Source organism: Halomonas hibernica, assembly GCF_013183775.1.
In the GTDB taxonomy this organism is placed as follows: Bacteria; Pseudomonadota; Gammaproteobacteria; order Pseudomonadales; family Halomonadaceae; genus Vreelandella; species Vreelandella citrativorans.
Genome location: NZ_VIFN01000001.1, coordinates 226,485 through 457,170 on the forward strand (window position 1 = coordinate 226,485; position 230,686 = coordinate 457,170).

215 protein-coding genes, 1 tRNA gene and 1 other RNA gene (2 of these 217 only partly in view) are annotated in these 230,686 nt (G+C 54.2%); 146 read left to right on the forward strand and 71 right to left on the reverse strand.

Annotated features, from left to right (window positions below; all coding sequences use genetic code 11):
• The 3 genes from FKN99_RS01065 to FKN99_RS01075 all read left to right on the forward strand — a co-directional run.
• On the forward strand, positions 1-692 hold the 3' portion of the coding sequence (locus FKN99_RS01065) for a methyl-accepting chemotaxis protein (RefSeq protein WP_406565412.1). Its footprint begins 244 nt before the window's first position; 692 of the gene's 936 nt are visible here — the last part of the coding sequence; the start codon falls outside the window, past its left edge; its stop codon occupies positions 690-692.
• A gap of 199 nt (positions 693-891) precedes the next feature.
• Positions 892-2,736, forward strand: coding sequence for a dihydroxy-acid dehydratase (ilvD, locus tag FKN99_RS01070; RefSeq protein WP_172116164.1), 1,845 nt, complete (start codon positions 892-894; stop codon positions 2,734-2,736).
• Positions 2,737-2,754: 18 nt separating this feature from the next.
• Positions 2,755-3,810, forward strand: coding sequence for an oxidoreductase (locus FKN99_RS01075; protein WP_172116165.1), 1,056 nt, complete (start codon positions 2,755-2,757; stop codon positions 3,808-3,810).
• Between the two features lie 924 nt (positions 3,811-4,734).
• Here FKN99_RS01075 and nudE read toward each other — a convergent pair.
• Entirely contained in the window at positions 4,735-5,334 is a 600-nt protein-coding gene (gene nudE, locus FKN99_RS01080) for an ADP compounds hydrolase NudE (protein ID WP_172116166.1), read from the reverse strand.
• Between the two features lie 71 nt (positions 5,335-5,405).
• On the opposite strand from nudE, the gene yrfG reads away from it, so the two are divergent.
• The 10 genes from yrfG to FKN99_RS01130 all read left to right on the forward strand — a co-directional run bounded on the left by yrfG (position 5,406) and on the right by FKN99_RS01130 (position 17,745).
• Positions 5,406-6,068 (forward strand): GMP/IMP nucleotidase, encoded by a 663-nt coding sequence (yrfG, locus tag FKN99_RS01085; protein WP_172116167.1) that lies wholly within the window; start codon positions 5,406-5,408, stop codon positions 6,066-6,068.
• A gap of 14 nt (positions 6,069-6,082) precedes the next feature.
• Positions 6,083-6,472, forward strand: coding sequence for a ribosome-associated heat shock protein Hsp15 (hslR, locus tag FKN99_RS01090; protein WP_172116168.1), 390 nt, complete (start codon positions 6,083-6,085; stop codon positions 6,470-6,472).
• A 93-nt stretch (positions 6,473-6,565) separates the two neighbouring features.
• Positions 6,566-7,441 carry an Hsp33 family molecular chaperone HslO gene (hslO, locus tag FKN99_RS01095; RefSeq protein WP_172116169.1) on the forward strand — a complete coding sequence of 292 codons (876 nt, stop codon included), beginning with the start codon at positions 6,566-6,568 and terminating at the stop codon, positions 7,439-7,441.
• 314 nt (positions 7,442-7,755) lie between these two features.
• Positions 7,756-9,312 carry a phosphoenolpyruvate carboxykinase gene (locus FKN99_RS01100; protein WP_172116170.1) on the forward strand — a complete coding sequence of 519 codons (1,557 nt, stop codon included), beginning with the start codon at positions 7,756-7,758 and terminating at the stop codon, positions 9,310-9,312.
• 622 nt (positions 9,313-9,934) lie between these two features.
• Positions 9,935-10,888: a glutaminase A gene (gene glsA, locus FKN99_RS01105; protein WP_216657921.1), complete on the forward strand. Its 954-nt coding sequence runs from the start codon at positions 9,935-9,937 to the stop codon at positions 10,886-10,888.
• A 171-nt stretch (positions 10,889-11,059) separates the two neighbouring features.
• Entirely contained in the window at positions 11,060-13,402 is a 2,343-nt protein-coding gene (locus FKN99_RS01110; RefSeq protein WP_172116171.1) for a Tex family protein, read from the forward strand.
• Between the two features lie 193 nt (positions 13,403-13,595).
• Positions 13,596-15,236: a glutamate--cysteine ligase gene (gene gshA / locus FKN99_RS01115; RefSeq protein WP_172116172.1), complete on the forward strand. Its 1,641-nt coding sequence runs from the start codon at positions 13,596-13,598 to the stop codon at positions 15,234-15,236.
• Positions 15,233-15,733, forward strand: a complete 501-nt coding sequence (locus FKN99_RS01120; RefSeq protein ID WP_172116173.1) for a disulfide bond formation protein B — start codon at positions 15,233-15,235, stop codon at positions 15,731-15,733. The genes gshA and FKN99_RS01120 overlap by 4 nt, the downstream gene beginning before the upstream one ends.
• A 131-nt stretch (positions 15,734-15,864) precedes the next feature.
• Entirely contained in the window at positions 15,865-16,335 is a 471-nt protein-coding gene (rsd, locus tag FKN99_RS01125) for a sigma D regulator (RefSeq protein ID WP_172116174.1), read from the forward strand.
• Positions 16,336-16,590: 255 nt separating this feature from the next.
• The gene (locus tag FKN99_RS01130) at positions 16,591-17,745 is read left to right on the forward strand and encodes a linear amide C-N hydrolase (RefSeq protein ID WP_172116175.1); all 1,155 of its coding nucleotides are present in this window, start codon (positions 16,591-16,593) and stop codon (positions 17,743-17,745) included.
• Between the two features lie 44 nt (positions 17,746-17,789).
• Here the strand turns inward: FKN99_RS01130 and FKN99_RS01135 are convergent, their stop codons facing one another.
• Together FKN99_RS01135 and FKN99_RS01140 are read right to left on the reverse strand one after the other, a co-directional pair.
• On the reverse strand, positions 17,790-20,867 hold the full coding sequence (locus tag FKN99_RS01135; RefSeq protein ID WP_172116176.1) for an efflux RND transporter permease subunit: 3,078 nt from the start codon (positions 20,865-20,867) through the stop codon (positions 17,790-17,792).
• Positions 20,867-21,949 carry an efflux RND transporter periplasmic adaptor subunit gene (locus FKN99_RS01140; protein ID WP_172116177.1) on the reverse strand — a complete coding sequence of 361 codons (1,083 nt, stop codon included), beginning with the start codon at positions 21,947-21,949 and terminating at the stop codon, positions 20,867-20,869. The genes FKN99_RS01135 and FKN99_RS01140 overlap by 1 nt, the downstream gene beginning before the upstream one ends.
• Positions 21,950-22,170: 221 nt before the next feature.
• On the opposite strand from FKN99_RS01140, the gene FKN99_RS01145 reads away from it, so the two are divergent.
• Positions 22,171-23,145: a malate dehydrogenase gene (locus FKN99_RS01145; RefSeq protein ID WP_216657922.1), complete on the forward strand. Its 975-nt coding sequence runs from the start codon at positions 22,171-22,173 to the stop codon at positions 23,143-23,145.
• 137 nt (positions 23,146-23,282) lie between these two features.
• On the forward strand, positions 23,283-24,377 hold the full coding sequence (locus FKN99_RS01150) for a hypothetical protein (protein WP_172116179.1): 1,095 nt from the start codon (positions 23,283-23,285) through the stop codon (positions 24,375-24,377).
• 1,040 nt (positions 24,378-25,417) lie between these two features.
• On the opposite strand, the gene FKN99_RS01155 is transcribed toward FKN99_RS01150, so the two are convergent.
• Positions 25,418-26,074: a histidinol-phosphatase gene (locus FKN99_RS01155; protein WP_172116180.1), complete on the reverse strand. Its 657-nt coding sequence runs from the start codon at positions 26,072-26,074 to the stop codon at positions 25,418-25,420.
• Between the two features lie 199 nt (positions 26,075-26,273).
• Here FKN99_RS01155 and FKN99_RS01160 point away from each other — a divergent pair, with 199 nt between their 5' ends.
• Positions 26,274-26,768, forward strand: coding sequence for an RNA pyrophosphohydrolase (locus FKN99_RS01160; protein ID WP_172116181.1), 495 nt, complete (start codon positions 26,274-26,276; stop codon positions 26,766-26,768).
• A gap of 83 nt (positions 26,769-26,851) precedes the next feature.
• Positions 26,852-29,113, forward strand: a complete 2,262-nt coding sequence (gene ptsP, locus FKN99_RS01165) for a phosphoenolpyruvate--protein phosphotransferase (RefSeq protein WP_172116747.1) — start codon at positions 26,852-26,854, stop codon at positions 29,111-29,113.
• A 10-nt stretch (positions 29,114-29,123) separates the two neighbouring features.
• Here the strand turns inward: ptsP and FKN99_RS01170 are convergent, their stop codons facing one another.
• Positions 29,124-29,885: an NRDE family protein gene (locus FKN99_RS01170; RefSeq protein ID WP_172116182.1), complete on the reverse strand. Its 762-nt coding sequence runs from the start codon at positions 29,883-29,885 to the stop codon at positions 29,124-29,126.
• A gap of 140 nt (positions 29,886-30,025) precedes the next feature.
• On the opposite strand from FKN99_RS01170, the gene FKN99_RS01175 reads away from it, so the two are divergent.
• From FKN99_RS01175 to cysQ, 10 genes are all read left to right on the forward strand, one after another.
• Entirely contained in the window at positions 30,026-31,201 is a 1,176-nt protein-coding gene (locus FKN99_RS01175; protein ID WP_172116183.1) for a response regulator, read from the forward strand.
• Positions 31,198-31,995 carry a sulfite exporter TauE/SafE family protein gene (locus tag FKN99_RS01180; RefSeq protein WP_172116184.1) on the forward strand — a complete coding sequence of 266 codons (798 nt, stop codon included), beginning with the start codon at positions 31,198-31,200 and terminating at the stop codon, positions 31,993-31,995. Before FKN99_RS01175 ends, FKN99_RS01180 begins: the two co-directional genes overlap by 4 nt.
• Positions 31,996-32,051: 56 nt before the next feature.
• On the forward strand, positions 32,052-32,840 hold the full coding sequence (gene lgt / locus FKN99_RS01185; protein ID WP_172116185.1) for a prolipoprotein diacylglyceryl transferase: 789 nt from the start codon (positions 32,052-32,054) through the stop codon (positions 32,838-32,840).
• A gap of 984 nt (positions 32,841-33,824) precedes the next feature.
• A complete protein-coding gene (locus FKN99_RS01190) occupies positions 33,825-34,652 on the forward strand; it encodes a thymidylate synthase (protein ID WP_172116748.1) in 828 nt (275 codons plus the stop codon).
• On the forward strand, positions 34,649-35,188 hold the full coding sequence (locus tag FKN99_RS01195; RefSeq protein ID WP_172116186.1) for a dihydrofolate reductase: 540 nt from the start codon (positions 34,649-34,651) through the stop codon (positions 35,186-35,188). The genes FKN99_RS01190 and FKN99_RS01195 overlap by 4 nt, the downstream gene beginning before the upstream one ends.
• 21 nt (positions 35,189-35,209) lie before the next feature.
• Positions 35,210-35,986, forward strand: a complete 777-nt coding sequence (locus FKN99_RS01200; protein ID WP_172116187.1) for a ProQ/FINO family protein — start codon at positions 35,210-35,212, stop codon at positions 35,984-35,986.
• 264 nt (positions 35,987-36,250) lie between these two features.
• Positions 36,251-37,396: a porin gene (locus tag FKN99_RS01205; RefSeq protein ID WP_172116188.1), complete on the forward strand. Its 1,146-nt coding sequence runs from the start codon at positions 36,251-36,253 to the stop codon at positions 37,394-37,396.
• Positions 37,397-38,128: 732 nt separating this feature from the next.
• Positions 38,129-39,700 (forward strand): phosphoglucomutase (alpha-D-glucose-1,6-bisphosphate-dependent), encoded by a 1,572-nt coding sequence (gene pgm / locus FKN99_RS01210; protein ID WP_172116189.1) that lies wholly within the window; start codon positions 38,129-38,131, stop codon positions 39,698-39,700.
• 55 nt (positions 39,701-39,755) lie between these two features.
• Complete coding sequence (locus tag FKN99_RS01215; protein ID WP_172116190.1) at positions 39,756-40,610, forward strand: UTP--glucose-1-phosphate uridylyltransferase; 855 nt, start codon at positions 39,756-39,758, stop codon at positions 40,608-40,610.
• A 99-nt stretch (positions 40,611-40,709) separates the two neighbouring features.
• Positions 40,710-41,471, forward strand: a complete 762-nt coding sequence (gene cysQ, locus FKN99_RS01220) for a 3'(2'),5'-bisphosphate nucleotidase CysQ (RefSeq protein WP_172116191.1) — start codon at positions 40,710-40,712, stop codon at positions 41,469-41,471.
• Positions 41,472-41,895: 424 nt separating this feature from the next.
• On the opposite strand, the gene FKN99_RS01225 is transcribed toward cysQ, so the two are convergent.
• From FKN99_RS01225 to rfaH, 7 genes are all read right to left on the reverse strand, one after another.
• Positions 41,896-42,405, reverse strand: coding sequence for an REP-associated tyrosine transposase (locus FKN99_RS01225; RefSeq protein WP_172116192.1), 510 nt, complete (start codon positions 42,403-42,405; stop codon positions 41,896-41,898).
• A gap of 188 nt (positions 42,406-42,593) precedes the next feature.
• Positions 42,594-43,007: a nucleoside diphosphate kinase regulator gene (gene rnk, locus FKN99_RS01230; RefSeq protein ID WP_172116193.1), complete on the reverse strand. Its 414-nt coding sequence runs from the start codon at positions 43,005-43,007 to the stop codon at positions 42,594-42,596.
• Between the two features lie 151 nt (positions 43,008-43,158).
• Complete coding sequence (gdhA, locus tag FKN99_RS01235) at positions 43,159-44,511, reverse strand: NADP-specific glutamate dehydrogenase (protein ID WP_172116194.1); 1,353 nt, start codon at positions 44,509-44,511, stop codon at positions 43,159-43,161.
• Between the two features lie 320 nt (positions 44,512-44,831).
• Complete coding sequence (locus FKN99_RS01240) at positions 44,832-45,227, reverse strand: hypothetical protein (RefSeq protein WP_172116195.1); 396 nt, start codon at positions 45,225-45,227, stop codon at positions 44,832-44,834.
• Between the two features lie 24 nt (positions 45,228-45,251).
• Complete coding sequence (locus FKN99_RS01245) at positions 45,252-45,569, reverse strand: hypothetical protein (RefSeq protein WP_172116196.1); 318 nt, start codon at positions 45,567-45,569, stop codon at positions 45,252-45,254.
• A 52-nt stretch (positions 45,570-45,621) separates the two neighbouring features.
• A complete protein-coding gene (locus FKN99_RS01250) occupies positions 45,622-47,229 on the reverse strand; it encodes a gamma-glutamyltransferase family protein (RefSeq protein ID WP_172116198.1) in 1,608 nt (535 codons plus the stop codon).
• 139 nt (positions 47,230-47,368) lie between these two features.
• A complete protein-coding gene (gene rfaH / locus FKN99_RS01255) occupies positions 47,369-47,914 on the reverse strand; it encodes a transcription/translation regulatory transformer protein RfaH (RefSeq protein ID WP_172116199.1) in 546 nt (181 codons plus the stop codon).
• Between the two features lie 794 nt (positions 47,915-48,708).
• Here rfaH and FKN99_RS01260 point away from each other — a divergent pair.
• The 4 genes from FKN99_RS01260 (at position 48,709) to FKN99_RS18075 (ending at position 51,590) form a co-directional block, all read left to right on the forward strand.
• On the forward strand, positions 48,709-49,656 hold the full coding sequence (locus tag FKN99_RS01260; protein ID WP_172116200.1) for an AEC family transporter: 948 nt from the start codon (positions 48,709-48,711) through the stop codon (positions 49,654-49,656).
• Between the two features lie 67 nt (positions 49,657-49,723).
• Positions 49,724-49,800 (forward strand) — tRNA-Arg (locus tag FKN99_RS01265).
• A 165-nt stretch (positions 49,801-49,965) separates the two neighbouring features.
• A complete protein-coding gene (locus FKN99_RS01270) occupies positions 49,966-51,174 on the forward strand; it encodes a tyrosine-type recombinase/integrase (RefSeq protein ID WP_172116201.1) in 1,209 nt (402 codons plus the stop codon).
• 179 nt (positions 51,175-51,353) lie between these two features.
• Positions 51,354-51,590, forward strand: coding sequence for an ogr/Delta-like zinc finger family protein (locus FKN99_RS18075; protein ID WP_406565414.1), 237 nt, complete (start codon positions 51,354-51,356; stop codon positions 51,588-51,590).
• A 1-nt stretch (position 51,591) separates the two neighbouring features.
• Here FKN99_RS18075 and drt4 read toward each other — a convergent pair whose 3' ends face one another.
• Positions 51,592-53,196: an antiviral reverse transcriptase Drt4 gene (gene drt4 / locus FKN99_RS01280; protein ID WP_172116203.1), complete on the reverse strand. Its 1,605-nt coding sequence runs from the start codon at positions 53,194-53,196 to the stop codon at positions 51,592-51,594.
• A 313-nt stretch (positions 53,197-53,509) separates the two neighbouring features.
• Here drt4 and FKN99_RS01285 point away from each other — a divergent pair, with 313 nt between their 5' ends.
• From FKN99_RS01285 to FKN99_RS01325, 9 genes are all read left to right on the forward strand, one after another.
• Entirely contained in the window at positions 53,510-53,812 is a 303-nt protein-coding gene (locus tag FKN99_RS01285; RefSeq protein WP_172116205.1) for a helix-turn-helix transcriptional regulator, read from the forward strand.
• Positions 53,809-54,033 carry a hypothetical protein gene (locus tag FKN99_RS01290; protein ID WP_172116206.1) on the forward strand — a complete coding sequence of 75 codons (225 nt, stop codon included), beginning with the start codon at positions 53,809-53,811 and terminating at the stop codon, positions 54,031-54,033. Before FKN99_RS01285 ends, FKN99_RS01290 begins: the two co-directional genes overlap by 4 nt.
• 449 nt (positions 54,034-54,482) lie before the next feature.
• Entirely contained in the window at positions 54,483-54,722 is a 240-nt protein-coding gene (locus tag FKN99_RS01295) for a hypothetical protein (RefSeq protein WP_172116207.1), read from the forward strand.
• Positions 54,715-55,032, forward strand: a complete 318-nt coding sequence (locus FKN99_RS01300) for a hypothetical protein (RefSeq protein WP_172116208.1) — start codon at positions 54,715-54,717, stop codon at positions 55,030-55,032. The genes FKN99_RS01295 and FKN99_RS01300 overlap by 8 nt, the downstream gene beginning before the upstream one ends.
• A complete protein-coding gene (locus tag FKN99_RS01305) occupies positions 55,025-56,017 on the forward strand; it encodes a toprim domain-containing protein (protein WP_172116209.1) in 993 nt (330 codons plus the stop codon). The genes FKN99_RS01300 and FKN99_RS01305 overlap by 8 nt, the downstream gene beginning before the upstream one ends.
• A complete protein-coding gene (locus FKN99_RS01310; protein WP_172116210.1) occupies positions 56,014-57,810 on the forward strand; it encodes a DUF927 domain-containing protein in 1,797 nt (598 codons plus the stop codon). Before FKN99_RS01305 ends, FKN99_RS01310 begins: the two co-directional genes overlap by 4 nt.
• A 427-nt stretch (positions 57,811-58,237) precedes the next feature.
• The gene (locus tag FKN99_RS01315) at positions 58,238-59,098 is read left to right on the forward strand and encodes a hypothetical protein (protein ID WP_172116211.1); all 861 of its coding nucleotides are present in this window, start codon (positions 58,238-58,240) and stop codon (positions 59,096-59,098) included.
• Between the two features lie 688 nt (positions 59,099-59,786).
• Positions 59,787-60,917: an AAA family ATPase gene (locus FKN99_RS01320; RefSeq protein ID WP_216657924.1), complete on the forward strand. Its 1,131-nt coding sequence runs from the start codon at positions 59,787-59,789 to the stop codon at positions 60,915-60,917.
• A 2-nt stretch (positions 60,918-60,919) separates the two neighbouring features.
• Positions 60,920-63,130 carry a S8 family peptidase gene (locus FKN99_RS01325; protein ID WP_172116212.1) on the forward strand — a complete coding sequence of 737 codons (2,211 nt, stop codon included), beginning with the start codon at positions 60,920-60,922 and terminating at the stop codon, positions 63,128-63,130.
• 335 nt (positions 63,131-63,465) lie between these two features.
• Here the strand turns inward: FKN99_RS01325 and FKN99_RS01330 are convergent, their stop codons facing one another.
• Positions 63,466-64,830 carry an aminotransferase-like domain-containing protein gene (locus FKN99_RS01330; RefSeq protein WP_172116213.1) on the reverse strand — a complete coding sequence of 455 codons (1,365 nt, stop codon included), beginning with the start codon at positions 64,828-64,830 and terminating at the stop codon, positions 63,466-63,468.
• Between the two features lie 178 nt (positions 64,831-65,008).
• Here FKN99_RS01330 and FKN99_RS01335 point away from each other — a divergent pair, with 178 nt between their 5' ends.
• The 6 genes from FKN99_RS01335 (at position 65,009) to FKN99_RS01360 (ending at position 69,866) form a co-directional block, all read left to right on the forward strand.
• Positions 65,009-65,242, forward strand: coding sequence for a hypothetical protein (locus tag FKN99_RS01335; RefSeq protein WP_172116214.1), 234 nt, complete (start codon positions 65,009-65,011; stop codon positions 65,240-65,242).
• Positions 65,243-65,244: 2 nt separating this feature from the next.
• Positions 65,245-66,597, forward strand: a complete 1,353-nt coding sequence (locus FKN99_RS01340; protein ID WP_172116215.1) for a tripartite tricarboxylate transporter permease — start codon at positions 65,245-65,247, stop codon at positions 66,595-66,597.
• A gap of 99 nt (positions 66,598-66,696) precedes the next feature.
• Positions 66,697-67,956 carry a hydroxymethylglutaryl-CoA reductase, degradative gene (locus FKN99_RS01345; protein WP_018915595.1) on the forward strand — a complete coding sequence of 420 codons (1,260 nt, stop codon included), beginning with the start codon at positions 66,697-66,699 and terminating at the stop codon, positions 67,954-67,956.
• A 9-nt stretch (positions 67,957-67,965) separates the two neighbouring features.
• Entirely contained in the window at positions 67,966-68,871 is a 906-nt protein-coding gene (locus FKN99_RS01350) for a hydroxymethylglutaryl-CoA lyase (protein WP_172116216.1), read from the forward strand.
• Between the two features lie 118 nt (positions 68,872-68,989).
• Entirely contained in the window at positions 68,990-69,229 is a 240-nt protein-coding gene (locus FKN99_RS01355) for a DUF333 domain-containing protein (protein ID WP_172116217.1), read from the forward strand.
• A 136-nt stretch (positions 69,230-69,365) separates the two neighbouring features.
• The gene (locus FKN99_RS01360) at positions 69,366-69,866 is read left to right on the forward strand and encodes a CreA family protein (RefSeq protein WP_253926938.1); all 501 of its coding nucleotides are present in this window, start codon (positions 69,366-69,368) and stop codon (positions 69,864-69,866) included.
• Between the two features lie 37 nt (positions 69,867-69,903).
• Here FKN99_RS01360 and FKN99_RS01365 read toward each other — a convergent pair whose 3' ends face one another.
• Positions 69,904-70,470 carry a CAP domain-containing protein gene (locus tag FKN99_RS01365; protein WP_172116218.1) on the reverse strand — a complete coding sequence of 189 codons (567 nt, stop codon included), beginning with the start codon at positions 70,468-70,470 and terminating at the stop codon, positions 69,904-69,906.
• Positions 70,451-70,939: a pyridoxamine 5'-phosphate oxidase family protein gene (locus FKN99_RS01370; protein ID WP_172116219.1), complete on the reverse strand. Its 489-nt coding sequence runs from the start codon at positions 70,937-70,939 to the stop codon at positions 70,451-70,453. The genes FKN99_RS01365 and FKN99_RS01370 overlap by 20 nt, the downstream gene beginning before the upstream one ends.
• A 180-nt stretch (positions 70,940-71,119) precedes the next feature.
• Between FKN99_RS01370 and FKN99_RS01375 the strand changes: the two genes are divergently transcribed.
• From FKN99_RS01375 to FKN99_RS01385, 3 genes are all read left to right on the forward strand, one after another.
• Positions 71,120-71,413 carry a DUF333 domain-containing protein gene (locus tag FKN99_RS01375; protein ID WP_172116220.1) on the forward strand — a complete coding sequence of 98 codons (294 nt, stop codon included), beginning with the start codon at positions 71,120-71,122 and terminating at the stop codon, positions 71,411-71,413.
• Positions 71,414-71,432: 19 nt separating this feature from the next.
• A complete protein-coding gene (locus FKN99_RS01380) occupies positions 71,433-72,404 on the forward strand; it encodes a GlxA family transcriptional regulator (protein ID WP_172116221.1) in 972 nt (323 codons plus the stop codon).
• Positions 72,405-72,516: 112 nt separating this feature from the next.
• Complete coding sequence (locus FKN99_RS01385; protein WP_172116222.1) at positions 72,517-73,464, forward strand: ABC transporter substrate-binding protein; 948 nt, start codon at positions 72,517-72,519, stop codon at positions 73,462-73,464.
• Positions 73,465-73,473: 9 nt separating this feature from the next.
• Here FKN99_RS01385 and FKN99_RS01390 read toward each other — a convergent pair whose 3' ends face one another.
• The 4 genes from FKN99_RS01390 to FKN99_RS01405 are packed head-to-tail and all read right to left on the reverse strand — an operon-like array spanning position 73,474 to position 76,628.
• On the reverse strand, positions 73,474-74,307 hold the full coding sequence (locus FKN99_RS01390; protein WP_172116223.1) for an alpha/beta hydrolase fold domain-containing protein: 834 nt from the start codon (positions 74,305-74,307) through the stop codon (positions 73,474-73,476).
• Complete coding sequence (locus FKN99_RS01395) at positions 74,297-74,764, reverse strand: thioesterase family protein (RefSeq protein WP_172116224.1); 468 nt, start codon at positions 74,762-74,764, stop codon at positions 74,297-74,299. The genes FKN99_RS01390 and FKN99_RS01395 overlap by 11 nt, the downstream gene beginning before the upstream one ends.
• The gene (locus FKN99_RS01400) at positions 74,764-75,720 is read right to left on the reverse strand and encodes an L-carnitine dehydrogenase (protein ID WP_172116225.1); all 957 of its coding nucleotides are present in this window, start codon (positions 75,718-75,720) and stop codon (positions 74,764-74,766) included. The genes FKN99_RS01395 and FKN99_RS01400 overlap by 1 nt, the downstream gene beginning before the upstream one ends.
• Positions 75,717-76,628: a BKACE family enzyme gene (locus tag FKN99_RS01405; RefSeq protein ID WP_172116226.1), complete on the reverse strand. Its 912-nt coding sequence runs from the start codon at positions 76,626-76,628 to the stop codon at positions 75,717-75,719. The genes FKN99_RS01400 and FKN99_RS01405 overlap by 4 nt, the downstream gene beginning before the upstream one ends.
• Positions 76,629-76,932: 304 nt before the next feature.
• Here FKN99_RS01405 and hmpA point away from each other — a divergent pair, with 304 nt between their 5' ends.
• The gene (gene hmpA, locus FKN99_RS01410; RefSeq protein ID WP_172116227.1) at positions 76,933-78,102 is read left to right on the forward strand and encodes an NO-inducible flavohemoprotein; all 1,170 of its coding nucleotides are present in this window, start codon (positions 76,933-76,935) and stop codon (positions 78,100-78,102) included.
• A gap of 51 nt (positions 78,103-78,153) precedes the next feature.
• Here the strand turns inward: hmpA and FKN99_RS01415 are convergent, their stop codons facing one another.
• The 5 genes from FKN99_RS01415 to FKN99_RS01435 all read right to left on the reverse strand — a co-directional run bounded on the left by FKN99_RS01415 (position 78,154) and on the right by FKN99_RS01435 (position 82,918).
• Positions 78,154-79,179, reverse strand: a complete 1,026-nt coding sequence (locus tag FKN99_RS01415) for a potassium channel family protein (protein ID WP_172116228.1) — start codon at positions 79,177-79,179, stop codon at positions 78,154-78,156.
• A gap of 50 nt (positions 79,180-79,229) precedes the next feature.
• Positions 79,230-80,207 (reverse strand): cation diffusion facilitator family transporter, encoded by a 978-nt coding sequence (locus FKN99_RS01420; RefSeq protein ID WP_018915604.1) that lies wholly within the window; start codon positions 80,205-80,207, stop codon positions 79,230-79,232.
• Entirely contained in the window at positions 80,204-80,866 is a 663-nt protein-coding gene (locus FKN99_RS01425) for a transporter substrate-binding domain-containing protein (RefSeq protein WP_318782737.1), read from the reverse strand. Before FKN99_RS01425 ends, FKN99_RS01420 begins: the two co-directional genes overlap by 4 nt.
• 240 nt (positions 80,867-81,106) lie before the next feature.
• On the reverse strand, positions 81,107-81,436 hold the full coding sequence (locus tag FKN99_RS01430; protein WP_018915606.1) for a four-helix bundle copper-binding protein: 330 nt from the start codon (positions 81,434-81,436) through the stop codon (positions 81,107-81,109).
• Positions 81,437-81,739: 303 nt separating this feature from the next.
• The gene (locus tag FKN99_RS01435) at positions 81,740-82,918 is read right to left on the reverse strand and encodes an alpha-hydroxy acid oxidase (RefSeq protein WP_172116230.1); all 1,179 of its coding nucleotides are present in this window, start codon (positions 82,916-82,918) and stop codon (positions 81,740-81,742) included.
• Positions 82,919-83,032: 114 nt separating this feature from the next.
• Here FKN99_RS01435 and FKN99_RS01440 point away from each other — a divergent pair, with 114 nt between their 5' ends.
• The 8 genes from FKN99_RS01440 to uxuA all read left to right on the forward strand — a co-directional run bounded on the left by FKN99_RS01440 (position 83,033) and on the right by uxuA (position 91,712).
• Positions 83,033-83,779, forward strand: coding sequence for a GntR family transcriptional regulator (locus FKN99_RS01440; protein WP_172116231.1), 747 nt, complete (start codon positions 83,033-83,035; stop codon positions 83,777-83,779).
• Positions 83,776-84,987, forward strand: coding sequence for a D-mannonate dehydratase ManD (gene manD / locus FKN99_RS01445; RefSeq protein WP_172116232.1), 1,212 nt, complete (start codon positions 83,776-83,778; stop codon positions 84,985-84,987). Before FKN99_RS01440 ends, manD begins: the two co-directional genes overlap by 4 nt.
• 30 nt (positions 84,988-85,017) lie before the next feature.
• Entirely contained in the window at positions 85,018-86,040 is a 1,023-nt protein-coding gene (locus FKN99_RS01450; RefSeq protein ID WP_172116233.1) for a Zn-dependent oxidoreductase, read from the forward strand.
• A 78-nt stretch (positions 86,041-86,118) separates the two neighbouring features.
• Positions 86,119-87,087, forward strand: a complete 969-nt coding sequence (locus FKN99_RS01455; protein ID WP_172116234.1) for a TRAP transporter substrate-binding protein — start codon at positions 86,119-86,121, stop codon at positions 87,085-87,087.
• Between the two features lie 96 nt (positions 87,088-87,183).
• Positions 87,184-87,765 (forward strand): TRAP transporter small permease, encoded by a 582-nt coding sequence (locus tag FKN99_RS01460; RefSeq protein ID WP_172116235.1) that lies wholly within the window; start codon positions 87,184-87,186, stop codon positions 87,763-87,765.
• Between the two features lie 2 nt (positions 87,766-87,767).
• Entirely contained in the window at positions 87,768-89,051 is a 1,284-nt protein-coding gene (locus tag FKN99_RS01465; RefSeq protein ID WP_172116236.1) for a TRAP transporter large permease, read from the forward strand.
• A 2-nt stretch (positions 89,052-89,053) separates the two neighbouring features.
• On the forward strand, positions 89,054-90,526 hold the full coding sequence (locus FKN99_RS01470; protein ID WP_172116237.1) for a mannitol dehydrogenase family protein: 1,473 nt from the start codon (positions 89,054-89,056) through the stop codon (positions 90,524-90,526).
• A gap of 10 nt (positions 90,527-90,536) precedes the next feature.
• Positions 90,537-91,712, forward strand: coding sequence for a mannonate dehydratase (gene uxuA, locus FKN99_RS01475; protein ID WP_172116238.1), 1,176 nt, complete (start codon positions 90,537-90,539; stop codon positions 91,710-91,712).
• 117 nt (positions 91,713-91,829) lie between these two features.
• On the opposite strand, the gene FKN99_RS01480 is transcribed toward uxuA, so the two are convergent.
• From FKN99_RS01480 to FKN99_RS01495, 4 genes are read right to left on the reverse strand one after another with little or no spacing between them, the layout of a single operon-like run.
• Entirely contained in the window at positions 91,830-92,513 is a 684-nt protein-coding gene (locus tag FKN99_RS01480) for an HAD family hydrolase (protein ID WP_253926939.1), read from the reverse strand.
• An 8-nt stretch (positions 92,514-92,521) separates the two neighbouring features.
• On the reverse strand, positions 92,522-93,496 hold the full coding sequence (locus FKN99_RS01485) for a 2-hydroxyacid dehydrogenase (protein ID WP_172116240.1): 975 nt from the start codon (positions 93,494-93,496) through the stop codon (positions 92,522-92,524).
• Positions 93,497-93,531: 35 nt separating this feature from the next.
• Entirely contained in the window at positions 93,532-94,500 is a 969-nt protein-coding gene (locus tag FKN99_RS01490) for a sugar kinase (RefSeq protein ID WP_172116241.1), read from the reverse strand.
• A 36-nt stretch (positions 94,501-94,536) separates the two neighbouring features.
• The gene (locus FKN99_RS01495) at positions 94,537-95,547 is read right to left on the reverse strand and encodes a LacI family DNA-binding transcriptional regulator (protein ID WP_172116242.1); all 1,011 of its coding nucleotides are present in this window, start codon (positions 95,545-95,547) and stop codon (positions 94,537-94,539) included.
• A 183-nt stretch (positions 95,548-95,730) separates the two neighbouring features.
• Between FKN99_RS01495 and FKN99_RS01500 the strand changes: the two genes are divergently transcribed.
• From FKN99_RS01500 to FKN99_RS01515, 4 genes are all read left to right on the forward strand, one after another.
• Positions 95,731-97,239 (forward strand): amidase, encoded by a 1,509-nt coding sequence (locus tag FKN99_RS01500; RefSeq protein ID WP_172116243.1) that lies wholly within the window; start codon positions 95,731-95,733, stop codon positions 97,237-97,239.
• Between the two features lie 44 nt (positions 97,240-97,283).
• Positions 97,284-98,093, forward strand: a complete 810-nt coding sequence (locus FKN99_RS01505; protein WP_172116244.1) for a methyltransferase domain-containing protein — start codon at positions 97,284-97,286, stop codon at positions 98,091-98,093.
• A complete protein-coding gene (locus FKN99_RS01510; RefSeq protein ID WP_172116245.1) occupies positions 98,090-99,088 on the forward strand; it encodes a methyltransferase in 999 nt (332 codons plus the stop codon). Before FKN99_RS01505 ends, FKN99_RS01510 begins: the two co-directional genes overlap by 4 nt.
• A 109-nt stretch (positions 99,089-99,197) precedes the next feature.
• Positions 99,198-99,926 (forward strand): SIMPL domain-containing protein, encoded by a 729-nt coding sequence (locus tag FKN99_RS01515; RefSeq protein ID WP_172116246.1) that lies wholly within the window; start codon positions 99,198-99,200, stop codon positions 99,924-99,926.
• Positions 99,927-99,939: 13 nt separating this feature from the next.
• On the opposite strand, the gene greB is transcribed toward FKN99_RS01515, so the two are convergent.
• Positions 99,940-100,473, reverse strand: coding sequence for a transcription elongation factor GreB (greB, locus tag FKN99_RS01520; protein ID WP_172116247.1), 534 nt, complete (start codon positions 100,471-100,473; stop codon positions 99,940-99,942).
• Between the two features lie 196 nt (positions 100,474-100,669).
• Here greB and FKN99_RS01525 point away from each other — a divergent pair, with 196 nt between their 5' ends.
• The 9 genes from FKN99_RS01525 (at position 100,670) to FKN99_RS01565 (ending at position 108,460) form a co-directional block, all read left to right on the forward strand.
• On the forward strand, positions 100,670-101,314 hold the full coding sequence (locus FKN99_RS01525) for a tetratricopeptide repeat protein (protein WP_172116248.1): 645 nt from the start codon (positions 100,670-100,672) through the stop codon (positions 101,312-101,314).
• A gap of 75 nt (positions 101,315-101,389) precedes the next feature.
• Complete coding sequence (locus tag FKN99_RS01530; RefSeq protein WP_172116249.1) at positions 101,390-102,043, forward strand: NUDIX domain-containing protein; 654 nt, start codon at positions 101,390-101,392, stop codon at positions 102,041-102,043.
• Between the two features lie 23 nt (positions 102,044-102,066).
• Positions 102,067-102,513: a DUF1249 domain-containing protein gene (locus tag FKN99_RS01535; protein ID WP_172116250.1), complete on the forward strand. Its 447-nt coding sequence runs from the start codon at positions 102,067-102,069 to the stop codon at positions 102,511-102,513.
• Positions 102,513-103,247, forward strand: a complete 735-nt coding sequence (locus FKN99_RS01540) for a metallophosphoesterase (protein ID WP_172116251.1) — start codon at positions 102,513-102,515, stop codon at positions 103,245-103,247. Before FKN99_RS01535 ends, FKN99_RS01540 begins: the two co-directional genes overlap by 1 nt.
• A 174-nt stretch (positions 103,248-103,421) precedes the next feature.
• A complete protein-coding gene (cysD, locus tag FKN99_RS01545; protein WP_172116252.1) occupies positions 103,422-104,384 on the forward strand; it encodes a sulfate adenylyltransferase subunit CysD in 963 nt (320 codons plus the stop codon).
• Positions 104,384-105,811, forward strand: a complete 1,428-nt coding sequence (gene cysN, locus FKN99_RS01550) for a sulfate adenylyltransferase subunit CysN (protein WP_172116253.1) — start codon at positions 104,384-104,386, stop codon at positions 105,809-105,811. The genes cysD and cysN overlap by 1 nt, the downstream gene beginning before the upstream one ends.
• Positions 105,812-106,003: 192 nt before the next feature.
• A complete protein-coding gene (locus FKN99_RS01555) occupies positions 106,004-106,567 on the forward strand; it encodes a type 1 glutamine amidotransferase domain-containing protein (RefSeq protein ID WP_172116254.1) in 564 nt (187 codons plus the stop codon).
• Entirely contained in the window at positions 106,567-107,706 is a 1,140-nt protein-coding gene (locus FKN99_RS01560) for an App1 family protein (protein ID WP_172116255.1), read from the forward strand. The genes FKN99_RS01555 and FKN99_RS01560 overlap by 1 nt, the downstream gene beginning before the upstream one ends.
• A 79-nt stretch (positions 107,707-107,785) precedes the next feature.
• Entirely contained in the window at positions 107,786-108,460 is a 675-nt protein-coding gene (locus FKN99_RS01565; RefSeq protein ID WP_087109551.1) for a zinc metallopeptidase, read from the forward strand.
• 42 nt (positions 108,461-108,502) lie between these two features.
• Here the strand turns inward: FKN99_RS01565 and cmoB are convergent, their stop codons facing one another.
• Together cmoB and cmoA are read right to left on the reverse strand one after the other, a co-directional pair.
• Positions 108,503-109,495 carry a tRNA 5-methoxyuridine(34)/uridine 5-oxyacetic acid(34) synthase CmoB gene (gene cmoB / locus FKN99_RS01570; protein WP_172116256.1) on the reverse strand — a complete coding sequence of 331 codons (993 nt, stop codon included), beginning with the start codon at positions 109,493-109,495 and terminating at the stop codon, positions 108,503-108,505.
• Positions 109,496-110,239, reverse strand: coding sequence for a carboxy-S-adenosyl-L-methionine synthase CmoA (gene cmoA, locus FKN99_RS01575; protein WP_087109693.1), 744 nt, complete (start codon positions 110,237-110,239; stop codon positions 109,496-109,498).
• A gap of 100 nt (positions 110,240-110,339) precedes the next feature.
• On the opposite strand from cmoA, the gene pgi reads away from it, so the two are divergent.
• The 4 genes from pgi to serB all read left to right on the forward strand — a co-directional run bounded on the left by pgi (position 110,340) and on the right by serB (position 117,573).
• A complete protein-coding gene (pgi, locus tag FKN99_RS01580) occupies positions 110,340-112,037 on the forward strand; it encodes a glucose-6-phosphate isomerase (protein ID WP_172116257.1) in 1,698 nt (565 codons plus the stop codon).
• A 157-nt stretch (positions 112,038-112,194) separates the two neighbouring features.
• Complete coding sequence (gene parE, locus FKN99_RS01585; protein ID WP_172116258.1) at positions 112,195-114,105, forward strand: DNA topoisomerase IV subunit B; 1,911 nt, start codon at positions 112,195-112,197, stop codon at positions 114,103-114,105.
• Between the two features lie 6 nt (positions 114,106-114,111).
• Positions 114,112-116,364: a DNA topoisomerase IV subunit A gene (parC, locus tag FKN99_RS01590; protein ID WP_172116259.1), complete on the forward strand. Its 2,253-nt coding sequence runs from the start codon at positions 114,112-114,114 to the stop codon at positions 116,362-116,364.
• 3 nt (positions 116,365-116,367) lie between these two features.
• On the forward strand, positions 116,368-117,573 hold the full coding sequence (gene serB, locus FKN99_RS01595; RefSeq protein ID WP_172116260.1) for a phosphoserine phosphatase SerB: 1,206 nt from the start codon (positions 116,368-116,370) through the stop codon (positions 117,571-117,573).
• 73 nt (positions 117,574-117,646) lie between these two features.
• Here the strand turns inward: serB and FKN99_RS01600 are convergent, their stop codons facing one another.
• The 7 genes from FKN99_RS01600 to FKN99_RS01630 all read right to left on the reverse strand — a co-directional run bounded on the left by FKN99_RS01600 (position 117,647) and on the right by FKN99_RS01630 (position 124,506).
• Complete coding sequence (locus tag FKN99_RS01600) at positions 117,647-118,480, reverse strand: DUF6694 family lipoprotein (protein WP_319941216.1); 834 nt, start codon at positions 118,478-118,480, stop codon at positions 117,647-117,649.
• 173 nt (positions 118,481-118,653) lie between these two features.
• On the reverse strand, positions 118,654-119,040 hold the full coding sequence (locus FKN99_RS01605; protein WP_172116261.1) for a Na+/H+ antiporter subunit G: 387 nt from the start codon (positions 119,038-119,040) through the stop codon (positions 118,654-118,656).
• Between the two features lie 37 nt (positions 119,041-119,077).
• A complete protein-coding gene (locus tag FKN99_RS01610) occupies positions 119,078-119,347 on the reverse strand; it encodes a K+/H+ antiporter subunit F (RefSeq protein ID WP_087109537.1) in 270 nt (89 codons plus the stop codon).
• Positions 119,341-119,838 (reverse strand): Na+/H+ antiporter subunit E, encoded by a 498-nt coding sequence (locus tag FKN99_RS01615; protein WP_172116262.1) that lies wholly within the window; start codon positions 119,836-119,838, stop codon positions 119,341-119,343. The genes FKN99_RS01610 and FKN99_RS01615 overlap by 7 nt, the downstream gene beginning before the upstream one ends.
• Positions 119,835-121,346, reverse strand: coding sequence for a monovalent cation/H+ antiporter subunit D (locus tag FKN99_RS01620; protein WP_172116263.1), 1,512 nt, complete (start codon positions 121,344-121,346; stop codon positions 119,835-119,837). The genes FKN99_RS01615 and FKN99_RS01620 overlap by 4 nt, the downstream gene beginning before the upstream one ends.
• Positions 121,343-121,675 (reverse strand): Na+/H+ antiporter subunit C, encoded by a 333-nt coding sequence (locus FKN99_RS01625; protein ID WP_087109531.1) that lies wholly within the window; start codon positions 121,673-121,675, stop codon positions 121,343-121,345. The genes FKN99_RS01620 and FKN99_RS01625 overlap by 4 nt, the downstream gene beginning before the upstream one ends.
• Positions 121,675-124,506: a monovalent cation/H+ antiporter subunit A gene (locus tag FKN99_RS01630; RefSeq protein WP_172116264.1), complete on the reverse strand. Its 2,832-nt coding sequence runs from the start codon at positions 124,504-124,506 to the stop codon at positions 121,675-121,677. Before FKN99_RS01630 ends, FKN99_RS01625 begins: the two co-directional genes overlap by 1 nt.
• Positions 124,507-124,812: 306 nt before the next feature.
• Here FKN99_RS01630 and FKN99_RS01635 point away from each other — a divergent pair, with 306 nt between their 5' ends.
• On the forward strand, positions 124,813-125,655 hold the full coding sequence (locus tag FKN99_RS01635) for an ion transporter (RefSeq protein WP_172116265.1): 843 nt from the start codon (positions 124,813-124,815) through the stop codon (positions 125,653-125,655).
• 125 nt (positions 125,656-125,780) lie between these two features.
• Here FKN99_RS01635 and FKN99_RS01640 read toward each other — a convergent pair whose 3' ends face one another.
• The 3 genes from FKN99_RS01640 to epmB form a co-directional block, all read right to left on the reverse strand.
• Positions 125,781-127,802 (reverse strand): pyrroloquinoline quinone-dependent dehydrogenase, encoded by a 2,022-nt coding sequence (locus FKN99_RS01640; protein ID WP_172116266.1) that lies wholly within the window; start codon positions 127,800-127,802, stop codon positions 125,781-125,783.
• 8 nt (positions 127,803-127,810) lie between these two features.
• Entirely contained in the window at positions 127,811-128,170 is a 360-nt protein-coding gene (locus FKN99_RS01645; protein WP_172116267.1) for a hypothetical protein, read from the reverse strand.
• Positions 128,171-128,506: 336 nt separating this feature from the next.
• Entirely contained in the window at positions 128,507-129,526 is a 1,020-nt protein-coding gene (gene epmB, locus FKN99_RS01650) for an EF-P beta-lysylation protein EpmB (RefSeq protein WP_253926940.1), read from the reverse strand.
• A gap of 139 nt (positions 129,527-129,665) precedes the next feature.
• Between epmB and efp the strand changes: the two genes are divergently transcribed.
• Both efp and epmA read left to right on the forward strand, forming a co-directional pair.
• Positions 129,666-130,232 (forward strand): elongation factor P, encoded by a 567-nt coding sequence (gene efp, locus FKN99_RS01655; protein ID WP_172116269.1) that lies wholly within the window; start codon positions 129,666-129,668, stop codon positions 130,230-130,232.
• 147 nt (positions 130,233-130,379) lie between these two features.
• On the forward strand, positions 130,380-131,360 hold the full coding sequence (gene epmA / locus FKN99_RS01660; RefSeq protein ID WP_172116270.1) for an EF-P lysine aminoacylase EpmA: 981 nt from the start codon (positions 130,380-130,382) through the stop codon (positions 131,358-131,360).
• Between the two features lie 2 nt (positions 131,361-131,362).
• On the opposite strand, the gene asd is transcribed toward epmA, so the two are convergent.
• The 3 genes from asd to rsgA are packed head-to-tail and all read right to left on the reverse strand — an operon-like array spanning position 131,363 to position 134,166.
• Positions 131,363-132,235, reverse strand: coding sequence for an archaetidylserine decarboxylase (gene asd / locus FKN99_RS01665; RefSeq protein ID WP_172116271.1), 873 nt, complete (start codon positions 132,233-132,235; stop codon positions 131,363-131,365).
• A 51-nt stretch (positions 132,236-132,286) separates the two neighbouring features.
• Positions 132,287-133,129: a sulfurtransferase gene (locus tag FKN99_RS01670; protein ID WP_172116272.1), complete on the reverse strand. Its 843-nt coding sequence runs from the start codon at positions 133,127-133,129 to the stop codon at positions 132,287-132,289.
• A 17-nt stretch (positions 133,130-133,146) separates the two neighbouring features.
• On the reverse strand, positions 133,147-134,166 hold the full coding sequence (gene rsgA, locus FKN99_RS01675; protein WP_172116273.1) for a small ribosomal subunit biogenesis GTPase RsgA: 1,020 nt from the start codon (positions 134,164-134,166) through the stop codon (positions 133,147-133,149).
• Positions 134,167-134,254: 88 nt separating this feature from the next.
• On the opposite strand from rsgA, the gene orn reads away from it, so the two are divergent.
• Positions 134,255-134,836: an oligoribonuclease gene (gene orn / locus FKN99_RS01680; RefSeq protein ID WP_172116274.1), complete on the forward strand. Its 582-nt coding sequence runs from the start codon at positions 134,255-134,257 to the stop codon at positions 134,834-134,836.
• 14 nt (positions 134,837-134,850) lie between these two features.
• Here orn and queG read toward each other — a convergent pair whose 3' ends face one another.
• Positions 134,851-135,933 carry a tRNA epoxyqueuosine(34) reductase QueG gene (queG, locus tag FKN99_RS01685; RefSeq protein ID WP_172116275.1) on the reverse strand — a complete coding sequence of 361 codons (1,083 nt, stop codon included), beginning with the start codon at positions 135,931-135,933 and terminating at the stop codon, positions 134,851-134,853.
• Positions 135,934-136,049: 116 nt separating this feature from the next.
• On the opposite strand from queG, the gene FKN99_RS01690 reads away from it, so the two are divergent.
• From FKN99_RS01690 to FKN99_RS01740, 11 genes are all read left to right on the forward strand, one after another.
• Complete coding sequence (locus FKN99_RS01690) at positions 136,050-137,543, forward strand: NAD(P)H-hydrate dehydratase (protein WP_172116276.1); 1,494 nt, start codon at positions 136,050-136,052, stop codon at positions 137,541-137,543.
• Between the two features lie 11 nt (positions 137,544-137,554).
• Entirely contained in the window at positions 137,555-138,049 is a 495-nt protein-coding gene (gene tsaE, locus FKN99_RS01695; protein ID WP_172116277.1) for a tRNA (adenosine(37)-N6)-threonylcarbamoyltransferase complex ATPase subunit type 1 TsaE, read from the forward strand.
• Positions 138,043-139,518, forward strand: coding sequence for an N-acetylmuramoyl-L-alanine amidase (locus FKN99_RS01700; protein ID WP_172116278.1), 1,476 nt, complete (start codon positions 138,043-138,045; stop codon positions 139,516-139,518). The genes tsaE and FKN99_RS01700 overlap by 7 nt, the downstream gene beginning before the upstream one ends.
• Positions 139,519-139,526: 8 nt before the next feature.
• Entirely contained in the window at positions 139,527-141,458 is a 1,932-nt protein-coding gene (gene mutL, locus FKN99_RS01705) for a DNA mismatch repair endonuclease MutL (protein ID WP_172116279.1), read from the forward strand.
• A 75-nt stretch (positions 141,459-141,533) separates the two neighbouring features.
• The gene (miaA, locus tag FKN99_RS01710; RefSeq protein ID WP_172116280.1) at positions 141,534-142,472 is read left to right on the forward strand and encodes a tRNA (adenosine(37)-N6)-dimethylallyltransferase MiaA; all 939 of its coding nucleotides are present in this window, start codon (positions 141,534-141,536) and stop codon (positions 142,470-142,472) included.
• A gap of 150 nt (positions 142,473-142,622) precedes the next feature.
• Entirely contained in the window at positions 142,623-142,871 is a 249-nt protein-coding gene (gene hfq / locus FKN99_RS01715) for an RNA chaperone Hfq (protein ID WP_009099947.1), read from the forward strand.
• Between the two features lie 37 nt (positions 142,872-142,908).
• The gene (gene hflX / locus FKN99_RS01720) at positions 142,909-144,219 is read left to right on the forward strand and encodes a ribosome rescue GTPase HflX (RefSeq protein WP_172116281.1); all 1,311 of its coding nucleotides are present in this window, start codon (positions 142,909-142,911) and stop codon (positions 144,217-144,219) included.
• A gap of 126 nt (positions 144,220-144,345) precedes the next feature.
• A complete protein-coding gene (gene hflK / locus FKN99_RS01725; RefSeq protein ID WP_172116282.1) occupies positions 144,346-145,620 on the forward strand; it encodes an FtsH protease activity modulator HflK in 1,275 nt (424 codons plus the stop codon).
• Entirely contained in the window at positions 145,621-146,517 is an 897-nt protein-coding gene (hflC, locus tag FKN99_RS01730) for a protease modulator HflC (RefSeq protein ID WP_172116283.1), read from the forward strand.
• Between the two features lie 184 nt (positions 146,518-146,701).
• On the forward strand, positions 146,702-147,895 hold the full coding sequence (locus tag FKN99_RS01735; protein WP_172116284.1) for an ATP phosphoribosyltransferase regulatory subunit: 1,194 nt from the start codon (positions 146,702-146,704) through the stop codon (positions 147,893-147,895).
• Positions 147,895-149,193 (forward strand): adenylosuccinate synthase, encoded by a 1,299-nt coding sequence (locus tag FKN99_RS01740; RefSeq protein ID WP_172116285.1) that lies wholly within the window; start codon positions 147,895-147,897, stop codon positions 149,191-149,193. The genes FKN99_RS01735 and FKN99_RS01740 overlap by 1 nt, the downstream gene beginning before the upstream one ends.
• 86 nt (positions 149,194-149,279) lie before the next feature.
• On the opposite strand, the gene cobO is transcribed toward FKN99_RS01740, so the two are convergent.
• Complete coding sequence (gene cobO, locus FKN99_RS01745) at positions 149,280-149,879, reverse strand: cob(I)yrinic acid a,c-diamide adenosyltransferase (protein WP_172116286.1); 600 nt, start codon at positions 149,877-149,879, stop codon at positions 149,280-149,282.
• Between the two features lie 216 nt (positions 149,880-150,095).
• Between cobO and FKN99_RS01750 the strand changes: the two genes are divergently transcribed.
• From FKN99_RS01750 to FKN99_RS01765, 4 genes are all read left to right on the forward strand, one after another.
• Complete coding sequence (locus FKN99_RS01750) at positions 150,096-150,581, forward strand: YajQ family cyclic di-GMP-binding protein (protein ID WP_172116287.1); 486 nt, start codon at positions 150,096-150,098, stop codon at positions 150,579-150,581.
• Positions 150,582-150,679: 98 nt separating this feature from the next.
• Positions 150,680-153,310 (forward strand): aminopeptidase N, encoded by a 2,631-nt coding sequence (pepN, locus tag FKN99_RS01755; protein WP_172116288.1) that lies wholly within the window; start codon positions 150,680-150,682, stop codon positions 153,308-153,310.
• A 38-nt stretch (positions 153,311-153,348) separates the two neighbouring features.
• Complete coding sequence (gene yegS, locus FKN99_RS01760; RefSeq protein WP_172116289.1) at positions 153,349-154,308, forward strand: lipid kinase YegS; 960 nt, start codon at positions 153,349-153,351, stop codon at positions 154,306-154,308.
• 43 nt (positions 154,309-154,351) lie between these two features.
• A complete protein-coding gene (locus FKN99_RS01765; protein WP_216657926.1) occupies positions 154,352-155,104 on the forward strand; it encodes a hypothetical protein in 753 nt (250 codons plus the stop codon).
• 61 nt (positions 155,105-155,165) lie between these two features.
• On the opposite strand, the gene FKN99_RS01770 is transcribed toward FKN99_RS01765, so the two are convergent.
• A complete protein-coding gene (locus FKN99_RS01770) occupies positions 155,166-155,369 on the reverse strand; it encodes a cold-shock protein (RefSeq protein WP_018915713.1) in 204 nt (67 codons plus the stop codon).
• Positions 155,370-155,504: 135 nt separating this feature from the next.
• Between FKN99_RS01770 and FKN99_RS01775 the strand changes: the two genes are divergently transcribed.
• Positions 155,505-156,161 (forward strand): LysE family translocator, encoded by a 657-nt coding sequence (locus tag FKN99_RS01775; protein WP_172116290.1) that lies wholly within the window; start codon positions 155,505-155,507, stop codon positions 156,159-156,161.
• A gap of 55 nt (positions 156,162-156,216) precedes the next feature.
• On the opposite strand, the gene FKN99_RS01780 is transcribed toward FKN99_RS01775, so the two are convergent.
• Positions 156,217-158,166, reverse strand: coding sequence for a transglycosylase SLT domain-containing protein (locus FKN99_RS01780; protein WP_172116291.1), 1,950 nt, complete (start codon positions 158,164-158,166; stop codon positions 156,217-156,219).
• Between the two features lie 101 nt (positions 158,167-158,267).
• Between FKN99_RS01780 and FKN99_RS01785 the strand changes: the two genes are divergently transcribed.
• The 4 genes from FKN99_RS01785 (at position 158,268) to sixA (ending at position 162,266) form a co-directional block, all read left to right on the forward strand.
• On the forward strand, positions 158,268-158,615 hold the full coding sequence (locus tag FKN99_RS01785; protein ID WP_172116292.1) for a YkvA family protein: 348 nt from the start codon (positions 158,268-158,270) through the stop codon (positions 158,613-158,615).
• A gap of 102 nt (positions 158,616-158,717) precedes the next feature.
• The gene (gene htpG / locus FKN99_RS01790) at positions 158,718-160,622 is read left to right on the forward strand and encodes a molecular chaperone HtpG (protein WP_172116293.1); all 1,905 of its coding nucleotides are present in this window, start codon (positions 158,718-158,720) and stop codon (positions 160,620-160,622) included.
• Between the two features lie 101 nt (positions 160,623-160,723).
• Positions 160,724-161,791, forward strand: coding sequence for an NAD(P)H-dependent glycerol-3-phosphate dehydrogenase (locus FKN99_RS01795; RefSeq protein ID WP_172116294.1), 1,068 nt, complete (start codon positions 160,724-160,726; stop codon positions 161,789-161,791).
• Positions 161,784-162,266: a phosphohistidine phosphatase SixA gene (sixA, locus tag FKN99_RS01800; RefSeq protein ID WP_172116295.1), complete on the forward strand. Its 483-nt coding sequence runs from the start codon at positions 161,784-161,786 to the stop codon at positions 162,264-162,266. The genes FKN99_RS01795 and sixA overlap by 8 nt, the downstream gene beginning before the upstream one ends.
• Positions 162,267-162,343: 77 nt before the next feature.
• On the opposite strand, the gene gatB is transcribed toward sixA, so the two are convergent.
• The 3 genes from gatB to gatC all read right to left on the reverse strand — a co-directional run bounded on the left by gatB (position 162,344) and on the right by gatC (position 165,671).
• Positions 162,344-163,798, reverse strand: a complete 1,455-nt coding sequence (gatB, locus tag FKN99_RS01805; RefSeq protein ID WP_172116296.1) for an Asp-tRNA(Asn)/Glu-tRNA(Gln) amidotransferase subunit GatB — start codon at positions 163,796-163,798, stop codon at positions 162,344-162,346.
• On the reverse strand, positions 163,798-165,258 hold the full coding sequence (gene gatA, locus FKN99_RS01810; protein ID WP_172116297.1) for an Asp-tRNA(Asn)/Glu-tRNA(Gln) amidotransferase subunit GatA: 1,461 nt from the start codon (positions 165,256-165,258) through the stop codon (positions 163,798-163,800). The genes gatB and gatA overlap by 1 nt, the downstream gene beginning before the upstream one ends.
• 125 nt (positions 165,259-165,383) lie before the next feature.
• The gene (gene gatC, locus FKN99_RS01815; protein WP_087109458.1) at positions 165,384-165,671 is read right to left on the reverse strand and encodes an Asp-tRNA(Asn)/Glu-tRNA(Gln) amidotransferase subunit GatC; all 288 of its coding nucleotides are present in this window, start codon (positions 165,669-165,671) and stop codon (positions 165,384-165,386) included.
• Between the two features lie 234 nt (positions 165,672-165,905).
• Here gatC and FKN99_RS01820 point away from each other — a divergent pair, with 234 nt between their 5' ends.
• The 7 genes from FKN99_RS01820 to tldD all read left to right on the forward strand — a co-directional run bounded on the left by FKN99_RS01820 (position 165,906) and on the right by tldD (position 175,862).
• A complete protein-coding gene (locus FKN99_RS01820; protein WP_172116298.1) occupies positions 165,906-166,943 on the forward strand; it encodes a rod shape-determining protein in 1,038 nt (345 codons plus the stop codon).
• 24 nt (positions 166,944-166,967) lie between these two features.
• The gene (gene mreC, locus FKN99_RS01825; RefSeq protein ID WP_172116299.1) at positions 166,968-167,909 is read left to right on the forward strand and encodes a rod shape-determining protein MreC; all 942 of its coding nucleotides are present in this window, start codon (positions 166,968-166,970) and stop codon (positions 167,907-167,909) included.
• Positions 167,909-168,397 carry a rod shape-determining protein MreD gene (gene mreD / locus FKN99_RS01830; protein WP_172116300.1) on the forward strand — a complete coding sequence of 163 codons (489 nt, stop codon included), beginning with the start codon at positions 167,909-167,911 and terminating at the stop codon, positions 168,395-168,397. Before mreC ends, mreD begins: the two co-directional genes overlap by 1 nt.
• 2 nt (positions 168,398-168,399) lie before the next feature.
• Positions 168,400-169,002 (forward strand): Maf family protein, encoded by a 603-nt coding sequence (locus FKN99_RS01835; protein WP_172116301.1) that lies wholly within the window; start codon positions 168,400-168,402, stop codon positions 169,000-169,002.
• A gap of 74 nt (positions 169,003-169,076) precedes the next feature.
• Entirely contained in the window at positions 169,077-170,540 is a 1,464-nt protein-coding gene (rng, locus tag FKN99_RS01840) for a ribonuclease G (RefSeq protein WP_172116302.1), read from the forward strand.
• 4 nt (positions 170,541-170,544) lie between these two features.
• Positions 170,545-174,411: a YhdP family phospholipid transporter gene (locus tag FKN99_RS01845; protein ID WP_172116303.1), complete on the forward strand. Its 3,867-nt coding sequence runs from the start codon at positions 170,545-170,547 to the stop codon at positions 174,409-174,411.
• A complete protein-coding gene (tldD, locus tag FKN99_RS01850) occupies positions 174,408-175,862 on the forward strand; it encodes a metalloprotease TldD (RefSeq protein ID WP_172116304.1) in 1,455 nt (484 codons plus the stop codon). The genes FKN99_RS01845 and tldD overlap by 4 nt, the downstream gene beginning before the upstream one ends.
• A gap of 3 nt (positions 175,863-175,865) precedes the next feature.
• Here tldD and yjgA read toward each other — a convergent pair whose 3' ends face one another.
• Complete coding sequence (yjgA, locus tag FKN99_RS01855) at positions 175,866-176,387, reverse strand: ribosome biogenesis factor YjgA (RefSeq protein WP_172116305.1); 522 nt, start codon at positions 176,385-176,387, stop codon at positions 175,866-175,868.
• 96 nt (positions 176,388-176,483) lie between these two features.
• On the opposite strand from yjgA, the gene pmbA reads away from it, so the two are divergent.
• The gene (gene pmbA / locus FKN99_RS01860; protein ID WP_172116306.1) at positions 176,484-177,824 is read left to right on the forward strand and encodes a metalloprotease PmbA; all 1,341 of its coding nucleotides are present in this window, start codon (positions 176,484-176,486) and stop codon (positions 177,822-177,824) included.
• A 10-nt stretch (positions 177,825-177,834) separates the two neighbouring features.
• On the opposite strand, the gene FKN99_RS01865 is transcribed toward pmbA, so the two are convergent.
• From FKN99_RS01865 to FKN99_RS01910, 10 genes are all read right to left on the reverse strand, one after another.
• Positions 177,835-178,104, reverse strand: coding sequence for an HPr family phosphocarrier protein (locus tag FKN99_RS01865; RefSeq protein ID WP_172116307.1), 270 nt, complete (start codon positions 178,102-178,104; stop codon positions 177,835-177,837).
• Between the two features lie 42 nt (positions 178,105-178,146).
• Positions 178,147-179,079: an RNase adapter RapZ gene (gene rapZ, locus FKN99_RS01870; RefSeq protein ID WP_172116308.1), complete on the reverse strand. Its 933-nt coding sequence runs from the start codon at positions 179,077-179,079 to the stop codon at positions 178,147-178,149.
• A 67-nt stretch (positions 179,080-179,146) separates the two neighbouring features.
• Positions 179,147-179,617 (reverse strand): PTS sugar transporter subunit IIA, encoded by a 471-nt coding sequence (locus FKN99_RS01875; protein WP_087109434.1) that lies wholly within the window; start codon positions 179,615-179,617, stop codon positions 179,147-179,149.
• 4 nt (positions 179,618-179,621) lie between these two features.
• Entirely contained in the window at positions 179,622-179,930 is a 309-nt protein-coding gene (gene hpf / locus FKN99_RS01880) for a ribosome hibernation-promoting factor, HPF/YfiA family (protein ID WP_172116309.1), read from the reverse strand.
• 98 nt (positions 179,931-180,028) lie between these two features.
• Positions 180,029-181,441 (reverse strand): RNA polymerase factor sigma-54, encoded by a 1,413-nt coding sequence (locus FKN99_RS01885; RefSeq protein WP_172116310.1) that lies wholly within the window; start codon positions 181,439-181,441, stop codon positions 180,029-180,031.
• Positions 181,442-181,564: 123 nt separating this feature from the next.
• Entirely contained in the window at positions 181,565-182,314 is a 750-nt protein-coding gene (gene lptB / locus FKN99_RS01890) for an LPS export ABC transporter ATP-binding protein (RefSeq protein WP_087109427.1), read from the reverse strand.
• A gap of 9 nt (positions 182,315-182,323) precedes the next feature.
• A complete protein-coding gene (gene lptA, locus FKN99_RS01895; RefSeq protein WP_172116311.1) occupies positions 182,324-182,815 on the reverse strand; it encodes a lipopolysaccharide transport periplasmic protein LptA in 492 nt (163 codons plus the stop codon).
• Between the two features lie 8 nt (positions 182,816-182,823).
• On the reverse strand, positions 182,824-183,396 hold the full coding sequence (gene lptC / locus FKN99_RS01900) for an LPS export ABC transporter periplasmic protein LptC (protein WP_172116312.1): 573 nt from the start codon (positions 183,394-183,396) through the stop codon (positions 182,824-182,826).
• Positions 183,396-183,938: a KdsC family phosphatase gene (locus tag FKN99_RS01905; protein ID WP_172116313.1), complete on the reverse strand. Its 543-nt coding sequence runs from the start codon at positions 183,936-183,938 to the stop codon at positions 183,396-183,398. The genes lptC and FKN99_RS01905 overlap by 1 nt, the downstream gene beginning before the upstream one ends.
• A gap of 36 nt (positions 183,939-183,974) precedes the next feature.
• Positions 183,975-184,961: a KpsF/GutQ family sugar-phosphate isomerase gene (locus tag FKN99_RS01910; protein WP_172116314.1), complete on the reverse strand. Its 987-nt coding sequence runs from the start codon at positions 184,959-184,961 to the stop codon at positions 183,975-183,977.
• A gap of 255 nt (positions 184,962-185,216) precedes the next feature.
• Here FKN99_RS01910 and FKN99_RS01915 point away from each other — a divergent pair, with 255 nt between their 5' ends.
• The 9 genes from FKN99_RS01915 to hisD all read left to right on the forward strand — a co-directional run bounded on the left by FKN99_RS01915 (position 185,217) and on the right by hisD (position 191,978).
• Complete coding sequence (locus tag FKN99_RS01915) at positions 185,217-186,038, forward strand: ABC transporter ATP-binding protein (protein WP_172116315.1); 822 nt, start codon at positions 185,217-185,219, stop codon at positions 186,036-186,038.
• Complete coding sequence (gene mlaE / locus FKN99_RS01920; protein WP_172116316.1) at positions 186,038-186,838, forward strand: lipid asymmetry maintenance ABC transporter permease subunit MlaE; 801 nt, start codon at positions 186,038-186,040, stop codon at positions 186,836-186,838. The genes FKN99_RS01915 and mlaE overlap by 1 nt, the downstream gene beginning before the upstream one ends.
• A gap of 16 nt (positions 186,839-186,854) precedes the next feature.
• Positions 186,855-187,319 (forward strand): outer membrane lipid asymmetry maintenance protein MlaD, encoded by a 465-nt coding sequence (gene mlaD, locus FKN99_RS01925; RefSeq protein ID WP_172116317.1) that lies wholly within the window; start codon positions 186,855-186,857, stop codon positions 187,317-187,319.
• 26 nt (positions 187,320-187,345) lie between these two features.
• On the forward strand, positions 187,346-188,002 hold the full coding sequence (locus FKN99_RS01930) for an MlaC/ttg2D family ABC transporter substrate-binding protein (protein ID WP_172116318.1): 657 nt from the start codon (positions 187,346-187,348) through the stop codon (positions 188,000-188,002).
• Positions 187,999-188,331, forward strand: coding sequence for an STAS domain-containing protein (locus FKN99_RS01935; RefSeq protein WP_172116319.1), 333 nt, complete (start codon positions 187,999-188,001; stop codon positions 188,329-188,331). The genes FKN99_RS01930 and FKN99_RS01935 overlap by 4 nt, the downstream gene beginning before the upstream one ends.
• A 96-nt stretch (positions 188,332-188,427) precedes the next feature.
• A complete protein-coding gene (locus tag FKN99_RS01940) occupies positions 188,428-188,679 on the forward strand; it encodes a BolA family protein (RefSeq protein ID WP_172116320.1) in 252 nt (83 codons plus the stop codon).
• 10 nt (positions 188,680-188,689) lie between these two features.
• Entirely contained in the window at positions 188,690-189,952 is a 1,263-nt protein-coding gene (murA, locus tag FKN99_RS01945) for a UDP-N-acetylglucosamine 1-carboxyvinyltransferase (RefSeq protein ID WP_172116321.1), read from the forward strand.
• 28 nt (positions 189,953-189,980) lie between these two features.
• Complete coding sequence (hisG, locus tag FKN99_RS01950) at positions 189,981-190,634, forward strand: ATP phosphoribosyltransferase (protein WP_172116322.1); 654 nt, start codon at positions 189,981-189,983, stop codon at positions 190,632-190,634.
• A gap of 12 nt (positions 190,635-190,646) precedes the next feature.
• The gene (gene hisD / locus FKN99_RS01955; protein WP_253926941.1) at positions 190,647-191,978 is read left to right on the forward strand and encodes a histidinol dehydrogenase; all 1,332 of its coding nucleotides are present in this window, start codon (positions 190,647-190,649) and stop codon (positions 191,976-191,978) included.
• A gap of 18 nt (positions 191,979-191,996) precedes the next feature.
• On the opposite strand, the gene FKN99_RS01960 is transcribed toward hisD, so the two are convergent.
• Positions 191,997-193,241 (reverse strand): Do family serine endopeptidase, encoded by a 1,245-nt coding sequence (locus FKN99_RS01960; protein WP_172116323.1) that lies wholly within the window; start codon positions 193,239-193,241, stop codon positions 191,997-191,999.
• 138 nt (positions 193,242-193,379) lie between these two features.
• Between FKN99_RS01960 and FKN99_RS01965 the strand changes: the two genes are divergently transcribed.
• Entirely contained in the window at positions 193,380-194,141 is a 762-nt protein-coding gene (locus FKN99_RS01965) for a Nif3-like dinuclear metal center hexameric protein (protein WP_172116324.1), read from the forward strand.
• A 57-nt stretch (positions 194,142-194,198) separates the two neighbouring features.
• Here FKN99_RS01965 and FKN99_RS01970 read toward each other — a convergent pair whose 3' ends face one another.
• The gene (locus tag FKN99_RS01970) at positions 194,199-194,663 is read right to left on the reverse strand and encodes a ZapG family protein (RefSeq protein WP_172116325.1); all 465 of its coding nucleotides are present in this window, start codon (positions 194,661-194,663) and stop codon (positions 194,199-194,201) included.
• Positions 194,664-194,864: 201 nt separating this feature from the next.
• Here FKN99_RS01970 and zapE point away from each other — a divergent pair, with 201 nt between their 5' ends.
• From zapE to FKN99_RS02010, 8 genes are all read left to right on the forward strand, one after another.
• Positions 194,865-196,046 carry a cell division protein ZapE gene (gene zapE, locus FKN99_RS01975; protein ID WP_172116326.1) on the forward strand — a complete coding sequence of 394 codons (1,182 nt, stop codon included), beginning with the start codon at positions 194,865-194,867 and terminating at the stop codon, positions 196,044-196,046.
• 185 nt (positions 196,047-196,231) lie between these two features.
• Positions 196,232-196,660 (forward strand): 50S ribosomal protein L13, encoded by a 429-nt coding sequence (gene rplM / locus FKN99_RS01980; protein WP_172116327.1) that lies wholly within the window; start codon positions 196,232-196,234, stop codon positions 196,658-196,660.
• A gap of 13 nt (positions 196,661-196,673) precedes the next feature.
• Positions 196,674-197,063, forward strand: coding sequence for a 30S ribosomal protein S9 (gene rpsI, locus FKN99_RS01985; RefSeq protein WP_172116328.1), 390 nt, complete (start codon positions 196,674-196,676; stop codon positions 197,061-197,063).
• 235 nt (positions 197,064-197,298) lie between these two features.
• Positions 197,299-197,898 carry a ubiquinol-cytochrome c reductase iron-sulfur subunit gene (gene petA / locus FKN99_RS01990; RefSeq protein ID WP_172116329.1) on the forward strand — a complete coding sequence of 200 codons (600 nt, stop codon included), beginning with the start codon at positions 197,299-197,301 and terminating at the stop codon, positions 197,896-197,898.
• Positions 197,898-199,148, forward strand: coding sequence for a cytochrome b (locus FKN99_RS01995; RefSeq protein ID WP_172116330.1), 1,251 nt, complete (start codon positions 197,898-197,900; stop codon positions 199,146-199,148). Before petA ends, FKN99_RS01995 begins: the two co-directional genes overlap by 1 nt.
• Positions 199,148-199,888: a cytochrome c1 gene (locus tag FKN99_RS02000; RefSeq protein WP_172116331.1), complete on the forward strand. Its 741-nt coding sequence runs from the start codon at positions 199,148-199,150 to the stop codon at positions 199,886-199,888. Before FKN99_RS01995 ends, FKN99_RS02000 begins: the two co-directional genes overlap by 1 nt.
• Positions 199,889-200,036: 148 nt before the next feature.
• Positions 200,037-200,663 (forward strand): stringent starvation protein SspA, encoded by a 627-nt coding sequence (gene sspA, locus FKN99_RS02005; RefSeq protein ID WP_172116332.1) that lies wholly within the window; start codon positions 200,037-200,039, stop codon positions 200,661-200,663.
• 62 nt (positions 200,664-200,725) lie between these two features.
• The gene (locus FKN99_RS02010) at positions 200,726-201,211 is read left to right on the forward strand and encodes a ClpXP protease specificity-enhancing factor (protein WP_172116333.1); all 486 of its coding nucleotides are present in this window, start codon (positions 200,726-200,728) and stop codon (positions 201,209-201,211) included.
• A gap of 93 nt (positions 201,212-201,304) precedes the next feature.
• On the opposite strand, the gene FKN99_RS02015 is transcribed toward FKN99_RS02010, so the two are convergent.
• From FKN99_RS02015 to FKN99_RS02030, 4 genes are read right to left on the reverse strand one after another with little or no spacing between them, the layout of a single operon-like run.
• Complete coding sequence (locus tag FKN99_RS02015) at positions 201,305-201,877, reverse strand: BON domain-containing protein (protein ID WP_172116334.1); 573 nt, start codon at positions 201,875-201,877, stop codon at positions 201,305-201,307.
• Between the two features lie 53 nt (positions 201,878-201,930).
• On the reverse strand, positions 201,931-202,524 hold the full coding sequence (locus FKN99_RS02020) for a phosphoheptose isomerase (protein WP_172116335.1): 594 nt from the start codon (positions 202,522-202,524) through the stop codon (positions 201,931-201,933).
• A gap of 24 nt (positions 202,525-202,548) precedes the next feature.
• Positions 202,549-202,920, reverse strand: coding sequence for a YraN family protein (locus FKN99_RS02025; RefSeq protein WP_087109372.1), 372 nt, complete (start codon positions 202,918-202,920; stop codon positions 202,549-202,551).
• On the reverse strand, positions 202,920-204,410 hold the full coding sequence (locus FKN99_RS02030; RefSeq protein WP_172116336.1) for a penicillin-binding protein activator: 1,491 nt from the start codon (positions 204,408-204,410) through the stop codon (positions 202,920-202,922). The genes FKN99_RS02025 and FKN99_RS02030 overlap by 1 nt, the downstream gene beginning before the upstream one ends.
• Before the next feature lie 111 nt (positions 204,411-204,521).
• Here FKN99_RS02030 and rsmI point away from each other — a divergent pair, with 111 nt between their 5' ends.
• The 17 genes from rsmI to lpxC all read left to right on the forward strand — a co-directional run bounded on the left by rsmI (position 204,522) and on the right by lpxC (position 223,504).
• A complete protein-coding gene (rsmI, locus tag FKN99_RS02035; protein WP_172116337.1) occupies positions 204,522-205,379 on the forward strand; it encodes a 16S rRNA (cytidine(1402)-2'-O)-methyltransferase in 858 nt (285 codons plus the stop codon).
• Positions 205,380-205,411: 32 nt separating this feature from the next.
• An RNA gene (rnpB, locus tag FKN99_RS02040) (RNase P RNA component class A) lies at positions 205,412-205,785 on the forward strand.
• Between the two features lie 64 nt (positions 205,786-205,849).
• A complete protein-coding gene (gene rsmH, locus FKN99_RS02045; RefSeq protein WP_172116338.1) occupies positions 205,850-206,806 on the forward strand; it encodes a 16S rRNA (cytosine(1402)-N(4))-methyltransferase RsmH in 957 nt (318 codons plus the stop codon).
• Between the two features lie 2 nt (positions 206,807-206,808).
• Positions 206,809-207,144 carry a cell division protein FtsL gene (gene ftsL / locus FKN99_RS02050; RefSeq protein WP_172116339.1) on the forward strand — a complete coding sequence of 112 codons (336 nt, stop codon included), beginning with the start codon at positions 206,809-206,811 and terminating at the stop codon, positions 207,142-207,144.
• Complete coding sequence (locus tag FKN99_RS02055) at positions 207,141-208,850, forward strand: peptidoglycan D,D-transpeptidase FtsI family protein (protein ID WP_172116340.1); 1,710 nt, start codon at positions 207,141-207,143, stop codon at positions 208,848-208,850. Before ftsL ends, FKN99_RS02055 begins: the two co-directional genes overlap by 4 nt.
• 19 nt (positions 208,851-208,869) lie before the next feature.
• Positions 208,870-210,366 (forward strand): UDP-N-acetylmuramoyl-L-alanyl-D-glutamate--2,6-diaminopimelate ligase, encoded by a 1,497-nt coding sequence (locus FKN99_RS02060; protein WP_172116341.1) that lies wholly within the window; start codon positions 208,870-208,872, stop codon positions 210,364-210,366.
• Complete coding sequence (locus FKN99_RS02065; protein ID WP_172116342.1) at positions 210,363-211,721, forward strand: UDP-N-acetylmuramoyl-tripeptide--D-alanyl-D-alanine ligase; 1,359 nt, start codon at positions 210,363-210,365, stop codon at positions 211,719-211,721. Before FKN99_RS02060 ends, FKN99_RS02065 begins: the two co-directional genes overlap by 4 nt.
• A 9-nt stretch (positions 211,722-211,730) precedes the next feature.
• Entirely contained in the window at positions 211,731-212,813 is a 1,083-nt protein-coding gene (mraY, locus tag FKN99_RS02070; protein WP_172116343.1) for a phospho-N-acetylmuramoyl-pentapeptide-transferase, read from the forward strand.
• Between the two features lie 45 nt (positions 212,814-212,858).
• Entirely contained in the window at positions 212,859-214,238 is a 1,380-nt protein-coding gene (murD, locus tag FKN99_RS02075) for a UDP-N-acetylmuramoyl-L-alanine--D-glutamate ligase (protein ID WP_172116344.1), read from the forward strand.
• Positions 214,235-215,419, forward strand: coding sequence for a putative lipid II flippase FtsW (gene ftsW / locus FKN99_RS02080; RefSeq protein ID WP_172116345.1), 1,185 nt, complete (start codon positions 214,235-214,237; stop codon positions 215,417-215,419). Before murD ends, ftsW begins: the two co-directional genes overlap by 4 nt.
• Before the next feature lie 17 nt (positions 215,420-215,436).
• Entirely contained in the window at positions 215,437-216,534 is a 1,098-nt protein-coding gene (gene murG / locus FKN99_RS02085; RefSeq protein WP_172116346.1) for an undecaprenyldiphospho-muramoylpentapeptide beta-N-acetylglucosaminyltransferase, read from the forward strand.
• A 53-nt stretch (positions 216,535-216,587) separates the two neighbouring features.
• Positions 216,588-218,000 carry a UDP-N-acetylmuramate--L-alanine ligase gene (gene murC, locus FKN99_RS02090; protein ID WP_253926954.1) on the forward strand — a complete coding sequence of 471 codons (1,413 nt, stop codon included), beginning with the start codon at positions 216,588-216,590 and terminating at the stop codon, positions 217,998-218,000.
• Positions 217,997-218,935, forward strand: a complete 939-nt coding sequence (locus tag FKN99_RS02095) for a D-alanine--D-alanine ligase (RefSeq protein ID WP_319941217.1) — start codon at positions 217,997-217,999, stop codon at positions 218,933-218,935. Before murC ends, FKN99_RS02095 begins: the two co-directional genes overlap by 4 nt.
• A gap of 9 nt (positions 218,936-218,944) precedes the next feature.
• Positions 218,945-219,658 (forward strand): cell division protein FtsQ/DivIB, encoded by a 714-nt coding sequence (locus FKN99_RS02100; protein WP_172116348.1) that lies wholly within the window; start codon positions 218,945-218,947, stop codon positions 219,656-219,658.
• A gap of 296 nt (positions 219,659-219,954) precedes the next feature.
• Complete coding sequence (gene ftsA / locus FKN99_RS02105) at positions 219,955-221,244, forward strand: cell division protein FtsA (RefSeq protein ID WP_172116349.1); 1,290 nt, start codon at positions 219,955-219,957, stop codon at positions 221,242-221,244.
• A 34-nt stretch (positions 221,245-221,278) separates the two neighbouring features.
• Positions 221,279-222,457 carry a cell division protein FtsZ gene (gene ftsZ, locus FKN99_RS02110; protein ID WP_172116350.1) on the forward strand — a complete coding sequence of 393 codons (1,179 nt, stop codon included), beginning with the start codon at positions 221,279-221,281 and terminating at the stop codon, positions 222,455-222,457.
• Positions 222,458-222,592: 135 nt separating this feature from the next.
• Complete coding sequence (gene lpxC / locus FKN99_RS02115) at positions 222,593-223,504, forward strand: UDP-3-O-acyl-N-acetylglucosamine deacetylase (protein WP_172116351.1); 912 nt, start codon at positions 222,593-222,595, stop codon at positions 223,502-223,504.
• 159 nt (positions 223,505-223,663) lie between these two features.
• Here lpxC and FKN99_RS02120 read toward each other — a convergent pair whose 3' ends face one another.
• Positions 223,664-224,119 (reverse strand): DUF721 domain-containing protein, encoded by a 456-nt coding sequence (locus FKN99_RS02120; protein WP_172116352.1) that lies wholly within the window; start codon positions 224,117-224,119, stop codon positions 223,664-223,666.
• A 107-nt stretch (positions 224,120-224,226) separates the two neighbouring features.
• Between FKN99_RS02120 and FKN99_RS02125 the strand changes: the two genes are divergently transcribed.
• From FKN99_RS02125 to FKN99_RS02140, 4 genes are all read left to right on the forward strand, one after another.
• A complete protein-coding gene (locus tag FKN99_RS02125) occupies positions 224,227-224,574 on the forward strand; it encodes a hypothetical protein (protein ID WP_172116353.1) in 348 nt (115 codons plus the stop codon).
• Positions 224,575-224,660: 86 nt separating this feature from the next.
• On the forward strand, positions 224,661-227,408 hold the full coding sequence (secA, locus tag FKN99_RS02130) for a preprotein translocase subunit SecA (RefSeq protein ID WP_172116354.1): 2,748 nt from the start codon (positions 224,661-224,663) through the stop codon (positions 227,406-227,408).
• Between the two features lie 36 nt (positions 227,409-227,444).
• The gene (gene argJ, locus FKN99_RS02135; protein WP_172116355.1) at positions 227,445-228,674 is read left to right on the forward strand and encodes a bifunctional glutamate N-acetyltransferase/amino-acid acetyltransferase ArgJ; all 1,230 of its coding nucleotides are present in this window, start codon (positions 227,445-227,447) and stop codon (positions 228,672-228,674) included.
• Between the two features lie 109 nt (positions 228,675-228,783).
• Positions 228,784-229,731, forward strand: a complete 948-nt coding sequence (locus tag FKN99_RS02140) for a Nudix family hydrolase (protein ID WP_172116356.1) — start codon at positions 228,784-228,786, stop codon at positions 229,729-229,731.
• 150 nt (positions 229,732-229,881) lie between these two features.
• Here FKN99_RS02140 and FKN99_RS02145 read toward each other — a convergent pair whose 3' ends face one another.
• On the reverse strand, positions 229,882-230,686 hold the 3' portion of the coding sequence (locus tag FKN99_RS02145; RefSeq protein WP_172116357.1) for a carbon-nitrogen hydrolase. The gene runs 110 nt beyond the window's last position; only the last 805 of its 915 coding nucleotides appear in the window; its start codon lies beyond the right edge, outside the window — the gene reads right to left on this strand; its stop codon occupies positions 229,882-229,884.

Genomic DNA, 230,686 nt, shown 5'->3' on the forward strand with positions numbered 1-230,686 from the left:
CCGGCAAACAGATGGAAGCCCTGGTTGAGCGTATGCAGCGCATTGCTCAAAGCGCAGAAAAAATGACCGAAATGATCAGCGTGATTGATGGCATTGCTTTTCAGACCAACATACTGGCGCTCAATGCCTCCGTCGAGGCTGCCCGCGCGGGCGATCATGGCCGTGGCTTTGCCGTTGTCGCCAGCGAAGTGCGTAATCTAGCGGGGCGGAGCGCGACGGCTTCCCAGGAAATTCGCAAAATGATCGACAGTACTACTCAAGAGGTCAGCGGCGGGCGGAGTGCTGTAGAGCAGGCAGAGCGCGCCATTGAAAATGTGATGCAGCAGGTAAACCGTGTCAGCGTGTTAATGGAATCCATTAGTGCAGCCTCTAATGAGCAGAGCAGCGGTATCGGACAAATTAATTCAGCCGTCGCTGAAATGGACCATGTGACACAGCAAAATGCATCAAAAGTGCAGTCAATCGCGGCGTCAGCTGACAATTTGGCGCTAGAGGCCTTTGAGCTGGCCAACGTGGTCGATGCGTTCCGCTTAAAAGGCTTTCAAGAAGAGAGTGCCAAGGCTGCCCGCGATAAGCTTTCGTTTACGCATAAGGCTCAGCAGAAAACAACCAGGCAACTGCCTGCCGCCAGTAATGCCGCACTTGGTAAACTCGCCGCCCAGCCTCAGCACGACCAGTGGGAAGAGTTTTAAGCGTCTAACGCCTCAACACGCCCGTACCTGATAGATGCCACCCTCCAGGGTGGCATTTTAGAAACGCGTCAGCGGATTAATCTCGTCGGACACTACATCTGGCGCTGTGGGCAGCGCTCATGCCACAATCATGGGCGCTGGATTCACCTGCCCACCGCCGAGTTGGCAGCGGGCCAAAAAAAAAGATGTAGAGGACACTATGCCTGAGTATCGCTCCCGTACGACCACCGCTGGCCGCAATATGGCTGGCGCCCGCGCTTTATGGCGCGCCACGGGTATGAAAGATGACGATTTTCACAAACCTATTATCGCGGTCGCCAACTCCTTTACCCAATTTGTCCCCGGTCACGTCCACCTGAAAGATATGGGCCAACTGGTTGCGCGTGAAATTGAGAAAGCCGGTGGCGTAGCCAAGGAATTCAACACTATTGCCGTCGATGACGGCATTGCGATGGGCCACGACGGCATGCTGTACTCGCTGCCCAGCCGCGACATTATCGCCGACAGCGTTGAGTACATGTGTAACGCGCACTGTGCCGATGCGTTGGTCTGTATCTCCAACTGCGACAAGATCACCCCTGGCATGTTGATGGCTGCCATGCGCCTGAATATTCCGGTCGTCTTTGTCTCAGGCGGGCCGATGGAGGCCGGCAAAACCAAGCTGTTAAATCATGGCCTGGATTTGGTAGACGCCATGGTAATGGCGGCTGACGACAGCGTGGATGATGAAATGCTGGCCGAAGTTGAGCGTAGCGCTTGCCCCACTTGCGGCAGCTGCTCAGGCATGTTTACCGCCAACTCAATGAACTGCCTGACCGAAGCGCTCGGCCTGGCGCTGCCGGGTAACGGCACTGTGCTGGCAACGCACTCGGACCGTCGTCGTCTGTTTGAAAACGCCGGCCACAAGATTGTTGAGCTGGCCAAGCGTTACTACGAAGGTGACGAGGCGCACCTGCTGCCTCGCGCGATTGGCTCGAAAGCCGCTTTTCGTAACGCGATGACCCTCGATATCGCCATGGGCGGTTCCACCAATACCATTTTGCACCTGCTGGCGGCCGCGCAAGAAGCGGAAGTCGACTTCACCATGTCGGATATCGATCAGCTTTCCCGTGAAGTGCCTCAACTGTGTAAAGTGGCGCCCAATACCCAAAAGTACCACATTGAAGATGTGCACCGGGCGGGTGGCATCATGGCGATTTTGGGTGAGCTTGATCGCGCGGGCGTGCTGGATACCTCGGTGCCCACGGTTTACGGTGATAGTCTCAAAATCGCGCTGGACGAGTGGGACATCATGCGCTCACCCAGCCCGGAAGTGGTTGAGTTCTTTAAAGCAGGCCCAGGCGGCGTGCCCACCCAGACGGCCTTCTCGCAAAGCACGCGCTGGCCGAGCCTGGACGGCGACCGAGCGACTGGCTGTATCCGTAACCTGGAGCACGCATTCTCAACCCAGGGCGGCTTGGCCGTGCTTTACGGCAACATCGCGCTGGACGGCTGTGTGGTCAAAACCGCCGGCGTCGATGACTCGATCCTGCTGTTTGAAGGCACGGCTCATGTGGTGGAGTCCCAAGATCAGGCGGTCGCCAACGTACTGGATGGCAAGGTAAAAGAGGGCGATGTCGTGGTAATCCGCTACGAAGGCCCTAAAGGCGGTCCCGGCATGCAGGAAATGCTTTATCCAACCTCATACCTTAAATCCAAAGGGCTGGGCAAGGCCTGCGCGCTACTGACCGATGGTCGCTTCTCGGGGGGTACATCCGGCTTGTCCATCGGTCACGTATCGCCTGAAGCGGCAGCGGGGGGCGCAATCGGCCTGGTGGAACAGGGCGATACCATCATCATTGATATCCCCAACCGCACGATTAACGTCAAGCTTTCCGATGCTGAGCTTACCGCTCGTCGCGAAGCGATGGATGCTAAAGGAAAAGAGGCCTGGAAACCGGTCGAGCAGCGCCCCCGCAAAGTGACGCCTGCGCTAAAGGCCTATGCACTGTTAGCGACGTCCGCTGACAAAGGAGCGGTGCGCGATCTTTCCAAGCTCGATTAAACGTTCGCAAGGAGCATTATGAAAGCAACGATCAATGTGGGCCTGGTAGGTTATGGGTTCGCGAGTAAAACGTTTCATGTACCGCTCATTCAGGCCACGGAAGGCCTGGATTTGGTCGCGGTGTCCTCAAGCGACGCCGCTAAGGTGCAGGCGGATTTGCCTGATGTAGAGGTCGAGAACGAGGCGCGGGCATTATGCCAGCGTTACGATATTGACCTTATTGTGATTCCTACCCCCAACGATACCCACTTTCAGCTTGCCAAAATGGCACTTTCTGCGGGCAAGCACGTGGTGGTGGATAAACCGTTTACCGTGACGCTGTCAGAAGCCAAGCAGTTAAAATCGCTGGCCGTGGTGAAAGAGCGTTTGATCTCGGTGTTTCATAATCGCCGTTGGGATAGCGATTTTTTAACGGTTAAGGCTTTGCTTGAGACAGGCACGCTAGGACGTGTGACCGGTTTCGAATCGCGCTTTGATAGGTTCAAACCAGAAGTACGCGACCGCTGGCGCGAGAAAGCCACGGCGGGTGGCGGTCTCTGGTTTGACCTGGGGCCACATCTGCTGGATCAGGCATGTGAGTTGTTTGGGATGCCCAACGCCATTTTGCTGGAGCTGGGCACACGCCGCGATGGCGCGCAAGCCGATGACGATTTTCTCGCGCTACTGGCCTACGATGACCGGCGTGTTCAGTTAAGCGCCAGTGCGCTAGTGGCCGAAGCGACACCACGTTTTCGGATACATGGCACGCAAGGCAGCTATGTAAAATACGGTCTGGACCCTCAAGAAGATCGCCTGAAGGCAGGGGAAGTGCCTGCTGTTAATTGGGGAGAAGATACCCCAGGCACGTTGACGCTGCGCGAAGGGCAGGGTGAAAAGGCATCACTGACAAGCCATGAGCGTCCTACTCAGCCGGGTAACTACCTGGCCTATTACCAAGGAATCGTCGAGGCTCTTCAAGGCCGTGCTGCGCTACCGGTAGATATCGAAGCCGCGCTACGCTCGATGACGCTTTTGGAAGCAGGGCAGGATAGCTACCGCCAACGCCGCTGGATAGCGCTTAAACCCCACTTTTAACCCAACACGAAGATCGGCACCCTCTTCACGCGGGTGCCTTATTTGCTCGTTCCTCGCAAAACGTTACCACGCGCAACGACGATTCTCGCTAGATCCGAAAATAGCGCAAATTTGTAGCGCGTGGTAAGCGCCAGCGCACCCGCGGGAGCAACGCGAAGCGTTGCCAGGTAGCGCGTTACAAAGCATGGATACAGGCACGGCGACAACGCCAAGGCGGCTTGCGCCGCCACCCGCGGGTGCCTTATTTGCTCGTTCCTCGCAAAACGTTACCACGCGCTACGATTCTCGTTGGATCCGAAAATAGCGCAAATTCGTAGCGCGTGGTAAGCGCAGCGCACCCGCGAGAGCAACGCGAAGCGTTGCCGGGATTGGGTGGCGGGGTGCAATAGCATAGACATAAACACGGTGGCACAAGCCAAGGCGGCTTGCGCCGCCACTCGCGGGTGCCTTATTTGCTCGTTTCTCGCAAAACGTTACCACGCGCTACGATTCTTGCTGGATTCGAACATAGCGCAAATTCGTAGCGCGTGGTAAGCGCCAGCGCACCCGCGGGAGCAGCGCGCAGCGCTGCCGGGGTTGGGTGGCGCAGCGCAATAGCATAGACATAAACACGGAGGCACAGCCAAGGCGGCTTGCGCCGCCACTCGCGGGTGCCTTATTTGCTCGTTCCTCGCAAAACGTTACCACGCGCTACGATTCTTGCTGGATCCGAAAATAGTGCAAATTCGTAGCGCGTGGTAAGCGCCAGCGCACCCGCGAGAGCAACGCGAAGCGTTGCCGGGGTTGGGTGGCACAGCCAAGGCGGCTTGCGCCGCCACTCGCGGGTGCCTTATTTGCTCGTTCCTCGCAAAACGTTACCACGCGCTACGATTCTCGCTGGATTCGAAAAGCGGGGCCGCGTTGAAAGGCGGGGCCGACATTACCTCACAACAAATCAGCAGCGTCTTGGCGCTTCTCGTCACGTAATTTATCGCGGGCGATATACAGGGCTGCTATGGCACGGGCTTCATGAAAATCGTCGCGTAGCAAAAGGGCAGGCAGCTCTTCGATGGGGTGGGTCTCGACAATAAGCGGCTCTGGCTCATCGCCCGGCAGCCGTTTGGCATACAGGTCGGTCGCGATTAATACCTGCATGCGATGGCGCATATAGTTGGGGGCCAGTGAAAGCTCAACTAAAGGCTCGATGCAGTGAGCACCAAAGCCGCACTCTTCCATCAATTCACGGTTAGCCGCGGTAATAACATCCTCGCCCGGGTCCACCAACCCTTTGGGAAGCGTTAATACGTAGTCTTCAAAACCTGCCGCATACTCGCGTATCAGCAACACATGGTCAGGGTCAGGCATGGCCACAATCATTACCGCACCACGGTCGGCGCCGGTTAAACGCTCAAACTGGCGCTCCTCGCCGTTCGAGAAGCGTAAATCCAGCGACTCAATATGAAACAAGCGGCTTTTGGCTACGCTCTCACGGGCCAGTATCTGCGGCTTGCGCAGGTAGCCGGCGGGAGAATCAGATGCTGACATAAGGGCCTCCATGGCTGCTAAATAAGGGTTAGGCTACAATAGCACGCTTACTCTTTTAGACTGGAGCGGCAATGATTGATTGGCGCGAAATTGATACCGTGCTGTTGGATATGGACGGTACGCTGCTGGACCTACACTTTGACAGCCACTTCTGGTTGGAGCATCTCCCGCGCCGTTATAGAGAGCTTCATCAGCTTGATGAAGCATCTCAAAATGCACTCCAGCAGCGCATTATGGGCGAACAGGGCACGCTAAACTGGTACAGCCTGGCGTACTGGAGCCGAGAGCTGAATGTCGACGTCGTTGCGCTCAAGCGGGAAGTGCAACATTTAATTGGTCTACGTAGCGATGCACTCGACTTCTTAGCGTGGCTAAAGCAGGCCCATCCCCGAGTGATATTGGCCACCAACGCTGATAGAGCCAGCCTATCGCTTAAATTGCCGTTAACAGGGTTGGAAAACTACCTGGATGCCATCATCTCCTCTGAAGATGTAGGGGCAGCGAAAGAGGAGCAGGCATTTTGGTTTGCACTGCAAGACATCGAACCCTTTGACCCGGCCCGTACCCTGTTTATAGACGATAACTCCCGCGTGCTGGAAAGCGCCCGCGAATTTGGCATCCGGCATTTGCTGGGTATTAAACAGCCAGACAGCCAGCGCCCAGAAAAAGAGCTGCAGGAGTTTATTGCTCTGGATCGATTTGCCCAACTGCTGCCAGAAAACGTACCTGGGTAGCAAGGAGAGCGTTAATGAGCGACACCGTTCGCTTGGATAAGTGGTTATGGGCTGCGCGGTTTTTTAAAACCCGCGCGCTCGCTAAAAAAGCCATTGAAGGTGGCAAGGTGCATTATGACGGTGCGCGTGTCAAAACCAGTAAAAATGTCGAGCTGGGGGCGCTTATCCGCGTGCCTCAGGGGTGGGATATTTACGAGGTCGAAGTAATAGAGCTTTCTGACCAGCGTCGCGGTGCGCCTGAAGCCCGAAAACTCTATGCAGAGACCACCGAAAGTGTCGAGCGCCGCGCCCGTGAGACCGAAGCCCGCAGGCTTACTAATCAAGCCATGCAGCACCCCCTCAAACGGCCTGATAAAAAGCAGCGCCGCGATATACAGCGCTTTCAGCGTCAGCCCGGCGAGTAGCCGACGTTTCCTGCCTAGGGCTGCCTTCACCGTTAAGGCAGGTTAGCCCGCCAAGCGCCCACTTTAAGTACCCTTTTACTGCAGGACCTTGTTATGTCTGATCAAATTCAGCGGTTTATGTTTGACCAAACCAACGTACGTGGCGAAATCGTAACGCTAGCCACTGCCTACCACGAAGTGCTCACGCGCCACGCGTATCCGCCCGCCGTCAATGAACTGTTGGGTGAACTGCTGGCCGCTGTCGCGCTACTAACCGATACCATTAAGTTGGACGGCACCTTGAGTATTGAAGTGCGTGGCCAGGGCGTGCTGTCGCTGCTAATGGCGGAGTCCAACCCCGGCGGCGAGCTACGTGCGATTGCGCGTGTGGCACAAGACAGCCACTTGCCCAGCGAGCGAGCAGACTTTCGTGAATTGGTCGGAGAAGGTCAAATTGTCATTACGCTCGACCCGCGTGAAGGCAAGCGCTACCAGGGCATTGTCGCGCTGGATCACGAAACGCTCAGTGGCTGTCTGGAAGCCTATTTTGGCAAATCCGAACAGTTGCCTACTCGCTTGTGGTTAGCGGCAGACGGCGAGCGTGCCGGTGGCTTGCTGCTGCAGCGTTTGCCTGATGCCTCGCAAAATCAGGATGTCGATGCGTGGGAGCGCAGCGTCGCGTTGGCCGATACGATCAAGCCTGAGGAACTTTTGGGGTTAGAGCAGCGCGAAGTGCTTTATCGCCTTTATCATGAAGAGACGGTTCGGGTCTTTGATCCTAAAGCCCTGCGCTTTGGCTGTACCTGTTCGCGGGAGCGAATGGCGGGAGGATTGATCACGTTAGGCGCTGCTGAACTGCGCGATATTGTGCGTGAAAAAGGCGCTGTTGATACGCAATGCCACTTCTGTCACACGAAATATCACTACACTGCGGCTGATGTTGAGACATTATTGGAGAACCCGGATGCACCATCGCCGGTTATTCACTGATTATGTAGTCGTTTATCAAGGCGCTGGTTAACGGGGTGTGCTCGCAAAAGGGCAGTAGCGACAACGGTTGTAGCGATTTCACCCTAAAAATAGTTAAAAGCTTACTGCGCTGCAATAAGAAATATTGTGTGTTTGTAGTAGTTTAACTACAAAATGTTTGCTCAAAGCCCCCGTTTCCCGGGGGCTTTCTTTTTGCAATAATGCGCCTGACTTCAGCACACCCAGCGCAATGTAATGTTGTTGGGACGACCTTTTTTTGGTGGCGTTAACAGCGCCCGGTAACGAGAGAATGGCCGCAAGGCCCAGGAATCAAAATGACCACGACTCAAGCCGCTCCCCAAGCCCACGTGAATCTTAGCAGCGCCGAATTAATCGAGCGCGCCGTGGCCCGTGGTGAAGGCCGCCTGTCGGCAGATGGCGCTCTGGCCATCAATACTGGCGTACGCACGGGGCGTTCGCCAGCTGACCGCTTCATTGTCGATGAACCGTCAACGCGTGACAGTATTGATTGGGGCAGCGTCAACCGCCCGTTTGATGCCGCTAAATTCGACGCTCTGTGGGCGCGGGTTGAAGAGTATCTAAGCCGTCGTGAGTATTTTGTATCTGAGCTGCACGTGGGCAGTGATTCCACCCACTATCTGCCGGTTCGCGCGACCACTGAAACCGCTTGGCAGAATCTTTTCGGCCGCACCATGTTTGTACGTCCGAGCGCTTACAACTCGGCGGGTAAAGATGAGTGGGTCATTCTCAACGCGGCAAATTTTGAGTGTGAGCCGAGCCGTGATGGCACCAACTCTGACGGCTGCGTAATTATCAATTTCGCCGAGAAAAAAGTGCTGATCGCCGGTATGCGCTACGCAGGCGAAATGAAAAAAGCCATGTTCTCGGTACAGAACTTCCTGCTGCCAGCGTCTGACGTGCTGCCGATGCACTGCTCGGCCAACGTGGGTGAAGATGGCGAAACCTGCCTGTTCTTCGGTCTTTCTGGTACGGGTAAAACCACGCTTTCCGCTGATCCGGCACGTTACCTGATCGGTGATGACGAGCACGCCTGGGGTGACGGTATCGTCTTCAACATGGAAGGTGGTTGCTACGCCAAATGTATCGACCTTTCCGAGAAAAACGAGCCGGTTATTTGGAATGCCATCAAGTTCGGCACCGTGCTTGAAAACGTGGTGCTCAATGACCGCCACGAGCCTGACTACGCCGACGACAGCCTAACGCAGAACTCGCGTGCCGCGTATCCGCTTGAGCATGTTGAAAAGCGCGTGCCGGAAAACCTGGCGGGCGAGCCCAATGCTATCGTCTTTTTGACCTGCGATATGTCAGGCGTATTGCCGCCGGTGTCGGTGCTTTCAAAAGAAGCCGCGGCGTACCACTTCCTTTCCGGTTACACCGCTAAAGTTGGCTCTACCGAAATGGGCTCCTCAGAAGGCCTGGCCGCTACGTTCTCTACCTGCTTTGGTGCGCCGTTCTTCCCGCGCCCGGCGCGTGAGTACGCGGATCTTCTGATCAAACGTGTTGATAAGAAAGATGCTCAGGTATACCTGGTCAATACCGGTTGGACGGGCGGCGCTTACGGTGAAGGTGGCTCACGCTTCTCTATCCCGACGACGCGTTCCATCATCAGTGCGATTCAGTCAGGCGTGTTGCGCGATGTAGAAACGCGCCATATCGAAGGCTTGAACCTTGACGTGCCGGTCGCCGTGCCAGGCGTTGATTCCAGCCTGCTTGACCCACGCGATACTTGGCAAGACCGCGCTGCCTACGATCAGCACCTGCAAGAGCTGGCGACTAAGTTCGTGGATAACTTCAAGAAGTTTGAAGGGGTGAGCGAAGCGATCCTCAAGGCAGGCCCGCAGTTGGGTTGATATTGAGTAGGGTACAAAGGCACGTCTTCCAGAAAGCCGCCTCATTTTGAGGCGGCTTTCTGCGTTGATGAACGGCGGGTAAAGGGCAAGCCTTTGCTGAACAATGCCTGAATACTGCAATTGTGTTATCGGTATCGCTGTACATTGGGTACTCATTAGTGTGTATTGTTGACATAACCTTAATCATGATTAAGGTTAAGTATGCCGTTGATGGTCTCTAGAGGTAGTAACGTAAAGAGAAATACCGCGCAGGGAGACAGCGTACGGCGATAATTGCCTCTATGGGTTTTTAAACGGCAGTGTTTTATCAGTTCGATATAACGTATTAGCGAGAACTATAAAAATCCTTCAGTGGATTTTTTTAAACGTAGTTTTTCAAAGACTACTGATTAAAAAAATGCTTAGAAGCAAGGAATAAACGGGACTTACAGAGAATAAAAGAGTATTCCGAGCTGATGTTTAACGCAGTAGTATCAGGCGCAGCCACGCTATCAACGGTAGCTAATTGCGCTCAACCGTTCTGGCATGATGATCATGCTTCAGTATGGAAGCAGAGCTGGTAAATGGCTTCCATGATAACTGTCCAGAGCTGAATGAAATATGCCATTGAAGAGGCAGGCGAATGGGGCTATCTACTGGAATGAAAGCGGATATCGAAAGCGCGTTAAAGGCAGGCATGGAGGCGGGGCAAGCAGCGCATGGAGGTAAGAACGCTGATTATATCCCCTATCTAGCCTCTGTTGATCCTGAGCTGTTTTCACTTGCCATCATAACGGCAGATGGCCAAGTCTATACCGAAGGGGATTGCGACTACGCGTTTGCAATTGAGTCGATCTCAAAAGTATTTACGTTGGCGATGGTCATGGAGCATATTGGCCCTGATGCTGTTCGCGATAAAATTGGAGATAGCCCAACGGGACTGCCTTTCAATTCCATCATCGCACTGGAGTTAAATAACGACAAGCCGCTCTCTCCGCTTGTCAATGCTGGCGCTATAGCGACGGTAAGCCTTGTGCCCGGGGAGAGTGCAGACGAATGCTTTGAAGCTATTCTCCAGTGCCAGTGTGAATTTGCGGGACGAGATCTTGCCATGAGTGCCGAGATTAATGCGTCTGAGCAGTCTACCAACGCCCATAACCGGGCTATCGCATGGCTGCTTGAAAGCGCTGGTGCGTGTTATAGCGACCCGGTACGCACTGTCGATGTCTATACACGGCAATGCTCTACCCTGATTAATTGCAAGGATCTTGCCACGATGGGAGCAACGCTTGTTGCAGGTGGTATTAATCCGTTAACCAAGCGACAGGTTATGGATGCGCGTTATGTCCATTATATATTGGCTGAAATGATGATGGAGGGACTTTACACAGCTTCTGGAGACTGGGCTTATGAGGTAGGCTTGCCCGCGAAGAGTGGTGTTGGTGGGGGGATTCTCGCTGTCATGCCGGGGCAGCTCGCGATAGCCGCTTTTTCTCCTCGCTTGGATGAGGCTGGCAATAGCATTCGTGGTCAGGCCGCCGTCAAGGCTGCTGCGGCATCGCTGGGTCTCAATCTCTTCAAGGCTCCTTGCCAGTAAATGCCTTGAAGAAAGAAGGTTACTGTTCATGGCAATTAAAAGGGCGGCCACGCCCTGAACGGTCTTTTATCCCCATTGCTATAAAGGGAGTCTTGTGCAGATACAGCGGTAGTAGGCTGATTGTGATACCTTGTCAGCACTAAAAAATGCTGCATGAGTTAGTTGCAATTTATGGATGTCAATCAGCGAATTATTTCCCGCTTAGCCGACGAGCTAGGCGTGCGTACCCAGCAAGTAGCGGCTACGGTAGAGCTGTTGGATGGCGGTGCCACCGTGCCGTTTATTGCCCGTTACCGTAAAGAAATTACCGGGGCATTAGATGATACCCAACTGCGTCAGTTGGATGAGCGGTTGCGCTACCTGCGTGAGCTTGAAGAGCGCCGTGTCGCCGTTCTGGCAGCCATTGATGAGCAGGGTAAGCTGGATGCATCGCTCAAGGCGAGCATTGACGCGGCAGAAACCAAGCAACGCCTTGAAGATCTCTATTTACCCTTTAAGAAAAAACGCCGTACCAAGGCACAAATCGCCCGTGAAGCGGGGCTTGAACCGTTGGCGGATGCGTTGTTAGCGAACCCCGCGCTTGATCCTGAAACAGAAGCAGCCGGTTACCTGTGCCCGGCAGAGGGTGATGTTCCCGCCATTGAAGATGCCAAAGCGGCGTTGGACGGCGCTAAGCAAATCCTGATGGAGCGTTTTGCCGAAGACCCAGAACTGATTGGGCGGCTGCGCGAGAGACTCTGGCAAGAGGGTGAACTGAGTGCCCGTGTACTGGAGGGCAAGCAGCAAGAAGGCGCTAAGTTTGCGGATTACTTCGAGCACGATGAAAAGCTTGCCAAAGTGCCTTCACACCGTGCGCTTGCCATGTTCCGTGGCCGCAATGAAGGCGTGCTGAGCCTTGCTATTCGCTTGCCTGGTGAAGATGATGCGCCTATTCATCCCGCCCAGGTAGCCATTGCCAAACACGTCGGTATTAGCGATGAGGGCCGCGCTGCTGATAAATGGTTGGGCGAGGTGGTCCGTTGGACATGGCGTGTGAAACTCTACACAGCGCTGGAAACCGAACTGCTGGGGCGTTTGCGCGAGCAGGCTGAGCAAACCGCCATTGAGGTGTTTGCCGCCAATCTGAAAGATCTGCTGTTGGCCGCGCCCGCTGGGCAAAAAATCACCCTGGCGCTTGATCCTGGTTTGCGTACCGGCTGTAAGGTGGCGGTCATTGATGCAACCGGGCAGTTTATTGATCAGGCCACCATTTACCCGCATGCGCCACAAAACCGTTGGGATGAGTCGCTCAACGTGTTGGCTAAGCTCGTTAAGCAGCATGGCGTTCAACTGGTTGCTGTTGGGAATGGTACCGCCAGCCGTGAAACCGACAAGCTGGCAGGGGAGCTACTGAAAGCACTGGCGCCTGAGTATCGGGTCAGTAAAGTGATGGTGTCGGAAGCTGGGGCGTCTGTTTACTCCGCTTCGGAATACGCTTCTCGTGAACTGCCGGATCTTGATGTCACCATACGCGGTGCGGTGTCGATTGCTCGTCGGTTGCAGGACCCGCTGGCTGAGCTGGTTAAAATTGAGCCCAAGTCGATTGGCGTAGGCCAGTATCAGCATGACGTTTCTCAGGTACAGCTATCGCGTAGCCTGGAGGCTGTCATTGAAGATTGTGTTAACGCCGTGGGGGTTGACCTTAATACGGCGTCAAGTGCGTTGCTCTCTCGGGTGGCAGGCCTAAGTGCTGCGATAGCTGAGAATATCGTGGCCCAGCGTAACAGCCTTGGTGCGTTTAAAAGCCGTAAAGCACTGCTGGACGTTAGCCGCCTGGGCCCCAAAACCTTTGAGCAGTGCGCAGGTTTTTTGCGCATCAGCAATGCGGATAACCCGTTGGATGCAAGTGCCGTTCACCCGGAAGCCTATACCCTGGTCGAGCGCATCGCTAAACAAAGTGGCCGTGATGTTAAAGGCTTGATTGGCGATAGCGCAGCGCTGAAAGCGTTAAAGCCCGCTGATTTTGCCGATGAGCGCTTTGGTGTGCCCACGGTCAGCGACATTCTGAGCGAGCTTGATAAGCCGGGTCGTGACCCACGGCCTGAATTTAAAGCTGCAGAATTCCGCGAGGGCGTGGAAACGCTCAAGGATTTGAAGCTGGGTATGGTACTGGAGGGCACCGTGACGAACGTAACGCCCTTTGGTGCGTTTGTAGATATTGGCGTCCATCAGGATGGTCTGGTACATATCTCTGCACTGTCTGATCGCTTTATTGACGACCCACGTAGCGTAGTTAAAGCGGGTGATATTGTGTCGGTAAAAGTGATGAGCGTGGATATTGCCCGTAAGCGGGTGGGGCTTTCCATGCGCCTGAATGATGAGCCGGAGAGTGAGCAAGAGCGCGCGTCATCAGCCGTTAATAAAGGGTCGCAAAAATCACCACGTAGCCAACGACCTGCCAGTAAGAGCGCGGAAACTTCGGCGCCAATGGGGGCGCTGGGGGCGGCATTGCTGAAAGCCAAGCAGGGCAAGTAGACGCATACGTTGAACGCTTATGTAACTTGAAGGCTTGCGTGGCTTGAAAATACGTGTCTTGAAAATACATGTCTTGAAAATATTAGGGCTGCCGCCATATCCTGCCTTTTATGATTGATGGATATGCTGGCGATGCCACCTGATTTCACCAAGGCTCGTCCAAAACGAGCCTTACTGACAAGGAGTGTTCACCTTGCCTGAACCACTCACTGTGCCATCTTCGTTGACCTCCCAGGTTGAGCGACTGTTGCCCAGCGCGCGCTTGGGCCGCATGGGACGCTTACGCCGCGGGTTGGAAAAAGAAGGACTGCGGGTTGATGCAAACGGCCATATTGCGCAAACCCCGCACCCAAGAGCTTTGGGTTCCAAGCTAACGCACCCGCATATCACCACTGATTATTCAGAAGCGTTGATTGAATACATTACCCCGGTGTATTCGCAGCCGCGTGAAGCCTTGGCCTTTTTATCGGATCTGCACACCTTTACCTATCAGCACCTTGACCAGGAGTGGGTCTGGCCGGGGAGTATGCCGTCACGGCTTTCAGGTAATGCCAGCGTGCCCATTGCGGATTACGGCTCTTCCAACGTTGGCACCATGAAGCACGTCTACCGTAAAGGGCTGGACGTACGTTATGGGCGGATCATGCAGGCAATTGCTGGCGTACACTACAACGTCTCGTTACCTGATGATATGTGGCACGCGCTGCGCGAGCTGGAAGGTGCGAATAATATCCCGTTTAACGACTATCGTTCGACGCGCTATTTTGGCCTTATCCGTAATTTTCGACGTCATAGCTGGCTGCTGCTTTATCTGTTTGGCGCTTCGCCTGCGGTAGATAAAAGCTTTTTGCCTAACGGCAACGTGCCTGAAAAGTTGAAGCCACTCAACGACGATACGTTTTATGCCCCGTTTGCTACGACGCTGCGTATGTCGGATCTAGGCTATCAAAACAAGGTCCAGGCTCAGCTTAAAATCTGCTTTAACTCGTTATCCAACTATGTGAATACGTTGCGCCATGCGATATCAACGCCGTGGCCGGATTACGAAAAACTCGGGGTTAATGTAGAGGGCAACTGGCAGCAGTTGAATGCCAATATTCTCCAGATAGAGAACGAGTACTACAGCGATATTCGTCCCAAGCGCGTCGCCAAGCATAACGAAACGCCTAGCCAAGCGCTTGAGGCGCGCGGTGTTGAGTATATTGAAGTGCGCTGTTTGGACCTGAATCCCTTTGACCCGCTGGGCGTCACCGAGACGCAGATGCGCTTTGTAGACACCTTCCTGATGTGGTGTTTACTCAGCGATAGCCCGTGGATTTCTGATGATGAGTGCGACCGCCTGGACGATAACCGTCGTTGGGTGGTGGAGCGCGGCCGTGACCCAGAGTTAACGCTGATTCGTAATGGCCAGACCACCTCGGTTTGTGAGTGGGGCGAGCAGATTTTTGCAGAATTGCACGAAGTCGCCCGCCTGCTGGATGCTGTGGAAGACGATGCGCCTCACGCGGCAGCACTCAAGGAGCTGGCCCCGCGTTTGCAGGATCCTTCGCTGACACCCTCGGCTCAGCTTCTGGCGCTTATGAAAGAGGGCAATGGCTCGTTAAGTGATACGCTGCTTGGGCTGGCCAAGGAGCAGAGCGAAAAGCTTAAAAACACACCCATGCTACGCTCGCGCGAAGCCTTGCTTGACCAGTTGATTGAGACCTCGCATCAGCAGCAGAAAGATATAGAAGCGGCAGACCAGGAGAGCTTTGCTGACTTCCTCGATACGTACTTTACCAAAGCGCGTGAATCGCGCGCGTTGTCTGCGTTACTACTTGAGGAGAGGCAATGAAGCCCACAGCACTTCGCCCCGTGGCCCTTGCAGGCTTGGCATTTTGTGTCTTGATGATGGCCGTCGCGCTTGGCCTTGAGCATATTATGGGTCTTGAACCCTGCCCGCTGTGCATTTTTCAGCGCGTAGCGGTCATTGCCGCCGGCGTGATTTTTGCGATTGCGGCTATCCACAATCCAAGCGGCTGTGTGGGAAAAGGCATTTACGGTGTGTTGGGGTTGATAGCGGTAGCCACCGGCGCGTTTATTGCCGGTCGCCACGTATGGCTGCAAACTCTCCCGGCCGACGAGGTGCCGTCCTGCGGCCCAGGTCTTGGCTACATGATGGATATCCTGCCCATGCAGGATGTCGTTGCCATGGTGTTGACCGGCTCGGGAGAGTGCGCCGAAATTGACTTTACCTTCATGGGGGCTTCTCTGTCTGTCTGGACATTCCTCGGCTTTGTTGTCCTGGCGCTTGTACCTCTGCGGATATTATGGCTAGCTATCAAGCGATAGATGGCTGTTTGTGCGGCCAGCGTTTTGGCTGGCCGCGAGTATCAAGGAAACGGCCCCTAACAGAATTGACAGAGAAAGGTGGAAAAGCGAGTTTTGCTCTGTTGTAGGTGGCTATTAGCAAGGAGAAACCCATGCTCGAAGATTGCAAAAATGCCCAGGAGCGCTGGGGAGGCGTTCATGGCTTGATTGACCGCTGGCTGGAGCAGCGCCGCACGCTTTTGGCGAGCTTTATCGAGCTGAAGGACGCCTGCGACACTGAATTGGAAGCAGTTAGCAAAGAGCGCATTGATATCTTTAGCCAGACGCTAATGGATTATATTAGCGCTGGGCATTTTGAGATTTACCCCCAACTCGCGGAAGAAGCGAAAGCCTTTGATGATGAGAGTGCGCTGCACATCGCATCACGGCTTCTGGAACGCCTTGAGATGTCTACGCAAATGGTGCTTGAGTTCGACCAGGATTACGAGTCACCTGTGCGTTGCCAGCAGCATTTGGTGCGGCTACCCGCCTGGATTGATCGCTTGGCAAAAGGCCTCTCTGAGCGTTTCGCGTTAGAGGACCAGCTCATTGCCCGTTTGCACGCCGCCAATACCCCCAGCTAAGTCTTTCTTCTTCATTGCTTGTTGTTTTGCGCCAGATAAAAGCACCCTTGAAGGTGCTTTTTGTCGAATTTTATTCCGGCTAATCTTCCCAAGCGCCCTGGTTTAGTTGGGCGATACTTGCTGCTCCATTGAGACTAAACGAGCCAATACTGTTTCTTTTATGCAGGAGATGTTTACGTACGTTGATTTGATAGTAAATAAGCTATAGTTTACCTGAAGTATGGTTTAACTATTAATAAGATGAAGAAGAGTAGTATGCGACGTTTTTCCAAGCCTTGTTTAGCAGGTTTTTGCCTATCGGCCATCAGTATTGCTCTCGCGCCCACAGTGGCCGCATGTACCTCCCTTCTTTATAGTGACGCAAATGATAAATTTTATGCGGGCCGCACCATGGAACTGCCGATGGAGCTACCTTATAAAGTGTCCTACTTTCCAGCCGGCACTAGCTTTGGCTCGCAGGCTGATAAACATCACGTGCTGGACTTTACCGGCCAAAACGCCTTTGTTGCCGTTACGGTGCCGGACCCCGTATCAAAAGATTTAAAAGTAGCTGAAGGTGTTAACGACAAGGGTTTGACGTTTGGCTTGCTGGCGTATGCCAGCACCGAAGGCCCCGCCGATATGGTTAACAATACGCAGGCGGTGCTGGCAGCTATCGACCTCGGCGCTTGGGCGCTTTCTCAGTTTTCTACCGTTGACGAAGTAAAGCAGGCGTTAGAAGAACAACCTGTTATGGTGACGTCGCTACTGCCGATGGGCGTGCTGGATACGCCGTTTCACTACACGTTGCACGATGCCACGGGTAAATCCATCGTGATTGAGTTTGCCAATCACGAGCAGAATGTTATCGACAACCCGCTAGGGGTTATGACCAACGGACCAGAATTTTCCTGGCACATGACCAACCTGAATAACTACACGTTTTTAAGTAACATTGACCAATCAAAGCTGGAATTGAGTGGGGTAAAACTTGCTCAGCCTGACTCAGGAATTGCGACGGCCGGGCTGCCTGCGTCGAATACGTCAGTGGGGCGCTTTGTCCGCGCTATTTACTACTCCCAGTTTGCTGAAAAAGCAGAAAATACAGACAGCGCCATCACCACACTTGCCCATGTCATGAATAACTTTGACCGGCCGCGCGGTATTACCATCGACAACCGATTCCGCGACTCGATTGAAAATATTGCGGCCCCCGGTGTTAACAATGATCGTGTCTACACCTCGGAGTACACCTCCTGGACGTCACTGATTGACCTTCAGCAGCGGACGCTTCATCTGCGCTCTTACGATAGCCTTAACTACATCCATTTCGATCTGGATGAGCTAACGGATATTGATGAGATCCGTCATGTTGAACTCAAGGACGTGGTTCATGGCCCGCAAGACGCCACGCTGGCCTTGAGTCAATAAGAGAAAGGGGGCCGCTCAAACGGCCCCCTATGTTCGTCTGGCTGCTACGGCTTGTGGCGGTGTAGTTTGCCACCCAGCACCAGCATACAGGGCGTCAGCAGAAGGGTGAGGGCGGTCGCGAAGGTAAGCCCGCCCGCAATAGCGCTCGACATCTGTGTCCACCACTGCGCTGAAGGGGCGTTGAACCCAAGTGATGGTGCGAACAGGTTGACGTTCATGCCCAGTACCATCGGCATCAAACCCAGCACTGTGGTGATTGCCGTTAACAGCACCGGGCGAAGCCGCAAACAGCCTGCTTCCAATGCGGCCTCGGCCGGTGCCATCCCTTCAAGACGTAACTCATTATAGGTATCGATTAGTACGATATTGTTATTCACCACGATACCAGCCAGCGCAATGACCCCCATACCGACCATCACAATGCCAAAGGCCTGACCCGTGATCAGCAGCCCTATCAATATTCCGGCTGTCGAGAAGACGATGGCCGAAAGCACTAGAATCGCTTGGTAGAAGCTATTGAATTGAGTCACCAGGATCAGCGACATCAGCCCAATAGCGACAAAGAACGCACTGATCAAGAACTGCATCGCTTCCAGTTGGTCCTCCTGTTCACCGGCCACATTCACCATCAAATCATCGGGCAGCTTGTCTTGCGCTTCCTGAAACAGTGCCCTTAAACGTTCATCTGCCAGGTACCCCGGCGCCAAATCAGCTTCGACGGTAATGGCGCGGCGCCCATTAATACGATTAAGCGTGCCTACTTTGGGTGCCGGAGTAATCTCCACGAAGTGAGAAATAGGCACCTGCCCGCGCGGTGTGTTTATCGTCATGCGGCCGAGTTGGTCGAGTGAGCGCCAACCTTCCGGTAACCGAATTCGAATATCGACCTCATCACTAACGTCAGGCGGCCGGTAGCTGGCTACCTGTAAGCCGTTGGTAAGCAGTTGCACCGCACTGCCAATGGTCGTGATATCAGTGCCCATGCGCGCGGCCGCTTCCCGGTCCACATTGATCCGCCACTCCACGCCTGGCAGGCTACGGTTATCCTGAATGGCAACGAACCCCCCTAGCTCATGCATGATGGCTTGTAACTGGTCCACCCCCGCATCGGCAACGGCTGGGTTCATGGCGCTGACTTCCAGAACGATAGGCTTTCCGCCTCCTGGCCCCATCTCCTGCTCCTGGAACTCCAGACGAATACCGGGAATGTCGCTGGCGCGTTCGGCCATATCGGCCAAAATTTCTCGGGAAGGGCGGCGCTCATACCAATCAATAAACTGGAACTGGAGTACGCCGATAACATCGTTCCCCAGTTGCTCGTTTGGAACGGCAAACGAACGCGCATAGAGCGCCTGTACTTCGCTCATCCCTGATAGCCGTGCCTCCACGCGCTGAACAATGGCATCCGCCTCCAGAGCAGAGAAGTCGCCACGGGCGCGTACCAACACCTGGGCGCTGTCCGGCTCAACATTGGGGAAGAAGTCGACCCCGTGATTGAGGCGCCCGTAGGCTGTGTAAATTAACGCCAGCAGTAGCACGGCAATAATAAGTACCCAGCCAGGGCGGGCCAATAGGCGGGAAAGTAGGCGCCGATAGCCGCGCCCCAGCCGAGTACTTTGGTCGGGGCGAACTCCGCCCTGCGCCGGCTCGGAGGCCGTACGGGTAAACAGTCGCCCAAGTGTGGGTAAGAAAATCAGCGCCATGGCCAGCGACGCCAGTAAACAGAGAATAACGGTTGCAGGCAGATACTTCATAAACTGACCGACCATGCCGGGCCAAAACAGCAGGGGGATAAACACCGCAAGTGTCGTGGCGGTAGAGGCGATCACCGGCCAGCTCATACGTGAGGCGGCATTCAGCCATGCCTGGTGAGGCGATTGCCCCTCGCGCAGATGACGATCCGCCAGCTCGCTCACCACAATCGCCCCATCTACCAGCATGCCCGCGACCAGAATCAAGGCGAAGAGCACCACAATGTTGAGCGTGAACCCAAACGCCCAGACCAGCAGAATACCGGTTAAAAAGGCGCCAGGAATAGTCAGGCCCACCAGAAGCGCCATGCGCAAACCCATCACGGCAACCACCACGATGAGCACCAGTACTACGGCGGTCAGTACGTTATTGAGAAGCTCTGAGAGCATATCCTCAACCGTGACCGATTGGTCGAGAATGGTGGTGATATTTAACTGCTCGGGCAGCAAATCACTTGCCTGGTCGAGTGTCTCGCGCACAGCAGCAATGGTGGCAATAATGTTGGCACCAGCGCGTTTGGATATTTCCAATACTACGGCGGGCTGGTCATCAATACGCGCAAAGCCTGCGGGGTCTTTAAAGGTTGGGTGAATCCAAGCGACGTCGCCAAAGGTAACAACGCGGTCCTCATCCACCTTCACCGGCATATTCATAACATCTTCAAGCGACTCGATAACGCCGGGCACCTTCAGCGCCATACGGCCTGCGCCAGTATCCAGGCTGCCCGCCGCTACCAGCCGGTTGTTATTGGAGACGATGTTAAACAGCTCATTGAAATCGATGCCGTAACTCTCCAGCACCAGTGGGTCGACCACGATCTCCAGCAAGTCCTCCTGTTCACCACCAATATCCACTTCCAGCACATCAGCGATGCCTTCAATCTCCTCCTTTAAGCGGCGCGCCACGGTAATCCGTTCCCGGGTATCCAACTGCCCCGAAAGGCCAATGCTGAGTACCGGAAACTCTGACACATTGACTTCCATAACCCGTGGTTCATCCGCTTCGGAAGGTAAGTCGCTGCGGGCGATATCAACGCGGTCACGAACGTCGGAAAGCGCCGTGTCAGGGTCAAAACCTGGGTCAAACTCCAATGAAATAGAGGCGTGGCCTTCGCTGGATTGGGCAGTGAACTTGCGCAGTCCTGCAATGCCGCGCAGTTCCTGCTCCATAGGACGAATCAGCAGACGCTCGCCATCCTCCGGGCTCACGCCCTCCAGCGTTAGCGAAACGTAAATCAGCGGAATCGTAACGTCGGGGTTGGCTTCCTTGGGAATGACCTGCCAGGCAACCACGCCTGCCAGCAGTAGGCTAACCAGCAGAAACAGCGTGGTGCGCGTATGGTGAAGCGCGGCATCAATCAACTGGCGCATTAGCGGGCCTCGGATGCAGCGTCAACAGAAACAGGCTCGACAACCTCGCCTGCATTCACAAGGCCAGCGCCCAGCGTGATCAAGCGCACCTGATCGGGCAGCCCACTTACATAGGCGCTTTCAATCGTCGCGCTAACCAGCTCCACCGGCGTCTCAATCACTTCGTTATCGGCATTGATATGCTTGATAGTCAGCTGATTTTCATGGCCAAGAGACAGCAGAGCAGGCGAGAGACTGTGTACAGAGCGGGGCGGCAGGGTAATCGTAAGCTCCGCGCTACCGCCGGACATGGGCAGCTGCAAAGGGTTATCCAACGTCGCTTCGACATAGAACGTACGCGTTGCTTCATTGGCCCGGCGGCTAATAAAGCTCAGCTCGCCATCAAGGTGAGCGCCATTGAGCAAGCGAGCCGTAACGGGCAGGCCGACGGCCAAGTCACCTACTTGCTGTTGAGACACCCAAGCGGTGCCGGTTAAACGGCTATCATCTACCAGTCGGCCCCACTCTTCGCCGGGTTGAACAAGGTCACCCAATTCAACCTCAATACGGTCTAGCGTGCCGCTAAACGGGGCTTGGGGGCGTGAGTCGGCCAGCTGTTTTTCAAGCTGAGCGACTTGCGCTGCACTCGCGCTTAACGAGGCTTGTAAACGTAGCAGTTCGGGCTGAGAAATAAGCTGACGATCACGCAAATTCTGGGCACCGGAGTATTCGGCTTGGGCGAGTTCAAGCTCATCGCGGGCTTGCTGCAAGCGTTCTGGCAGGGCGTCGTTATCCAACACAAGCAGCGTATCCCCGGCCTCAACAGGGCTCCCTTGGGGAATAGGTTTTTCAACGACAAACCCGCCGACGTTGGCGCGCAGGGTGACCTCACGCTCGGCAGTTAGCTGGCCTTGAACCATTTGCTGAGGGATGTAGGGCATGCTGTCGAGTGTCATTACTTCAACGCGAGGGCCACTTACGGAGCTACTTTGTGCCTCGGGAGGCGCGGATTGAAAGCGCTGAAAATCGCCCAGCACTAACCAAATGACCAGACCCAATACCAGTAAGCTGGCCAGCATATAAGAAGAGGGAAGTTTGCGCATAAAGGGGGATCTATCCCTGGCAACTGTGTGCAACGACACACGAACAAGAAAAAAGGTGCAGCGATACAATAGCGCAACCAACGGCTTGCAGCGAGTGATTGCAGGCCCGATGAAGGCAAAGTCACTGTATGGATGATTGAGTTTTTGCATGACTGCGCATAACATCTTGGCATCTTGAGTTCTGTCGACCCACTTGAAGGCGAACCAACCAAGGAGCAATGATGAAAGATCCAGTACGTATTGCGATTACCGGCGGTGCCGGCCAGATCAGTTACTCTCTTATTTTCCGCATCGCCGCTGGCGATATGCTGGGGCCGGATCAGCCTGTCATTCTTCAGCTGCTCGAAATTCCGCAAGCAATGGACGCGCTGAACGGCGTAGTAATGGAAGTCAACGACTGTGCCTTCCCGCTGGTACAAGACATTGTTGCCACTGACGATGCCAACGTTGCATTTAAAGATGCTGACTTCGCCCTGTTAGTCGGTGCGCGCCCGCGTGGTCCGGGTATGGAGCGCAAAGATCTGCTGGAAGCCAACGCCGCGATCTTCTCTGTACAAGGTAAAGCGCTGAACGATCACGCTAGCCGTGACGTTAAAGTGCTGGTGGTGGGGAACCCGGCCAACACCAACGCGCTGATTGCTTCCTGCAACGCGCCGGATCTGGACAAAGGTCAGTTCACTGCCATGACGCGTCTGGACCATAACCGCGCCCTGACGCAGCTGGCCCAGAAAACCGGCAAGCACGTGACCGACGTTGAAAACATGATCATCTGGGGCAACCACAGCGCGACCCAGTACCCCGATATCGCTCAGTGCAAGGTTGACGGTAAAGCGGCGTTTGATCTGGTTGAGCGTGACTGGTACGAAAACGACTTTATCCCGACGGTACAGCAGCGCGGCGCGGCGATCATCAAAGCACGTGGCGCGTCTTCTGCCGCCTCCGCTGCCTCTTCAGCCATCGACCACATGCACGACTGGGCACTGGGCTCCAAAGGTATCGTCAGCATGGCAATTCCGTCTGACGGCAGCTACGGCATCGCAGAAGGTATCATCTACTCCTACCCGGTGCGTTGCCAGGGCGGCAAGTATGAAATCGTTCAAGGCTTTGAGCTTGACGAATTCAGCCAAGAGAAGATGAAAGCAACCGAGAAAGAATTGCGTGAAGAGCGCGCAGCCGTTGAGCACCTGCTCGGCTAAACGCGCTTCTGATTCTGTTAGTAACAACAACCCCGCAAGCCCAGGCTTGCGGGGTTGTTGTTTTATAAGTAACGCTTATTATTTCTATAATATGGACAAGATACGATGATTTTAAAGTAAAGAGAAAGGTGCTTCGGATGAGCTTAATTACTCAAAAGCAGGCTGCAAGGACAAATAAGAAGGGCCAGTCGCCTGAGCAAGCGCTTCATCGGGAATGGGAGCGTATTATCAAGCTGAAAGCGGGTAACGAACGGCTTGAGGATGATTTGAAAACCTTTGAAAAAGAATGCCTAGAGGTTATCGGGCCAGTAGAAGAGCAGGCGGCAGAGGCAATACTGGACCAAACCCGGCATTTAGGTACCTTTTTGTCGCGTAAATCATTAGCCCAGTGGCAACGCGCCGAGTTGATGGGCTGGATTGAAGAAAATCTAAACGATCTTCTGGCAAATCCTTTCTGTGATAGGCAAGTGCTTGAGGAGGTGCTTCAGCATATCGTTGATATGGATAACAGTAGGCTATCGCCGGAGCAGAGGCACGCGTATCAAAATAATAATGAAGATGGCATGAATGATGGTGCTCAGTATGCGCAAGAGGACTCAGAAGATATTGACAGTGAGAGCTTTGAGGCTTTGGAAGAGGAGCTTTTTGAAGAGTTCTTTCATCAGCAGCAAGAGCAGCAGCAAGAAAGAGAGCGGGAGCAAGAAGGTCAACAATCCTTGCAAGCGATGCTGGGAAAGTCATCTGTCAATATGATCTTTCGACGCTTAGCTCGCCTGCTGCATCCTGACCGAGAGTTGGATGCTGATCTTAAGCAGCTACGTGGCGAGCAGATGGGGCGAGCGACTCATGCAAGAGACAGCAACGATCTATTCACGCTGTTTTCAATGTATGAGGAGCATGTCGGCGAGTCACCCTTGGCTGACTTGGGGGATGATAAAAAGGTGCTAAAATTGCTGAAATCTTACTCGCGGACATTGCGGGAGCAGCGTGACGATATTATTAATGTTACTCCTATACGTGCGGGTTTTTATCAGCATTTTTATGATGCCAAACCAGAGATTAGAAAGCGTAAACTACAGGAGTATTGCAAGAAGGCAAGAGATCAGGCGAAGCGAGAAAAAGAGATTACTCACTCCATTCGCAGTATTGCGACACTCAAGCCTCATCTGGAAGAACGCTATGACATGGGGATGTCTCAGTTTGCTGTCGAAAGCTTGCTAGCATCCTATTAGCGCGTTTTTTGATCTCGCGACGGTGTGCAACCATTTGGGGGATTCTCGTAGCGCGTGGTAAGCGCAGCGCACCCGCGGGAGCAGCGCGCAGCGTTGCCGGGGTTGATTCTTTGCCTCTAGGCGTCGCACCGCCGCCATTCGCGGGTGCCTTGCCGTTCGTTCCTCACGGCGCGTTACCACGCGCTACAATGTGTGCAGCCATCTGAGGGGATTCTTGTAGCGCGTGGTAAGCGCAGCGCACCCGCAGCGGCGGCCCGGCGCGGAAGCAGCGCGCAGCGGTGCCGGGGTTAATTATGTGCCTTTAGGCGTCGTACCGCCGCCATTCGCGGGTGCCTTGCCGTTCGTTCCTCACGGCGCGTTACCACGCGCTACAATGTGTGCAACCATCTGAGGTGATTCTTGTAGCGCGTGGTAAGCGCAGCGCACCCGCGGGAGCAGCGCGCAGCGTTGCCGGGGTTGATTCTGTGCCTCTAGGCGACGTACCGCCGCCATTCGCGGGTGCCTTGCCGTTCGTTCCTCACGGCGCGTTACCACGCGCTACAATGTGTGCAGCCATCTGAGGGGATTCTTGTAGCGCGTGGTAAGCGCAGCGCACCCGCGGGAGCAGCGCGCAGCGTTGCCGGGGTTAATTATGTGCCTTTAGGCGTCGTACCGCCGCCATTTGCGGGTGCCTTGCCGCTCGTTCCTCACGGCGCGTTACCGCGCGCTACGATGTGTGCAGCCATCTGAGGGGATTCTCGTAGCGCGTGGTAAGCGAAGCGCACCCGCGGGAGCAGCGCGCAGCGGTGCCGGGGTTGAATGCGGTGGCGCAGCCGGGGCGTCGTACCGCCGCCATTCGCGGGTGCCTTGCCGTTCGTTCCTCACGGCGCGTTACCGCGCGCTTGAGGGGATTCTCGTAGCGCGTGGTAAGCGCAGCGCACCCGCAGCGGCGGCCCGGCGCGGGAGCAGCGCGCAGCGGTGCCGGGGTTGATTATGTGCCTTTAGGCGTCGTACCGCCGCCATCCGTGCGCAGCCACCTGACGGTGATTCACGTTAAAGCACTAATCACGAAGGCTCATGATGCGCCATTGGCGCTGTTCGGCTACCTGGCGGAGGGTGTTGTCCGGGTCAACGGCTACCGGGTGATCAACCTCTTCAAGCAACGGCAGGTCATTATGTGAGTCGCTGTAAAACCAGGCGCCGTCCAGCGTAAAGTCCTTGTCTTCTAACCATTCATGCAAACGGGTAATTTTGCCTTCCCGATAACTGGGGATGCCGGAGACGCGCCCGGTATAGCGACCATTCTCCATTTCCGGGTTAACCGCGATCAAATAATCAACGCCCAAGCGCTCAGCAATGGGAGCGGTAATAAAATGGTTGGTCGCGGTCACAATAAGCAGCGTGTCACCCCGGGTGCGGTGCCGGGCCAATAACTCTTCGGCCTTGGACAGAATATGCGGTTCTATCTTGCTGGCCATAAATTGCTGGTGCCAAGCCGCTAACTGTTCAGGTGTGTTATCCGCTAACGGCTTAAGTGCCACTTCCAGAAACGCCGCCATATCCAGCGTGCCCGCCTTGTAATCGGCCATAAAACGCTCGTTGGCTTCGCGATAGGCGATGGGGTCTACAGCGCCTTGCTCGAGCAAAAACTCACCCCATGCATGATCGCTGTCGATGGATATCAGCGTATTATCCAGATCGAAAATAGCCAGGCTCACGGCGCTCCCCTTATGGTCGATTGTCGTTTGAAATTTATAGGTGTGAACGGCAAAACAAAGGGGCGGATTATCGCAGAGTCCTTGGTTCTTTCCCACCCGAGCCGCGCACGTGTTCACGACTTGGCGTTATATTGTATTGATACGCTTGTCACCCTTGTGGAAAAATGGGGATAACTGAAAATTTAATAAGGTGATGTCCGTGATCGACGCTGACGGCTTTCGCCCCAATGTTGGCATTATCATTGCCAACAGCCAGGGGCAGCTGCTTTGGGCGCGTCGTGTAGGACAGAATGCGTGGCAGTTTCCCCAGGGAGGCATTAACGCAAGCGAAACACCGCAACAGGCTCTTTTTCGTGAGCTTTTTGAGGAAATCGGCCTAACCGCCGATGATGTTGATATTATCGCCTGTACCCGGGGATGGCTGCGCTACCGTCTACCACGACGCATGATTCGTACCCATTCACGGCCAGTGTGTATTGGCCAAAAACAGAAATGGTATTTGCTTAGAATTCGCTGTCAGGAAAATCGAATTTGTATGACGGCAACGCCCAAACCTGAATTCGATGGTTGGCGGTGGGTGAGCTATTGGTACCCACTCGGGCAAGTGGTACCGTTCAAACGAGAGGTGTATCGGCGCGCGCTAAGAGAGCTTTCTCCCCGCGTTCAGCGCTTGGCACAAGATGATGAAAAATAACGTGCTCCACGGCTCTGGATGAGCGGTGAAAGTCTGTCGAAAAGATCCTCAGCGAGGCAAACAATGTGAAAAGTAAAACGTCCATGCTTGAGGTATTGCGTCGTGTTATTCAGGAAGTAAACGGTGCACGCAACCTGGACGCCGCGCTGTCGACGATGGTGCGTCGTATCCGCAAGGCCATGCAGACCGATGTGTGCTCATTCTACCTTTATGATAAAGAGCTTGAATCGCTCGTTTTAATGGAAACGATTGGTCTGCGTACTCAAGCGGTAGGGCGCGTTGTGCTACCGTTAGGGGAAGGGTTGGTGGGCCAAGTGGCCAAGCGCAGCGAGCCCTTGAACCTGGAAGATGCACGGCTTCACCCTCATTTTCGCTATTTTGAATCGACCGGTGAGGAGCGCTATTCCAGTTTTCTAGGCGTGCCGATTATTCACCAGCGCCATATGCTGGGTGTGCTGGTTGTTCAGCAGGCTGAAAAACGCCGCTATGATGATCAAGATGAAGCCTTCCTGGTCACCATGGCCGCTCAGTTGGCAGGCGTGCTGGCTCATGCGTTGGCAACGGGTAACCTTGCGCGGCCTGCCTTACCGGGCGGGCAGACCATGTTTAAAGGGGTCGCAGCGTCGCCCGGTGTTGCCATGGGCGAGGTGGTCGTTATTACGCCACCGGCTGACCTTAATAGCGTGCCAGACCTAATCCCCAATAATGAAGCGTATGAAATTGCGCGTTTAAAAGAGGCGATCGGTAAAACTCGCGATGAAATTCGTGCAGCGGCCGAGCGTCTGGTCAACCGAATCTCCTCCCAGGAGCTGGCGCTTTTTGATGTTTACCAGCAGATGCTGGGTGAAGCAGCCCTTTCTGAAGAGGTTGAAAAGCGTATTCGTGAAGGGCAGTGGGCGCCGGGTGCGCTTGCCGATGTAGTGCGACGCCACGTTCAATATCTGGAGCGGGTAGATGACGATTATCTCCGCGAGCGCGCTGCGGATATTCGTGATTTAGGCCGCCGGGTGTTGGCCCATTTGCAAGAGGGAGCGCCCTCAACGCCTGAAACCTACCCCGATAACGCCATTTTAGTGGGCGATGAAATTAGTGTCGCCATGTTGGGCGAAGTGCCGCGAGAGAAGCTCAAAGGGTTGGTTTCTGTGCGAGGTTCAGGTACATCGCACGTTGCCATTGTCGCCCGTGCTATGGGGATCCCCACGGTGCTGGGCATGATGGATTTACCCTTGCCACGCTTAAGTGGCGCACCGGTTGTGTTGGACGGTCACCGTGGGCGGCTGTTTGTTCGTCCGTCGGCTGAGCTGACGTCGCGTTATGAAAGCTTAATTGCGGAAGAGCAAGCGTTAAGCGAGCTTCTGGAGCATGAGCAGGACCAGCCCAGTACGACCCCGGATGGCCATGAAATACCGCTGATGGTCAATACAGGGCTGGCGGTAGATGCCACCACACTGCTCAAAAGCCGTATTGCGGGTGTTGGGCTTTATCGTACGGAAGTGCCGTTTATGATTACTGAGCGCTTCCCCGGCGAACAAGAGCAGATGCGCATGTATCGCGAGCAGTTGGAAGGGTTTGCGCCCTTGCCCGTGGTAATGCGTACGCTGGATATTGGGGGCGATAAAGACCTGCCTTATTTCCCCATTGAAGAGGCTAATCCTTTTCTAGGCTGGCGCGGGATGCGGGTAACGCTGGATCATCCTGAAGTGCTCATGGTGCAGCTGCGTGCCATGCTGAAGGCTTCTCATGGTTTAAACAACCTCTCTGTGCTTTTCCCGATGATTACCAATGTCGAGGAAGTGGATGAGGCGCTGCGGCTATTGGATCGCGCGATTATTGAACTGGGGGAAGAGGACATCATCATAAAACGTCCCAAAGTGGGCGTGATGATTGAGGTGCCAGCGACTATTTATCAAATGGATGCGCTGGCAAAGCGGGTCGACTTTTTCTCTGTGGGCAGTAACGATCTCACCCAGTATTTGCTGGCGGTTGACCGTAACAATGCACGGGTTTCCAGCCTTTATGATGCAATGCATCCGGCACTGTTAGGCGCCCTGCAGGAGCTTTCCCAGGATGCCAAGCGGCTTAATAAACCCATTTCGTTATGCGGCGAATTGGCCGGTGACCCCGCGGGGGCGCTGTTATTGATGGCCATGGGGTTTAACGCGCTTTCAATGAACGCCCCCAGTTTACCCAAAGTGCGTGCGGCCATTCGGCGCGTGACACTTCATGATGCCAAAGCACTGCTGGCTGAGATCATGGGCCTGGACACGCCTTTCCAGGTACACGAGCATCTCAATAAGCGCATGGACGAGTGGCAGCTTTCGCACCTGTTGCCTCCACGCGATTAACGCTGCTGCCTCACGATATGGCCAGGGTCGTTTCGCCTTTGAAACGACCCATGGGCCCGAAGCGTTGCTCGGTGATGTTTATATGGCCTTGGTGATCAAGCGTTAACCAGCTCGTGGCGCGCGTGCCGTAAGTCTCGCCCAGAATAAACGCGGCAGAAAGCCTTCGCTCTAGCGCAAGCTCAACCCCTGTCTTGGGTAGCTGGGCGTCCGGCGCTCGTTGAGTGTTATGCAGCGCTTGGCCCAACGGAGAGCGCCAATTATCCAGCGAGCTTTGCGCTAGTGCTTCTCGCACGCTTTGCACTTTTGGCCAGGGAGTGTTCAATTCCGCATTGGAAAGGCCATGCACGCCGGGCGGCACATCGCTGAGCGTAATGCCGTGCTGGCCATGATGGAGATACCAAAGCCGGTCTGTGGTGGCGACTAACAAATTAAACCCTGCGTAGCGGTGAGCTTTATGGTGAGCAAGGTCGGTTAGCCACTGCTCAATATTGCTGCACTGGAGCGCATTGGCGACAAGTTCGCCCCGGCTGGGTGCATCGGGAGGTGTCGTCACCGCAAGGTCGCGTACATTGGTAAGCGCCGCGACTCTACCGCCTTGTGTGGCAGCAAGCCATGAGCCGCCTGCTTCAAGGTCACGCCCGCCTAAAAGGGAGGGGGCGTCATCCCAATAGCCTAAAGGCGCCGTTGGCCGGACATGAAGCTCATCACGATTACCTGCCAAGCGTAAGGGCTGCGCTGTGCCAGGTTGCCAGGCGAATGCTATCAAGCACATAGAGAGTCCTCAGCATTGGTCATTATCGACAAGCTCAGCATGACAGCTTAAGGGCATAGTCGTACACTTGTGCGAGTAACGTAACACTCATCACCTCATCGGGGTGAATTGTCTCTAGCCAATCAGGAAGGCGCGAACGCATGCAACGCAATCGCGAAGAGCATTTCTGGAACATCATCGTTTGGCCTACTCTCTGGCCAATGTTACTTATTCAGGCCGCGCTAGTCGTGCTGTGCATGCTGGTTGGGCTCGCCGTTTGGTGGATGTCGCCTACACAGGCGCCATGGAGTACCACCTTGTGGGTGGCGCTTGCACTGCTATTGGGCAGCTCCATGAATGTATCCGCCTTTCTGATGCTGGTTAAAGTACGTACAAAACAGAAAGAAGCCTATTTTATGCAGGAGCTGGACGAGCTTGAACGGCATAGTGAGTCGCTTCGGTATAGTGTCTTGCAAATGTTGCCTGACAAAAAGCACACCGTACCTGAACTCAACAGGGCGCCTGTTCGACCGCTGAGACGCCTGGCCCAAATGAATGAAATGTTTTCAGGGCTTGGGCGCTATATTGAAAGCGCTCAGCGATCACACCACCCCACCGAGCAAGTAAAAGAAGATCAGGCACTGTTGGATGATATTCATCATCAACAGCAGCAGCTAAAGCAGCTTGTTGCCGGGCGTGACCGGGCGCGAGAAGAGTCACGTTTAAAATCAGGTTATTTAACACTGCTTCAGCGTGAAACTGATGACCTGGATGAGCAGTTAGGACGCATCCTGGAAAGTGACGAGTGTTCGCAGTGTCGTCGTCAGGTCGTGGATATCCGCGAGCACTTGGCTGATGTGCGCACGCTGCTGACCAATCTGGTTTATCAACGTGTTAATGAGAACGACGTGACACCTGCCAATACCGTACCAAACCACGTTTTACGCGTTCTTGTGGTTGATGATGGTCCGGTTAACCTGATGCTGGCGCGGCAAATGCTGGAAGTTCACGAGTTAGAGGTCGAGGGCGTAAGCAGTGGCGAGCAAGCGCTTGAGCGCCAACAATCTAGCTCGTTTGATTTAGTCTTTATGGATATTTTTATGCCTACTCTTGATGGCTTGGAAACCACCCGGCGCTGGCGGGCATATGAACAGGCAAGCGGAAAGCGCCCTAGCATCCTGATTGCGCTAACGGCCAATGCGGACAATGCAGGCATTGCCGAATGCAAAAAAGCAGGTATGAATGATTTGCTCACCAAGCCTTATCAACCTGAAAAATTACTGGGCATGATTTCCAAATGGCTGCCCGATAGCCCACACAAGGCACCTGGCCAATGAGTGTGATGACTATTTTGTTGGGTTACTTAGCCTTGGGCGCGGCGGCAGGTACGATGGCGGGGCTCTTTGGTGTCGGTGGTGGGCTTATTATTGTTCCGGTACTGGTTTTTGCATTTGGCCTGCAAAACATACCGCCAGAGATCACCATGCATCTTGCCGTAGGCACGTCGTTGGCCACTATTGTCATCACCGGGGCCTCCTCTGCGCTGGGGCATTTTCGTCAAGGAAGTGTTTATCGCCCCTGGTTTTTAGCGCTGCTCCCAGGGTTGATGGTGGGCGCCATTGGCGGCGTGTTTATTGCGGGGAGTCTCTCGGGTGGCGTATTGGGCACGCTCTTTGGCATCTTTGTTTTGCTGTTAGCAACCAAGATGGTTTTTGGTCTATCGCCCAAGCCTGGCTCTCTTGCCCCAGGCAAATTTGCGATGGTCGTGGCCGGCGGTATAGTAGGCGCCATATCCGCTTTATTTGGCATCGGCGGCGGCGCAATGACGGTACCATGGTTGTCTCGGTGTGGAGCTACCATGACACAAGCCGTAGGTACCTCTGCTGCATGCGGGCTGCCTATCGCATTAGTGGGCGCCATTACCTTTATGGTAATGGGGTGGGGGCATCCGCTGTTACCTAACTGGGCTACCGGGTTTGTGATGTGGCCTGCTTTTTTCGGCATTGTCGTCACCAGCGTACCGTTTGCGCGTGTTGGTGTTCGCCTGGCCCATGTGTTACCTGCGCATGTATTAAGGTTGTGCTTTGCGCTGCTGTTGGCTGTGGTCGGTCTACGCTTCGTTTTGGCTTAATTAGTGCAGTAATGGCCTTAGTGACTTTCTTCCTCCTCCGTAATTAGAGTATTTCAATGATGAATTACCCAGCAATTGACCCTGTGGTGTTCTCCCTTGGGCCGCTTCAAGTGCATTGGTACGGCCTTATGTATGTCGTGGGGTTTATCGCCGCGTGGTGGTTGGGCTGTCGGCGAGCTTCTCGGATAGGGCTTACTAAAGACGATATTGGTGACCTGATATTCTACTGTGCGATAGGTGTGGTCGCTGGTGGACGGCTGGGGTATGCACTTTTTTACGGCTTAGGACAGTGGTCGGCTGACCCGCTATGGATCTTCCGTGTGTGGGACGGCGGCATGAGCTTTCATGGCGGGTTGCTCGGTGTGCTGCTGGCAGCCTGGTGGTTTGCACGCCGCAAGCAGCTTGCCTTTTTTACCCTGACGGATTTTATTGCCCCGCTGGTACCCATTGGCTTGGGCGCTGGTCGAGTAGGCAACTTTATTAACCATGAGCTTCCCGGGCGAGTAACATCGTTGCCGTGGGGGATGCCGTTCCCCGGGATGGGGCCAGAGCCACGCCATCCCTCAGCGCTTTACGAAGCCCTGCTCGAGGGGTTGGTGCTGTTTGTGATTTTGTGGTGGGTATCAGCCAAGCCCCGCGCGCGAGGCTTCATTTCAGGGCTGTTTTTACTCGGTTACGGCGCATTCCGCTTCCTGGTTGAATTTGTCCGCATGCCCGACGCGCATATTGGCTACCTGGCATTCGGATGGGTCACCATGGGAATGTTGCTGACGGTGCCCATGATCGCACTAGGATTAGTCCTTATGGCATGGTCACGCTCGCAACCGGTGGATGCCAAGGTTTAAACGTTAGTAGTGAAGTAAGTGCCAAAGCAACAGCGCGTTACACCCAAATAATCAAAAAGTTAGCCAATTTGTAGCGCGTGGTAAGCGCAGCGCACCCGCGAGAGCACCGCGCAGCGGTGCCAAGTGCAGAGAGGTGCCAAGATGCAGAGAGGTACCCATGGGCGCCGTACTGCCGCCTCCCGCGGGTGCCTTGCCGTTCGTCCCTCACGGCGCGTTACCACGCGCTACATTTAAATAATCAAAGCGTTAGATGAATTTGTAGCGCGTGGTAAGCGCAGCGCACCCGCGAGAGCACCGCGTAGCGGTGCCAAGTGCAGAAAGGTGCCAAGATGCAGTGAGGTACCAATGGGCGTCGTTCCGCCGCCTCCCGCGGGTGCCTTGCCGTTCGTTCCTCACGACGCGTTACCACGCGCTACATTTAAATAATCAAAGCGTTAGATGAATTTGTAGCGCGTGGTAAGCGCAGCGCACCCGCGGGAGCACCGCGCAGCGGTGCCAAGGCGAACGAGGTGCCCATGGGCGTCGTCCCGCCGCCTCCCGCGGGTGCCTTGCCGTTCGTTCCTCACGACGCGTTACCACGCGCTACAGTTGCATAATCAAAGCGTTAGATGAATTTGTAGCGCGTGGTAAGCGCAGCGCACCCGCGGAAGCACCGCGCAGCGGTGCCAATATGTAGAAAGGTGCCAAGGCGAACGAGGTACCCATGGGCGTCGTTCCGCCGCCTCCCGCGGGTGCCTTGCCGTTCGTTCCTCACGACGCGTTACCACGCGCTACATTTGAATAATCAAAGCGTTAGGTGAATTTGTAGCGCGTGGTAAGCGCAGCGCACCCGCGGAAGCACCGCGCAGCGGTGCAGGGCTTGCGAATGCTTCATCAGCCATTAATCCCTTGCGCTAGACCCTCGCAGCCAAGCGGCCTAGAATACGCTTCTATATAGCCTGCAATTTTGGAAACTCTGTGACTGTTACCACGCCTACATCAAATATGACGACGAATGCCAGCGCTCACCCTGCGCTTGAACAGCCGTATTTGGATCTAATGCGCACTGTGTTGGAGCATGGCGTAGACCGCGACGACCGCACCGGGGTGGGCACGCGCTCGGTGTTTGGTCATCAAATGCGATTTGATTTATCACGCGGCTTTCCACTGATAACAACGAAAAAACTGCATTTGCGCTCTATCATCCATGAACTCTTGTGGTTTCTGAAAGGCGATACCAATATTGCCTATTTACAGCAAAACGGTGTACGCATTTGGGACGAATGGGCGGATGAACACGGCAATCTTGGCCCTGTTTATGGCTATCAATGGCGCAGCTGGCCCGACCCAAAAGGAGGCAGCGTCGACCAAATTGCCAACGTGCTGAAGCAAATTCGTACCACACCACAGTCGCGCCGGTTGATAGTCTCCGCCTGGAATCCTGCTCAGGTTGATGAAATGAAACTGCCGCCTTGCCACTGTCTGTTTCAGTTCTATGTAGCAAATGGGCGCCTTTCCTGCCAACTTTACCAACGCAGTGCCGATATTTTTCTTGGCGTACCGTTCAATATTGCAAGCTACGCGCTACTGCTGGCGATGGTGGCGCAGGTAACGGGGCTTGAGCCGGGAGAGTTTATTCATACGCTGGGGGATGCACATCTCTATAGCAACCATTTTGAGCAAGCGGAAGAGCAGCTCACGCGTGAGCCGAAAGTACCGCCTCGGCTGGTGCTGAATCCTGAGGTGAAGGATCTATTTGCATTTACCTTTGATGATATCCACATCGAAGCGTATGACGCCCACCCCCATATAAAAGCCAAGGTAGCGGTATGAGCCTTACCAGCAATGAATTTGAACCCTTAGTCCCTGTTGCCATGATTGTAGCAATGTCCAAAAACCGTGTTATTGGTGTGGATGGTAAGCTGCCTTGGCATCTTCCGGAAGATCTTAAATTCTTCAAACGTATGACTCAGGCAAAACCGCTGGTAATGGGACGCAAAACGTATACCTCCATTGGCAAGCCGCTGCCGAATCGGCTTAATATAGTCGTAACGCATAATAAAGAGTTCGCACCTGACGGTGTTCGAGTCTGCCACGACTTGCCCGCCGCTTTGGCACTGGCAGACCAGCAGGCAACGATTGATGCGGCTGAAGAAATTATGGTGATGGGGGGAGGAGAGATCTACCGCCAAGCGCTACCGTTTGCACAGCGGCTTTACATCACAGAAGTAGATATTGAAGTGGTAGGTGATGCTGCATTCCCCGCATTGGCAGCAGGTGAGTGGCGGGAAGTGCAGCGTGTGGCTGGAACACCTTCTGAAGGCAAGCCAGCGTACGATTTTGTAGTTTATGAGCGCACTGCTGACTAAAAAAAGGTCAAAGGAGAAGGTATGGCCGCCAGCGTAATGCAGTTATTAGACAGCCTGGAGTCGCGCCTTGAGCAGGCTCAAGTAGAGTTGCAAGCCCTACGGCGGGAGAACGTGCAGTTAAAAGAGCAGCTCGCAACGCAAGCAGTTACGCAGCAACAAACGCTCGACGACTCCAGTGCGCCGAGTCAACAAGCAAGTACGGATGGCGTGCATGATGGCACAGAACAAGTGGCGCTGGCTCAGCCTGCGGTTGAGCCAAATCCCGAAGCCGATGACGCTGAAGCCCTCGCTACTCATGAAACGCAGCCACCGTCGCCTCATGCCCTTCTAAAAGAGTGGTATAAACGTTACCCGGATACCTTTTTCAAAGGCCATACGAAGCCCTTAAAAGTCGGTATTCATCAAGACCTGGCAGCACGTGAGCCTTGGTCAGGCAAGCTGATTCGCCGCGCCTTGGCTAATTACGTGAATTTACCGCGTTATTTAAAATCGGTACGGGAAGGGGGAGAGCGTATTGACCTGGATGGCCAGTTGGCCGGAAAGGTAGATAAAGAAGCAGCTTTGCACGCTGCGGAGAAGCGTAAGGCTAAACAAAAAAGAGTAGAGGCAACAGAGCGTGTAGAGCACACGCCACAAGGAAAGCCCTTAGAAAAAAAGAGTGCCCACCTCTCAATACCGGCGATAACGACGCAAACTCTCCAGGCCAAGGATGAAGAGGCGGATAAGGTTAGACAAGAGAAACCGTTGAGCATGGAAGATAAATTAAAAGACCTACAGCAAAGGTTCAAAGCGCGCTGAGACCTGATTACGCTGGTGGGGTTCCTTGAAATTGCTTATTTCATAAAAAAACACTGTTTTTTTTATTGCGTTAAGTGAAATCCCGGTATAGAGTTTGACGTGCGAGCATTGGACTATAACAAGGTTTGTTTGAGGACGTGCCACATACCACTGGGAAAAACCAGAGGATGAGAAAACGAGCACGGCCCGCAAGCCAACTGCTGAAGGCCCACATAAGCCCGGCAGCTACGATCGAAACAGTAAGCTAGTTAAGGAACCTATATCATGAAAAAGACACTTTTAGCGACTGCTATCATCGGTGCCCTGAGCGCCACAGCTGCCGCTCAAGCAGCTACCGTATATGACCAGGACGGCACCAAGCTGGACATCTATGGCCGTATCGGTCTGGGTATTGAAGGCGGTGGCTCTCAGTACAGCGATAAAACCTATACAGATGCAGATGGTAATACCCAAGCGCAGCGCATTAACCGCAGCGGCGATTTTGTAAACGTTGGTTCGCGTCTTGGTCTGCGCATGAGCCAGGCGATCACTAGCGACATGACTGCATTTGGTCGTCTTGAGTGGCGCTTCAAAGCCAACAGCAAAGAAGATGCTGGCAACGGCTTTGACGAACTGCGCCAAAGCTACCTGGGTATTCAGAGCCAGCAGTACGGTACCTTCCAGGCGGGTAACTTTGACAGCTTCTACCTGCAGTTCGTTTCCAGCCCGTTCGATGTTTACATCAACAACGGTCTGCAGTTCGCTGGTAACGGCAAACAGTCGCGTGGCGACTCTATTGGTTACTACACGCCTGATCTAGAAGGTTTCACTGCCTTCCTGCAGCTGAAAAACTACAGCGAGCGTGGTTATGTTGAGGATCCAAACGCTCCCCTATTTGACGGTCAAGAGCGGACTTCTGAGAAGGGCAACGTTATTGCTCCTCAGGGTGGTGTTCGTTATGAGAACGGTCCTGTTACGGTAGGTCTGGGTTTTGTTGAAGACGTACGCCGTGGCGGTGGTAACGGTGAGATGATGTACGGCCTGATCGGTCAGTACCAGTTCACCGACCAGTTCTCTGCGCGTCTCGGTTATGAGAACCGTCAGAATAATAATGACCAAGGCTACAAAGATAGCATGGGTGTGAATGACGAAAATGGCTACAACACGGTTGGTTTAGGTGCTACCTATACCACTGGTCCTTGGGCATTCACGGGTGATTTCTACAACATCAACCGTGACGACGGAAAGGATAACAGCAAAGCCTGGTCTCTGGGTGGCTACTACAAAGTTTCCAGCGCTATGGACGTGTTCGTGGAAGTTAACGATAACGATGCCAAAGCTGGTAGCGGTAGCGACAACAGCACTCGTCGCCAGGTCGATAACCTGACTGACGATGCATACTGGCTGACAGGCGTTCGTTACTTCTTCTAAGCCAGTTTTTGCTGTGCTTTAAGAGTAACTGCTTGATAACTTAATAGAACCGGCCTCACTTGGGGCCGGTTTTTTTATTCTCTAGATAGTTAGGGTTTTTCTTCGATTAGAATTATAGCTTTTTTAAAAAGTTTGACGTATGAAAATTAAAGCTTTTAAATCGAAGGTGCCCGTAAAGCATGATGGTTAAAAAGTATGCTTGGCGATCTTGGTAGCTCGCACCCATAGGATTCCCTTATAAAAGATTCGAGGTCTTTCTTGAATTGTTATTAATTAAAATTAAACACTTGCTATTTTGATGAGTAAAATAAAACAGCTTTCTTTGGAATAGTCGTATTGGTTGGAATAGAAGCGCTCAAAGGTCGGAGGGTTAATATTATTTAGGCCTGGGTAATGTTGTTGTCTCATCGATATCAGGTGCTTATTGAGTGTTGCGTAGAAATCGAAAAATAAGGCATATCCTTTTCAAAGTGCGATAGATACCGTGATTAGGTTGTTCGTAGGTGTACGAAAATTACTTTTTTGCTTTGCATTTGATTTCTATGAGCATAATAATATTAATGTTTTTAACTTGACGCTTATTAAAAGTGAGAAGGCTTCCTGTGCATATGGTATTGTCGGTGAAGTATGTCAAGCTGCTATAAATGAATGTCATGTCTATTATATATAGTGTGCTATCAGGTGTTGGAGGTCAGTCATTAACAATGATTGAATTTTACAAAAGGGCTGTATATGAAAGGCATTGTTGAAGCATTTTTTGACGAAATGCCCGATGCCAATGTTGCTAAAGAACGCGTCGCCTTTGGTACTTCTGGCCACCGTGGCCGCGCAGGTGAGCGTACTTTTAACGCTGCGCATATTGCTGCTATTACTCAAGCCGTGGTGGATTTTCGGCGTGAGGCAGGCTACCAGGGCCCGCTGTTTCTAGGCTTCGATACCCACGCGCTTTCCAGACCTGCTTGGGAGCGTGCATTACAGGTATTGGTGGCTAACGACGTACCAGTATTGATTGAAAAAGGGCACGGCTATACCGCGACGCCGTTGGTTAGCCACGCCATTTTGCAACACAACGCGTCCAACGCAGCGTTGGCCGACGGTTTGATTATTACGCCGTCGCATAATCCGCCTGAAGATGGTGGTATTAAGTACAACCCTGCCCACGGTGGCCCGGCCGATACCGACGTGACATCGTGGATTGAGTTACGTGCCAACGCGTACCTGCTGCGCGAGCTGGACGATGTGCCGCTTGTTTCTCTAGAAGAAGCACTTGCCCATGCGCAAGAGTACGATTTTACCGCTCATTATGTGGCAGGGCTGAACAGCGTTATCGACATGCAGGCTATTCAGCGGGCGGGCCTGCGCCTGGGGGCCGACCCGATGGGCGGCACTGCGTTGCCCGTATGGCAGGCGGTTGCAAAGCACTATGCGCTGACACTGGAGGTGGTCAATACCCAGGTGGATGCCTCCTTTGCGTTTATGCCGCCCGACCATGACGGTAAAACCCGTATGGATTGTTCAAGCTCGGCGGCAATGGCGAATCTGTTAACGGTGAAAGACCGCTTCGATATCGCCTTTGGCAACGACCCGGATGCCGACCGCCACGGCATTGTGGATGCCAATGGCTTGATGAACCCTAACCACTTTTTAGCGGTGTGTATTGATTACCTGATGATGCATCGGCCTGAGTGGGCGGCGTCGCTAAAGATTGGTAAGACGCTGGTATCATCTTCCATGATCGACCGGGTGGTGGCATCGCATAATCGTGAGCTTTATGAAGTACCGGTTGGATTTAAGTGGTTTGTCGAAGGCCTGCATAAAGGGTGGTTGGCCTTTGGTGGCGAAGAAAGTGCTGGCGCCAGCCTGCTAACCCGCGATGGGGCAGCGTGGTCAACCGATAAAGACGGTATTGCGCTGTGCTTGCTGGCAGCAGAGATCTTAGCTGTTACCGGAAAGACGCCAAGCGTTTACTACCGCGAGTTGACTCAGCGCTTTGGTGAGCCTTGCTATAAACGGGTCGATACTGCTTGTACGCCTGAAGAAAAAGCGGCTTTCAAAAAGCTGAACAGTGAGAGCGTGACGGCACAAACACTGGCAGGAGAGGCGATTACCGCTGTGCTGGTGACAGCGCCCGGTAATGGGGCGAGCATTGGAGGTATCAAGGTGACCACCGAAAACGGCTGGTTCGCTGCACGCCCCAGCGGCACAGAATCGCTCTACAAGGTATATGCTGAAAGCTTCAAAGGCCCTGAGCATTTGGATGAGTTGATTGAAAGTGCCAGGGCGTTGCTTTCGGCTATTTTATAGCGCGTTACCCGCCAGCAGGTGGCGCCCGTTACGAAATGAAACAAGGAAATTAGTAATGACCCAGGTGCGCAAAGCGATTATCCCCGTCGCCGGTTTTGGTACGCGGTTGTTGCCCATTAGTAAGGCCATTCCCAAGGAAATGGTGCCCGTTGTGGATCGCCCCTTAATTCAGCACGTCATAGAGGAAGCATTGGCAGCTGGCATTAATGAAATTATCCTGGTGACACGTTCAGGTAAATCGGCGATTGAAGACCACTTTGATGCCCATGTTGAGCTTGAGGACGCACTGGCCAGTAAAGGGAAAGATGCATTGCTGGCAATACTTACAGCCATTGCCCCGCCAGAGCTTAAAATTACCAGCGTGCGTCAGGCAAACGCCAAGGGCTTGGGGCATGCGGTTTTTTGTGCTGCGCCTTTACTGGGTAACGATGAGCCGTTTGCGGTTATTCTGCCGGATGTGTTGGTAAAGCCCCAGCCAGGCAGTAATACCTGTGACTTGGGTCGTATGGTGGAGCTTTGGGATGCCAGCAACGCCGGGCAAATTATGGTGGAAGCCGTGCCCCAGGAAGACGTTTATCGTTATGGTATTGTTGACTGTGATGAGCCCAGCGCCGGTGAAAGCGCGGATATGCGCGGCGTGGTCGAGAAACCCAAGCCCGAAGACGCGCCTTCACGGTTGTCGGTCATTGGCCGGTATATTCTGCCGTATCGGGTTATGGAGCTTTTACGCGACCAGCCGCCTGGCGCTGGTAATGAAATTCAGTTGACTGACGCCATTGATCGCTTAATGCAGGAAGGCCAGCAGGTCCAGGCGTTCCGAATGCAAGGGCGCACCTTCGATTGCGGGCATATTGAAGGCTGGCTGCAAGCGAATAACACGCTTGCCCGTGAAGCGGGCTATAACCTGTAAGTTAGTACACATATATGTTTGCATCGTAAGCCGCCATTTTTGGCGGCTTTTGCGTTTTAGGCTACGGGTTAAAACGATGTAGCAGAAAGGGGGGGCGGTATGAATGAATTGTTAACAGAAGTATGTACGATTGCTCGTGAGGCGGGCGATGCTATTTTACGTGTTTACGCTCAACCGTTCGACGTAGCGATTAAAGCGGATAACAGCCCCGTTACCGCCGCCGATAACGCGGCAAACGAGATTATTTTAGGCAGGCTGAAAGCGCTTCCAGAGCGGATTCCTGTTCTTTCAGAAGAAGGGGATGAGGGGTTCACCGGGCCGGATGTCAGCGGGCGCTATTGGCTGGTGGACCCGTTGGATGGCACGAAAGAGTTTGTAAAGCGTAATGATGAGTTCACGGTGAATATCGCTCTCATCGAGAACGGCAAGCCTGTATTGGGCGTTGTGCTGGCACCGGTATTCAACGTGGCGTATATCGCAGCTAACGGTGTAGGGGCGTTTAAGATTGATAAGTACGGGCAGCGAGTCGCTATTCATGTTTCCGGTAGGCCAAAAGAAGGTACCCCGTGGCGCGTAATGGGGAGCCGTTCCCATGCCAGCCCCTATCTGGAAGATTGGTTAAAGCAGCTAGGCCCCCACAAAACAAGGCCCATGGGCAGTTCGTTGAAATTTGGTATCATCGCCGAAGGCAGTGCCGATGTATATCCACGCCTCGGCCCCACCAGCCTATGGGACACCGCCGCCGCGCAAGCGGTCGTCGAACAAGCGGGTGGGCGAGTAGTGACCCTGGACGGCACCCCGCTTTGTTATGCCAACCCCAACGAAACCCTCAACCCGGATTTTGTTGTTTGGGGGCATTAACGAAAAAAACGCCACCATCACGTAAATGATGCAGAGGTAGTGCGGCTCCAGGCTTGGGCGGCACATCCGGGCGGCTGACGCCGCCTTTCGCGGGTGCCGCAGGCTCGTTCCTCGCCTGCGTTACCGCGCGTTACGATTTGCTATATTGATACGGAGAGGTTCATGTAGTGCGCGGTAAGCGAAGCGCACCCGCAAAAGCAGCGCACCGCGCTGCCGGGGTAGGCCAAGGAGGCACATCCGGGCGGCTGGCGCCGCCTTTCGCGGGTGCCGCAGGCTCGTTCCTCGCCCGCGTTACCGCGCGCTACGATTCTGCGCATATAGATGCGAAATGGTTCATGTAGTGCGGTGTAAGCGAAGCGCACCCGCAAAGCAGCGCACCGCGCTGCCGGGGTTGGATGCGGCTATAGATGCTGCTCATGGGCTGTTATTCCCAGTCCATTGTGGAAACGTCGGGAATGCGTTCTGAACCCCAATCGCTTTCGTACCACCCTTTTTTTACGTATTGATGGAAGCTTGACCACTTCCAATCGCGAGGTGCTCTGCTCCAGCCGTGTTTCACCGGGTTATAGTGAATGTAATCGATATGCTGCTGCCAGTCGTTTTCGTCCCGAATAACGTGCTCCCAAAAGCCTCGTTGCCAAGCGTTTGGGTTTCCAGGGGGAAGGAGGAAATCTTTCGATGCATACTTTTTGATATCTCTCCAACGAGAAGAGTAATCAGAATCATCTTCCGGGAGGGTCCAAAGGCAGTGAAGGTGGTCGGGGAGAAGTACAAATGCCTCCATCACAAAAGGTTGCTCCTCGCGTACTCGACGAAAAGCTCTCCCAAGCGCATTAATATTGAGTTGATCGGCGAGCAGCGGCTGGCGTGAATGGGTCACGACCGTAAAGAAATAGCTGCCTCCGGGCACGTAGGCTCGCCGATAAATTGCCATTACTGCCTTCCTTTAAAATATTATAAATATTACGAGGTAAGGTTAATGGCTTATGAGGTGTATGTCATCTTGAGGGCACTTTGCTCGCGGGTGCGCTAACGCTTACGCCACATTACAAGGTTTGAATGTAGTGCGCGGCAGGGCTTTGGGCGCGCCCGCGATGGTGCCAAAAGGCGGTTGGAGCGTTATTAACGATGGTGCTGCTGTTCGCGTTCGGGCTGCCACAAGATGGCGTCGATACGCAGGCGGACTTCGGAGTTATTGGGTAAAGGCCAATCAATAATATCGCCTACTTTAAGGCCGATAAGGCCCGCGCCAATGGGTGCCATTACCGAAATGCCGTCCTCAACCGTGCCTAGTGCATGGGGGTAAACCAGTGTACGCACCATTTGGCGCCCACGGGTTAAGTCAGTGAAGCGGATTTGGCTGTTCATGCTGACCACGTTGTCGGGAATTTCCTGGGGATCAATCACTTCCCCGCGGGATAGCTCTTCCTCAAGCAGCGTGGCCACGGCAAGCTCTTTATCCGTAGCGTTATCAATCAAGCGCTGCAAGCGTTCTGCATCAAGACGGTTAATAATAATGGGAGGACGTTGTCCCATGGTCACTCTCCTTGGAAAGCAATGAAATCAATTGGATACTTTTATTTAACAGTAAATAAACGATTTTGTAGCTGTCAATAAAAACAGTCCTCCCTGAAAAGGGAGGACTGTTCGCCATGACCAGTGTAAGCGATCTAGCAGAGGAAGGCGATTACATTACTCCTTGCTCAATCATGGCATCCGCCACCTTTCTGAACCCGGCAATATTAGCGCCCAGTACCAGGTTGGTGGGGTCGCCAAACTCTTCCGCCGTGGTGGCGCACTGTTGGAAAATATTGGCCATTATCTCTTTGAGTTTTTGGTCAACTTTTTCCAAGGGCCACTGCTCCATGCTGCTGTTCTGTGCCATCTCCAGCTGGCTTGTCGCCACGCCGCCAGCGTTAGCGGCTTTACCTGGGCCATAGGCAATTTTAGCAGCCAGGAAGCAGTCAACAGCCTCGGTGGTTGAAGGCATGTTGGCGCCTTCGCTCACACAGGTAACTTGATTGGCGAGAAGCGTTTTGGCATCAAGCTCGGTTAGCTCGTTTTGGGTGGCACAGGGGAAAGCGGCGTCTGCCTGAATGTGCCAAACCGCATGCCCACCTTGCGGATAATCCCGTGCGCTAATGTAGTGCGCGTCAGGGTGCTCGCTTAGGTACTCTTCAAGCGATACCCGTTTAACTTCTTTAAGCTGCTTAAGAAGCCCAAGGTCGATGCCCTTTGGATCGTGGACTGTGCCGCGTGAGTCGCTACAGGTGATGGGGGTGGCGCCCAGCTCATACAGTTTTTCGATGGTGTAAATGGACACGTTCCCCGCGCCAGATACCAGGCAGGTTTTGCCTTCCAGGGTCTCGCCGCGTGCCGCCAGCATGTTTTGCGCGAAGTAAACAGCGCCGTATCCGGTGGCTTCTTTACGGCCAAGCGAGCCGCCCCAATTAAGGCCTTTGCCGGTTAATACGCCTTCATAGCGACCTGTCAGGCGTTTGTACTGCCCATACATATAGCCGATTTCACGCGCGCCAACCCCAATGTCGCCAGCCGGCACATCGCGAGTAGGGCCGATGTGGCGGTAAAGCTCTGACATGAAGGCTTGGCAAAAACGCATGATTTCGTTGTCTGACTTACCCTTGGGGTCGAAGTCAGAGCCACCTTTGCCGCCGCCGATAGGCAGTCCGGTTAAGGCGTTTTTGAAAATTTGCTCAAACCCTAAAAACTTGATGGTGCCTGCCGTAACGCTTGGGTGAAAGCGTAAGCCGCCTTTGTAGGGCCCAAGGGCTGAGTTGAACTGAATACGATAGCCTTTGTTGACCTGTACGCGGCCAGCATCATCTAACCAGCAAACGCGGAACATGATTTGGCGCTCTGGTTCGACCATACGTTCAATAATGCTGTGCTGTAGGTAGTGCGGCTGGCGCTCAAACAGAGGGCGCAAGCACTCTAATACTTCTTCTGCCGCTTGGTAAAATTCAACCTGAGCGGGACTGCTAAGCTTTAAACGGGACAGCGTATCGTGAACGTAGGGCATGAAAAAATACCATGTGTAATTACTAAAGACGTTGTTAGCTGGTCAGCTATTTGAGGGACATTAAACGAGGGATGCGCTTTCTTGCATACCCTATGTCGTTTCGGAATGAGTAAAAAAATAGTGGAATTTAGACCAAAGTCGCAGTGTTTTGCTTAGAAAAGCAGAATGTTAACAAAGTCAGTTAAACGGTATTTAAACGTAATGCGGTGCATATCGCCAGCCATCATCGCCATGTTGGTGAGGCTCAATCGTAGTGCGGTGTAAGCGAAGCGCACCCGCAGCGGCGGCCCGGCGCAAAGCAGCGCTCCGCGCTGCCGGGGTTAGGGTTGGGTGCGGCTCCAGGCCAAGGCGGCGCATCCGGGCGGCTGGCGCCGCCTTTCGCGGGTGCCGCAGGCTCGTTCCTCGCCTGCGTTACCACGCGCTACAATTCTGCGCATATCAATGCGGAGTGCTTCAACCGTAGTGCGCGGTAAGCGAAGCGCACCCGCAGCGGCGGCCCGGCGCAAAAGCAGCGCACCGCGCTGCCGGGGTTGGTGTTGGGTGCGGCTCCGGGCCAAGGCGGCGCATCCGGGCGGCTGGCGCCGCCTTTCGCGGGTGCCGCAGGCTCGTTCCTCGCCTGCGTTACCGCGCGCTACAATTCTGCGCATATCAATGCGGAGTGCTTCAACCGTAGTGCGCGGTAAGCGAAGCGCACCCGCAGCGGCGGCCCGGCGCAAAAGCAGCGCCCTGCGCTGCCGGGGTTAGGGTTGGGTGCGGCTCTGGGCCAAGGCGGCACATCCGGGCGGCTGGCGCCGCCTTTCGCGGGTGCTGCAGGCTCGTTCCTCGCCTGCGTTACCACGCGCTACAATTCTGCGCATATCAATGCGGAGTGCTTCAACCATAGTGCGGTGTAAGCGAAGCGCACCCGCAGCGGCGGCCCGGCGCAAAAGCAGCGCATCGCGCTGCCGGGGTTGGGTGCGGTTCCAGGCCAGGGCGGCACATCCGGGCGGCTGGCGCCGCCTTTCGCGGGTGCCGTAGGCTCGTTCCTCGCCTGCGTTACCACGCGCTACAATTGCCATGTTGGTGAGGCGTGGCCTTAACCATCGGGCGCGGTAATGGCGTTTACCGGCGCTATACGGGCAGAGCGGCGCCGTCTGTGCGGGGTTCGGTGCCGCCTTGGAATGTGCCGGTGGCGGCGTTGCGTAGGATGATCTGCCCGCGGCCAAAGGTCAGTGCATCGTTCGTCCTGACAATGTGATGCCCGCGTCGTTCTAATGCTTGGGCGAGGTGGTCGGGAAAGCTGGGTTCCACCTCAACGGTTTTGCCTGCTACCCATTTCCAGCGCGGTAGGTCCAGTGCCGCCTGTGGGTTGAGCCTGTCTTCCAGCAGGCTGGTAACTACCTGTACATGGCCTTGAGGCTGCATGTAACCGCCCATAACGCCGAAGGGGCCAACCGCTTGATTCTCCTTGGTGATAAAGCCGGGGATAATGGTGTGGTAGGTGCGCTTGCCGGGGCGCAATACGTTGGCGTCTTCTTTGTTAAGCGAGAATGACCAGCCCCGGTTTTGCAGGCTGATACCGGTGCCTGGCACGACAATACCTGAACCGAAGCCTTCAAAGTTGCTTTGGATAAACGAGACCATATTGCCTTCGTCATCCGCTGTGGCGAGGTATACCGTGCCGCCCAGAAGTGGATTGCCGTGTACGGGGTCAATGGCTTCGTTTCCGATCAGCTTACTGCGCTGCGCCAGGTAGGCCGGTGAGAGCATCTGTTCGACGCTTGGTGCCATGTCTTCTCGCTCGGTGATATAACGCAGCCCATCCACATAGCCCAGCTTGGTCGCTTCGATGCGGCGATGCAGCGATTCAACCGCATCGCGTGGCTCATCGCCCAATGCTTCCAGCATGCCGAGCGCCTGTAGCGCGATTAAACCGCTGCCGTTGGGCGGAATTTCCCAGATATCATGACCGCGATAACGAGTGCTAATAGGGTCAACCCATTCAGGTGTGAAGGCTGCAAGATCTTCCTTGCGTAGAAAGCCACCATGCTGGCGCGAAAAATCATCCATGGCATCGGCTAGCTCGCCTTCGTAGAACACATTGGCGCCGCTTTCAGCTATCGCGCGTAGCGTGTTGGCCATGTCGGGTGAATGCCAAATGTCGCCCGCTTTTGGGGCATGGCCGTGTGGTGCAAAGTGTTCAAACCAGGGGGCAAACTCTGGGCGGTTGTACTGCTTGTAACGGGTGAAGGCTTTTTGCCATAGCTGACTCACCACGGGAGAAACCGCAAAGCCCTCTTCGGCCAGGGTAATCGCCGGAGCCAGCAGTGTCGCAAGGGGAAGCGTGCCAAAGCGCTCAGAAAGCGTGGCCCAGGCAGCGGGGGCGCCGGGTACGGTCACTGGGGTTAGTCCGTGGGCGGGCATTGCATCCAGGCCAAGCTCTCGTACGGCATCAATACTAATCCCCATTGGGGCTCTGCCGCTGGCATTCAGGCCGTGTAATGTATCCTTCACCCACACCAGGGCAAATGCATCGCTGCCAATGCCGTTGGAGGTGGGCTCAACCACGGTAAGTGCGGCGGCTGTCGCAATAGCCGCGTCAATCGCGTTGCCGCCATTACGCAGAATATCGGCACCCACTTGGGCGGCAAGCGTTTGGGAGGTGGCGACCATGCCGCGCTTACCCAACGCCACCATGCGTCGGGAGGCGGCCGGGTAGTAATGAGGGTCGAGGTTCATTGAATTATCCTTGTGCGATATGCCAGGCAGGCCACTGTAGGGCTCAACATTAGCAGGATAATCTTATGAACGTCTTCTGACAGCCCTGATTACGCATCAGGCGAAGCGGGTCGCAGCGAACCGTTGGGGGGCTCACCTTTCAGGGCTTACGCAACAGTTCAATTGGCACGTTAAGGTGTTGCGGGCGCTGGAGTACATTCAGCAGCACAATGGCGCGCTCTTCGCCCTTGCAGCGTTCGAATATAGCGTCAAGGTCTTTAAAGGGGCCGTCAGTAATGGTGACTCTTTCGCCCGCGCAGAAATAGGTATGGCTCCCTTCTGAGCGGTGAGGTTGGGCGCGAAGCGTCTCCACCAGTGTATTGGGCACGCTAATGGGTGTATTGCCAAACGTAAGCAGGCGTAATACACCACGGGTAGAGCGAATAGGGCGCCAGTTGCTGACAATCTGGTCTAAGCGAATAAACAGGTAATAGGGAAACAGCGGTTCGCTCACCGTGACAAGCTTGCCCTGGCGCCTGCGTTGTACGTTCAGTACCGGATGAAACACCTCATAACCCTGGTTAGCGAGGTGTTCGGCCGCGCGGAATGATTCGCTGCCTTTGCACTGAATAACGTACCAGTTGGGCGCAGTATCCTCTTCGCTGCTGAGTTTTGACTGGTTTGGTTCTACGTCAACAAGTTTCATACCCTTGGTTCTGCGCCTGAGCGAGCAGCTTGAGTAGCGAGTTGCTAGGAAAAACGCTATGGCAAGGCTGCTTTAAATGAGAAATTGACGATTTTTCGCCGAATGAAAGATTATGGTTATACCTACGCAGTGCGCTAATTTTTCCGATACCTGATGAGGTAAAGCCTGCCGTTTTATTTGCCATGGGTATTGTCATTCGTAACGGAACAAAAAGTTAGGCGAGCGAACATACGTGAAACAGGCCCGCTTATCAATTAGTCACAGTAAGTGCTTACGGGATTACAGAAATTTGTGTTTATAGCCACGAAGCTGAATGATCGTTTAAATTTAATTTAACACGGCGCGAGAAAATCTGCTGTTTTGATAGGGTGGTGTAATAGAAACAAGGTGTTAGGGCCGTACAGTATACTCCAGACGTATGCTCAAGTTTGGCTTGTCAATTGGGTAATTGGACGTTATTTACCTTACTAGTGGCGTGGGAAGTACGGTGTAGCGACCACGTTGCCCGCCAAGGGGGCGATGAATTTGGCGTGTTACTGCCAAGCTGTACACTGGGGCAAGCGTAAACCATTGCGGCACTGTGCCAGGCAGCCAGGTGTCGGTTATCCACTCAGGCAAAGGGTGCAACAGCGTGGTGGTAACGCAGCGACCGACCAAGCCCTTCAGGAACTCTTTGATTACGTTATTATGTCACGACGCTACGCTGTCCGGCGTCTGCCTTTCTTGATATGCATTCGATAAACTACCCGCCACCGCAAACTGAAAGGGCACGCTGAATTGGCTGAGGCAACACTGTGAACCTACTTGAATTGTTTACTCAAACACTTGATATCACCTTACCCGTGTTTGCCATGGTTTTTCTGGGGATTGGCCTAAAGCGCTTGGGATGGATTGATCGCACTTTTGTCACCACCGCGTCTGCGTTGGTATTTAAAGCCACGCTGCCCACCTTGATCTTTTTAAGTTTGATTAAAGCTGATATTAGCGTTGCGCTGGATATCTCGTTAATGGTGTTTTTTGCCGTCGCCACACTTGGGCAGTTTGTGTTGAGTTGGCTATGGGCACACTTTCGCGTTCCTTATGCCGAGCGTGGGATTTATGTTCAAGGAGCTTTTCGCGGTAATTGCGGTGTCGTTGGGCTGGCGCTGGCAGCGGGCATGTACGGCAACTATGGGCTGTCAACGGGCAGCCTGTTGGTTGGAGTGGTCATTATTATGTACAACGCGCTATCGGTAGTGGTGCTGACCGCGTATCAAACGGAACAAGCCGCTAACTGGCGCAGCATTCTCAAGCATATTGCGACGAATCCGCTGATTATTTCAGTGATCGTGGCCTTGCCATTTACCGCTTTTTCCATTTCGCTCCCCAGTTGGGTGATGACCTCTGGGGATTATTTTGCGTCGCTCACGCTACCGTTGGCGTTGATCTGTATTGGCGCAACGCTCTCGATGTCCAGCATTCGAGATAAAAGCGACATTGCGGTGAGCTCCAGCATTATGAAGATGGCCATCTTGCCTGTGCTCTCTACCGTAGCTGCCTGGCTGTTAGGCTTTGAAGGCGAACAGTTGGGGTTGTTGTTCCTCTTTTTTGCCAGCCCCACCGCCGCCGCCAGCTTTGTCATGGTAAAAGCCATGGGCGGCAACGCAGGCTTGGCCGCCAACATCATTGCGATCACCACCTTAATGGCCAGTATTTCGGTAACGCTGGGCATTTTTGCGCTGCGTTTGTTGGGATGGGTGTAAGAAGGGCAGAGGCGGGTTGGAGTGTTATCTGTAACACGTTATACTGTGCGCCCCTTCTGCAAGCAAAGTCTCTGTAGCTCAGTAGGATAGAGCAGCCGCCTCCTAAGCGGCAGGTCGCAGGTTCGACTCCTGCCAGGGACGCCAACGGCCATTCTTTACAAGTCCTGAGAAGGCCAAAAATAGAGTGTAATACTCTGAAAGACTTGATTTTTTTATCCTCATCGTTCCTCGCTGTTCCTTCCAAAACCGGCTTGCAAGTGGTATACAGAATGGTATATACCCCCATTCGAAGATGCTCGGTATACCGCCATGGCACTAACCGTTCGACAGATAAACGCAACCAAACCTAGCACGAAAATTGTAGCCCTTAACGATGGCCAAGGATTAGAACTTAGGATCTGGCCCGATGGACGTCGTGGGTGGCGTTTGCGCTACACACGCCCTAATGGCAAACGCAATATGATCAGCCTGGGTAAGTACCCCGAAGTAAGCCTTGCTGAAGCGAGAGAGAAGCGGGCGGATATCAGGCGTCTAATATCCCAAGGCACCGATCCCGTTGAGCAAAAGCAGAACGATAAGCGGCAGCAACAGTACGCGGCACAGAATACGTTTGAGGTGCTGGCCATGGAGTGGCACGCGAGTATGGTGCCGCGTTGGAAGGAGACCTCTAAGCGGGCCAACGACAGTAAGCGTGTGCTGGAAACGTACGTTTTCCCGAAGGTGGGTAATCGCGCCATTGAGAGCATTCTGCCCCTAGAGTGGCTTGAGATACTACGCACGCTAGAGGACTTGGGGAAATTCGAGCAAAGACGCCGCCTGCATGCCTTTTGCCGGGACATCTACCGCTACGCCATCATAACGGGTAGAGCCAGCTTTAACCCCCTCACTGACCTCAATACAGCGCTTAAACCCTATAAGCGTGGAAGCTTTCACCATATTTCTCAGGAAGAACTGCCCGAACTGGTACGTGATATTGAGGGTTACGATAAGAGCCCTATGGTGCGTATTGGCTTAAAGCTATTACTGCTGACGGCTGTGCGCCCAGGTGAGCTGCGCATGGCGGAGTGGAAAGAATTCGACCTACAAGCCGCAATCTGGAAGATCCCCGCTGAGCGTATGAAGATGGGCAGGGCGCATCAAGTCCCTTTGCCCACTCAAGCCGTTCATGAGTTGCGCTACCTGCATAAGTTAACAGGAACTTTCAAATTGCTGTTCCCAGGACGAAACAACCCCCGTAAGCCGATATCCGATGCCGCCTTTAATATGGCCTTAAAGCGTCTTGGCTATGAAGGCCGGCACGTTCCCCATGGCTGTCGTCATGTGGTGGCCACCGGTTTGAAAGAATTGGGTTACCCAAGAGAGTGGATAGAGCTACAGCTTTCGCACAAGCTGCCAGGGATCGAGGGCGTTTATACCCACGCCCAGCACATGGCCCCGGATCAAAGGCCCGCCATGATGCAATTTTGGGCGGATCACCTCTTTGGCACTGAGAGGAGAAGCGAAGGGCTAGCGATATGAAAGGGCTAGGGGAGAAGTGCCTAGCGTGTGGGACCATCATGAGAACCAAGGAGCGCCGCAGGATAACCAACCAGCACCAAGAGGCTGTGTTGCAGTGCTTCGGCTGTCGTCAGCTTTGGCGCGTTGATTTGCGTTTCTCACCTGTCAGGGCTTACAAACGCTCGAAAAGCAAAGGTGCAATGAACGAGGCGGTGCCTGATTCCAGCAGTGTCTTAATCGACGAGAGTATTAACTACCCTGATGAGTTGTGTTTTTTTGGTGACCTTTGCTTCAAATGTGGGTCGTTTTTCCGTGTCAGAACGAGTAGGCGCATTTCTGAGTATTTCAAGGTGTTCTATCTAAGTTGTACTGGCCCCAAGTGTGGGGCCCGTATGAAAGTAGAGTTAATGATTACTAAGCAAGAAGTTGCAGAATAAATTATTGTTCTTTTTGTTTGTTAAAGTGTTCTAAATATGTAAGCTCGCCTTCGGCGTTAAACATCTTGTAAACAGTGAACGTTTCTGCGAATGTTTGCTCTGTTGTAGGAGGCATGAAGTTAACGCTATGCTCTTTTAGTATGGAAAATGTTCTATCGTTTTCATAAGGATTCTCTATTTCTCCTTTTAAGAAAAGTTGATAAAGCAATAGCCAGTATTCATCTTTTTGAAACTCTGATAGCTCGGTTATTTGTCTGGCAAAATGTAATGCTAGTGGTAAGCTTTCATTGTGATCTATTAACATGCAAATGCTTACACAATCTCTTGATTCTATAATTTTTTCAGATACGTGATTTTCGATCTCAAGGTTGTACTTTCTTAAGTAATACAAAGGCCATGCTATACCATCAGATCTTTTGTAGTGCGCATTATTATTAATTATTTTGATGAGCTTTTCCTTTAGATCGAAATGGGCTAGGTTTTCTTCGTTAATATCCATTTCATCTAAGAATGGTAGTAATAAAGGGTAGTGCCATGATAAATTTAAAATATAGTCTGCAATTGTTATTGTGTCATCTTCGTGTATGTGTTTAATGATAGAGCTAATTGCAAATTTTATTACACTGCCGTCAGGGGTCTGCTTGTTTTTTCTAACAGCGTAATCTAGGAAGTGTATTGCTTCCGAAAGAGTGATTTTTCTTGTGCCATAATTGTTATCAATAAAAAAATTTGGCCGGGATTTAACCAAGTCTGAGACCCACGCAGGCTGTAAAGGCTCAGGGAGCTCAACGATTGAGGTTTTAGTTAGATTGAGTGAAAGTTTGAAATTGTTTAACTCAAGACTTAAATCTCTAATGAACTCTTGTGCTTGCTCATGTGAGTCGCAAAGACAGGTATAATCATCAACGTATCGGTCAAAATCGTATTTTTCTGCTAGCTTATTATCGATTTTTGCTAAAATTATTTCGACTATAACGCTAGATGTGCCTGGGCCGATTGGTATGCCTTGAGTTTCATTTCTTTTTGATGATCGTGCCTTTATATCTAAGTCTTCCGACCAGTGTTTGGTGCGGTTTTTTGGTTTCAATGAAAGATTTATTTTTGTTTCTTCAAGCCCTCTCAATGCCCACTCGACAGAATGAGTGTAAATTGAGTTAAAGCAGTTAGATATATCTGTATGTGCTCTGAATTTCTTTCCAAATGTGGTTTTTAAAGATCTAGAAACTTTTTCTTCATAGTCTTCATAATTCATTATAAAGGCTCTGCCATCTGCATGAGCCTCTGGACGAACTATGCTGTTATTGTTTGTGTATATGTGATAATACTCTTCCCAGTTTTCGTATAATACTTTAGATAGATGGGTGTGTGCAGTTGGATGAACAATGCCAAGTAACCTAGGTACATTGTTAAATCGCGTCGATTTGTATTCAACTATTCCATAGCCACCTTTACGCATAGAGACTTCATTTGTCAGAATATCAGCTATGTCAGGGGTTAACTGTCTTGAAGTAAATGTGGGTGGGAGTTCGCTCAAACCCTTTTTTTGGTTTGGAAAGTAGTTCCATCTTAATAGTGCTTCGTAAAGATGCTCTTTTGCATACAACATTGAGTGCGCCCTTGTGAATTTATTTTAAAGTACAAAGTGTACTCTAATCCTCGCTTAGCCTCGTTGTTCCCGTCAATAACTGTCAGTTCTATCATGTCAGGTTCATCACCAATAAAGTGTTTACCTCTTATGAAACACCACCTAATCGCTGCTCCCGCAGCGTTTTTTGTGTCTGTGCAAGGCCAAATGTTGTATCGCGGTGTAAGAGAGCCTACTTACACCGGGCGCCGCTGGAAAGGTGTTGGCATGAGCTTCAAGCTTTATAGAGCCACAGGGGCACTTGCCCGGAACGTCACCGCGAGGACACGAACCGATGACCAACACTACCCACACAGGCACCTATAAAACGGTGAGCAAGATCCAGCTAGGCAACCGACTACTGCGCCGTAAAGACGTAGAACAAAAGACAGGCAAAAGCCGTTCAGCCATTTACGAAGGCATCCGCCAAGGCACGTTCCCGGCACCAGTGCCTATTGGCGGCAAAAGTGTTGCTTGGCTTGAGGAGGAGGTGGATAGCTGGATTGCTCATTGCCTGGAGGAGCGCAAACGCCAGCGCTTGGAGCACTGCCCAACCCCACTACGCATGACCGCCCAACCGCAGGAGCAACGCGCATGAACCAGTTTGAAGTCACCATTAACGGCACCACGCTGCAACTGACCGCTGAGGATGTGGTGCAAATGTCGACCGCCATGATGGAAGCGATGCGTACGCCAAGCGAAAAAACCTTTCGTAAGGGCAGCACAGGAAACATCTACGCCAAGCTACTAAACGACCAGAGTAGTACCCAGCGTTTCAGCAAGCACCCATCCACTGGTGTCGTCGAAACCGACTGCTAACCCCCCTAAACCCTTTCCGCAACAGGTAACGCTGCTGGGCTAACGCTCAGTGGGTAGGGGAAGTTTTGCCCAAAAACGCAAAAAGGCTCCAAAGCTGGGGGGCGATGGAGCCGAAGCAAAGCAAAAGAAAGGTGCCCATGAAGTTTATCAAAGTAAGTGAAATTTGCTGCCTCGAAAGCTTGCGAGGAACACTAGGGAATGCTTATCATGGTGGTGCTGTAGCAAAATCTACAGCCGGGCGTGAGAACCCGAGTTCACAAAGGCGCTACAGCGCCCCTAGCATTGCAGGCGCTTTTTTCATGCCTGTAGTACGATGTTATGGCGGCTGTGCGTGGGCACGCTTCGGCGTGGCCGGTTTCCTTTGTGACCGGTTTCTCACCCTGCGTACAGTCGCCTCCAATCGTGTGAGAACGGTTGTTGGTGACTCCATACACAAAGGAGTCTTACCCATGGCCAATCACAGCCAAGGTGCGTATACGCACACCCAAATTTCCCCCTCGCATATCGCTACCGCGCTAATCGGTGCAAAACTGATTGCCTATCGTGTTAACCGTAAGCCTGAACAGCTGCTCCAGTTGTTAGGTATGGCACGTATGGCCACCGCGCTAAATGTCCTCTCTTATCAAGAACACGACCAATTACTCATCGAGCTTGAGCGCCTCTGCGTTGAGGAGGTGAGCAATGCCTAATTCTCCGACTACCCCACGCCTTGAAGATGCGCTTTGCCTAACAGAAGCCGAGTGCTTACTGATCGACCCCCGTGCTAGATCAGAGGATCTATTTGATCAATGCGAAACCCGCTTGGAAGCGGCAAGCAATCTGATGATGACACTAAGCACGCTGGATGCGCCTAGTGCGTGTGCCGATGCACGTGATCTAGCGAATGTCGCGCTGTCGTGCCGACTGCTTCTAGCCGATTCACTTGATTTACTGCTGGCTGCACGCATGGCCGACAAGCGTAAAGAAGCGCCTGCCAGAATGGGGGTGCGCCATGGCTAAAACGACTATCCAAAAGATTCAGCAAGTAGCGGTAGTTGCGCTGAACAGCGCTGAAATTCTGCTGGTTGAGTGGCTGCCCGATGGGCAGCGCCAGGGCAGCGAGTGGGTAGCCCGTAACACGGCACGCGCCGATGCCTGCCCAGGCTCGTTTGGCGTATCGCTCGCTACTGGCAAGTGGAACGACTTTGCCGACCAGGACGCCCACGGCGGGGATCTAGTCTCCTTGCTTAGCTACCTACGCGGCTGTCGGCAAATCGACGCCGCTAGGCTGATTGATGAACAGCTTGGGCTAGGTATTTTTCAACGAGCAGGCGCTTCTAGCGCGCCGTTACCCAAGCCCTGCGAGTTGCCCACCAAGACCCAGCTTCGCCAGCATGCAGACACCGAACGTTTAGCGGCTCAAGAGCGCGCCGCCCAAGCCGCACAACGGCTTTGGCACTCGGCAGGCCCCGCCAATCCTGCGCATCCTTACTTGGTTGAAAAGGGGATCGAGCCTTACCACCTTCGCCAATCCGCACAGGGGCAACTCCTGGTGCCGCTGTACGCTGATGGAAAGCTGGTCAATGTGCAATGTATTGACCAGCAAGGCCAAAAGCGCTTTTTGAAAGGTGGCCGTGTACGGGGTGCTTATGCGCCCCTTGGCAAGGTGCAGGCAGGCCGTCAGCTATTTATTTGTGAAGGGTGGGCCACTGGCGCAACCCTTCACGCTCACACACGCGAGCCGGTGGCGTGTGCCATGAACGCGGGCAACCTTGCCGCTGTGGCCGAAACCCTACGCGAACGATACGACGCCCTGGAGTTAGTGATAGCCGGGGATGACGACCGCTTAACCCCCGGCAACCCAGGCCGCACCGCTGCTAATGCGGCGGCGCTGGCAGTGGGGGCCCTGGTGCTTTTCCCCGTATGGCCACAAGACGCCCCTACCACACTCAGCGACTTTAACGACTTGGCTCGCTGGTATCGCCAGCAAAGGAACGCCACATGAGCGAGCAAACTACACGCGAACAGCAAGCGCATCTTGCCCTAGTGGGTAAGCCTACGGCCCCCAAGATCGACACCTTGGAGCGCCCCAGCTATGCGATATACGAAGGGCCCACCATGGTGGAGGGCAAGCAGTACCGAGCAGGTACTTGGTATCACGGCATTAAGCACACCAACAGCGACGAGGCAGGCCAGCCGTTTGACCTATGGCTATGCGCGCCGCTGTACGTCAAAGCGGAAACGGTCAATAGCGACGATGGCAGCGTAGGCCGCCTGCTGCGCTTCAAGCACCGTGGCCACGCTATTGAGTACGTCATGCCCATGGAAGCCCTAGCGGGCAAAGGCGAGGAGGTGCTGAAAGCCTTGCTACGCCAAGGGCTAGAGGTGGATTACCACCAGCGCCGTTATGTGCCTGCCTACATCGCCAGCCACCACGGCTTAACGCGCATTCTGGCGACCACCACCAAGCCAGGGTGGCACGAGCGAAGCGGGGCCTTTGTGCTGCCCAGCCGCATTCTGGGCGGTGAAGATGTGCGCTATCAGGATAGTGGCAAGGGCGCACTGCTGTTTTCAGAGCGGGGCACCCTGGAAGGCTGGAAAAGCGAGCTGGCCTACTTCTGCCAAGGCAACCCGGTACTGATCCTTTCCGTTTGCTGCGCACTAGCAGGCCCGCTGCTTTCCAAAGTGGGCGTGAATGGTGGCGGTGTGCATTTGGTAGGCGACTCCTCAAGCGGCAAGTCACTCGCTCAAGCACTCGCCGCTACGGTATGGGGCGACCCCAGCCGCTTTGCCGCATCGTGGGATATGTCGCGAGGCGGTATCGAGATCGAGGCATCGTCACGCAATGACACGGTGCTGATTCTGGACGAGATCAAGCGCGCCGACCCCAAGCGGGTACAAGAAATGGCCTACGCCATCGCTAACGGTACGGGCAAGGGCACCATGACCCGTGAACGGGAGGGGCGGCCCAAGCTGTATTGGCGCGTTTTAGCGCTTTCGAGTGGTGAACGCTCGCTTTCTGAGCATGCGGCCATATCCGGCAATGCGGCCCACGCCGGGGCAGAGCTGCGCATGGTGGACGTGAACGCAGGCACCCGCGCTTACCGCGCTTTTGACGACGTTCACGGCATGAACGGCGCAGCATTCCACAGAAAGCTCACCACGGCCACAGCGCACCACTTTGGCAAGGTCGGCCCCGCCTTTGTGGAGCATTTAATCAAGGAAAACGACCCCGACTACTTTTTTAAGCGGTTTGCTGAGGTACGCGACGGATTCAGCGCAGAAGGCCCCCAAGCGGGCAGGGTGGCAGATCGCTTCGCCATCATTGGGCTAGCGGGAGAGATAGCCATTACTTACGGGCTTTTGCCATGGAAGGCCGACGCCGCCGCGAGTGCCTGCCGTCAACTATTTGAGGAGTGGCTGCTTACCGTCGGCGATGGTAACGCCGAAGACAGGCAAATACTTAGCGCGCTATCTGACTTCATCGCCATGCACGGTGATAGCCGCTTTTCCAATATTGCTGCTGAGCTACCCAACTCCAACATCAAGCACCGGGCAGGGTATTACGAGATCGAAAACGGCAAACGCTTCTACCTGTTCAACCGCGCCTCACTAACCGAAGCCGCCGCAGGCTATGGCCGTGAGCGCGTGATACGCACCATGGAAACCTACGGCGTGTTGGCCAAGGTGGATAACGGACGCAACCAGAAAAATTACCGCCTGCCAGGAGGAGGGAGCACACGCTTTTTCGTCATTGATCCCGACAAGCTGGACGCCGAAAGGCTAGGTGGAAAATGAAAAGGCTAAATACGCGTGAACCTAGTTTCTATGGCAACAGTGGCAACAAGGCAACGGCCAGTAACTACGCGGCTTACAGCGTTGCCTTAGTAATAAGAGAGGTGGCAACAAAGGCAACACATATCTCTATATACCTATGGTCTGATGTGTCTTGTTGCCATTTCAAAAAAGGGTGGCAACAGTGTTGCCACAATAAATTCTTTATAAATCATTTGGTTAGCCTCTGTTGCCTTGTTGCCACCATTTTTGCGATCTACAGAGTGGAACTATATAGGTGGGGAGTACTGGTAATCATTCTCAATTCCCCTCATTCGCTCAACCTTACCCCTTCCTGGCAGGCGTTTTTTGCCTTGCTCCCGTTTTCCCAACCGTGGGGCCTTGGCTCCACATCGTCACCCTGCACCCCAATCGCCCAATGGAGGGCCTAATGAACCAACCAGCCACTAACACTCAGCCCACTAGCAACAAGAGCGACGCCGAAACGATGAACGCACCTACTCAGCCAGTGAAAAAAGACGTTGGAAAGCCACGTTTTCTGCAATATATGGAAGTGCCCAGCCAATTCGGTGAAGTGGATGAGCAGACCCTGCGAGGCCGCATACCCCCTTTGCGCAGGGCATACCTAAACCGCCGTGAGCGCCTCGAAACGGCCACCCGAGAATTGGAACGTTTGCGTAAGGCAGTTAGCGCTCTGGAAGCCCAAGAGAAAGAGACTGACGCATCATGGCGGCGTGATTTCTTGAATGGCTTTGGCAAACAGAGCAAGGCGGTTCGAGACCAGTTAAAGCAAAAGGCCAACTGGCAGATCGAGGCCGAACAGCAGCGTGAAATGATCGAACTGCTAGAGCCACAGGTAGCGTGGCTCAGGGTACACACCCACTATGCCAGGATTGAATTTGGCAATGCCCAGGGGCAGCTCTATAACTACGTAGCACACCAAACCATGCTGGCAGTGGCGAAGGAGTTCGCGGAATCAGGGATCGCGGAAAAGCTATATGAAACGCTCCCCGCTCTGTTTTCCAGGATCGAAATTGAGCTTAGCAACCGAGACCTCAACAGCCAGCAGCTAAAGCGTCTGCAGTACGCGGCCATAGGGGAGCTGCTGTTGAGCTATCGTCCTGAGAAGCTGCCTAAAATTCAAGTTGAGGGCGCTGAGCATTATCCAAAGATGGATTTTGAAGCCGATCATAGCGAGTTCCGTTCTTTCCTTGGTGTTAGAAAGCGCGTGACCGACGCTGAAGAAAAAATGGATATCATCCCTAACCTAGATGAGATCGACAAAGCTTAAGCGCTAAAACGCTTCGCTACCATCAGCCCCGCCACTGTGCGGGGCTTTCTCGTTGTATGGCACGAACGCGGCTTACAGCGGCACACAGGGGCTATATGGCACGGTTGCCAGGACCAAGGCAAGCCAGACCGCCGCGCCTTACGGCGCGTTGTCCCCCACCCGCCTGCGGTGTTCGCTTGTGGGGTATTTCTTCATGCACCCTACAAAATGGGCCAAAGCCCGCTGTTGATGGGCTGTAGGCGGGATTTGGGTGCATGGGAGTCATGCGAAATCATGCGGATTTGTGAGTTTTAGATAGTTCATGAGAAGAGAATTAGCTTTCATAAGCATTAGGCTTATTGGCAAAGCAATCAAAGCACTCCTTATTAAACCGAGTAAGGCTTTGATTGGTTTCTGAAAACAGAATGAAGGCAGTAGTCGTGCACTGTGGCTTAGGGTGTAAGGTCTTATGAATGCCTGTGAGTTGTGATGGGTTCACATTTGATTGAAAGATTGCGTTGGGCTTTGGAGAGGGCTGATTCCCTAGCGGGTGATGCTAGGCAAATTTAGATATGTACTGTGAGAGCTAGGTATCAAGGGCTCATCATCAGGCTACAGGTTCCTAGATATGATCAATGAGCATTTCTGTCAGACAAGTTCTGAGAAAAATTGCTAAAACTAGACATGAAACCACTTTAGGCTTTCCAGAATGGGTGCTAAGATTACCAAAATTGATTTTTTGGTTACCATTTTGAGGGTTGGGTTAATGATTTCTATTAGTGAGCAGGAGTTGGTTGCTCTGTTTCAACAAGGAGTCGCCGGTAACTCCACAGGATTTACGCTTCTTGCTCGACGGTTCGTGAGTAGTACACGTAAGACAAACCCTGAAGTAGCTGAAAAATTATTAGAGCTTGTGGCTAGCCCTCATATGCTGAGGGGCAATGAAAAGCAACCACCAACGGATCGCGAAAGCAGCGCCAATCTACTTTCAGAACAATATCATGTGGTGCTTAAAGAAGAACCTCTATGGAGCAAGAGTATTGCTGATAAATTAGCAGTAGCCATAAATGAAAGAAAGCATGAAAAAAAGCTATTAGAAGCAGGACTAGAACCAATTAAATCGATGCTATTTACAGGCCCGCCGGGGGTAGGTAAAACCTTGGGAGCTTCTTGGCTTGCACAAAAAATGAATTTGCCAATTTTTACTCTTGATCTATCGAGTGTGATGTCAAGCCTACTAGGTAAAACTGGCGCAAACATAAAAAATGTCTTTAGTTATGCGGCTTCAATGCCGTGTGTTCTATTTTTAGATGAGTTTGATGCAGTTGCTAAAAAACGTGATGATGACAGAGATGTAGGCGAATTAAAGCGGTTAGTAAATGTTTTGCTACAAGCTATTGATAGCTGGCCCTCTACTTCTTTATTGATTGCAGCCACAAATCACCCTGAATTGCTTGATAGGGCAATATGGAGAAGGTTCGATAAAGTTGTTGAATTTGACTTGCCAAATAAAGAATCTGTTGAAGAATATTTTAAAAAGTTAGGTGTTAGTGAAAAGATAGCAAGTAAGATATCTCTCATAATGACAGATAAATCATATTCAGATCTGAATAAAATTGCTTCAGCAGCTAAGAAAATGAGTGTTCTTGAAGATGTGCCTTTAGACGATGCTATCTTTAAGCAAGCAATATTTGGGGATGTTTTGGAAAATCCTGATTTGAGAACTAATGCAATAAGAGGGGCAGTGTCTGCTGGTGTTTCTAGGAGAAAGGTTGCTGAGCTTACCGGAATGAGCCATCCGACTATCTCAAAGATTGTAAACAATAAAGGGGACGTATAATAATGGCCGATAGAAACTTATTGTTAGGGCGCGGTGAAAAACTCGCTTTGAAAACCCCATTTAAAAACGGTGGAGGTGATAAAACTTACCCTTATACATTTGACGAAGTGAGGGAGCGACTAGATTCTGAGTTGGCAGAAGTTGAAGATAGTGTTTCTAAATTGGAGTCAGATGCTAAGCCTCGAGGAGAGGCTATATTTGAATTAGTATTACACCCTTCTTTTATAGCGAAAAGTTACTACCCTGACGCTCTTTTAAGAACTGCAGGTATGAGAGATGTTGGAAGCAAAGAGGTTGTAATAACACCGAATAAAGTTACACGTAAGTCTGATCATGGTAAAGAGTTAGGCACCGCTTCTTTGTATGTTGCTGGTGGGATGGAAAGTATAAAAGTGATGCGCTCCATTCTACAAAATGGGATGGCAAATAAGGGGGTCAAGAAAGAAATTTGTGAAATTGAGAAAATCCGATGGGTTAGCAGTGATGATAAATATAAAGGTAAATTAGGAAATGATTCTGAGACAGTCCGGCTATACGAAGTGGCCCTGCATGCTGGTCATAAAGAAGAAGATATCGTGGACGCCTTTGTTGATTATGTCAAAAAACGGGGTGGTGAAGCTGTTTACCGGAAAAAAATACAAATAGGGGCACTAACTTTCTTCCCTTTAAAGGCTACTGAGAAACAGCTAAGGGAGATACTAAAGTTTTCTTTCATAAGGGTTGCGAGAGAAATGCCTCAACTTAGAGCTGCGATGCCTAACGCCATGCGCTCACCACTAGATTTTCCTGATATAAAATTGCCAAGTGCACAGGCAATTGAGCAGGAGTTTAGAGTCGCGATTTTTGATGGAGGTCTCGGTTCTGCAGATTTAAGTAATTGGGCTGATGAAATAGTCTGGGATGATACTGAATCAACTAACGCTAATTATATAATGCATGGTAACGAAGTTACTTCGACTTTTTTATTCGGCAGAATATCTGGTGATAGTGATTTTTTAAAACAACCATATGCTAATGTAGATCATTATCGAGTGATTTCTCCTAGTAGTGGCAGTGACCCAGATTTATACGACGTTTTATTAAAAATAATAGATGTGCTAGATGCTGGAGATTATAAGTTTGTAAATCTTAGTTTAGGCCCCCGTATGCCAATATATGATGACGAAGTGCATGCTTGGACGGCTTGTCTAGATCAGTTATGTGTGCGGCATGGAATATTGATGACAGTGGCGGCAGGTAACGATGGAGATATTCAGGGAGCCGATAGAATACAACCTCCAGGGGATATGGTAAATGCAATGGCAATTGGGTCTTGCGACTTATCAGGGGAAACTTGGAATAGAGCATCTTATAGTTGTGTAGGGCCCGGTCGTAGTCCCGGTTATGTAAAGCCAGACGGAGTGGCTTATGGTGGAAGTGATGAGGAATTGTTTAAAGTTTATAATCCCTTCGCAAGTTCGGTAGTAGGTGTTAAAGGTACTAGTTACTCAGCTCCACTAGTTCTTCGAGCTGCGGCAGGTCTGGCCGCTATTTCTGATTACGATATGAGCTCCATAGCAATTAAGTCTCTTTTGGTACACACCGCCGGGACGAGATACCGTATGGACCGGAGGGAAGTTGGTTGGGGACGATTTAAGGAAAATCCGGTAGAAATATTAGAGTGTGAAGAAGGCTTTGCTACAATAATTTTCCAAGGAAAATTAGAGAAAAATGAGTTTTTGAGATGCCCTATACCATTTCCAGATGCAGGCCTTGATGCAGCAACAACGATAAAAGCAACTTTTTGCATTCAATCTCATACTGATCCAGAGCATTTGGTTAACTATACACGATCTGGACTCGGGGTTTCATTCAGGCCTTTAGTCGGTATTGGTGATGAGTCAACTAAAGGTTTTTTTGGAATGGGAAGCCAGTATAAGAAGACTGAAAGAGAATATAGAGATGACGCTCATAAATGGGAAACATGCTTGCATAATTCCCATACATTTAAGGCTGAAACTCAGCTAGTAGATCCGGTATTCGATATTCAGTACTTTGCTCGTGAAACAAGTAGGTCAGTAGCAATGCCATCCGCTCCGGATGTCGCATATGCCCTTGTTATAAGCGTCAAAATAGAAGGAGTTAGTAATGTTTATGACTTGATTCGTCAGAAATATGATGTTTTAGAGCCAGTCGCTATATCAATTGATGTAGATGCCGATGTTCAAATTTGAAACAGTTTCTATAGGCCTGTGCCAAGCTAATTTATAGCCCTCAGTTAAGGCTTACAGAAATTATTAAATACTTACTGGTCTTGAAAGCAAAGTAGCTCTCAGCCTTATCAGGCTGAGAGCTACACTACTAACTCATTAACACTTTTGGTCATAGTTAAGCTGAGTTTACGCTAACCCTAAGCTAATGCATTTGGTCACGGTGGGTTGGCCGAAATTTTGGTTATGTGGGTAAGATGGTATATTGAGTGGTATATTAAATTCTTGGTTTTCTGTACGAGTCATTTAAATTCAGTTGCTTACCGTTAATTGTAGAATCCTGCCAGGGACGCCAAATCCTACCCCAAACAACGCTCAAGAAACCCTAAAAACCGATGATCATTAGCGTAGGCAATATGCATACGCATGGACGATGCGTCCGGCCCATTAGGGCGTAGTGAAAAGATGCTGCCAGGGGCAATGAAAATACCTTCGTCCGAGGCTTTTTTGGCTAGCAGCATTGCGTCAATGTTGTTCGGCAGGCGCGCCCATAAGTAATAACCTTCCCCTGGCCCCTCTATATTCTCAAGCCCCACCTCTTTCAACGCGGTAATGGTACTGGCGCTGGCCTTGGTAATGCGTTCGCGAAGCTGTACCAGGTGGCGACGGTAACGCCCGTGGGTAATCATGTCGTGAATTAGGCGCTCGCTGAAGGTGGAACTGTTAACGACGGTGACCATTTTGATATCGGTAAGCGCATTAACCAGCGCAGGGTTTGCCGCTAAATAGCCTGAGCGAATGCCGGTGGAAAGCGTCTTGGAAAACGTGCCTACGTAAATCACGCGACTCAGGTCATCCAGGGCTGCCAGGTGGGCGCTTCCTCGGTGGAGCAGGTCGGCAAAGGCGTCGTCTTCTACCAGTATCAGGTTGTAGCGCTCTGCGAGTGTCAGTAGCCGGTACAGCTGGTTAAGTGAAAGGGTAGAGCCTGTCGGGTTGTGAGCATTGGGCTGTAGAAAGAAAACATTGGGGCGGTATTGAATAATTTTGCGCTCAAGGTCATCAAGGTCCAACCCTTCGTGGCTGCGCGAAACGCCAATCAGCTTCGCCTTGGCTAGGCGCAGCTTGCCAAATAACGGGTAATAGCCGGGCGTTTCCACCAGAACTCGGTCGCCGGGGGCGATCAGGTGGCGAATAATAAGATCGAAAGCGTGATTGGCGCCGAAGGTCAGCAGTACCTGTTCATGGGAAGCATGAATAGAGCGTCCGGCCAATACCCTGGCAATCGTTTCACGCAGTGGGAGATACCCTTGTGGGGCACCGTACTCAATATCATCATTGCCGATGGATGTTAATCGCTTGGCTTGCCGTGCAAGCGCCGCGCCGCCCATCCAGCTAGCGGGTGCTCGGCCGTCGCCTACCCGCACCTGAAAATTACCTACCAACTGCTCTCTCAAAAGCGAGACGCTATCAACGGCTTCATTTAGCTCGTGGGTCTTTTCCAGCGCTTCAAGCGCGGGTGGCTGCGTAACAAAAAAGCCGGCTCCTTGCCGGGCGCGCAATCTGCCCAGTGCAATCAGCTGATCATAGGCATCAACAATCGTGTTTTTCGAAACCCCATGCTGGCGGGCGGCTTCGCGTATAGAGGCGAGCCTGGCACCCGGTGCCAAGCGGCCTTCTTCGATAGCCTTGAGGATAGTGTCAGCCACGTGTCTGGATTTCGACATGGTAGGTGCCTCCCGTAAATGGGCTAAACCCAACCCGGTGAAATCAGTGTACCTCTCTTTTGACAGGTACAGTACCTCGTACAATCTCGCTAACTGTACCTGTCAGTAATCCGCAAGTTTACCCATCATGAGCGGCATTAAAAAAGAAACATCCATAATAAATTCAAGGAGACACGCTATGGCTGAGCGAAAGAACCGGTTTCTCAATGTGTGGGATGACACGGTGAGTGGGAGAGACCTCCTGCTGTCACTGTGTATTTCCACGCCGTTAACACTAGGCGGCTATCTGCTTGCCCCGGCGCAGCCTCCGCTGCCGCTTATTCTGGGGCTAAGCGGCGCTATTCTGGGGTTCTTCATCAATGCGCTGCTGTTTCGCCCTAAGCGGCAGCTGCAAACCGGTGAGGAGACGTAGTAATGGATCCCGTCTTATTACTTCAAATGCTGGCGGCCGCGATTATTGCTGTCGTCGTTTATACCGCCATTGGCGTTGCGCCGGGTACTGATGAAACCGCCGTACTGGCTCCCGTAATCTTGGCCCTGGTGGTCGCAGGTATACCGCTTCCCGTGGTGCTGGCTTTCTTTATGGCGGCAATCGTTGCCAAGAAGCTGACTGACTCTATCCCCGTTTCGGTAGCCGGTATACCGGGCGGGGTGATGTCGGCCCCTATGGTCGAACACGCGCTGATTCTAAAGCGGGAAGGGCACGCCACTCTGGCGATTCGTAAAATGGCCTCCGGTTCGGTCATCGGTACGCTCGTCGCGATACCCATCAGCCTATTCCTCGCCTTTCTGTTAACGCCGCTAGCCGATGTGCTTGGCCAGTACGCCAGCCAGATTTTCTTTGGCGGTGCCGTATTTCTGGCGCTGATGAGCAAGGAGAAAGTCATCAGTCTGATCAGTATTGTGCTGTTGGCGGCTCTGATCCAGGGGCTACGGCACCTGTATTGGGGAATGGGCGTCATTCCAGAAGGACAGACGGTCTTCATTTCGTTCTTTTTGGGCATCACCATTGGCCCGATGATGTTTAACCTGGCGCAGCTTACGGTCAACAGTGAGCGCCATAAAATGGTGGAGTCTGAGCCCAAGCAGATCCAGATCTACGGTGACGATGAGAAAGGGCAGCTACCTAATCCGTTTCGTATTCTGACGCGCCAGGAAACCGCCTCGGCCGCGGCAAGCTCCGTACTGGGATCGGTTACGTTCTTCATGAGCCCAGTGGGCATCACGATCTTTCTGGGCGAAGTAATGTCGAGTTGGGTGAAGGGCACGGTCAATAAGGCCAGCCGAGCGCTCTCGTCAATGGATGCGGTCACCAATGCTTCTTACATCGCGGGCATCTTGATTCCCCTAGCGGCGCTGGGCATTCCGATGAGCCCGATGGCGATTGGTCCGGGCAATGCCTTCTTCAACGCACCGCCGGTGCTGACGCTCGAGCAGAACGCTCACCACTTGATGAGTTTTTCTGAAATTACCATCGCCAGCATCTTGGGCGCCGGTGTCGCTTTGCTGATTACTTACCCGATTGCGGTTCGGTACGCGCGGCGTATCTGCATCTTTGTCTTCAAGCACATCCCCCACGAAGCGTTTCTGGCGATGTTCTTCTCGCTGGTCATGCTGCTCGCCTATATGGATGCTGGCGTAATGGGCATTTTGGGCGTGATGGTGCTGGCACTGATGGCGGGCCTGCTCAACCGGTGGGGCGTCAACTACGGTGTGCAGTTCATGACGCTATATGCCGCGCCGTGGCTTTTAGGGCTCATCGCTTAATCCGCTTGGTTCATGCCTGAAGCACATGCAGCGTCCTGGTAAACCGTCTGCTTCAGGCACATTTACTTGTTCAACCTCAATTGTTCAGAGGCATTATCCATGGCACACAGCACATCCCGCATCCCCGGTTTTTATCAGCTTCCTCCCAGCGAACGGCTTGAGAAAGTCATCGAAATAGCCGGGCTCGGCAGCGAGGTTCGCACGCATTTCTCTGATATGGGTAATATCTCGTCGGCCACTGCCGATGCCATGATCGAAAACGTCATCGGTACGCTGAACCTGCCCATCGGCGTTGCCACCAATTTGATTATTGATGGCGAAGAACAGCTGGTGCCCATGGCGACCGAGGAGTCTTCAGTAGTCGCTGCCGTGTGTAATGCGGCCAGGCAGTGTCGTGCATCAGGCGGGTTTCATACCGATACGTCAGAACCCATCATGATTGCGCAGGTGCAGTTGCTGGATGTCCCCAATCCCGAGTTTGCCCGGCTTCGGCTGCTTTCCGAGTTCGAACAGGTAAAAAGCATTTGTGATGCAACCGACCCGGTACTGCTCCAGCACGGTGGCGGTTTCCGCGACCTGGAAGTACGCGTTCTCGACAACATGCTGATCGTGCATCTGCTGGTGGACGTGCGTGATGCCATGGGTGCCAATGCCGTCAACTCGATGGCGGAGGCCGTCGCGCCTTCTCTGGCGCAGTGGAGCGGTGGCCGCAGCTGCCTGCGTATTCTGTCCAACCTTGCGGATCGACGCATTGCGCGTGCGCGCGCTACCTGGACGCTCGAGGACCTGGGCGGCGAGTCGGTACGGGATGGCATGCTCAACGCGTATCGCTTCGCGGATCAGGACCCTTACCGCGCTGCCACCCACAATAAAGGCATCATGAACGGGGTGAGCGCTGTCGTGCTGGCAACCGGCAACGATACCCGCGCGGTAGAAGCGGGCGCCCATGCCTATGCCGCGCGTACCGGGCGCTACCGTTCCTTGACGCATTGGGAAGCCGATAGCGAAGGAAACCTGACCGGCACGCTGGAAATGCCCATGCCGGTAGGGCTGGTGGGCGGCGCTACTCGCTCGCATCCCAGTGCCCGGCACTGCCTGGATATTCTGGGTGTGAAAACGGCGGATCGCTTGGCGCGCATTATCGTCGCGGTAGGTTTGGCGCAGAATTTTGCTGCCATGAAGGCGCTGGCAACCACGGGCATTCAGAAAGGCCATATGGCACTGCACGCCAAGAATATTGCGGTGATGGCCGGGGCCGAAAACGAGGAAGTCGACCGTATCGCGGCGTTGCTTGTGGATGGTGGCAAGGTGCGTGTGGATATCGCCCAGCAGCTACTTGAACAGTTGCGTAACGGATAAGGAGAAGACATGGCTCTGCCATCTTCTGTACGCCTGGTCGAGGTTGGCCCGCGCGACGGTCTGCAAAATGAACGTGAGTTCGTGCCGACTCATCTGAAGCTTGAGTTCATCCTGCGCCTGGTGGAAGCGGGCTGTACCAATATCGAGGCGGCGAGCTTTGTGTCGCCTCGCTGGGTGCCGCAAATGGCTGATCACCGGGAAATAATGCAGGGCGTTGAGCCGCGCCCCGGCGTTGTCTATTCAGCCTTGACGCCTAACCTGAAAGGTCTGGAAGCGGCGATTGAGTGTGGGGTTGAAGAGGTCGCCGTATTTGGCGCGGCAAGCGAAGCCTTTTCACACAAGAACATCAACTGCTCTATCGCCGAGTCGCTCGAGCGCTTTGAGCCGGTGGTCGACCGTGCGCGCCAGGCCGGGCTGCGCGTGCGGGGGTATGTTTCCTGTGTGCTTGGCTGCCCTTACGAGGGAGAGATTGGGCCTTTACAGGTTGCGCGGGTGGCCAAGGCGCTGTACCAGATGGGCTGCTATGAGGTGTCACTGGGCGACACGATTGGCACCGGCACGCCATCCAAAGCCAAGCGTATGCTGGCGGCAGTCGCCGCCCAGGTGCCGGTGAATAATCTGGCCGCTCACTTTCATGATACCTATGGCCAAGCGCTCGCCAATCTTCATGCGGTACTGGAAGAGGGCGTAAGCGTTATCGATAGCTCCGTCGCTGGTTTGGGTGGCTGCCCCTATGCCAAGGGGGCTTCCGGAAATGTGGCCAGCGAAGATGTGGTGTACATGCTTGAAGGCTTGGGTATTGCATCGGGTATTGATTTAAACGCGCTGGCAAGAACGGGGGAGTGGATCACGCAATCGATCAACGTCCCCAACCGGTCACGCGCGGGCAGCGCCTTGATGGCAGCGGGAGCATGACGGCAATGCTGGCATCCTAACCTAGGAAAGCCGAAATATTGACTATAGTGAAGAGAGCGTAGACGTTTTAAGACGCCAATAACCACTGTTCAACATATTGACGCAAAGGGAGAAGCGCATGGTTCGTTATGGCCTGTTGGTCTTGATAGGGATGGCACTGGCTGGGTGTGCCACTCAAGGCACTACCGATAATGCTGAACAGGCGCAGCAGATTGCCGTTAATTACTGTGAGCAGGAAGGCGGTGAAGTGCGAGCGCACCAGGAAGCGGGCGAGACGCGCCAGTATTGCCACTTGCTGGAAGGGCGGGTAGTAGAGGTCAATCTGCTGTATCAGACGGAAGGTTTGCGCGTTCACTGAATGGGTAGCCGCATACTGCCACGCCGTGAGTCGGCTGATAACGCGCTGGGCATATTGCCAGCGCGTTTCCCTTCTGGGCCCCTAAATTGATAGTCTCCCACTCCCGCTCATCTTAATACCCGAGGAAGCCACGCTTATGTCCATGCGCCCGTTTTTCGTTCAACGAGTTGCCGTTGGCTCGTTCGCCGCCATGATGGCGTTGCTGCCCTCAACGCTACTCGCCCAGGATGCCCATATTGGCAGTGTGCGCACTGAGTTCCGCATGCTGGGGCCAAATAACACCATTGAAGTTGAGCGCTTTGACGACCCCAAGGTGCAGGGTATCTCCTGCTATATTTCCTATTCTCAGATTGGCGGGATCTCCGGTGCAGTGGGGCTTGCCGAAGAGGCCAGTGAGGCGAGCGTTGCCTGTCGGCAAACGGGCGAGATCGTGTTTAACCCGGCGGAGGTAGAAGAGCAGGAAGTGGTGTTTACCCAGCGCCGTTCAGCGCTATTCAAGAATATGCGCGTAGTGCGCATGCACGACGCTGAAACCGAAACCTTCGTATACCTGACTTACAGCACCAAACTGGTGGATGGGTCGCCGAAGAATGCGATAACGGCGGTTCACTATGGGGATCTGGCGCCGACTCAGTAACCTGGTGCAGGCATGTGAACCGACGCATTCAGTTTGGTTAGCGGGGCTGGCCCAGTGCCTGGGTCCAGTAAGTGGTGTAGCGGGATTCCGGGTTGTCGGCGTTGGCCATGCCCATCTGGGTAAAGGCGCCGTTCATGATATTGCTGCAGTGGCCGGGGCTTTCCAGCCAGCCGTCGACGGCGGCAGTGGCTGACATATGGCCCGCAGCAATATTTTCCCCCACTGCGCGCCATACATAGTCTTGCTCTTCCACGCGCTGTTCGATGCTAACGCCCTCAGGGCTGGTATGGCTGAAATACTCGTTCTCGGCCATATCTTCCGAGTGCGCCTTGGCTGCCGCATGAAGCTTGCAGCTCCAGGTCAGTGGCACTACCGAATCAAACGACTGATTGCCGCACTGCCGAGTTTGGCTGCGCGCCTCGTTAACCAGTGAAAGCATTTCCTGCTGCTGCTCGGTAGGTTCGCAGTTGCTGGATGAGCCGCCTTGCGGCGCATCATCAGAGGCCCAGGCTGCTCCGGTACCCAGTAGCATCAAGGCTGCTAAACGGAAAAGCGCCCTGGGGGCAGGGCGTTTTATAGCGGAATTAACCACCGAATTTTTCATTTTCACCAAGATCCGGTTTGGCATCTTTCTTGAGGTTGGCCTTGGCAATCTCGTAGAGCTGGTAGGTTTTGCTCTCCTTGGATTTCCAGTGCTCGCCCATCTCTACCTTGATTTCCAGAAGCGTGACGTCCGGGTCGTCCTTGCCTTCCGGGAACCAGGCGGCCACGAAGGGGTTCCAGTACTTATGGATCAGCTCGCGGTCATCGTTTAGGTTGGCCTTGCCTGATAGCGAAACGTATACACCGTCTTCCTGATCGGAAAAGCTCAGGCATACGTCGTGATCACTTTTGGCTTCAAAGACTTTTTCGGCGCTACGGCGGGTATAGAACCACAACGTGCCGTCATACTCTTCCTGCACCAGGTGCATGGGGCGCGCGCGCGGGGTATCGTGGTCCAGCGTCACCAGCATGCCTACCTTGATATCCTTGATCATCTTCCAGATCTTCTGCTTATGTTCCGGGCTGGACATAGCGTCACTCTCCTTATGAATAAATACTTTGATTAGCCAGTCCTTCCGTAGGACTAACAATAGCCTAGCCAGCATTGGTGATATCGGCAAATATGCTGGTGAGCTCGCAGTAGCAAGCCGGCAGGGCTAAAGTGAAAATTCGCAAACGGCTACCAAAGTAGACTGCCAAAGGAGGCTGCCATGTTCGTAGATGCAAGGTTAAAAAGATCGAGACCAATCAGCCCTGGTGTGAAAGGGGCCGGTTATATCTCTATTCTGATTGGCATGTTTCTGCTGGGCGGTTGCGCCACGGGAGAGCGCGCTGATACGCAAACCAGCATGCGGGGCGCGGCCACTGAGTACTGTGAAAGCATTGGCGGGCAATCCGAGGTACAGGAAACACGCTTGGGCAGCGGTCGCTATTGCCGCTTACCGGGTGGGCAGCTCGAAAACGAGTGGATGCTTTATCGCTCAGAGCGCCTTGATAACGACTAATTAACTATAAGGGATAACCTTGCGCCTGCACTACTCAGGACCTTTGCCTGAACGCATCGGCTTTTTACTACTCCCACGCTTTTCCATGATGGCTTTCTTTTCCGCAGTGGAGCCACTGCGGATTGCCAATCGCATCAGTGGTAAAACGCTATTTGAGTGGACACTGTTTAGCCTTGATGGCGGACCCGTAACCGCGAGCAATGAGATGGCATTATTGGTGGATCAGCCGATAGGGAGCGCGTTGGATTTACCTTCACTAGCCTTATGCGGTGGTTTTGATCCTGAGGCACATCTAAGTCGACCGTTGATGGCTTGGCTGCATCGTTTGGATCAAGCCGGGTGCGCGCTCGGCGGGTTGGACACCGGCGGCTTTTTGCTTGCAGCCGCCAAGCTACTGAAAGGCGAACGTATTACTTTGCATTGGGAAAGCCTGCCAGCTTTTCGTGAACGCTATCCCATGATTGAAACCTCTGATGAATTATTTGAGCTGGGTGAGCGTCGCTTCTCTTGCGCGGGGGGAGCTGCAGCAATGGATATGGCGTTGGAAGTTATCGCTCGACGCCATGGGACCAAACTGGCAGTCGATGTCTCCGAGCAGCTTATACATGAGCGGTTACGTAGCCGTAGCGATCAGCAGCGAATGTCATTAGCGCGCAGGCTGGGTACTCATCATCGTCCCCTTATCGAAGCTGTATCGTTAATGGAGCGCCATCTTGAGGCGCCACTGCCGTTAGCTGATATCGCCAAGCGTAGCGGGGTATCCTCCCGACAATTGCAGCGGCTTTTTGAACAGCAGCTGAATACCTCCCCGCGGCAGTGGTACCAGCAATTGCGGCTAAAACGCGCCCAGCGACTGTTGAACGAAACGGAAATGGGGGTGCTTGATATTGGTATTGCCTGCGGCTTTACATCCAGTTCAAGCTTCGCCCGCGCATTTCGTGCCCACTTTGGCCTTTCGCCCGCTGAAGTGCGTCGCCATGCTGGCAACTAAGCGCTTATTTGTCTTGTTGTCGTGTAATGTCTTCTATATGTCGCTTTATGTCGTGTGTCGAGGGGCTTACTGGGCAGACTGGTAAGATACATCTCCCTATAAGGATAAATTGATGAAGACGGCATTACAGGCTAAACAACGTTTCTATGCGCTAAGCACTACAGGCTTAGTCGCTTTGTTCATGGCTGGCTCGGCCACGGCCGGTTTGGATGAGGTGCGTTTTGGCGTTCCGCCGTGGCCGGGGGTAACGGTTAAATCTGAAGTAGCTTCACAGTTGATGGAAGCCATGGGCTACCAAACCCGGCAGCGAGATTTAGCGGTCAGCGTGATTCTTGAAGGGCTGACCCGCAACGATGTCGATGTCTATCTGGGTGGCTGGTATCCCGTGCAGACCGGGATGGTGGAGCCGCTGGTGGCGAACGGCAAGGTGGAAAAGCTGGTTTCCAATATTCAGGGTGCCAATTCAGGCTTGGTTGTACCGCAATACGTATATGACGCAGGTGTCACGTCAGTCGCCGACCTGGACGCTCATCGTGAGCGTTTCGACGGTGAAATTCAGGGCATTGAAGCGGGCACGGGAATTAATACGGCTATTTTGGCAGCCATTGACAACGATGCTGCTGGTTTGGGCGATTGGAGCCTGCGTGAGAGCTCAACCGCTGCCATGCTGGCGCAGGCTGAGCAGAAGATAGCCAATGAAGAGTGGGTTACCTTTGTGGGTTGGGAGCCACATTGGATGAACGTGAGTTTTGATCTCGCGTATCTTGATGACGCTGACGATGCGGGCATCGCCCAGATTGAGAGTACCGTTTGGACTGTTGTGCCAGCAAGCATGGCAGAAGAAGATCCGCAGCTACATCGTTTCCTTTCTCAGTACGTGGTCGATATCGAAGATCAAAACGCCTGGGTATACAGCTATAGCTATGACGATCTCCCAGCAGATAAGGTGGCCCAGGAATGGATCACCGAGAACCTGGATACCGTTGCAGCTTGGCTAGAAGGCGTTGAGGCAAAAGATGGTACTTCTGCGATTGAAGCCGTGCGGGCCGCCTACCAATAACAGGTCTGTTTAACGGGGTAACCGTGATCGTAACGCCTGGCAGAAATCTTGCCAGGCGTTTTGCATTTCAGGCAGCATGGCATGGCCGTGAAGGGAGCCGTGTACCATTGCAGCGGCATGGTGATAACCCACCTGAACTCCCTCTGCGCGCCAACGCGCCACGGTTGTTTCAAGCGGCAGCGTGAGTGGATCGTGTTCCACCGCCAGGACTTCCACTTGGGAAGCCGGGGCAGGGGTCAAACAGGGTGAGTTAAGGGCTGGGCACAGCGGTAATAAACACAGTACTACATCCTGACGACTGAGCAGCGGACCATCGGGACCCAGCGTTTGTTCGGTTAGGCCGTTAACCGGTGGGTAGATCAGCCCCAGCAGCGGTTGGTTACTCATGGCTTTATTAAGTAAAGGTGCCATGTCCATGGCTAAACGCCCGCCCGCACTGTCGCCGACTAACGCGATGGGTTTAACCACCTGGGCTACGTTGATACAGTCGCTGAGCATAGCCGCGTAGCACGCCTCAGGGGCCAGCCGATAGTTGATGCTGACCACTTCGCGGTTTAATTGATCGGCCAAACTGGCCGCAACGCCATGATGACTGCGTACTGAGCCAATCGTAAAGCCGCCGCCGTGAATAAACACGATTTGTTCAGGCGGCGCAACAGCAGGGCAGAAGCGCCTTACGGGAACGCCCGCCACGTAGTCATCCGCCACTGTCATACCCTTCGGGTCGGCTGGCGCAAACGATTGACATAAATCATCGTAGTGACGGCGCGCGTCTTGGATCGACGCCTGTTCGAGTCTGGCTAAGCCCGCCTCAAAGCGAGCAATAAAATCGCTAATAAGCATTTTTGCGAGGAATACCAATCGTACGACCTGCAAGTCCAGGCCATTCCCCAGCTGCGGCGCTGGGTAGGTTGATAATTGCCTGGGAAATGGGCTCAGGAAACCCACTGGGACGCCCGGTTTCCTGGTTGATGCCCATCAGCATCTGCTCACTGGTCGCTAAGAGATTATTGTCTGCATCCACTAGCTCGAAGAAGATATGCAGGCGTTTGGCATCGTGATCCAGTCGCGTCACTTTTACCTGCATGGATTGGCCTTCATGGGCTTCTTTCTGATAGCAGAGGTGGGTTTCCAGCGTATACAGCGTATAGCGATGGTGGTCCCGCCCCGTTGCATCCAAGCCAATGTGTACCATCAAGGCGTCCACCGCCAGGGAGAATACCCTGGCGTACTCTGCATCGTTCATATGGCCGTTGTAATCAACCCACTCAGCGGCGACCTTGGTATCCAGTATGACCATTAAATGCGTCCCTCCAACCCCTCGGCTTCGGGCCAATATTTTTGAACGAGATCAAGTAGCTCTACCAGAAAATCATCACGCCGGCGGTCAAGTTCCACGACCGGCCTGCCTGCGGCCTGGTGTTCACAGCCCTCAACCACACGATCAATCAATTCATCGGTAAGCTCTGGCGCTTCAAGCTTCGTCCAGGGAAGTTTAAGCGCCGGACCAAACTGTTCAAGCATATGTCGCATACCCTGCTCACCGCCTGCCAAGTGAAAGGTAAGAAAGGTGCCCATCAGAGGCCAGCGCAGGCCGCAGCCGTAAACCACGGCGGCATCTATCTCTTCTGTGGTGGCAACGCCATCATTGACTAAATGAAGGGCTTCCCGCCAAAGGGCTTCCATCAAGCGATCGGCAAGGTGGCCTTCAATCTCTTTGCGCACCACCAGTGGACGCATGGCTAGCGCCTTGTAGTGCGCTTGGGCTGTATCAATCTGATCTGCTTGTGTGTCAGTGCCACCGACTAACTCCACCAGCGGCAACAGGTAAACCGGGTTGAAGGGGTGCGCAACGATGACTCGGCCCGGCGCCTTGGTACAGGCTTGCTGAAGGTCACTCGGTTTGAAGCCCGACGTTGACGAACCAATGATAACGTTCTCTGCTGCAGCAGCGTCGATATTGGCAAGAATATCGCGCTTCAGTGCCAAGCGTTCCGGCACATTTTCCTGAATCAAATCTGCATTGGCTACAGCGGCGTCAAGGCTGTCAGCAAAGCGCAGCCGGTCAAGGCTGGCGCTTTCTGCCAGACCGAGGCGTGTCAGGGAAGGCCAGGCATTTTCAACAAAGACGCGCGTGCGCGTTTCAGCACTGGGGTCAGGATCGAAAGCGACGACCTCCCAGCCCTGAGCAAGTGCGCGGGCAATCCAACCATTGCCGATAACACCCGTACCAATCACCGCGAGTTGGTGGCTCATGCATCACCTCCAGTGACGATGGTGCCTGTGTTCGGGTCGCGTAGCTTAAGCTGGGTGCGAGTTTCGGCGGGAGACATTATGCGGGCGCCAAGGTTATCAATGAGCGTGGCGGCCTTTTCAACCAGCTGCCCATTAGTCGCCATAACGCCTCTCTCTAAATAGAGGTTATCCTCTAGCCCGACGCGCGCATGGCCGCCCAAAAGCATGGCCTGAGCGAGCATCGGCATTTGATGACGGCCAATGCCAAATGCGGCCCAGTGCGCTCTACCGGGTAATTTGTTGCGCATGGCTAGCATTGTTTCGGGGTCTGCTTCCGCACCCCAGGGAATGCCCAGGCAGAGCTGATAAAGGGGATCACCATCTATAAGCCCTTCCTGCTGCAACTGGCGGGCAAACCATACATGGCCAAGATCAAAGCACTCCAATTCGGGCTTAACGCCTGCAGCCTGTACCAGGCGGGCATGCTCGCGAAGCCAGTCAGCGGTATTTACATACACCATATCGCCAAAGTTAAGGCTGCCGCAGTCCAGGGTGCACAGTTCTGGCAGCAGCTCACCTACCGGAGCATGGCGCTGCGCAGGTGTTTGGATGTCTGTACCTGGGCCGCCTCGAGTGGGGTCTTCAGTGTCGGGAATCCAATCACCACCGCCACCCGCTGTGATATTCATCACAATGTCGGCATCAGCCTCGCGCACACGCGTCATCACTTCACGAAAGTGCTCTAGTGAGTGGCTGATGCCACCGGTTTCCGGATCACGTACATGTATATGGGCAACGCTGGCGCCTGCTTTTGCCGCAGCGATACAGTCGTTCGCGATCTGTTTGGGCGTAATCGGAACGTTAGGATTTTTGCCGGTCGTATCGCCTGCGCCGGTGACTGCACACGTCAGAATTACGTTGCGATTCATACGCTGCTCCTTTTAAAACTGATATTCGTAAAGAACATCAGTATGGCGAGCGTAGATGGTTGATTATTGACTTAAGGCGACACTGTAAATACAGCAAGCGACAATAAAGCACTGCTATAAGCACTAGCGAAGCGCTTGTTTTAATGATTTCGTTTTGCCTGTAGTGCCGTGGTTAAAAGGGGTATAACCGCTTTTTACGCAAAAGCGTTTTATTGACGCAGCTCATACATTGGCTCGGCAAAACCTGATATTTTAAAGGTGTATTCAATATGAATCTTTAGTAGGACGTTGAAAAGAGGCCATTATGCTGACACAGGCACAAGAACAGATCATTGCCGCCACGGCTCCCGTGGTAGCGGAACATCTCAACACGATTACCGCGCGTTTTTACCCGCTGATGTTCGAACGCTACCCGCAGGTCAAGTCACTGTTCAACCAGACACACCAGAAAGACGGTGGGCAACCGCGCGCGCTGGCGGCCTCGATTCTTGCCTATGTGGGCGTGCGCCAGAATCCGCAAACGGCGCGCCAGATCATGGAAACCGTGGTGAACAAGCATGTGTCGCTGGATATCCAGCCCGAGCACTACCCGATCGTGGGCGAGTGCCTGCTGGTTGCCATCTGTGAGGTGCTTGGCGACGCCGTGACGGCAGAGGTGGCCGATGCCTGGGGCGCGCTTTATCAAGAGCTTGCCGATCTTCTCATCGACCTGGAAGCCAAGCGTTACCAGGAGTTTGAACAGCTGCCCGGCGGCTGGCGGGGCACGCGGCGTTTTCGTATTGCCGCTACGCATCAGGAGAGCCGTGTTATCCGCTCGTTCATTCTGGAGCCTGAAGATGGTGGCCCGGTGGCCGACTATTCGCCGGGGCAGTACATCGGGGTGAAGCTGAATATCGACGGCGTACAAGCGTCCCGCCATTACAGTCTTTCTGATGTGCCCAACGGCCGCTCCTACCGGTTATCCATCAAGCGTGAACCGCACGGTGTGGCCAGCCGCTTTTTCCATGACCAGCTGACGGTAGGTGATGTGATCGAACTATTACCCCCTGCCGGTGAGTTGACCCTCAAGAAAGGTGACGAGCCTCTGCTCTTGATCAGCGGCGGCATCGGCCAGACACCGCTGTTGCCGATTGCCAAACAGGCGCTTAGCCAGGGTCGCCAGGTTACCTACCTGCATGCGGCTATCGATATGGATAGCCGTGCGTTTGCCAAAACTATTGATGAGCTGGCCGCCGCCAACCCTGATCAGTTGACCGCAGTTACCGTGCTTGAACAGGGCAGCCAGGGGGACCATCAGGGCCGGATAAATGAAGCCGTGCTGGCCAAGTATCTAGCACCTAACAGCCGCTGCTACTTCGTTGGCCCCCATGGTTTCATGGCGGCGATCAACCAGAGTCTGGAGCTTTTGGGTGTCGCGGAGACCCATCGTCACTTTGAGCATTTCGGCCCGGCCAAAGCGCTAAACGCCGCTTAGCCAAACCGCCCCTTTCACATGTAGCTTAGTGTGAGGGGGGCGGCCTCGAATTTATGAGGCACTTTTCTCTTCGGCTAACTGCCAGATATCTTCCCACTCCCAGCCATCCTTCTGAATATAGGCGAGCAGTACTTTTTGAGAGTGATCGCTTAATCCCTCCTGCATCTGTTTTTGTGATGCATCGAATCCCGGTAAGGTCTTGTAGGCCTCAAGAGCTGGAAAAGGCGGCAAATGCGGTGCGGCGTGGATGAACGCACTATCCAACGTATCAAGAAATTGATCGATGACGCGCAGCGTTATAGTGAACTGAGTGTGGGTGGCAGCGCTAAGGTCAGGATTGGCGATGGTTGCCAGTATGAGCGCCTGATAAAGCCGCGCTAACGCTAACGGGAGTGATTTCTGGCTACTGCCCGCGTGGTAATAGTGAAGAATAGGGTAGGCGAGGTGCTGTTGGCCAAGTGTGCTGATAGTTTGCTGAATAGGCGATAGCTGCTGGCTTAAGCTGGTAAATTTCCCATTGTCATGGGTGGTGTTAAGAACTTCTAGCGGGCTTTCGCCTAGCGCACTGATAGACAGCGCTAAGTGACGTTTTTGGGTAACGTTAGAAACGATATTAAGCATGTAAGTAATCGACAGCGTAAACAGGAAAAAGCCATTGGCTGCTGCCAAGGTGGGGACCAGGCGCCAGCGATCATTACCCGGCACAAAATCGCCATAGCCCAGTGTGGTAAGGGTATAACCGGTAAAGTAGATACGTTCGACCAAACTGGCCGATGCCTGGGTGTTGGCATTCACAACAGCATCTGACCCGCCACAGAAAACCAATAGCCAGCCCAGCCATAACGTTATTACCCAGACTAAAAGAAGCCCGATCGTTATCCATGGGCCCGCGGCGGCGAGTAACCAATGACAGCGCCGGGTTCGATGAATCAATAGCAGTATCGACCAAACACCACTAATCAAGCGATTGGTGACGGGCCCTGAGTGAGAGGCGGAAAGCGTGGTACGAATGGCATCAAAATTGGCCAGCGCAACAAGAAGAACGCCTATCACGCCAGCCAGTGTGCTTTCTGTCATATAGAGCGTCCTTTCGATCATTTATAACGACGTTAGTCGGCCATATTGGTTTATGGCGGGGTGGCGTTGGCAGGAGAAGGTATGTGTTCCTCATTAGGCCAGGCAGTAACGACGACTTCATAAATACGCCAGTCGTAATTATTAAGGTGCTGTGAGGCCTCTTTAAGATGGCGCGCCAGGTCATCGTTACTATGCGGGGTTACAAAGGCTTCTCCGCTGAAGATTGGGCCTTCTTCGCGTAAGCGTACTGAGGCGGCGGCTACCCAGGGCATGGCCCGAAGCTCGGCTTCCAGCGCTTCTTCCATGTATTCCGGTTTTTCGCGAGAGGTAAAGTGAGGGCGGCGGTCAAGTAGGTCGCCTACGGCTTCTTTTAAATTGGTAATACCATCCTTGGTAACATCCAGGGCGATAATGGCCGCAGCCGCTGCGTCCGCCCACCAAAAGCCGGCTCCCACACCCAGTACACCAACGATGGCAGCCATCCCTGTCATCCAGTCGGCTTTGCTCATCTTCCCATCGGCAAACACGGTCTTCTCATGCACTTTTGCCGCGGCTTTGGTCTGTAAGCGCCCGATAATGACAGGTGGAATAACGCTGTAAATCAGCACGCCAACCATCACCCAACCCATCCATATCGTTTCACCAAACAAGGTAATGGCGCCGATACTCGGGTGTTCCTGATGGACAAGCTTAAGCAACGAATCACCCAGTAGAAACAGTCCCATCGCGCTTAGCGCAGTTGCCGTGCATAAAAAGGCAATAATAGTGGCGCGTTGATACCCATAGGGGTATGTCTCATTAGGCGGACGTTTGCGAAACCGCACGGCCAACAAGAAGGCAATAGGCGGAATGAGCGACAGCATGTCTTCCAGCCACGCGACTTTCATTGCCTGGCTGTTTCCCAGTACCAGCGCGAGCACCGATACAATGGAAATACGAAATGCTAAATTCCACCATTCAAGGCGAATGAGATAGTTGAGATCCTGCTGCTTATCCGGTGGCAGGTGATATAGCTTGCGTATTTTCATCGGCCTGCCTCCAGGCGTTGAAGGCGTTGTTCAATATCAGGGTAGCTATTTAAATGCCGTTGCACGGCAAGCATCCAGGCATTTTCGCCTTTGGGCAGCGCCATGACATGTTGATCGGTCGCGATTTCCCAGTCGCCTATTTGGTAGTTATGCGCATGAAGCCACCATGATGGGTTGGCGACCGCTTCATTTTGAGTGCCAAGGTCTGGGGTAGGGCGAGGGATTGCACCCTCTTTTTTAAGCGCGCGAGCGATATGGTTAACAACCGGAACGGTCACCTCAACACCTTCCAGGTTGCTGGGTATTGGGGTGCCCTCGGGCACGCCGACTAAATAGCGGCTCTTATAGTAAGCCTTAGTGGGCGCGGCGAGCGCGCTTACATTTGAATCCTGGGTAAGGCCACCGATCACCAAGTCCAGCTGGTAGTGAGATAGCGCTGCTAACAGATTGCCTTCGCTATCCCAGTGCCAGTTGATGGTGGCGTCCATATTTTCCGCAAGCGCCTGGATTATTTCGACTTCCAGCCCGGCCGGACCCTGGTCGGTATTAATGACCCAAGGTGGATTCTCAGAAAGACCAATGTTCAGCTCGCCGCCCTGCATATCTGCCATGGGGCGCTCAATATTGACCGGGTAACGGCAACCGGCCAAAGCTAACACCGCCAAAATGATCAGTCTGCTGGGCCGAAAAACGAATGTTATAAAGCTGTCCTTGCTTTGCATCGTTAAGCCGCTTCCGTTAAGAGGGAATCTATATAATAGCTAATAAATAAAACCTATAAAAAAAGTGAGCATGGGTTCGCTCAAGCCCTGCTCACCTCATAAGTTAGGCGTATTGAACTGTTTTTCAACTTAATTGCTAAAGCAGAACGGTATGTGGGTTCTGGCTGAGATTTCGGTTTAGGCCACCATTGATGCACATAGACTGGCGCAGCGGTGGCACGCTTGAGCGCATTCCTGGCAATGATCAGCTTCATGTTGCCCACATTCGTCGCCGCACTTTTGACAGATATCCGCACACAGCTGACAGATGTCCTGAGCATACTCGCTGCCTTGGGCCATAAAGGCGACGGCCAGGCGACAAATTTGTGCGCACTGTATATCCAGGCGAATGCATTCCGCCATGTTGCCAAGAGTGGGTTCCTGAAGGCAGGAAGTAGCGCAATTATCGCAATAGACCGCACATATATTGCAGGCTTCAATGCACTCTTTAAAATTCTGTATGCTCATAGTAAACCTCTCCTGTTAAATATACGTCCTTAAGCCGGGCGCCGTTTATAAAATAATAAGGGGCTAGTTTTTCATTCTATAAGTCAGTTAATAATAGGGGCTGGGTTAGATGTTTGCAGAAGATTAAATAATGTTTAACTTGTTTTAAATTCAATGATTTTGTTTGTTGTTATTTTCTGAAGCGCTTTTAAAAATAGGTCTAACGTCCAAGTAGGCGACTTAGTGGATATTTAAGTAACCTGATTTTAAAGGCAAGAGCGGTCGTCCAGCGGCGCTCTTGCAATCTTGAATAGATGAATAAACTCAAAGTTTACGTTTGCTCAAGCAAGCAGAGGTTAAATCCTGGATAGTAGTGAACCCTAACAGGCCCAAGGTCCTGTCTACTTCTCCTCGCAGTAGATTAAGCGCATGCTGCGTACCCGCCTGACCACCAGCCGCTAAACCATAAAGCGTGGCTCTTCCAAGCCACACGGCGTCTGCTCCTAGCGCCAACGCTTTTATAATATCGGTGCCGCGTCGAAAGCCGCTATCCACGAATAAATGACAGCGCTCGCCTGTAAAAGCTTTAACCTCGGCCAGTGTATCCATGGGTGAGAGCGAGTGATTAAGCTGTCGTCCACCGTGGTTGGAAAGTACGATGCCATCGATACCCAACCGTACGGCCTGTTCAGCTTCTTCCGGCGATATAATTCCCTTTAGAATGATCTTGCCTGGCCATAAATCACGCAGCCAGGCGATGTCTTCCCAGTTGAGCGATGGGTCTAGCTGCGGGCCAATTATCTGTGAAGCACCTTGAGCGTTACGTTTATCGGGTGGCAGCAAATCATCCAGGTTTTTAAACGTAGGCAGGCCATCGGGTATCAGCACATCGCTCATCCAGCCTGGTTTGGTGAGTAGGTGAAGCAGGTTGGGCAGGGAGGGTTTCATGGGGCGGCTAAAATTGCGTACATCCCATTCGCGATTCCCGTAAATTGCGCTGTCTGTCGTTACAACGATGGCCTCAAAGCCTGCATCAACACAGCGCTGTATCATCGATTTAACAAAGTCGCGGTCACGATAAAAATAGATCTGCATCCAGGCGGTAAGCCCTTCGATGGCAGCGATGTCTTCAAGGCGTGTAGTTGAAACGCTGCTTAGCACGAAAGGAATGCCGGCATCACGGGCGGCATAGGCTAGTTTTAAATCCCCATCACGCGTCAGCATGCCGTTAAAGCCCGTTGGCCCAATCGCCAATGGCATTTGGTAAGAGCGGCCAAACAATGTCGTGCTTAAATCGCGTGCACCTACGTTAGTCATCGTTTTAGGTTCAAACAGGTATTGATCAAACACAGTGCGATTATGATGCAGCGTATGTTCGTCATCGCTTCCGCCATACACATATTCAAACACGAAGTTCGGCAGTCTTTTTTTGGCGATGCGTTCAAGGTCGTTGATGTTTATTGATTTCTTATAGTTTGAACCCGTGTAAAGCTGGCGTTTCATGTGCGTTACCTTCAACCAAAGTATAGGGCGTTTAGGCTTTTGTTTATCTCGCCATACTACCATACTAGTTGTATCAGATAAGGGCGTCATGCCCCTTTACCCAGGCGGCGGCAGATGAGTGATACAAACACTACGCTACAAGCGCTATGGCAGGAGACGTCGGAGACCGAGTCGGTGCGTCAGCGTCTTTACCAGGTACTGCGCCAGTCGATTATTCAAATGGTGTTGGAACCTGGCCGAGCGCTGTCTGAAAAAGAAGTGGCGGACGCTTTTTCGGTCAGCCGTCAGCCGGTGCGCGAGGCCTTTATCCGCCTTTCTGAAACAGGGCTCGTCGAAGTCCGGCCACAGCGTGGTACTTATGTGGTCAGAATATCTCAGCGAGCAGTGCTTGAAGCGCGCTTTGTACGTGAGGCGGTTGAGGTAGCGGTAGTGCGTCAGGCAACGGTCAAAGGGCTTCCCGACGAAGTGCTCACCGAGTTACACGACTTGCTGGAGCGCCAGCGCCGCTGTATTGAGCCGCACGACACCATTCGTTTCTACCGTCTTGATGAGCGTTTTCACAAAACGCTGTCACTGGGCGTTGGGCAACAGGCCGCCTGGAAGGTTATCGAAGAGGTGAGGGCACAACTGGATCGTGTGCGCTACTTAAGCGTTCCTGACACCACACCGATTGCCCGTTTGATTGAACAGCACGCCGATATTATGGCGGCTATTGAAGCCCGCGACGTAGCGCTTGCCGAGCAATCCATGCGGCGCCATTTGCGTGAAATTTTTGTTTCACTTCCCGATCTAGTACAGCGGTTTCCCGAGATGTTCGATACTCAGGAAACGGTATCCCTCATTGAGGAGGCAACCCCATGAAAATCGAACACGCCTATACCATCGTCACCTCGCCGGGGCGCAATTTCGTTACCTTAAAAATCGTTACCGACCAGGGTACCTACGGTATCGGAGATGCCACGCTAAACGGTCGGGAAATGGCCGTGGTCGCCTATTTGGATGAGCATGTAATCCCGGCCTTGATTGGCCGTGACCCTCAGCGCATCGAAGACATTTGGCATTATCTGTATCGCGGCGCTTACTGGCGCCGTGGCCCGGTTACCATGAGCGCGATTGCCGCTGTCGACATGGCCCTTTGGGATATCAAAGCGAAACTCGCGGGTATGCCGCTTTACCAACTGCTGGGCGGCAAGAGCCGCGACCGCGTGATGGTGTATGGCCACGCCACAGGGCGCGATATCGATTCGTGCCTTGAAGAGGTCGCCCGCCATGTAGACGAAGGCTATAAAGCCGTGCGTGTGCAGGCCGGTGTGCCGGGTATCGCAAGTATTTATGGGGTTGCCAAGAAAGACGGCGAGCCCTACGAGCCTGCGGATGCCGATTTACCCGCCGAGCACGTATGGAGTACCAGCAAGTACTTGAACCATGTGCCCAAACTGTTTGCTGCCGTACGCGAGCGTTTTGGTGATGATCTGCATATTCTGCACGATGTTCACCACCGCCTAACGCCCATTGAAGCAGCCCGCTTGGGCAAGGAAGTTGAGCCTTATCATCTTTTCTGGCTTGAGGACTGCGTACCGGCTGAAAACCAGGAGGCGTTTGGTCTTATACGTCAGCACACCACCACACCGCTAGCGGTAGGTGAGGTATTCAATAGTATTCATGATGCCAAAGCGCTGATCGAAAACCAGTGGATCGACTATATTCGTGCCACGCTGACTCACGCTGGTGGCATCACTCACGTGCGCCGTATTGCTGATTTAGCGGGTCTTTACCACGTGCGTACCGGTTTCCACGGGCCGACCGATCTTTCTCCGGTGTGCTTGGGGTCAGCTATTCACTTTGATACCTGGGTGCCTAACTTTGGTATTCAGGAGTACATGCCGCATACCAGCGCGACTAACGAAGTGTTTCCTCACGATTACCGTTTTGAGGATGGCCACTTTATCGTGGGCGAAACGCCTGGGCATGGCGTGGATATCGACGAAGAGCTTGCCAAGCAATATCCCTATAAGCGTGCCAGCCTGCCGGTTAACCGGTTGGAAGACGGCACTCTTTGGCATTGGTGACCTAACGAACGGGTAAGGAGTTTTGCATCCATGAAAGCATTTCAGGTCAAGGCGCCCCATGACTACCAGGTCGCCGATGTTGAAGTACCCACCGCCGCCGCAGGCGAAGTACGGGTGCGCGTAGCGTTTGCCGGTATCTGCGGTTCGGACATGCATATTATCCACGGCGATAACGCCTTTGTGCGCTTTCCGCGTATCACGGGCCACGAATTTGCGGGCGTTATTGACGCGGTTGGCGAAGGCGTAGCGGATGTAGCCGTGGGGGATCGCGTCTGCGTTGACCCGGTTATTAGTTGCGGCACCTGCTACCCCTGCCGCATTGGCCGCCCCAATGTGTGCGGCGCCCTTGAAGTCATTGGCGTACACCGTAACGGCGGTTTTGAAGAGTTCGTGGCGGTGCCCGCAGCGAATGTTCACAAGCTGCCGGATCATATCAGCCTGGACGCCGCTGCCCTGGTAGAGCCCTACACCATTGCCGCCAACGTGCTGGACCGCATGCAGCCGCACCCCGGTGATCGGCTGCTGATTTTGGGCGCAGGCGTGATCGGCATGACGATCCTGCAGATGGCTCGGGCCTTGGGCATTGAGGAGATCATCGTTACCGATGTTATCAATGAGCGCCTGGAGGCTGCTAAAGCGTTGGGCGCCACGCACGTTCTCAACAGCCGTGAGCAGGATGTCGAAAAAGAGGTGCTGGCCCTAACCCAGGGTGAAGGCGTACCGCTGATTGCCGACGCTGCATGTGTGCCGGCGCTGCTTCCCCAGATGCTGCGGCTGGCATCGCCCGCGGGCCGTATTGGTCTGCTCGGGTTCAGCGTTCAGCCAAGCGATCTGGTGCAGCTTGAAGTGATCAAAAAAGAGCTGACGCTGGTCGGCTCACGGCTTAATAATCGTAAGTTTCCGGAGGTGCTAGCGTTAATGGCAAGTGGCAAGCTGGACCCGTTGGCGTTGGTTAGCCATCGGTTACCGCTGAGCGATATGCCGGGTGCTATCGATATGCTTGACCACCGTCCTGAAGAAGCTCGTAAAGTGCTGATTCAAGTCAGTGCTTAACGACGCCCATTCACATTAACCATTCACATTAACTACGCGCACTAACAATCAACAATGCAAAGTGCAGGAGCGATAAAAATGATCAAGAAGCTATTAACCAGTGCGGTACTTGGAACGGTTCTTCTCAGTGCGCAATCCGCGCTGGCCGCCGACTACACGCTACGCTTTGGCCACTTGGCCAACGAGCAGAATATCTGGCACCAGGCGGCCGAGAAGTTCAAGGAAGAAGTAGAAGCCAACTCTGACGGCCGTATTGAAGTTCGCCTTTACCCCAGCGAGCAGTTGGGTAGTGAAATGGATGTGATCAACAGCATTCAGCTGGGCACAGCGGACATGACGATTACCGGCGAGAGCCTGCAAAACTGGGCGCCCAAGGCGGCCATGATGGCCGTGCCTTATGCCTTCCGGGATTCTGAGCATCTGCATGCCGTCGTTAACGGCGAGGTCGGTGCCGAGATTGAAGAGCAGATCATCGAGCGTACCAATCTGGTGCCGCTAGCCTGGTTTGAACGTGGCCCTCGCGAGCTGACATCCAATCGACCTATCCGCACGCCGGATGACCTGGACGGCTTACGCTTGCGCGTGCCTAACGTGCCGCTGTTTGTAGATACCTGGCAGGCGATGGGCGCACGTCCTACCCCAATGGCGTTCAGCGAAGTGTTTACCGCGCTTCAACAGAACACCCTGGAAGGTCAGGAAAACCCGCTGAGCCTGATCGAAAGCGCCAGCTTCAATGAGGTTCAGGACTACGTGAACATGACCGGTCACGTGCGCAGCTGGATCTACGTGGTGATTGGCCGTAATCAGCTTGAAAAAATGCCTGAAGAGCTTCAGCAGGTAGTGCGCGACGCGGCTGATACCATGCAGGCTTACGAGTCCGAGCTGTTTGTAGAAGACCAGGAGCGCCTGGAGCAAGCCCTTCAAGAGCGTGGCATGGAATTCATCGAAGTAGACGTGGATGCCTTCGCTGAAGCGGCCCGTCCGGCGGTGCTGGAAGCCCTGACACCTGAACAGCGTGAAATCTTCGACGCCATTCAAGACCTGTAAGACGGTTGGTAGTGAGAATGGGCTGGCCGCGTGCCAGCCCATTCTCAGTTTGCAAGTTCTGTCTGCAAGAGCAGTCTGTCCCATGAGGATACGTTTATGAGCTCGGATCAAAAAGCGCTTGAACAAGAAGCGTTGGAGAGTCTGGATTCGATGTCGGCGGTGCCCAAGCTGCAAGGCCCCATCGGGCGCCTGATAGGCTGGGTGGATGCCTGTTTTCTTACTCTTTCAGTACTGGCGCTGGTCGCGATTGCCGCTACGGTGCTGCTGCAGGTGAGTTCACGGTTATTCCTGCCGTTTTCCATCGCCTGGACCGAAGAGCTCTCGCGCTATCTGTTTATCTATATGGTGGCGCTGTCGGTTGGGGTAGTCATGCGCCAACACCGTAATATCAGCGTCGAGCTTTTCCATCATATGCTTGGCCCGCGCATGAAAGCGGCGTTTCAAGCGCTGATCTGTCTGATGATCGGCGTGTTTGCTTTTCTGGTGCTGCCTTATGCCTGGCAGTACGCCCAGAACGGCACTTGGCAGACATCCCCCACACTGCGGGTGCCCATGCTGTACATCTTTTTCTCAACAGTAGTCACCTTTGCGCTGCTCCTGGTTTATAGCGTACTGGGATGTCTTGAGGGAATCATCGCAATGTGTCGCTCCTCTGCCTCTCGTGAACAGGAGTCGTAAGCATGGAAGTCATTATTTTATTCAGCGTTTTCCTGATACTACTGTTGGTGGGCATGCCTATCGCCTTTGCGCTCGGTATCGCTTCAATGTCGTATCTACTGATGGAAGGCATTTCGCTGACCATCGTGCCCCAGCGCATGTACGCGGGCATCGACACCTTCGTTCTGCTGTGTATTCCGGGCTTCGTGCTGGCCGGTAACTTGATGAACGTGGGCAATATTACCGAGCACATCGTGCGCTTCTCCAATGCCTTGCTTGGACATATTCGCGGCGGCCTGGGCCTTGCCAACGTGGGCGGCTCAATGATTTTTGGCGGTATTTCCGGCACCGCCGTGGCGGACTCGGCGAGTATCGGCTCGGTGATGATTCCCGGCATGGCGCGCTCGGGTTACGACAAGCCGTTTGCCGCTGCCGTTACCGCCGCCTCATCTACCGTTGGGCCGATTATTCCTCCCAGCGTGCCGATGATTATTGCAGGCTCGTTAAGCGGTATTTCGGTTGGACGGATGTTTCTGGCAGGCGCGGTCCCCGGCCTTTTGATGGGCTTGGCCATGATGATCACGGTGTACATTCTCGCCGTGCGCCGGGGCTATCCAAAAGAGAAACGGGTGCCGGTCCTGCAGCTTCTGCGTGAAGCGAAAACAGCCTTCTGGGCACTGTTGATGACCGTGATCATTCTTTACGGCATCATCGGCGGCTTCTTTACGCCTACCGAAGCTTCGATTGTGGCCAGTCTTTACGCCTTGGTGGTAGGCATGTATGTCTACAAGGGGCTTACCTGGCGCAAGCTTCCGGGCATTCTGGTGGACACCGTTCTGACCTCGTCAGCGCTTTTGCTGATGGTGGGCCTGGCCAACCTGTTCGGCTGGATCCTGACCAGCGAGCAGATACCCCAGATGATCGCCACGCTGATTCTCTCCATCAGCGAAAACCCGCTGATCGTGCTGCTGATTCTCAACCTGATCCTGCTGTTCGTTGGCGCCTTTATGGAAACCATCGCCGCGCTGATCATTCTCTTCCCCGCGCTGGTGGGGGTGGCCACAGGTGTCGGCGTGGATCCGGTGCACTTTGCCGTAATCGCGGTGCTCAACCTGATGATCGGTCTGACTACACCGCCTGTGGGCGTATGTCTGTTTGTGGTGGCCGGTATTGGCAAGCTGCCTATGCTGACGGTTGCCCGCGCAATCGTGCCTTTCCTGCTGTGCAACCTGGCAGTACTTATGCTGGTGACCTACGTACCAGCTATTTCGCTGTGGCTGCCTAATCTGCTGATGGGGAGTAACTAGGTATGAGTGTGCAACGTATTGAGGCCGTGTCGCAAAGCGGTCAGATCGGTATCGTCCACCTTGGCTTGGGCGCATTTCACCGTGCTCACCAAGCGGTTTATCTTGAGCGCTATCGCCAGCGCACAGGCGATGGCGAGTGGGGCGTATGTAGCGCCAATTTACGCTCGAGTGTTGACCTGGTAGATAGCCTGCGCAAGGCGGGTTACCACTATCAGGTGGCGGAATATGCCGACAGCCAGACGCTGACGCTACGCGAGATCGGCGTGATTGAAGAAACGCTGTTTTCCGGCCGCGATGCGTCGGGCAACTGGGGGCGGGATAGAGACGCGCTGCTTGAGCGGCTGGCGGCGCCAGCGACGCGTATTGTCACGCTGACCGTGACGGAAAAAGGGTATTTCCTGAACCCGGCCAGCGGTGAGCTGCGCCTGGATGACCCCATGGTAGCGGGCGATATCGCCTCACCTAGCGAGCCGCGGACCGCTCCTGGCATACTGGTTGAAGCGCTGGCTCGGCGGCACGCCGCGGGCGTGGCACCGTTTACCGTGCTTTCGTGCGATAACATGCCACACAACGGTCAGCGTACTCGTAAAGCCGTGGTTAAGCTTGCCCAGCAGCGCAGCGCCGAACTTGCCGAGTGGATTGATGCTGAAGTGGCGTTTCCAAGCTCCATGGTCGACCGCATTGTGCCTGCGATGACCGACGCTGACTTTGAGCGCTTGGCTGCCTTGGGTGTTGCTGATCCTAATGCCGTGGTGGGTGAGGCATTCTCGCAGTGGGTGGTAGAGGACAACTTCCCCACCGGGCGGCCAAGCTGGGAGGCCGACGGCGTAGAAATGGTCGCCGATGTTGCCCCGTTTGAAACCATGAAGCTGCGAATGTTGAACGGTAGCCATTCTCTGCTGGCCTATCTGGGTGCTTTGGAAGGTGTTGAAACGGTGTATGACGGCATCAACCAACCGGCACTGCGCGCGCTGCTGCGCCGCTACATGCTGGAAGAAGCCGCACCGACGCTTAATATGCCCGAAGGCACTGACCTTGCGGCGTACGCTGATTCGCTACTTTCACGCTTTACCAATGACAGCTTGCGCCACCGTTTGCAGCAGATCGCCATGGACGGCAGCCAGAAGCTGCCCCAGCGCTGGCTGAGCGGCGCTCTTGAGCGTATTCAAGCGGGTCAGGCATCGCCTTGCACTGCATTAGGAATGGCTGGGTGGATTCGTTATACCGATGGCCAAGAGCTAAACGGCAAGCTTTATACCGTTGATGATCCCATGGCAAAGCAGTTTGCTGAGCTACATCAGACTCACGGTGGCCAGCCGGTCGCGTTGGTAAACGCATTTTTAGCCATGGACGAAGTGGTACCGCCCGCGTTGGCAACACATCAGCCGTTTGTCGACGACGTAGTAGCGGCCTATCGCGCCTTAACGCAAGATGGGTTAAATGCCGCGTTAGCAGCGCTAGGCATCGAAGGATAGGGAGTTATTTATGGAGCATACCTGGCGCTGGTTCGGCCCTAACGATGCGATACGTCTTGAGGAAATTCGCCAAGCCGGTGCGACCGGCATTGTGACGGCACTGCATGAAATACCTAATCACCAAGTGTGGCCGGTCGAGGCTATTCAAGCGCGCAAGAACCTGATTGAGACCGCCGGGCTTCGCTGGTCGGTGGTTGAGAGTGTGCCGGTCCATGAAGCGATAAAGCAGGGCCTGCCCGAGCGCGATGCGTTAATTGAAACGTACTGCCAAACGCTACGTAATTTGGCAGCTTGCGGTATCGACACCGTTTGTTACAACTTTATGCCAGTGCTCGACTGGACGCGAACCGATCTCGTCCATGCACTGCCGGATGGTGCGCTGGCGCTGCGCTTTGATCACACCGCGTTTGCGGCGTTTGATCTCTATATTCTTAAGCGGCCAGGGGCCGAGTCTGAGTATAGCGAAGCGGATAAGCAAATGGCCCAACGCTACCTTGAGACGCTTGATCAGACCGCCCGCGACAAGCTGGTGACGACACTGATTGCCGGGCTGCCTGGGGCTGAAGAACACTATACGTTGGAACAGTTTCGCAATGTGCTGGCGGAGTATGCCGAGATTGATGCTGAAAAGCTGCGCGAAAATCTTGGCTACTTTTTACAAGCGATTATTCCAGTGGCTGAAGAAGTCGGCATCCGTATGGCGATCCACCCCGATGATCCACCCCGGTCGCTTCTCGGTTTGCCACGGGTAGTTTCAACGCATCAGGATGCGCAGTGGGTGGTGGATCATGTGCCCAGCCCGGCCAATGGCCTAACGTTTTGCACCGGCTCATATGGTGTTCGTGAAGACAACGACCTGGTTGCCATGGCTCGCCACTTTGCCCCGCATATTCACTTTATCCACCTGCGTGCCACAAAGCGCGAGGCTGACCCACGTTCATTCCACGAAGCACCGCACCTGGAAGGTAACGTTGATATGGTCGGCGTTATTCAGGCACTGGTCGAAGAGGAGCGTCGCCGTGAAAAAGAGGGCGGGGCGCGTTTGCCATTACGCCCCGACCATGGCCACCATATTCTTGACGATCAGCAGCGTAAAACCGCACCGGGCTACCCGCTTTATGGCCGTATGCGAGGGCTTGCCGAGTTGCGCGGTATTGAGCTTGCGGTACGCCAGTTGATGGATTAAATGGTTATCTGAAGCGTGCTGAAAAGTAGCCCACCCTGAATCGGGACCTCAAAGAACCTCACTGCTTAAGCAACAGTGGGGTTCTTTTTGTCGGTGCACTCGTGTGTCGGTAATTATCTAAGCGACTAAACGGGCAATCACGCCAGGCAATTCATTGGCATGCTGAATGCTAACGGCGCCTTCGGGCGTGCTCTCTTCATCAGGAAAGTGGTTAATATGGATAACGTGCATACCTGCAGCCAACCCGGCTTCTACGCCTACGGCCGCATCGTCGATCACAATGCACTGCTCGGGCGCGTAGCCCATTGCCGCCGCCGCCTTGCGGTAAAGCTCGGGGTCGGGTTTCCAGACATTCAGGGTATAAGCACTGAATAAATTCCCTTTAAAATGGTGGCCTAAACCAGTGCTTTCCATGGCACAGCGGATCTTGCGCTCGGGGCCGTTAGATACCACGGCTTTGGCGTAGCTGCTTAATTGATCAAGCGCATCTGGAATGCCAGCGATGGGTTCAAGCTCTGCCCGCATGCGGGCTTCCATGCGTGTCCGCATACCGGCTTCAAGCGTCGCCGCCTGGTCTTCTGTGAGGGGCTGAAAGCGCGCTTCTAACGTATTGACTATCGTGTGAAAGCGTACTCCACGAAACTCCTCCATATACTGACGCGCAGAGAACGGTAGGCCGAACTCCGGAAGAATGTCGCCCATTACCTCTGCAAGGAGTACTTCGCTGTCTACCAGCGTGCCATCGCTGTCAAACAGTAGGCAGTAATCGGCGGTCGTTGCGCTGGGCGTTGCTCTGGGCATAGCAGGACTCATTGGCGTACGTCCTCGTTAACCAGGTTAATGGGAGGCTTGCCCTGTAGGGCCAAGCGAATATTATCCACGGCGCGCTGAGCCATTGCCTGGCGAGTCTCATGTGTTGCGGAACCAATATGGGGCAGGGCAACGACGTTGGTCATGTTAAGTAAAGGGGAGGTGGCTGGCAGCGGTTCCTGCTCGAAGACATCCAGACCCGCTGCTTTAATGGTGCCTTTCTCAAGTGCGTCAATTAGCGCTGATTCATCGACGACTTTACCGCGAGCAATGTTGATGAAAATACCTGAGGACTTCATGCGTGCAAACTCGTCGGCACCGATTAGGTGCTTGGTCTCTGCGGTTAGCGGGACGGTCACACAGACAAAGTCAGCTTTTTCCAATAGTTCGTTAAGCTCACAGCGCTTGGCTCCTAGCTCTGCTTCGCGTTCAGGTTTGGGAGACGCGTTGGAGTAGAGAATCGACATGCCAAAGCCAAGTGCACCGCGCCGGGCAACCGCTTGGCCGATGCGTCCAAAACCTATCATGCCCAGCGTTTTTCCGTGTACGTCGTTACCAAAGTGATCAGGGCCAAGGCTGGCTTTCCAGTTGCCCGCTTTCACCCATTCGGCAAGTTCAGTTACCCGGCGTGCTGAGGCCATCACCAGTGCAAAACCGGTATCAGCGGTCGTTTCAGTGAGCACATCAGGCGTGTTGCACAGCATAATGCCACGCTTGGTTAACTCATCCACGGGGATGCTGTCGTAACCCACCGAAATTGTCGAAATAACTTCAAGCGCGGGCGCCGCATCCAGTAATTCAGGTGTAATGGGCAGTCCTGAGCCGATAATACCGTGTGCCTTCGATAGTATGTCGAGCACATCTTGCTGAGTGGGGTCAAGTGGCCCTGAGTGCTCAATAAGCTCAAAGTGTTGCGCTAGCGTTTCTTTTAGTGGATCGCCAAGTCGTCCTGTCACAATGATACTTTTTTTCATGCTATCTCCTCGTGTTGTGATTGTTACATGTGACCCTAATGCTCAAGTTGTTCCAGCTTGTCCCTGGTGGGCAAACCTTCCATATCACCGACGACTTGTACGGCCTGGGCGCCGACCAGATTGCCACGTTTAAGCGCATCACGAGCAGTTAGGCCATCCAGTAGCGCGCTGATCGCGCCGACCGCGAAGCCATCGCCAGCCCCCACGGTATCAACAACGTTGGCGACCGGCTGGCCGGGCACGTTGATGCTTTCCAAAGAGCCTCCCAGCGTGCCGCGATAATAGCTGCCCTCTGGCCCCAGCTTGATGATAACGGCCTTGGCACCGCGCTCAAGGTAGAAGTCGGCAATCGCTTCGGGCGATTCGCAGCCGGTCAAAAGCCGCCCTTCGGAAAGTCCCGGTAGCACCCAGTCAGCAAGACTAGCCAGCTCATTTAAGGTATCACGCATGACAGCTTCGCTGGGCCAAAGTGATGGGCGTAAATTGGGGTCGAAGGAAATGCTGGCGCCGCTTTGGCGTGCCTGCTGCATCAAGTGGCGGGTTAATTCCAGGGCGCTTTTAGAAAGCGCGGGGGTAATGCCGGTAGCATGCAGATGAGTGAGCGACTGAAAATCGATGGAAGCGGCATCTTCAATGCTTAAGTGGCTGGCGGCACTGCCGCGCCTAAAGTACTCAACCCGTGGGTCGGCACCGTTTTCTGCGCGCTCTTTGAACATCAGCCCGGTGGGGTGGTGTTCATCAAGATGAATATACCGATCATCGATACCTTCGGCTTTTAAGGCCTTCTGAATAAATCGACCTTGGCTATCGGTGCCTACCCGGCTTAACCAGCCAACGTGAAAACCCAGGCGCGAAAGGCCAATGGCGACGTTATTGTCGGCGCCTGCTAAACGGCGATGAAAGCTTTCGACTTCTGCTAGATCACCCGGTGTATTCGCCACCAGCATGGCCATGGCTTCGCCAAAGGTCAGTATCCGTGGGGAGGAGAATGTTGTATTTGCCATCAGGATATTCTCTTTTTAAGGGTGTTAAGGATTTGGCTAAAGCGTTGTACTGCCGCGGATCTGTAAACGCGGCGCATGGCGGTAGCGTACGGGTGATGCCTGCGCTGAGCCGTTAAGCTGGTTGAGCAGGCAACTGACGGCAGCATGGCCGATATCATCGGTAGGCTGGGCCAGGGTGGTGATGCCTGGCGTTATCAGCTCACACCAATCCAGTTCGTCAATTCCCATTAAACCGGTAGGGCCCAAGGGGATGCCCAGCTGTTGAAAACTGCGTGTCATAGCGAGCGTGACGTTACCGTTAGCGCATAAAACAGCGCCTGGTGATGAGGCAGTGTGCTGGTTAAAGTTGGCTAACGTTTCAATGTGAGGTGCTGCCTTGTCCAGTATCAGCGTCTGACTTTTGATCCCTAAGCTCTCTGCTTGCTGGTTAAAGCGCTGTAGCCGTTCCTGGCGGGTACTGGCATGTGCAGGCGACTCACTGACATAGAGAAGGGAGCGATACCCTTGTTGCACGAGATGATTCAGTGCCATATCAATCGCTAGCGCGTTATCAAGCCCGATCACATCAACGTCAAGTTGGTGAACTTCGCGGTCAAGTAGCACGAGGGGGACACCGCTATGCATGAGTGCCTGTAACTGCGCTTCAGGCTGCCCGGTAGCATTAATCATCAAGCCCTCTACCTGATACGACGTCAACAGGCGCAGGTGCTGCTGTTCTCGTTCTGGGTCGTTATCGGTATTGCAAACGATTAATGAATAACCGTTAGCCCGAGCCGCTTGCTCTACGCCGTGGACAACTGCCACTGAAAACGGATTGCGGATATCGGCCACCAGTACGCCCAGTAGGCGCGAGCCGCCTCCCTTGAGACCGCGTGCCATTAAATTGGGCTGGTAGCCCAGCGTCGCGGCGGCGTTGGCAATGCGGGTTTGAAGGCTGGGGGTTAGCCGTTCGCGCTCCGGGCCGAAAAAGCGCGATACGCTGGTTTTAGACGTGCCCGCCAGTTTAGCGACTTCAATAAGTGTGGCGCGCACAGAGGCAGGGGGCATGTTGGCTATCCATTAAACAGTAAAATGGGAACGTTCCCAATTGACTCCAACATAGTGAGTTTTGGAGTTAAAGGCAATACGCCTTAAGGCTCAGTGGAGGGGGGGAGCGAAAACATATAGTTAAGAAAAATTAAGTGGACGCCCTCTGCTAGGCTGTAGAGAAAAGCATAATAGGCGAACGTAATGCAGTCTCACGAGTACCAACAATATGATGCCACCGGCCTTGCCGAACTGATCCGCCGCCGGGAGGTGAGTCGCGCAGACGTTCTGGAGGCTGCCTTTAAGGCGATTGAAGCGTTAAATCCTGCCCTGAAAGCGGTCGTTAGAACGCGATTCGAGAAAGCCCGGCGTGAGAGTGAGGAGATCGCCGATGACGCGCTCTTTGGTGGAGTGCCCACCTTAAGTAAAGATCTGTTGATGGGGTTGGCCGGTGAACCCTTGGCCTCCGGATGTACTGCGTTAACTCAGTGGCGCTCTAAAGAGGATTCGCCGATTATCCAGCGCTCAAAAGCGGCGGGCTTGATCGTTATTGGGCAAACAGCCACGCCTGAATTGGGATTGATGGGAATTACCGAGCCTAAAGCCTTTCCGCACCCTGTTAATCCGTGGCGGAAGGGGTATTCACCCGGTGGCTCCAGCGGCGGTGCAGCCGTGGCAGTCGCTAGCGGAATTGTGCCGTTGGCGTTGGCCGGGGACGGTGGTGGCTCCATCCGTATTCCTGCCAGCTACTGTGGGCTTTTTGGCTTTAAACCTACGCGTGGGCGGATGCCGCTTGACCCAAGCCATGGGGAAGTGTGGCAGGGGGCGGTCATTGAGCATGCGTTGACGCGCAGTGTACGAGATAGTGCGGCGCTGTTGGAGAAGGTGAACGGTATGGCACCTTCCGGCCCGTACCCGGTGCGCGCTGAAACCGGCTTCGTAACGGCATTAGCGTCCTCGCCTAAGCGATTACGTATTGCGGTATCGCTGGGCGAGCCTTTAAGCCGCGGCTTGGGCACGCAGTTAAACTTGGAAGTAAAGACAGCGGTTAATAAAGCCGCCGCTGCGCTAACGGAAATGGGCCATGAGGTGGAGTGGTGCGATCCGCCGGTGGATGGTGAAGCCCTGGCAGATAGCTACTTAACACTTTACCTTGGCCACTTGGCAGCGGACCTTCGCTGGATTAGCCAGCAAACCGGTGTACCCATGCACCGCTTGGCGATTGAACCCTCTACACGTGCTATCGGCCGGTTGGGAAGTAAACTATTAGCACAGGATTACGAGCTGGCGAAACGCCATTGGCACGTGGCCGCTGAACAGATGAGCCGTTTTCATCAACGCTTTGATGCGCTGGTGATGCCGGTCACCGCAGATACCGCCCCTGAAATTGGCGAGCTCTATCCATCCGCGGCACGTGAACGCTTAATGTCTGTGCTGGCCATTCCTGGGGCATCATCGCTGGCGCTAAAGGCAGGCTTGTTAAAGAGGCTGGCGGTGGATGCCCTTGGCCGCACGCCGTTCACCCAATTAGCCAATCTGACCGGCCAGCCCGCCATGTCAGTGCCTTTGCATATGGCCGCCAATGGCCTACCGGTAGGCGTGCAAATAGTCGGGCGGTTTGGTGAAGATAAACAGCTCTTACAGCTAGCTGCGGCATTTGAACGGCACGATGCCTGGCAGCATCAATTACCGCTGCAAGCGTTCCGCTCTTAGGCAGGGTAAACTACGCGGCTTTACTATGCCGCTTGGCCTTATGCATGCATCCAACCTATGAATTAAACGACGCTGGAGACCGCTACTTCGACGGTCTGGTCGACAAGTTTTCACGCTCGCTTTATCAGGCGCCCCGCGGCGAGCTGCGCTTGGCGATGCTGGATTACTTGCTGCCGCAAATGCTTGAACTAACTCAGCAACCCGTACTGGATGTCGGCGGCGGGTTAGGCCAGCAGGCGGCGTGGTTTGCCGAACGCCAGCACCCGGTCACTATGGCCGAGCCCTCGCTGGATATGCTTACGTATGCCAAACATTGGCACCGTGAAGCTAAGCGGCTGCCTAGCGAGGCGATGGCCTACGTGCATGCTCCGCTTCAGAATTTAGGCCAGCAAGCGCCGGGCCCTTGGCCATTGATTACCTGCCATGCGGTGCTTGAGTGGTTGGGCGACCCGCGCTCAGCGATGGCAATCCTGGCCAGCCTGCTCGCGCCCGGCGGGCAGTTGAGCCTGATGGTGTTTAACCGCGATGCGCTGCGCTTTTCCAATGCGGTGAAAGGCAATTTGGAAAAGGCGCTAAGTGATCGTTTGGAAGGCAAGGGCAAGCGGCAGCGCTTAACGCCTATTTCGCCGGTTACCCACGCTGAGATAGTGGCATGGGGGGCTGAAAACAGCCTGGAAGTGGCAAGCGTTGCAGGTATCCGTGTGTTTCAGGATTACCTACGCCTGCCACCCGCCAGCGATAAAGAGCGTGAAACGCTGCTGGCGCTTGAAAAAAAGTACTGCCAACAAGACCCGCACTGGCGACTGGGTCGTTATTTACTCTACACGTTGATTAAACCGGAGACTTCCCAATGAGTGCCCAATCACCTGCCTGCCAACTGCTGGAACGTCAACAGGATGACTACACGGCACTTATGGTCGTAGCGCCACCGGTTGATGCCTGGTTAATCGCGCAATCCGCAGGCGCTATCAGTGGGGATCTTGGGGTTCTAAGCGAGTGGCAAGCTGCCGATAAGAGAGCGTTTAGCCCCTTCGCGCTGCCTGAAAATGCCGTTAACAAAGGCGAGATAGTGTTGTTCTGGCCTAAAGCGCATCAGCTAGGCATTTGGTGGCTTGAGTGGCTATGCAGCGTGCTACCCACGGGCACGGTCATTGAGATTGTCGGTGAGCACAGTGGCGGCGTGAAACGCGTGCCTAACGTACTCGCAGAGCGGGGGATGATTTGTGACAAGCGCGATAACGCGCGGCGCTGTTCACTCTTTGCCACACGCACCATCGCGCTTGAGAACACCTTGGAAGACGCTTGGCAGCGCTTTGATGCTTTGGGCTTAACGCTGGTTAGCCATCCCGGCGTTTTTGGCCATGGCAAGGTAGATGAAGGCACGCTGCTACTATTGGACAGCCTGGAAAAAGAGCTGCCTAAAGCGCCTCAACGTATTCTCGATATGGGCTGTGGCGATGGCATTATTAGCGCCTGGCTTGCCAAACGGGGCCATGCGGTAACCGCCGTGGATGTCAGCGCTTTTGCTGTAGAGGCAACGCATCGCACGCTAGAGGCTAATCAGGTTAATGGGCACGCTTTGCAAAGCGATGTGTATAGCGCGTTGGAAAGTGAAACCTACGATTTTATTATTAGTAACCCGCCGTTTCATCAAGAGCGAGACGTAAGCTACGGGCCCAGCCAACGCTTGATTCGCCAAGCGCCTAAGCATCTTGCTAACCGTGGGCGTCTCATCATGGTCGCCAATGTGTTCTTGCCTTATCCGGACCTTCTCACCGAGGCTTTTGGCAGCTTTGAAACGCTTGCTGATAATCGGCGGTTTCGAGTCTACCGTAGCCAGCGTAGCTGACACTATTTCCTCACACTAACCATATTCAACTACCGACGCACTCCCATTTCACGGCTATGATGCTGATAGGCATTGGGCAGTTTAATGAACGTTGTGCGGGGTAGAGACGATGGTTAAAAGCAGTAGAAGCATCGTGATATTGGGTAGTGCGGTTGTGCTAGGTGGGCTGCTGGCGCTGGGGTTGGTCGGAGGTGGTAGCTACATCAAACAGGCGGCCGACGTGTGGCAGCAGTCTTCGCGCAATGTCACCGTGCGTGGTTTGGCCGAGCGTGAGGTGGCGGCCGATTTGGTGCTATGGCCATTTAACTACAGCGTGAGCGCTAATAGCTTAAGCGACCTGGAGCAGCAGCTTTCCAATAATGACCAGGCGGTTCGTCGCTTTTTGGAGTCTCAGGGATTTGAACTCGGGCATATCAGCACAACACCCCCCAGAATTACCGACCAGTTTAGTAATCTCTATGGTGGACAGCGTCCTGATGAGCGTTACCGCGCTGAGGCCACGTTGCTGCTGCGTTCGCCGGATGTTGAGGGCGTGATGCAGGCAATGCCAGGGACCTCGTCGCTGGTACGTCAAGGGGTTTTGCTCTCGCCAAGTTACGAGTACCAAACCGAGTTTCTATTTACCGGCTTGGAGGCGATCAAGCCTGAGATGATTGCCGAGGCGACGGCTGACGCGCGTAATGCCGCCCAGCAGTTTGCTGAAGACTCCGGGAGTCAGGTAGGGCAGATCCGCCAGGCAACCCAAGGCTATTTCTCGATTGATGATTTGGACAGCTATACCCCGCATATCAAGCGTGTCCGAGTGGTGACGACTATCGACTATGCCTTAAAAGATTAGGAAGCCCCATGCACTAAAGCGAGGCATAGCGGATCGCAGTAACGGTGTAGAACACCTTCCCATTTGGAGTAAGCACTTCTACATCGTCATCGACCCCTTTGCCGAGAAGTGCCTTGGCCATGGGCGCATCAATACTGATCCAGCGCTTTTGGGTATCGATTTCGTCGTGTCCTACAATCCGTATGCTAAGCGCTTCGCCGTCTTCATCCTCTAGCTCGACAAATGCCCCAAAAAATATCTTGTTGGTGTCTGCGGGTAGTCGGTCAACCACCTGCAGTTCATCCAGACGTAGGGTCAAATAGCGAATCCGCGCAATCACACGGTTCAGCTCTTTCTTGTTGTAAGTGTAATCAGCGTTTTCACTACGGTCGCCAAGCGCAGCGGCTTCACCTACTTTTGTTGAGAGTGCGGGGCGTTTGACTCTGGATAAGTGATCCAAAATTCCGCGTAAACGCGCGGCGCCCTCGGCGGTAATCAAATTGCTTTTGGGTGCCTGACGCGGATCTTTTGCCGGATCGCGCCAGCGGGTCATGTTACGACCTTTCATTAAGGGACTCTCATCTGGTTAAAGATAGCGCTGGTTAAAGACGACTGTAGGGTAAAGAGAAAGTAAACAAAAGCACAGCGACATCACTCGCGGCTAGCGAATCAATCAAACGTTCGTTACATTGTGAGGATAGGCTGATTAGCGCTTAACAACGCAGCGTCTATATGTCGATATAAAAACAACTCAGGAGATAATAATGCGCACACGACCGTTTTCTCGTTTGATAATGACCGCAGCGCTTGGCAGCACGCTAATGCTGTTACCCTTAACGGCTTTGGCCTATGAAAACGAACTGTTCTCCTTGAAGAACCGTTGGGAACATACGGTGAGCGACTTGCCAGCTAACCAGCGTGAAGGCACGTTGGACGTTTTGTCTAATGAAGTCACGACGTTGGCCAGCGAAAACCCGGATCAGCCGGAGCTTCTGATTTGGCAGGGCATTATTCTGGCTTCGTATGCGCGTGAACGTGGTGGTTTCGGCGCGTTGGGTATCGCTGGTGATGCGCGTGATGCGCTTGAACAGGCCATTGCGCTTGATCCGCAAGGAGGAAACGGTTCTGCCTACGTCACACTGGGCGCACTTTACGACAACGTACCTGGGCGCCCAATTAGCTTTGGAAGCAGTGAAAAAGCTCAGCAAATGTTTCAGCGTGCCGTTGAGATTCGCCCTGAAGGTATCGACGTCAACTACTATTACGCCGCGTTCCTGCTTGATGAAGGGGACACCGCCGCTGCCCGCGAGCACGCTGAGCGCGCGGTGAACGGTACTCCACGAGCGCAGCGTGAACTCTCCGATGAAGCGTTACGCCGCGATGCCCAAGCCATGCTAAACCGTCTGTAACCCCGACTAGGCCAGGTTGGCATTCCCGGTAGCAAGCATTGATAATGGGGTAATTGTGATTACTGGGAGTGCCGCATGGCATTCAATGCTAAAACTTCATCATTAGAAACACCGCCTTTTGGCCGTGACGATATAGAGCTGATTGAGCGTAAAACGCTTCATCAGGGCTTTTTTCGCTTGGAAGCCATGGAACTACGCCACCGGCTTTTTGAAGGTGGTTGGAGCAAGCCCATGCATCGCGAAGTGCACCACCGTCGCGATGCGGTAGGCGTATTGCTTTACGACCCTGCACGGGATGCGCTTGTGCTGGTGGAGCAGTTTCGTGCTGGCGCTTTCGATGATCCCGTTTCGCCCTGGAAGCTAGAGCTGGTTGCAGGGTTGGTTGAACAAGATGAATCACTCGAAGAGGTTGCCCGGCGCGAAGCGCTGGAAGAGTCGGGCTGCGTGGTAGGCCCGTTAACGCTAATGCATACGTACTACCCAAGCCCTGGCGCGTGCAACGAACGCGTAACGCTTTTTTGTGGGCTGGTTGATGCTCAAGGTATGGGCGGTATTCATGGCCTTGATGAGGAGCATGAAGATATTCGTGTTCACGTGGTGTCTTTTCCGACCGCGTGGGAACTCTTGATACAGGGAAGACTCGACAACGCCATGTGTTTGATTGGATTGCACTGGCTAGCTGGTCAGCGTGCTTCGTTGCGCGCGGCATCCCAACGAGCGCTCACGTAAAGTGAAAACCACGAGGAGTGTTCATGGCAAGAACAGCCTATGTCACCGATTTAAAGTCGCTCCAGGGGGAGTGCAGCGCCAACTACCTGCGGTTATTACGCCTGGTGGGCGATATGGAGAGTGGCCAGCGCCGAGAGATCGCCTTAAGCAGTGATGAGCAGTACTTTGGCGATTTGCAGCTTACCGTATTGGAACATGCCCCTTACACCACCATGGTGGCGGTCACTCAAAGCGGTCCGTTGGATTCAGTTATGGACGGCCCGCGTATGCGCGTGCACCTTTACCATGACGTGCGTATGGCGGAGGTGACGGATTTTCAGCGTCAGCGCCACTTTAGTGGCCGCTATCGATATCCTAATGCGCAGATGCATCAGCCTGATGAAAAGCTCCAGCTAAACCGCTTTTTAGGCGAATGGTTAGCGCATGGACTAGCCCATGGTCATACCTGCGATTTACCGGAGATGCGCTAATGCGCCTTGTACAGATTACCGATGCTCACTTGCATGCTGATGTTACTACACGTTCGCGTGCGGGGGTTCCTTGGCTGCATTTTCAACGTGTTCTCGCGGCAGCAGCGGCTGAACGTCCGGACGTTATCGTTGTGACGGGAGACATCAGTCAGGATGAAACGGCTGCTTCCTATACACTGGCCAAGGAGGCGTTGGCTGACCTTCCTTGCCCGTGGTTTTGGCTCCCGGGCAATCACGACCAAGTAGCATTCATGTGCGCCGAGCATCCGCTGCTTGACGAGGTAGATTTGCAGCAGTGGCGTCTGCTGCTGCTCAATACCCAAGTGCCGGGCCAACCCTTCGGCGAGCTGGGCAGCGAACAGTTGATGGCATTAACGACACGTTTGGAAGAGGATGACCGCCCCACGCTGATTGCCATGCACCACCCACCGGTGGATGTTGGCGCTGACTGGATGGATGCTATCGGCCTACAAGATCGTGAAGCGTTTTGGCAGGTTTTAAGCGCTTATCCTCAGGTGAAAGTCGTGCTGTTTGGTCACGCTCACCAAGCGTATGCGCAGCACATTGAAACAGCGGCAGGTTCAGTGAGTGTTTACGGCTGCCCAGCCATGTCTGATCAGTTTATGCCGGGCGCTGATGAATTTACGATTGATGAAGCCTCACGGCCTGGTTACCGAGTGATAAACCTTAGCGGTGAGCAGTGGGATACCTGGGTCGAGCGCGTTGACGTATAGCGATATCATGTTTTTTATGTTCGTTAGGCGATAAAAGAATAAAAGGATAGTTATTAATTCTTTTGGGTTATTATTGACTCGGCGTTACTCTATCCACAATCGAACGTATAACGTTTTAATTCAGCGTGTACTGCAAGCTTATAAAAATTGGCTTGTTTTGTGAGGTAGCAGACCATGACTCAGTTCTCCCCGCTCTCTTCGACGCCCCGGCGTGAGGTGCCCAGCGCACTTAGCGCCGCGCGTCTCACTCATTTAAAACAGCTTGAAGCCGAGTCCATCCATATCATTCGTGAAGTGGCGGCTGAGTTCAGTAACCCGGTCATGATGTATTCGATCGGCAAAGACTCTTCGGTGATGCTGCACCTGGCGCGGAAGGCATTTTATCCCGGTACCCCGCCGTTTCCACTGATGCACGTGGATACCACTTGGAAATTCCGGGAAATGATCGAGTTTCGTGATCGCATGGCTTCCGAGGCGGGTATGAAACTGATCGTGCATACCAACGAAGAGGGGCGGGAGGCGAATATCAACCCGTTCGAGCATGGCAGCGCCAAATATACCGATATCATGAAGACCCAAGCGCTCAAGCAGGCGCTGGACAAGCATGGTTTTGATGCTGCGTTTGGCGGTGCCCGGCGCGATGAAGAGGCCTCTCGGGCCAAGGAGCGGGTCTACTCCTTCCGTGACAAATACCACCGTTGGGATCCCAAAAACCAGCGTCCTGAGCTCTGGAACATGTATAACGCCAGGGTCAACAAGGGTGAGTCGATTCGCGTGTTCCCGCTTTCCAACTGGACGGAGCTGGATATCTGGCAGTACATCTATCTGGAGTCTATCCCGATTGTGCCACTGTACTTCGCAGCCAAGCGCCCAGTGGTTGAGCGCGACGGCATGCAGGTGATGGTAGACGACGATCGTTTGCCGCTAGCGCCAGGTGAAGTGCCTGAAGAGAAGTCGGTGCGTTTCAGAACGCTTGGCTGCTACCCGCTAACCGGCGCAGTGGAGTCCGAAGCGGCAACGCTGCCGGAAATTATTCAGGAAATGCTGCTGACCCGCACCAGTGAGCGCAGTGGCCGCGCCATCGATCGCGACCAGGTGGGTTCGATGGAGAAGAAAAAGCGCGAGGGGTACTTCTAATGTCTCATCAATCTAACTTAATCGCTGACAACATCGAGCAGTACCTGCACGAGCATGAAAACAAAGACCTGCTGCGTTTTATTACCTGCGGCAGTGTCGACGACGGTAAATCGACACTGATCGGCCGCTTGTTGCACGATTCCAAGATGATCTTTGAGGATCAGCTAGCAGCGATTACTCAAGCGTCCAAAATCAGTGGCACTACGGGTGATACGGTTGACTTGGCGCTATTGGTAGACGGTCTGCAGTCCGAGCGTGAGCAGGGCATTACTATTGATGTCGCCTATCGGTTCTTCTCGACGGATAAGCGCAAATTTATCATTGCCGATACGCCAGGTCATGAGCAGTACACACGTAATATGGCCACCGGCGCTTCTACGGCAAGCCTTGCGATTATCCTTATCGACGCTCGCTATGGCGTGCAAACCCAAACGCGTCGGCATAGTTTTATTGCTGACTTATTGGGTATTCAGCACTTGGTCATTGCTGTCAACAAAATGGATTTAGTGGGCTTTTCCGAGCAGCGCTTTGAGGAAATCAAGGCAGAGTACCGTGCGTTTGCAACGAATTTGCAGGTGGACGATATCCAGTTTGTGCCCATGTCGGCGCTCAACGGCGATAACGTCGTTAACCGTAGCGAGCACACGCCATGGTATCGCGGCGAGACGCTGATCGAACTACTCGAAAATACCGAAATCAGCCAAGACGACAACCTGACGGATCTGCGTTTACCTGTACAGTATGTCAATCGGCCGAACCTGGATTTTCGTGGTTACTGCGGGACGCTGGCCGCCGGGATCTTACGCCCCGGCCAAGCGATAAAAGCGCTGCCTTCGGGTAAAACCTCTACCGTGGCGAGAGTTGTCACTTTTGAGGGTGATTTAAGCGAAGCCTATCCAGGCCAAGCGATTACCGTGACGCTTGAAGACGAGATCGATATTTCTCGTGGCGACTGGCTCGTCAGTGCCGATGCGGATGTGCCGCTTTCCAACCGGTTTACTGCAGATGTGGTCTGGATGCATGAAGACCCACTAACCCTGGGTAAGCTTTACGACTTTAAACTCGCTACCCGCGATCTTTCCGGGCAGGTCAGCGCTATTGACTATCAAATTGATGTTAATACGCTTGAGAAGCACACAGCGCAGGCGTTAAACCTCAATGCGATTGCCCGCTGTGATATCGAGCTTACCGCCACCGTACCCATCGATAATTATCGGGTGAGCCCTAAAACGGGAAGCTTTATTGTTGTCGATCGGCTGACCAACGTAACGGTGGGAGCGGGAATGATTCGTGAAGCGGGTTCAGCCGGTGTTGCTGAAGCCCCCACCACGGACTGGTCAGCGTTTGAGAAAGACCTTAATGCGCTGGTACGCAAGCACTTTCCGCACTGGGAAGCCAACGATATTAGTCAATTGCTCAAACGCTAAATCATTTTTCATCAATAGTCTTGACCAATAGTCTTTATCAACAGGTTGGCCCGCTTTGATTAAGCGGGCTTTTTTATATCTACTTAAATCAAACATCTCTAATCTAGCGGTCGGCTCGCTTGACGCTCTCCCAAGATACGCCACACTGATAAAGCGTTTTCACGCACGCCTCATCACGAAAAGGAGAGCATGATGAACCAAACACTAAAGGGTAAACGCGTCGCTATTGTGGCGGCCGATGGCTTTGAGGAATCTGAGCTGAGCTCACCACGTGACGCACTCAAAAATGCCGGTGTTGATGTTGATATCGTGACACCTGAAGGCAACGATATCCGTGCCTGGGCAGAAGCTAATTGGGGTGATACATATTCGGCTGATAAAGCGCTAGCAGATGTCAATGAATCTGATTATCACGCCCTGGTACTGCCAGGCGGCCTGTTCAATCCCGACGCGCTGCGGGTCAAAGAAGACGTGCTAAGTTTTGTAAAAGCATTTTTTCACGCAGGTAAGCCGGTAGCCGCTATTTGTCATGCGCCATGGATTTTAATTAACGCTGGCTTGGTAGAAGGCCGTCGTATGACGTCGGTGCCCACCGTCGCTCAGGATTTACGCAATGCGGGCGCAGAATGGGTCGATGAGGCCGTCGTGGTGGATAATGGTTTGGTCACTAGCCGTACCCCAAAAGACTTGGATGCGTTCAATGCCAAGCTCCTTGAAGAGCTGCAAGAAGGGCGCCACTCAGGTCAACACGCCTAATGTCATGGTTGAGCCCGTGGGCAAGCTTTGTTAAAAGGCTTGTCCACACGGTTGCAAAACCGATGAAGCGAGATCGTGGCCGCGGGGGAATGGTCGTTCATCCTTACCGTGGTTACGGCTCGTCCAGTGAAGTGTTTTTGATGGGGCGGGTATTCCGCCAAGCCGCTCTTGGCCGCGCAATCCCACGCCGGGGGATGCTGCGTGACACAGCTGATGTAGCGCGCCGCATTTTTCGACGGGGCTTGGCCGGTGCCCAGGTCGATATTCGTATTGGTGAAAACGAACTGTCCCTGACAACCGACCGCGACGGCTATTTCGATGCTCACCTTCCGATTACCCATTCGCTGCCTATCGATGTGTCCTGGCATCGAGCGGATATTAGGGTGCATGCGGTAAACCAGTCGCCTGTACGTACTAATGTTGAGGTATACGTACCGCCACCGGAAACAGACCTGCTGATTATTAGTGATATTGATGACACCGTCATGTTTACCGGCGTTGCCGAAAAGCTAAAGATGCTCTATCGCCTGTTTGTGCGTAAACCGCATCGGCGTACGGCGTTTCCTGGCGTTGCCTCGCTTTATCAGGCGCTGCACCGGGGTGAAAGTGAGAAGGCCGAGCGACCTATTTTGTATGTATCCCGCGGGCCATGGGCTATTTACGAAATGCTCGAAACGTTCTTTCAGCTTAACCGGATTCCGGTGGGGCCGATCCTGTTTCTACGCGAGTGGGGAATTTCGCTGCGTCACCCCTGGCCGCGTCGCGCCGAAGCTCACAAGCGCCTGTTAATTGATCGAATGTTGACGCTGTTTGATGAGCTACCGTGCATCCTGATTGGCGATAGCGGACAGCACGACCCGGAAGTGTATGCCGAGATCGTGAAAGCCTATCCTGGGCGCATCAAGGCGATTTATATCCGCCGCGTGGATAAAGACCCTGAGCGCGAAAAGGCCATTCAACGGCTTCGAGATGAACTGGTCAATTCCGAGTGCGACTTGGTGCTCGCCCCCGACAGTGTATTGATTGCTGAGCACGCCCACGCCAATGGCGATATTTCAGCGCGGGGCCTGGAAGCGGTCGAGCGCGATGTAAAAGCGCATCGCGAAGAAGAGCGTCGTGAAGCCCAAGGGGAAGTCTAGCCTCAACACTGTTGTTGCTAGCCCGGCCATGATAAAACGAACCCTTTCCCTGTTTTCTCCTAGTGAGTGTTAAGTCATCATGGTCGTTCTATTCGTCGTACTGTTACTCGCGGTATTTATACTGCCCAATGTATGGGCAAAGTGGGTGCTAAAGCGCCATATGCGAGGACGTAATGACTACCCTGGCACCGGCGCTGAGCTTGCCGAGCATTTGCTACGGCGTCTGGGGATTAAAGACGTTCCCGTTGAGCGTACCGAATTCGGCGATCATTACGACCCAGAGACGCGCTGTGTGCGCCTTTCGCCTGACCATTATGATGGCTGCTCGTTAACGGCGGTCACCGTTGCCGCCCATGAAGTAGGCCATGCGTTGCAGCATCACCAGGGCTATGCGCCACTGCTGGCACGCAGCCGCTTGGTAGGTGTTGCCCAAAAGGCAGAAAAAATGGGCGCGATTCTAATGATGGCCGCGCCGTTTTTATTCTTGTTGACGCGCGTGCCGGGCGGTTTGGCGTTAGTCATTGGCATGGCGGTGATCAGCTTTGGTACCGCCGCCCTGGTGCATCTGGTCACGCTGCCGGTGGAGTTTGATGCCAGCTTCAACCGCGCACTGCCGCTTTTAAAAGAGTACGTGCCACCCTACGACATGCCGGGCGCTCGGCATGTGCTTACCGCTTGTGCGTTCACCTATGTTGCGGCTTCACTTGCCAGCATGCTCAACCTGGGCCGCTGGCTGGTGATCTTGCGCCGCTAAACGCTAACGACTAGCGCTCGCTTAAAGCACTGTTTTTACAGCCTATTCCGGCTTATTGGCAATAATCACCGCACGACGTGGTGCCGGGTAGCCTTCAAGGGTGCGGGTACAATCATTGGGGTCTAAAAAGTCGGCCAAGGATTGATAGGTCATCCACTCGGTGGAGCGCTGCTCCTCCAGTGTCGTGACTGCTTCATCGACCACGCGAATATTGGTAAAGCCGCAACGGGTAAGCCAGTGGCAAAGTGCTTTTGATGAGGGCAGAAAATAAACATTAGGCATCGCGGCGTAACGCTCGCCGGGCACAAAGACCGTTTGCTCGTCGCCTTCCACCACCAGCGTTTCCAGTACCAGCTCGCCACCCGGCGCCAGCGCGGCTTTCAGCTGCTGAAGATGTTCAAGTGGCGAAGGACGGTGATAAAGCACGCCCATTGAAAACACCGTATCAAAAAAGCCGAGGTTTTCCGGTACATCCTCGATTCCGACCGGTAGAAACTGAGTGCGCCCACCGTCTGCGTCGCCCACAAAGTGGCGCACTGCTTGGAACTGCCAGTAAAAGCGTGGTGAAGGGTCAATCACCAGCACGAATGCAGCCCCGGCGCCCGTCATCCGCCAGGCGTGATAGCCGCTGCCGCCGCCTACATCCAACACCTTGCGGTATTTCAGGGGCGCTAAATGAGGTGCTACGCGCTGCCATTTCCAATCAGAGCGCCATTCGGTGTCGATATGAATGCCGCCCAGCTGAAAAGGTCCTTTGCGCCACGGAGCCAGCTTACGCAGTAGATTAAAGCATTGGCGTTGCTGGCTATCGCTGAGCGCAAGCTCTACCGTTAGCGTATCGCTGCCCAGTTGAACGTGGCGCTCGGCCGGTAAGGCTGGCAGTTTGGCAACGGCTTTTTCCCAAGCGGGCAGGTCGCCATGGCGTTGGCGGTCAAGCCCTCTGGCCAGCTGCTCGGGTAATTTAGCCAGCCAGGTCGTTAAGCCCTGGTCTAAAAACGCCTGATAAAGTGTGCGGTGGTCATCAGGGAGTTCCACTTAACTCTCCTTAAACGCAATGACAGAGGCAAAGTTCAAGTATTGAAACCACGTTACCGTACGTGGGAAGCCTGCCTGCTGTAAGCGCTGATGCAGCGCATCCAGCGTATCGGGCACCAACACGTTTTCAAGCGCGGTGCGCTTTTGGCTGATTTCCATGTCGCTGTAACCGTTGGCGCGTTTGAAGTCATGATAGCGCTCAACTCGCCAGGCATTATCCCGCTCATCGACGTCAACGGTTTTTTCCGATAAAACCAGCACACCGCCAGGCTCGAGCGCGTCAAACAGCCGCCTTAACAGGGCATCCCGGTCAGCGGGTGGCAAAAACTGCAGCGTAAAGTTAAGAATGATCATGCCGGATGGCGCATACTCCAGCGTGCGAATGTCAGCTTCTTCCACGCTCATGGCATGTTCAGGGCACTCTTCGGTGAAGGTCTGGCGAGCACGCGACACCATCGCTGGTGATAAGTCGACGCCGGTATAGCGAAACGCGTCAGGGGCGAGTGCGCCCGCAAGCGCCAGGCCTGAGGCGCCGAGCGAGCAGCCCAGGTCATACACGTGGCCGCCATGGCGAAGGTGACGCTGGGCAATCAGGCTCAGCATGCCCAGGATTTGGCCGTAGCCTGGTATAGAGCGACGGACCATGTCGGGAAAACAAGCCACTACCTGTTCATCGAACGAGAAGCGCGCCACTCGATCAAGGGGTGTCGAAAAGATAGCGTCACGGTAAGATGCATTACTCATTGGCAAGCCGGGAATCATCAAAAGGGGGGAGTAGTTTACGCGCCCTGATTTGACCAGAACAGACCCGAGCTGCATGGTTCGACGCCACAGGAGACGGCAAATGGCCTCAGCATCACGCGCCACCCCCGATAAACTGCCCGCATGGCAGACATTAAAACAGCATGCCGATGAACTCAAAGGCGTTCATTTAAAAACACTATTTGGCTCGGAGAGCAGCCGGTGGGCGCATTTTACCCGCCATGAGGCAGGTCTGACGCTGGATCTTTCCAAGCAGCGTTGGGACGACGATACGCTTGAGCATCTGTTAGCGCTGGCGCACGATGCGGGTGTGCCCAGCGCTATTGATGCTTTATTAAGTGGTAAGCGGGTTAACGTTAGTGAGAATCGCCCAGCCTTGCACACAGCGCTGCGTTTACCGGCCGAGGCAACGCTGAACGTTGAAGGGGAAGATATTGTCGCCGGGGTGCAGGAAAGCCTGGCGCAAATGGAGCGTCTGGTGTGTCGTTTGCACGCCGGGCAGTGGCGAGGAGCCACGGGCAAGCCCATTCGCCATGTGGTGAATTTAGGCGTCGGCGGCTCGGATTTAGGGCCATTGATGGTGACCCATGCACTGGCCGATTATCGGCCTGACGATATTCATCCCGTTGAGGTGCATTTTGCCTCCACCATGGATGGCTCGCAGTTGGCCGATTATTTAGGGCGTCTAAATCCGGAAACGACCCTCTTTGTGCTCTCCTCCAAGTCGTTTACCACCATTGATACTCTTTCCAACGCCAATACGGCCAGAGACTGGCTGTTGGGCCGTTTAACTCAGCATAGCGATTTTGTCAGTGCTCCACCGGTAAGCGCTGAACTCATTGTGCGTCAGCACTTTATTGGTGTGTCGGCCAGCCCCGAGAAAATGAGCGAGTGGGGCATTGCCCCCGACCACCAGCTTAAATTCTGGGAGTGGGTAGGCGGGCGCTATTCGCTATGGGGCACGATTGGTTTGCCGATTGCTCTGGTCGTAGGCATGACGCATTTTCGCGAGCTGCTGACCGGTGCCCACGCCATGGATAGCCACTTCAGTGAAGCGCCCATGGAAGATAACCTGCCGGTTCTGCTGGCCTTGGCCGGTATCTGGAACGTTAATTTTCTGGATATCCGCGCCCACTCAATCCTGCCTTACGATGGCCGGTTGGAATATTTTGCTGCCTACCTTGAACAGCTGGAAATGGAGTCCAACGGCAAGTCGGTTACCCGCCAAGGCCAGGCGGTCAATTATTCGACCTGCCCGGTACTGTGGGGGCAGCTGGGCCCCAATGCTCAGCACGCGTTTTATCAGCTGCTTCACCAGGGCACTCAGTCGGTGGTGTGTGACTTTATCGCTCCGCTCAAGCGTTATGATGAGGTAGAAGACCCGGATACTCGCCGCCATCTCAAAGCGCAGCACCGGCTAGCGCTTGCCAACTGCTTTGCCCAGTCCCGCGTTCTGATGCTCGGCGATGACGCGCTGGACGATGATGGCCCCCGTCCAGAGCACAAACGCTATCGCGGCAATCAACCATCGACCACGGTGCTGCTGGATACACTAACGCCCGCTACGCTGGGGGCTTTGATTGCCCTTTATGAGCATAAGGTGTTTGTTCAAGCCGTTATCTGGGATATCAATCCGTTCGATCAGTGGGGGGTGGAGCTTGGCAAAAAAATTGCCACGGATACCCAAGGCATCATTGATGGGCAGGGCGACATTACCCGCATGGATGCCTCTAGCCGCGGCTTGATTGAAGCGTTTTGGGCTGCCGAGCAGGATGGATAACTGCCTCGGGCGTCTATGAAAAAGCGTGCTCCCAGTTTTCCTGCCATGTATTAGATATGGCTGGATATACAGCTTTTTGCTATTCTAGCGATCTTTGTCGGCCGCCTGTACAAGTTACAGGAGGCTGCCAGCTTTACCCTTCAGGAACCGACGTTACATGACCCAGTTTGATGCCTCTCAGTACGGCGCGAGTTCTATCGAAGTCCTGTCAGGGCTCGAGCCGGTACGTAAGCGTCCCGGTATGTACACCGATACCTCACGGCCCAATCACCTGGCCCAGGAAGTGATTGATAACAGCGTCGACGAAGCGCTGGCCGGCCACGCCTCTTTTATTCGTGTCACGTTGCACAGCGATGGGGGCATCGAGGTTCAGGATGACGGCCGAGGTATGCCGATTGATCTTCACCCCGAGCACGGCGTTTCAGGGGTGGAGCTGATTCTTACCAAACTGCACTCAGGCGGTAAGTTCTCCTCTTCAAGCTATCGGTTTTCTGGTGGCCTTCACGGCGTTGGCGTCTCGGTCGTTAACGCGCTTTCACGGCGCCTGGAAGTAGAAGTGACCCGTGACGGTGCGCGCCATGCGATTGCCTTTGAGCACGGCGAAAAAGTCGAAAATCTGCATGAAATCGGCAAGGCGGCTAAACGCGCTACCGGAACTTTAGTGCGTTTTTGGCCTGATGAGAGCTATTTCGACAGCCCCAAACTGGCCGTTTCAAAGCTTAAACATCTACTGCGCGCCAAAGCGGTGCTCTGCCCAGGGCTTGCCGTTACGCTGATTGAGCCAGATGGCACCAAAACCGAGTGGGCCTACGCTGATGGTCTGCGCGACTATTTGGCCGAAGCCACCGATGGCTATGACGTACTGCCCGGTGAACCGTTTGTCGGCCACTTCAGTGACGACGAGCACGGTGTGGATTGGGCCATTCAATGGCTACCGGAAGGCGGTGAGTCGCTGTTGGAAAGTTACGTTAACCTGATTCCCACGCCGCAAGGCGGCACTCACGTTAACGGTTTTCGATCAGGACTGCTGGATGCACTACGCGAGTTTTGTGAATATCGCAGCCTGCTGCCGCGCGGCATCAAACTCACCGCTGAGGACCTTTGGGAGCGCGCCTCTTTCGTGCTTTCGGTGAAAATGCTCGACCCCCAGTTTGCCGGGCAAACCAAAGAGCGGCTGTCATCACGCACCATCGCAGGCTTTGTCTCCGGCGTGGTGAAGGATGCCTTCTCGTTGTGGCTCAATCATCATATTGATCAAGCCGAGCAGTTGGCGGAGTTGGTGATCAGCGCCGCTCAGCATCGCCAGAAAAAGGCCAAGAAGGTCGCCCGTAAAAAGGTCACATCAGGCCCGGCGCTTCCCGGCAAGCTTGCTGACTGCTCCGGGCAGGACCCGTCACTCAGCGAGCTGTTCCTGGTCGAGGGCGACTCGGCCGGGGGCAGCGCGAAGCAGGCGCGTAACCGCGACACTCAAGCAATCCTGCCCCTGCGCGGCAAGATTCTGAATACCTGGGAAGTCGAGACGCACGATATTTACGGCTCTCAGGAAGTTCATGACATTGCGGTCGCGATTGGCGCCGACCCAGGTAGCGCCGACCTTGAAAAGCTGCGCTACCACAAAATATGTATTCTCGCCGATGCCGACTCCGACGGTTTGCACATTGCCACGCTGCTGTGTGCGCTGTTTGTACGCCATTTTCCGGCGCTGGTGGATGCCGGCCATGTATTTGTCGCCATGCCGCCCCTTTACCGCATTGATTTAGGTAAAGAGGTGCACTACGCCCTCGATGAGAGCGAAAAAGCCGCCGTGCTCAAGCAACTGGCGAAAAAGCGCGGTACGCGGAAGGCCGCCCCACCAAACGTACAGCGCTTTAAGGGCCTGGGCGAAATGAGTCCTTTACAGCTGCGCGAAACCACCATGTCGGTCGAAACCCGTCGCCTAGTGCAACTCACCCTGGAAGAGGGCGATGGCACGATGGAAATGATGGATATGCTGCTCGCCAAGAAGCGCGCCAGCGACCGCAAGAAATGGCTGGAAGATTACGGCAACCTCGCAGATATTGAGGTATAACCCCCGATGACCATGGATATTCAGGTAGCGGAAGGCGACGTCGAACGCCTCTCCTTGCGCGACTATACCGAAAAAGCGTACCTCGACTACTCGATGTACGTCATCTTGGACCGTGCGCTGCCCAACATTGGCGACGGCATGAAGCCCGTGCAGCGGCGGATTATTTACGCCATGCGCGAATTGGCGCTACACGCCAATGCCAAGTACAAAAAATCAGCGCGTACCGTGGGCGACGTGCTGGGTAAATTCCACCCTCACGGCGACAGCGCCTGTTACGAAGCCATGGTGCTGATGGCCCAGCCGTTCAGCTATCGCTACCCGCTGGTGGATGGCCAAGGCAACTGGGGTAGTCCGGATGACCCCAAATCGTTTGCCGCCATGCGCTACACCGAGGCCAAGCTCTCCAAGTTTGCCGAAGTGCTGCTGGGCGAACTGGGCCAGGGCACGGTCGACTGGGCACCCAACTTTGACGGCACCATGCAGGAGCCTCTTGTGCTGCCTGCCAAGTTGCCTCATGTGCTGCTCAATGGCGGTACCGGAATTGCCGTGGGCATGGCCACCGACATTCCGCCCCATAATGTTAGCGAAGTGGTCGAGGCTACCTGCCATCTGTTGCGTAACCCTGAGGCGACCACAACTGACGTGATGGCGTTTGTACCTGCGCCTGATTTTCCAACGGATGCGGAAATCATCACGCCCCAAGCCGACTTGCGTAAGCTTTATGAGACAGGCCGAGGTTCGGTAAAACTGCGTGCGCGCTATACCCGCGAAGACGCCAATATCGTGATTACCGCCGTGCCGTACCAGGTCAGCGGTGCCAAGGTACTTGAGCAGATTGCCGCACAGATGCAGGCGAAAAAGCTCCCCATGGTGGCCGATCTTCGTGATGAATCAACTCATGAAGAACCCACGCGCCTAGTGATTGAACCGCGCTCCAGCCGCGTGGATGTCGAGTCGCTCATGGCTCACCTGTTTGCCACCACGGACCTGGAAAAGAACGTGCGGGTAAATATGAACGTGATCGGCCTGGACGGCCGCCCGCGGGTCATGCCCCTAACGGATATGCTGGGCGAGTGGCTACGCTTTCGCCGGACCACGGTGCGCCGCCGGTTGGAGCACCGATTGGGCAAGGTTGAAGACCGCCTGCACATTTTGGAAGGCTTGCTGACAGCCTATCTGGATCTTGACGAAGTGATCCGGATTATTCGTGAGGAAGATGACCCGAAAGCCTCGCTAATCGCCACTTTTAGTCTCTCGGAACGCCAAGCGGAAGCGATTCTCGAACTGCGCCTGCGTCACCTTGCCAAGCTCGAAGAGATGAAAATTCGCGGCGAGCAGGACGAGCTGGAAAAAGAGCGTAAGTACCTTACGGGCTTGCTGGGAAGTGAAGCAAAACTAACCACGCTGATCGAAAAAGAGATTCGTGCGGCGGGCAAAGAGCACGGCGACGAGCGCCGCTCACCGTTGATAGAGCGCAGTGAAGCCAAGGCACTTTCAGAAGTTGAGCTGCTGGGGGCTGATCCGGTCACCGTAGTGCTGTCTGATAAAGGCTGGATTCGCGCTGCCAAAGGGCACGATATTGATCCGGAAGGACTGTCCTATAAAGCCGGTGATAGCTTTCATCTGGCCGCTCGGGGCAAGACTAATCAGCCGCTGGTGCTGCTGGACGACACGGGACGCGCTTACACCCTGGCCGCCCATAACTTGCCCAGCGCACGGGGCCAGGGTGAACCGGTGACCGGCCGTGCTAATGTCTCGGCAGGGGCACAAATGGCCGGGTTAATGCTTGCCCCACCCGAACGGCGCTTTGTATTGGCAAGCGACGGTGGTTATGGATTTATGGCCCGCTTGGACGCGCTTACCGGTAAAAATAAAGCTGGCAAAGCGGTACTCAGCGTACCCAAAGGCTGTAGCGTGATGGCGCCCATCGAAGTGCCTGACGGTGAAGAGCTGTGGGTGGCGTCGGTGTCTAGCGAAGGCCGATTACTGCTGTTCCCGCTTGAGCAGTTGCCTGAAATGACCAAAGGTAAAGGCAATAAAATGCTCGATATTCCCGGCCCGAGAGCCGCCCGACGTGAGGAGTTTGTACGTGACGTTACTGTTCTCTCGGCAAGCGACGCACTGCTGGTTCACGCCGGTAAGCGCAAGCTGACCTTGAAAGCGGATGATTTAGCGTATTATCGCGGCGAAAGAGGGCGACGAGGCAGCAAGTTGCCGCGCGGCTTCCAAAAAGTTGATCGGTTAGAGGCGGGAGAGTAACTCATGACAAAACGTTGTTTAATTCGTGCAACCGGTATGGCGCGTTCTGGTCAGCTAGAGGGATTTGGGAAAGCGTTGGCCTGCACGAATGCCCAGCTTTTGGATATTAATCAAAGCGTGACGTTTGGCATGCTCTCTCTGGAAGCCCTTGTGGGGCTTGAACGCGATAATGCCTTGGAGGCGATGCTCAGCGAGGCGGGCGATGCGCTAGGGTTGGATGTGCAGGTGATTACGGTTAACGCCGACGATTATCGGCGCTGGAGCAACGAAGCAAGTCAGCCTCGGCTTATTTTGACGCTGCTGGCGCCGCATTTGCCGGCAGGCATATTGGCTGAAGTTGGCATTTTAACGGCAAAATTTGGGTTAACGGTCGAGCTGATTCATCGGCTTTCTGGGCGTGAATCGCTGGATGGTAGCGCGCCTTCCGGCGGTGCCTGCGTTGAGTGCTGGTTACGTGGCGACGAGGCGAATATCGAAGCGCTGCGCGAAAAGGCGTTGGCACTTGGAGGCGAACATGGCGTGGATATCGCCATCCAGGAAGACTCAATCTGGCGGCGCCATCGCCGCCTTGTGTGCTTCGATATGGATTCCACGCTGATCAAAGCTGAAGTGATTGATGAGCTGGCCCGGCACCACGGGGTGGGTGATGAGGTTGCCGAGGTGACTGAACGGGCCATGCGTGGCGAGCTGGATTTTCAGGAGAGCTTTCGCGAACGCATGAGCAAGCTGAAAGGCCTGGATGAGTCGGTGCTGATCAAGATTGCCGAAGAGCTGCCGTTAATGGATGGCGTAGAGCGTTTGATGGCTAATTTAAAGCGCTTCGGTTACCGCACTGTGATTCTATCCGGGGGCTTTACCTATTTTGCCCGCCATTTACAGGAAAAACTCGGCTTTGATGAGATTCATGCTAATGAGCTGGTGATCGAGAACGGTAAAGTCACTGGTGAAGTGACGTTGCCGATTGTTGATGCTGAGCGCAAGGCAGAGCTTTTGGAGCAGATTGCGCTGCGCGAAGGCTTTACGTTGGAGCAGACCATTGCTGTAGGCGATGGTGCCAATGACCTGAAAATGCTGGCTAAAGCGGGATTGGGTATCGCGTTTCGAGCCAAGCCGTTAGTGCGCGCTCAAGCGCGTCAGGCGATCTCGACACTGGGCATTGATGCCGTGCTGTATCTGATTGGTTATCGCCAAACGGATCTAATGGATTAAGTGTTTTTCGGCCAGCTATTGAGTCGGTACGTAACGTACCGACTCAATAGTACACGCTCTATAAACCCGACAACTACTGGGTGGTAGATAGTGCGATGCCCTGATATTCGTGGCTCAGGTGCTCAAGCCTTTCTACCTCGCTCTTGCTAAGTTCAGGCGAATCCCATAACGGGTTGCCTTGGGCATCTTGAAGGCCTTCGACGGTTACCGTGAGCGATACATCGCTGGGTATTTGTGTGTTTCCCCACGCGCTAAACCGATTAGGTGCCAAGCGCCACATGGCTGTTTCACCTGACTCAAGACCGCCCGCAATCACATAGTAAAACGTTTCATCAATCCAGGGCGCGGACCGGTCAGCGCTGGTCACAACACCTCTTAAAAATACTTGCGAGACGGCCTGCTCCGTATGATTGGTCACCTCAATATCCAGCGCCGGTTCTGGCGTGCCGTATGGGCTTTGGCTTATATAATAGCGTGCGTTATCAATGCTAAAGCGCTCCCGTTGCTCACGGTCTTTAGCTGCCCGCGCTTGCTTTTCAGTCAACCGGGAAAGGGTAGAGAGCGCCTGCTGACGCTCTCTGGCTCGCCTCTCACGTAGAATATCGTCGGCGCGTTTAATTACCTGGTCGCCTGTTAGACCATGCATGCGAACGTTGGCCGATTCAGCGATCTCGGCTGCATTCATTCGTTTAGGGCTAAGTAAGGCCATGCTGCCAAAGTTTGGCATCGCCATGATAGCGAGCGCTTTATCAAACTCATCACGCTTATAAGCAGGCATCGCCTCACGTACATTCTCAATTGAGACAACCGCCGCTGGCATGGAGCTGGTATCTATTTTGGGGTCTGAGCAACCGGCTAACACACATAGCGATAGCGTAATGGCAGACAGCCGTAGGAGGCTCCACATACATTCACCTCATTATGGTCAAAAACGCTGTGGAGCTTACCGGAAAGCGCTAACGACCACTACTATCTCTGTCATTGTTAAGCACTTTATTTATCGGTTGTGGGCTGTGAAAATTTAGGAAGCCGTGGCTGTGTAGAGACTGTTTTTCTCACTACAGGGCCATGGCCGGACGGCTAACCGTGGCCTTTGTCGGGATGGGGGACGGGTTTATCACCGACTTCCTCTGAGCGAAGCTCTATCGGTTTGCCCTGCGTTTTTTGGGCATACCTCAAACGCAAGTGCAGGCCGGTTTTGGCAAGCAAATGGGCGCTGACAGGGGCGGTAATAAACAGAAATAGCGTGATGAGCAGCTCCTGAATATCAATGTGACCATCGACGCTCCAAAAATAACCCATTGAGGCAATCAGCATGCAGCCAATACCCAGCGTAGTGGCCTTGGTCGGGCCATGCAGGCGCATATAAAAATCGCGTAGGTGAGCCATCCCCAGTGAGCCGATAAATACGAACACGCCGCCGGTGATAAGCATTAAGGAGATAAGTGCTTCTACAAGGAGCGACATGGAGACACCTCCGGGTGGTGCGAGACAGAAAATGCGTTCATTCGATAATGTCTCCGCGCAGAATGTATTTGCACACGGCCACGGTGCTGATAAAGCCCAGCATGGCAATCAGCAGCGCCGACTCGAAATAGGTTTTGCTGTTAAGCCATAGCCCCAGCAGAACAATCAGTGCGATGGAGTTAACGTACATGGTATCCAGCGCCAGTACGCGGTCCGGGAGGTCTGGCCCCACGGTAAGCCTAAAGAGGTTCATTAGCAGCGCCATGACGACAAGCGCCAGGGTAATGTACAAAGCAATGCTTAGCATTCGTAAATCTCCTTGAGAGGGCGCTCATACCGCTCGCGGATCTGCCTGATCAGCTCCTCTTCATCATCAACATCCAGCGCATGGATTAATAGCGATTGACCGTCGAGGCGCAGGTTGGCTGATACCGTGCCAGGCGTCAGGCTAATGGTGCTGGCCAACAGCGTAATGGTGAAGCGCTCCTCCAGCATTAGAGGGTATTCAATAAAATGTGGCGTTAGCCTGCGCCAAGGGTTGGCCACTAGATAAGCCACCTCAAAATTGGCGACGACGATATCCTTTAAAACCCTCAAGATAAACCGCAGCAGCACCCAGGGCTTTTTGATGCGTAGAGTCGTGTCCCAGAACCGATAGGTCACCAGTGGGATGATAATGGCCAGTATGCCGCCCAGTACGATTTGCCCGGGAGCGTAACTGCGTGCAAGCAGCAGCCAGACGCCTAGTAATAATAGCGATAAAACTGGCGTCGGCAGCCAAGAGCGCGGGGTAATCATGGGGCATCTCCTGCATCAAGTAGCAGCGTGTCGATCAAGACTTGTGGCTGTGATAGCTGCTCGGCCGTTGCTTGGGTGTAGCTGCTGATGGGCCCTGCAAACAGGGTCATTAAGGGGGCCGCGCTTAGCAGCCAGATGACGGCAAACCATTGGCGGCGTGGCAACACATTGCCGCCTAAACTGCCGCGATAGCTACGCCAGAAGATCGTGGAACCTGCGCGTGACAGAGCAATCAAGGCTGCCAAGCTCACCAGCAGTAGAGTAGGCCATAGCCATAATCGCTGAGCACCTTCAGCGGCGTTGAGCACCAGTGCTTTCCCCAAGGCGCCGGAAAGTGGCGGAACGCCCACAACGGCGACAGCACCTACAAGAAACAGTAGCCCTAACGCCTTGCCTTGGGTCATGGGGCGGCTTTTCACCAGCCGAGTCCCTGCCTTGCCGCGCTGTAATCCGATCATTTCAGCCAGCAGGAATAAACCACCCGTAATCAAGGTGGTATGAATCAAATAGTAAAGAAGCGCTGAAGTCGCTTGCTCTGTTCGCATGCCCACACCGACCAAAAGCGTGCCCACCGACAGCAACACCAAGTAAGCGACCAGTAGTTTTAGATCTCGGGCAGCCATAATGCCTACCCCAGCGGCAACGAGCGTTGCCAAGCCGAGCCACCATACCCATGGCTGCTCCAGTGCGGTCAGTGCGCCCGCGCTTTCGCCAAAAATCAGCAGATAAACGCGCAGGATGGCGTAGATACCGACCTTGGTCATAATGGCAAAGAGAGCTGCCACCGGGGCGGGCGCCGCTGAATAAGCGCGCGGTAGCCAGAAATAGAGCGGCAAAATGGCGGCTTTCAAGCCAAATACCACCAACAACATTAATGCGCCAGCGGTCACCAGGCCTTGGCGTTCAGCAGGCAGTTCGGCTACGCGCAGCGCCATATCCGCCATGTTAAGCGTTCCCGTAGCACCATAAAGCGTACCTACCGCTATCAGAAACAGTGAAGAACCTGCCAGGTTGAGTACCACGTAATGCACGCTCGCCTGGATGCGTGCTTTGCCGCCACCGTGTAGCAGCAGCGCGTAAGAGGCGAGAAGCAGCACTTCAAAAAAGACGAACAGATTGAACAAGTCGCCGGTTAGAAACGCGCCATTGATGCCCAGGAGTTGCCACTGAAAAAGGCCGTGAAAATTGCTGCCTTTTTCATCATCCCCTGCACAGGCAAATATCACGGCACCCACTGCAAGCAGGGCTGTGATCAACAGCATCAAGGCAGATAGACGGTCGAGCACCAGTACGATGCCGAAAGGCGCTTGCCAGTTGCCCAATGCGTAGTAAAGAATCTCGCCACGCATGGCTTGGCTAATCAGGCCTATCGCCACGGCCAGTAATAGAGCGGTGGCCACAACGCTCACGATACGTTTGTAGCGAACCAGTCCCTGGCGCTGGTAGAGCAGCATAATGCCGGCGATCAGCGGCAGGACGATAGGAAAAACAATCAGGTGTTGCATCATTCGCGGTCTTCCTTTTTACCGTCTACATGATCGTTGCCCACTTCACTGCGGGCGCGCATCGCGAGAATCACGACGAAAGCGGTCATTGCGAAGCCAATAACGATGGCGGTAAGCACTAGCGCTTGAGGCAGCGGGTCGGCATAAACGCCTTCGCCATGAACAATGGCCGCACCGTCAGTGGTTAACCCACCCATCGAAAATAGAAACAGGTTCACGGCGTAAGAAAGCAGCGTTAGACCTACCACTACGGGAAAAGTACGCCCCCGAAGCGTTAAATAGAGACCACAGGTGCTCAGTACGCCGGTGGTGATTGCGTAAAGTAATTCCATCAGCTTTGCTCCTTGGCGGGTGGCGGCGTGACCTCATCGCCCTTGGGCTCATTAACCACTGGTCGGTGAGTCGTGGTGACCTTGCCCAGGTTGGCCAGGATCATCAGCGTGGCGCCGACGACGGCGAGATAAACGCCGAGATCAAACAGCAGAGCGGTGGCCAGCTCAAACTTACCGACTACCGGCAGGCTAAAGTAGCTGAAGGCAGAGGTCAGGAAGGGGTAGCCGAACAACCAGCTACCCAAGCCGGTTAGCGTCGCCACCGCAACCCCCGCAATGGCAACAGGCTGGAAGGGGAAGTCCAAACGCTGTTGTGTCCACTCCACGCCACGTGCCATATACAGAAGAATCAGCGCAACCGCGGTGATCAAGCCAGCGATAAAGCCGCCGCCGGGCTCATTGTGGCCGCGCAAGAAAATAAACGCCGATACCAGCAGCGCCAACGGCAATAGAGCTAGTGAAATAGAGGTCAGAATGGCCGGATAACGATCAGGGGACCAAACGCGGCCTTCTCCGTCGCTGTGCGGGATAAACAGGCGTAAACGGTTGAGCAATTTGAAAATCGCCAAGCCCGCCAAGGCCAACACCGTAATCTCGCCCAAGGTATCGAAGCCACGGAAATCGACCAGAATGACGTTGACCACATTATGGCCGCCGCCGCCAGGAACGCTATTGGTCATAAAGAAGTTAGAGATCGACAGCGTATCTCGCGTCATCACCGCATAGTTAATGCTGGCGATGACAAGTCCCAATGAACCCGCTAACAGCATGTCGCGCAGATTGCGCTTGGGGCTGGATTCGGGGGGCGTCTTTTGAGGCAGGAAAAAAAGCGCCAGCATCAGCAAAATCATCGTTACCACTTCCACCGAAAGCTGCGTCAGCGCTAGGTCTGGTGCAGAGAAGCGTGCAAACGTAAGGGCTACAAAAAGTCCCACCACCGACAGCATGAGTAGTGAAATTAGCCGGTAGCGGTGAGTGGCGGCGGTGGCGATACCGCCAAAAATCAACATGCCAGCGCCTAGCAGCAGCACGCCATCAATGGGTTGATTGCCTTTGGGGCCGGTAAGCTCGGTAATTTGCGATAAGCCGATAACGCCCATGATCAGCGTGGACAGCAAAAGCCAGCCCACAAAGCGCTGCAGCGAATGACCGTCCCAGGCGGCCACGAGGGCTTCTGCACGTTGCTCAAGGCTGATCATTGCGCGCTCAAACACACGGCTTGCATCGACGCTGGCAAACGATTGGGCGAAACGACGTAGATCAGCATGGCGCCAGTAAAGGACAACACCCACTACAAACGCCACCATACTCATGATGAGTGGCAGGTTCACGCCGTGCCAAATAGCCAGGTGGAAGTCCAGCGGTTCACCGAGCACCGCTTGCGTCGCCAGCTCAAGCAGGTTATTGACCATCAGCGTGGGGAATAAACCTACCAGCATGCAGAGCACTACCAGCAGTTCGACCGGAAAACGCATCAGGTGTGGTGGCTCATGAGGCGCCTTGGGCGACGCTTCCTTCGCGGGCGCATAGAACACCGCATACACCAGACGTACCGAGTAGGCAACGGAAAGAATGCCACCTATAGCGGCCAGCGCAGGGATTAGCCAACTTAACCCGCCCAGTACGGGCGTGGCTAATGTTTCAGTAAAGAACATCTCCTTGGAGAGAAACCCATTAAAGAAGGGCACACCTGCCATCGCCGCAGCGGCCAGTGTCGTCAGCAGGGCAGTAATGGGCATGGTTTTGCGCAGCGCGCCCAGCTGCTTAAGCTCACGTGTGCCGGTTTCATGGTCGATGATGCCTGCGCTCATGAAAAGCGCTGCTTTGAAAGTGGCGTGGTTAACGATATGAAACAGCGCCGCCAAAACGGCCATAGGCGTGCCGATGCCCAATAGCACTGTAATCAGGCCCAGGTGACTGATGGTAGAAAACGCCAAAATACCTTTTAGGTCCGTTTTGAACAGAGCAAACCAGGCGCCATATAGCAGCGTGATTGAACCGATAAGCGGTACCACCACGCTCCAAAGCTCGCTACCGGCAATCGCTGGATGCAGCCGGGCCATTAAAAAGATGCCCGCCTTAACCATGGTGGCCGAGTGCAGATAAGCAGAAACCGGGGTAGGCGCCGCCATGGCATGCGGCAACCAGAAATGAAACGGAAATTGCGCGGATTTGGTGAAAGCGCCTAATAAAATTAGTGCCAGCATGATGGGGTAGCGTGGGTCCGCCACAATGGTGGCACCACTGGCCAGCACATCACTCATATTGAAGCTGCCGGCCATATCGCCGAGCAGTAATAGCCCCGCTAATAGGGCAAGACCACCTGCACCTGTCACGGTTAGCGCCATACGTGCGCCTTTGCGCGCATCGTTACGATAAGACCAAAAACCGATCAATAGAAACGAGGAGAGACTTGTAAGCTCCCAGAACAACCATAAAAGAATCAGGTTGTCAGACATTGAGATACCGACCATAGAGGCCATGAACAGCATCAGAAAAGCGTAGAAACGCCCTACAGGTTCATCTTTGCCCAAATAGAAGTGGGCATACAGCAATATGAGCAGGCCAATTCCCAGAATCAGGAGATTGAAAAGCAAGGACAGGCCATCCAGACGAAAGGCAAGTTCCAAGCCAAGCTCAGGCATCCATTCAGCATGGAAGCGCAACGTTTCACCATCCAGCAAGGCAGGTATCTGAAGTAAGGTGAGTAGCAGGGCGGCAGCCGGTACCACGCTCGTCGCAAGCGAACACACAGAGCGGTCGCGTTGAGCGGTGATCAGTGGCACCAGTACCCCAAGCAACGGTAATAAGGCTATCCAAAGCAGTGTCATGGGCTCATCCAGCGCAATAAAATCTCAAAAAAAGCCGCAAAGTGAGGAGAATACACCTAGGGCCAAGGGTAAATTAAGCGAAACTGTAGAATATCACTTGTTTTGAAGATGTGCGGCTTTCGTATAATCGGTCCGCGTATTCAATGAACAAGAGAAAGTGATTGGGTGCTTGCCGTTGATGCACGCCCCAAACGGATGGCGGTTATTGCAGGTAGCATTTGCGTTGCCGCATGGGGAGGATGAATAATGCTTCTCATTTTTTAAACTATTTTTTGAATTTTCTATGCTTGCGAGAACTTTACAGCAATGAGCACTTCCTTTAGTACCTGGCAGGCACGCTTTGAAAAGCTGCGCAGTAATAAGTTTTTTGAGACGTTTGTGATTGCCATCATTGTGATATCGGCGCTGGTAATTGGCGCACGCACCTACGATGAGGTGAGCCGGTTTGAGCAGTGGCTCGGCGTGCTGGATACGGCGGTGACGGTGTTTTTTCTGGTCGAGATCCTTATTCGTATGGCGGCAGAGCCCAAGCTGCGGGATTTCTTCAAGAAAGGCTGGAACATCTTTGATTTCTTGATTGTTACCGCCAGTCTAATCCCCATGGATGAGTCAGAAATGGTGCTGTTGGCGCGCTTGCTGCGCATCTTCCGCGTGCTGCGTCTGGTATCAATGATACCTGAGCTTCAAATGCTGCTGTCGGCGCTGATCAAATCCATACCACGTATGGGATACGTGGCGCTTTTGATGTTTATTATTTTCTACATTTATGCCGCAATCGGCAGCTTTTTGTTCCACACCGTCGATGAGCAGCTATGGGGTAATATCGCGCTGGCCATGCTCACGCTTTTCCAAGTTGCAACATTCGAAAGCTGGGCCACTGCCGTGCTGTACCCGACGATGGAGCACTTTCCCTATGCCTGGATCTACTTCTTAACGTTCATATTCCTCAACGCCTTTATCTTTCTCAATATGATGATCGGCATTGTGCTGGACGTCATGCAAAAAGAGAGCGCCCAGATGGCGCTGGACAGTGGCGAAGGAGAAGAGGCAGAAATACAGGGATTACGTAGCGATGTTCGAGAACTGCGTGCTCAATTGGACCGCATGGAATCGGCATTGACAAAGCGTGATACGAACTCGCCTCAATAGAAGGCAGGCACGCACCATGCGGTAGCGGATACGGCTTCTTCGAAGATGGTAGGAATAGAGAAAGGGGCGGCCCGTGTTGCAAAACACGGGCCGCCCCTTTGGGTTATGGTGTTTACAAGGTACGGTTACTCCGGCAGGGCATAGACCACCAGTTGGTCGCCTACCTGATCTTTGACAATCGTATTGCCCCCGGCTACGAACGCCACATATTGTCGGCCCTCGTACTCGTAAACGGCAGGATTGGCGACTGCGGGCGCTTCCGCCTGGTCAGACCAAAGCTGTTCGCCGGTTTCAAGCGAGTAAGCGCGAAGCTTGGCGTCTATGGATGCGCCGATAAATACAAGCCCCCCAGCCGTGATAGCCGGGCCGCCAATGGTTGGTGAGCCCCAACGCTCAGGCATGAAAAAACCGTACTGCTGTGAAGCGCCTACCGGGCGGCGCCACTTCACATCGCCGGTGGTCATATCCAGCGCCACCAACTCGCCAAAGGGCGGCTCCCAACAGGGCATGCCAAGCCAGTTAAGCGCTACTTCCAAGCGCATGCCGTAGGGCGCGCCCTCTTGAGGAGAGTATCCGCTTTCATTACCTGAACCTCTGTCGGCTTCTTCAAAGTCGTCGCGATTAAATAGCTTCACGTATTGCACAATATGTGACGTATTGACGACGGCCGTTTGATTAACCGGGTCAAAGGCCACGCCGCCCCACTGCACGCCACCGGCACTGTCCGGGTAGGCAAGTGTTCCTTCGCCTTGGGTGGTAGGTGGGGTGTACATGCCTTCGTACCAAAGATCATCCCAAAGGGCGGAGCACTGGCCAAAGCTCACTGCATCGGCCAGCGCCCAGATGCTGGGTTTCTCAGACTGATCAAGCAGCGGGGCGGGTTTGGTGGGAAATGGCTGTGTGGGTGAGTAGACTTCGCCCTCTACTGTGCCATCACCGCTAGGTACCTCGCGCTCTTCAATCGGCCACACGTCTTCGCCGGTTTCACGGTTAACCACGAAGAGAAAACCCATTTTGGTGGCCTGCATTAACGCCGGTATCTCTTCACCATCGACGGTAATATCCATCAGGGTAGGTGCGGCGTTAATGTCGTAGTCCCATAGGTCGTGATGTACCCACTGGCGTGACCATACGACCTCTCCGGTTTCAATATCCAGTGCGGTCGTGGACGTGGCCAGCGGCACTTCCTCGGTACGATTACCGCCCCAAAAGTTGGGCGAGGGCGAAGAGATGGGTAAGTATACAAGCCCAAGTTCTTCATCGGCTGCCATGTGAGTCCAAACATTGGCGGTACCGCTGCGTTCACGCATCTCTTCGGATAGCGCTTCAAAGGCCCACTCAAGCTCGCCTGTGCGCGCATTGACCGAGAAAACGGTACCCGAAGGGGCTTCACTGGTTGCCCAGTCTTTACCCGCCCAGCCCAGGATAAGCCGGTCACCCACGACAGTGGGGGGTTGCAAGAGCGATAACGGCCAATCTTCGGGAATATTATTCCACTGGTTAACGTTCAAAACGCCATTATCAGCAAAGTCTTCACAGGGTTCACCGCTATCGGCATCGAGTGCGAAAAGCTGAGCATCCATGGTGCCGAAGTAGATGATTTTATCGCAGGCATTGTCAGAAGGCTCGTCCGCTTCCCAGTAGGCTACCCCGCGGCTTTTAAGCGCTGGCTGGGTCAAGGCTTCAAGAGAGGATTCGGTGTCAAACATCCAGCGCTGTTCGCCAGTGGCGGGGTCCAGGGCAAATACCCGGTAAAACGGCGTGCCTATATAGAGCGTATCGTTGGCAAATACTGGGGTTGCTGACCAAACCGTGGGAGGAAGATCGCCAGAGCCATCGGAGACATCGCCGGTATGAAACTCCCACGCTTTTTCTAAATGACCTACGTTGTCTACGTTGATCTGATCCAGTGGGCTATATTTTTGCGCATTAAGCTGCCCGTGAAAGCTATCCCAAATGGCGCCTTCGGGGACTAGCGGAATTGCCTGGCGGCTATTTGTCTCGTTTAAAGGTTCGCTTTGCTCGGAAGGCAGCGCTTGCGCCAATAGCGGTAACGGTGTGAACAGTAGCGCTAAAAGTAGGTTGCCAGTGAAACGAGAGGATGAACGCCCACATTGGCGTTGGGTGTTTACATAATGAGCAGGCATAGAGCGCCTCAGGTCCGAGTGGGTTTAGAGGGGGAGCTTGCTATATCAACCATCAGTCCGATCAGGCCTATGACCATGGCGACGCCCAGCCACCACTGGTGTAAAAGCATAGCGGCGAAAAATGTCCCAGCCAGCCCAATAATAATAAGCGTACGAAGCGCGATGAGCCCGCCACTGGCGTTAAGTTTGAAGAGCACCAGTGCCGCGGCAATGAGCACAACGCAGGCCAGAGTAGCCACCAATGCGCCAAGCGTGCCGGTTACGCCGGTCAACGGTGTTATATAAGCGTAAGTAGAAATCACAACACCCGCTAGAGCGGCTAAAAGCAGCACCCCTGCGCCCGTACGGCGTCTTTGTAATCGCGACATTGCGTTATCACTCCTGTGATGAATAGATGGCCCCAATGTTTACCTAATTGTTCGTTTAAGCGTAGCAGACGCCGGTAATTGAGGTGGCGCTGACAGAGGTTTATGTACGAGGCGGCTGCGAGGAGACGAGAGAGGGCGCATCTGGTTAACGATGCTGGTAGGGGCTAGGCGTTGAGCTTTAGCCCCGGTTTATGACTGAAAATACCGCTTTAGCGGTTTTGGCATGCACAACCTCTTGGGCTGTCCAAAGCGCCGAGGCGGCAAGCATTTCCTGAATGGTGTAACGTTTATATGCCAAGCCCCGTATCGGGCTGCTCGCTTGGCTATTGATACCCCTCACAGTGGCGTTTTACTCGCCTCCCCAGGTACTTCGCGCACTAGTCGGGGCATCAGAAAGCCGGGGAGGTGCTCACGTAGTTGGGTGATGAGTACACGTGCTTCATCATCCGGTACATCAAAATGAGCGGCGCCCTGCACCGGGTCTAATACATGCAGGTAGTAGGGCAGGATGCCTGCCTCAAAAAGCCGCTCTGAAAGGACGGTGAGTGTGCCTACCTCGTCGTTAACGCCGCGCAGCAGTACGCTTTGATTAAGCAGTGTGGCACCGGCTTCTTTTAATCGGGTGCAGGCCTCAACGACAGCTTGATCTATCTCGTTGGCATGATTGATATGCAGTACCACGACTTTTTGCAGCCGGGTATTGCCCAGCCAGGCAAGTAGCGCCTTATCGATACGATCAGGAATCACAACGGGTAAGCGTGTGTGAATGCGCAGCCGCTTAAGATGAGGGATTTTTTCCAGCTCGCCGACTAGCCAGGCTAGCTGACGGTCGTTGGCGGCCAGCGGGTCGCCGCCGGAAAGAATGGCTTCATGAATGGTGGGGCTGCTACGTAGATAATCCAGAGCATCTTGCCACTGGGCGCGGGAAGGTGAATTATCGCTGTAGGGAAAGTGGCGACGAAAACAGTAGCGGCAGTTAATTGCGCAGTTTGGGCTTGCGATTAATAGCACCCGGCCGGCGTATTTGTGAATCAACCCTTTGGCAGGGCGATGATCAGCCTCCTCAAGAGGGTCAAGCACGTAACCACTCGGTGTGAGCGCTTCGTCGCTGACGGGCAGTACTTGGCGCAGCAGCGGGTCGGACGTATCGCCGTAAGTAATGCGTGACAAATAGGCCTCGGGCACGCAGGTTTCAAACAGCGTATGCCCGGTATGTGCGCCAGAGAGCCATTCGCTCTTTAGTCCAAGCCGCTTGCAAAGCTCTTGTGGGTCACGAATGGCGCTGGAAAGCTGCTGTTGCCACGTGGGGTTTGAGGCTTCGTTGAATCGCTCGTGATTATCCGAGGCAACGATCATAATGTTCTCCTGCAAAAAAGCCCTCCTTCGGGTTATCATGCGCGCACTTATTTGACGATGCTATCCACGCTGCGGCGACGTAGGCTGTCTTGCATCGCTCACTGTAATAGCTAACTGAAATAGATCACAGAGAGGCAACATGGCTAACTATTCTACCAATGAATTCAAAGGCGGTTTAAAAGTAATGCTCGACGGTGATCCTTGCTCGATCGTTGAGAACGAATTGGTCAAGCCCGGCAAGGGTCAGGCGTTTAACCGCGTTAAGCTGCGTAACCTGATGACCGGCCGTGTAGGCGAGCGTACCTTTAAATCGGGTGATTCACTGGAAGGTGCAGATGTCATGGACCTGGAGATGGAGTACCTCTACACCGACGGTGACATGTGGCACTTTATGAAAACGGACGGCTCTTTTGAGCAGTACGCCGTAGAGAAAAAAGCGCTGGGCGATACTGTCAAATGGCTCAAAGAGCAGGTGCCTTATACGCTGACACTGTGGAACGACAAGGCAATTTCGGTGACGCCGCCCAACTTCATTGAGCTTGAAGTGGTCGAGACTGACCCAGGCCTGAAGGGCGATACGGCGCAGGGCGGCTCTAAACCCGCAACGCTCTCTTCAGGTGCTGTTGTTCGTGTACCTCTGTTTATCAACCAGGGCGAAGTGCTCAAAATCGATACGCGCTCCGGCGAGTACGTTTCTCGCGCTTGATAAGTACGTTTTTAAGCTAAGTGTTAAGTGAGTAGTTAAGTGCTTAGCCAAGTGGATAAAGCGGTAGGCTTTATTACGCACTTGGCGGCATTTGTACTACCTTAGAGCCACGCATTTGCGTGGCTTTATTTTATTCAAGGAGCGGTGATGGCCGTTGATTGGCGACCAAATGCGCAAATTGAAACGCTGCGCGAGCGAGCACGCCTTCTTTCAAAAGTGCGAGCATTTTTTTCCCAACGTGACGTGCTGGAAGTTGAAACGCCGGTGCTTGGGCAGGGCGGAAGTACCGATGTGCACCTGGTGTCACTTGCGACTCAAGCGCGCACTGATAAAGGTCAGCGGCGGTTATGGCTGCAAACCTCACCTGAATTTCATATGAAGCGTTTAGTGGCCGCGGGCAGTGGGCCCATTTTTCAGCTGGCGCGAAGTTTTCGTGATGGCGAAGTAGGTTCGCGCCACAACATCGAATTCACGATGCTTGAATGGTACCGGCCAGGGTTGTCGCTTGGCGAACTGATCGACGAGACCGCCACGCTGGTGGCCACGCTGTTACCTGCTTTTGCCGGGCCGGTAGTGCACTATCGTTATCGCGAGCTTTTCCATACTTGCTTGGCTGTTGACCCCTTCACAACGTCACTTGATAAGCTACGCGCGCTGGCCGCTGAGCGAGGCCGGATGCCTACCGGGGCGTTGGTGGACGAAGGCCGGGATACCTGCCTCGACCTTTTGATGAGCATGGTGATTGAGCCCACGTTGGGCCAGAACGAATTAAGCGTGGTCACGGACTATCCCGCCAGCCAGGCAGCGCTTGCCCGCCGACACCAGGATGTGGATGGAGAGTGGGTTGCATCACGTTTTGAGCTTTACCTGAGCGGTATTGAGCTGGCCAATGGGTATCACGAGCTAACCGATGCCACGGAGCAGCGCACTCGCTTTAGCGACGATAACGCTGAACGGCGACGTCTGGGGCTACCCGTGGTCGATGTTGATGAGCGTTTGCTGGCAGCGCTTGAGCATGGCATGCCCGAGTGTGCGGGCGTAGCGCTGGGAATTGATCGTTTAATTCAATTGGCATTGGGTAAAGCACGCCTTGAAGACGTGCTCACCTTTTCGACGCCTAATTGCTAACGCTAAGCGATAGGCGGGGCTGGCGGAAAATCACCGAGGGTTTGGCCCATTTGCACCATGGCTTCTGGCCGATAATCCTCACGCGTTGCTGGATTGCTAAACGCAACCGGCTTGGCAAAACACATCACAACGGTAGAGCCGAGTTTGAATAGCCCCATTTCCTCGCCGCGCTTAAGGGTGATGGTGTTGTCAAAACGTGTGCGTTGAGGCACGCCCGCCAGCGGTGTAACTTGCCCAGACCACACGGTTTCAATGGCGGCAACCACCATCGCGCCGACCAACACCATGGCAAATGGGCCGTGCTCTGAATCAAAAATGCATACCAAGCGTTCGTTGCGTGCAAACAGGTTAGGCACGTAGCTCGCGGTGGCTTTATTCACCGAGAAAATTCGCCCAGGCACATAAATCATTTCCCGTAGCGTGCCGGTCATGGGCATATGTACACGGTGATAGTCGCGTGGCGAGAGATAAACGGTCGCGAAACTGCCGCCCATAAACTCTTCTGCAAGCGCCGCATCCCCGCCCAGTAACGACTGCGCCGAATAGGTATGGCCCTTGGCTTGAACCAGCTGACCCGCCTGCAGGCGGCCATGGCGCGAAAGCGAGCCATCGGCCGGGCTTAAAATGCCTTGCCCCAGTGGGCGAGCATCCGCTTTTAGAGCGCGGGTAAAGAACGCGTTAAAATTGGCGTATGCCGTTGGGTCCGGCTCAAGTGCCTGGCTCATGTCGACGTTAAACCGCTTGATAAAGGCCTTGATCAGCATGTTTTTCAGCCAAGGCGCCTCGCTCTGCGCAAACGTGCCGGTCAGACGCGAGATGGCATGATGGGGAAGCGGGTACTGGAGTAACGAGAAAGCTTTTTGAGGTAGCGTCACATTAATTACTTTTAGCAGTGGTTAAACGTCGTGCCAGCCAAGCCGGTTACGTTACTTTTCGATCGGCGTATCGTCGCGGTTGCCCCATTCGCCCCAGGAGCCCGCATAGCCGCGTATATTAAACCCTAGCGCTTTACCCACCAGCCAGGTAAAGCTGCTGCGGTGGTGGCTCTGGCAGTGGGTGGCTACTTCCATATCGGGCGTTAGGCCCATGGCCCCAAGCTCGGTTATAAGCTCGGCGTAGTCGCGAATACGCAGGGCGCGGGTCCGGTCCATGGCGTTTAGCCAATCCATATTGACCGCACCTGGAATGTGGCCAAGATGCTTATTATTGCCTTTCTCGCCGTCATATTCGCCCTTGGAGCGCGCATCCCAAACTGCAAACTGCTTGTCACCCAGCTTGGCTTTAATCTCATCACAGGTGATGAGCGCCTGCGGGTTTAAAATTTGTGCATGGTATTCGCTTGGCGAGGGGCGGGTTTGCTCCGTGCTTTCGGGCATACCGGCATCACGCCAGGCATGAATACCGCCATTTAAATAGGAGTAGCGGGTGTGGCCAATCAGCTCCAGCGTCCATAAAAGGCGCGCTGCCCAGCCTCCGCCTTCGTCATCATAGGCCACAACGTGGGTGTCGCGGGTAAGCCCCAATGCGCTGAACAGCTGCGATAAGAAACCTACATCGGGAACGTCATTGGGCACCGGGCCTTCGCCGCGCATCAGGTAGCGAAAATCCAGATATACTGCGCCCGGCACATGCCCCTGGCGGTAGTTATCCGGATTCACCGGCACATCAATGATCAAAAGCGCTGGTTGATCCAGGTGGCTCTGTAACTGTTCTGGCTCAACGATCAGCGGTAGAAGATTTGACTCTGACGATGGGTGCTCGGTGCTCATGGTTAGCTCCTTTAAAATCAAGCGTCTAAGCTATCGAGAATCCGGCGATAGCTGGCAAAACGTTCCGGGTGAATCTTGCCTTCCTCAACCGCTTCAAGTAAAGCGCAGCCTGGCTCCTCCCGATGACGACAATCACGAAAACGGCAGTAGCCAAGGAAAGGGCGGAACTCGATAAAGCCGTCGGTCACGTCCTGTTCGGTCAAATGAATCAGGCCAAATTCCCGAATGCCGGGAGAGTCGATCAGCTCGCCATCGGTGACTTCATCGCGGTTCATGGTATAGAGCCGCGCGGTAGTCGTGGTGTGCGTGCCCTTACGCGAGTCTTCGGAAAGCGCGCCGATACGCAATGACTCATCGGGCAACAGCAGGTCAATTAGCGATGATTTACCCACGCCGCTTTGTCCCACAAATACTGAGGTGCGACCTTCAAGTTGCTGGCGCAAAGGGGCAAGCCCTTCTTCATTGGCCGTCGTGGTACGCACCACCGGGTAGCCTAGCGCACGGTAGCGCTCTAGTAGCTTGCCAAGCTCGCCGCCATCGTCTGGCAGCAGGTCGATTTTGTTGAGTACCAGAACAGGCGCGATAGCGGTGGCTTCAGCGGCGACCAGATAACGGTCAATCAAATTAGGGTGCGGCGCAGGCTCTACGGCAAAAACGATGAGAATCTGGTCGATATTGGCGGCGACCGGCTTGAGCTGGCCACGCGCGTCAGGGCGCTTGAGCACGCTGTCGCGCTCTTCGCGGGCCACAACAACGCCGGAGCCCTCCTGGCCTGCCCGCCAGATTACTCGGTCACCGGTCACCATGCCGTCCAGATTAGCACGTAGATGGCAGCGTACCGGTGTGCCCTCGGCATTACGTACTTCCAGCGTTCGCCCGAAATGCGCCATCACCCGGCCGGGCTGTTCGGCGCCGTATTCGCCTGCCGCCAACTTTTCTGCGTCGCGTACATCACGCTTTTCAGCGCGGCTAGCACGCTCTGCCTGGACTTTGTCGACTCGCCACTGCTGCTGGCGGCTTAATTTACGTTTGCTCATGACCACCCGATGCTCGGTACAATGGAGGATAGTGTACCTGTTAACTGACGCCGGGTAACTCGACCCGTTGGCTATCCTGGAGAAAAGCATGAGCAATAGTAATGAACCGCGCAGTGATCTGCTGGTCTGGATCGACCTGGAAATGACCGGCCTTGATCCTGATAAAGAGCGCATTATCGAAGTGGCAACGCTCGTTACCGATGCGGATTTAAACGTCGTGGCGGAAGGCCCGGTAATTGCTGTTAAGCAGCCTGATAGTCTGTTGGCACAAATGGATGACTGGAACCAGAAGACCCACGGCGAGTCCGGCTTGGTCGCGCGCGTAAAAGCCAGCCAGAACGATACGGCCAGTGCCGAACAGCAGACACTGGAATTTTTGCGCCAGTACGTGGTGGCAGGCTCGTCGCCCATGTGTGGTAATAGCATCCATCAGGACCGACGCTTTTTGGAGCGTGAGATGCCAGCGCTGTGGCGTTTCTTCCACTACCGTAACCTGGATGTCTCAAGCGTTAAGGAGCTTGCCAAGCGCTGGAACCCGGGCGCGCTGGCAGGCTTTAGCAAGCGCAACGTGCACTTGGCAATGGACGATATCAAAGAGTCGATTGCTGAGCTTGCCCACTACCGCAATACCTTTTTGCGCGTGGCAGGCGGGCAGGACGAAGAAGAGTAAGCCTCGGTTGAACGTTAGCTTGTCGCAATGCGTGCATCGCGCTTGAGGCGCTGTTCATCAAGCGCCCAGGCAACGTGTTCACGTACCAGAGCGCTGGGGTAAGCGCGCCGTGCCCACAGCGCGGCTTCAACCGCCTCGCTCCACGGTGCGTTGCCCAGGCCAATGGCAATATTGCGTAGCCAGCGTTCGTAGCCGATACGTCGAATGGGGCTGCCGGCGGTTTTGTCCAAAAATGCCTCTTCGCTCCAGCCAAACAGGCTGAGCAGGGAGGCGCGGTCCAGGTCGTGGCGGGGGGCAAAATCTTGCTCGTTACTCACGCGGGTGAAGCGTGTGAACGGACATACCAGTTGGCAGTCGTCGCAGCCATATACGCGGTTGCCCATGGCGCGGCGAAACTCAACCGGGATCGCTCCGTGTAGCTCAATCGTTAAATAGGAGATGCACTTGCGCGAATCCACCACTTTGTCGTCAACAATCGCCCCTGTTGGGCAGGCGGTCTGACAAGCATCGCAGCTGCCGCAATGCTCACGCTCGTAGGGCGGGTCAACGGGGAGGGGCAGGTCGGTATAAAGCTCACCCAAAAAGAACAGTGAGCCTGCTTTTGGGTTGAGCAGCATGGCGTTTTTACCGAACCAGCCAAGGCCTGCCTTTTGCGCCAGGGCGCGCTCCATTACCGGGGCAGAATCGACAAAGGCACGGTAGCCAAAAGGACCTACTTCCTGTTCGATTTTTTTACCCAGCTGAGCCAAGCGCTTACGTATTAGCTTGTGGTAGTCACGGCCCAATGCATAGCGTGATACATAGGCTTTTTGCGGCTGCCCCAGCAGCCGAGTCGTTTCAACTTCGGGAGGTAAATAATCCATACGCACGCTGATGATCCGCAGCGTGCCCGGTTCAAGCTCGGCCGGGCGTGTACGTTTGGTGCCGTGCTTGTCCATAAAGCTCATCTCACCGTGATAACCTTTCTCAAGCCATGCGTTGAGATGCTGCTCATGCGTATCGAGCTGCGTATCGGTAATACCTACCTGCTGAAAGCCCAGCTCGCGGCCCCAGATTTTGATGAGGTCAGCAAGATGGGCCAGTTGTTCAGTGGTCATGGTATGGCTTGAAAGTGAAGAAGCAGTGGAACAGGGCATTATCAGTCTACGGTCGAGCATTAGTCGCGCTATGCTAACGCAATTGGTCGCCATCACAACATGCGAAAGGAGATATCGTGTCCACCTTAAGTACTTCCTCGCTGCGCCCGCTATTCAAAGCGGAGCAGGTACGTGAACTGGACCGCCGTACCATTGCCGGTGGTATCGAAGGGTTTGCCCTAATGCAGCGAGCAGCGTCCAGTGCTTGGCATAGCTTTCGCGCGCGCTGGCCCCATGCGCGTAGCGTAACGGTGTTGTGTGGTGGGGGAAATAACGCTGGCGATGGTCATGTGCTGGCAGCGCTTGCCATTCAGTCAGGGCTTAAAGTGCAGCGTATTACGCTAAAGCCGTTGGATGCTCTGAAAGGTGATGTCGCCAGGGCTGCCGAGCTTGCAACCTCTGCCGGTGTTGCCTGCGAAGCGTGGCACGCCGATTGTGTGTTCTCGGGCGAGGTGATTGTTGATGCTCTGGTCGGTATTGGCCTTACCGGCAAGGTGACAGGGGCAACGCAACAGGCGATTAAGGCAATCAACGCCGCTAAATGTCCCGTGCTGGCGATCGATATACCCTCTGGGTTAGCCGCGGATACGGGCGCGGTCCTTGGTGATGCTGTTCACGCCAATACTACCGTCACGTTCATTGGCGACAAGATAGGGCTACATACCGGCGAAGCGCCTGCCTATACGGGGGAGATTGATTTTCGCCCCCTGGGCGTTAAAGCGCAGGCCTTTTTTGATATTCCTCCTTGTGCGTGGCGGCTGGACGAAGGCTGGTTAACAGACGCCTTTGCGCCGCGCTCCCGTACCAGCCATAAAGGCGATATGGGGCATGTGCTGGTCTTGGGCGGTGCTCCGGGGTTTGGTGGTGCAGCGCTGCTGGCTTCCCAAGCGGCGGTACGCTTAGGCGCTGGCAAAGTAAGCCTGGCTACCGCGCCAGAGCACATCAGCGCTAGTTTGATGCGTTGCCCGGAAGTAATGGCGCACGGTGTACGCGGCGGCGCCGATTTAAACGAACTGCCGCAAAAAGCCGATGTAATGGTGGTGGGGCCGGGGATGGGACAGGCCGCTTGGGGGCAGGCTGTGTTGCAGCACGCGCTGGCATCGGGCTCTCCGCTGGTCGTCGATGCCGATGGGCTTAATTTACTCGCCAGCCACTGGCCGAGCGAGCGCCGTGATAACTGGATATTAACGCCGCACCCTGGCGAAGCTGCCCGGCTGCTTGAGTGTAGCGTCACCGATGTGCAGGCTGACCGGCCTGCCGCTGCGCGTGAGCTGCAGCGTAGACGAGGAGGCGTTGTTGTTCTAAAAGGCTCGGGGAGCTTGATTGCCGGGCCCGGTGGCTTGGTCGTATGTCCTTACGGAAACCCCGGTATGGCCAGTGGTGGAATGGGTGACGTGCTCAGCGGTATGCTCGGCGCCTTGGTCGCCCAGCGAGCAGAGATAGAGAGTAGCGCCTGGTTAGGCGTTATGGTGCATGCGCTAGCCGCCGACAGCGCCGCACAGGCACAAGGAGAACGTGGCTTGCTGGCAAGTGATCTGGCATCCTATGCGCGAGTATTGATCAACCCGTGAAGGCAGCCCACATGCAGGTGCAATTGGAAAATGAAGAAGCGCAGGTCGCTTTTGGTGAAGCGCTGGGAAGTGCATTGCAGGGGCGTGGGCGTGTTTACCTGGAAGGTGACCTGGGCGCCGGTAAAACGACATTAACACGTGGAGTTTTAAGGGCCTATGGGCATCTGGGGGCAGTCAAAAGCCCTACCTATACCCTCGTGGAGCCTTATGAGCTGGGCACACAGCGCATTTATCATTTAGATCTCTATCGTTTATCTGACCCTGAGGAGCTTGAGTTTATCGGCGGTCGTGATGTGTTGGCGGACGACGCTCTATGTATTGTTGAGTGGCCAAGTCGCGGCGAGGGATGGCTGCCAGCTCCCGATATTTTCTTATCACTTACGGTAGCGGGTGCAGGGCGCGAGGCGACGTTGAACGCACTCAGTGAGTACGGTGAGTGCGTCCTTAATGGGCTGCAGTCAAGACAATCGTTTAAGCAGTCAGAAGACGGTGCCACTTCATGGTAACTAGCAACGAATTCACCGGCCTGGCCCGGTATCTCATGCCTGGGCTGATGGCGCTAATGGCGAGCGTTTCTTCTGTACAGGCCGCTGATGTTGAAAGCATGCGGTTATGGGCCGCCCCCGACCACGCGCGGCTGGTATTTGATCTTTCCGGCGTCACTCAGGCGAATGTTTTTTCCCTGTCGGACCCCGAGCGCCTGGTGATTGATTTGGAGGAGAGCCAGCTAAAAACGGATGCCTCCACATTGCCGCTAGATGGCAGCGCGATTGAGGTTGTGCGGACCGGGCCGCGGGATGGGGGCGGTTTGCGCGTGGTGCTGGAACTCAATCGCTTAGTGGAACCGCGCCACTTTGTGTTGCCGCCTAATGACCAATATGGTCACCGCTTGGTGGTAGACCTTGAGTATCCCGGCGAGAGTGCCGTTGAAAACCCGATTGATCCGATAGAAGCGATGATTCGTGATCAGGAAATGCTGGCGCAGCGAAACGATGTTCAGGCTCAATTGCCGGATAGCCAAGCGTCGCCTGGAACGCAAAGCCCTGAGCCGGCCGAAGTTCAGCCCGCCCAGCCGCACCCCCAACGCGATGTTATTATTGCCGTTGATGCTGGTCACGGTGGTGAAGATCCGGGTGCTATTGGCCCTGGCGGTACGCGAGAAAAAGACGTCGTGCTGGATATCGGGCGTCGGTTGGCTGCCAAAATCAATGCCACGCCGGGCTATAAAGCGGTGCTTATTCGTGATGGTGATTATTACATAGGCTTGCGGCAACGTACCCAGCTTGCCCGTGAGCAAAAGGCCGATTTCTTTGTGTCGGTTCACGCCGATGCATTTAACAGTCCGCGCCCCGAGGGCAGCTCGGTATACGCGCTTTCGCAGCGTGGCGCTACGTCAGAAACAGCCCAGTGGCTTGCCGACAGCGAAAACCGCGCTGACCTGATTGGAGGGGTGGATGGCAACCTTTCGCTGCGTGATAAGGATCAAGTGCTCCGCGGCGTTTTGCTTGATTTAACCATGACCGCCACGCTGAACGATTCGCTGTCTATTGGCGGGCAGGTACTTGAGCAGTTGGGGCGGATTAATCGGTTGCACAAATCCCGCGTTGAGCAGGCCGGCTTTATGGTACTTAAATCGCCTGATATTCCTTCGCTATTGGTTGAGGTTGGCTTTATTTCCAACCCCAGTGAAGAGCGTCGACTGCGTGATCCCGTTCATCAGCAGGGGCTTGCGGATGCGATTTTTTCCGGGTTAAACGCGCATTTTGAACGTAACCCGCCACCGGCGAGCCTGCTTGCCTGGCAGCGCGATAATCATCGCCAGCCTACGGGGAATGAGTACCGTATTCAGTCAGGCGATACGCTCTCTTCGATTGCGCTGCGCCACGGTGTGCCAGTGGGCCAGCTGCGCCAAGCTAATGATTTGAATGGCGACGTTATTCGCGTGGGCCAAGTATTACGTATTCCCAACTCTTGAGGTGTCTGGTGTCCGAGTCGAGTTCTTTGCCATCACGTATTCATGTACTCGACCCCCGCTTGGCCAACCAAATCGCCGCGGGGGAGGTTGTCGAACGTCCATCGTCGGTAACCAAGGAGCTGGTGGAAAATGCCATTGATGCGGGAAGTCAGCGCATTGAGGTTGAGATCGAACAGGGCGGTGCGCGATTAATTAAAGTACGCGATGACGGCATCGGTATTAGTGAGCAGGACTTGCCGCTGGCGCTTGCACGTCATGCCACCAGTAAAATCGGAAGCCTTGAGGACCTGGAGGGCGTCGGTTCTCTGGGGTTTCGTGGCGAGGCGCTGGCCTCAATAAGCTCTGTCTCTCGGTTGGAGCTTGTGTCCAATGCGGAAGAAGACCCGCGAACCGGCTGGCGAGTGGTGGCCGAAGGGCGAGGGATGGAGGCGCGAGTAACGCCTGCACCACACCCGCGAGGCACCAGCGTTGCGGTGCGTGATTTGTTCTTTAATACGCCTGCGCGGCGCAAGTTCTTACGTACTGAAAAGACCGAGTTTGCCCACGTGGAAGAGGCCTTTCGGCGTCAGGCACTGTCGCGTTACGACATCACCTGGGTGCTCCGTCATAACCAGAAGGTAGTCCACCAGCTACCTGCTGGGCATACGGCGGTGGCTCAGGAGCGGCGTATCGCCTCGCTGCTGGGTAAGAATTTTATTGAGCATGCACGCTATATTGAGCGCGAAGCTGGTGGTCTGCGCCTAAGCGGTTGGGTGGGCTTGCCCACACACTCACGCTCTCAGGCCGATCAGCAGTACTTTTTTGTTAACGGGCGTGTGGTGCGTGACCGCCTGGTGGCCCATGCCGTGCGCCAGGCCTACCGGGACGTGCTCTATAACGGCCGCCATCCTGTGTTTGTACTCTACCTGACACTGGACCCTGATGTGGTCGACGTGAATGTTCATCCCACCAAGCATGAAGTGCGCTTTCGTGATGGGCGCATGGTGCATGATTTTCTCTACTCAAGTCTGCACCACTGCCTGGCGACGTCTAAGCCAGCGCAAGAAAGTGATGGCGATGCCAGTGATGCCTCGGAGCATTCAGCAGAAGGCGTGAATGGTGCCACTGCCGAACCTGAGCAGACCGATTCTACCCGGTGGCAGCAGCAAGGCATGGCGCTTTCTCAAGCGCCTGACCGTCACCCGGGGGCTGAAAAAGTACGCCGCTTTATGCAGGGCTATCAGGCCTTGCACCCTAATCATGAGGATACGCTGCTTACGCCGCAGCCGCCGGGTGCATGGGCTGGCGGTCACGAGTCTGTTAGCGAGGTGCGCGAAGCACCTGCGGTAATGCCTGAAAGTGACCCGACCAGTGCGCCGCCGCTAGGCTTTGCCTTGGGGCAACTGCATGGGATTTATATTCTTGCGCAAAATGCCCAAGGGCTCGTGCTGGTGGATATGCACGCCGCCCATGAGCGCATTGTCTACGAGCGGATGAAAAATCAGCTGGCAGCCGCTAGTGGCATTGATACACAGCCGCTGTTGGTGCCCGTGTCGCTTGCTGCCAGCCGCACGGAAGTGGCAACGGCAGAAAGCGAACAGAAAGCCATTTCTCAATTGGGGATTGAGCTGGATGTTGCAGGGCCGGAAACGCTGCTGGTGCGCCAGTTGCCTGCGCTTTTGGCCCAGGCTGACCCGGAAGCACTGGTGCGCGAAATGCTTGAAGAGCTTGCCCGTTTTGGGCGCACCCATCAGGTAGAAACACGTATTCATGAGCTGCTTTCCACTATGGCATGCCACGGTAGCGTGCGCGCGAATCGACGGCTAACCATTGAAGAGATGAATGGACTGCTGCGCGATATGGAACGCACCGAGCGTAGCGATCAGTGTAATCATGGTCGGCCTACCTGGACACAAATGAACCTAAAAGCGCTTGATCGGTTGTTTTTGCGCGGACAGTAGTGGTGCTGCCAGATGTTGCCAAGTGGCGGCTGGCTGAATTAATCCCTGTTATTTTTTGGCGGAGTTTGCCACGGTATGGCTGATACACGCCCTTGGGCGATTTTTTTAATGGGTCCCACAGCGGCCGGAAAAACCGATACGGCAATCGCGCTGCACGAGCGGCTAGGGCATGAGCTAATCAGCGTTGATTCCGCAATGGTCTACCGCGGTATGAATATTGGTAGTGCTAAGCCCAGTGCTGCTGAGCTTGCCCGTGCACCCCATCGGTTAATAGATCTGCGTGATCCGGCAGAGCCCTATTCAGCCGCTGATTTTCGAGAAGATGCGCTTAGTGAGATGCGGCAAATCAGCGCAGCGGGAAAGGTGCCACTGCTCGTGGGCGGCACCATGCTGTACTACAAGCGCCTGGTTGAAGGGGTCGCAAATATGCCTGCGGCGGACCCCGCTATTCGCGAGCAGCTAGCCAAACAGCGTGAAAGTGAAGGCCTGGAATCGCTGCATAAAAAACTGATGGATGTGGATCCTGTGTCGGCGCAGCGCATCCATCCCAATGATCCTCAACGCTTAATGCGCGCACTCGAAGTTTATTACGCCAGTGGGCGCTCAATGAGTGAACTGTGGGGTGAGCAGCAGCCAGCGCCTTTCCCTTGGCGCGTGCTATCCATTGCGTTGGCGCCAGACGACAGGCGTGTTTTACACGCACGTATTGAAAAACGTTTTGCCGCTATGCTTGAGGAGGGCTTGATAGATGAGGTGGCCGCCCTCAAAAAGCGTAGTGACCTGCATCTGGAACTGCCCGCCATGAAAAGCGTTGGTTATCGTCAGGTGTGGGAGTATCTGAACGGTGAGTACGACTATGCTGTCTTAAAGGAGCGCGGCGTAATTGCTACTCGCCAGCTCGCCAAGCGTCAGCTAACCTGGTTAAGAAGCTGGTCTAATCTTACCTGGATTGATTCGCAGCAGTTGGACGTGGTGGATAAGACGCTGAAATTCGTGCGTGAAAGCGGTGCTTAGCGTAAGATAGTGGTTTCGTGAGCGTGTGTTTTTGAGTAGCCGAAGGGCGCTTTCAACCACACGGGCCTTTCGGGCAAATAGATTGCGGCGTAGCACCAGTAGGGCACGCCATTTAACAACCAACCCCAACGACAGTTTAGGGAGAGCAACATGTCCAAAGGGCAGTCCCTTCAAGATCCTTACTTGAATATTTTGCGCAAAGAGCGCATTCCGGTCTCCATCTTTTTGGTAAATGGCATTAAGCTTCAAGGCCAGATCGAATCGTTTGACCAGTTTGTTATTCTGCTGCGTAACACCGTTAGTCAGATGGTTTATAAACATGCTATTTCCACGGTGGTGCCTTCGCGTAATGTGCGTTTGCCGGCACAAGACCCGGCCGCGCCTGATGCGGATATTTAACACCGCTGGATGAGCAATAGAGTCCTCGAGGTATTGATTGTTTTTTGAACGCCCAGAAGCCGGTGAAACGGCAGTTCTTGTCCACGTTGATTTTCATGACGAACAAGCACGTGAAGACCCGGGTGAGTTCTTAGAGCTCGTGCGCTCTGCAGGTGCAGAGCCCGCGACGCTGCTCACCGCTAGTCGTCAGCGCCCTGATTCACGAACCTTTGTGGGTTCGGGAAAGCTGGAAGAGTTGCGAGCGATGCTCGCGGCTCATGAGGCGGAGCTGGTGATCTTCAATCATAGTTTAAGTCCTTCCCAGCAGCGCAACCTTGAGAAAGAACTCAAGTGCCGAGTCCTTGACCGTACGGGTCTGATTCTCGATATTTTTGCGCAACGGGCACGAACCCATGAGGGTAAGCTGCAGGTCGAGCTTGCTCAGCTAGAGTATATGTCTACTCGCCTTGTGCGTGGGTGGACGCACCTTGAGCGCCAAAAAGGCGGGATTGGCTTGCGTGGGCCCGGCGAAACGCAGCTGGAAACCGACCGCCGTTTATTAAGAGGGCGTATTAAGTCAATCAATAAGCGGCTGGATAAAGTCCGTAGCCAGCGTGAGCAGAACCGCCGCGCCCGTGCACGTGCGGAAATCCACAGTGTGTCGCTGGTCGGGTATACCAACGCAGGCAAATCGACGCTGTTTAATACGTTAACCAATGCCGATGTGTATGCCGCTGACCAATTGTTTGCAACACTGGACCCGACACTGAGGCGCCTTGAGATCGAAGACGTGGGCCCGGTGGTGATGGCGGATACAGTAGGGTTTATCCGGCATTTGCCCCATAAGCTTGTTGAGGCGTTCCAGGCGACGCTTCAGGAGGCAGCGGAAGCCACTTTGCTTGTGCATGTGATTGATGCAGCCGACCCTGATCGCGAGCTAAACGTTGACCAGGTAGAGCACGTATTGAAAGAGATTGGCGCCGATAGTGTGCCGGTTCTCAAGGTAATGAATAAAATCGACAAGCTTGATAGCGCACCGCGTATTGAGCGTGATGGGCATGGCGTGCCTGAAGTGGTGTGGTTGTCTGCTCAACAAGGCCAAGGTCTTGAGCTACTTCATGAAGCGCTTACTGAGCGCTTGGCTGGCGATGTCATCGGATTTTCGCTGACACTGACGCCAGAACAGGGCAAGCTGCGGGCAGGGCTTCATGAGCTAAACGCCGTGCGTCAGGAAGCATTTGATGAGCAGGGGCGCTCTGTATTGGATGTTCGACTACCGCGTCGCGACTTTAACCAATTAATGGCGCAGCTGGGTGAGCGCGCTAACACCTATTTGCCTGTAGCATTACGTGAAGTTGACGAGTGGTAGGTCCTTGCTTTTCTACTCGTGTAAGGGATGGTAATAACAGTTTGATATAGCAATAATTTCAATAAAGCGCATGGAGCTTGCCGAAGGCATGCCATGCGCAGATGAGCACCTTAGTGGAGACGAAGTATGGCCTGGAATGAGCCTGGTGGTGGCAACCAGCACGACCCATGGAGTGGTGGTGGTCGACGGGGTGGCAACGACGGTGATAACCGTGGTGGCAACGACGGCGGTAATCGGGGCGGGAACAATGGGGGTAATAACCAAGGCCCTCCTGACCTTGATGAAGCGCTCAAGAAGTTTCAAGACAAGCTGAACGGCATGCTGGGCGGCGGCAGTAAAAAAGGCAACGGAAACAAGCGGAACAGTGGAAGCGGTGGTGGTAAACCACGTAATACGCTTGCATTGCCGGGCCTTTTAGTTGTGGTTGCGCTAGCGATTTGGGCAGCCTCCGGCTTCTATCTGGTGGATCAGTCTGAGCGTGGCGTTGTTTTACGTTTTGGTGAGTACCAAAGCGTTGTTGGGCCGGGTCTTCACTGGAATCCGCCGTTGATTGACGATGTCCGCATGGTGAATGTCACGCGTGTTCGCTCTGTGTCACAAACCCAGGCGATGCTGACGCGCGATGAAAACATCGTGGAAGTGGAAATATCGGCGCAGTACCAGGTCGCAAATCCGCAAGATTTTGTTCTCAATGTGCGTGATCCTGCACTGTCCATGGAAAATGCGCTTGATTCTGCTTTGCGTCACGTTGTAGGTGGCACAGACATGATCGATATCCTGACCTCAGGGCGTGAAATCCTGGGCAGCTCGGTCGCTAGCCGCTTGCAGTCCTATCTTGATGCGTATGGAGCGGGTATCCGTTTACAAACCATTAACATTGAGTCGACTTCCGCGCCTGCGCCGGTTATCGACGCATTCGATGACGTAATTCGTGCTCGCGAAGACCGCCAGCGTACCATTAACGAAGGCATGGCTTACGCTAACGCCATTATCCCGGCCGCCCAGGGGCAAGCCCAACGCGTGGTTGAGCAAGGCCAAGGGTATCGTGAGTCGGTCGTGGCTGAAGCTCAGGGTCAAGCGAATCGCTTCAATGCCTTGTTAACAGAGTACCAAAATGCGCCAGAGGTAATGCGTGAGCGGATGTACCTGGATACGCTTGAAAGCGTCTACGGCGGTACGCCCAAGGTACTCATGGATGTAAGCGAAAATGCACCGCTAATGTACCTGCCGCTTGATCAAATGCGTGGCAATAGTGGGCGCAGCAATAGCGCATCAAGCGCTAATGACAGTGGCTCAGGCAGTGAGGAGTTGGATCCGCGTGTTGTAGAAAATTTACGTGGAAGCCAAACGACGAATTCTTCATCTTCAAGTAGTAGCTCTATTCGCAGGGAGGGCCGGTAAATGATTAATAATCGATCCCTGCTGATCGTTGGTGGTTTGGCTGTTGTCGCGTGGTTGGCAAGTAATTCGCTGTATGTTGTTGATGAGACACAGCGTGCCGTAAAACTGCGCTTTGGTGAGGTTATTGAAGAGAATATTCAGCCTGGCCTGCATGTCAAAATACCGGTTGCTCAAACGATCCGTAAGTTTGATACGCGCCTGCTGACGCTGGATACCGATACCAGTCGTTATCTGACGCTTGAGCAAAAAGCAGTTATCGTCGACTCCTACGTTAAATGGCAGGTGGTTAATCCTACCCGCTACTACGAGGCAACGGCAGGCGATGAAATGATGGCGATCCGCCTTATTCAGCCACGTGTTGACGAGAGCTTACGTAACGAGTTTGGCCGTCTTAATCTGCAGGAAATCATTGCCGAGCGCCGTGATGACCTGATGATTGGCCCTACCGAAGAGCTGGATAGCCTGATGCGTGATGAGCTGGGTGTCGCTATCCGCGATATTCGCATCAAGCGTATTGATTTACCTGAAGACGTGTCAGCGGCAGTCTTTGAGCGGATGCGTTCTGAGCGTGAGCGCGAAGCCCGCGAATGGCGTGCCCAGGGACAGGAAGAAGCGGAGCGTATTCGCGCTAATGCTGACCGTCGTCGCCACGTACTTATCGCTCAGGCAAATGAGCGTGCAGAGACGCTGCGCGGTGAAGGTGATGCTCAGGCAGCCAGTATCTTTTCTGAAGCGTATGGCCAGGATCAGGAGTTTTTCTCCTTTTGGCGTAGCTTGAATGCTTACCGCGATAGCTTCTCGGGCGACGGTGATATGCTGGTATTAGACCCCAGCAGCGACTTTTTCCGTTACCTGCGCAGTGCTAATCCTAACGGGCAAGCAGGCGGAGAAGAGTAAGTTGGTATAGGGGTGAATTTTGCCATGAAGCAGAACGCATGGCGGGGTTCATCCCTTGAGCAAACGTGGTAGACTTAATTGAACCGGGCGTCGCCCGGTTTTTTTGTGGCCCTCATTTAACGTTAATGCGTCAAGCGCGTATTCATCGACTCCAGGGCCTTCATCGTCTTGCAGGATTGTTTACATGACCATCGCTGACCGCTGGCTGTTGCCCGACGGCATGGATGAGGTGCTACCGCCTCAGGCAAGCCGCATGGAAGAGCTGCGCCGCGCGCTGCTTGATCTTTATCATTGCTGGGGCTATGACCAGGTCATGCCACCACCGGTGGAGTTTCTAGACTCCTTGTTGACCGGTACCGGTACCGACCTTGATCTGCAAACCTTTAAGCTAACAGACCAATTAACCGGCCGTATGATGGGCGCCTCGGCAGATGTTACGCCGCAGGTGGCGCGTATGGATGCCCACTCGCTCAAACGCCAAGGGCCCGTTCGGCTGTGCTACTGCACGAACGTACTGCGCGCTAAAGCTGATCAGCATCAGGGTGGACGCAGCCCTGTTCAGGTCGGCGTCGAACTGTTTGGCCATGCTGGGTTAGAGGCCGATAGTGAAATCATTCATTTGGCGCTCGCCAGTTTAAAAGCCGCAGGCGCAGGTGAAATACATCTGGCTCTTGGGCACATCGGCATTTACCGTAGTTTGGTAGACGCTGCCGCGCTTAATAATGAGCAGGAGAGCACGCTGTTTGAAGCGCTGGCACTCAAGTCGCCGGGACAATTGGCGGAGCAAGTTAACGCAAGCGTCAGCGACCCGGTACTGGCCGATATGTTTATGGCGCTAGGCGAGTTGCACGGCGACGCCAGTATACTTGAGCAAGCACGCGAGCGCTTTGCAGGTGCTCCGGCCTCTGTAACCGCCGCGCTTGATCAGTTAAGTGCGCTGTATCAGGGCGTGTTGGCTCGCTTTGACGTGTCGCTCTATTTTGATCTTGCCGAGTTGCGTGGGTATCAATACCACACAGGCATGATGTTTGCCGCTTATGTGCCAGGTTACGGCCATGCGCTTGCAAAGGGTGGCCGCTATGATGATACGGGGCGCGCCTTTGGGCGTGCACGTCCGGCTACTGGCTTTTCGATGGATTTAAAGCAGCTGGCATCATTGGCCTTGGCATCGCCAGGCAACGGCGCCATTTGGGCACCTGCCCAAGAGGAAGAGTCTCTCAACGCTGCCATAGTTGCACTGCGAGAGCAGGGAGAACGCGTTATTCAAGCGCTGCCTGGGCAGCGTACTGGGCCGGCGGAGCACAAGTGTGACCGCCGTCTTGAGTTTATCGATGGCTGTTGGCAGACAACGGCCCTGACACAAGAGACGAGTGCATAATGGGTAAGAATGTCGTAGTCCTGGGCACCCAATGGGGTGATGAAGGCAAAGGCAAGATTGTTGACCTGCTCACCGAGTCAGCGGCGGCGGTAGTGCGTTTCCAGGGTGGCCATAATGCGGGCCACACGCTGGTAATCGACGGTGAAAAAACGGTGCTTCATCTCATTCCGTCGGGTGTCCTGCGTCCGGGTAAAACCTGCGTAATCGGCAACGGGGTGGTGCTTTCGCCTGAAGCGCTGATCAAAGAGATCCGCGAGCTTGAAGATAAAGGTGTACCGGTGCGTAAGCGCCTGCGCCTTTCACCCGCCTGCCCGCTGATTTTGCCTTACCACGTGCGCCTTGATCAGGCCCGCGAAAAAGCCCGTGGCGTTGCCAAGATTGGCACAACGGGTCGAGGCATTGGTCCGGCTTACGAAGATAAAGTGGCACGCCGTGGCTTGCGCTTGGGCGATATGCTTCATCGGGAGCGGTTTGCCTCCAAACTGGGCGAAGTGCTGGATTACCACAACTTCGTATTGGTTAACTACCACGGTGAACCCGCCGTCGACTTCCAGGAAGTGCTGGACAGCGCCATGCAAATGGCCGATGAGCTTCGTCCGATGGTATGCGATACCGTGAGCATGGTTCACGACCTGCGCAAGGCGGGTGAGAATATTCTGTTTGAGGGCGCCCAAGGCTCGCTACTGGATATCGACCATGGTACGTACCCGTTTGTTACCAGCTCCAACACCACGGCTGGCGGCACGGCCACGGGTTCTGGTGTCGGCCCGCTTTACCTGGATTATGTGCTGGGTATTACCAAAGCATATACCACGCGCGTGGGTTCAGGGCCGTTCCCCACTGAGCTGTTCGACGACCATGGCCGTCACCTGGCTGAGCGTGGCCACGAATTTGGCGCCACCACGGGTCGTCCACGCCGTTGCGGTTGGTTTGATGCTGTGGCCCTGCGTCATGCGGTGCAAATTAACTCCATATCCGGCATCTGCCTGACCAAGCTTGACGTGCTCGATGGTCTGGAAAATATTCGGGTGTGCGTGGGCTATCGCAGTAAAGATGGTGACGTGCTGGACAACCCGGTTGATTCTGAAGGCTACGAAGCCATAGAGCCGCTTTATCAGGATTTACCAGGCTGGAAAGAGTCGACGCTGGGTGCTAAAAACGTCGACGACTTACCGGCCAATGCCCGCGCTTACATCAGTTTCCTGGAAGAGCAAGTGGGCACCAGTATCGATATTATTTCAACGGGTCCAGACCGTGTTGAAACCATCGTACTGCGCAATCCGTTTGACGGCGAATAATCCGCTGTCGTCGAATAACACTCGCTGAGAATATCGTCAGGTGTATGAGAAGGGGTGCCTTGGCGCCCCTTTTTGGTAAATATTGATTAAAAATCAATGCCGCGACGTGCCTGTAGGCCATTATTAAAGGCGTGGCGAACTTCCTGCATTTCGGTGACGGTATCCGCCATGGCTATCAGTTCTCGGTGCGCATTACGCCCCGTAATAATTACTGTCTGCTCGCTGGGGCGATTTTCAAGCGCCGCTTTAACGGTGGCGATATCCAGGTAGCCAAACTTGAGCATGTAGGTAATTTCATCCAGCACGACCAGGTAAGTGTTTGGGTCAGCCAGCATGCGCTCAGCCTCTTTCCAAACGGCCAGGCAGGCTTGAGTGTCGGCCTCACGGTTTTGGGTGTCCCAGGTAAAGCCCGTCGCCATAATTGCTATGTCAAGATTAGGGTCATCTTCCAAACGGTTGCGTTCGCCACACTCCCATAAGCCTTTAATAAACTGAATAACACCCACGTGATAGCCATAGCCCAACGCACGGGTGACGGTGCCCCAGGCGGCCGTGGTCTTGCCTTTACCATTGCCGGTATTCACCAGCAGCAGTCCGCGTTGTTCTGTGGCGCTGGCTACTTTTTCATCCACGCGGGCTTTGAGTTTTTCCATCGACGCTTTATGGCGTGTATCGCGGTCTTTCACCGTCGCTTTCCTCTTAAAAGGCTGCCTGAAGGTCTCTAGCCTACGCCATATAGAGCTTGCAATGCCGTGATGATGGCTTAAATGTGAATAAAATTTATACAGTTGTTAAGCTTTTCCGTAGGAATCGAGGTTTTTGTGGCTAATCAATAACAGAATTGGCCGATAGGGAGCTTACTGCTCTAAAATAACCCTTCATAACTTGCCAGGAAAAATGCCATGCCCTCTTTTGATATTGTGTCGGAATTTGATCAGCACGAAGCGTCTAACGCCGTTGACCAAGCGAATCGTGAAGTGCAGTCGCGTTTTGATTTTAAAGGCGTTGACGCAAGCTTCGCCCTTGAAGGCGAAAAAGTGCAGTTAGAGGCCCAGGTCGATTTTCAACTTAAGCAGATGCTGGATGTACTGCGCGGTCGGTTAATTGCCAGAGGCATTGATGCGCGCTGCATGGATGTTCAAGACCCCGAGCTTTCCGGGGTGAAGGCGCGTCAGGAAGTCGTTTTGAAGCAGGGGCTTGATGCGGCAGAAGCCAAGGATGTGGTAAAGCGTATCAAGGCGAGTAAGCTTAAAGTCCAAGCGCAAATTCAGGGTGAAAAAGTTCGCGTGACCGGGAAAAAACGTGACGACTTACAAGGCGTCATGGCGCTTTTACGGGGTGAAGAGGGGCCTGAACTACCTCTGCAGTTTGATAATTTCCGCGATTAAGCCTTATCACGTGTAGGGCGGTGTCTATGCGCTGCCCCATTTTTTGCCACTCTTTTTGTCTACTCGCAACCATCGTTTATTACAGGAGCTAACGCACTATGTCTGATCCGCAGCCGGTTTATTTAAGCGACTATCAGCCGCCCGCCTACCAGGTCACCCATACCGAGCTGACGTTTGATCTTGACCCTGCTGCCACCCGTGTAAAAGCACGATTGTTGATTGAACGTAACGAAAACGTAGACGCCCAAACACCCCTGGTACTGAATGGCGAGCAGTTGTCGCTGATCTCGTTGGCCATTGATGGCACACCGCTAGCGGAAGCGGATTACCAGTTGGATGAGGGCAGTCTGCGTATTATGCAGGTGCCGGCAGCGTTCAGCCTTGAAAGTGAGGTAGAAATTGCGCCTGGTGCTAACACTGCTCTGGAGGGACTTTACCAGTCGAGTGGTATGTACTGTACCCAGTGTGAAGCGGAAGGTTTTCGGCGCATTACGTTCTACCCAGACCGCCCGGATGTGATGGCCACCTTTACCGTCACGGTCATTGGTGATCAAAACAACGAACCCGTTTTGCTGGCCAACGGCAACCCCGTGGACAGCGGTATATTGGAAAACGGTCGCCATTTCGTGAAATGGGAAGATCCGCATCCTAAACCGTGCTACCTGTTTGCGTTGGTAGCGGGTGATTTACACAAGGTTGAAGACCACTTTTCTACCATGAGCGGCCGTGATGTCACGCTGCAAATTTGGGTAGAAGAGGAAAATCTCGATAAGACCGAACACGCCATGGCTTCTCTCAAGCGTTCCATGGCGTGGGATGAACAGACCTATGGCCGCGAATATGACCTTGATCTGTTTATGATCGTGGCCGTTAACGATTTCAATATGGGAGCGATGGAAAACAAGGGGCTGAATATTTTCAACTCTGCCGCTGTACTGACGCATCCCAATACCGCCACCGATGCCACGTTTCAAAACGTGGAAGGCATTGTGGCCCACGAATATTTTCATAACTGGTCCGGCAATCGAGTGACCTGTCGTGACTGGTTCCAGCTATCGCTGAAAGAAGGCTTTACCGTTTTTAGGGACCAGTGTTTTTCCGCTGATACCAACTCGGCGCCGGTTAAGCGTATTCAAGATGTGTCTTTTTTCCGTACGGCGCAGTTTGCAGAAGATGCAGGCCCCACTGCGCATCCTGTGCGCCCCGACCACTACATTGAAATCACCAATTTCTACACCCTGACTATTTATGAAAAGGGTGCAGAAGTAGTGCGTATGCTGTGTAACCTGGTGGGGTGGGAAAATTTCCGCCAAGGGGCCGATGCCTACTTTGAGCGCTTTGATGGTCAGGCGGTCACCATTGAAGACTTTGTTGGCTGTATGGAAGAGGCGTCGGGCCAAACGCTTGATCAATTTATGCGCTGGTACGCGCAGGCAGGTACGCCAGAGATTGATGTCCACGGTGAATACGACTATGTACATAGTGAATACAGGCTAACGCTTCGGCAGCGCACGCCTGCCACGCCCGGCCAAACCGAGAAGCAGCCACTGCATATCCCTGTGCGGATGGGGCTGGTGGGAACCAAATCTGGTCAGGACTTAACGCTGACCATGGCCGGGGAAGTGCTGGGCAAGGATGCGGTGATCCATTTACGCGATAACGAGCAGACCTTTGTCTTTACCGATGTGGCCGAGGCGCCAGTACCGTCACTGCTGCGTGACTTCTCGGCGCCAGTGAAGCTACATTTCCCCTATTCACGTGAAGAACTGGCATTTTTGCTTACTCATGATAGTGATGGTTTTAACCGCTGGGATGCCGGTCAGCGCTTGGCCATGTTGGCGTTGGACGATCTGATCGCGGCGCATCGTAATGGCGTTGAAAAAGTCATGGACGGCCGCGTTACGGAAGCCTTTAGAGCGCTGCTGACAAGCTCGACGTCTGACAAGGCGGTGCTTGCCGAGATGCTAACCCTACCTTCTGAGGCCTACATTGCCGAGCAGCAGCCTATTGTCGATGTCGATGCGATTCACGCGGCGCGTGAGTTTGTGCGCCAATCATTGGCGTTAGCACTTCGCGATGAATTTGTGGCCACGTTTGAAACCAATCGCTCGGAGGAGGCTTACGCGCCAACGCCTGAGCAAATCGCCCAGCGTAGCCTCAAAAACATAGCGCTTAGCTATTTGATGTCGATTGAGGATGAGCAGGCGATTGCATTTTGCCAGGCCCAGTTTGCCGCTGACCACAATATGACCGATGTTCGCCATGCGCTAACGCTGCTTGTGCATAGCGAACGTGATGACGTGTCGTCACCCGCTTTAAAAGCGTTTGGTGAAAAATGGGCGCATGATTCGCTGGTTATGGACCAGTGGTTTACGATTCAAGTGACGCGGCCGCAGTCTGATGTGCTGGAACGTGTCGAGTTCTTGATGCAGCATCCGGCATTTTCAATCAAGAACCCAAACAAAGTACGTGCGCTAGTGGGTGCTTTTACGCAAAATCGGGTTAATTTCCATCGCCTGGATGGTAAGGGCTACGCGCTGCTTGCCGATGTGGTGATTGAGCTTAATCGGCTAAACCCGGAAATTGCCGCGCGATTGGTTACCCCGCTAACACGCTGGCAGCGTTTTGACGAAGCGCGCCAGGCCTTAATGCATGCGCAGTTGGAACGTATCAAAAAAGAGCCACTATCTTCGAACGTATATGAAGTAGTTGAAAAAGCGCTGGCGTAAGCACTCCCAGCGTTCCAACCATGAAAGGGAAGCCATTGGTGAACGACTCACAACCGCATTTTTTACTGATTATAAATGGTAAATCAGCCGGGAATCCGGCACTGCGTGAAGCCGTTGAAGAGCAGCGTGAGGCAGGGATGCCGATTACCGTGCGCTCAACATGGGAGGGCGGTGACGCCGCTCTCTTTGCCGAGCAGGCCTGTGATATGGGCATCACCCATGTCATCGCCTGCGGCGGCGATGGCACTGTTAACGAAGTGGTTAACGGGCTAATGCGTGTCGCTCATGATAAGCGTCCCGCTTTGGGCGTTGTGCCGCTGGGCAGTGCCAACGACTTTGCCACCTCCACGGGGTTACCGTTGGAGCCAAGCCCTGCGCTGGCAGAGGCAATGACACTAAGCGCATACCCCGTTGATGTCGTACGAGTAACGGCTGAGGCTAATAATAAAACCGTCGTTCAGTACTACGTCAACATGACCACGGGCGGGTTTGGGGCGGAAATAACCTCTTCAACACCGAAGACGCTGAAACGCTTGTTAGGTGGAGGTGCGTACTCCTTAATGGGAGCGCTTAAAGCCTGGCGGCATAGCAGCTATCGTGGAACGCTTCACTGGGGCGATAAAGAGCAGGATGTCTCGCTGCTGTTATTGGCGTTAGGCAATGGCCGACAGTCAGGCGGCGGACAGGTGCTCGCCCCACGTGCCAAGCTTGATGATGGCCGCTTGGATGTTCTTCTGGTGAAGGATTTTAGCTCCGTAACGGAACTGCCGACGCTGATTAGCGAGCTTCAGAGCTTTCCCTCTGATGGGCAGTATGTACGCTATTTCACAGCGACTGAGCTGACGGTCACAACTCAGAAAGATGATCCCGCTTGGCCCTTAACGCTGGACGGCGAAATGTGTCAGTATGATCGTTTTTGCGTTGAAGTGGTGCCGTTGGCGCTGCACGTTTTATTGCCTGAGGGCTGTCCGTTACTGTCAGCAAATGACCGGCACTGATCGTAGGCTGTCTTAAAAAGCGTTATTTAAGAAGGGGAATCTAATGGTAAACCGTTTATGGATACCGGTTATTGCCACCTTGGCACTATTGCTAAGCGCATGTGGCGACTCTCAAGAAGAGACTGATGTGACACCGGATGAGCCTTCGTCGGTTTCTGATGATGACGTTGTACAAGAGGAAGAGGCGTCGGCCGCCGCTGAAAATGCCGCGGATATGCCAAGCCCTGCGGAGATAGAGGATGACGTTGAGGCGCGCCAAGCCGCTGAAGAGCTAGAGCAGGCCGAGGCGCTGCGTGATGATATGCAAGATGATGCAGCCAACGCTGACGAGTCCGAGGCCCAAGAGGTAACAGCAGGCGAAGACACTCTGGCGGCGGACCCTGATGAGATACTGCAAGAGGGTGGTGCATTACCAGGAGAGGCAACGCGCTCCGACGTCGATCAAATGATTGAAGAGACTGAACAGCGTTTTCAGGAAGCCCAACGGCGCCTAAATGAGCAGTTTGAAGAAGCAGAGCAACAAGCCGAAGAGTACGATGCTATTGAGCAAGAAGCATTGTCCAATGAGTGGGAAACACAGAGCAGCCTACCCGAAAGCCCTCGCTTGGAAGATAACCGGGAAGCTACCGATGTTGATGCATTGATTGAGGATACCGAACGCCGCTTTGAGGAAGCCCAAAAGCGCCTTGAAGAGCAGTTTCAGGAAATCGAGCGTGAACATAATGGCAGTAGTAGCCGTGGGGTTATTCTGAATGAAGACGCAGACAGCGATAATGCTAACGCTACTCATCAATAAGGCGTGTTGAGCAGGCAATAAAAAGGCCCGCCTTGGCGGGCCTCGCTACATTCGGGCATGATTAAGCAAGGCGAATGTTAGAAGCCTGAAGACCCTTTTTACCCTGCGTTACCTCAAAGCTGACTTTTTGACCATCTTGCAGGGTCTTGAAGCCTTCCGCTTGAATTTCGGAGAAGTGCGCAAACAGGTCGTCACTGCCATCATCCGGTGAGATGAAGCCGTAACCTTTCGTATCGTTGAACCACTTGACGGTGCCAGTTGCCATTAGTCGTTTCCTTAACGTGCTTATAATGATCAAGCGAACCTGCATAGGATTCGCCCGCCAAAATCAATGTAGATGCAAAAAAATGGGTCGTCCAGTAACGATCTAATGTTTCTTAACTCTTCTTGAGCCGCGTATATGTCGTCAATACAGCTTGTGGATTCTCAGTTTGTGGCCTTTTTGGTCGCTATTACACTGTTGTCGATTACGCCTGGCGTGGATACCTTGCTGGTTATCCGTAACACTGCCCGAGGCGGGACACGGGACGGCATTGCCACCAGCTTAGCGATCTGCTGCGGTCTGTTTGTACACGCGACCATCTCGGCATTAGGCATTTCACTGATTCTGCTCCAGTCGGCCTGGGCATTTCATCTATTAAAGTTGGTCGGGGCGGGGTATCTGGTATGGCTAGGGGCCACCAGTTTGTTAGCCGCAAGGCGTGGCCAGCCATTACCGGTCAAAGGGGTAATCGGTGCCGCTTCTCCTGTTCCGCTTTGGCAGCCCATTAAGGAAGGTTTACTGTCCAATGTATTGAATCCAAAAACGATTATTTTTTATATGGCTTTTTTGCCTCAGTTTATTGCGCCGGGTGATCCGGCGTTGGTCAAGTCCCTGTGGCTAGCAGGTGTCCACTTTATCATTGCCAATATCTGGCAAATCAGCGTGGTGTTCATGGTGGGAGGTGCCAGCAAGTGGCTCGCCAGCGTGCGCTTTGCGCAGGTGTTAAATGCCGCGACAGGCGCGGTGCTGGTCGCGTTTGGGCTCCGTTTGGCGATGGAACAGCGCCCAGTATAACTGGGCGCTTGGTGAGTAAACTGACCAGGCAGTAAGCGCGATTACCTTTGTACGCTTATTGACGAGCCAGCAAAGCGCGGTCGTAACGTACCTGTTGTTCACTATCACTCAACAGTGAAACACCTTCGCTGTTACCACCGTTGGCCAGGCTTTCAAAAATTACCCGATAGCTAAGCACCGCCTGCACATAATCGCGTGTTTCTTTAAAGGGAATGCTTTCCACAAACAGATCAAATGACTCCATACCGCTTCCCAGCCACTGATCAACACGCCCAGGGCCAGCATTATAGGCCGCAGCGGCGGCAAGTCGGTTACCCTGATAGCGGTTCAGCTTGTCGCGCAGATAAGTGCTGCCTAGGCGAATATTAAGCTCAGGGTCAAGAATGCCGTAAGGCCCTGGGTCACTAATACCCAGTTGGCGGCTTACCAGGCTTGCCGTGCCGGGCATTAACTGCATCAAACCGCGGGCGCCTGCTGGAGAGAGCGCTACCGGATTATAGGCACTTTCACGACGGGTAATCGCCATTAGCATATACGGGTCTACACCGGTTTGGTGGCCCCAGTGCATAAAGCTCTCCCGGTAAGCTTCGGGGAAACGCCAATCAAGCGCATCCCACATGCTGCCAGCAATCGTGGTCTGTACCAGGCGTGCATGCCACTGTTGATGGGCCGCATAATCGGCCAGGGCGCGCGCCTGCTGGGGCGTGCCGTTTTGCACCGCATACAGCCATTCGCTATTGGCAAGGCCGTCTTCGCCAATGCGTAGCAGCGCTTCGGTACGCTGGACCACGGGGAGGCGTGCAGTGCGTTCGCGTGAAGTCTCATCAAAATGATTGCGCTCAAGATTGAGCTGGTAAGGCTGGCCAAGTTGTTCAGCGGCCGCAAACCCATAAAAGCTGCGGTCGGTCGCCGCCTGACGGTAGCGAGCGGTGGCTGCCTCCTGGCTGCCCAGCTGTTCATTGGCACGCCCCAGCCAGTACTGCCAGCGGCTGTTTTCTTGTTGGCTGGTGGGCATTTCCGCAATCCAGTGAATTACCTCCTGCCACTGCCGGTCTGCCAATGCACGGCGTACGCGTAGCTCAAGCACGCGCTCGCTATCCAGCGAGGGAAGAGCGTCATCTACCCAGCCTAAGGCGCCGGGTACATTGCGTACCAGTGCATAGAAAGCCAACTCTTCTTCAATGGCTTGCTGATCACTGGGTAGAAGGTTCAAGTTGGGCGCGATGGTTTGCCAGCTACTCAATGCGGCCGGGGTATCTTCACGGGTGAACCGCTGCATCGCGGCTTTGTAGAAACTGGCGGTTGCCGCACATTCAGGGCCAAGGCAGGCGGGCGCTGAGGTGACCGCGCGGGTATTGGTATTCACTTGGTCGGCGGTTTCAATCGCGGTGTGCCACTGGCCACTGAGCAGCCCGTCTAAATAGGCTGAGAGACGATCTTCACCGGCTTGCCAAGCGAGCATTCTTCGCTCCCAGATAGCCGTTGCATCAATCGTGCCGTTAGCCCGCAGGCGGTCAAACAGGGGGTCACACGCATCGGGCTGAGAGCTTCCTTCAAGCCAAAGTGCAAGGCCTGCCTCTGCGGCCTGCTGGGGCTGTGAATCCAGTATGGCCGTATAGTAATAACACTGGCGAGCGGTGCCTGCAGGTTCGCCATCGGCAACGGCCAGCAAATCGCTATAACGCCCCGCGTGGCCATACTGGGCAATGGCCTGACCGCGTAGCCACTCAGAAAGCGGAGAGTCGTTATGCTGGTCAATAAAGCGTTGTACTTGGGCCGTCGAGACGTTGGGTAGTTGATTGCGTAATCGGTGGTAGTCGACATAGCCGCTCAGCACATGACCTTCAATAGCGCGCTCGTCGATGTGGTTCCACTGTTGTTGACGAGCGGCTTCTAACGCATCGCGCATCGCGGTATCAGAAGCGGCCCATGAGGCAGTGGGTAAGCCCACCAGGATTGCCGCGCATAAAGTGCGAAAAGGGGATCTGAATGGCGATGCCTGCATAATTTTCTCTCTTTCTCGCTAACGGATTGGCAACCGCTAATAGTGAACGAAATGGGCAAATAGTGTTCAGACAATCGTGACACTTGGAGGATTCAATTACGATGGTTCGATTATCCACGTTGTGGCTATTTCGTCGACTTAAATCCCGCCTCTGGGCTGTAAAACGTATCGGACGCGCACTGAAACTGTTTGTGCCCATGACGTCTGATGTCCTGAGCGGTCGCTTTCGACCTGTGCCTTGGGCTGCCTTTGGCATGATGGCGCTGGCGCTTGCCTATCTGGCAATGCCGTTCGATTTAATTCCGGACTTTCTCGTTTTCATAGGTCTGATTGACGATGTCATTATCGTTGGCTGGCTTCTCAACCGTATTGACCAGCGCTTGGCAGATTACCGCGCCTGGAAGTACGGCGATATTGATATCGCTACTTCTCAACACTCACCTTCTTGAAATCGCTCTGCTTATCCCCATATCCAACTCACACATTTTTTCGTTCCTGTCTCATTGGGAGGCAGGAACTCTAAACAAACGTGATTGATGAGGGCTAGGCGAATGTCAACAGCGACCCACGAAGAAACGTTAGGCTTTCAAACAGAAGTTAAGCAGCTTCTCAACCTGATGATTCACTCCCTGTATTCCAACCGGGAGATTTTCCTGCGTGAGCTTATCTCTAACGCCGCGGATGCCTGTGACAAACTGCGCTACGCGGCGCTAGATAACGATGCGCTGTACGAAGGCGACAGCGAGCTTCGGGTAGAAATTGAGCACGATAAAGAAGCCAATACCATTACGTTGCGCGACAACGGTATTGGTATGAACCGCGAAGACGTTATCGCTAATCTGGGCACCATCGCCCGCTCAGGCACCGCTGAGTTTTTAAAGCAGATGTCAGGCGAGCAGCAAAAAGATGCCAAGTTGATCGGCCAGTTCGGTGTAGGTTTCTACTCAGGCTTTATTGTGGCTGATGAAGTGGCAGTGCGTACCCGCAAAGCCGGGACGGTCGCCTCTGAAGGCGTTGAGTGGCGCTCTAAAGGCGAAGGTGAGTTTACCGTCGCTGATATTGAGCGCGAGCTTCACGGCACCGAAATTACGCTTTATCTGAAAGAAGACGCTAAAGAGTTTGCTGACGATTACCGCCTTCAAAACCTGGTGCGCAAGTACTCTGATCATATTGAAGTGCCCGTACGCATGCCCAAGACCGAAACGGCCAAGGATGATGAAGGCAACGACATCGAAGGCAGCGAAGTCACCACGTGGGAAACCGTTAACGAAGCCACTGCACTCTGGGCGCGCCCCAAGAGCGATATTTCTGATGACGAGTACAAGGCGTTTTATAAGCACGTTGCCCATGACTTTAGCGACCCGCTTGCCTGGAGCCACAACAAGGTAGAGGGCAAGCTTGAGTACACTAGTTTGCTCTACGTGCCGGGCCGGGCGCCTTTTGATATGTATGAGCGCGATGGCGCTCGCGGCGTTAAGCTTTATGTGCAGCGCGTATTTATCATGGATGACGCTGAACAGTTCCTGCCGCTCTACCTGCGCTTTATCAAAGGCGTATTGGATACGCGCGATTTGTCGCTCAACGTTTCCCGCGAACTTTTGCAGCAGGACCCGCAGGTCGACAAGATCAAAGGGGCGCTGACCAAGCGTGCGCTGGATATGCTTAAAAAGCTTTCCAAGGACAGCGAAGAGTACCAAACCTTCTGGAACACCTTCGGCAGCGTGCTGAAGGAAGGCCCAGGCGAAGATTTTGCTAACCGCGAAAAAGTTGCCGGTCTTTTACGCTTTGCGTCCACGCACAGCGACACCGCTACCCAGGATCAATCGCTTGCCGACTACGTCGAGCGCATGAAAGAAGGCCAGCAGAAGATCTACTACGTGGTAGCAGATAGCTTCAATGCGGCGAAAAACAGCCCGCACCTGGAGATATTCCGCAAGAAAGGTATCGAAGTTCTGCTGCTGTCTGACCGTATTGATGAGTGGCTGATGAGCCATCTGACCGAGTTTGACGGTAAATCCTTTGCGGATGTTGCCAAAGGCGAGCTGGACCTTGGTGATGTCGAAGACGAAGCCGAGAAAAAGGCTCAGGAAGAGACCGCCAAGGCAAAAGAAGACTTGCTGAAGCGTGTTAAAGAAGCGCTTAGCGATGGCGTTCAGGACGTCAAGGTTACCCATCGTTTGACCGACTCTCCGGCTTGCGTCGTGCTGCCTGAGCATGAAATGGGCTTTCAAATGCGCCGCATTATGGAAGCCGCCGGGCAAAAAATGCCGGAGGTTAAGCCCATTTTAGAACTCAACCCGGAGCACCCGCTGGTAACACGCCTGGAAGGAGCAGAAGGCGAGATCTTCACACAGCTGGCGCATATCCTGCTTGACCAGGCTATTATCGCCGAAGGTGGTCATCTGGACGACCCAGCCGCTTATGTGAAGCGTCTAAACAGCGTACTGACCGCTTAATCGTCGTTGTTACCTCTCACGGCCCGTTTGGATTCCCAAGCGGGCCGTTTGTTTTGATAAAGTAGCTGTTACTTTTCGCGTGATTTTTTCAGGACATCCTTATGGCTGAGCAGCAAATCAAGGTCGCGGTGCTGGGAGGTGGCAGTTTCGGTACGGCGCTTGCCAGCATCGCGGCGGATAACGGTGCCCATGTGCGTCAATGGATGCGAGACGAAGCGCTGGTCGCACAAATTAATCAAGAGCACCGTAACGGTTGCTACTTGCCGCACTATGCAATGAATCCTGCCGTTCAAGCTTCAACGGACCTGCACACGGTGCTGGACGATGCCGAGCTTGTGCTTATCGCCATTCCCTCAAAGGCGTTTCGAAGCGTGGTTCAGGCCGCGAAACCTTGGCTAAAGGCCAGCCAAATTCTGGTCAGTACCACCAAAGGTATTGAACCGGATAGCTTTCTGCTGATGAGTCAGGTGTTAGCGGATGAAACCGGCTTTTCCCATATTGGCGTCATCGCAGGCCCCAACCTGGCCTCAGAAATAGCCGATAAGCAGCTAACGGCGACGGTGATTGCCAGTGCCGATGCGCTAACGCGCACCCGTGTGCAGCAAGCATTGGGCTGTCGCTACTTTCGTGTTTATGCCAGCAATGATCGCCACGGGGTGGAATTGGGCGGTGCACTTAAGAATATTTATGCCATTGCGGCGGGCATGGCCGCTGCGTTGGGTATGGGGGAAAATACCCGCAGTATGCTAATGACTCGGGCGCTGGCTGAAATGAGCCGCTTTGCCGTGGCCCAGGGGGCCAACCCCATGACATTCCTTGGCCTTGCCGGGGTGGGCGACTTGATTGTGACCTGCTCGTCGAACCTGTCGCGTAATTATCGCGTGGGGTATGCCATGGGCGAGGGGCGCAGCCTTGAAGAGGCTGTTTCCGCGCTTGGCCAAGTGGCTGAAGGCGTCAATACGGTTAAGCTGGTGTGTGCCAAGGCGCAGGAAATGGGCGTATATATGCCGCTTGCCGAAGGCCTCTCCCATGTTCTCTTCGGCGGTGTGCCTGCCCAGGAGATGGCGCGTACGCTGATGATGGGCGAGCAGAGCAGTGATGTAGAGTTTATTCTGCCTCGTGAGGCGGTTCAGCAGGCCCATTTGGATAATCGAGGCTGGCATGAGTAGCTTATTAATTATGCGCCACGGAGAAGCAGCGCCCGGCTTTCCGGATAGCAAACGGCTGCTCACCCCGCAGGGGGAGCGCGAAGCCGCCATGATGGCGCAATGGCTGGCTGCACGCTTGGCAAAAGGGGAGTTTTTCGCACCGGTTCTCTATGCAAGCCCCTACGCCCGTGCGCAACAAACGGCACGTATTGTCGCTGAGGCATTAGGCTGTTCGCTAAGCACGCTGGACTTTATAACCCCAGAGGATGACCCGGCCAAGGTAAGCGATTGGTTGTTAACACAGCCAGACAGCGCGCCGATAATGCTGGTCAGCCATATGCCGCTGGTGGGTAATCTGACGGAACTGCTGGTGGAGGGCAGGCCGGGCCAGGGGCTGGGGTTCGACACCGCGGGCATTGCGGAGTTAGAGGCAGATGTATGGGCAGCAGGCTGCGCTCAGTTAGCGCGTTATATGTCGCCAGGTCAGTTGGCTTGAAAGAACCGTTTTAAGGTAATAAAAACGGCGGCCTCTGGGCCGCCGTTCGCGTTGCTGTACGAGCCAAACGTTGATACTTACAGCAGCGCGTCGAGCTTCTCTTTTAACACGCCGTTAACCTGCTGGGGGTTAGCCGTGCCGCGCGAGGCTTTCATTACCTGACCCACAAAGTAGCCAATCATCTTGCCGCGTTTTTCAGGTTCTGCGTCGCGATACTGCGCGACCTGAGCCGGGCTTTCAGAAATCACCTGGTCGATCATGGCTTCAATCGCGCCGGTATCAGTAACCTGTTTAAGCCCTTTGGCTTCGATGATGGCGTCGGCACTTTCGCCTTGGCCATTCCAGAGCGCCTGGAAGACCTGCTTGGCAGCTTTACCATTGATCGTATCGTCAATCACTCGGCTAAGTAACTCGCCCAGTTGGCGCGCCGATATCGGGCTGCTGTTGATGGCGAGGTTCTCACGGTTAAGCGCCCCGGAAAGCTCGCCCTGTACCCAGTTTGCGGCCTGCTTGGCATCACCGCAACCTTGGTGAACCTCCTCAAAGAACTCGGCCATTTCACGGCTGGCAGACAGCACCGCGGCGTCATAAGCAGAAAGGCCTAGCTCACTCTTGAAGCGTTCACGCTTGTCGGCGGGCAGTTCAGGCAGCTGGCTGCGTAAGTGGTCCAGGTAAGCGTTATCAAGTACGACAGGCAGTAGGTCGGGGCAGGGGAAGTAGCGGTAGTCGTTGGCTTCCTCTTTGGTCCGCATGCTGCGGGTTTCATCGCGCTCAGGATCAAACAGGCGTGTCTCTTGAACAACGGTGCCACCGTCTTCGATGAGCTCAATCTGGCGCTCTACTTCAAACGCAATCGCCCGCTCGACAAAGCGGAACGAGTTAACGTTTTTGATCTCTGCCCGGGTGCCAAAGGCTTCCTGGCCTTTCGGGCGCACAGACACGTTCACATCGCAGCGCATTGAGCCTTCGGCCATATTGCCGTCGGAAATGCCCAGGTACGTAACGATGGAGTGAATCGCCTTAAGATACGCGGCGGCTTCTTTGGCGCTGCGCATATCCGGCTCGGAAACGATCTCTAGCAGCGGGGTGCCTGCACGGTTTAAATCGATGCCGGTCATGCCTAAAAAGTCTTCGTGTAGCGACTTTCCAGCGTCTTCTTCCAGGTGCGCATGGTGAATGCGAATACGCTTGGTAGTATCGTCATCCAGGGTAATTTCCACGTCCCCAGGACCCACTATGGGCTGATACATCTGGCTGGTTTGATAGCCTTTGGGTAGGTCCGCGTAGAAGTAGTTTTTGCGATCAAATACCGATACTTCAGCAATATCCGCATGGACCGCTAGACCAAACTGAACGGCCATGGCCACGGCCTGCTCGTTGAGCACAGGCAGCGTTCCTGGAAGGCCCAAATCAACTGCGCACGCCTGAGTGTTTGGCTCGGCGCCAAACGCGGTAGAAGCACCAGAGAAAATTTTGGAGCGAGTAGCGAGCTGAACATGGACTTCCAGCCCAATTACGGTTTCCCATTGCATTAGGCGTGCTCCTCGGCAATAGCAGGAAGTTGAAGGTGCCAGTCGGTCGCTTGCTGATACTGGTGCGCCACATTTAAAAGCTGCGCTTCAGCAAAGTGCGTACCCAGAATCTGTAAGCCTACTGGGCGGCCGCCGGCAAAGCCTGCGGGTACGCTGATGCCGGGGATGCCCGCCAGGTTTACGGCAATCGTATAAATGTCCTGCAGATACATCGAGACCGGATCCTTTTTGGCACCCAGGTCAAAGGCCGGAGTCGGCGAGGCCGGCCCCATCAAGACGTCAACATCTTCAAACGCGTCTAAAAAGTCCTGGCGAATCAAGCGGCGAACTTTCTGCGCTTTGGTGTAGTAGGCGTCAAAAAAGCCTTCAGAAAGAGTATGCGTACCAATCAGAATGCGTCGTTTGACCTCTTCACCGAAGCCTTCGGCACGGCTGCGCATGTAAAGATCGACTAAATCGACCGGCTCATTGCAGCGGTGTCCAAAGCGCACGCCGTCATAGCGCGACAGGTTGGAGGAAGCTTCCGCAGGGGCGATGACGTAGTAGGCCGGAATCGCATAGTGAGTATGCGGAAGGCTCACTTCGCGTACCGTCGCACCCAGCGACTCATACACGCTTACCGCGTCACGCACGGCTTTTTCGACCTCGGGGTCTAGTCCGTCACCAAAATACTCTTTCGGTAGGCCGATTTTTAGGCCTGAAAGCGGTGCATTGAGGGTTTCGGTATAGTCAGGCACACCGCGGGCGACGCTGGTGGAGTCGCGTACGTCGTGACCCGCAATCACGTTCATCAAATGCGCGCAGTCGGAAGCCGAGCGGGCCATGGGGCCTGCCTGGTCCAGGCTGGATGCGTAGGCAATGATGCCGTAGCGCGAAACGCGCCCGTAAGTGGGCTTCAACCCCGTAATGCCGCAAAAAGCCGCCGGCTGGCGAATAGAGCCGCCGGTATCGGTACCCATGGCCGCAGGCACAAGGCCGGCAGCGACTGCAGCAGCGCTTCCGCCGGAACTGCCGCCGGGAACAGCGGTTGAATCCCAGGGGTTTTTAACCGCACCGTAGTAGCTATTCTCATTGGAGGAGCCCATGGCGAACTCATCCATATTGGTTTTACCCAGGCTGATGGTGCCGGCCGCATTAAGCTTCTCTACGACGGTGGCATCATACGGCGCGATGAAGTTATCCAGCATTTTGGAGCCACAGCTGGTTTTTACATCGCGTGTACAAAAAATATCTTTTAACGCCAAAGGAATGCCGGTAAGCAGCCCGGCATTACCCGCTGCGCGTGCTTTATCGGCCGCTTCGGCCTGATTAAGCGCCTGTTCAGCGGTCACGGTAATAAAGCTGTTGATCTTGCTATCAGCTTTTTCAATTTTTTGTAAATAGTGCGAGGTTAACTCGCGGCTGGAAAACTCACCACTTTTTAAGGCGGCAGCGAGTTGCGTTAACGTTTTATCAAGCATGACCCGAAAGCTCCGTTCGAGAACGTATGAAAAGTGTGGAAACCGTCGTTAAAACTGTCTTTAAAACCGTCATTAAAACAGCCTTAAAAACACGGCTTTAAAACAGCCTTAAAAACACGGCTTTCTTACTCAACGACGCGGGGGACCAGATATAGGCCGTTTTCCACTGCCGGAGCACAACGCTGAAAGGTGTCGCGCTGGTTGGTTTCGGTTACTTCGTCCGCACGCAGGCGCTGGGTGGCATCCAATGGGTGTGAAAGCGGAGAAACTCCCTCTGTATCAATGCTTTGTAATTGGTCGACCATGTCCAAAATGCGGCTTAGATCGTCTACAAAGCCAATAGCCTGGTCATCGCTGACGGCGAGTCGGGCCAGGTGCGCAGCCCGGCGCACATGAGATTCTTCAAGCGCCATGATCGAAAATTCCTCGCTAAAACGTGAGATGGAACATATTCCGCGTTATACGGTATACAATCAGTCATCGAAAAAAACGTCTTGTGTAGCAGACGTGGAAAATAGCCGCAAAAGGTAGCACATTTTGACCTCCGCGGGCAGTGTTCAGCGCGACTCGTGCTTGCTGCCAAGGGGTTGCGGTGATACCGTTTGCATCCGCACAGGGTTCCCGGTCTGCACTAGGTAACAACATCCATGTTCAAACGTTTGAGGGGGCTGTTTTCCAGCGATCTGTCGATCGATCTGGGTACGGCCAACACACTGATTTATGTTCGCGGTCGTGGCATCGTGCTCGATGAACCGTCCGTTGTCGCCATTCGCCAGTCTGGCAGTATGCGTAGCGTGGCATCGGTAGGTGCCGACGCAAAGCGCATGCTGGGACGTACGCCTGGCAATATTACCGCCATCCGGCCCATGAAAGACGGCGTCATCGCCGACTTTACGGTCACCGAGCAGATGCTTCAGCACTTTATTCGTAAAGTGCACCAAAGCACCTTTCTGACGCCTAGCCCGCGCGTACTGGTATGCGTACCGTGCATGTCAACGCAGGTTGAACGGCGAGCGATCCGTGAATCGGCTGAAGGGGCTGGCGCCCGTGAAGTGTTCCTGATCGAAGAGCCAATGGCTGCTGCGATTGGCGCTGGGCTGCCAGTTGAGGAAGCGCAAGGTTCGATGGTGGTAGATATTGGTGGTGGTACCACCGAAATTGCCATTATTTCGCTTAATGGCGTGGTCTACTCAGAATCGATCCGCGTAGGCGGTGATCGTTTTGATGAGGCGATCACCGCGTACGTGCGCCGCCACTATGGCAGCTTGATTGGTGAAGCCACGGCTGAGCGAATCAAGGAAGAGATTGGTTGCGCCTACCCCGGTGGTGAGCTGCGTGAAATCGACGTCCGTGGGCGTAATTTAGCGGAAGGTATACCGCGCAGCTTCACGTTGAACTCGCACGAGATTCTGGAAGCGCTGCAGGAAACGCTTGGCTCGATTGTCGCCGCTATTAAAAGCGCACTTGAGCAGTCGCCCCCAGAGCTTGCTTCTGATATTGCGGAGCGCGGTTTGGTGTTAACAGGCGGTGGCGCGTTGCTGCGCGACCTCGATAAGCTGATTGCTGAAGAGACGGGATTGCCGGTCATCGTGGCCGAAGACCCACTTACCTGTGTGGCAAGAGGCGGCGGTAAAGCGCTTGAAATGATCGATCAGCACACTTTTGAGCTGCTCTCAAGCGACTGATTTTTAGCGGTTTATCGCGGGGGATTGCCTATTAAACCGCTATTTTCACACGGGTCGCTGCCGGGCTACCGGCTGTTTTTCTGCGTGCTGGCGGCAAGCGCCTTGATGTTTGCCGACCACCGATTTACACGCATGGAAGGCGTGCGCGCCCAAATGACGATGGTTGTTGCGCCTGTTCAATGGATTGTTAGCGTGCCTAGCGATCTATTGAATTGGGGCGCGCTCGCGCTGTCTGATCAGCAGGCATTGGTGGACGAAAACCGCCGACTGCGCGAACAAATTCTGACGCTGTCTCATCGTGGGCAGCGCATGGCCAACCTGACGGCTGAAAATACCGAGCTTCGTCATCTATTAAACGCCGCAGAACGGCGCCAAATTCCTTATATCAGTGCAGAGCTGCTTTCCCTGGATAATGACCCGTTTAGCCATCAAATGGTGGTTGATCGTGGGCATCGTAACGGGGCGTATGTTGGGCAGCCTGTGATTGATGCGTCGGGGCTGGTAGGCCAAGTGACAGCCGTTTCAGCGTACTCTAGTCGTGTGCTGTTGCTGGCAGATGCAAGCCATGCACTGCCTGTTCAGATTAACCGTAACGGATTGCGCTTTATTGTCCAGGGGGCTGGTCGCTATGGCAGCGTCAATGTATTACACGTGCCAGACACGGCGGATATTCGGGAAGGCGACTTGCTCACCACCTCAGGGATTGCCGGTCGTTTTCCGCCAGGATACCCCGTTGCGCGCGTTACCAACGTTTATCATGACCCCGGCCAGCCATTTGCGCATGTAACGGCTGAACCTACTGCCCAGTTGCAGCGTGCTCGTCATTTCTTGCTGCTTTTCCCACCGCCGCGCGAAGACATCGAAGATTCAATTTGGGATGACTCCATGGATATCTCAGCCAGCGCGATACATGCAGCCCAGCGCCTTGCGCCAGCGGTACCTGCTGACCCTCAGGAGGTTCGCTAATGGCGCGCGCACCTGTTGTACCTTTGGTAGTGGTGTGGTTTAGCTTGATTCTGGCGCTGTGTTTGCAAGTCATGCCACTGGCCGAGGGGTGGCAAGTTTATCGGCCTGAATGGATCGGACTGATGCTGATTTACTGGTGTATGCGTTCACCTGACCGAGTCGGTGTCTTCCATGGCTTTGTGCTTGGGCTGCTGCTTGACCTGGTAGAGGGAACGGCGCTTGGCCAACATGCGCTGATATTGTCATTATTAGCGTTTCTATGCGCCCTGGTGTATCCGCGCTTTCGAGCGTATTCACTGGTTCAACAGTCGCTATTGGTGCTGGTGCTGCTTGGTCTGGTGCAGTTAGTCGAACAGTGGTTACGTACCTTAACCGGGGAGTTCTCAATACACCTCTCTTTCCTGATGTCGGCGTTAATCAGTGCCTTTTTATGGCCATGGTTAGCTACCATGTTTAAGGCACTGGAAAGACGCTTGCTGGGGGCTTAGGCATGCAGTCAACGCTGGCTACTACATCATCGCCCATGCTTTGTTTGGCGTCTGCTTCACCCAGGCGGCGAGACCTGCTGGCGTCCATTGGGGTGACGGTGAGTGTTATACCCAGCGATGTAGATGAAACGCCAAAGCCGGGAGAGTCAGCAGCGGCTTATGTACAGCGTCTTGCGGTTGCCAAGGCCTTGGCCGCTGCGCCGAAGACGCTGTTACCGGTGCTTGGGTCGGATACCGCCGTAGTGGTAGACGGTACTATTCTGGGCAAGCCGGTTAATGCAGACGATGCCGCCGCCATGCTGAGGCAGTTGTCGAATCGGACACATCAGGTGCTGACGGCGGTGGCTGTTACAGGGCCCAAGGGGGTGCTGTGTTGTTGCGTAACGACGGACGTCAAGATGCGACAGGTCACCGCTCAGGAAATTAGCGATTACTGGTTAACGGGTGAGCCAGCGGACAAGGCGGGCGGATATGCCATACAAGGCTTGGCCGCCATTTTTGTCGAAGAAATCAAGGGTAGCCACTCTGCCGTTGTGGGTTTGCCGCTTTATGAAACGGCGCAGTTGCTTGGCCAGCAGGGAGTGCCTATTTGGATGGGGCATTAATACTCGCACACTTATTCGTCGTCTCATGCCCCCTGTAACGGGTGTGATATACGTGAACCGAGAAGGAATTTTGCATGAGCGGTGAAGTCCTCATCAATTTAACGCCCATGGAAACACGGGTTGCGCTCGTTGAAAATGGCGTTTTGCAAGAGGCGCTTATAGAGCGCTCACGACGACGTGGCATTGTAGGTAATATCTACAAAGGCAAAGTGGTTCGCGTATTGCCTGGCATGCAGGCTGCCTTTGTCGATATTGGCCTTGAGCGCGCGGCGTTTATCCATGCCCATGAAGTTATGCCCTCCGGCACGCCCGTTGATGAGCAGCAAACCATTGGGCAGTTATTGCACGAGGGGCAAGCGCTGGTCGTACAGGTAACCAAGGACCCCATTGGTACGAAAGGGGCGCGTCTTACCACGCACCTCTCTATTCCCTCTCGCTACCTGGTGTATATGCCCGACTCTCCTCATCATGGAGTTTCGCAGCGCATTGAAGATGAGCGTGAACGCGAGCGCCTGAAGGCCCTGCTGGATAGCAGCATTACTGAGCAAACATTGGAAGTGACTGGCGGCTTTATCGTACGCACGGCCGCTGAAGGCGTCGGCGATGAGGAGCTGGCGGGCGATATGCACTTTTTGCTGCGTATCTGGCGTAAAGTTACCGAGCGCAAAATTAGTGCGGCGCCGTCCAACGTCATTTATGACGACTTGCCGCTGTTTATGCGTACCTTGCGCGATGTGATGCGTGATGACATCGAGAAAGTGCGTATCGATTCTCGGGAAAATTTTGTCAAGCTGGTCGAATTTGCCGAAGAGTTTATGCCTTATGCCGTGGATAGAATTGAGTACTATCCAGGCGAGCGGCCCATTTTTGATCTCTATAGTGTAGAAGATGAGATTCAGAAGGCGCTGGGCCGCAAGGTGCAACTGAAGTCAGGCGGATATCTGGTTATTGACCCGACCGAGGCGATGACAACCATTGATGTCAATACGGGGGGGTACGTTGGGCACCGCAACCTCGAAGAGACCATTTTCAAGACCAACCTTGAGGCAGCAACGGCCATTGCCCGCCAGCTTCGGTTACGCAATCTGGGCGGTATCATCATCATCGATTTTATCGATATGGCGGAGGTAGAGCATCAGCGCCAGGTTATTCGTGTGCTTGAAAAAGCGCTGGAGCGTGATCATGCCAAGACCAAATGCACCGGTGTTACCGAGTTAGGGCTTGTGCAACTGACGCGCAAGCGTACTCGTGAGAGCCTTGAGCAAACGTTGTGCGATGCCTGTCCTACCTGTAGCGGACGCGGCACGCTCAAAACCCCTGAAACGGTGTGCTACGAGATCTTCCGCGAGATTCTGCGTGAAGAACGCGCCTATAGCCCTGAAACGTATACTGTGCTTGCTTCCCAGTCCGTCGTTGACAGGCTGCTGGATGAGGAGTCGGCGGCAGTGGCAGACTTGGAAACGTTTATTAATAAAACGATTCGCTTTCAGGTGGAGCAACACTACTCACAAGAGCAGTACGACATTGTGTTGATGTGATGCCATGACGATCCGCTCGCTGACGCGTTGGAGTTTACTTCTGCTTGCCTGGGGACTGGGCGGCATTGCGGTAATAGCGCTGCTTTTCCGGCTCATGGTCAGTCAGGCAGATACTTTGACGCCGCATGTTGAGGCTTTTTTGGAAGCTCAGATTGGTGTGCCGGTAACGATTGAAAATCTCTCCTTTTCAATGGCGCGCAGTGAGCTGATCGTGGAGCTTGAAGGCTTTGGGGCCGAAACGCCGAGCGGTCAGCCGCTTTTTTCACTGCGCCAGGCCCAGCTGCGCCTGGATATTGGCGCATCGCTACGTAATCTCTTGCCTATCTTTAGCGATATCAGATTACATCAAACCGAATTTCACCTGTATCAAGGAGTGAACGACGTTTGGCAGTGGCCCGAGCCTGCCAAGCTGCCGGTGCATATAGCGCCAGAGCCGGATGTTGACCTGCCAACCATTGATGCCTGGACGGAATGGGTATTGCGCCAGCAAATCTGGATTGATGACACGCGTGTTGTGCTACACGGCAAGCAAGAGCGCGTCATGCTCGAAGCCCCTGCGCTGTTGTTAGCTGGCAATCAGCAAGGGGCAAAGCTTCAGGGCACGGTCGACGTTCTTGATTCGGAACTCCGCGAAACGCCACCAATACCCGCCGTACAGCTACTAGCGGAAATGCAGCCGGGCCGAGATGGCCTGAACGACTTCTCTGCCACGTTGAAGCTGGAGGCCCAGTTTGATCAGTTACTGACGCTGGTTGAGCTGTTTCGGCCAGAACATGTGCCGAACCTGGAGCAGGCCGGAGGCGATGCCCGCGTGTGGGGCCGCTGGTATGAAGGCAGGCTTCAGGAGGTGCGCCTTGCCATCGATATCCCTCAGCTAGTGCTACGCCAGGATATTCAGTTCGCCGTGTTAAGAAACATACAAGCACAGGGTGAGTGGCAGCGCGAAGGAGAGGGCGGTGAAGCATGGTTAAGCGGTAACGCAGAGAGTGTTGATTGGGCTGAGCCTGGCGAGGCGATAGAAGGCCCGGCACTGCCGCATCACTGGTACCTGTCTCATCGACCAGGCCAGTGGGCACTGCGTACCAGTGCTTTTGAGCTGGCTTCGCTCACTGCTTGGCGAGACTACGTATTTTTACCCGAATCCGTGACGCGTGTACTGGAAACGCTTGCTCCGAGGGGGCGGGTGCAAGGGCTGAGCTTAGGCCAGAAGGAGGGTAGCTGGGGGGTCGATGCGGCGTTAACCAATGTCGAAGTATCGCCTTGGGAAGGCGCGCCAGGTGGCGGCCCTATGGATGCCTGGGTCCAGGCTCGGGACTCCCGTGGCCGGGTGACGTTTAATAGTGCCGGTGACAGTTCGCTCTATTTCCCCGACTTGTTCACCGAACCCATGCAGCTTCAGCAGGCTGAGGGCATCGTAGAGTGGGTCTACGATGGGCCTAATACGATGGTCAGCGGCCGTCAAATTAACGTGGATTGGGACGATGCCCAGATAAGCGGTGGGTTTGGGTTAGTGGTTGCAGAGGAGACAGGTCGGTTCGGACTGGATATCGATTTTGCCAATGTCGATGCGCTTGAGCGCCCTCTGGGTCAATGGCTGCCCTTGCATGTATTCGATGAGGAACTGCGTGACTGGCTGTTAGATGATATTGGCGGCAAGGTGCCTAATGGTTCGCTCAAACTGAGCCTGCCTATCGAGAGCGACATTAGCGCTGATGATATATCCGCAACGCTGGCACTTAAGATAACCGAAGGGCATTTGCCTATTGCCCCCGGCTGGCCTCGCCTGGAGGATGTTGAAGGGCGTTTAACGTGGCAAAATCAGGTGCTTAAAGCGCGGGTTGAGCATGCCCAGAGTCGCGGTCTAACCGCTTCACAAGGCGAGCTGACCATGCAAGATGAGATACTCAATGTGTCGGGTAACCTGCATGGCGATGGCTCCGCCCTGATCGCATTTTTAACATCGATACCTGATGTCGATATGAATATTCTCAACGACCTTCAGGCTGAAGGCGAGGTAGAGGCTGATTTAGCCATATCACTACCTCTGGAAGCGCCAGATAATTTCCAGCTGGAAGTCAATGCAGTCCCTGCGCTCACCCGTGTCGCTTACGCCCCCGTGGGGGAGGCGCTTCAGGCGGTAAAGGGCCAGTTAACCTGGCAGCAGTACGGTGACAGCATGGCGCTAATAGGCAGTGTCGATGGACAGCTATTGGGCGGCGATATTAGTGCTGACATGCATACCCAGCGAGACGGTATCCGCTTGCGGGGGAAAGCGCCGGTGGCGTCACTTTTCTCATTGGTGGATATACCTGCCGAGCAAGGCAAGCAGCTGCTTGATGGAACGATGCAGTGGCAAGGGCGCGTAACGCTTGAGCCAGGCCCTGCGCTATCTCTAGAAAGCCAGCTTGAAGGGGTGCGTCTTGATCTGCCTGAACCTTTTGCCAAGGCTGTAGGCGAGCCTTGGCCCTGGACGCTTAATGCTGATTTCGACAGTGGCCGGGTGGAGAGTCGCTTGGCCGATATCGCGCATTTACGCTTAAAGGATCGGTTAGGTGACGTATCAGGCAACCTGCATGTGGCGGATGCTGAGGTAAGCGCACCCGAGTGGCCGATGCAGTCAGGCTTTCGCTTACAGGCAAACCTTCCTCGCATTGACCCAATGGCGTGGCAACAAGCCGTCGCTCCACTGTTTCGAGGCGACCAGGGTGTGAGCGGTGATCTAACCGCTCAACTATCCGGTCAGCATCCGCCGTTGGAGTTTTCCCTGGATACCGCTTGCCTTGTCTATCAGCAAGCATGCGCTGGTGATGCGGCATTAATCGGCAGTGTACAGAATGGCACAGTTACCGCAGCGCTTGAGAGCGACTTGGTGACGGGGCATCTTCGCTATCAGCAAGCAGCTCAGCACCCTCTGGATATCACCATTAGCCAGTTAGCACTGGATCGGCTGACTAATTTGGCAGATACGAGCAGTGAGTCAGAAACGATCTCGCCGGATTCCTGGCTCGGTGAAGTGGAGACGCAGCGCACAGTGCCTGCGGCTATTCCTGAGTGGCTGGCTGAGCTACCCGATGGGCGACTTCGGTTGGCGGAAATGAGCATGGGGGAAAGCCGTTTCGGGCCTTTATCCGCCTATTGGCACACTGAACCAGGCCGGTTTTCGCTAATGCCGGTTGGGTTAACGCTTGGGCAACTTTCTGCTCGTGGTGAACTCTATTGGGAGGGCGATGCCTCGACCAGTCGAACCCAGGCCAATATTTCCATCGAAGGCGGCGATGTAGGTACCGCTCTTGAGCGCATGGATCAACCCGTTGCCTTACGCAGCCGACGTACTACCGCAACTGCCAATCTTGGCTGGGCAGGCGCACCATGGCAGTTCTCGTTAAATCAGGCGCAGGGCGACATAGGCATCGACGTGCAGGATGGGCGCTTTATGCATCTGGACTCTGCACCGGTGCGTCTCGTTGGCCTGCTGAATTTCGATAATATATTGCGTCGATTGCGGTTGGATTTTTCTGACGTCACCGGCACGGGCACCGCTTTTGATCGCGTTGACGGCACGGCAGCTGTCGAAAATGGCCAGCTTTCGTTGAGCGAGCCATTGCAAATTAAAGCACCTGCCGCCAACTTAACCCTAACCGGTAATGTTAACTTGCTTCATCGAGAGCTTGATTTGCGCCTTGGCGTTGTGATGCCGGTGACGCAAACACTGCCCATTGCCGCCCTTGCGGTGGGCGCTCCTGTTGTAGGTGGCGCACTATTTATTGCTGATCAGCTTTTTGGCAGCGCTCTGGACCGAGCGACGACCATTCATTATCGCGCGCGAGGCCCCTGGACTTCGCCGCAGGTTACTTTAGAAGGCTCCGAATGACCGCATTTAAGAGCGATATAGACTCCGCCGTTTCCATTCTTCTTACGCCGGGTGGCTTGGACCTTGATGGGCTTGATAAAGGCCTTGAGTACGCCATGGGCGCGGGTGTGGATTACGCTGATCTCTACTTTCAGCGCACCTGGACAGAGGGCTGGGTGTTGGAGGATGGTGAGGTAAAAGAGGCAAGTTACAACATTGATGGCGGTGTGGGCGTCCGCTCCCTGGCCGGAGAAAAAACCGGCTTTGCCTACTCCAATCAGATTAGTGCGGATGCGCTTATCGATACCGGGCGCACGGCCTCAGGCATTGTGCGTAGTGGCAAGCGCCTGCCTGGGCAAGCCGTTCAGCCGGTTTCAGTGGCCCCTTTTTACGCTGGCGTTGATCCTTTAGCGGGGCTGACTGCTGAAGAGAAGGTCGCCATGCTAAAAGAAGCCGATCGCATCGCGCGCGCGGCTGACCCTAGCGTTTCTCAGGTAAGCGCCTCGCTTTCTGGCACTTACGAAGTGGTTCTGGTGCGTGCCAGTGATGGCACCTTGGCCGCGGATATTCGCCCGCTGGTGCGCTTTAACGTTAGCGTAATTGCCGTGAAAAATGGCCGCAGAGAGCGCGGCAGTGCAGGCGGTGGCGGACGCTACTCCATGGCTCGCCTGCGTAATGAAGGTGTTGCCGAGCGATACGCAAAAGAGGCCGTACGCCAAGCGCTCGTCAATCTTGAAGCGGTCGATGCGCCAGCCGGGCAAATGCCGGTGGTACTGGCTTCTGGCTGGCCGGGTATTTTGCTGCACGAAGCCGTCGGCCATGGGCTGGAAGGTGATTTCAACCGTAAAGGCAGTTCGGCATTCTCGGGTCGTATGGGGCAACGCGTAGCTGCCAAGGGTGTGACGGTGGTCGATGATGCCACGATTGCTGATGGTCGCGGCTCGTTAAGTGTCGATGACGAGGGCACACCCGGGCAAAACACGCCGTTGATCGAAGACGGCATTCTTACTGGCTATATGCAGGACAAGCTGAATGCTCGATTAATGAACATGGCGCCAACCGGTAATGCTCGCCGCGAGTCGTTTGCGCATTTACCCATGCCGCGCATGACCAATACGGTCATGCTGGCAGGCCAGGATGCACCCGAGGATATTATCAAAAGCGTCAAAAAAGGTATTTATGCCGTTAGCTTCGGTGGCGGCCAAGTGGATATCACCTCGGGCAAATTTGTATTCTCCGCCAGCGAAGCCTACCTGATTGAGGATGGGCGCATTACGGTTCCCGTTAAGGGTGCAACGCTGATTGGTAATGGGCCGGAGGCGATGGGGTGTGTCTCCATGATTGGCCACGATATGGCGCTGGATACAGGCATTGGCGTGTGTGGCAAAGAGGGTCAAGGCGTACCGGTTGGGGTGGGGCAGCCCACACTAAAACTGGATGAGCTAACCGTAGGCGGTACGCAGTCCTCGTAAGTATTAAAGCGCCAGCGTGTCGCGTAGAAGCTTGAACAGCTTACGCGAGCTGGCGGGTGGCTTGTCCTGATTGCGCTCACGCTGAGCGTTGCGAACTAACTGACGTAGCGCTTGGCGATCCGCGTTGGGATAGTCTGCCATAAACTGGTCAACGGCAGGGTCGCCTTCTCCAATAAGCCGGTCCCGCCACTTTTCAAGGCGATGAAAGGCATGGTCGCGCTGCTCTTTTTCCTGCTCAATTGAGTCAAAGACACCTTGAATCGCGGCCAGGTCCTCTTTGCGAACCAGCTTGCCGACATACTGCATATGACGGCGGCGCCCTTCGTGGGAGCGAATACGAGAGGTCTCTTCGATGGCACGCAGCATGTCGTCGGAGAGAGGAAAGCGGGCACGCTCAGCAGGTTTCATGGCGATTAAGGTTTCGCCGAGCGCTTGGAGCGCATGCATTTCGCGTTTGAGCTGCGACTTGCTGGGGCGCTCTTCGGGTTCTTGAGTATCAAGGGGCTCGGGGCGTTTCTTCGGCATAGTAAGGCTCACAGACAAGATTCGTTGGCAGCATTATATCAGGCTGCGACAAGAACATTGATTCGGCGATGAGATTCGTACGAAAAAGGAGGCTATATGGCACAGGCATTTGATGCATCCTCGCAGCAGGCACTGTTAACCGCGCGTGCAGAAGAGGCGTTGACCTTGGCCAAGCGCTTGGGAGCCGATGCGGCGGAAGTGGGCGCAAGCGTTGACCAGGGCGTGGGCGTTAGCGTGCGCTTGGGCGATGTGGAGACGGTTGAGCTTTCACGAGACCAGGGCATTGCCGTCACGCTTTACGTCGGCAAGCGCAAAGGAAGTGCATCGTCGAGTGACGCCAGCAGTGCCTCGATTCAAGCAACGGTTGAGAAAGCATTAGCCATTGCGCGTTATACCGGTGAAGACCCGGTGGCTGGCTTGGCGGATGCCGATCAGATGGCGACCGAATTGCCGGACCTTAAGGTTCATTACCCGTGGGCGCTGACAACTGAGCAAGCAATCGACCTTGCGCTTGCCTGCGAGCAGGCGGGTCGCGATGTTGAGGGTATTAGTCAGTCAGAAGGCGCGTCGCTTTCAAGCGGTGAGGGCGTACGGGTTTATGCTAACAGCCATGGTTTTTTAGGTACCCAAAAAGGCAGTAGTCACTCCCTTTCATGCATGCTCATTGCTCAGGATGAAGGCGGTATGCAGCGGGACTACGACTATACCTCTGCGCGTAATCCTCAGCATTTGCGCGACCCGGGTGAAGTAGGGCGCGAGGCTGCGGCCCGTACGCTGCGTCGGTTAGGTGCCAAGCGGCCGCCAACCGGCACCTTTCCCGTTCTGTTTGATCCTTCGCTGTCTAGTGGTTTGGTTGGGCATTTATTGGGCGCATTGGCGGGTGGCGCGCTGTATCGCCAATCCTCTTTCTTGTGTGACCGTTTGGGCACTCCGTTATTTCCTGAGTGGTTTAGTCTGGAAGAGCGCCCTATGGAAATAGGAGCGACCGCCAGTACGCCGTTTGATGGAGAAGGTGTGCAGACACGTAATAACCGCTTTATCGAACAGGGGCGTATCGCAAGCTATATGCTTTCGTCCTACAGTGCCCGTCGCTTGGGCATGCAAACCACGGGGAATGCTGGCGGTGCCCGCAACGTGCGTTTAGACGCACCCTTGCAGACGCGTGATGCGCTGCTTAAAACGATGGGTCGAGGCATTTGGGTTACCGAACTAATGGGCCAAGGCGTGAACGGCGTAACCGGGGATTACTCGCGTGGTGCGGCGGGCTTCTGGGTCGAGAATGGAGAAATCCAGTATCCGGTTGAAGAATTTACCATCGCTGGAAATCTTGAGCGTATGTTTTCAGGCCTTGTCGGTATCGGAAGTGATATCGATACGCGCGGCAGTATCCATACGGGCAGCTGGTTAGTGGATGCGATGACTGTCGCCGGTAGCTAAAAAAGCCGTACTACTGATCTTCGTCAAAGCGGGCGTCGAACAGCGCTTGGATTGCATCAAGCGCTTGTTCGGCATCCTCACCTTCCGCACAAATCCGCAGTTGGGTGCCGCAGGGTGCAGCTAGCATCAATAGCGACATGATGTTGGCTGCATCAGCCATTTGCTGCTGTTTATACACCTGTATGCTGGCGGAGTAGTGCTGGCTGCACTTCACCAGCTTTGTGGCGGCGCGAGCATGTAGGCCGCGCTGATTGGTCAGTGTTAAGGTTCTTTCTGGCACCCTGGGTCCTTTTTTCCGAGTGGTGTCATTAGGCGTAAGCGTTTACGTAGGGCTGGGCGTCTGCTCGGAAAATGGAGAAGCCGTCAGTGGCTCTGCCCGGGTTCCTCGTAGCGTGTATTGCAGCTCCAATTCTCGGTGACGCAACTGGACTTCGCCGATGAGCGGTGCCAGCTTTTGCGCCAGCTGCTCGGCAATATACACAGAACGGTGCTGCCCGCCGGTACAGCCAATAGCTACCGTCATATAGCTGCGCTGACTATTTTGGTAAGCAGGCAGCCAGCGCTCAAGCATTGCCTGAATATCATGGCTCATCTCTTCGACAATCGGGTAGCCGCGCAGAAACGCAATAATCGTGGCATCACGTCCTGTGTACTGGCGTAGCGTTGGGTCCCAATAAGGGTTGGGCAGGCAGCGTACATCAAAGACTAAATCTGCATCCATGGGTACGCCATGCTTGTAGCCGAACGACTCAAAGGTGAGTGTTAGCTGGTCCTTGCGCTGGTGGGCTACCTGGTCTGAAATGCGCCGACGCAGGTCGTGGACCGATAAGCGTGATGTATCAATCCGCAGGTCGGCCAAATCACGTATTTCGTTGAGCGTCTCTTCCTCTTTCTCTATTGCCTCTTCAAGCGTCATATCACTGTTGCGCGTTAACGGATGGCGTCGCCGTGTCGCAGAGTAGCGTTCAAGTAAAATACGTGAATCGGTGGTTAGATAGATAACCTGACAATCTATAGGCCGCGCGCGCAGCTCTTCAAGCAGTACGGGAAGACGCTCAAGCGCCGCTGGCAGGTTGCGGGCATCAATACTGACCGCTAGATGTGTGCGCTCACCCTCGTCACGGAGTTCGTCAACCAAAGAACCAAGCAACATGGCAGGGAGATTATCAATGGCGTAATAGCCAATATCTTCCAGCGCTTGTAAAGCGATTGACTTGCCAGAGCCAGAGCGGCCGCTAATAATCACCAGTTGCATAGTGGCTCTCTCTGATTGAACGTATAAAAGGGATAACGCATGAAAACGTGTTAGTCGTTATGGGCGATTATGGAGCGGCCTGTTCGCGAATCTTGCTCATCAGCAGGTCAAGCAAATCGCGCTGGCTGCTGGTTTTGCGTAATGCCTGGCGTGTGCTCGCATCATTCATAATGGTGGCCACTTGGCCCAAAAGCGACAAATGCGTGTCGTCAGCCTCTTCGGGAACAAGCAGCACAAAGACGAGGTCGACCGGGTCGCCATCAATAGCATCAAAATCAATAGGTTCTGATAATTTTAAAAAACCCGCAATAGGCGTAACGCAATGTGGGCTGCGCGCATGGGGGATGGCGACGCCGTTACCGATCCCCGTGCTGCCAAGGCGTTCCCGGCCGATCAGTCGGCTGAAAACTTCCTGACTATCCAGACTGGGTGTATTTTGAGCGATAAAGGTGCTGAAAAACTCCAGCACCCGCTTTTTGCTGCCCCCGGGCACGTCGTAAAGTACGCGCTCCGGGGGGAGGATGGTTTCCAACGTCATTGAATTAACGCACGCCAGCGCCTTGGGCGCGAGCTTGTGCTTTTTCCTTGTGCTTAACGAGTTGACGATCAATTTTGTCTGCTAAGGCGTCAATAGCGGCGTACATGTCGACATCTTCGGCGTCGGCATGTAGGTCGGCGCCTGCCGCATGAAGGGTGCACGCGGCATGTTGGCGCTCCTTCTCAATAGATAAGGTGACTTGTACCGTGGTGATGTGGTCGTAATGACGTTCGATGCGTTCAAGCTTTTCATTAACGTAGTCACGCAAGGCGTCAGTCAGTTCTACATGATGACCCGTGATATTTACTTGCATTGACGTGCTCCTTATCCATCGGACTGAATTTCGATTGTAACCCTTTTTACGGTGTTGCAAAGCCCCTGTCGCGAGTTTTGCCATTTCTCTTGTAACGACTAACGCAAACGACGACGTTCACTTGATGAGGGAATGCCCAGCGACTCACGATATTTCGCCACCGTACGGCGTGCCACTGTGATGCCGCCATCTCCCAGTAATGTCACCAAACGACTGTCCGAAAGAGGTTTGCCGGGAGGCTCATCTTGAATCAACTTTTTAAGCCGGGCGCGAATCGCGGTGCTTGAGTGGCTGTCTGCGCCATCCTGCCCGCTAATTTGGCTTGAGAAAAAGTACTTAAGTTCGAAGACGCCCCGTGGGGTATGGATATATTTTTGTGTGGTGACCCGAGAAATGGTTGATTCGTGCATCTCAACCGCCTCGGCAATATCGGCAAGAATCAACGGCTTCATCGCTTCTTCACCGTGCTCTAAAAAACCGATTTGGCGAGTGATAATCTCGCGTCCTACGCGTAGAAGCGTGTCGTTGCGGCTGGACAGGCTTTTGATTAGCCAGCGCGCTTCTTGCAAGTGCTCTTTTAAAAACTGGTTATCCTGACTCTTGTCTGCACGCTTGATTAAGCTGGCGTAGTCGGGCTGGATGCGCAGCCGGGGCAGGGCTTCAGGGTTAAGCTCCAGGTGCCAGCCTTCATGATCATGACGTACAACCAGGTCGGGCGTGATGTAGCTATCGTCGGTGGCGCCATAAGCACTGCCTGGGCGTGGGTCCAGGCTTCGGATCAGACCGATCACATCGTCTAGCTGCTCATCGTCCAGGCTTAGGCGGCGCTTTAATAGGCGCATGTCATTTTTGCCCAGCGCTTCTAGAAACTGACGAACCAATCGGCGCGCGGGAACCAGTAGGGGCGTGTCGTCGGGGAGCGTTGCTAGCTGAAGCATCAAACATTCACGCAAGTCACGGGCGAAGACGCCCGTTGGCTCGAACTGCTGTAAGCGCATCAGAATGGTCTCCAACTCTCGCTGGCTGAGACCTTCGATGCTCTGAGCACGTAACCCATCGCGGATATCGTTGAGCGGCTGCGTCAGGTAGCCATTGGCATCCAGTGCATCAATCAGGCTTTCGGCGATTAGCTGCTCACGAGCCGTAAAATCGGTCATCGCCAGCTGCCAAAGGAGATGCCCATGCAGGCTTTGTCCCGCGGCCTGGCGTTCAAAATCGGGGCCTTCGCTGCTGCCAGAGCTACCCATGTCCTGGTAAGTATCAGACCAGTCGCTATCGACAGAGAGTTCCTCGGGAATGCTTTCTGACCACTCCTCGCCGGGTGTTTCGACGGTCGCCTGCTCGCCGAACTCATCTTCCTGCTCCAGCATTGGGTTGGCATCCAGCGCCTGCTGAATTTCCTGACGTAGATCCAATGTCGATAGCTGTAGCAGTGCAATCGCTTGCTGCAGCTGAGGTGTCATGGTCAGCTGCGTACCGATACGCAATTGGAGAGAAGCTTTCATGACCATCTGAGAACCACTCGTTAATCGGAAAGCTTCACCCTAGTGCGAGTCATGTTGTTGTGCAAGTGCAATAAGCATGCCACTGATAAAATTTTTACTGCAGATCACTGTTTAGCGGTGAAATTAAATTTATAGGCGAAAATCAGCACCCAGGTAAACTTCCCTCACTTTTTGGTTATCAAGGATAGTCTGAGGACTACCGCCAGCAATGATATGGCCGTCACCGACAATATAGGCGATATCGCAAATATCCAGTGTTTCTCGGACGTTATGGTCAGTAATTAGCACGCCAATGTGGCGCTGTTTTAAGGCGCGAATAATGCTCTTGATTTCACCAACCGAGATGGGGTCGACACCTGCAAACGGCTCATCCAGCAAGATAAACGCGGGCTCTGTGGCCAAGGAGCGGGCAATTTCGACGCGCCGCCGCTCGCCGCCGGAAAGGCTCATGCCCAAGCTGTCACGGATGTGGGTAATATGAAAGTCGTCAAGCAGGGCCTCAAGCCGCTGCTCTCGTCCTGCCCTGTCCAGATCTTTGCGAGTTTCCAGAATCGCCATAATGTTATCCGCAACCGATAGCTTGCGAAAAATAGACGCTTCCTGGGGTAGATAGCCAATGCCGGCCATCGCGCGTTCGTGCATGGGAACGCGGGTTAAGTCTTGCTCGTCGATACGCACCGTACCCGCATCAGACTTCACCAGGCCCACAATCATATAAAATGATGTGGTTTTACCCGCGCCGTTAGGGCCAAGCAGGCCAACCACGCTGCCTTGAGCAATCTCTAGGCTAATGTCTTTAACCACGCGGCGGCGCTTATAGCTTTTTGCCAAGTGATTGGCGTAAAGAGTTTTTATGGGCGGTGCTTCCGCAATAGACATGGTTGGCTCCTATTGCGCTGGCTGAAGCGTCATACGAATACGCTGCGACTCGCTACCATTTACATCGGAGCGTGCCTGCACCACTTCGCGGTCAATGAAGTATTCCAAGCGGCCACCGGTAAACTGATCGCCCGCTTGGGTCAGTTCGGCCTGGTCAATAAGCTCTACACGCCGCTCTGCTACGTGATAAACCACGCGGCGTGCCCATCCTTCCATCGGCGCGTCCTGATCATCGAGTTGATTGCGTAGATAGGCCCGCTCACCGGTGGCAATAGCGCGAGAAAGCTCACCCGCATCGTTACGGATAATTTCAACGCGATCACCACGTAGCTGCATATTGCCTTGGCGAATATTGACATCGCCTGAATAAACGGCAGTGCCTGCACGCTGATCAAGGTCTAGCTGGTCGGCTTCTACTTCAATAGGGGCTTGGCTTGTCTGGGCCGCTGCCGATAGCGGCACCGCAAGGGCGAAAAGCGCGGTGCGAATAAAAGCGTTCATAGCGACTCCTAAGGATTTTGTGTTGCGGGGGGGTGATGGCCGCGGACGTTATCGGTTAGTCGGACCTGGCTATCATCAAGCCAAACATCCATACGTGATGCGCTCATTCGTTGAGGTGGCTGCTGAAACAGGGCGGGCGCCTCACTCCAGACATGACGCGCTACCCCATCATAATGTAATAACTCAGTATCAAGCTGCCAGCCTTCTGTAGGCGCCAGAAGCCGTGCATCACCAGACAGTGTTAGCGCTTGGGTGGCCGTGTTCAGAACGCCTTCGTTGGCGTGAGCGAGCCACTCTCGGTTATCACTATCAAACAGCGTCGCCTCGGGTTGAGTGACTTCGGCCAGGGTGCTTTGTGGTATGTAAACCAATAAAGGCGCGGCCAGCGACTGCTGGATATGCCCTGTTTCACCAAACAGCGTGATCTCGGCATTTTCCAGCACGTGGCCAGGCTCTTCAGCCTGCGCTTCTTCGTCAACGGGCCGGTCTTCCGGACCGCGTGGGTCCAGCCATACCAGCAGCCCCCCTAAAGCGATCACCAGGGCCGCTAACCCGACGCGTTTCTTGGTCCTTTGAAACATTACACGCGACCATTCAAATACGACTCAAGAACAGTACTCCAGTGGCCCTGCGCTTCAAGCAATGTATCGCAAATTTCACGTACGGCGCCGTGACCACCCAAGCGGTCGGTAATCCAGTCAGCGTGGGTATGCATGTAATCGGGTGCGTTGGGTACCGTAATGCCAACGCCTGCGCGTTTGATAGGCGCAAGATCAGGCAAGTCATCGCCGCAGTAAGCCACCTGACTTAGGTTCAGATTGAGGCGCTCGCACAGCGCTTTCAAAGTAGTGAGCTTATCTTCGCAGCCCTGATGGACAAGGTTAATTCCCAGCGCCGCAGCACGCTGGCTCACCATGGGGGAGTCGCGTCCTGTAATTAACGCCACATGAATGCCCACACGTTTAAGCAACTTTAAGCCATGGCCGTCTTGTGTATGGAAGGCTTTGATCTCGATACCATCGGCTTGAAAGTATAGCCGTCCATCGGTGAGCACACCGTCAACATCGAGGGCAAGTAGTCGCACATGGCGAAGCTGGTCAAGTAGCGCAGTGGGGAGGGCCATAGAGACTCCTTGTTAGTAAACTGTTGGGTAAAGTGGTTAGATAACGCCGCTGGCAAGCAAGTCGTGCATATGGAGCGCCCCGATGGGTCGCTGTTCGTCATCGACGACCGCTAGCGCAGTAATACGGCTATCTTCCATGATGCGCACCGCTTCGGCGGCCAGTAGGTCGGGGCCAATGCGTTTGCCGGGTCGGGTCATTACATCGTCCACGGTTACTTTACGCAGATCATGAAACTGGTCGAGGGTGCGGCGTAAGTCGCCATCGGTATAAACACCTGCAAGTCGCCCTTCGCTGTCGACAACACAGGTAAATCCCAACCCTTGGCGGGTAATCTCCAAGAGCGCATCACGCAGCGGGCTGCCTAGTGCTATCTGCGGCAAGCGTGTGCCGCTATGCATAAGGTCTTTAACGCGCAATAGCAGTCGTTTTCCCAGACTGCCACCGGGATGCGATAAGGCAAAATCATCAGCGGTAAATCCGCGTGCTTCAAGTAGCGCAACGGCAAGCGCGTCGCCCAGGGCAAGGGCGGCCGTCGTGGAACTTGTGGGGGCCAAGTCCAGAGGGCACGCTTCGCGCTCAACACCGCTGTTCAGGTGAGCATCCGCATGTTTGGCAAGTGTTGAGCCAGGGCGGCCTGTCATGCTAATTAACGGTGTGCCTAGCCGTTTTAACAGAGGCAGTAGCGCTGTCACTTCGGCGGTTTCTCCGGAGTTTGAAAGTGCCAGGACTACGTCGTTGCGTGTAATCATCCCCAGGTCGCCGTGGCTAGCTTCACCAGGGTGAACAAAAAAAGCAGGTGTGCCGGTGCTGGCAAGCGTGGCGGCCAGCTTTCCTGCTATATGGCCAGACTTGCCCATTCCCGTCACGACGACCCGGCCCTGACACGCCAGCATCAATTCACATGCACGGTCGAAGCTTTCATCAAGCTTGCCTTGAAGACCGCCAATGGCGGCTTGTTCTATTTGCAGCGTGCGTAGGGCGCTTTCACGCAACGGGCTAACAGTGGGTGAGGGCTGGGGCATGAACATCTCGTTTTAATAGAAATACAGTGCAAACGTAGTGCGATTAACTGACAAGAATACCATTTTGTGGGCATCTATAAGCATAGCGCTTTAACGGGTTTTTAGGGTGGGTTGGAACGCACGCCTTGCCATAAGTGCCATTGAAGCCAAGCTTGATGTTCGAGAATATTTAGAAAACGCTGTTTTTAAACGGTAGAATATCCAACCGATAAACGCACCCGCTACTATTAAGTAACAATGGGAGTCAACGAACCCATGACAGACGTTCCCTTCATCGAAATTGAAGACGTGCATTTTTCACGTGGGAGCCATGAGATCTTTCGTGGAATCAGCATGATTATTCCTCAGGGTAACGTCACCGCCATTATGGGGCCTAGCGGTACCGGCAAGACAACCTTGCTAAAACTCATTGGTGGTCAGCTAACGCCGGATCGTGGACGTATTATCGTCGATGGCCAGGACGTTCATCGGCTGTCGCGAAAAGCGCTGTTTGCATTGCGTAAACGTATGGGCATGCTGTTTCAAAGCGGCGCTCTGTTTTCTGACCTGGATGTGTTCGAGAACGTCGCGTTTCCCTTGCGCGTCCATACCGACCTGCCCGATGCCATGATTCGAGATCTGGTATTGCTAAAGCTTCAAGCGGTGGGGCTGCGCGGGGCTCGTCACCTAACGCCTGCAGAACTTTCGGGCGGTATGGCCAGGCGCGTGGCGCTGGCTCGGGCAATAGCGTTAGACCCGGAGCTCATTTTGTATGATGAGCCTTTTGTCGGGCAGGATCCTATTTCCATGGGCGTGCTGGTGCAGTTGATTAAACGGCTTAACCAGGCACTAGCGCTTACCTCGGTGGTGGTTTCTCACGATATTAAAGAGACACTAAGCATCGCCGATTATCTCTATCTTCTCGCTGATGGTCAGGTCGTCGCTGAGGGAACGCCGCAAACGCTAAATGCCAACCAGGACCCACGCGTTAGCCAGTTCGTTCATGGCGAGCCAGATGGCCCTGTGCCATTTCACTATCCCGCCGAGACGCTGTATAGCGATATTCTTGGCCCCGTTACCGCGACAAGGGCAGGGTAATGCAGTCGAAATTTGAACAAGGCATCGGCTATATCGCCCGTTTGGGGCGTAAAGGGTGCGATGTAATGGAAGCGCTGGGCCGTGCCGGGCTATTTCTTGGCCAGTCAGCGGTCGGCGTGCCGTCTCGTGAAGGGTGGAGCCTCTGGCTGCGTCAAATGCATTTTGTGGGCGTGCTCTCGCTGGCGATTGTGATCGTATCGGGACTTTTTATTGGCATGGTGCTGGCGCTGCAGGGCTACACTATTTTGGTCGACTTTGGCGCGGAGCAGGCGTTAGGGCAAATGGTTGCGCTTTCCTTGCTGCGGGAATTGGCGCCGGTTGTCGCTGCGCTGCTGTTCGCCGGGCGGGCAGGGTCGGCACTCACCGCTGAGATTGGCTTAATGAAAGCCACCGAGCAGCTAACCAGTATGGAAATGATTGGCGTAGACCCACTGCGTAGAATTATTGCGCCCAGGCTCTGGGCTGGGTTCGTTTCGCTGCCCATTCTAACGGTTGGCTTTAGCGTCGTGGGTATTTGGGGTGGCTACCTGGTCGGTGTGGAGTGGCTTGGCGTTTTTGAAGGCTCTTACTGGAGCAACATGCAGGCCAGCGTATCGTTTATCGGCGATGTAGGTAACGGCATCATCAAGAGTCTTGTCTTTGCAGTCGTTGTTACCTGGATCGCGGTGTTTCAAGGCTATGACTTAATGCCGACGTCTGAAGGGATTTCGCGGGCTACAACGCGCACCGTCGTTTATTCATCGCTTGCAGTATTGGGGCTTGATTTTGTATTAACCGCCGTAATGTTCGGCGGCCTTTAATAGGTGGAGTGGTTTCATGAAACGCAGTAAAACAATGGAATTTGGCGTGGGTCTATTTATGCTGGCGGGGATTGTTGGGCTGATTTTTCTGGGCCTGCGCGTCAGTGGTTTAAGCCTTGCTAGCTCTTCTGAAACGTTTCACCTTGACGCCAATTTCTCCAATATTGGCGGATTAAAGCCGCGCTCTAGAGTCACCATGGCGGGCGTGACCGTTGGGCGCGTGGAGTCGATTAATTTAGATACCGATTGGTTTGACGCTCGGGTCACGCTACGCCTGGATAATGACTTGGAAGGGCAGCTCTCCGAGGACACAACAGCCGCCATTTTAACCTCTGGCCTGTTGGGCGAGCAGTATATTGGCTTAAGCGTGGGTGGCGCCCCTGAAGTGCTTGAAGATGGCGATACCATTCGTGACACCCAGTCTGCGCTGGTGCTTGAAGAACTAATCCAGCAATTTGTATCCAATATGGCGAGTAATTAAATATTCTATTAGTAGAGGTGAATGTAATGCGAAACACGACACTGACGCCGATGCGCTGGCTTTTTGCGTTCATGATGTTGGTACTGATCTTACCGCTTCAGGCGCATGCGCAAACCCAGTCGCCTGAAGCGATGGTTCGGGAAAACGTCAATGCTCTGATGGGAGAGATCGAGGGCAAGAGGGAGTATTACGCCAATCATATGGGTGAGCTTGAAGCGTTGGTCGACACCAGCCTTGAAGGCGTGGCGGACTTTCGCTATATCGGTGCCAGCGTGATGGGAAGCTACTTTCGTAACGCGACCCCGGAGCAGCGCAGTCGCTTTGCAAACGTGTTTCGCCAGACCTTGATTGATACGTATGCACGTGGCTTGGTAACGTTCGATTATCGTGAGCTGCGGGTGTTGAATAATCAGCGCGGTCAGCGTTACGAAGACCAGGCAAGTGTCGATATGGAAGTGGTGGCCAATAACGGACAGGTCTATCCGGTGAGCTATAGCCTGCGCCTGTCTGACGGTGAATGGCGCGTAGTGAACGTGATTGTTAACGGTATTAACCTGGGCCTGACGTTCCGCAACCAGTTTGACCAAGCAATGCGCGAAAACAATCGTGACTATGATGCGGTTATTCGTGGCTGGGCACCTGAAATTGGTGTCGACGAGCTGGAGCAGGGGGGCGATGCGTGACACGTTTACTGTCACTGTCCCAGCTAAGCCTCAAGGCTTCGCAAAATACATTGTGCGTTACGGGCGATGTTGGCATGGACGCGGCGGCAGAGCTTGCCGCCGCGGGTAAAAAATGGCTCCAGGCGACAGAGCAACGTGATGTTACGTTTGATTTTAATGGCGTCCATAAAGCCAGTAGTGCGGTTATAAGTGTGCTGTTTGAATGGATGCGTACCTGTCAGTCGCGCAGCATTACCGTCAATGCGGTGACCCTTTCAGCGCCCCTTGAACGCTTAGCGCTTCTTTCAGAAATTGAATCCCTTATTCATCCGCCAACCCTCGCCCGTTAGGGGGAGGCACCCTTGGCATCGCCAAGCGTGTCGCTTTTCTTTATTATGTTGCCTTATTAGTACTATTCACATCGACCTGAAGGAGTTTCCTGTCTCATGCAACCTAATGAGGTAAAAGCACTGCTTGAATCCCGTATCGACGGATGTGACTTTCATATCCAGGGCGAAGGCTGTAATTTTCAGGTGATTGCGGTGGGTGACGCCTTTGAAGGCCTCTCTCCGGTTAAGCGCCAACAGCTGGTTTACGCCGCGTTAAGTGATGAAATTGCCTCGGGCGCTTTACACGCCATCAGTATTAAAACGTTCACTCCGGCGCAGTGGTCCACTGCGCCGGAAAACGCTCAATAACGGCGCCTGCATGGATAAGTTAATTATTACCGGCAATGGGTCGGTCGATGGTGAAGTCTGGGTAAGCGGCGCCAAAAACGCGGCTCTGCCTATCTTATGTGCCACCCTTTTGGCCGATGGCCCGGTGGTTGTCGGCAACCTGCCACATCTTCAGGATATTACCACGACGCTTGAGTTGTTGGGCCGTATGGGCGTTGAACCTGTCATGGGTGAACGGCTCACTATTCAGTTGGATGGCTCTCAAGTCACGCACTGTCACGCTCCTTATGAGTTAGTGAAGAAAATGCGTGCCTCCATTCTGGTGCTAGGCCCCTTGCTTGCCCACTTCGGCGAAGCAGATGTGTCGCTGCCTGGCGGGTGTGCCATCGGTTCTCGGCCTGTTGATCTGCACATCCGTGGCCTGGAAGCCATGGGGGCGGATATTCGGGTAGAAGCCGGGTATATCCGTGCTCGCGTTGATGGTCGCTTGAAAGGCGCGACTATTTTCTTCGATACGGTCACGGTAACTGGCACTGAGAATCTGTTGATGGCCGCCACCCTTGCCGAGGGTAAGACTGTCCTTGAGAATGCGGCGCGTGAACCAGAGATTGTTGATCTGGCCGAATGCTTGATCAAAATGGGCGCCAATATTCGTGGTCACGGTACTGACACCATTGTGATTGAAGGTGTCGAGAAGCTACATGGTTGTCACCACGATGTTATGCCCGACCGTATCGAGACCGGCACCTTCCTGGTGGCAGCCGCCATGACCGGTGGGCGGGTGAAAGTAAAGCGCACCCGTGCGGACATTTTGGAAGCCGTGCTTGCCAAGCTTGAAGAAGCGGGCGCCGAGATTACCAGTGGTGATGACTGGATCGCGCTGGATATGCACGGTAAAAGGCCCAAGGCCGTTAATATCCGCACCGCGCCGTACCCGGCGTTCCCTACCGATATGCAGGCCCAGTTTGTGGCCATGAACGCCGTCGCCATTGGCCATTCGCGCGTAGTGGAAACCATCTTCGAAAACCGCTTCATGCACGTGCAAGAGCTTAACCGCATGGGGGCGGACATAGCCCTTGAAGGTAACACTGCATTAATTAACGGTGTTGAAAAGCTTTCAGGCGCGCCTGTGATGGCCACCGATCTGCGTGCTTCCGCGTCGCTGGTGATTGCCGCCATGATGGCGGAAGGCGAAACGCTGGTTGACCGTATCTACCATATTGATCGTGGCTACGAGTGTATCGAAGAGAAATTGCAGCTGCTGGGTGCACGTATCCGCCGTATTCCTGGCTAAGCCATGCTATTAACCATTGGCCATTATAATGAGTAAGCAACTAATTTTAGCCCTTTCCAAAGGGCGTATTTTGGATGAGACGCTGCCGTTACTCGCTGATGCCGGTGTTACACCGGCAGAAGACTTGGGCAAGAGCCGTAAGCTGTTGTTTGATACCAATCTGCCCGATGTAAAACTGGTGGTTATTCGTGCCACCGATGTGCCGACCTATGTACAGCTGGGCGCAGCTGATCTAGGTATCGCGGGGAAAGATGTTTTATTGGAGCATGGTGCTGAAGGTCTTTATGAGCCGCTGGACCTGGAGATTGCTCGCTGTAAGCTGATGACCGCCGGGGTGACAGGGGAGCAGCCTGCTCATGCGCGTCGGCGTGTAGCTACCAAGTTTGTGAATATTGCCAGGCGCTACTATGCCGAACAGGGTATTCAAGCCGAAGTCATTAAGCTTTATGGGGCAATGGAATTAGCGCCTTTAATGAATCTGGCCGATGAAATTGTTGATATTGTCGATACGGGCAATACGCTGCGTGCCAATGGCATGGAGCCACGTGAGTTAATTGCTCATATCAGCACACGCCTGGTCGTGAACAAGGCCGCCATGACCATGAAGCATGAGCGTATCAAGCCGCTTTTGGCGCGCTTGGAGCGCGCCGTGAAAAAACGCCAAGCACAGCCTTCCACATAACGCGGGGTCTTTATGAGCACTATGTCTTCAGCGGTTGGCTCCACGCCCATGATCGCCCGGCTTTCAACGCTTGATGCCTCGTTCGATGACCGCCTTGATACGCTGTTGGATTGGGAAGGGGTCTCGGATACGGCGGTAAAAGCACGGGTTGATGAGATTCTGGCGGATGTTAAAAAGCGCGGCGACGCAGCGGTTATTGAAGCGACCAATCGTTTTGATCGGCTTTCGGTTGAACGCATGGACGAACTGCGTTTAAAACCCGAGCAGCTAAAGCACGCTTTCGAAAATTTGCCCGCAGCGCAGCGCGATGCGTTAGCCAGCGCCGCCGAGCGTATTCGGCTCTATCATGAGCGGCAAAAGCCAACCTCTTGGCAGTATGAAGAGGCTGATGGCACGGTGCTGGGGCAGCAGGTTACGGCGCTTGATCGCGCGGGTATTTATGTCCCGGGGGGCAAGGCGGCTTATCCTTCTTCTGTATTGATGAACGCGATTCCTGCCCATGTGGCGGGCGTGCGCGAAATTGTGATGGTCGTTCCTACTCCTGACGGCGTGGTCAATGAGTTGGTATTGGCGGCGGCGCATTTGGCGGGGGTCGATGACGTCTTCACTATTGGTGGCGCTCAGGCTATCGCTGCGATGGCATACGGCACAGAAACCGTGCCAAGAGTGGACAAGATTGTTGGGCCCGGCAATATTTATGTCGCGACGGCTAAGCGGGCAGTATTCGGTCAGGTCGGTATCGACATGATTGCGGGGCCTTCCGAGATTTTAGTGGTCTCCGACGGGCAGACCGACCCGGACTGGCTGGCCATGGACCTGTTTTCACAGGCGGAGCATGACGAAGATGCTCAGGCGATTCTGGTCAGTTGGGATAGTGAACACCTGGATGCGGTGTCCGCCTCTATTGAGCGTTTGTTGCCCACACTTGATCGCGAATCAATCGTGCGTGAATCGCTGAGTCGGCGGGGGGCGTTGGTGCTTTGTCAGAGCAAGGCTGAGGCGGTTGGTATCATTAACCGTATCGCGCCCGAGCATCTTGAGCTTTCTGTCGATGCACCGGACACTTGGCTTGCTGATGTGCGTCATGCCGGTGCGATCTTTATGGGGCGTTACACGGCAGAAGCGCTAGGGGATTACTGCGCAGGCCCGAACCATGTTCTACCCACGTCCGGTACGGCGCGCTTCTCATCTCCCCTAGGGGTTTACGACTTCCAGAAGCGCTCCTCCATTATCCACTGCTCGCGTGAGGGTGCATCAGCACTGGGCGAGGTCGCATCAGTATTGGCTCGCGGAGAGTCGCTGACCGCGCATGCGCGGTCAGCGGAGTATCGGATTAAGCCGTAATTAGCCTGCGGGCGAGCACTAGGATTCTTTAGGTCGCTCGCCCAATGGTGCGTTGGGAACCAGCGGGCGCTCGCCCACTTCAAGCGAGATATCGATGCGCTCGCCGCCACGAACAATGGTGATAGGCAGCGTTGTGCCGGGGGGGATGGAGGCAATATTGCTCATCGTAGCGCGAGCGTCCAGCACGGTTTGGCCGTTAACCGAGAGCAGGATGTCGCCAGGCTCTAGCCCCGCTTCGTCTGCTGGGCCTCCACTCGCTACACCCGCAACAATAACCCCCTGAGGTGTGCGTAGCCCAAACGAGGCAGCGAGTTCGCGTGACAGCGCTTGCGCTTCAATTCCCAGCCAGCCACGTATGACCCGCCCCTGAGTCACTAGCTCATCCAGAACGCTGTGCGCCAGGTTGGCCGGGATCGCAAAGCCGATGCCTTGCGAGCCGCCGGAGCGTGAGAAAATCGCTGTGTTGATGCCCACCAGGGCGCCGTCGGGGTTGATCAGTGCGCCGCCTGAGTTACCCGGGTTAATTGCCGCGTCCGTTTGAATAAAATCTTCATAGGCATTTAAGCCTAAATGATTACGGCCGGTCGCGCTGATGATGCCCATGGTAACGGTTTGCCCTACACCAAATGGATTGCCGATGGCCAGCGCAACATCCCCAACGGCCACATCCGCTGAGTCGGCTATTTCAATGACCGGAAGATCCTCAAGGTCGATATGCAATACGGCGAGGTCGCTTTCGGGGTCGGTGCCAATGACCTCGGCGAGTGTCTCGCGCCCATCACGCAGTGCCACCTGAATCTCATCAGCGCCATTTATCACGTGATGGTTGGTTAGTACGTAGCCATCGTGACTGATAATAACCCCTGAGCCGAGGCTGGATAACATGCGCTGGTGGGTTGTCGCATCGTCACCGCTGAAAAACTGCTGGAAAAAAGGGTCAGACATCAGCGGGTGTTGATCGCGCTCGACAATACGCGATGAGTAGATATTAACGACGGCAGGCGCTGCCTGGCTGACCGCGCTTGAATAGCTGGCAGGCCCTTGGTCACGCGAAAGCGGAGCGGCCTGGCGAGTTTCGGGGGCCGGGCGGCTGCTAACCTCGTCGCTGACATTCACCAGAGGGGAGGTGGGGGCTTGTGATGTCGTGGAGGGCGCGTTGGTAAAGGGATTGGGCAGCGTGTCCGGAAGCGCAAACAGTAGCAGGGCAGCTAATAATACCCCGGTCAAAATAGGCCATAAATAAGGCAGCACAAAGCGGTGCATGCAAAAAATCCTCAGCGGGTAGTGGTCTTGTCAAACGTGAGGTTCGCGATCACACGAAGCGGGTTTTACTATGGCATTATGGTAACACTTTCTGATGCTCATCCTCAGGATAGTCGACGAATCATTAAAGGAGCCCTTGTGACTCATCGCGATCAAATCGTAGCTGCTTGTGATCATCAGCTGCGTGCTTCAACGTTTAAGGACTTTACGATTAATGGCCTGCAAATCGCTGGGCGGCCGGATATTAAGCGTGTAATGAGTGGGGTCACTGCGTGCCAGGCGTTGCTGGAGGAAGCTGTCGCTTGGCAGGCCGACATGCTGTTGGTTCACCACGGCTACTTCTGGAAAAATGAGCCAGTGGCCATTACGGGAATGAAGCATCAGCGTATAAAAACGCTGATTAACCACGATATCAATTTGCTTGCCTATCATCTTCCGCTTGATGCCCATAGCGAGATGGGGAATAACGCAGAGCTTGCCAGGCGATTGGGCTGGCGGGTAGAGGGTTGTCTGGATGGTGAGTTGGGTGAGGGTTTTTTGTGGTCGGGGCGCTTGGCTCAAGCGCAAAGCGTGACCGCATTGGCAGAACAAATGGCGAATGTCTTGCAACGTGCGCCTTTGGTGATCGAGGCGCCGAACATGGGGGATATTGAGCGGATCGCCTGGTGTACAGGCGGCGCGCAAGACATGATTACAGCTGCTTTTGAAGCAGGTGCACAGGTGTTTGTGTCAGGTGAGATTTCCGAGCGTACTACCCATTTGGCGCGCGAGCTGGGCATTCACTACATTGCCGCGGGTCATCATGCAACCGAGCGTTATGGGGTGCAGGCGCTGGGGGAGTGGCTGGCCGATGAGTACGATATTGAGCACCGCTTTGTCGATATCGATAACCCCGCCTGACCTTTTGGCGACGGGGTTGAAAATCACCGGTAATGGGCGATGACGTGAGGTGCTGGCTTAATAGCGGGGCGGTTGGGGCGTATCGGCGTTATCGCCTTTTAAGCCAAAGTTTTCTGCCAGCGTGCCATTTTTACCATCCGCATAGTCACGGGGGGTGGCCAGGCTACCCTCCGAATCAGGCCCTGTGGGGGTGGCGGCTTGATGCTGCGCTGGTTGCTGTCGTTCTTTGATGGCCGCAGGCGTGTTGCTGCCCAAATGCCACTGCTGTGCATCCTCGGTGATTTTCTGCTCAAGCTGGTCGGCCTCGGCGCGAATGCACTTCAAATGCTCAAAGACACCCTCTAAATGGCCTCCCATGCCTTTTTTAAGCTCGGCGATTTGATGTTCTCGTTCCAGTACTGTTTGGCGTAAAGACGCGTTATGACGCTCTCCTTTACTAAACAGCCGATAGCATCCCAAGCCGAGGATGAAGCCAATAATAATGCCAATGATGGCAAAGGTATAAGGCGAGCTTGCTTCCACAGTTTTCTCCCTGATACTTGGAGCGCCCCGTCACGCTTGAGTGGACGGTTTGCGAACGGATCAAGCCTCATTATAGGCGTCGATTGGCAGGTTAGGTCAATCCAACCATGCGCTTAGACGATGTGCAGCGTATAATCCCAGCTTTTTGAAGGCGGCTGGTCGGATTTAGAGGGCCGTCGTAATACGCATTGGAGCGAGTAAATGTCAGCTACTTCTGCAAACCAAAAGGCAGGTCCGTCATCTCGGCCAACGCCCATGGAGCGCTATCGTGCAGATCTACGGCGCGAGGACTTTCAGCATGATGCGGCGCAGGAGTTAGCGGTTGAGCATTTGCAGCGCCTTTATGACGACCTAATGGCGACGCCCACCACGGTTTCCAAGGCCGTACTGGCACATGGCGGCTTGAAGGCCAAAATGAAGGGCCTGTTCGGTAAAGCCTCATCGTCAAACGAGCCGACGTTGCCCCAAGTGCAAGGCCTCTATTTTTGGGGCGGTGTAGGGCGTGGTAAAACCTATCTGGTTGATAATTTTTTTGAGTCGCTGCCCTTTCCTGAAAAGATGCGCACCCATTTTCATCGTTTCATGCAGCGGGTGCATAACGAGTTAACCCACTATAAGGGTGAGAAGAATCCTCTCACGCTGATTGCTGGTAAATTTGCCTCAGAAGCTCGGGTTATCTGCTTTGATGAGTTCTTCGTCAAGGATATTACGGATGCCATGATTCTGGCCAACCTGCTTGAGGCGCTGTTCGAGCGGGGCGTTGTGCTAGTCGCCACTTCCAACATCGTGCCGGATGACCTGTACAAGGATGGCCTGCAGCGGGCGCGCTTTCTCCCTGCCATCGATCTGGTCAAGCGTCACTGTGAAATAGTCAATGTTGATTCGGGGGTCGACTACCGGCTGCGCGCCTTGGAGCGCGCGGAGATATTTCACTCGCCGCTGGATGAGGCGGCCGAGCAGGAGCTTACGCGTAGCTTTCGCGAGATCGCTGGCCACGAGGGTGAGGCGGATGCGCCGCTGGAAATCAATCATCGGGTGCTGAAAGCGCGCAGGCTGCATGAAAATGTGGCGTGGTTTGAATTCCTGGAGCTCTGTGATGGGCCGCGTAGCCAGAATGACTATATTGAAATAGCGCGTAGCTTCAATACGGTGCTTGTGTCGAATGTGAAGCGGATGGAAGCCAGGCATGACGATCAGGCGCGCCGCTTTATCAATATGGTCGATGAGTTTTATGATCGCGGGGTAAAGCTATTAATGTCAGCAGAGGTGCCGGTAGAAGAGCTTTATAGTGACGGTAAGCTAACCTTTGAGTTTCAGCGTACGCTGTCGCGCCTTCAGGAAATGCAGTCGCGTGAATATTTGGCGCTGCCCCATAAGCCGTGATGAGGTTTATGGCCCAGTCGTTAAGAAAAGCCACGATTAGGGCTTAACTTGTCCCGCGCCATACTGTAGAATGCCGCCTCGCTACATGTTGTCAGGCTAAGCTTGGCAACCAAAAAAAATAGGGAAGGTGCTTCACCGCTTGACGGTGTTAGCCACCCAATACACTTAATCTGGTGATTTCATCCATGAAGACGTTCAGTGCTAAGCCGCAGTCCGTCCAGCGCGACTGGTATGTTGTCGACGCTACGGACAAAACGCTCGGTCGTCTGGCAACCGAGATTGCTCGCCGCCTGCGTGGCAAGCATAAGCCCGAATTTACTCCTCACGTTGATACTGGCGACTACATCGTTGTCATCAACGCTGAGAAAGTCCAAGTGACTGGCAACAAGGCGAAGGCTAAGACCTATTATCGCCACACCGGTTACCCGGGCGGCCTGCGCACCATGACATTCGACAAAATGCTTGATCATGCGCCCGAGCGCATCATTGAGTTTGCCGTTAAAGGCATGTTGCCGAAAGGTCCGTTGGGTCGTGCCATGTATACCAAGTTAAAAGTGTACGCCGGTGCCGAGCATCCGCATGCTGCCCAGCAGCCGCTTGAACTGAACATCTGAGGAAATCTTCGCCATGACACAGCAGTATTACGGTACCGGGCGCCGCAAGACTTCCACCGCTCGCGTGTTTATGAAGCCGGGCTCTGGCAAAATTACCGTTAACAACCAGGATCTCGACCTGTATTTCGGTCGCGTTACTGGTCGTATGGTGGTTCGTCAGCCGCTGGAATTGACTGAAACCCTGAGCCAGTTCGACATTTTTGTAACTGTCGCTGGTGGCGGTGGTTCTTCTCAGGCTGGCGCTATCCGTCACGGCATTACTCGTGCCCTGATGAGCTATAACGAAGACCTGCGTCCTACGCTGCGTGCCGCTGGCTACGTAACGCGTGATGCGCGTCAAGTTGAGCGTAAGAAAGTCGGCCTGCGTAAAGCACGTCGTCGTCCGCAGTTCTCCAAGCGTTAATTTTTCAACGCTTATGCGGCAAAACGCCCAGGCCATCGGCCTGGGCGTTTTTTATTGTAAAATCAAAAAGTATAATGCATTAGTATCAAATTATATTAGCATCAAGTTATTTTGGTGGTCCTGGAGCAGTATGACGGCTATCAAGGATATCCCTCTATTTATCGTATAGTATTTCGCAGATTCGTTCTTTTATGCATCGGGTGGCCACGCATCACGTTAATGGGAGAAGCCTTGCATGGCAGAGCACGGCATCAATAAAGGTCGACGACGTTTCCTTGTTGGCGCTACCTCCGTTATAGGAGCAGTGGGCATGGTCGGCGTGGCCGTTCCCTTTGTGGCATCGTGGCAACCCAGTGCAAAAGCGCGAGCGGCGGGTGCGCCGGTTCAAGCGGATATATCCAAGCTGCAGCCTGGTCAGCGTATGACCGTTGAGTGGCGGGGCAGGCCCGTATGGATCATTCGCCGAACGCCTGAAATGATAGCGCGCACTGAAACCGTGGCGACAGAGCGCTTGGCAGACCCTGATTCAAATCACCCTCAGCAACCTGTCTATGTGCAAGGAGCGCTTCGCTCGATTAAGCCGGAAGTGGGGGTGTTGATTGGCCTCTGCACGCATTTTGGCTGTTCGCCGCTGTATCGGCCTGAGCCAGACGCACAGGCCGATAGTGATGATGACTGGTCAGGTGGTTTTTTTTGCCCGTGCCACGGTTCGCGTTTTGATTTGGCGGGACGCGTATATACCGGTATGCCTGCACCGACGAATCTAGAAGTGCCCCCTTATCATTATCTGAACGATACTATTATCGTGGTGGGCGAAGATAAGGAGGCTGTTTGATGGCGGCGCGCGAGAAGTCGGGCGGTTTGCTGGGCTGGCTGGATGCTCGGTTTCCAGTAAGCAGGCTATGGCGCGACCATCTGGCCAACTACTACGTACCTAAAAATCTTAATGTCTGGTACATCTTTGGATCGCTTGCGCTACTGGTGCTGGTCAATCAGCTGTTGACCGGTATCTGGTTGACTATGAGCTATCGTCCTTCTCCTGAAGAGGCGTTTGCGTCCATCGAATATATAATGCGCGACGTTGAGTGGGGCTGGTGGATTCGTTATCTCCATACAACGGGCGCATCCGCTCTGTTTATTGTTGTTTATCTACACATGTTTAGGGGGCTTTTGTACGGTTCTTATAAAGCGCCGCGTGAGCTTGTGTGGGTGTTCGGTATGGCGCTGTATTTGATTCTGATGGCCGAAGCGTTTATGGGATATTTGCTGCCGTGGGGGCAAATGTCCTATTGGGGAGCGCAGGTAATTACCTCATTTTTTTCAGCTATCCCAGGTATCGGCCCCGGGCTTGCCGAGTGGGTGCGCGGCGATTATGTGGTGTCAGGGGCTACCTTGAATCGTTTTTTCGCGCTGCATGTCATTGCACTGCCGCTAGTGATTCTTGGGCTGGTGGTGCTGCATATTGTAGCGCTGCATGAGGTGGGGTCGAATAACCCTGATGGTATTGAAATTAACGCGTTGAAAGACGCTGCGGGCAAGCCGGTAGATGGTATTCCCTTTCATCCCTACTATACCGTTAAAGATTTGGTTGGTGTGGCCATCTTTCTCTTCGTTTTTTGTGGCGTTGTGTTTTACTTCCCGGAAGGCGGCGGTTTTTTTATTGAGCAGCCGAACTTTGCGCCGGCTGATCCGCTTAATACGCCCGACCATATTGCGCCTGTTTGGTACTTCACGCCTTTCTATGCCATTTTACGGGGAGTGAATTTCTCGCTGTTGGGTCTGGATGCTCGCTTTTTGGGCGTTGTTTTTATGGGTGGCGCTATTGCAGTGCTATTTGTTTTGCCGTGGTTGGACCGTAGCCCGGTGCGATCCATGCGCTATAAAGGCTGGATGTCGAAGCTGATGCTGGTCGTGTTTGTTGCAAGTTTTGTCGCGTTAGGCGTGTTGGGTGTATTGCCGTCTACCCCTGTTCGGACACGATTGGCGCAACTATTTACCGTGTTGTACTTTGCGTATTTTTTATTGATGCCGTTCTACACCCGGTTGGAAAAAACCAGGCCCGTGCCGAAAAGGGTGACTGGCTAATGAAAAAATACGTAATGGCTCTGTTTTTATGGCTATTGCCGATGACGGCTACGGCGCAAGAAGAAGCACGTAACGTGACGTCAATGTCGCCCGACTTGCAGGATAGAGCGTCTCTGCAAAATGGTCTCAAGCTTTATGTTAACTACTGTCTTGGGTGTCATACGCTGAGTTATCAGCGATTTTCGCGCACTGCGGACGACCTGGGTATTCCTGAGGCGTTGATGAAAGATAGTGTTATGTTCTCATCAGGTCTTTCATTTAACGACGCTATGCATAATGCGCTAAGCGACGACGATGCCGCGCAATGGTGGGGCGCTGCACCGCCAGATTTGTCCCTAACGACACGTTTACGTGGGGTCGATTGGGTGTACAGCTTTCTGTTGGGGTTCTACAGAGATCCCGCGCGCCCTACAGGCGTCAATAATACGGTCTATGAGTCGGTGGCAATGCCGAATGTGCTTGAGCCTCTTCAAGGTGTGCAAGAGCTCGACTGTCGTCAGGCTCGACCTTTAGCACTAGGTGGCGGGCGGTGTCAGCAATTAAGCGTGACAGCGCCTGGAGAGCTATCGTCCGAAGCATTTGAAGAAGCCGTATACGATATTACCAATTTTTTAGCCTATGTTGGCGAGCCTTCTAGGCTGAAGGCGCAGAGTGTTGGTCCTAAGATTTTGTTTTTTATATTTATTTTTAGCGTATTTGCTTACTTGCTGAAGCGTGAATACTGGAAAGATATCCGTTAGCGTCGAATGCTAAAAACAGAGTTGGGCCATCGTGTAAATCACATGGCGGTTGCGTTGATGTTAAGCGGTAACCCAAAACAGGCTGCCTTACCATAAGGTGCCTCTGGCGTGTTATTATCCATAATTGTTTTAATGCGAGGATGCTTTCATGGGTGTTGTGGCCAAGCGGTCGTCGATGATTTTTTACTCAGGTAGTGATGATCATTTTAGTCATCGTGTGCGCATTGTTCTGGCTGAGAAGGGGGTGGCCGTTGATGTTGTTGATGTTAACGAAGAGCAGCCGCCCGAAGATTTAGCAGACCTCAACCCGTACAATAGTGTGCCTACGTTGTTGGATCGTGATTTAGTGCTCTATGAGTCAAAAGTCATGATGGAGTACTTGGATGAGCGTTTCCCGCATCCACCGTTACTCCCAGTTTACCCTGTGGCCCGTGCGCAGAGCCGTCTTTGGATGCACCGCATTGAGCGAGAGTGGTGCCCCAAGGTCGATCAGATCCGTAGCGGTGGGAAGAAAGAGGCGGACAAGGCGCGTAAAGAGCTGCGTGAAAGCCTGATTGGTATTTCACCGATCTTTGAAGATATGCCTTTCTTTATGAGCGAAGAGTTCACTCTGGTGGACTGCTGTCTCGCGCCGATCTTGTGGCGTTTGCCAGACCTTAATATTGAGCTGCCTGAAAAGCAGGTTAAGCCACTTTTAAGCTATATGTCGCGAGTGTTTGAGCGGGAAGCGTTCAAAGCATCTTTGAGTGAGCGCGAAAAAGAGATGCGTACTTGAATTTACATGGCCCCATCGCCCGGTAAGGGCTGGGGTCTTACTTGTCAGGAGGAGGGAGTCTTATGAAATCGAGTCGCCCCTATCTCGCCCGAGCGCTCTATGAGTGGTTGCTGGATAATGAGCTAACCCCTTACCTGGTCGTTGATGCGACGCAGGCCGGGGTCGAAGTACCGCGCCAGTTTGTACAGAATGGTCAGATTGTGTTGAACGTGGCGCCAACAGCCGTGCGTGATTTGTTTATGGAGAATCAGGCAATTGGCTTTAACGCACGTTTTGGCGGCCAGCCCATGCAGGTGATGGTGCCCATTCCTGCGCTGATTGCTATTTATGCCCGTGAAAATGGTGTGGGCATGGTGTTTGGTCACGAGCCTGAGCTTGCTGAAGAAGGGGATGAAGAGGAGCAGTTTGATGAGGCGCCTGACTCACCTTCCAAGCCTGAATTGACGGTGACGGAGCCTGTTTCTGGCGGCAACCTTGAAGATGCTTCTGAAGCGTCCTCAATGTCTTCGACGTCCAAGAAGAAGCCAACGCTGCGCGTCGTAAAATAGCGCCAGTGCTATCTGGCCAGGCTATAAAAGGTCAGGCCATAAAAAGCCTCGCATAGTGACTATGCGAGGCTTTTTTATAGGCCAAAGAGCCGGTTAATCAATGTATTCGAATACTTTGACAATGCGCTGAATACCGCCAACTGAGGAGGTCGCAGCAACGATTCGATCAGACTCTTCGTGGGAGACCGAGCCCATCAAGTAAACATTGGCATTTTCAGTGGTTACTTTGATCTTGGAGGAGTCGATGCGGTCGTTGGTGGCGAGTGTGCTTACAACGTTGGTCGTTATCCATGTGTCGGTTAGGCGCTGGGTGGCGGGCAGATTGCCCGCAATGGTGAGCTCGTTGTGCACCTGGTTAACGCCACGCAGGTTTTGCACAACATTACCCGCTTTCGTGCGTAGTTCTTCGCTGGGGACCTGGCCTACCAATAATAATGTACCGTTATAGCTGTGCGTACGAATGCGAGCATCGGCCAGTCGAGCATCGGCCTGGTCCAGCGCACGCTTGGATTCGCGCTCAATGGTCGCATCGACCGCTTTAACGTCCTTGCTGAGCTGCCCATAGTTAGAGGGGTTGGAAGCACTGTGCGTGGCGCAGCCGCTGATCAGAGCAGCAGCTACTAGTGTCGCAACTAGTAACGGACGAGAGAAAAAGCGCAGGGCCATGTTGGATGACTCCTTATCTTAATGAAAATGATGAGTGGTAGGGTACTGCCCCGTTAGTCAGCGCTGCCGAATAACTGTTCATCAATAAGGTCACATAAACAGTGAATGACCAGTAGGTGAATCTCCTGGATTCTTGCTGTTGATGTGGCAGGGACGCGAATCTCGCAATCATCCTGACCCAGCAAGGAAGCCATGTTGCCACCGTCTCGCCCGGTTAATGCTACAACCGTCATTTCACGGTCGTGAGCTGCCTGGATCGCCTGCACGACATTAGCCGAATTACCGCTGGTAGAGATTGCCAGCAATACGTCGCCTGGCTGCCCAAGGGCGCGTATCTGTTTGGAAAATACTTCGTTATAGCTGTAGTCGTTGGCAATGGATGTCAACGTTGATGTATCGGTGGTTAATGCAAGGGCAGGCAAGCTTGGCCGTTCCCGCTCAAACCGGTTGAGCAGTTCAGAAGAGAAGTGTTGGCTGTCGCCCGCACTGCCTCCATTACCGCATGCCAGAATTTTTCCCTCATTAACCAGGCACTGAACCATCATTTGACTGGCGACTTCGATAAAGGGGGGGAGTACTTCGCTCGCATAGGTTTTGGTGTCTATGCTGGCGTTAAAGTGGTTAAGAATGCGCGATTGAAAGTCCATTAGGGCTTCCTGGTTAAAATGGAATTAGTAGGCATCAAAAGCCGCTTTCTCCCAGTGGAACTCGAGAGTGGGCGGAGCGCCCGTAATGGCAAGAATATCAAAGCGGCAAGGCGATGTAAGGCCGAAATTGCCAAGATATAGCTGAGCGGCCCGAATTAGGCGCTTTCTTTTTGTCGGCGTGATGGTTTCCAGAGGGTGTCCGTATCGCGTAGTTACCCGATGCTTTACTTCAACAAACACCAGTGTGTCACCGTCGCGCATCACCAGGTCAAGCTCGCCACCCTTTACGTGATGATTTTGGGTAACGAGGGTAAGACCCCTTTGCTGCAGCCATTGAGCAGCTAACTGCTCAATGGCTGCGCCGCGTTTACGGGCAGTTTGGGCGTTATTTGCCATTATTGCCCAGGGATTAAAATGGGTGCCGGGACACCGTTTTGAAACTTCGCCCAGGGTAGTTCGCGATATATGCGGCCGTCACCCGTCAGGTAGAGCGTTCCCGTGCTGCCGCGTAGGCCATTTAGCGCTGAAATATCTGAAAGCTCGGTCGCAATTTCATAGGCATCTACGCCCATGGCCATTAGGCGGAACATGGAAGCGTCAGACTCTTCGCTCAAACGCTGGTAAGTAGGATAGAACGGGAGTACTTCTTCACCACCGACAGCGGCGTCAGGAATTTGCCATGGAATATCCATAAACATGACGTCGTCAAGATCCTGGTCACGACGCGCTTGTAAGTGCCCTTCATGCAGGTGGGAAGTGGCGTAAATAGGCAGGTTGGGCGCGTAGTAGTAATCCATGGTGGGCGGGACTTGGCGAGCGTAGTCAGGCAAGGCCAGTAGGAACAAGGCATCAATATTGCCCAGTTGAGCACGTTCGCCACTCACGTTTAAGGCTGTCTGAACGGCATTGGTGACCGCGCTGTCCGGGTTATAGCGTACCGCCGTCGTCACTTCGCCACCCTGGCCGTGAAACTCATTCCAGAATGCTTCGCCGACTCGGCGTCCCCAATCATTATCCGGCACCATTACCGACATTTGGCGATGTCCGTCCTGGTATGCGCGGCGTGCTGCCTGGCGGGCCTCATCTTCAGCGGAAAGGCCGTACTGGAAAAGACCCGCGGCACGGTTCTGTTCGCCGCTTCCATAGTTCAGCGCGAGGGTGGGAAGCGGTACGCTATTGCGTTGTTCGAGTTGGCTAACCTCGTCTTTGGCGAGGGGGCCGATAATCAGTTGCGCGTTCATCTGTCCTGCACGGCTATAAATCTCATCCATCGAATATTGTGATGCGTCGATGAAGCTGAGCTGTACATTGTCACCGCGAATCTCGTGATGGCGACGCATGGCGGTCGATAGCGTATTGGCGACGCCGCTAAGCGGGCCTGATTCGGGCAGGGCCACAATGATGCGGCTTATGTCCTGACCCTCAAGGCTTGGTAGTGTCAGTTGTTCCATATCGGGTTCATCAAGCGCGGTACGCGCCCAGCGCTGGCGCTCTGTCAGCGTTTCGCGTTGATCATCCTGAATGGGTAGGTCGTCGTTGAGCACTTGCGTGGCACGCAGCACGGCGCGTGGATCATCCATGCCACGCGCTAATTCAGAGAAAAGCAGTGCCCAGCGAACGCGATCCGTGTCTGAAAGCCTGACTTCATCAAGCGCATCGGCTGTCTCAAAAGCACGTTGCCGCTGCCCTTGTTGGGCAAAAATGGTGGCTGCTTCGAGACGAGTTTTAGCCGCTTGATCCGGGGCCTGCTGTTCTGCCTGATTGAGCAAACGGCCCGCTTCCTGATCGTCCGCGCGGTCGACCACGCTGGGCGATTGCATCGCACAGCCAGTCATAAGAAGTGCCAAGAGGCCTGTGGCGAGTACGCCACGCAGAGACTGTTTCATGTATCCTTCCTTAGTTTTCATTTGCGCTGTCGCCGCATGTCAGTGGGTAAGTTGGCATAGCACAAGCATAGCGCACCGTCAGAGCAAGCCATTAACAAATCGGGAGTCACGATGACACACCACAATCCGGGCACATTGTACGTGGTTGCCACCCCAATTGGGAATTTGGACGATTTATCGCCGCGTGCAGCTCGGGTATTAGCGGAAGTATCGCGCATCGCGGCAGAGGATACGCGTCATAGCGCCCGCTTATTGGCGCATTTGGGGATTAATACGCCCATGCTGTCGCTTCATGAACATAATGAGGCGCGCCGAGTGGATACCCTGGATGCTTATCTGGAGGCAGGTGAAAGTATCGCATTGATTAGCGATGCTGGAACGCCGCTTATTTGTGACCCTGGGTTTGTGCTGGTGAGAGAGCTGCGCGTGCGTGGCCGTCATGTGGTGGCGCTTCCCGGGCCTTGTGCCTTTGTAACGGCGCTTTCTGGGGCGGGTCTGCCGACTGATCGCTTCACGTTTTGCGGTTTTTTACCCGCCAAGCCAGGCCCGCGCCGCCAGGCGCTGGAGCAGTGGCAGGCTCGGGAAGAAACGCTGGTGTTTTACGAATCCCCACACCGCATTGTGCATACCCTGGAGGCGCTGCGTGACCAAATGCCCGAGCGTAGCGTGGTATTGGCCAGGGAGTTGACTAAAACGTTTGAGACCTTTCTTCAGGGCACTCCGGAAGCCCTGCTGGCGCAGCTAACAGAAGATCCTAACCAGGCAAGAGGCGAGTTTGTGGTAATGGTGGCAGGCGCCCCGCCCGTTACTCAAAGCGAACATCAGAATATTGGCGCAGATGCGTTGATGAAAGTGCTGCTGGATGAGGGCGTAGGTGTCAAGCAAGGAGCAGCGATAGTGGCTCGAATGCTGGGCGGTCGCAAACAAGAGTGGTATGCAAGATTGCAGGCAATTAAAACCGAGCATTGAGGCGAAGCGAGGGCGCTGGTATGCTTGCCGCCGGAGTTGGCCAGACAGTCGCCGCTAACCCATCTTTTTGATGGGCTGGGGGAGGAAAGTCCGGGCTCCATAGGGCAGAGTGCCAGGTAACGCCTGGGCGGCGTAAGCCGACGGAAAGTGCAGCAGAGAGTAGACCGCCTAAGCCTCTTGAAATAAACCTCAAAGGGCCGGTAAGGGTGAAAGGGTGCGGTAAGAGCGCACCGCGCGCCTGGCAACAGTGCGTGGCATGGTAAACCCCACTCGGAGCAAGACCAAATAGGGACCCAAAGGCGTGGCCCGCGCTGGGTCCGGGTAGGTTGCTTGAGCGCTGTGGTGACGCAGCGCCTAGAGGAATGACTGTCCACGACAGAACCCGGCTTATCGGCCGACTCCCCATTTCCATAAGGGGCCCGCAGTAGCGAGCCCCTTTTATTTTTCTATGAGATTTGTGTGAGAGTAACATGCCTTCTCCTGACGCTGACCAGGTTGTTTCACCCTTTCGCCATACCAGCGTATTACTGGAAGGGGCGGTTGATACCCTTGTACATACTCCTGACGGTATTTATTTAGATGGTACCTTCGGTCGTGGCGGTCATTCGCGGTTAATCCTGTCTCGCCTTGGCGACCAGGGGCGCCTGATGGCCATGGACCGCGATCCCCAGGCTATTGCTGCCGCCGCTGAAATCGATGATGCGCGTTTTCAAATTACCCAGCGTGAATTCGCCCGCCTGGCTGACTATGCGCGTGAGCAGGGTGTGTTTGGCAAGCTGTCTGGCGTGTTGTTGGATATAGGTGTTTCTTCTCCGCAGTTGGATGACCCTGAGCGTGGGTTTAGCTTTATGCGCAATGGTCCGCTGGATATGCGTATGGACCCGACGCAAGGCGAAAGTGCCGCCACATTTTTAGCACGTGCTAAAGAGGCGGATATCGCTCACGTGTTTAAAGCCTACGGTGAAGAGCGCTATGCAAAGCGCTTGGCACGTGCGGTGGTCGAGCGGCGTGTTGAAACGCCGTTTACGCATACGGTCGACCTGGCCGAGGTGCTGAAAAAAGCCCATCCTGCTTGGGAAAAGGGGCGGCACCCTGCGACCAAAGCATTTCAAGGGTTACGAATTTATCTAAATGGTGAACTAGATCAACTTGATGCTGCCTTAGACGCAGCCCTTGAAGCGCTAGCGCCCGGTGGTCATCTTGTGGTTATCAGTTTCCACTCGCTGGAAGATCGCCGTGTAAAACGCTTTATACGTCATTATGTGCGTGGCGATTCGCATCTACCGCGTGGTATGCCTATCCGTGATGATCAGTTAAATCGCCGTCTTGAGGCGTTGGGCAAAGGCGTACGCCCTAGTGATGACGAGGTGGTCGGTAATCCACGTGCGCGCAGCGCCGTTATGCGGGCTGCCCGAAAACGAGTATAACCATGAGCATGGATCGGATTGAGCGTTGGAGCTCAACGCTACGCACTGAATGGCCCTTTAAACTACGTTTTCGCACGTGGCCGCTGGTTATTTGCCTGCTTTTTTTTGCCTGCATTGTTAGTGGCTTAGCCACCGTTGTTGTTACTCATTTAACGCGCGTTCAGTATGCTCAGCTGCAACAGCTTGGGCAGGAGAAAAATCAGCTGCAGACCGAATGGGGGCAGTTGCTTTTGGAAGAGGGCGCTTGGTCGACACCCGCTCGTATTGAGCAAATTTCGACGGAGCGCTTGGATATGCGTATTCCTGATGTGCATGATGTTGAGGTGATACGACCATGAGAGGCGAACGTCGGGGAGGGATGCCCCGTCATCTACCTGTTGCCCCCCCGTTAGGTAACGGTCGTTTTTACTTTATATTGATCGTATTTTGCGTAGTGGCATGCATCCTTATTGGGCGCATCACACTGCTACAGGTGATTGACCGACCCTTTCTACAGAGCCAGGGAGATGCGCGAACACTTCGCCATGAAGCGATCCCTGCGCACCGCGGCATGATCACGGATCGAAACGGCGAGCCGCTCGCGATCTCAACACCGGTTGTTACGCTGTGGGCCAATCCTCAAGAGCTACCCGAAGATGGTATTCAGCGCGTTATGCTGGCGCAGGCGCTAGGCATGTCGCCGGATGACTTTGAGGCGCGGGTTGAGCTTTATAGCAGCCGTGAGTTTATGTACCTTCGCCGCCAGATGACGCCACAAGCGGCCCAGCGGATTCTGGATTTACGCACGCCCGGCGTGTATCCCCAGCGCGAGTACAAACGTTACTACCCTGCTGGCGAGGTCGCCGCACAGATACTTGGCGTGACCAATGTAGATGATAGGGGGCAGGAGGGGTTGGAGCTCTCTTATCAGCCTTTCCTGGCCGGTCACCCTGGCCAGCGCCGCGTCATTAAAGACCGCCGTGGGCGTTTGGTGCGCGAGCTAGGCGTCATACGTGAAGCGCAGCCAGGCGGCGACTTGGTGCTTTCAATTGATCAGCGCATTCAATATATGGCGTACCGGGAGCTTCGAGCGGCGGTGGCTGAGCATGAAGCCGATGGTGGCGTGCTTGTCATGATGGATGCCCGCACCGGCGAGGTGTTGGCGATGGCTAACCTGCCTTCTTATAACCCTAATAATCGTACCGGGCTTGATCCACGTGGGTTGCGTAACCAAGCGCTGGTTGATGTGTTTGAGCCCGGCTCTGTTATGAAACCGCTGGCCATGGCTGCCATTCTTGAAAGCGGCATTGTTGATCGCGATGCCGTTGTGAATACGTCGCCTGGCTGGATGCGTCTCGATCAATTTACCATCCGTGACTTTCGCGATTATGGCGAGTTGACGCTTGCCGGTATTTTGGAGCACTCATCCAACGTGGGTATGTCCCGTTTAACGTTGCAGTTAAGCGATACGGCTATGTGGGAAAAATATAACCAACTAGGGCTGGGGCAATCCCCTGGAACGGGTTTTCCTGGGGAGTCAACGGGCAGTCTTCCGGCCCCAGTGCGCTGGTCGCGTAGTGAGCGGGCAGCGCTCTCTTACGGCTATGGTTTGTCTACCTCGGCTGTTCAATTAGCCAGTGCTTATACCGCACTAGCTAATGGTGGCATGCGCTTACCGCCTTCATTGCTACGCCTTTCTGAACCGCCCCAAGGACTGCCTGCCATTGAGCCCGCCGTCGCCAATGATTTGCTGAGTATTCTGGAGACATCCGTTGCCGCCTATACCGGTGGTCGGCGCGCACGCGTTGAAGGTTATCGTGTGGGAGGCAAAACCGGAACTGTGCGTAAGTCGGGGCAGGGCGGTTATACCACGGATGCTTATCGCAGTGTATTTGCAGGCATTGCGCCTATTTCCGACCCGCGTATTGTGACCGTGGTGATGATTGATCACCCTAAAGCGGGTGAATTTTATGGCGGTGCAGTGGCCGCTCCGGTCTTTTCAAGCGTGACAGGCAACGCATTGCGCTTGTTGGACGTACCGCCAGACCATGAAGTTGACGAGTAAGAATGGCTAAGGAGATGGCATGACGTTGGCTCCCACCGATGTATGGAGTGCGCTGAGCAAAGTATGGCCGGGTGCTTCGTTTGAGCAGCCGCTTCCCGAACTACCCGCGTCTTTACGTCTGACCACCGATTCACGCGCGCTGGAAGTCGGCGATATATTTGTAGCTGTTCCAGGTAGTCAGCGTGACGGGCGCGATTTTATTCGCGCAGTGCTTGAGCAAGGCGCTTCGCTGGTGCTGGCGCATACCACGGAGCGCCATGCGACCTGGGATGGGCGTGTACTCTACTTGCCACATCTGGCTGCCCGCTTGGGAGAGTTGGGTAAACAACTTTTTAATGTTCCGGATGACCTTGAGGTTATTGGCGTCACCGGTACCAATGGTAAAAGCTCCGTTACTCATTACATTGCAGAACTTAGCGAAGCGCTAGGTGTTCCGGCGGGTGTGGTAGGAACGCTGGGTGTAGGCCGCCCAGGCCAGCTAGTGGATACTGGGCTCACCACGCCGGGGCCTTTAGCCCTGCAGGCGGCGTTTGGAGAGCTGGCGCTTCAGGGCATTAAGCGAGTAGCGCTTGAGGCTTCCTCTCATGCCCTTGACCAACATCGTTTAGATGCTGCCAATATAAAGGTGGGCGTGTTTACCAATCTAACGCGAGATCATCTTGATTATCATGGCAGCATGGCGGCTTATGCCGCGGCCAAGGCGAAGCTGTTCAGACGTAGCGAGCTTGAGCTTGCAGTGGTTAATGCCGATGATCCTCTGGCGCGATTGATGCTGGCTGGTTGTGATCAAAGCGTTCGCGTATTGGCGGTCGGTCAGGATGAGGCCGTAACGCTACGGGTGATGGACGTTCAGACAAGCGAAACAGGCCAGCAAGCACTTATTGCCACGCCCGAAGGCGAGCGCATGTTAGTGCTGGGTCTGGTCGGGCGCTTCAACCTGGATAATGTGTTGTTGGCCATGGCGACGCTTTATGGATGGGGCCATTCGATTAACTCACTTTTCGAGGCTGCCGCTGCGCTTACCCCGGTGCCTGGCCGTATGGCGCTTTATCACGCAAAAGGCGTTCCGGGCGTGGTGATTGACTATGCCCATACTCCTGATGCGTTACACAATGCGCTCACAGCGCTGCGCGCCCATTTAAGCAAGGCGGGCAAGCTGTGGTGTGTGTTTGGCTGTGGCGGTGAGCGCGACACAGGCAAGCGCGCAGAAATGGCAAAAGCGGCGGAGGCTCTGGCGGATGTGGTCGTGGTGACTGACGATAATCCACGGGGCGAGTCAGCAGCGCAGATTCGTCAGCACATTATTGCCGGGCTCGCCTCAACGGCAACACTGCTCGAAATAGCGGACCGTCGTCACGCGATCAGTCAAGTAATTCAGCAGGCAGCTCAAAACGATGTGATTCTGGTCGCAGGGAAAGGCCACGAGGCCTATCAGGAGATCAACGGCGTCCGCCACGCTTATAACGATGAAGATGAAGTCATGAAGGCGTTTGCATTGCGGGGTAGTGCACAATGAACTGGACACTGGCCGATGCCGCCAGAGTGCTGGGAATTATGGTGCCCGCCAGCGATGCATCGCGCGCATTTACCTCCATTGTGACGGACACTCGGCAGATTGTGCCTGGCTGCTTATTCATCGCGCTTAAAGGGCCGCGGTTTGATGGTCATGATTTTATCGAACAGGCCCGCGACAAAGGCGCGGCGGCGGCACTGGTTGAGTCCGCTGTTGAAAGTCCACTGACTCAGTTGGTATGCCCTGATACACGCCTGGGGCTTGGGCTTTTAGCGGGCGCGTGGCGCCGTCAGTGCGGGATTCCGTTAGTCGGTATCACGGGAAATAGTGGCAAAACGACGGTGAAGGAGATGACGGCTGCGCTGTTATCGCCGTTGGGTAACGTGTTGGCCACCAAAGCCAATCTTAATAACGATATTGGCGTACCCCTCACGCTTTTACGCTTAGCGCCCGAGCATCAAGCAGGCGTGATTGAGTTAGGCGCAAATCACTTGGGTGAAATCGCTTGGTCCAGTCGATTAACCGTACCGGATGTGGCGGTGATTACCAACGTAACGGGCGCGCATGTTGGCGAGTTTGGAGGCATGGGTCATATTGCCCAAGCCAAAAGCGAGCTGCTGAACGGTCTAAGTGAGCAGGGCATCGCGGTGCTCAATCGCGATGATCGTTACTACCCCTTTTGGGCTGCCTGTGCGTCGCCGCGCCGTGTGATCAGTTTTGGGTTTGATAGTACCGCGGATGTTCATGCCTCGGCGCTTTCCTGTGACTCTCAGGGGCGGTATGCTTTCACGCTTGTTCAACATGGCAAGCCGCTGGGTGATGTGCAGCTTGCCATGCCAGGTAAGCACAACGTGAGCAATGCGCTGGCCGCGGCTGCGGCCGCATTAGCGATAGGCGTCACGCCCATGGATGTGATTGAAGGTCTGCAGACCCTACGCGCGTTGAAGGGAAGGCTAAGTATCGTTTCGGGACTTAATGGTGCCACGCTGTTAGACGATACGTATAATGCCAACCCAGGGGCGGTCAAAGCCGCTATGGAGACGTTAATGCGTTTCCCCGCGCCGCGTTGGTGCGCGCTGGGCGCCATGGGTGAGCTGGGAGACGAAACGGAAAAACTGCATGCTGAGATGGGCCGCTACGCGGCTGAGCTTGGCATCGACGGGCTGTTGACGTTGGGTGATAACGCGCGTCCAGCTTGTGACGCCTTCGGTCGCGGGCAGCATTTTGACGACCACGAGACGCTAGTGCGTCATGTCATTAATACTTTGCCGCCCAATGCCACGTTGTTGGTTAAAGGGTCGCGTAGCGCGGGTATGGAAAAGATCATTACTGCGCTGTGCTCGGATGAAATAAGGTAAACGCCGTTCATGTTACTTTACTTGGCGAATTTTTTAGCTCAGTACCATACGGGCTTTCAGGTTTTTAACTATCTCACCTTGCGCGTCATTCTTGCCGCGTTAACGTCATTAATGCTTTGCCTTTGGCTGGGGCCGTGGGTTATTCGCCGGCTTGTGGAAGGCCAGATAGGCCAGGCCGTGCGTGATGATGGCCCGCAGTCACATCTATCAAAAGCGGGCACCCCTACTATGGGAGGGGTGATGATCCTGCTGGCCATCGGCATCAGCACCATCATATGGGGTGATTTAACCAACCGCTACGTGTGGGTGGTATTGGCCGTTACGCTGGGCTTCGGCGCGATAGGCTGGGTCGATGATTACCGGAAAGTGGTAGAAAAGAACCCGCGAGGCCTGCCGGCACGCTGGAAATACTTTTGGCAGTCGGTGGTAGGCCTTGGCGCTGCGTTAGTGCTGTTTTTCACCGCAACCACGCCCGTTGAAACCAGCTTGTTGGTGCCGCTGTTTAAAGACGTCGCACTGCCGCTTGGTGTGTTCTATATCGTATTAACCTACCTGGTGATTGTGGGTAGTTCTAACGCCGTGAATTTAACCGACGGGCTGGATGGCTTGGCCATTATGCCAACCGTGCTGGTAGCGATGGGATTGTCGGTGTTTGCCTACGCTAGCGGTAATGCAGTGTTCGCCAACTACTTGCATATCCCGTTTATAAACGGCACCGGTGAGCTGGCTATTTTCTGCGCCACGATTGCAGGTGCGGGTCTCGGCTTTTTATGGTTTAACACGTACCCCGCCCAGGTGTTTATGGGAGATGTAGGTGCGCTTGCCCTGGGGGCGGCGCTTGGGGTTGTGGCGGTCATCGTTCGCCAGGAGATCGTCCTGTTTATTATGGGCGGTATCTTCGTAGTGGAGACGTTGTCGGTGATCCTGCAAGTTGGGTCTTACAAACTGACGGGTCGGCGTATTTTCCGTATGGCGCCGCTGCATCACCACTTCGAGTTAAAAGGTTGGCCTGAGCCACGCGTTATTGTGCGCTTCTGGATCATTACCGTTGTGCTGGTGCTGCTGGGCCTCGCGACGCTCAAGGTTCGTTAATCGGTAGCGTTATCGCCTTAAGCGTAAACCGCAAAGGAGCCAGAGATGGTGCGAGTACCCAAGGGTGTCACGGTGGTCGTTGGCTTGGGCCTTTCAGGTCGAGCAATATGCCGCCACCTGGCACGCACGCATACGCCGTTTATGGTCGTCGATACGCGCAGCGAGCCGCCGGGGCTTGACGCTTTTTATGCAGCTCATCCAAACGTTGACGTCATCTGCGGCCCTCTGACGTCGCTCGATTTTACGGATGCTTATGAAGTAGTGCTTAGCCCAGGCGTTGGCCCTGATTCGCCGGGTCTTGAAAGCCTGGCTGGGCGCGTTAACCCGTATACTGGCGAGCCTGTGCTGATTGGTGAAACGGCGCTATTTGTTCGCGCGACCCAGGTCCCCATTGCGGCTATCACGGGATCAAACGCGAAATCCACGGTGACCACTCTACTGGGTGAGATGGCCAGGGCGGCTGGTTTGCGAGTGGCGGTTGGCGGCAACCTGGGAACGCCCGCGCTGGATTTATTGGCCGAGCAGCCGGATGCAGAGCTGTATGTTCTTGAACTTTCCAGTTTTCAGCTTGAAACCACGCCTGTCTTGGGTGCGAAAGTCGCGGCTTTCTTGAATCTTAGCGAAGATCATTTGGATAGGCATGGTGATATGTCGGCCTATCGTTTGGCAAAACAACGTATTTTTAACGGCGCGGAGTATGCGGTTGTCAATCAGGACGACCCCCTGACCTGGCCTTTTCAAGCAAGACCAGGCATTGTCAGCTTTTCAGCGAACCCGCCCACAGACAACAATTGGGGGCTGGTATGGCAAGGGGCCGAGCTTATGCTCATGCAGGGGCAGACGCCATGGGTTTCGGCAAGTGAATTGAAGATAGCTGGCCAGCACAACTATACGAATGCATTAGCGGCACTGGCAATGGGGCAGGCGTTGGCGCTTGATGCATTTGCCATGGTAGAAGCCTTAAAAGCCTTTACGGGGTTGCCTCACCGGAGCGAAACAGTAGCCTGTATTAATGGGGTGACGTGGATAAACGACTCGAAGGGCACCAATGTTGGGGCAACATTAGCCGCTATTGAAGGGTTGGGCGCCACGTTAACGGGCCGCTTGATTTGGTTGGCGGGTGGTGTAGGTAAAGGCGCTGACTTTTCGCCGTTAGCGGTGCCGTTGGCGCGCTGCGCGCGGCTGGCACTGCTATTTGGTGCTGATAGTGAGCGAATTTCAGACGCGGTAGCGGCGCATGTGCCGGTCCAGCAGGTAAACGACTTAACGCAGGCAATGGAGGCCGCATTTAGCCAGGCAGAGCCTGGCGACTGTGTGTTGCTGTCACCTGCCTGTGCAAGCCTGGACCAGTTTCCCAACTACCAGGTTCGAGGTGATGCTTTTCGTCACTGGGTGGAAAGCAGTGTGACGGGAGTATCCTTATGAGCCGATTAAAGCGCTTGCACACTGTATTAACGACGCGAAACTCCCCCTGTGATATCTGGCTCATTGCAGCCGCTGTGGCGCTTGCAGGCATTGGCTGGGTGATGGTCAGCTCGGCCTCAATAGGGCTTCTGGAGAATAGCTTCTACTACTTTCGGCAGCATGGGGTTTTCTTGCTCATTTCAACGCTAGGCTGCCTGTTTATGCTTAGCGTACCCCTTGAAGTATGGCGCCAGAATGCGGCACTGATTTTTTTAATCAGCGTAGCATTGTTGGTAGGCGTGTTGCTGTTTGGTCAGGAAATTAACGGCAGTAAGCGCTGGATATCGCTGCCGGGCCCGCTGCCTAGTCTTCAAGTATCTGAGCTTGGTAAAATAGGCCTTATCTTTTACATGGCGATGTTTATGTCGCGTTTTACCTATGATTTACGCCGCCGTGTTTTTACCATGTGGCGCCCCATTGCGGTGTTGGCGCTACCAGCAGGACTGCTGTTTTTAGCGCCCGACTTTGGCGGCATGGTGGTCTACACCGCGTGTGTCATTGGCATGTTAATGATGAGTGGTGCATCGCTCGTGTTACTTATTGGCAGCGGTGCTGTTTTGGGATTTGGTGCGGTCATGATGGTGGCGCTGGAGCCTTATCGTCTGGCGCGTTGGACCAGTTTTTTGGACCCGTGGGCAGACCAGTTCGCAACCAGCTATCAGTTGACCCAAGCGCTGATTGCCTTTGGTCGTGGGCATGTTACAGGCACCGGGTTAGGAAATAGTGTCCAGAAACTGCACTATTTACCCGAGGCGCATACCGATTTTATCTTTGCCGTTATTGCCGAAGAGCTAGGCATGATTGGCGCTATTGCGATTATCCTGCTGTTTACCCTGTTGATTAGTCGCGCCATGTGGATTGGCCGGAAGGCTGAACTTGCGGGCCATCTTTTTGGTGCTTACGTAAGTTACGGTATCTGTTTTGTTATTGCCTCTCAGGCATTTATCAATATGGCGGTAAGCTCGGGGCTACTACCCACCAAGGGACTGACCTTGCCTTTGATAAGTTATGGTGGTTCGAGCTTACTGGTTATTGGCATGATGATTGGTCTGCTTTTGCGGGTTGATGCAGAAACACGACAGCGGCCGAGCCGTGCGCCAACCCCCTATAAACCGCGCCATGAACCGCGGTTATCGAAATAACTTTCAAGGAGTCGTTTGTGACGGTGAACGCACATCGGCGTGTTTTAATCATGGCAGGAGGAACGGGCGGGCATGTGATCCCCGCGCTTTCCCTTGCGCGTGCGCTTATGGCGCAAAACATTGACGTTGAGTGGTTGGGTAGCCCCAGAGGTATTGAAAATCGACTGGTGCCCGAGGCCGGTATTAAGCTGCATACCATTGCCGTTAGCGGGTTGCGCGGTAATGGTGTGGCCGGCTGGTTTAAAGCGCCGGTGAACCTTAGCCGAGCTATTTGGCAGGCACGTGACGTCATAAAAAGCTTTAAGCCGCAGCTGGTGGTTGGCCTCGGTGGTTTTGCCAGTGGTCCGGGCGGGCTTGCTGCGTGGCTATCGGGTATTCCGCTGGTCGTTCATGAGCAAAATGCAGTTGCCGGCTTAACCAACCGCGTGCTTTCTCGCCTGGCGACGCGCAGCTATGCTGCCTTTTCTGAAGCGTTCGGTACGCGGGCAGACGTCATTGGCAACCCCGTGCGTGAAGATATAGCGACACTTGGCCAAGTGCCGCGTACGATCGAGGCATTACAGGGGCGTCCGCTGCGCTTGTTAGTGGTGGGGGGGTCATTAGGTGCTGTGGCATTAAATGAACGCTTGCCTCAAGCAATTGCTGCGCTATCACCCGGTAAGCGCCCGGAAATACGCCACCAGGCCGGGAAGTCGCGGGACGCTCAAACGGCACAAGGGTACGCCGAACATGGCATACAGGCCGACGTTTCCCCGTTTATTGATGATATGGCCGCAGCGTATGATTGGGCTGATTTGGTGGTTTGTCGAGCGGGGGCGCTAACGGTTGCAGAGCTGGCGGCTGCGGCAAAGCCCTCGCTTCTTGTTCCGTTTCCTTTTGCGGTCGATGATCACCAGCGAGTCAATGCCAATGTACTGGTTAATGCGGGTGCTGCGTTATGCGTTGTGCAATCCGCGCTGACGCCTGAGCGTTTAACGCACTATTTAAATGACTTGTTAGAGCCCGCTACGCTGGCGCTGATGGCTTCCCGTGCACGCCAGGCTGCGCACCTGGATGCCACAGAGCGATTAGCCGAAGGATGCCTGGCGATACTACACAAAGGAGAAAACGTGTGACCGACTCAGTAACCCCATCGTCGCTGCAACGCATAAGTTCAAGCGGCCCGGGTATGCGCCGTATTCAGCATATTCATTTCGTCGGTATCGGTGGCGCGGGCATGTGTGGTATTGCCGAAGTATTGGCCAATCAAGGTTACAGCGTCAGTGGCAGCGATATGAAAGCCTCTTCGGTTATTGAGCGGCTTCGCATGTGTGGTGTTCGGGTTGAGATTGGCCATGCCGAGGAGAATGTCGAAGGGGCCGACGTTGTGGTTGTTTCAAGCGCCGTTGATACGACCAACCCTGAAATTCGCTGGGCACATGAGCACCGTGTCCCCGTGGTGCGTCGTGCCGAGATGCTGGCAGAGTTAATGCGATTTCGTCACGGCATTGCGGTTGCCGGTACCCATGGAAAAACAACCACGACCAGCTTAACGGCGACGCTTTTAGCCGAAGGCGGCCTGGACCCGACCTTTGTCATCGGCGGGAAGTTGACCAGTGCCGGTACCAATGCGCGCTTGGGTGAAGGGGATTATCTGGTTGCAGAGGCTGATGAGTCTGACGCTTCATTCCTGCATTTGCAGCCAATGGTGTCGATAGTTACTAATATTGATGCTGACCATATGAGCACCTATGGTGGTGACTTCGAACGATTAAAAGATACCTTTATCGAATTTCTGCACAACCTGCCGTTCTACGGGTTGGCTATATTGTGTATCGATGACCCGCATGTGCGGGCACTGCGAACTCAGATCAAGCGCCAGTTCGTTACCTACGGTTTTGAAGACGATGCCGATTATCGAATTACCGATTTTGTGCAGCAAAGTGGTGAAGTTTCCTTTACGGCTTTGCGGCCTGGTCAGGCCGCGCCCTTAAGCGTGCGCCTTGCCATGCCTGGTCAGCACAATGCGCTTAATGCGATGGCAGCGATTGTTGTTGCTACGGATGCAGGCGTGAGTGACGAGGCGATTCTGCGCGGTCTGGCAGGGTTTGCTGGGGTAGGGCGGCGCTTTCAAGTGCATGGCCATTTCCCTGCGCCTAAAGTGCCCGGCAAGATTATGTTAGTGGATGATTATGGCCATCATCCGCGCGAAGTGGATATGGTCATCAGAGCTGTCCGCGCTGGCTGGCCTGAGCGTCGTTTAGTGATGCTTTATCAGCCCCACCGCTACAGCCGGACCCGGGATCTCTATGAAGATTTCGTTCGAGTACTGTCCCAGGTAGATACGCTGGTGCTTTTAGACGTATACAGCGCGGGCGAGGCGGTTATCCCTGGCGCTGAAGGGCGCACGCTTGCAGGTTCGATTCGTCAGCGCGGTGAGGTAGACCCGCTTTTTGTTGAACATAAGCAGGAGCTGCCAGCGCTATTGGCCAATGTACTGAGACCCGACGACATCCTAATTACTCAGGGGGCGGGCGACGTAGGTGGTATCTCGCTCAGCTTGGCCAAGGCGAAGCTGCAAATGAGTGAGGTGGAGCTGTGAGCCTGAAAGACGTCAATATTGATTGCTCACGTGTGGTGGTGGTTTACGGCGGCTCTTCTGCTGAGCGTGAGGTTTCCCTTAAAAGTGGTGCCGCTGTACTCGAGGCGCTAAAACGCCAAAAGATTAACGCAGAAGGCTATGACTTACGCGATGAGGGGTTAGCCGGACTTGAGGCTATGGCGCCATCGGCGATATTTGTCGCCCTGCATGGTCGTGGTGGTGAAGACGGTACGCTACAGGGTGCGCTTGAACTCTTGGACATTCCCTATACCGGTAGTGGCGTCATGGCGTCAGCGCTGGGAATGGATAAGCAACGCACCAAGCAGGTTTGGCAAGCCATTGGGCTGCCCACGCCGGAAAGCATTATGTTGACGGCTGATGCAGACTGGGCCGGAGTGGTCGCCAAGCTTGGGTTGCCGATGATGGTTAAGCCAGTACATGAAGGCTCCACGCTTGGGATCAGTATAGTTAAAAGCCAGGAAGCGCTTGAGGCCGCCTATCGCGAAGCGGCACAATTTGATGCCCGGGTGATGGCCGAGCGCTTTGTGGTCGGTGAAGAGTACACGGTGGCGCTGCTGGATGAGCGTGTGTTACCCGCTATTCGGGTCGAAGTACCTGGCGGATTCTACGACTATGAAGCCAAATACGTTTCCAATACGACCCAGTACCATCTTCCTTGTGGGCTTACCGCAGAAGAGGAAGCGCAGCTGGCAACGCTGTGCCAGCACGCGTTTGCGGCCATTGGGTGTGAAGGCTGGGGGCGTGTGGACGTGATGCGGGATGCCAATGGCCAGTTCTGGCTATTGGAAGTTAATACCGTGCCTGGCATGACCGATCACAGTTTGGTGCCTCAAGCCGCTGCCTATGCGGGCATCGAATTTGATGACCTGGTGGTGCAGATACTCCACTCTGCCGGAAAGCAGAACGCATCATGATGAGGCCTTATGAAAAGGCGTAATGCCTGGTTTGGTATCCTGCTTCTGGCGTTACTGTTAGTGGCAGGAGGGCGCGCGCTATGGCTATGGCTGGACCGGCCCATCGAGCGTGTTTCCATCCGTGGGGAGTGGGATTACGTAAGCGCAGACTACCTACGCACTCAGCTTGCCCCTTTGGTTCAAGGTGCCACTTGGTTATCGGCTGATTTAGGCGTGCTGCGTAACCGGGCCCTGGAGATTGGCTGGCTTAAAGAAGTACGTATTTCTCGTGAGTGGCCGAATGCGCTGGTGTTTGAACTGGCGGAACAAGTGCCCGTTGCGCGCTGGAATGATGACTTTTTGCTTAACCCGAAAGGCGAGCCCTTTGCTTTTGCACCTCTGGCGGTGCCTTCAGGTCTGCCTGATCTTGCGGGCCCCAACGGAAGCAGTGAAGAGGTGCTAAGTTACTATCATCGCCTAACACCTTATTTCGCAAACTTGTCGTTGGCACTTACTCAGTTTCGATTAGAACCGCGCGGTGCATGGCGTGTACAGCTAAGTAACGGTGCCTGGATTATGCTGGGCCGGCGCGAGCATGAAGTGCGTTTGGCACGCTTAGCGGCCTCCTGGCAGCGCGAGTTATCAAGGTATAGTGAGCATATTCGTTATATTGATCTGCGCTATCCTAACGGTGTCGCTGTTGCCTGGCATGGTCAGAGTGATTTTGGGGCATCTGAAGACTAACTCAAATTTGAGTTAACGTGCTTTAGCCATGATAAGTCGCCGTCAGCGCGTAAAAACGCTTTAATGGGGTTTAAATTACACTTCAAGCCCATTATTGTGGGCTCGGGCTGGTCGTATTATGCCAATTGTTTCTATACTATGGGCTATCGGTGATTTTGTAGATTTAAACTTCACATCAGCGCTATTGAGCTATCCGTGCTTATCGGTTGCCAAGTTATAATAGGCAAAGAATAAGTTGGTTTAAGTATCCCTATTTATTTTAATTTTAAAAAGTTTACAAGGAGAATTCCCGACTCATGGCAGGCTCACCCAATGCATCGAATATGGTGGTCGGGTTGGACATTGGAACGTCCAAGGTCGTCGCAATTGTCGGTCAACCTACCGATGATGGCGGCATTGAAATTGCTGGTATCGGCTCGCACCCGTCACGGGGTATGAAGCGAGGCGTTGTCATTAATATTGAATCAACCGTTCAGTCTATTCAGCGCGCTGTGGAAGAAGCCGAGCTTATGGCTGGTTGCGATATTCACTCGGTATATGTGGGCATTGCGGGTAGTCATATTAGCTCGATGAATTCAGATGGCGTGGTCGCTATTAAAGAGCGTGAAGTTACTCCTTCTGATATTGATCGCGTTATTGATTCAGCGAGGGCAAGGGCGGTTTCAGAAGGTCAGCGCGTTTTACATGTACTGCCCCAGGAATTTGCAATTGATGCACAAGGCGGTATTCGCGAGCCCTTGGGCATGTCCGGTGTACGTTTAGAAGCGCAAGTTCATCTGGTAACGGCAGCACTCAACGCGGTACAGAATATTGAGAAATGTGTTCGACGCTGTGGTTTGGACGTCGACTCAATTATCCTGGAACAGCTGGCATCCAGCATGGCAGTGTTGACCGAAGACGAGCGTGAATTAGGCGTTTGCATGGTGGATATCGGCGGTGGAACCACTGATATGTCCATCTTTACTGAAGGTGCCATTCGACATACGGCCGTTATACCGATTGCTGGTGATCAGGTCACCAACGATATTGCCATGGCGCTACGTACCCCGACGCAGCACGCAGAAGAGATCAAGGTTAAATACGCTTGTGCCTTAACGCAATTGGCCGCAAGCGATGAAATGATTAAGGTTCCTAGTGTGGGTGATCGTCCGTCACGCGACTTGTCGCGTCAGGCGCTCGCAGAAGTGGTCGAACCACGCTATGAAGAGCTATTTACACTGGTTAGAGACGAATTACGTCGCAGTGGCTATGAAGACATGGTTGCCGCTGGTGTTGTGCTCACTGGTGGCACCTCACGTATGGAAGGGGTCGGCGAATTGGCGGAAGAGATATTCCACATGCCGGTTCGTATTGCTTGTCCGCAAAACGTTAAAGGTTTAGCGGATGTCGTGCGAAACCCCATTTATGCGACAGGTGTCGGCTTATTGCACTATGCACTGCAAGAAGCGCGGCATGGGCAGGGTCTAGAAAGCCACGGGGGAGTCATTGCACCTCACAAAGGTCGCAACGAGCTCTCTCGACGTGATATCAAGGAAGACCATTCGGCGCTGGCCAGAATCAAGGGCTGGTTCAAAGGAAATTTCTGACAGGGCCGCAAGCGCGGTTCAGGAGACGGGGCTTATGTTTGAATTGGTAGATAACGCACCCTCAAGTAGTGCGGTCATAAAAGTAGTCGGTGTTGGTGGTGGTGGCGGCAATGCCGTCAATCACATGGTTGAAAGTAACATTGAAGGCGTTGAATTTATTTGCGCCAACACCGATGCCCAAGCGCTTAAACGCGTATCCGCAAAAACAGTATTACAGCTAGGTGGTGAAATCACCAAGGGGCTCGGTGCTGGCGCCAACCCTGAGGTAGGTCGTCAGGCCGCGATGGAAGATCGTGACCGAATCGCTGAGCTGCTTGAAGGCGCCGATATGGTCTTTATTACCGCTGGTATGGGCGGTGGTACAGGCACCGGCGGCGCGCCAGTGGTTGCGCAAGTTGCCAAAGAACTGGGTATTTTAACGGTCGCTGTCGTTACGCGGCCTTTCCCGTTTGAAGGCCCCAAGCGTATGCGCGCTGCCGAAGAGGGAATGAAAGAGCTCTCTCAGCATGTTGATTCGCTGATCACCATACCCAACGAAAAGCTTTTATCCGTACTGGGTAAAAGCGCGACGCTGTTAACTGCGTTTAGCGCTGCTAATGATGTATTGCTTGGCGCTGTTCAAGGTATTGCCGAGCTGATCACAAGCCCTGGTATTATCAACGTCGACTTTGCTGATGTGCGTACTGTTATGTCTGAAATGGGCATGGCAATGATGGGTACGGGCGGAGCTACCGGCGAGAACCGCGCCCGTGAAGCAGCCGAAAAAGCTATCCGTAGCCCGCTTCTGGAAGATATCGATCTGCATGGCGCGCGAGGCATTCTGGTCAATATTACGGCAGGCCCGGATCTGTCGATTGGCGAGTTCAACGATGTAGGTGCCACCGTTCAAGAGTTTGCTTCACAAGAAGCGACCATTGTCGTGGGAACTTCCATCGATATGGAAATGTCGGATGAGCTGCGTGTTACTGTTGTTGCTGCTGGATTAGATGGCGCGAAAGCTGCCAAAGCGACGACACGTGAACCTGCACGTCGCTCTTCTGCTGACTCTTCTGATTACCGTAAGCTACAGCAGCCTACCGTAATGCGTCAGCAAGCAACTGCCCGTGCAGAGGCGCCTGAACACGCGCCCAAACCGCGTCCGGAAAAGAGTCGCTCAGCCGATGCTGACGACTATCTGGACATACCTGCTTTCTTGCGCCGTCAGGCCGATTGATTGTTTCTATAGGTTTACCGGGCCAGCAAACGAGTGTTTTATTGGTTAAAACGCTCGTTTGCTGTTATAGTGAACACTGTTTGATAACTTTCCTTCCCCTACGGTACTACCGTCATTAGAGTTCGACCACTGCCCATGATCAGACAACGCACCCTACAAAACGTCATCCGCGCCACTGGAGTGGGTCTGCACTCCGGCAAAAAAGTCCACATGGCTTTGCGTCCGGCGCCGACAAACACCGGGATTGTGTTTGTTAGAACCGATCTGGAGCCTGTGGTACATATACCCGCACGCGCAGAGTTAGTGGAAGACACAACACTTTGCACTGCACTTTCACTCGAAGGTGTGAAAGTGGCAACGGTTGAGCATTTGATGTCAGCGTTTGCAGGACTAGGCATCGATAATGCTTACGTTGACCTAAGTGCTCCCGAAGTACCGATTATGGACGGTAGTGCCAGCCCGTTTGTGTTTTTAATCCAATCGGCGGGTATTCTTGAGCAGGATGCAGCAAAGAAATTTATACGTATCAAGCGTCGCGTCGCGGTTAAAGATGGCGATAAAGAAGCCGTTTTCCTTCCGCACCAAGGGTTCAAGGTCTCGTTCGCCATCGACTTCGACCACCCGGTTTTCGAACAGCAGAAACAAACCGCGCTTATCGATTTTTCGACGACCTCTTTTGTGAAAGAAGTTTCTCGGGCGCGCACCTTTGGGTTTATGAAGGATTTGGAGTTTTTGCGCTCTAATAACCTGGCCCTGGGGGGGAGTCTGGATAATGCGATCGTGGTTGATGATTATCGCATCGTCAATGAAGGTGGTTTGCGTTACGAAGATGAGTTCGTCAAGCATAAGGTGCTGGATGCGATCGGCGATTTGTATCAGTTAGGCTACAGCCTGATTGGTGAGTTTCACGGTACAAAATCTGGCCATGCGCTGAATAACCAGCTTTGCCGCGAATTGATGGCACAGCCTGATGCTTATGAAATCGTAACGTTTGAAGATGAAAAAGCCGTTGCGCCTATTTCGTACGCAGCGCCTGCAATGGCCTAACTGCCAAGCAGGAGTGTCAGATATTCGCTATGACGCGCTATCCAGGTTTCTCCTTTGATAGTGCTCAAGCTCGATAACTGGCCTTGATGATAAAAGCACCGTTCAGGCGGTGCTTTTGCGTTTCTGGCATTTGAAAAGTGCGCAAGGCGCGCGGCACGCTTATTTTGGTGCGTGAGACGCAAGGCGCTCTAATGCTTTACGCAGCGCAGGATTGTGCGTGTCGCTTGCGCACTCGCTGAGCGTTTTTCCCGCACTGGCGGATAAGTGTCGGGTATTACGCAAAGGTGCTTCAACTGGGCGGACGGGGCGTACTTTAAAGGTAAAGCCGTTCACAGCCTCAAAGCCTGGCAGTTGATGTAGCAGCGTCAACAGCCGCCGCTGTTCAAAGCGTAGCCATGTCAGCCAGCTTGCCTGCCCACTGATCAGGGTTAAGCGCCCATCGCGAAAGCCGCCGACAAAGATATGTGGGCGCATCTCTTCTGGCAGGTGGGCTCTTAAATGACACTGGGCCTGATCTATCAAGCGAGACTGGCGCATTAATTGGCCAATATCCCCTGACTTGTTTAGCAGACGGGCGATGGGCTGTGCGCGAGAACGCTTAACCTTTATACTCATACGCTTGAATCCTGGGGTAACCCCTCAATATATAGCCAAGTAGCGGCATCTACACGGATGCATTACTTATTTGCAGAGCCTAACACGCTCAGGAGCCAATCCACAGCATGTCCTCCACGCTTAACACCTTTTCTGCTTTGCCGCGACGTAACCGTCGCTATGGCTTGGCGCGTTGGTGGCTGGCGGGGCTCCTGGTAAGCTGCTTGTTGCCCAATAGTTTAGTGCCTTTTGATGCCATGCGGGGGGCTGAGCGTAACGTCTGCGTGTGTTTGTGGGTGCCGGCTATTTTACGTGCTCAATCGCACTGGATCGCCAAAAGGCGACGCGCGTTGCGCGGTTGGCAGCAGCGATTTAAACGTATCGCGGTGCAGCGCCACTTTTTACCTGTTTATGTTTTTATAAAGCGCCGGGTAGCCGCACACGATGTGCTTACCCAGCGCGGTCCGCCCGCTTAACTCACGGTTTTCTAAAACGTACTTTACTTGCCTTATACGGAACAGGGCGAAGCCCATTGGTTCGCTCAAGATGATTTGGAAATTTCATGATTAATAATTTGTTACGCAAGGTTGTTGGCTCCAAGAACGACCGTGAAGTAAAGCGCATGCACAAAAACGTTCGCAGTGTGAACGTGCTCGAAGCTGAGCATGAAGGATTAAGCGACGCTGAATTACAAGGTAAGACAGCGGAGCTGCGTTTGCGCCTGGAAAATGGCGAGACGCTGGATAGTTTGTTGCCTTCTGCGTTTGCGATTGTGCGAGAGGCCAGCAAGCGCGTCATGGGTATGCGGCATTTTGATGTACAGATGGTGGGGGGCATGACCCTGCACCGTGGTCGTATTGCTGAAATGAAAACCGGCGAAGGTAAAACGCTGGTAGCGACACTGGCCGTTTATCTCAATGCACTGCCTGCAAAGGGCGTACACGTTGTCACCGTCAATGACTACCTTGCCCGCCGTGATGCCGAGTGGATGCGCCCGCTGTATGAGTTTTTAGGGCTTTCTGTTGGGGTTATCTTTTCCGGTCAAACCGGGGAGGAGAAACGCCATGCATATCGGTGTGATATTACCTACGGTACCAATAACGAATTTGGCTTTGACTACTTGCGCGACAACATGGCGTTCTCTTTGGAGGATAAGGTGCAGCGTGGCCTGCACTATGCCATTGTCGATGAGGTGGATTCTATCCTGATTGATGAGGCGCGTACGCCGCTGATCATATCAGGTGCGGTGGATGAAAATACCAATCTTTATAACGTCGTTAATCAGCTTGCCCAGCAGTTGGAAGAGGGTGAGGTCTCGGAAGATGACGACCAGCCTGCAACCGGCGATTTTGTGCTGGAGGAGAAGCAAAAGCAGGTTGAGCTGACCGAGCAGGGGCATAACAGGGTTGAAGAGTTGATGCAGGCGGAAGGCCTTCTTAAAGAGGGTGAATCACTTTACGCCGCTCAAAACCTGAATTTACTTCAGCACATGCATTCTGCGCTCCGGGCACGGCATCTCTACAATAAGGATGTTGATTACATCGTAGTGGAAGACCAGGTGGTCATCGTTGATGAGCATACTGGACGGACGATGCCTGGCCGCCGTTGGTCGGAAGGGCTTCACCAGGCTGTTGAAGCCAAGGAAGGGGTCACCGTTCAGCGCGAGAGCCAGACGCTGGCATCCACCACCTTCCAGAACTATTTCCGCTTGTATGAAAAACTGGCAGGCATGACCGGTACTGCTGATACGGAAGCCTTTGAGTTCCGTCAGATTTATGGGCTTGATGTTATCGTCATCCCCACCAATCGCCCGTTAGCCCGTAAAGACCTTAACGACCTGGTCTACCTTAGCGCCGAAGAGAAGTACGAGGCGATTATTAAAGACGTTCAGGTCGAGACAGAGGCAGGCCGCCCGGTGTTGGTAGGTACGGCGTCCATCGAGACGTCTGAGTACCTGGCGCACTTAATGCGCGAAGCGGGGCTGAAGTTCAATGTCCTGAATGCCAAGCAGCACCAGAGTGAAGCCGAGATTATTGCTCAGGCAGGGCGTCCTGGCGCGATCACTATTGCCACCAACATGGCCGGTCGAGGTACCGATATTATGTTGGGGGGCAACTGGGAAGCTGACGTTGCCAAGCTGCAAAACCCAAGCCAGGCGCAGATTGATGCATTAAAAGCCGAGTGGAAGCAGCGTCACGATGGTGTGCTGGAAGCCGGTGGCCTGCACGTTATTGGTTCGGAACGCCATGAGTCTCGGCGCATTGATAATCAGTTGCGTGGACGTTCTGGCCGTCAAGGCGATCCAGGTTCAACGCGGTTCTTCCTGTCGTTGGAAGATAGCCTGATGCGGCTATTTGGTTCTGACCGCGTTAAGCGTCTCATGCAGGCATTGGGCCTGGAGCGCGGCGAAGCCATTGAGCACAAAATGGTATCTAACGCCGTTGAGCGTGCCCAGAAAAAAGTGGAAGGGCGTAACTTCGATATTCGTAAGCAGTTGCTTGAGTATGATGACGTGGCGAACGACCAACGCCGGGTTATTTACGAGCAGCGCAATGAGGTTCTGGCCTCTGATGACATTTCAGAAGCTGTCGTGGGTATTCGTGAAGAAGTCATGGAAGACACCATTAACGACTTCGTTCCGCCGCAGAGTTTAGCCGAGCAGTGGGATCTGGCTGGGCTTGAAATGCACCTTAAGACAGAATTCAACCTGGATGCCCCGGTGGTCCAGTGGGCCGCTGATGATGAGCGCTTTAGTGAAGAGAAGCTGCGTGAGCGTCTGCAAGACATGCACCGTGACGCTTATGCGGCCAAGGTGGATGCCGCAGGCGCGACCCTGATTCGTCGTTTTGAGAAGCAGGTCATGCTTCAGGTTCTGGATACGCGTTGGAAAGAGCACTTGCAGTCCATGGACCACCTGCGTCGGGGCATCCATTTACGCGGCTACGCACAAAAGAACCCCAAGCAAGAGTACAAGCGTGAATCGTTTGAATTGTTCCAGCACCTGCTGACCAATATTAAAGCGGATGTCACCCGTATTCTGAGCCATGTTCAGGTACGTCAGCCTGAAGAAGTTGATGCGCTGGAGCAAAAGCGGCGTGAAGAGTTGGCCCGCGAAAAAGCCGCGGCCGCGAATCGTCACGATGATGCTTCTTCCAGTGAAAGCGGATTAAGCGGTGAAAACAGTGATGTGGAAAGCACTGAGCAGGACGCACGCCCTGTCCGTCGCGAAGGGCCGAAAGTCGGCCGCAACGACCCGTGTGTGTGTGGTTCAGGTAAGAAGTACAAGCAGTGCTGCGGCAAATTAAGCTAATCAGAAGCGGTCTGGATTTAGGTAGAGGAGACGATCATGGCGGTGGGAAATAGTCCCTTTCCGGTGATGCCCCCCTTGGCTGGGGTGCGCTTGGGAAGTGCAATGGCGGGTATTAAAAAGCCGGGTCGTCGTGACATGGTAGTTATTGAGCTACCCGCCTCGGCAACCGTGTCTGGTGTGTTCACGCGAAATGCCTTCTGCGCTGCCCCGGTGTCGGTTGCCAAGGCGCATATTGAGCGCTGCCGCGAGCAGGGCCAGGCACCGCGTTACTGGCTAATTAATACCGGTAATGCGAATGCGGGCACCGGCAAACAGGGGCTTCATGATGCCTACGCCAGCTGTAAAGCGGTAGCAGAGCAAGCTGGCGTTGCCGAGCATCAGGTACTGCCTTTCTCAACGGGGGTTATCGGTGAACCACTTCCCATGGAGCACCTTTTAGCCGGTATCACGCCAGCGCTTGCGTCAGGTGCTGACAATAGTCAGGCGTGGCAAAATGCCGGTGAAGGGATTTTAACCACCGACACCCGAGCCAAAGGCGCCAGCGTTACCGCGAAGGTTAGTGACGGGTCAGTTACTATCAATGGCATCACTAAAGGCTCAGGTATGATTAAACCCAACATGGCGACCATGTTGGGCTTTGTCGTCACGGATGCTGCTATTGAACAGCCATTGCTGGATCGCTTGTTACGCGAGACGGTGGATGCCTCGTTTAACTGCATTACCGTGGATAGCGATACTTCAACCAATGATGCGTGCATGCTGGCAGCGACAGGCACGGGAACGGCGATTGAAGACGACGAGGATATCGCTGTCTTCCGTGATGCATTGCAGCAGGTAATGACGAGCTTGGCTCAGGCGATCATCCGTGATGGTGAGGGCGCGACAAAGTTTGTGACGCTCCAGGTTGATGACGCAGAAAGTCGTCAGGAAGCGCTGGATGTCGCATTTACCGTCGCCCACTCACCCTTGGTGAAAACAGCGCTTTACGCCTCTGATGCTAACTGGGGGCGTATCCTGGCCGCAGTAGGGCGAGCGCCTGTGGCTGACTTTGACGTGGACCGCATTGTCATTGACCTGGCAGATGTTCGCTTGGTCGAAGAAGGTGGTCGTGCGGCTGGTTATACGGAAGCCGCAGGCAGTGCCGTCATGGCGCAAGACGAAATTACGATTCGCATCAGTTTAGGGCGCGGTCAGGAGAGTGCCACCGTATGGACCTCTGATCTTTCCCATGACTATGTGTCGATCAACGCAGACTATCGTAGCTAGTTAGCCAGTCACCGACTGGGTTTGGCAGTCATAAAGGGCTCACGCAGCGAGTAAGCGCCGGCACTGATCCGCCGGTGCGCACACAGTGGATAAAGACGTAATGAATGTAATGGTAAAACGACGAGTTCATGTTGCGGCAGCAGCCATCATTAGTGCCGATCAGAAGCAAGTACTGATTGCACGTCGGCCCTCGAATGTCGATCAGGGTGGCTTGTGGGAGTTTCCGGGTGGGAAGCTCGCGCCTTATGAAACAGGGCTTGAGGGTCTTAAGCGCGAGCTGCACGAAGAGCTTGGTGTTGAGATTGTACGTGCGCAGCCCTTGATCCGTGTGCATCACGAATATCCTGACAAGCATATTTTGTTAGATGTTTGGCAGGTTCACGAGTTTGCTGGCGAGCCCTTTGGTCGCGAAGGCCAAGCCGTGCGTTGGGTGCCGATGGAGGAGTTGGCTAATTATCCGTTCCCGGCGGCCAACCTGCCGATCCTGCGTGCTGTGATGCTGCCCACTGAATACCTGATTACAAAAGAAGAGGCTGACGAGGCGCGTTTTGATACGCTCCTGGAGCGGGCCTTGAAAGAAGACAACGTTCGCTTGGTGCAGCTGCGTGCCAAGCAGCTTGATGAAGCCGCTTATCTTAAGCGCGCTGAACGCGCCTTGCGCATGTGTCATGAGTATGGCGCCAAGCTTCTACTCAACGGCGAGCCTGCACTGCTTGAACACGTGGATGCCGATGGTATTCATTTAACCAGCGAGCGCTTGATGCAGTTGGATCGACGTCCGATTACCGAGCAAAAGTGGCTCTCTGCCTCGACACATGACCAAACTCAGCTCTCCAAAGCGGCGCTGCTGGGGTGTGATTTTGTGACGCTGTCACCACTTCGCACTACGCCTTCACATCCGGAAGTAGCGCCGATGGGCTGGCATGATTTTCAACAACTGGTTGAGCGTGCCGGAATGCCGGTCTTTGCGCTGGGTGGAATGACACGCTTTGATGCCAATCACGCCCGCGCCGTAGGCGCCCAAGGCATCGCCTCGATTCGTGATTTCTGGAAGTAAGAGGTTTGTTACTACTGACGTAATGGCGTAAGTCAGCGCTGAAGCACGTGCAGAAATAGGGTGCTAGAAAAAAACGCCTGCCAGATGATTTTGGCAGGCGTTTTTCCGTAAAAGACCGCGACGTTAAACTGGCCTATAGAGCGATAACGCTTAGTCGCGAAAGCGGCGGGTTAGATCGCTATAGGCATCGATACGGCGATCACGCAGGTAAGGCCAGATACGGCGAGTATTTTCGCAGCGCGCCATATCAATGGTCACAACCAGTTGTTCATCTTCTTCACCGGCATGGGCAAGTAGCTCGCCCTGAGGCCCACAAATAAAACTGCCTCCCCAAAACTGAATGCCATCGCCCACGCCTGAATGGTCGGTTTCAAACCCCACGCGGTTGGCAACAATCACCGGTAAGCCATTGGCGACGCCATGCGAGCGCTGGATTAACGTCCAGGCATCTTTTTGGCGGGTTTGTTCCGCAATATCATCGTTAGGATCCCACCCAATCGCCGTGGGGTAGAGCAGCAAGTCTGCTCCGGCCAAGGCCATCAGGCGAGCCGCTTCCGGGTACCACTGATCCCAGCACACCAGCACGCCCAAACGGCCAAGCGAAGTATCAATTGGTGTAAAACCTTCTGCGCGGCTCGCATCGTGGTCACCAGGGGTGAAGTAAAACTTCTCATAAAAGCCTGGGTCATCAGGGATGTGCATTTTTCGATACTGACCCACCCGGCCTTTATCTCGGTCGTATACCACCGCCGTGTTGTGATAAAGCCCTGGTGCGCGCCGCTCAAACAGCGAGCCGACCAGCACGATATCCAATTCGCGAGCAAGTGCGGCCAGGTGCTGTCCGGTCGGACCATCCAGCGGTTCGGCCAGGTCGAACAGGGCCGGATCTTCATACTGGCAGAAATAGTGGGTAGCATGCAGCTCTTGCAGCACGACAAGCTGAGCGCCACGTTTT

Excerpts from the sequence above, each read along its gene's own strand:
- ilvD (WP_172116164.1), top strand. The coding sequence starts at position 892 with ATGCCTGAGTATCGCTCCCGTACGACCACCGCTGGCCGCAATATGGCT.
- FKN99_RS01075 (WP_172116165.1), top strand. The coding sequence starts at position 2,755 with ATGAAAGCAACGATCAATGTGGGCCTGGTAGGTTATGGGTTCGCGAGT.
- nudE (WP_172116166.1), bottom strand. The coding sequence starts at position 5,334 with ATGTCAGCATCTGATTCTCCCGCCGGCTACCTGCGCAAGCCGCAGATA.
- yrfG (WP_172116167.1), top strand. The coding sequence starts at position 5,406 with ATGATTGATTGGCGCGAAATTGATACCGTGCTGTTGGATATGGACGGT.
- hslR (WP_172116168.1), top strand. The coding sequence starts at position 6,083 with ATGAGCGACACCGTTCGCTTGGATAAGTGGTTATGGGCTGCGCGGTTT.
- hslO (WP_172116169.1), top strand. The coding sequence starts at position 6,566 with ATGTCTGATCAAATTCAGCGGTTTATGTTTGACCAAACCAACGTACGT.
- FKN99_RS01100 (WP_172116170.1), top strand. The coding sequence starts at position 7,756 with ATGACCACGACTCAAGCCGCTCCCCAAGCCCACGTGAATCTTAGCAGC.
- glsA (WP_216657921.1), top strand. The coding sequence starts at position 9,935 with ATGGGGCTATCTACTGGAATGAAAGCGGATATCGAAAGCGCGTTAAAG.
- FKN99_RS01110 (WP_172116171.1), top strand. The coding sequence starts at position 11,060 with ATGGATGTCAATCAGCGAATTATTTCCCGCTTAGCCGACGAGCTAGGC.
- FKN99_RS01120 (WP_172116173.1), top strand. The coding sequence starts at position 15,233 with ATGAAGCCCACAGCACTTCGCCCCGTGGCCCTTGCAGGCTTGGCATTT.
- rsd (WP_172116174.1), top strand. The coding sequence starts at position 15,865 with ATGCTCGAAGATTGCAAAAATGCCCAGGAGCGCTGGGGAGGCGTTCAT.
- FKN99_RS01130 (WP_172116175.1), top strand. The coding sequence starts at position 16,591 with ATGCGACGTTTTTCCAAGCCTTGTTTAGCAGGTTTTTGCCTATCGGCC.
- FKN99_RS01135 (WP_172116176.1), bottom strand. The coding sequence starts at position 20,867 with ATGCGCCAGTTGATTGATGCCGCGCTTCACCATACGCGCACCACGCTG.
- FKN99_RS01140 (WP_172116177.1), bottom strand. The coding sequence starts at position 21,949 with ATGCGCAAACTTCCCTCTTCTTATATGCTGGCCAGCTTACTGGTATTG.
- FKN99_RS01145 (WP_216657922.1), top strand. The coding sequence starts at position 22,171 with ATGAAAGATCCAGTACGTATTGCGATTACCGGCGGTGCCGGCCAGATC.
- FKN99_RS01150 (WP_172116179.1), top strand. The coding sequence starts at position 23,283 with ATGAGCTTAATTACTCAAAAGCAGGCTGCAAGGACAAATAAGAAGGGC.
- ptsP (WP_172116747.1), top strand. The coding sequence starts at position 26,852 with ATGCTTGAGGTATTGCGTCGTGTTATTCAGGAAGTAAACGGTGCACGC.
- FKN99_RS01170 (WP_172116182.1), bottom strand. The coding sequence starts at position 29,885 with ATGTGCTTGATAGCATTCGCCTGGCAACCTGGCACAGCGCAGCCCTTA.
- FKN99_RS01175 (WP_172116183.1), top strand. The coding sequence starts at position 30,026 with ATGCAACGCAATCGCGAAGAGCATTTCTGGAACATCATCGTTTGGCCT.
- FKN99_RS01180 (WP_172116184.1), top strand. The coding sequence starts at position 31,198 with ATGAGTGTGATGACTATTTTGTTGGGTTACTTAGCCTTGGGCGCGGCG.
- lgt (WP_172116185.1), top strand. The coding sequence starts at position 32,052 with ATGATGAATTACCCAGCAATTGACCCTGTGGTGTTCTCCCTTGGGCCG.
- FKN99_RS01190 (WP_172116748.1), top strand. The coding sequence starts at position 33,825 with ATGACGACGAATGCCAGCGCTCACCCTGCGCTTGAACAGCCGTATTTG.
- FKN99_RS01195 (WP_172116186.1), top strand. The coding sequence starts at position 34,649 with ATGAGCCTTACCAGCAATGAATTTGAACCCTTAGTCCCTGTTGCCATG.
- FKN99_RS01200 (WP_172116187.1), top strand. The coding sequence starts at position 35,210 with ATGGCCGCCAGCGTAATGCAGTTATTAGACAGCCTGGAGTCGCGCCTT.
- FKN99_RS01205 (WP_172116188.1), top strand. The coding sequence starts at position 36,251 with ATGAAAAAGACACTTTTAGCGACTGCTATCATCGGTGCCCTGAGCGCC.
- pgm (WP_172116189.1), top strand. The coding sequence starts at position 38,129 with ATGAAAGGCATTGTTGAAGCATTTTTTGACGAAATGCCCGATGCCAAT.
- FKN99_RS01215 (WP_172116190.1), top strand. The coding sequence starts at position 39,756 with ATGACCCAGGTGCGCAAAGCGATTATCCCCGTCGCCGGTTTTGGTACG.
- cysQ (WP_172116191.1), top strand. The coding sequence starts at position 40,710 with ATGAATGAATTGTTAACAGAAGTATGTACGATTGCTCGTGAGGCGGGC.
- FKN99_RS01225 (WP_172116192.1), bottom strand. The coding sequence starts at position 42,405 with ATGGCAATTTATCGGCGAGCCTACGTGCCCGGAGGCAGCTATTTCTTT.
- rnk (WP_172116193.1), bottom strand. The coding sequence starts at position 43,007 with ATGGGACAACGTCCTCCCATTATTATTAACCGTCTTGATGCAGAACGC.
- gdhA (WP_172116194.1), bottom strand. The coding sequence starts at position 44,511 with ATGCCCTACGTTCACGATACGCTGTCCCGTTTAAAGCTTAGCAGTCCC.
- FKN99_RS01245 (WP_172116196.1), bottom strand. The coding sequence starts at position 45,569 with ATGGCAATTGTAGCGCGTGGTAACGCAGGCGAGGAACGAGCCTACGGC.
- FKN99_RS01250 (WP_172116198.1), bottom strand. The coding sequence starts at position 47,229 with ATGAACCTCGACCCTCATTACTACCCGGCCGCCTCCCGACGCATGGTG.
- rfaH (WP_172116199.1), bottom strand. The coding sequence starts at position 47,914 with ATGAAACTTGTTGACGTAGAACCAAACCAGTCAAAACTCAGCAGCGAA.
- FKN99_RS01270 (WP_172116201.1), top strand. The coding sequence starts at position 49,966 with ATGGCACTAACCGTTCGACAGATAAACGCAACCAAACCTAGCACGAAA.
- FKN99_RS18075 (WP_406565414.1), top strand. The coding sequence starts at position 51,354 with ATGAACGAGGCGGTGCCTGATTCCAGCAGTGTCTTAATCGACGAGAGT.
- drt4 (WP_172116203.1), bottom strand. The coding sequence starts at position 53,196 with ATGTTGTATGCAAAAGAGCATCTTTACGAAGCACTATTAAGATGGAAC.
- FKN99_RS01285 (WP_172116205.1), top strand. The coding sequence starts at position 53,510 with ATGACCAACACTACCCACACAGGCACCTATAAAACGGTGAGCAAGATC.
- FKN99_RS01290 (WP_172116206.1), top strand. The coding sequence starts at position 53,809 with ATGAACCAGTTTGAAGTCACCATTAACGGCACCACGCTGCAACTGACC.
- FKN99_RS01295 (WP_172116207.1), top strand. The coding sequence starts at position 54,483 with ATGGCCAATCACAGCCAAGGTGCGTATACGCACACCCAAATTTCCCCC.
- FKN99_RS01300 (WP_172116208.1), top strand. The coding sequence starts at position 54,715 with ATGCCTAATTCTCCGACTACCCCACGCCTTGAAGATGCGCTTTGCCTA.
- FKN99_RS01305 (WP_172116209.1), top strand. The coding sequence starts at position 55,025 with ATGGCTAAAACGACTATCCAAAAGATTCAGCAAGTAGCGGTAGTTGCG.
- FKN99_RS01310 (WP_172116210.1), top strand. The coding sequence starts at position 56,014 with ATGAGCGAGCAAACTACACGCGAACAGCAAGCGCATCTTGCCCTAGTG.
- FKN99_RS01315 (WP_172116211.1), top strand. The coding sequence starts at position 58,238 with ATGAACCAACCAGCCACTAACACTCAGCCCACTAGCAACAAGAGCGAC.
- FKN99_RS01320 (WP_216657924.1), top strand. The coding sequence starts at position 59,787 with ATGGGTGCTAAGATTACCAAAATTGATTTTTTGGTTACCATTTTGAGG.
- FKN99_RS01325 (WP_172116212.1), top strand. The coding sequence starts at position 60,920 with ATGGCCGATAGAAACTTATTGTTAGGGCGCGGTGAAAAACTCGCTTTG.
- FKN99_RS01330 (WP_172116213.1), bottom strand. The coding sequence starts at position 64,830 with ATGTCGAAATCCAGACACGTGGCTGACACTATCCTCAAGGCTATCGAA.
- FKN99_RS01335 (WP_172116214.1), top strand. The coding sequence starts at position 65,009 with ATGGCTGAGCGAAAGAACCGGTTTCTCAATGTGTGGGATGACACGGTG.
- FKN99_RS01340 (WP_172116215.1), top strand. The coding sequence starts at position 65,245 with ATGGATCCCGTCTTATTACTTCAAATGCTGGCGGCCGCGATTATTGCT.
- FKN99_RS01345 (WP_018915595.1), top strand. The coding sequence starts at position 66,697 with ATGGCACACAGCACATCCCGCATCCCCGGTTTTTATCAGCTTCCTCCC.
- FKN99_RS01350 (WP_172116216.1), top strand. The coding sequence starts at position 67,966 with ATGGCTCTGCCATCTTCTGTACGCCTGGTCGAGGTTGGCCCGCGCGAC.
- FKN99_RS01355 (WP_172116217.1), top strand. The coding sequence starts at position 68,990 with ATGGTTCGTTATGGCCTGTTGGTCTTGATAGGGATGGCACTGGCTGGG.
- FKN99_RS01360 (WP_253926938.1), top strand. The coding sequence starts at position 69,366 with ATGTCCATGCGCCCGTTTTTCGTTCAACGAGTTGCCGTTGGCTCGTTC.
- FKN99_RS01365 (WP_172116218.1), bottom strand. The coding sequence starts at position 70,470 with ATGAAAAATTCGGTGGTTAATTCCGCTATAAAACGCCCTGCCCCCAGG.
- FKN99_RS01370 (WP_172116219.1), bottom strand. The coding sequence starts at position 70,939 with ATGTCCAGCCCGGAACATAAGCAGAAGATCTGGAAGATGATCAAGGAT.
- FKN99_RS01375 (WP_172116220.1), top strand. The coding sequence starts at position 71,120 with ATGTTCGTAGATGCAAGGTTAAAAAGATCGAGACCAATCAGCCCTGGT.
- FKN99_RS01385 (WP_172116222.1), top strand. The coding sequence starts at position 72,517 with ATGAAGACGGCATTACAGGCTAAACAACGTTTCTATGCGCTAAGCACT.
- FKN99_RS01390 (WP_172116223.1), bottom strand. The coding sequence starts at position 74,307 with ATGCTTATTAGCGATTTTATTGCTCGCTTTGAGGCGGGCTTAGCCAGA.
- FKN99_RS01395 (WP_172116224.1), bottom strand. The coding sequence starts at position 74,764 with ATGGTCATACTGGATACCAAGGTCGCCGCTGAGTGGGTTGATTACAAC.
- FKN99_RS01400 (WP_172116225.1), bottom strand. The coding sequence starts at position 75,720 with ATGAGCCACCAACTCGCGGTGATTGGTACGGGTGTTATCGGCAATGGT.
- FKN99_RS01405 (WP_172116226.1), bottom strand. The coding sequence starts at position 76,628 with ATGAATCGCAACGTAATTCTGACGTGTGCAGTCACCGGCGCAGGCGAT.
- hmpA (WP_172116227.1), top strand. The coding sequence starts at position 76,933 with ATGCTGACACAGGCACAAGAACAGATCATTGCCGCCACGGCTCCCGTG.
- FKN99_RS01415 (WP_172116228.1), bottom strand. The coding sequence starts at position 79,179 with ATGACAGAAAGCACACTGGCTGGCGTGATAGGCGTTCTTCTTGTTGCG.
- FKN99_RS01420 (WP_018915604.1), bottom strand. The coding sequence starts at position 80,207 with ATGAAAATACGCAAGCTATATCACCTGCCACCGGATAAGCAGCAGGAT.
- FKN99_RS01430 (WP_018915606.1), bottom strand. The coding sequence starts at position 81,436 with ATGAGCATACAGAATTTTAAAGAGTGCATTGAAGCCTGCAATATATGT.
- FKN99_RS01435 (WP_172116230.1), bottom strand. The coding sequence starts at position 82,918 with ATGAAACGCCAGCTTTACACGGGTTCAAACTATAAGAAATCAATAAAC.
- FKN99_RS01440 (WP_172116231.1), top strand. The coding sequence starts at position 83,033 with ATGAGTGATACAAACACTACGCTACAAGCGCTATGGCAGGAGACGTCG.
- manD (WP_172116232.1), top strand. The coding sequence starts at position 83,776 with ATGAAAATCGAACACGCCTATACCATCGTCACCTCGCCGGGGCGCAAT.
- FKN99_RS01450 (WP_172116233.1), top strand. The coding sequence starts at position 85,018 with ATGAAAGCATTTCAGGTCAAGGCGCCCCATGACTACCAGGTCGCCGAT.
- FKN99_RS01455 (WP_172116234.1), top strand. The coding sequence starts at position 86,119 with ATGATCAAGAAGCTATTAACCAGTGCGGTACTTGGAACGGTTCTTCTC.
- FKN99_RS01460 (WP_172116235.1), top strand. The coding sequence starts at position 87,184 with ATGAGCTCGGATCAAAAAGCGCTTGAACAAGAAGCGTTGGAGAGTCTG.
- FKN99_RS01465 (WP_172116236.1), top strand. The coding sequence starts at position 87,768 with ATGGAAGTCATTATTTTATTCAGCGTTTTCCTGATACTACTGTTGGTG.
- FKN99_RS01470 (WP_172116237.1), top strand. The coding sequence starts at position 89,054 with ATGAGTGTGCAACGTATTGAGGCCGTGTCGCAAAGCGGTCAGATCGGT.
- uxuA (WP_172116238.1), top strand. The coding sequence starts at position 90,537 with ATGGAGCATACCTGGCGCTGGTTCGGCCCTAACGATGCGATACGTCTT.
- FKN99_RS01480 (WP_253926939.1), bottom strand. The coding sequence starts at position 92,513 with ATGCCCAGAGCAACGCCCAGCGCAACGACCGCCGATTACTGCCTACTG.
- FKN99_RS01485 (WP_172116240.1), bottom strand. The coding sequence starts at position 93,496 with ATGAAAAAAAGTATCATTGTGACAGGACGACTTGGCGATCCACTAAAA.
- FKN99_RS01490 (WP_172116241.1), bottom strand. The coding sequence starts at position 94,500 with ATGGCAAATACAACATTCTCCTCCCCACGGATACTGACCTTTGGCGAA.
- FKN99_RS01495 (WP_172116242.1), bottom strand. The coding sequence starts at position 95,547 with ATGCCCCCTGCCTCTGTGCGCGCCACACTTATTGAAGTCGCTAAACTG.
- FKN99_RS01500 (WP_172116243.1), top strand. The coding sequence starts at position 95,731 with ATGCAGTCTCACGAGTACCAACAATATGATGCCACCGGCCTTGCCGAA.
- FKN99_RS01505 (WP_172116244.1), top strand. The coding sequence starts at position 97,284 with ATGCATCCAACCTATGAATTAAACGACGCTGGAGACCGCTACTTCGAC.
- FKN99_RS01510 (WP_172116245.1), top strand. The coding sequence starts at position 98,090 with ATGAGTGCCCAATCACCTGCCTGCCAACTGCTGGAACGTCAACAGGAT.
- FKN99_RS01515 (WP_172116246.1), top strand. The coding sequence starts at position 99,198 with ATGGTTAAAAGCAGTAGAAGCATCGTGATATTGGGTAGTGCGGTTGTG.
- greB (WP_172116247.1), bottom strand. The coding sequence starts at position 100,473 with ATGAAAGGTCGTAACATGACCCGCTGGCGCGATCCGGCAAAAGATCCG.
- FKN99_RS01525 (WP_172116248.1), top strand. The coding sequence starts at position 100,670 with ATGCGCACACGACCGTTTTCTCGTTTGATAATGACCGCAGCGCTTGGC.
- FKN99_RS01530 (WP_172116249.1), top strand. The coding sequence starts at position 101,390 with ATGGCATTCAATGCTAAAACTTCATCATTAGAAACACCGCCTTTTGGC.
- FKN99_RS01535 (WP_172116250.1), top strand. The coding sequence starts at position 102,067 with ATGGCAAGAACAGCCTATGTCACCGATTTAAAGTCGCTCCAGGGGGAG.
- FKN99_RS01540 (WP_172116251.1), top strand. The coding sequence starts at position 102,513 with ATGCGCCTTGTACAGATTACCGATGCTCACTTGCATGCTGATGTTACT.
- cysD (WP_172116252.1), top strand. The coding sequence starts at position 103,422 with ATGACTCAGTTCTCCCCGCTCTCTTCGACGCCCCGGCGTGAGGTGCCC.
- cysN (WP_172116253.1), top strand. The coding sequence starts at position 104,384 with ATGTCTCATCAATCTAACTTAATCGCTGACAACATCGAGCAGTACCTG.
- FKN99_RS01555 (WP_172116254.1), top strand. The coding sequence starts at position 106,004 with ATGAACCAAACACTAAAGGGTAAACGCGTCGCTATTGTGGCGGCCGAT.
- FKN99_RS01560 (WP_172116255.1), top strand. The coding sequence starts at position 106,567 with ATGTCATGGTTGAGCCCGTGGGCAAGCTTTGTTAAAAGGCTTGTCCAC.
- FKN99_RS01565 (WP_087109551.1), top strand. The coding sequence starts at position 107,786 with ATGGTCGTTCTATTCGTCGTACTGTTACTCGCGGTATTTATACTGCCC.
- cmoA (WP_087109693.1), bottom strand. The coding sequence starts at position 110,239 with ATGAGTAATGCATCTTACCGTGACGCTATCTTTTCGACACCCCTTGAT.
- pgi (WP_172116257.1), top strand. The coding sequence starts at position 110,340 with ATGGCCTCAGCATCACGCGCCACCCCCGATAAACTGCCCGCATGGCAG.
- parE (WP_172116258.1), top strand. The coding sequence starts at position 112,195 with ATGACCCAGTTTGATGCCTCTCAGTACGGCGCGAGTTCTATCGAAGTC.
- parC (WP_172116259.1), top strand. The coding sequence starts at position 114,112 with ATGACCATGGATATTCAGGTAGCGGAAGGCGACGTCGAACGCCTCTCC.
- serB (WP_172116260.1), top strand. The coding sequence starts at position 116,368 with ATGACAAAACGTTGTTTAATTCGTGCAACCGGTATGGCGCGTTCTGGT.
- FKN99_RS01600 (WP_319941216.1), bottom strand. The coding sequence starts at position 118,480 with ATGTGGAGCCTCCTACGGCTGTCTGCCATTACGCTATCGCTATGTGTG.
- FKN99_RS01605 (WP_172116261.1), bottom strand. The coding sequence starts at position 119,040 with ATGTCGCTCCTTGTAGAAGCACTTATCTCCTTAATGCTTATCACCGGC.
- FKN99_RS01610 (WP_087109537.1), bottom strand. The coding sequence starts at position 119,347 with ATGCTAAGCATTGCTTTGTACATTACCCTGGCGCTTGTCGTCATGGCG.
- FKN99_RS01615 (WP_172116262.1), bottom strand. The coding sequence starts at position 119,838 with ATGATTACCCCGCGCTCTTGGCTGCCGACGCCAGTTTTATCGCTATTA.
- FKN99_RS01620 (WP_172116263.1), bottom strand. The coding sequence starts at position 121,346 with ATGATGCAACACCTGATTGTTTTTCCTATCGTCCTGCCGCTGATCGCC.
- FKN99_RS01625 (WP_087109531.1), bottom strand. The coding sequence starts at position 121,675 with ATGGAATTACTTTACGCAATCACCACCGGCGTACTGAGCACCTGTGGT.
- FKN99_RS01630 (WP_172116264.1), bottom strand. The coding sequence starts at position 124,506 with ATGACACTGCTTTGGATAGCCTTATTACCGTTGCTTGGGGTACTGGTG.
- FKN99_RS01635 (WP_172116265.1), top strand. The coding sequence starts at position 124,813 with ATGAGCACTTCCTTTAGTACCTGGCAGGCACGCTTTGAAAAGCTGCGC.
- FKN99_RS01640 (WP_172116266.1), bottom strand. The coding sequence starts at position 127,802 with ATGCCTGCTCATTATGTAAACACCCAACGCCAATGTGGGCGTTCATCC.
- FKN99_RS01645 (WP_172116267.1), bottom strand. The coding sequence starts at position 128,170 with ATGTCGCGATTACAAAGACGCCGTACGGGCGCAGGGGTGCTGCTTTTA.
- epmB (WP_253926940.1), bottom strand. The coding sequence starts at position 129,526 with ATGATCGTTGCCTCGGATAATCACGAGCGATTCAACGAAGCCTCAAAC.
- efp (WP_172116269.1), top strand. The coding sequence starts at position 129,666 with ATGGCTAACTATTCTACCAATGAATTCAAAGGCGGTTTAAAAGTAATG.
- epmA (WP_172116270.1), top strand. The coding sequence starts at position 130,380 with ATGGCCGTTGATTGGCGACCAAATGCGCAAATTGAAACGCTGCGCGAG.
- FKN99_RS01670 (WP_172116272.1), bottom strand. The coding sequence starts at position 133,129 with ATGAGCACCGAGCACCCATCGTCAGAGTCAAATCTTCTACCGCTGATC.
- rsgA (WP_172116273.1), bottom strand. The coding sequence starts at position 134,166 with ATGAGCAAACGTAAATTAAGCCGCCAGCAGCAGTGGCGAGTCGACAAA.
- orn (WP_172116274.1), top strand. The coding sequence starts at position 134,255 with ATGAGCAATAGTAATGAACCGCGCAGTGATCTGCTGGTCTGGATCGAC.
- queG (WP_172116275.1), bottom strand. The coding sequence starts at position 135,933 with ATGACCACTGAACAACTGGCCCATCTTGCTGACCTCATCAAAATCTGG.
- tsaE (WP_172116277.1), top strand. The coding sequence starts at position 137,555 with ATGCAGGTGCAATTGGAAAATGAAGAAGCGCAGGTCGCTTTTGGTGAA.
- FKN99_RS01700 (WP_172116278.1), top strand. The coding sequence starts at position 138,043 with ATGGTAACTAGCAACGAATTCACCGGCCTGGCCCGGTATCTCATGCCT.
- miaA (WP_172116280.1), top strand. The coding sequence starts at position 141,534 with ATGGCTGATACACGCCCTTGGGCGATTTTTTTAATGGGTCCCACAGCG.
- hfq (WP_009099947.1), top strand. The coding sequence starts at position 142,623 with ATGTCCAAAGGGCAGTCCCTTCAAGATCCTTACTTGAATATTTTGCGC.
- hflK (WP_172116282.1), top strand. The coding sequence starts at position 144,346 with ATGGCCTGGAATGAGCCTGGTGGTGGCAACCAGCACGACCCATGGAGT.
- hflC (WP_172116283.1), top strand. The coding sequence starts at position 145,621 with ATGATTAATAATCGATCCCTGCTGATCGTTGGTGGTTTGGCTGTTGTC.
- FKN99_RS01735 (WP_172116284.1), top strand. The coding sequence starts at position 146,702 with ATGACCATCGCTGACCGCTGGCTGTTGCCCGACGGCATGGATGAGGTG.
- FKN99_RS01740 (WP_172116285.1), top strand. The coding sequence starts at position 147,895 with ATGGGTAAGAATGTCGTAGTCCTGGGCACCCAATGGGGTGATGAAGGC.
- FKN99_RS01750 (WP_172116287.1), top strand. The coding sequence starts at position 150,096 with ATGCCCTCTTTTGATATTGTGTCGGAATTTGATCAGCACGAAGCGTCT.
- pepN (WP_172116288.1), top strand. The coding sequence starts at position 150,680 with ATGTCTGATCCGCAGCCGGTTTATTTAAGCGACTATCAGCCGCCCGCC.
- FKN99_RS01765 (WP_216657926.1), top strand. The coding sequence starts at position 154,352 with ATGGTAAACCGTTTATGGATACCGGTTATTGCCACCTTGGCACTATTG.
- FKN99_RS01770 (WP_018915713.1), bottom strand. The coding sequence starts at position 155,369 with ATGGCAACTGGCACCGTCAAGTGGTTCAACGATACGAAAGGTTACGGC.
- FKN99_RS01775 (WP_172116290.1), top strand. The coding sequence starts at position 155,505 with ATGTCGTCAATACAGCTTGTGGATTCTCAGTTTGTGGCCTTTTTGGTC.
- FKN99_RS01780 (WP_172116291.1), bottom strand. The coding sequence starts at position 158,166 with ATGCAGGCATCGCCATTCAGATCCCCTTTTCGCACTTTATGCGCGGCA.
- FKN99_RS01785 (WP_172116292.1), top strand. The coding sequence starts at position 158,268 with ATGGTTCGATTATCCACGTTGTGGCTATTTCGTCGACTTAAATCCCGC.
- htpG (WP_172116293.1), top strand. The coding sequence starts at position 158,718 with ATGTCAACAGCGACCCACGAAGAAACGTTAGGCTTTCAAACAGAAGTT.
- FKN99_RS01795 (WP_172116294.1), top strand. The coding sequence starts at position 160,724 with ATGGCTGAGCAGCAAATCAAGGTCGCGGTGCTGGGAGGTGGCAGTTTC.
- sixA (WP_172116295.1), top strand. The coding sequence starts at position 161,784 with ATGAGTAGCTTATTAATTATGCGCCACGGAGAAGCAGCGCCCGGCTTT.
- gatB (WP_172116296.1), bottom strand. The coding sequence starts at position 163,798 with ATGCAATGGGAAACCGTAATTGGGCTGGAAGTCCATGTTCAGCTCGCT.
- gatA (WP_172116297.1), bottom strand. The coding sequence starts at position 165,258 with ATGCTTGATAAAACGTTAACGCAACTCGCTGCCGCCTTAAAAAGTGGT.
- gatC (WP_087109458.1), bottom strand. The coding sequence starts at position 165,671 with ATGGCGCTTGAAGAATCTCATGTGCGCCGGGCTGCGCACCTGGCCCGA.
- FKN99_RS01820 (WP_172116298.1), top strand. The coding sequence starts at position 165,906 with ATGTTCAAACGTTTGAGGGGGCTGTTTTCCAGCGATCTGTCGATCGAT.
- mreD (WP_172116300.1), top strand. The coding sequence starts at position 167,909 with ATGGCGCGCGCACCTGTTGTACCTTTGGTAGTGGTGTGGTTTAGCTTG.
- FKN99_RS01835 (WP_172116301.1), top strand. The coding sequence starts at position 168,400 with ATGCAGTCAACGCTGGCTACTACATCATCGCCCATGCTTTGTTTGGCG.
- rng (WP_172116302.1), top strand. The coding sequence starts at position 169,077 with ATGAGCGGTGAAGTCCTCATCAATTTAACGCCCATGGAAACACGGGTT.
- FKN99_RS01845 (WP_172116303.1), top strand. The coding sequence starts at position 170,545 with ATGACGATCCGCTCGCTGACGCGTTGGAGTTTACTTCTGCTTGCCTGG.
- tldD (WP_172116304.1), top strand. The coding sequence starts at position 174,408 with ATGACCGCATTTAAGAGCGATATAGACTCCGCCGTTTCCATTCTTCTT.
- yjgA (WP_172116305.1), bottom strand. The coding sequence starts at position 176,387 with ATGCCGAAGAAACGCCCCGAGCCCCTTGATACTCAAGAACCCGAAGAG.
- pmbA (WP_172116306.1), top strand. The coding sequence starts at position 176,484 with ATGGCACAGGCATTTGATGCATCCTCGCAGCAGGCACTGTTAACCGCG.
- rapZ (WP_172116308.1), bottom strand. The coding sequence starts at position 179,079 with ATGCAACTGGTGATTATTAGCGGCCGCTCTGGCTCTGGCAAGTCAATC.
- FKN99_RS01875 (WP_087109434.1), bottom strand. The coding sequence starts at position 179,617 with ATGACGTTGGAAACCATCCTCCCCCCGGAGCGCGTACTTTACGACGTG.
- hpf (WP_172116309.1), bottom strand. The coding sequence starts at position 179,930 with ATGCAAGTAAATATCACGGGTCATCATGTAGAACTGACTGACGCCTTG.
- FKN99_RS01885 (WP_172116310.1), bottom strand. The coding sequence starts at position 181,441 with ATGGTCATGAAAGCTTCTCTCCAATTGCGTATCGGTACGCAGCTGACC.
- lptB (WP_087109427.1), bottom strand. The coding sequence starts at position 182,314 with ATGTCTATTGCGGAAGCACCGCCCATAAAAACTCTTTACGCCAATCAC.
- lptA (WP_172116311.1), bottom strand. The coding sequence starts at position 182,815 with ATGAACGCTTTTATTCGCACCGCGCTTTTCGCCCTTGCGGTGCCGCTA.
- lptC (WP_172116312.1), bottom strand. The coding sequence starts at position 183,396 with ATGTTTCAAAGGACCAAGAAACGCGTCGGGTTAGCGGCCCTGGTGATC.
- FKN99_RS01905 (WP_172116313.1), bottom strand. The coding sequence starts at position 183,938 with ATGGCCCTCCCCACTGCGCTACTTGACCAGCTTCGCCATGTGCGACTA.
- FKN99_RS01910 (WP_172116314.1), bottom strand. The coding sequence starts at position 184,961 with ATGCCCCAGCCCTCACCCACTGTTAGCCCGTTGCGTGAAAGCGCCCTA.
- FKN99_RS01915 (WP_172116315.1), top strand. The coding sequence starts at position 185,217 with ATGACAGACGTTCCCTTCATCGAAATTGAAGACGTGCATTTTTCACGT.
- mlaE (WP_172116316.1), top strand. The coding sequence starts at position 186,038 with ATGCAGTCGAAATTTGAACAAGGCATCGGCTATATCGCCCGTTTGGGG.
- mlaD (WP_172116317.1), top strand. The coding sequence starts at position 186,855 with ATGAAACGCAGTAAAACAATGGAATTTGGCGTGGGTCTATTTATGCTG.
- FKN99_RS01930 (WP_172116318.1), top strand. The coding sequence starts at position 187,346 with ATGCGAAACACGACACTGACGCCGATGCGCTGGCTTTTTGCGTTCATG.
- FKN99_RS01940 (WP_172116320.1), top strand. The coding sequence starts at position 188,428 with ATGCAACCTAATGAGGTAAAAGCACTGCTTGAATCCCGTATCGACGGA.
- murA (WP_172116321.1), top strand. The coding sequence starts at position 188,690 with ATGGATAAGTTAATTATTACCGGCAATGGGTCGGTCGATGGTGAAGTC.
- hisG (WP_172116322.1), top strand. The coding sequence starts at position 189,981 with ATGAGTAAGCAACTAATTTTAGCCCTTTCCAAAGGGCGTATTTTGGAT.
- hisD (WP_253926941.1), top strand. The coding sequence starts at position 190,647 with ATGAGCACTATGTCTTCAGCGGTTGGCTCCACGCCCATGATCGCCCGG.
- FKN99_RS01960 (WP_172116323.1), bottom strand. The coding sequence starts at position 193,241 with ATGCACCGCTTTGTGCTGCCTTATTTATGGCCTATTTTGACCGGGGTA.
- zapE (WP_172116326.1), top strand. The coding sequence starts at position 194,865 with ATGTCAGCTACTTCTGCAAACCAAAAGGCAGGTCCGTCATCTCGGCCA.
- rplM (WP_172116327.1), top strand. The coding sequence starts at position 196,232 with ATGAAGACGTTCAGTGCTAAGCCGCAGTCCGTCCAGCGCGACTGGTAT.
- rpsI (WP_172116328.1), top strand. The coding sequence starts at position 196,674 with ATGACACAGCAGTATTACGGTACCGGGCGCCGCAAGACTTCCACCGCT.
- petA (WP_172116329.1), top strand. The coding sequence starts at position 197,299 with ATGGCAGAGCACGGCATCAATAAAGGTCGACGACGTTTCCTTGTTGGC.
- FKN99_RS01995 (WP_172116330.1), top strand. The coding sequence starts at position 197,898 with ATGGCGGCGCGCGAGAAGTCGGGCGGTTTGCTGGGCTGGCTGGATGCT.
- FKN99_RS02000 (WP_172116331.1), top strand. The coding sequence starts at position 199,148 with ATGAAAAAATACGTAATGGCTCTGTTTTTATGGCTATTGCCGATGACG.
- sspA (WP_172116332.1), top strand. The coding sequence starts at position 200,037 with ATGGGTGTTGTGGCCAAGCGGTCGTCGATGATTTTTTACTCAGGTAGT.
- FKN99_RS02010 (WP_172116333.1), top strand. The coding sequence starts at position 200,726 with ATGAAATCGAGTCGCCCCTATCTCGCCCGAGCGCTCTATGAGTGGTTG.
- FKN99_RS02015 (WP_172116334.1), bottom strand. The coding sequence starts at position 201,877 with ATGGCCCTGCGCTTTTTCTCTCGTCCGTTACTAGTTGCGACACTAGTA.
- FKN99_RS02020 (WP_172116335.1), bottom strand. The coding sequence starts at position 202,524 with ATGGACTTTCAATCGCGCATTCTTAACCACTTTAACGCCAGCATAGAC.
- FKN99_RS02025 (WP_087109372.1), bottom strand. The coding sequence starts at position 202,920 with ATGGCAAATAACGCCCAAACTGCCCGTAAACGCGGCGCAGCCATTGAG.
- FKN99_RS02030 (WP_172116336.1), bottom strand. The coding sequence starts at position 204,410 with ATGAAACAGTCTCTGCGTGGCGTACTCGCCACAGGCCTCTTGGCACTT.
- rsmI (WP_172116337.1), top strand. The coding sequence starts at position 204,522 with ATGACACACCACAATCCGGGCACATTGTACGTGGTTGCCACCCCAATT.
- rsmH (WP_172116338.1), top strand. The coding sequence starts at position 205,850 with ATGCCTTCTCCTGACGCTGACCAGGTTGTTTCACCCTTTCGCCATACC.
- ftsL (WP_172116339.1), top strand. The coding sequence starts at position 206,809 with ATGAGCATGGATCGGATTGAGCGTTGGAGCTCAACGCTACGCACTGAA.
- FKN99_RS02055 (WP_172116340.1), top strand. The coding sequence starts at position 207,141 with ATGAGAGGCGAACGTCGGGGAGGGATGCCCCGTCATCTACCTGTTGCC.
- FKN99_RS02060 (WP_172116341.1), top strand. The coding sequence starts at position 208,870 with ATGACGTTGGCTCCCACCGATGTATGGAGTGCGCTGAGCAAAGTATGG.
- FKN99_RS02065 (WP_172116342.1), top strand. The coding sequence starts at position 210,363 with ATGAACTGGACACTGGCCGATGCCGCCAGAGTGCTGGGAATTATGGTG.
- mraY (WP_172116343.1), top strand. The coding sequence starts at position 211,731 with ATGTTACTTTACTTGGCGAATTTTTTAGCTCAGTACCATACGGGCTTT.
- murD (WP_172116344.1), top strand. The coding sequence starts at position 212,859 with ATGGTGCGAGTACCCAAGGGTGTCACGGTGGTCGTTGGCTTGGGCCTT.
- ftsW (WP_172116345.1), top strand. The coding sequence starts at position 214,235 with ATGAGCCGATTAAAGCGCTTGCACACTGTATTAACGACGCGAAACTCC.
- murC (WP_253926954.1), top strand. The coding sequence starts at position 216,588 with ATGCGCCGTATTCAGCATATTCATTTCGTCGGTATCGGTGGCGCGGGC.
- FKN99_RS02100 (WP_172116348.1), top strand. The coding sequence starts at position 218,945 with ATGAAAAGGCGTAATGCCTGGTTTGGTATCCTGCTTCTGGCGTTACTG.
- ftsA (WP_172116349.1), top strand. The coding sequence starts at position 219,955 with ATGGCAGGCTCACCCAATGCATCGAATATGGTGGTCGGGTTGGACATT.
- ftsZ (WP_172116350.1), top strand. The coding sequence starts at position 221,279 with ATGTTTGAATTGGTAGATAACGCACCCTCAAGTAGTGCGGTCATAAAA.
- lpxC (WP_172116351.1), top strand. The coding sequence starts at position 222,593 with ATGATCAGACAACGCACCCTACAAAACGTCATCCGCGCCACTGGAGTG.
- FKN99_RS02120 (WP_172116352.1), bottom strand. The coding sequence starts at position 224,119 with ATGAGTATAAAGGTTAAGCGTTCTCGCGCACAGCCCATCGCCCGTCTG.
- FKN99_RS02125 (WP_172116353.1), top strand. The coding sequence starts at position 224,227 with ATGTCCTCCACGCTTAACACCTTTTCTGCTTTGCCGCGACGTAACCGT.
- secA (WP_172116354.1), top strand. The coding sequence starts at position 224,661 with ATGATTAATAATTTGTTACGCAAGGTTGTTGGCTCCAAGAACGACCGT.
- argJ (WP_172116355.1), top strand. The coding sequence starts at position 227,445 with ATGGCGGTGGGAAATAGTCCCTTTCCGGTGATGCCCCCCTTGGCTGGG.
- FKN99_RS02140 (WP_172116356.1), top strand. The coding sequence starts at position 228,784 with ATGGTAAAACGACGAGTTCATGTTGCGGCAGCAGCCATCATTAGTGCC.